Raw genomic sequence first — 227,519 nt, 5'->3', positions numbered from 1 at the left:
CTGCTCTGGGTGCTGCGCGACAAGCTCGGCGTGCGCGGCCCGAAGTTCGGCTGTGGCATCGGCGTCTGCCGCGCCTGCACGTCCCACCTCAACGGCGCGGAGATCCAGCCGTGCGTGACGCCGGTGGCCGAGTGCGCAGGGCAGTCGGTGACCACGATCGAGGGACTGGCCTCCGGTGACGACCTGCACCCGGTCCAGGAGGCGTGGCTGGAGCAGGACGTCGCGCAGTGCGGCTACTGCCAGCCCGGCCAGATCATGGCCGCGGCGGCGTTGCTCCGGACGAAGAAGGAGATTTCGGACGAGGACATCGACCGGATCGCGAACGTCTGCCGGTGTGGCACCTACTTCCGCATCCGGCAGGCCATAAAGTCGGCGGCGGCCAAGATGAGGTAGAGCCGGGGCCCGCCGGCGCAGGAGGATCCCGTGCTGGCGCTGTCGGTGTTGCTGCTGGTCGCTGTGCTCGTGTGCGCGGTCGTCCGACCGTGGGGCTGGCCGGAGGCGGCCGTGGCGGTGCCCGCGGCGGTGCTCGTCGTGCTCGCCGGGGCGTTGCCGTTCGACCACGTGGTGGACGAGGCGGAGCGGCTGGGGCCCGTGATCGGGTTCCTGGCCGCGATCCTCGTGCTCGCGCAGCTCTGCGACGACGAGGGACTGTTCCAGGCGTGCGGCACCTGGATGGCGCGGGCGTCCGGCGGCAAGCCGAAGACGTTGCTGGGCGGTGTGTTCGTCACGGCATCGGTGACGACGGCGGTGCTGAGTCTGGATGCGACAGTCGTGCTTCTCACGCCGGTCGTGTTCGCGACGGCCGCACAGCTGGGTGTTCGGCCGAAGCCGCACGTCTACGCGTGCACGCACCTGTCCAACAGCGCCTCGCTGCTGCTGCCGGTGTCGAACCTGACGAACCTGCTGGCGTTCGCGTCGAGCGGGCTGAGCTTCACGCGGTTCGCGGCACTGATGGCGTTGCCGTGGATCGTGGCGATCATTGCCGAGTACGTGGTGTTCCGGCGGTTCTTCCGCACCGATCTCGACGCGCCCGCGCACGCGCCGGTGGTGCAGGACCCGCAGGAGTTGCCGGTGTTCGCGCTGGCCACCGTCGGGTGCACGCTGGTCGGGTTCGTCGTCGCGTCGGCCACCGGGATCGACCCGGCGTGGGCGGCCTGCGCGGGCGCGCTCGTCATGGCGGTGCGGGCGCTCGCGAAGAGGCGCACGACCGTGGTCAAGGTGGTGCGGGCGGTGTCGCTGGCGTTCCTGGCGTTCGTGCTCGGCCTGGGCATCGTGGTGCGAGCGGTGGTCGACAACGGGCTGGACGACGTCCTGCGGCTCGCGATCCCCGGCGGCACCAGCCTGTGGGCGTTGCTCGGGGTGGCCGCGGTCGCCGCCGTGCTCGCCAACGTGATCAACAACCTGCCGGCGGTGCTCGTGCTGTTGCCGCTGGTGGCGCCGATGGGGCCGGGAGTGGTGCTGGCGGTGCTGCTGGGTGTGAACCTCGGCCCGAACCTCACCTACGCCGGGTCGCTGGCCACGTTGCTGTGGCGGCGGATCGTGCACGACCACGACACCGAGGTGAACCTGCCGGAGTTCACGAAGCTCGGCCTGCTCGCCGTGCCTGCCACCCTGATCGGCGCCGTCGTGGCACTGTGGGCGTCCCTGCACGTGATCGGAGGATGACCATGACGGTGGTCGTGTGGATCGCCGGCGACACCTGGCAGGACTGCGTCGACGCGGCTCGCGCGTACTCGGGCGACTTCCTGTTGCTGCACGTCAGCGATCACGACGTGCCCGGCGCGGCCCATGGTGCGTTCGCGGGGTTGTTCGGCCGGGGTCAGCCCGCCCGCGATCCCGGCAGCCGCCTGGACGACCTCGCCGCCGGCCATGCCGCGCAGATCCTCGACGCGGCCGCGGAACGCCTGGGGCAGCCGTGCGTCAAGGAAGCGCGCGTCGGCCGGGTCGAGCACGAAGTCGTTGCGGCTGCTCGGGAAGCGTCGCTGCTGATCCTCTGCCGCGACGGCGACGTGAGCCATGTCGGCCCGCGCAGCCTCGGCCCGGCGACCCGGTTCGTCGTCGACCACGCGCCCTGTCCGGTGCTCCTCGTCTGGCCGTCATAACTGCGATTGCGCAAACTTGCGTACACGCACTTTTGTCTTCTAGTCTCGGTGGCATGCGCGCCAAAGGCATCGCGTACGACACCGGTTTCGTGCGCCACGGAGAGATCTCGCTGGAGAAGTTCGACCTGGACGCGGTCAGGCGGGACCTGACCGTCATCAGGGACGACCTGCACTGCAACGCCGTCCACCTGGTCGGAGGTGATCCGGAACGGCTCGAGCGGGCCGCGGAGATCGCCGCCGAGCTGGGGCTGGAGATCTGGTTCTCGCCCTACCCGCTGGAACTGACGCCCGCCGAGATCCTGGACCTGTTCACCGACTGCGCGCGACGGGCCGAGCGGATCCGGGCCGGCGCCGAGGTGGTGTTCGTGACGGGCGTCGAGCTCAGCATCATGAACGCCGGCTTCCTCCCCGGCGACGACCTCGTGCACCGTCTGACCCGGCTGCTGGGCGAGGCCGACGGCCGCGCGGAGCGGATGCGGGAGGCGGGGGCGAGGCTCAACGAGTTCCTCGCCCAGGCCGTCGCGGTGGTGCGAGAACACTTCCAGGGCAAGGTCACCTACGCCTGCATCCCGTTCGAGAACCCCGACTGGGACCTGTTCGACATCAAGTCGTTCGAGCTGATCCGCTCCGCCGAGGTCGCCGACGTGTACGCCGAGAGCATCAGGAACGTGGTGGCGCAAGGGAAGCCCGTCGCCATCACGGGTTTCGGCACGGCGGCCTGGCACGGTTCGGGGGCCGTGGCGCCGCGCAGCATGGAGATCATCGAGCACGACGAGGCCGGGCTGCCGGTGCGGGTGAAGGACGGCTACGTCCGCGACGAGGCCGAGCAGGCCACGTACCTGCGCGAGGTGCTGGAGACCTTCGAGGCCGAGGGGGTCGACGGCGCGTTCGTCTACATGTTCGCGCTCAACAACTACGTGCACCGGCCGGACGACCCGAGTCGCGACCTGGACATGGCCGGTCCCGGCATCGTGAAGGTCTACGAGGACGGCACCTGGGAGCCCAAGGCCGCGTTCGGCGCGGTGGCCGAGGTCTACGCCCGGACATAACCGCTTGGCGTGTCAGGTGAAGGCGGTCAGACTCGTGGGCATCATGAGCAGCAGGTTGCGAGCGATCGCCCACGACACCGTCGCCATCTCGGAGCGCGGCTCCTACTCCGCCGGCGAGGGCGAGGTCTCCGTCTCCGTCGCTCCCGCCGTCGCGGGAACCCGGCTCCACCTGCCCGACGAGGTGCTGCCGCTGCCCTCGGAGACATCTGGCGTGCGGATCGACGTCACCAACGAGTCCACTTTGGACGCTGCGCGCCGGCTCGGCGGTGACGTCGCCGGTCTCGTCTTCGCCTCGGCCCGCAAGCCCGGCGGAGGTTTCCTGAACGGCCGGGAGGCGCAGGAGGAGAGCATCGCCCGTGCGTCGGCGCTCTACCCGTGCCTGCGCGCCGCCGGTGACTTCTACGACCACCACCGCGCGCACGACGACCTCACCTACAGCGACCGCGTGATCTACTCGCCGCGCGTGCCGGTGTTCCGCGACGACGACGGAAACCTGCTGCCGGAGCCGTACGAGGTCTCGTTCCTCACCGCCGCGGCACCCAACCTCACGGCGATCCTGCGGAACCAGCCCGACCGGGTCGACGGCGTCCCGCTCGCGTTGCTGCGCCGCACCATCCGCGTGCTGCACGTTGCCGCGTCGCACGGGCACCGCCGGCTTGTGCTGGGCGCCTGGGGTTGCGGTGTCTTCGGCAACGACCCCGCGACCGTCGCCCGGATCTTCGCACTCGCGTTGCGGGACAACCGCTTCTTCGACCACGTCGTCTTCGCGGTGCTGGACCGGCAGAAGGGCACGCCGACGCTGACGGCGTTCGCCGACGTTCTGCATGGGTAGCATGCCGGGCATGACCACCGAGCCCGTGCGCGCGACCGACCGTCCAGGAGACGCGTCGCCGTTCGCGCTGGGGCTGTTGCTGCGCCGGGCGCACTGGCGGGCGGCGGCGGTCATGGGGGAGTCGTTGCGGCCCCTCGGCATCGAGCTTCGGCACTTCGCCGTGTTGGTGGAACTGGTCAACAACGGTCCCGTGATGCAGCGCGATCTGGCGCCGGCCACGGGCACCGACAAGGCCGGGATCATGCGCGTCGTGGACGACCTGGAGCGCAAGGGACTGGCCGTGCGCAAGGCCGTGCCGGGCGATCGGCGGGCGCGCGCGGTGGAGATCACCCCGGCCGGGCTCGCGCTCTTCGACGAGATCCACGTGGCCGCGCGACCGTTGTCCGACCGGCTGGGGTCCGTGCTCGAACCCGGCGAGCGTGATCAGCTGGAAGCGCTGCTGACCAAGCTCGCCCACTCCGACGCCTAGAGCCTCTTCGCCAGTACGACCGCCTCCTCCAACGCGCGTTCGCGGGACGCCTCGTACTGCGGGACCAGCGCGGACATGGCGGGGTTGCGGGGTGCCATCGTCAGTTCCGGGACGATGAAACCGACGTCCAGCCCGAGGCTGCCGGCGAGCACGGCCCGCAGGTAGTTCCGCACGAACTCGAACCCCTCGCGTGGCGTGCCCGGCTCGTAGGAACCACCCCGGCTGGCGACGACCGTGACCGGCTTGCCCTGGCACGACGGACTCTCGCCGGACGTGCGGCCGGGCAGGATCACGTTGTCCAGCCACGCTTTCAGCGTCGACGGGATGCCGTAGTTGTACATCGGGGCGCCGATCAGCACGGCGTCCGCGCGCTCCAGTTCCTCGATCAGCACGAGCCTGCCGGTGGCCCCGGGGTCCCGGTGGCCCTCGGCGGTGATGTGCGGGACGGGTTCGGCGGCGACGTCCCGGTAGATCACCTCGCCGTCCGGGTGCTGTTCCTCCCAGGTCCGGCGGAAGACCGCCGCGACGGAACGCGAGTGGGACGCGTCGCTGGGGAACACGGACGAGTCGATGTGCAGCAGCGTGGCCATGTGTCCTCTCCTACTTCGTATCGCTCAATATCGTATCGAACGATACTATTTCAGGTGTAACCACACGACCACGTCAAGTGAGGGGACCTGTGATGGATGTCTACGAAGCCGTCACGAGCAGGAGGGCAGTGCGCGCGTTCGCCGACCAGCCGGTGTCGCGAGAGGTGCTGGAACGGGTGTTGGAGGCGGCGGCCTGGGCGCCGTCGGCGTCGAACATCCAGCCGTGGCACGTCTACGTCGTGACCGGGCAACCGTTGGCGGAGCTCAAGAAGCGTGCTGGGGAACGCCTCGCCATCGGCGATCCGTGGGACGAGCCGGAGTACCAGCAGTACCCGCCCTCGCTGAAGTCGCCGTACTGCGAACGCCGTGCGGCCTTCGGGGCGCAGCGTTACGGCGCGCTCGGCATCGCCCGTGGAGACCTGGAGGCACGGCAGCGTGCGGCCTCGGCGAACTGGGACTGCTTCGGCGCTCCCGCCGCCCTGTTCTGCTACATCGACGGGGACATGGGCTCGCCGCAGTGGTCCGACGTCGGTATGTACCTGCAGACCGTGATGCTGCTGCTCCGCGCGGAAGGACTGCACAGCTGTCCGCAGATGGCGTGGGCGAAGTTCACCGCGTCGGTTGCCGAGGTCGTGGCTCCGCCGGAGGGGCTCGTGCTCTTCTGCGGCATGTCGATCGGGTACGCGGACACCGCCGTGGTGGAGCCACGGACGGGCCGGGCGCCGCTCGCGGAGACTGTGACCTACCTCGATCAGGCCTCTGACCTGCGCTGAGCCACGATGATGCCAAACTGAGCCAGAATTGCTTGCTGGTGGCACCACCGTGTGCCATAGTGATGCCATGGATCTGACCCCCTATGTGGCTTCCCTCGGCCGCGAGCTGCTGACCGCCGTCGAAACCGGCGGCGACGAAGCGAGCGCGCTGGTCGAGCGGTTGACCGTGACGATGGAGTCGGCGATCCGGCTGGCGCTGCTGGAGGCGCTGTCCGCTGCCGCCGACGAGATCACCGCGGACCTGGCACCGGACTCGGTGCAGGTGCTGCTGCGGGGCCGTGACCCGAAGTTCGTCGTGACACGCCGGACGCCGGAACAGCCCGCCGCCGTCGCGCAGGAGCCCGTCGCCGCGGCGCCCGCCGAGGACGTGGCGGCCGGCTTCGACGACGGCACCACCGTGCGCATCAACGTCCGGCTGCCCGAACCGCTCAAGGCCGCGATCGACGAGGCCGCGGCCAAGGAGGGCCGCTCGGCCAACGCCTGGCTCGTGCGCGCCGCGTCCGCGCAGCTGAACCCGAAGCGCGACACCGTCGCCGAAGCGATCGAGAACAGCATCACCGGCTCGCAGCGTTTCGTCGGCTGGGTCCGCTAGCACCAGCCCGGCACCACATCGCCCCGACCTGCGGGGATGTTCCACCGACACCTTCTGAGGGGACAGCCATGCCTTCTTACGACACGCCGGAACCGATTTCCGTACTGCTCGACATCTACGCGGGCCACGTCCAGATCGTCGCGACCGACCGCACGACCACCGCGGTCGACGTGCGGCCCTCCGACTCACGCGACTCGTCGGACATCGAGGCCGCGCAGAAGACCAGGGTCGACTTCGCCGACGGCACGCTGATGGTGCGCGGGCCGAAGCGGACGTTCGACTTCTCCAAGAAGACCCGGTCGGTCGACATCGTGCTCGAGCTGCCGGCCGGGTCCAAAGCGGACCTCGACGTGACGGCGGGCAGCGTCCGCACCTCCGGGGTGCTCGGCGCGACCGAGGTCGACATGTCCGCGGGCAACATCCACCTCGACCGCACCGGCCCGCTGAGGGCCGACACCGGTGCCGGCCAGGTCAAGATCGGTGCCGTCACCGGCAACGCCGAGGTCAAGACCGGTAGCGGCCACATCCGCGTGGGCAAGGTCCACGGCGCGCTGGTCGTCAAGAACTCCAACGGCCACATCGACGTCGGCACGGTCGAGGGCGAGCTGAGGGCCCGTTCGGCCAACGGCGACATCAACGTCGAACGCGCGTCGGCCCTGGTGGAGGCCCGGACCGCGATGGGGTCCATCGAGGTCGCCGAGGTCGTCAGCGACACCGTCACGCTGAACACCGCGATGGGCGGAATCGAGATCGGGATCGCCCAGGGCACGGCCGCGTGGATCGACGCCAAGACCTCGTTCGGCCGCGTCACCAACACGCTCGACGGGAGCGACGGCCCCGGCAACTCCTCGCAGACCGTCAAGGTCACCGCCCACACGTCCTTCGGCGACATCGCCGTCCGCCGCAGCTGAGGTGAACTCCATGAACGCGATCACGGCGACCGGCCTGCGCCGGTCCTACGGTGACAACGAAGTGCTGAAGGGCGTCGACCTGAACGTCCAGCGCGGCACCGTCTTCTCGTTGCTCGGCGCGAACGGCGCCGGCAAGACCACCACTGTCAAGATCCTCTCCACGTTGATCGGCGCCCACGGCGGCAGCGCGTCCGTCGCCGGTCACGACGTGGCGAGCGACCCGGACGCCGTCCGCGGCGCGATCGGTGTCACCGGCCAGTTCTCCGCCGTCGACAACCTGATGACCGGCCGCGAGAACCTGAAGCTCATGGCCGACCTGCACCACCTCGGCAAGGCCGACGGCAAGCGCAGGGCCGAGGAGTTGCTGGAGCAGTTCGACCTGGTGGACGCGGCCGACAAGTCCGCGGCCACCTACTCCGGCGGCATGCGGCGCCGGCTCGACCTCGCGATGACGCTGGTCGGGTCGCCGCAGGTGATCTTCCTGGACGAGCCGACCACGGGCCTCGACCCGCGCAGCCGCCGCACGATGTGGCAGATCGTGCGGGAACTGGTGGCGAGCGGCGTCACGATCTTCCTGACGACCCAGTACCTGGAGGAGGCCGACGAGCTCGCCGACCGGATCGCGGTGCTGGACCACGGGAAGATCGTCGCCGAGGGCACCGCGGACGAGCTCAAGCGCCGCATCCCCGGTGGCCACGTCCTGTTGCAGTTCACCGATCTCCGGCACCTCGAGGCCGCGACGCGGATCGTGCGCGACGCCTCCCGTGACGGTGAGTCGCTCGCCCTGCGCGTGCCCAGCGACGGCAGCGTCCGCTCGCTCAAGGCGTTGCTGGACCGCCTGGACGAGAACTCGGTGCTGGTCGACTCGCTCAGCACTCACACGCCCGACCTCGACGACGTCTTCCTCGCCCTCACAGGCAAGCCCGAAACGGTGGCCCAGTAATGAGTTACGTCCTGGCCGACTCGGCGACGATGGTGCGCCGCAACCTCACGCGGATGATCCGCTACCCGTCGCTGACCTTCCAGCTCCTGATCATGCCGGTCGTGTTCCTGCTGCTGTTCGTCTACGTCTTCGGTGGCACGCTGGGCGCCGGGCTCGGCGGACCGGGCGGCGGGCGGGGCGAGTACCTCAACTACGTCACGCCGACGATCATCCTGATGTCGATCACCGCCGCGGTGCAGGGCACGAGCATCTCGATCGCGATGGACATGACCGAGGGCATCGTGGACCGCTTCCGCACGATGAAGATCGCCAGGGTGTCCGTGCTGACGGGACACGTGGTCGGCAGCCTCGTGCAGACGGTTCTGGCCATGACGTTCGTCTTCGGCGTCGCGGTCGCGATCGGGTTCCGTCCGCAGGCGAGCGCTCTCGGCTGGCTCGCGCTGGCCGGCCTGCTGATCGCCATGTCGTTCGCGATGATCTGGCTGTCCGCCGCGCTGGGCCTCGCCAGCAAGTCCGTCGAGTCGTCGAGCAACGTCGGCCTGCCGCTGATCCTGCTTCCGTTCTTCGGCAACGGTTTCGTGCCCACCGACTCGATGCCGACCGTGCTGCGCTGGTTCGCCGAGTACCAGCCGTTCACCCCGTTCATCGACGCCCTGCGTGGTTTGCTGATGGGCACACCGATCGGCAACAGCGGCTACATCGCCTTCACCTGGTGCGCTGTCATCGGGTTCGGCGGCTACCTCTGGTCCAAGAAGCTCTTCAACCGCGAATCCACCCGCTGAAGGAGATCACCGATCATGTTGCAAGGCCTTCCCATGGAACGCGACGTCACGCCGTTCGTCCCGCCCGGCAAGATCTCCCTGGTACGCGAGACCCGCCCGGTCAGCCCGATGCTCTTCCCCGACGGTCACGAGGGCTGGCTCATCACCGGCTACGAGGCCGTCCGGCAGGCGCTGGCGGACACCAGGTTCAGCAACCGGCAGGACCTCGGCATCATCCACGTGCCGTTCCCGACGCCGGGCATGCCCGAGCAGACCGAGCCGTCCCCGCAGACGCCGGGACTGTTCATCAGCATGGACCCGCCGGACCACACCCGGTTGCGCCGCAAGCTCACCGGAGCGTTCACGGTCAAGCGGATGAAGGCCCTGGAAGAGGGCATCATCGAGATCACCGAACGGCAGCTGGACGAGCTGGCGAAGCTCACCCCGCCGGTCGACCTCGTCAAGGAGTTCGCACTTCCGGTGCCGTCACTGGTGATCTGCGAGATCCTCGGCGTTCCCTACGCGGACCGCGACACGTTCCAGACGAACTCGTCGAAGTTCATGGAACGGGAGGTGAACCTCGAAGACAAGATGGCCGCCTACATGGCGATGAACACGTACCTGGCCGAACTGGTCATCAGCAAGCGCGCGGAACCGGGTGACGACCTGCTGTCCGATCTGGCCCGCGACGAGGACCTCAGCATCGAGGAACTCTGCGGAATGGCGTTCCTGCTGCTGCTCGCGGGTCACGAGACGACCGCGAACATGTTGTCTCTGGGCACTTTCGCGCTGCTGGAGCACCCGGAGCAGCTGGAAGCGCTGCGGTCGGACCCGGCGCTGATCCCCGACGCCGTCGAGGAACTGCTGCGTTACCTCGCGGTCGCCGACATCTTCTTCCGGTACGCCGCCGAGGACATCGAGTTCTTCGGGGAGACGATCCCCAAGGGCTCGTCGGTCATCCTGTCCCTGCTGGCGGGAAACCACGACCCGGAGCGCTACGAGCACGCCGGCACGCTCGACGTGCACCGCAACGCCCGTGGTCACCTCTCGTTCGGGCACGGCGTCCACCAGTGCCTCGGTCAGCAGCTCGCCCGGATCGAGATGCGGGCCGGGTTCGAGGGACTGCTGCGCCGCTTCCCGTCGCTGGAACTCGCTGTTCCGGCTGGGGAAGTGAAGCTCAGGACCGACATGAACATCTACGGCGTGCACGCCCTGCCGGTCACCTGGGCGTAGTACCCGTCAGACGGTGAAGCCACCGTCGGCGTTGATGCTGGCACCGGTGACGTACGCACCGGCGTCTCCAGCCAGAGCCGCCACCAACTCGGCGATCTCCGCCGGCTTTCCGTAGCGTCCCAACGCGGTCAGCCCGCGAATCGTGTCCGACATCGGCCCGTCGGCCGGGTTCATGTCGGTGTCCGTGGGGCCGGGGTTGACCACGTTCGCCGTGATGCCCAATGGTCCCAGCTCGCGAGCGAGTCCCTTCGTCATCCCGATCAGCGCGGTCTTGCTGGCGGAGTACAGGGCGAAGCCGGGGAACGGCGCGTACACCGCGACGTTGCTGCCGATGCTGATGATTCGCCCGCCTTCACGCATGTGCCGTACCGCCGCACGCGCCGCGAGAAACGGTGCGCGCACGTTCACGGCCATCGTGTGGTCGAACTCGTCACGGCCGAGCTCCTCCAGCGGTCCTACCTGGAAGACGGCCGCGTTGTTCACGAGGATGTCGAACCGTCCGAAGTGGACGGCGGTCTCGTCGACCGCCGCCACCACGGCGTCCGGATCGGCGCTGTCCGCCTGGATGGCGAAACCGTTGTCCGGCTTGGTGTTCTGGTACGTGACGGCGACGCGGGCGCCGAGAGCGGTGAGCTTCTCGGCGACCGCGGCTCCGATGCCGCGGCTCCCGCCGGTGACGAGAGCCGCTTTTCCTGCAAGTGATCCCATGCCGATCAGCCTGCTGGAATCACCGCCGGGATTCTGGCGGGAATCGGACCGTCAGTTGTTGCCGCGGACGTACGCCCACGCGGTGCGGTTGAGGGAGTCCTCGATCCCGGTGAAGCCCTCGTTGGGGTTGAGGACGTCCTCGTGGAAGTCGACGTCGATGTCGTCGGCGGTGCCACCGACGGCGTCCGGGCCCACGCCGAACATGCCCTTCGGGTTGCCGCCCTGGTCCATGATGGCGTCGAGCGCGTTGAACTGGTCCTGGTGCCAGCTGCCCGACATGTGACCGGCCTCGTGCGCGGTGATGTTGCCGATCGCCCTGCCGATGAACGCGATCTTGTCGCTGGCCGGGGTGATGTACCCGTTCAGCGAGGTGCGCGACTGCGCGGCGGGTGCGCTGAGGATGTCGAGCAGCACCAGCGAGGTCTCCTCCTTGCCGAAGTTGCCCGCGTCGATCGACTGCGCGATGCCGACGGTCTGGATGCCGGACTCGGCGATCGAGCCACCGACGACCACGCGGCTGACGTTGGGCTGCCCCCACGGGTCGGCGTGGTCGCGGCTGTTCAGGATCCGCACGGCGAACCGCTTGTTCGTGCCCTTCGCGGCCAGGTCCTTCTCGATGTTCTCGCGCACGGTCGCGACCACGCCGTCGATCACGGCGTTCTCGTCGGCGGCGGTGAGACCCCAGCCGGGCAGGAACTTCTTGAGCGGCGAGAGGTCCTTGTTGCCGGCCGTCGGGTCGGTGCCGAAGATCCGGGTGTTGACCCGCGCGCCGTCGAAGTCGAGGAAGAGCGTCAGCACGTCGGGCCGCGGGTTGAGCTCGGAGCCAGGACGGTAGGCCTCGACCGTGACGTCGTAGCGGCCGTCGCCGTTCTCGACGCCGACCGTGTAGCGGCCGTCCTTGGGCGCCACGAAGTCCGCGACGGCGTTGCCGCCGGCGGGCATCGGGGAGTTCTCGGCGTACAGGAAGCTGAAGTCCTGCGACGAGCCGAAGACCTCACGTCCGGCGGGGTCGTTGATGACGACCCTGGTCGCCTTGCCCTTCGCCGACGCGCCGAGCACGTCGCCGGCCTTGAGGTCGACGGAGAAGAAGTCCCTGTCCGCCGGGCCGTCACCGGACGAGATGGTCAGGTCGTAGGCACCCTCGGTGCCCGCGCGCTTGCCGGTGCCCGGCGTCATCGGGTCGGACGGGATCGCGCCCGGTCCGGCCGCGGCGACCATGACGTACACGTCCTGACCGGCGCCGACGGGGACCTGGATCCTGCTGTCGGTGGTACCCGCGAGGTTGTCCTGCTGCACCAGGACCTGCCCGGCGGCGTCGTACGCGGCGAGGTGCGTGTCCAGGTCGCCGGACGGGGTGTCCGTCTCGACGACGACGAACTTGAACTCGGCGCCACCGGTGAGCTTGTAGAAGTCGTGGTCACCGGAGCCGTCACCGCCGCTGCCGTACGGGCCGTCGCCGATCGTGCCGCTGGTCTTCAGAGCCCTGCCGCGCGCCGGAACGCCGGTGTCGCTCGCGAGCGGGATGGCGTCGTTGATCTCGGCGAACGGAGTGACGACGGGCATCGTGGGGTCACCCGCGAGGTCACCGGTGATCGAGAGCTTCGGGTTCTTGCCCTTGCCGGTCCCGAACCCCGCCACGTGCTCGGCCTGGGCGGGCGCGTCGTTCGCGCCCTGGCCGGTCTCCTTCTCGCCGTACGTCAACGGCTGGCCCGCGCTCTTCGCGGCCACGCGCGACTGCTTGCGGGACTCGCGGTTGCGGTGCACCGCGGCCCAGTCGACCTGCGCCTCCGCCGGCAGGAACGCCAGCATCGGGTCGGGCTGACTGAGCTGCGGCGCGGGCTCTGCCACCGACTGTCCGGCAGCGACCAGAGTGAGTGCCACACCTGCCGTGAGCACGCCAAATAGCTTCTTGCGCATATGAACTTCCCCCAGTTCGGTATAGAACCGAGGAAACCAGCGCCGTGCGGGTCAGGCGAGCCTTTTGGTCAGCCTTTGTCCACTTTCGGACAACCGTCAGGCCGCGACCTTCGCCCGCAACGGTGCCGCGACCTCGTGGAGGTGCTCCAGCACGTAGCCGTACGAGCGGAACAGACCGCACTGCGCGTAGGAAATGCCGCGCTGCTCGCAGAAGTTGTGGACGATCACCTGCGCGTGCTTGAGCGCCGGCCGGGGCATGCTCGGGAACAGGTGGTGCTCGATCTGGTAGTTCAGGCCGCCGAGCAGGATGTCCGTGAACCAGCCGCCCCGGATGTTGCGCGAGGTCAGCACCTGCTTGCGCAGGAAGTCGAGCGAGTGGCCCGCCGACAGCACCGGCATGCCCTTGTGGTTGGGGGCGAAGGAACAGCCCATGTAGAGGCCCCACAACGCCTGGTGCACGAGGATGAACGCGATGGCGTACACGGGCGAGAGCACCCAGAACACGACCCCGAGGTACACCACGACGTTCGCGATCATCACGTACCGCTCGCGGCCCGAGTACCGGATCGAGTGCCAGTGCAGCGCGAAGCCTTCGAGGAGCAGCAACGGGAAGAACAACACCGCCTGGTGCGAGGCGATCCACCGCAACACCCCGCGCTTGTCCGCGCCCTGCCGCTGCGTGAACGCCAGCACCGTGATGTCGACGTCCGGGTCCTCGTCCTCGTGGTTCGGGTTGGCGTGGTGGCGGTTGTGCTTGCCGACCCACCAGTCGTAGCTGACGCCGACCAGTCCGCTGTGGACGTAGCCGGTGATCTCGTTCCACTTCTTCGTGGCGAAGATCTGCTTGTGGCCCGCGTCGTGCCCGATGAACGCGAGCTGCGTGGTCATCGCCGCCAGCACGGCCGCCACCGCGAGCTGCCACCACGAGTCGCCCAGCAGCGCGAACGCCACCCATGCCGCCGCGTAGACGGCGAGGTTCACGCCGATTCGAGCGAAGTAGTAACCACGCCGCCGAGCGAGCAGGCCAGCCTGCTTGATCTCGGCCGCCAAGTGGGCGAAGTCGCTCGCCTGCCGGAGTGCCATTTGCGCAGAATGCCGGATGGCGGCGACGAAGTCATGCACGGCCGGTGAAGTCGTTACAAACCGCTTGGGTCGGTCACGCACCGACACGATCAGGTGATCATGATCTTGATCTTCGGCGAGCCGCTGGCCCCCGCCCTGGCCGCTGAGGTCCAGTGCTGCGCAATCGGGCCCGCCGCGGACGCGGGCCGATCCGGAGAGAGGACCAGAAGGCGTGGTCGACCACACCACCGTGCTCATCGCGGGCGCGGGGCCGGCGGGGCTCGTGTTAGGCAACTTGTTGCGCGCGGAAGGGATCGGCACGCTCATCGTCGAGCGGGCGAGCCGCGAGCAGGTGCGGACGAGGGCCAGGGCGGGCTTCCTGGGACCGAACAGCGCCCGGATCCTCGTCCGGCACGGGCTCGGCGCCGGGATGCTCCACAAAGGACGATCGCACGGCGTCTGCGCTTTCCGGGGCGAGGACGGGGAGTTCGAGCTGGACTACGCCGCGCTCGGCCAGGGCGAGGTGCACACCGTCTACCCGCAGCAGGACCTCGTCACCGATCTGATCGCCGAGTACCTGGACCGCGGCGGGGAGATCCGCTTCGGTGTCACCGTCACCGGTGTCGATTCCGGCACCGCGACGATCCGTTATCGCGACGAGCAGGGCGAAGGTGTGGCCACCGGGCAGTTCCTCGCGGGATGCGACGGAGGCAACGGGGCCACCCGGCAGGCCATCCCGGCGGACTTAGGGCAGCGCCACACCCAGGACCACGGCGTCAGCTGGCTCGCGGTGCTCGCCGAGGCGCCGCAGAGCATGGCCGCGGTCACCTACGCGATCCACGACGACGGCTTCGCGGGCCACATGGCGCGCAGCCCCGAGGTGACGCGGTACTACCTCCAGGTTCCTCCCGGCGACGACCAGGAGGCCTGGACCGACGAACGGATCTGGGCCGCTCTGGGCACCCGGATGCGCACCGCCGAGTTCGGTCAGCTCGAACAGGGCCCGATCACCGAGCGCCGGATCGTCCGGCTGCGCTCCGAGGTCGTCGACCCGATCCAGCACGACAGGCTGTTCCTCGTCGGTGACGCGGCCGGCCTGATCAGCCCGTCCGCCGCCAAGGGCGCCAATCTGGCGATCATGGAGGCCGAGGTGCTGGCCTCCGCCCTGATCTCCGCCCTGCACCAGGACGACGAACGGCCGCTGGCCGCGTACTCGCGCACCTGCCTGCCCCGCGTCTGGCGGGCGCAGGAGTTCTCGCGCTGGATGATCGATCTGCTCCACACCCAGGACGACGACTTCCACCGTGCTCTACGCCGCGCCCGGCTGCACAGCCTGCGCGACTGCCGCGCCCACCAGAACTTCTTCGCCGAGCACTACGTCGGCATCTGAGCCACAGGAACCGTCACCATGATCTCGACCAGCACACCCGTCATCGCCGCGGCCGACCTCGACCGGCTGACCGCCACGATGGCCCTCATCGGCGCGCACGACACGCACTCGGCTCTCGCCGCCGCCGTGCCGTCGCTGCCCGCCGACCAGCGCGACGCCGTCACGCGGCACGCCACCCTCGACCACGCCGCGTTGCTCATCTTCCCGGAAACCCTTGCGGGGCTTGCGGACGAGCTCGCGCGGCACGGCATCGAGGTCGGCACGATGACCCCGAGCGTCGTCGTCCGCGAACGGCTGAGCGCCCGCTATTCGGTGCCCGTCGCGGACCTGAAGGTCGGCATCCTGCGCGCACCCGTCTCCGACCGCAACGGCTGGCCGTGCGAGCTGGAGATCTTCGTGATGGTGACGCCGCCGGAACTGGCGCACATCGCGGAGGACGAACGCCGCCACGAACACGAGAACCACGTCGCGCTGGCCGTGCGGCGGCCGGACCCGGTGCTGCTGCGCGGACTGCGCACGATGATCGCCGGTGTCATGCGCCCGGACGGCGGTGGGTACAACGGTTACGAGAACCACTCGGTCCTCTACTTCCGCGACGCGCACTGCGCCGACCCCGCGTTCCGCCGCCTGGAACTGATCTCCACCGGCCGGTTCCCGCAACTGCAGGCCACGCACCAGCGCGAATCCTGTGCCGGCACCGAGTTGCTGCGCCTGCTCACCGGCGCGTGGGCGACGCAGGCCATCGCGACCGCCGCCGAACTCCGGTTGCTCGACCACCTCGTGACGATCCCGGACCTGCCCGGCCTGGCGTCGGCCACCGGCACCGAACTCCAAAGCCTGGCAAGGCTTCTGCGGTACCTCACGTCGCTCGGTGTCGTCCACATGTCCGGTGAGCGGCACAGCCTCACCGACCTCGGCGAGCTGCTGCGGTCGGACCTGACGGGCTCGATGCGCCCGCTCGCCCTGATGTACGGCGGCCCGTTCTACCGGTCGTTCGCCGAACTCACCGAGGCCGTCCGCAGCGGTGAGGAGTCGTACGCGAAGGCGTTCGGCGCCCACCACTTCGCCCACATGGCAACGGATCCGGACCTGGCCGAGCTGTTCCACGGGTCCATGGCCGCGAGCAACGCGATGTTCACCGGCGTCACCAAGGTCGTCGACTTCTCCACCGCCGGCACGGTCGTGGACGTGGCCGGCGGCAACGGCGAGCTGCTGTCCCGCGTGCTGCACGCCAACCCGGCGCTGCGGGGCGTTCTGCTCGACCTCCCGAACGCCCTCGCCGCAGCCGTTCCCCGTCTCGCCGACCTCGCGGACCGCGTCACCCTCGTCCCCGGCGACTTCACCCGCTCCATCCCCGGCACCGGTGACGTCTACCTGCTGTCGCGCGTGCTGCACGACTGGGACGACGAGCAGTGCCGCACCATCCTGGCCACGTGCGCGCGGAGCATGCCCGCACACGCCGAACTGCTGGTGATCGAGCGCCTGCTGCCCGAGGCCGGCGAGGTGGACTCGCTCGCGATCCCGTGGGACATCCACATGTTGTGCAACACCGGCGGCCGCGAGCGCACCGAGTCGCACTACCGCGCGTTGCTCGCCGAGGCCGGCTTCGAGCTGGTCGAGACGCAGGCCTTGCCGCTCGACGCGCACATCATGCGAGCCCGGTTGCGCTAACCCACCAGGCAGAAGGGGTGGCCGGCGGGATCCGCGTACACGTGGAACCGCTCGCCACCGCCTTCGAGCCTGCGCGCGCCCAGCACCAGCACCTTCTCGCCCGCCGACGCGAGATCGTCCACGCGCACGTCGAAGTGCATGTGGGCGGTCTCGGCCGGCCACTTCGGCGGTTGCCAGCCCTCGACCCGCGCGAACGCCACACCGGGCCGGTCGGGGGCGTCACCGATGACGACGAACGCGCCGTCGTCCTGCACCCGGATCATCCCGAGCAGCTTCTCGTAGAACTCCGCGAGGCCCTGCGGATCAGGGCAGTCGATCACCAGGCCGTGCCAACGTCCGATCATGCGCGGGATGCTGGCACGGATCGAGGACAACGACCGCCCTGGATCACACCAGCGGCATCGCCATCACCGGTGGCGTGGACGGCTTCTCCGACCCTCCCGAGGGCTCCACGGTCAGCGCGACCTCCTTCGCCCCGGTCAGTCCGCTGACCACGACCGGCGTCGACCGGGACTGGAGCAGTCCGGCCGGGTGCGGGTCGTTGTCGGCGCCGATCAGCCAGAGCTGGTAGATCCGGCCGTCGCCGGGATCCGGCAGGTCCTTGGCGAGGAACAGCGCCTCGTCGCGGCTGGCCGAGATCACGGCGGTGCCGGTGGCGCCGTTCGGTGCCTTGCCGTTGATGAGCTTCGCGTCCGGTGTGGACAGGAAGTCGGAGAACCGGCTGTACTCGCTGGACAGTTGTGCCAGCTGCCTGTCCTGGTCGGACTCCGTGTACTGCACGGTCACGAAGACCGCGGCGACCAGGCAGGCGGCCGCGAGCAGCCCTCCGGCCCAGCGCACCCTGCGCGGGTCCGGCACGCGGGCCGTGTGGGGAGAGACCTGCCGGGTTTCCGCCGCAGCGGCGAGCACACGGGCGCGCAGCTGCGGTGGCGGCGGGGACTCCACCGCGACGCCCAGACGTGCGGCCGTGGCCGCGAGCTCGGCGACCTCGACCGCGCAGCTCGCACAGCGGGTCAGATGCGCCTCGAAGGCGGTCCGTTCGATGTCGGACAGCGCGTTCACGGCGTAGGCGCCGGTGAGCGTGTGCAGATCAGCGGATGTGGTCCTCATCCGGTCACCCCCATGCAGTCCCGCAGTCGGATCAGGCCGTCGCGCATCCTGGTCTTGACCGTGCCGAGCGGGATGCTCAGCAGGCTCGCGACCTCCGGATACGAGTAGCCCTGGTAGTAGGCGAGCAGCACGGACTCGCGCTGCAGGTCGGTCAGGAAGCTCAGGCACCGGCGCACCTGGCGTTGTTCGAGCCGGCCGTCGACCTGCTCGCTCACCTCGTCGAAGGGCCTGCCCGGATCGAGCCGGGCGGCGCGGTCCTCGCGATGGGTGGCGGCCTGGGCGGACCGGACGCGGTCGACGGCACGGCGGTGCGTCAGCGTGAGGATCCAGGTGTTCGCGCTGCCGCGGTCGGGGTCGAACCTGGTCGCGGTCCGCCACACCTCGAGCATCACCTCCTGGAACACCTCCTCCGACTGCGCCTGATCTCGCACCACCCGCCTGATCAGCCCGAACACCGAGCCGGACACGACGTCGTAGAGCCGTTCGAACGCGGCCTCGTCGCCCCGTGCGACCAGCGCCAGCAGCTCGTCGGCGGTCGGACCGACGTCCCGCGGTGTCCTCGGCAGGCTTTGCAGCGCCCGCTCACGCTCAGGCATCCCTGGTCCTCTCCTCAGCGTTGTCCCTCTGGTGTTCGCAGCGGAGGCGCCGGTGGATCGGTGCCGGATGGGTCACGTCCTGGTTGGTAACGGATCGATAACCACACCCATCCGCTCCCCGAGGGGTGGCGAATCACGGGCAGCAACTGCTCGATCACCCCTTGGAGATGTCCCGTCATGAACAAGACCGTCCGCAACACCGTCCTGGCCGCCGGCGCCGTCTCGCTCGCCCTGTTCGGCGCGGCGTGCGGCTCGGGTGACATGGCCAGCAGCGGCACCTCGTCCAGTGCCGCGCCCACCTCGACCGCCACCTCGTCCGCCGCGATGGCCGACCCGGCCAAGGACCTCGTCGGCCCCGGCTGTGCCGACTACGCGAAGCAGGTTCCGTCCGGTGCCGGTTCCGTGAGCGGTATGGCCGCCGACCCGGTCGCCGTCGCCGCGAGCAACAACCCGCTGCTCAAGACGCTCGTGGACGCCGTGTCCGGCAAGCTCAACCCGAAGGTCAACCTGGTCTCGACGCTCAACGGCGCCGAGTTCACCGTGTTCGCGCCGGTCGACTCGGCGTTCGCGAAGATCGACGCCGCGACGATCGAGAAGCTCAAGACCGACGACGCGCTGCTGACCAAGATCCTGACCTACCACGTCGTCCCCGGCCAGATCTCGCCCGACAAGATCGCTGGCGACCAGAAGACCGTCGAGACCGGCACCGTGAAGGTCACCGGTTCCAAGGACGCGCTGAAGGTCAACGACGCCAACGTCATCTGCGGCGGCGTGCACACCGCCAACGCCACCGTCTACCTCATCGACTCGGTCCTGCTCCCTGCCTGACATCTCCAGAGGGCAGCAGTACCGCGACTCCGGGAACCGCACAGTGCGGTTCCCGGAGTTTTGCTGTTACCGCAGTGGCGGGAAATTGATGTTTGGAATTGTTTTACCGCTTTGAGCTGCGCGAACAAAAGTTTCTCCACTTTCGTGCAATCCACTCTCCTGGGTGAATCCGAATGCCTGATGTACGGGTGCCGATTCGCCGAAAGGGGGTGATTACATGAAGTCGACCTGCTCCACAGTTCTCCGGCGCACTCTCGGTGTCGCCGGGTTCCTGATCGGGTTCGGCCTGCTCTCCGCGGGAGTCGCGAGCGCGGACGACGGTGACTCGCCCGGCCTGCTGGGTGGTGTCGCCGAACTCGTCGCTCCGGTGACCGAACCGGTGCTGGCACCGTTGACGCCGGTCGTCGACACCGCCGTGCGGACGCTGAGCCCGGTGCTGGAGCCTCTTCAGCCCGTGACAGCGCCGTTGCTCGCTCCTGTGGTGAACACGGTGCGGGACGTGCCGGTGGTGCCGCGGATCGCGGAACCGTTGGTGGCACAGCCTTCCGCTCCTGCGGAGGTGCCGCCGCCGGTCGCCGTTCCGGAGACTCCGCCGGTGCCGGCCGTCGCCCTCACGGCGAACGCCGTGACGACGTCCGGTGTCGTCCCGGTCCCGGTCCCGGTGGCCAAGGCCCCGCAACAGATCTCCGCACCTGACGTGGCGCCACCGATCGAGGCGCCCTCCTCGCCGTCGCCTGACGTGCCGCTGGTTCTGCCCGGTACGACGGGGTCGGTGTCTTCGAACGGATCGACGGGTCTCGCGCTCTCGGATCTCCCGGCAGGATCGGGAATTCGTCCGGGCGTCGAGTCGCTCGCGGTGGTCACGGATCACCAGATCCACGGGTCGTGGTGCTACTACTACGGCCGAAGTCATCCCAGTTGATCACTCCTGCCAACCAAGCCGACAGATCACCAAGCTTGTTTGACAGGAAGGTTCGACAATGCACAGCTACGTGCGACGCGGTCTGATGGCCGCAGCGTTCTCGGGAGGCTTCCTCCTGTTCGGAACGGCGATGGCAAGCGCTGACACGGGTGGCAACGGCCTCCTGGGCGGCGTTGGCGACGTCGTGCACTCGGTCGTGAACGGCGGCAACGGCGGGAACTCGGGCAACGGCGGCGACGCCACCAGCTCGAACAACGCCAAGTCCGGCAACTCGGGCAACTCCGGGAACTCGGGCGCAACGGGCGGCAACAGCGCCTACGGCGTCTGCGTGCTGGCCGAGTGCCACACCGAGGTGAGCTCGGGCGACTCGGGCAACACCGGCGCAACGGGTGCGACCGGCGACGCCTCCAACCACAGCAACACGGTGGGCGGCAAGTCCGGCGCCGCCGGCAACGGTGGCGACGCCACTGCCGCCGGCCGCACGCAGAACACCGGCGCGACCGCGGGCAACGGTGGCAACTCGGGCAACGGCGGCGACGCCACGAGCTCGAACACCGCGCGGTCGGGCAACTCCGGTAACTCGGGCAACTCGGGTGCGACCGGCGGCAACAGCGCCTACGGCGTCTGCCTGCTGGCGGAGTGCCACACCGAGGTCACCTCGGGCGACTCGGGTGACACCGGTGCCACGGGTGCGACCGGCGACGCTTCCAACCACAGCAACACGGTGGGTGGAAACTCCGGTCCTGCCGGTGACGGTGGCGATGCCGCGGTCGTGAGCAAGGACCAGAAGTGGGGCCACCACAAGAAGTCCGGTTCCGCCGAGGCGACCTCGGGTGACGGTGGCAAGTCGGGTAACGGCGGCAACGCCACGAGCTCGAACAATGCCACGACCGGTAACTCGGGCAACTCCGGGAACTCGGGCGACACCGGTGGCAACAAGGCCGTCGTCCGCTCGATCGGTTCGAAGCAGGGCCACAACTGGTTCCAGGGCACCAAGTCCTGGACCAAGGTGACGTCGGGCGACTCCGGCGACACGGGTGCCACTGGTTCGACCGGTGACGCGTGGAACCACAGCAACACGGTGGGCGGCAACTCCGGTCCTGCCGGTGACGGTGGCGACGCCGCGGTCATGACCAAGGACCAGAAGTGGGGCCACCACAAGAAGTCCGGCTCCACGGAGGCGACCGCGGGTGATGGTGGCAAGTCGGGTAACGGCGGCAACGCCAGCAGCTCGAACAACGCCACGACCGGTAACTCGGGCAACTCCGGGAACTCGGGCGACACCGGTGGCAACACCGCGTTCGTGAAGACCGAGAACAAGCACCAGAAGTGGAACGGCCACCGCGGCGACAACTGCCACGGCTGGAAGAACCATGGCTGGAAGAACCACAGCACCAAGTCCTGGACCGAGGTCACCTCGGGCGACTCCGGTGACACCGGTGCCACTGGTTCGACCGGCGACGCCTCCAACCACAGCAACACGGTCGGTGGCCACTCCGGTCCGGCGGGCGACGGCGGCGACGCCGCGTCCTGGACGCACGGGAAGCACTCCGTGAAGGCGTGACCACGAGGTGATCAAGGGGCGGGGTCGACTTCGGTCGGCCCCGCCTTTCTGCTGTGGATCAGCTCGATCAGCCGCCTGCCCGGCTCCTGCCCGGCTTCTGCCCGGTATTGACAGAGCCGCCATCTGCGAACAACCATGGAAGCGCTCTCATAACCGGTCTGGACCAGTTCTCGGACCGGAGGCCGCCGACCGCCCTGTAGCCGGTCGGGGGACCTGCCGGCAGAGCACCCCTGCACAAGGAGTCAGATGCGCACTCGAACGAAGTGGTTCAGCGCGCTCGCCGCACTGGCGGCGATCGCATCGGCGGCCATCGCGAGCACACCGGCACAGGCGATCGGCCCCGACCTGCTGCCGCTCAACGTCACCAACAACAGCGGCCGGTCCGAGGCCGTGCACCTGTACGTCCTGGGCACGGACATCCGCAGCGGGCGCCTCGGGTACGTCAACCAGGCCGGCGCGTTCACGCCGTGGTCGCCGGGTGGCAACCCGCCCACGCCCGCGCCGGACGTGTCGATCGCCGGTCCTGGTCCCGGTGGCACCGCCTCGCTGCGGGTGCCGCGGTTCATCTCGGGCCGCGTCTACATGTCGTTCGGCGAGAAGCTCAAGTTCTTCCTGACGCCCGACGGCCTGGTGCAGCCGGCGCCGTGGGCGTCCGGCGACCCGAACAGCGGCATCCTGTTCGACTGGAGCGAGTTCACCTACAACGACGCGGGCCTGTGGCTCAACAGCTCCCAGGTGGACATGTTCGCGGTACCGCACGCGGTGACCGTGACGGGCGCGAGCGGCGCCACGAAGAAGACCGGCGAACTCAAGTCCGGTGGGCGGGACGCCGTCATCAACGGCATCCGCAACCAGTCGGGCTGGGGCGGGTCGGTCATGTCCCGTTCGGACGGCACGGTGCTGCGCGTGCTCGCGCCGGGCAAGGCGGCCGACGTCGGCAACTTCGACCGCAACTACCTGGACTCGTACATCACCCAGGCGTGGAACGCGTACATGACCAAGACGCTGACCGTGCAGCCGTTCGGCGACCGTCCTGACGTGAAGTACTTCGGCGGCACGTCCGGCGGCACGATGAACTTCAGGAACACCGCCGGGCAGCAGGTGGCGTCGTTCGCGAAGCCGTCCACTTCGAACGTGTGGGGCTGCGACGGCGCGCTGCACGCACCCAACGACCAGGTGGTCGGCCCGATCGCGCGCACCCTGTGCGCCGCTCTGCACCGCTCCACGCTCGGCCGCATCGACGTGCAGCCCGGCGGCGGTCCCGCGGACTTCTACCAGGGCGCGATCACCAACCACTACTCGCGGCTGGTGCACCAGAACATGGTGGACGGCAAGGCGTACGGGTTCGCGTTCGACGACGTGCAGGCGCAGGAGTCGCTGGTGCACGACGGCGATCCGCGCTCGGCCGGGATCATCCTCACCCCGTTCAGCGGCGGCTCCACGACGCCTCCGCCCGCCGCCGCCGGCAGCATCGTCAGCGACTGGCACGGCAAGTGCATCGACGTGCCGAACTGGAACTTCGCCGACGGCCAGCGCCTGATCGTGTGGAACTGCACGGGCAGCACGAACCAGAAGTTCGAGTTCACCGGCGGCACGCTGCGCACGGAGAACAACAAGTGCGTGGACGTGGCATGGGGTTCGAGGGACAACGGCGCGGCCGTGCAGCTCGCGACCTGCTCCGGGAACGCGGCCCAGCAGTTCGTGCTGTCCGGGACCGGTGACCTGGTGAACCCGCAGGCGAACAAGTGCGTGGACATCGCGGAGTGGAACCCGAACAACGACGCGGTCCTGCACATGTGGGACTGCGTCGGCGGCGCCAACCAGAAGTGGCACCGCGGCTGACGACCAGAAGCGCGGTGAGGCCAGGCCGGGATTTCCGGCCTGGCCTCACCGCGTTCGTCAGCAGGGCGGGGTGTACGGAACGTCCGGGACGTGCCTGCGCCACTCGTCCTCGGTCAGGCGCGGTCCCACCGAGTCACACGCCTCGGCGACGGCGGCGCCGAGATCCGCGTTCAGCAGCCGCATGGTCGGATCGAACATGGTCCACACGAGGGTCCGGCCGTCTGGGCTGAACGCGATGTCGGCGACGGCGATGGCGGCGCCGGACAACGTGGCGATCTCGGTGACGTGCCCGGGATCGGTGACGTTCCACAGCCGCACCGTGCGGTCGTCGCTGCCGGACGCGAGCGTACGACCGTCCGGGCTGAACGCGACGCTGCCGACGACGTCCTCATGACCGGTGAGCGAGGGGTGCTCGGAAGGCTTGCGAGGGTCGGAGACGTTCCACAGCCGCACGGGTTTGTCGTTGCCGCTGCCGACCGCGAGCGTGTGCCCGTCCGGGCTGAAGGCCAGGTCGTACACGTCGAGCCTGGTGTCGGACAACGACACGATCTCGGCGCCGTCCTGCCACAGCCGCACGCTGTGGTCGTCGCTCCCGGTGGCCAGCGTCCTGCCGTCAGGGCTGAACGCCACCGTCCGCACCGCGTCCGTGTGGCCGCGCACCGTCGCGGTCAGCACCGGGTTGCGCGGGTCGCTGACGTTCCACGTCCGCACCTCTCCCGTGCCGGAGCCGGCGACGAGGGTCTGACCGTCCGGGCTGAACGTGACCGCGCGCACGGATCCCATGCCGCTCAGCGCCGCGATCTCCTTCTGATCGGCCCACAGCCGCACGGTTCCGTCGTCGCCGCTCGACGCGAGGACCTTCCCGTCCGCGCGGTAGGACAGCGCGCGCACAGGGCCGGTGTGGCCGGTGAGAGTGCCGAGCCGGACCGGCTTGCGCCGGTCGCCGACGTTCCACAGGCGGATCGAGCGATCGCGGCCCGCCGTTGTCAGCTTGCCGTCGCTGCTGAACGTCGCCGCGTAGACCTCCTCGTCGTGGGCCGTCACGACGGTCGCCAGCGTGCTCAGCACCGCGTCGCGCGTCTTGCGCGTCGCGGCGAGGTTGTGCGCGGCCAGACCGAGCTGCAGCCCGAGGGACGGGTTCGCGCGATGCTCCACCACCGCCTCGGACGCGAGGTTCTGGGCGATCGCGCTGTTGCGTTGCGACGTGATGTCGTTGCGCGTCCGCACCGCGTAGAACGTCGTCGCCGCCGAGACGACCAACAGCGCCGCGAGCACTCCGACCAGGTAGCTGAGGCGTTTCGCGCGGCGCCGCGCCACCACGTGTTCCTCGGCCTCGGCATCGGTGCTGGCCTCGACGAACGCCCGTTCGCGAGCCGTGAGGGCCTGAGATCGGGTGGCCCATTCGCGGGCGATCGCCAGCCGGGCTCCCCGGTACAGCGCGCTGCGGTCGCGGTCGAGTTGTTCCCACACGTCGGTGGCGTGGGTCAGCTCCCGGTGGACGCGTTGCCCGTCGCGGTCGCTGCTGAGCCATTCCCGGAACCGTGGCCACGTGCGGATCAACGCTTCGTGGGTGATCTCGATGCTGTCCGTGTCGCGCACGACGAGCCGTGCGGCGGTGCACCTGTCCAGCACCACCGCGGTGTCCTGGTCGTCGTCGAGCTCGGCAGGGGAGATGCGGCGTTTGGTGTCCTCGGTGTTCTCACCCAGCACGGCGAGGCGCCGGAAGAGGTCCCGCGCACGGCCCTGCTGGCGCGCGTCCAACGAGCCGTACACCGCCTCGGCCGTCTTCGCGAGCGCGCCGTCGATGCCGCCGACGGCCTGGAACCCGGTGAGCGTGAGCCGGTTTCCGCTGCGCCGGCGCCATGTCTCCAGCAACGCGTGCGACAGCAACGGCAGGACACCCGCCTGGCCGTGGGCGTGCGCGATGAGCGTGGCCGCCAGGTTGCTCTCCACCGTGCAGTTCGCCTTCATCGCGGGCAACGTGATCGCGCGACGCAGCTCCTCCGCCGTCATCGGCCCGACGGTGAACTGGGAGTCCTGCAGCGCGCCCGCCAGCTCGGGAATCATGCAGCAGTGCGTGTAGAAGTCCGACCGCACGCCGATCACCGCCCGGCGGCCGAGCAGTTCGGCGATGAACCGCGCCCGTTCGTCCGCGTCCTGGCAGAGGGTGAAGACCTCCTCGAACTGGTCGACCACGATCACGGTCTCCGGGTCGGACGGAAAACCGGGCACCAGCCGCATCGGATGTTCACCCGGAGTGCGGAGAACGTGCGCAGGCAGCCGCGGAAGAAGTCCCGCGCGAATCAGGGACGATTTTCCCGACCCGGACGGTCCGAACACCGCGACGAACTTCTGCCGTTGCACAAGGGCGAGGAGATCGTCGACAAGGCGTTCCCTGCCGAAGAACCGAAAAGCGTCCTCGGCGCGGTAGACGGAAAGTCCGACATAGGGCGCCTGGTCGTGATCCTCTGGTTCGGCGGCGGCAGTCGCGTTGAGTTCGGCCGCGAGAGAGTGCCACCGCTGCTCCCACAGTTCGACGTCACCGTCGCACGCGCGCACGTAGGCGAGCGTGACCTCCAGACTCGGGAACCTGCGCCCGCCGGCGGCCTCGGCGAGCGTCGTCGCGGAGTAGCCGCCGCGCTTCCCGAGCTCGCGATACGACGGACCACCGATGTCCTGACGCAAACGCCGCAGGTCAACGGCGAACTCGACAAGAGCGGTCCCATCGAGCTCCAGCGGTCGCTCCGGTCGTGGCACCTGATGTCTCTCCTCGGATTCGTGTTGTCCGGTGCGCCGCTCTCCGGCGCCTGACAACACGACCACGCTATACACATCCCGGGTCCGGCCTCGATGGCCATCAATTGGGGGTGTCATCGAGGCTGGGCCGGTATTGCGACCTGGGTCGTGAATCACTTCTTCACTGGGGAGTTCACCGCATGAAGTTCACCGCATTGGCCGCTGTGGTCGCCGTTGGCGCCACGCTGATCACTGTCGGGGCGTCCACCGCCTCGGCGGCGCCGATGTCCGCACAATCAGTTGTCTGCGTTCAGCAGAACAACGTCATCTATCGCAAGACGCCGGAAGGCACGCCGCTGGGTCAGGTGCACCGCGGCCGGCGTTTCGACGTGTTCGAGTCCGGCGGCCCGGACCTGACGTGGGCCCACGGGAACATCTCCGGCGGCGCCTCGGGCGTGTGGATCTACTGGGGTCTGCTCGGCAACTGCTGATCCCGCACCACGCGGACGGGCCCGTCACCGATGCGGTGGCGGGCCCGTTCCGCGTTTTCAGGAACGATTGTTCTTGACTGATCGTTCCTGAAAACGCTACGGTCGTCACATGGGACGACGCAGGTCTTTCGACGTGGACGAGACCGTGGAGGCGGCGGCCGACCTGTTCGCCCGCCGTGCCTACGACGGTGTCTCGATCGACGACCTGGTCACTCGACTCGGAGTGCACCGCAACAGTCTCTACGGCGTGTTCGGCAGCAAGCGCGGTCTGTACCTGGCGGCGTTGCGCCGTCACATCGAGCAGGACGTTCGCCCGCACCTGGCTCGTGCCGCCCAGTCGGAACACCTGCCCGCGTGGGACTTCCTGCTGGTGGCCGCGGTCGATCGGGCGCCGGACGACCTCGAGGTCGCCGGCCTGGTGTCGTCGGTCTTCGCCGAGGTCGACGAGGCGACGGGTGACCCGCGCGCCACCGAGGTGCTGCTGGGCCGATGGCTGCGCGCCAGACCGCAGGCCGTGCGCCACGGGGAGGCCGCGGACGTCCCCACCATTCGTGACGCGCCGGAAACGGTGCCCGGTAAGGAGATCTGACATGGCGACGATCAGCGTGCAAGGCCAGGACCTGGTGGTGGAGATGAACGGCCTGGACAAGTTGTGGTCGTTGAAGAGCAAGCTGACCATCCCGCTCGCGCACGTGCGTGGTGCCACGGTCGATCCGGGAATCCTGGGGGAGCCGAAGGGGATTCGGGCGCCCGGCACGCATCTGCCAGGGGTGATCACGGCCGGCACGTTCCACCAGGACGGCGAAAAGGTCTTCTGGGCGGTCCGCGACGCGCAAAAGGCGGTGGTCGTGGAGTTGGCCGACGAGCACTACACCCGTCTGGTCGTCGAGGTCGACGACCCCCGCGCGGTGGTGGCGATGGTCGAACAGGCCACGAGCCGATGATCGTCAAGGTCGCTTCGGTGCTAGTGGCGGCGGTCTTGGCCGCCGGCATCACGCCCACCACCGTGCTCGCCGCCGGCAGCCATGACTCCACGGCCTGGTTGCCCGCACGCGACGAGCAGGTGTCGTTCGAGGTCGAGGGCACGACCACCTACGGAACGCTCCACGTGCCGGCGCGGCGGCGCGGTGAACGTCTGCCCGCGGCCCTTCTGCTGCCGGGCAGCGGCCCCACCGACCGCGACGGCAACCAGCCGCCGTCGCTCACGCCGAACACCATCCGCGACCTCGCCGCCGCACTGGACCGCGATCGGGTGGTGACCCTCCGGTTCGACAAGTACGGAACGGGCCAGACAGGACTGGGCGCCTGGGCCGGGCGGCCTCAGGACATCGACTACCCGGCCTTCGTGCGCCAGGCCGCAGCAGCCCGCGACCTGCTGCAACGCCGTGCCGAGGTGGCACGGAACAGGGTGGCTCTGGCCGGTCACAGCGAAGGAGGCATGACGGCACTGGTGCTCGCCGCGCAAGCACCTCCCCGCCAGCGCGCCGCTGCCCTGATCATGCTGCAGCCCCAGGCGTTGCGGCTGCTGGACGTGCTCGCCATGCAACTGCACGACCAGATCGGGCAACTCGTCGATGCCGGAGGCCTGACCGAGCAGGAAGCGGAGATCATCGACCGGGCGATCGACGTGGCCGTCGCGGACCTGCGAGGTGGTCGCCCCGTCGACACGACGACCATGCCGGCACCGCTCGCCGCGCTCTTCCAGTCGCTGGCAGGACCGAACCGCCGGTTCGTGACCACGGACGACGCGGTCTTCCCACCCGACGTCGCACGCGGGCTGCCGCCGATGCCCGTGCTGCTGACCTGCGGCGAGCTGGACCCCCAGGTGCCCTGCCACACGACTGACCAGCTCGCGTCCGTCGTGGGCCACCGCGTGGTGCTCCCCGGCGTCGGCCACGCGATGACCACCGCCGACGGGACGCTCTCGCCTGTCCTGACCCGTGAGCTCAGCGCTCTGCGGTGGTGACGGGCGGCCCGGCTTCTGGGAAGCGCGCGTGAGAGCTCTCGGCAGCCGTTGAGAGACCGAATGCAACGTTGAGGGTCACTTCTCCATTAGGGGTCGAAATCGAGGTTGAGTCGACGATCGGGAGTGGCCGGTGGAGTTTGCCGAGTACGTGGCAAGGCAGCGTCCCGCGCTGATGCGGTTCGCCATGGTCCTGACCTGCCGGACGTGGCTGGCCGAGGACCTGGTGAGTGACGTGCTGGGCCGGGCGTTCGAGCGCTGGGAACGGATCTCGGGGATGGATGAGCCGCACGCTTACGTGCGGCGGATGGTCGTCAACGAGTACCTGTCCTGGCGCAGGAGGCTGACGCGTACGTCCCCGCGCGCCGAGATCGAGCCGCGGGTGGTCTCCGACGGCGCGGACGAGCGGGCCGAGCGCGACGCGATGATCAGCCGCCTCGCCGGCCTGCCCAGGAAGCAGCGCGCGGCCGTGGTCCTGCGCTACTACGCGGGCCTGTCCGACAGGGAGATCGCGACACAGTTGGGATGCAGGGAGCCGACCGTGCGCAGCCAGATCCACCGGGCACTCAACGTTCTGCGCATCGACCTCACCGCCACCGCCCCCAACTTCCAGGAGACCTCATGAGCGACCTGCGCACTCTCCACGACGCCTTCGCCGAGCTGGAGCGGCAGGTCGACGCCGCGGCCGCGTACAGGGCCCCGGTCGTGCGGCGGCGCAGGGCCGTGCGGCTGGTACCCGTCGCGGCCACCGTCGTCGCGGTGGCGTGCCTGGTCGCGGGTGCGGTGTGGCTGATGCCGGGCGACTCCGGCACGCACGTCGCCGGCCCGCCGCCGACCACATCGTCCATGACCATGGCGCGCAGCCCGGTCCCCGCCACGCCGGATGAGCTGATCGCCCGGTTCAGGGTGGTGCTCGGAGACACCGCGACGTTCGAGGCGACCGCGAACCACACCTTGTCAGGAGGTCCCGCGCCCTCGGGTAACAACGCGCCACCGGGGTCAGGGGCAGTCCCGCTGACGGTGAACCCGAACTTCCCCACCAGCGCGCTTGTCGGCGGGACTTTGACCTCCGCAGGCGTCACCGGGAGCTTCAGCCTGACGATCTACCCCGCAGATTCCGAGCCCAGCGCGTGGTGCAGCTTTCACCGCACGGGTCCCGGCCTGACTCCAGCTCGACCAGAGGACTGTCCTGTCAGCACGCTGCCCGACGGCTCCCGGCTGGCGACCGAGACCGTGCGGTCGGTTCCCGGCGCGGTGGCGTACATGGCGTGCCTCAAGCGGCCAGACGGGACGACGGTCCTCCTGCGCGTCGGCAACCAGGAGGACCCCACGGGCGCCGTGATCAACTCGCCGGGCGGCCGGATCTACTCGCCGCAGCCGCCGCTGAACCTCGACCAGCTGAAGGCGATCGTCACCTCCGACAAGTGGTGACGAGGTTCGTGATGGCCGGCCACCTCGGTGGCCGGCAAGCGGTGGCAGCACTAGCGGCATCACCGGGAGCGTGCCCACTACAACGCCGCTCTGTGGCACGTCGGCAAGACTGAACGCATCGGCCTGGGTCGAGCGAAGCGAGACCCACCGGGGGTCCGGGGGCGGAGCCCGCCGGCTGGGGTTTGGGGGCTCGGCCCCCAAAAAACACAACGAAGCAAAGAAGGCTCACGCTCTTTGTGAGCATGAGCCTTCCATTTGCGAAGTACGCCGCCAGGGACTCGAACCCCGGACCCGCTGATTAAGAGTCAGCTGCTCTAACCAACTGAGCTAGCGGCGCTTGTTTGTGTGCCGGAGGCTTGCTCGTACCGACGTGAAGAACGTTAGCACAGGGGTTCCAACGGGTTTTCACGCGGGTCACCCGTTCGACGTTTTGAACCCCGTGTGCAGGAGCCACTGGGCCGCCGCGTAGGTCGGCATGACGCCGGTCGACGCCACTCGCGCCGCGCGTCCCTTGAGGACGAACCGGCTCGCGCCGAGCAGGGCGTCCGAGACCGCGAACAGTGCCGCACCACCGAAAACCCGTCGGGCGCCGGCGCCGCGGGCCGTGGAGGCGGCGGCGACCATCGTGCCGAGCGTCAGGGCGTAGAGGCCTACCGGCTTTCCCATTGGGCCTGCCGCTCGCGCGAACACCGCGGCTCCTGCGGCCGACGCCATGACGATGGGCACGACGGCCTTGCGTGAGCCGGGCGACGAGCGGCGGGCCAGTGCGGCGGTGTAGCCGACGTGGGCCACCAGGAAGCTGAAGAGTCCTGTTCGGAACGCCTTGTCCGAGTCGCCGAGCAGTGCCACGTCACCCAGCCACGAGCCGGCCAGGCCGACCGCCATACCGGGGTCGTGAGGTGGGCTGGCGACGGCCAGTGCGGGCATCAGCGCGGTCTTCGTCACAGTGCGCGCGGGCTTGGCGCCGCGCACGGCTGCCGCGATCGAGTCCACGATCGCGGCAACCGCGTACGCCTGCTTCTTCATGAGCTCAGACTAAAAGCCTCAGCTCAGGGTCACCGCCGTGTCGTCGATCACGAACGACGTCTGGAGCGAGGCGTCCTCCACGCCGGTGAACTTGACGGTCACCGTCTGGCCCGCGAACGAGGACACGTCGAACGTCTTGAGCACGTAGCCCGCCGCCGCGTTCGTGTTCGAGAGCGTGGCGAGGGTGGTGGTGCCCGCGGTGACCGTCAGCTTGTCGTAGACGGTGCTGCCGGTCTCCTTGGTGTCGATGTGGACGTAGAACGTCAGCGACGCCTTGCAGCCGGCGGGGATCGTCACCGACTGGGACAGCGAGTCGGTGTGCGAGGAGCCGTAGCCGTTCAGCCAGGACGACCAGGTGCCCGAACGGGCGGGTTCGCCGTCCGCGCTGTGCTGGCCGATGACGCCCGAGGACGCCGTCCACGACGTGGCGCCGGCCTCGAAGCCCGGGTTGGCGAGCTTCTGGCCGGAGCAGTTGCCGCCGCTGGTGCCGACGGTCCAGCTGAACGACGCGGTGCCGCTCTTGGAGGCGCTGTCCGTCGCGGTCACCGTGACGTTCGAGGTGGCGGCGGTGGTCGGGGTGCCGGAGATGGTGCCGTTGCCGGAGTTGATGGACAGGCCGGCGGGCAGGCCCGTGGCGGACCAGCTGTACGGCGCGGTGCCGCCGCTCGCCGACAGCGGCAGGCTCACCGCGGTGCCAACGGCGCTGGACTGGTTGCCGGGGTTGCCGACCGTCACCGTGCCGGTCGCGCTGCACGTCGGGTCGGCCGACTGCGCGGGCACGCTGATCGCGTCCCAGGCCGCCTTGACCGTGTTGAACTCCGCGCAGCTGCCGGGGTAGAGGTTCTTCGCCGCGGTCAGCGTCCAGGTGCGGTACTTGAGGTACGCGCTGCTGGAGGTCTTGAGCAGCATGGCGTTGTAGAAGATCTTGATGGCCTTCTCGACGCCGAGGCCGGTGATCGACGTGTTGTTGCACGTGGTGCTCGCCGGCTGGCCGTTGGTCGGGTTCGAGCCCTGCGAGAGCAGGTAGAACCAGTGGTTGCCGGGGCCGGCGGCCGCGTGGACCTCGGTGTTCGGGATGGAGCTGGAGTAGCAGTTCGCGTGGTTCAGCGCGGACGGGTTGTACATGTTGCGGATCGGGCCGCGGCCGACGAGGTTGATCGTCTCGCCGACGAGGAAGTCCGGGGTGTCGTAGGGCGACGGCTCGTTCGCGAACCACTCGGTGGTGGCGCCGAAGACGTCCGCGACGAACTCCTGCGTGCCCGCGCCGGAGATGCCGCCTGGAGTGTGGTCGTCGATGCCGTGGCCGAGTTCGTGCGCGACGACGTCGATCGAGCCGATCCACTGGCCCGCGGAGTTCTTTCCGATCTGGACCTGGCTGCCGTCGTAGTAGGCGTTCTGGTCGTTCAGGCCGACGCGCATCGGCCAGCCGCCACCGTTGCCGTCGAAACCGTTGCGGCCCAGCCACTGCGAGAGCATCTTCGACTCGGTCTGCGCCGCGAACAGCACGTCGACGCAGCCGGTCTCGCGGTTGGTCTGGGTGCCGTTGCCCCACGTGTCGGTGGTCTTGGTGAACGTGGTGTTGTTCGCCGCGTCCTGGCAGCTGACGTTGGTCAGCGTGGGGTCCTTGAGCGAGTAGTTCGAACCGGACTGCGTGGTGGCGATGGTGACGGGGTTCGGGCCGTTCCAGCCGCTGGTGCCGGTGCCGTGCATGACGCGTTCCTGCTTGCGCAGCACCTTGCCGGTGGCGGCGTCCACGACCACGTCGAGCTTGCTCGGGCCCTCGGAGTCACGGCCGGTGACGGTGACCTTCCAGGCAAGCGTCGGAGCGGAGTCGAGCGCGTAGACGACCTGTTCCGCGGTGCCCACGCCGTCCACTGTGGACATCGTGGTCTTCGCGGTGGTCTCGGCCTGCGCTTTGGTGACGGAGGGCGTGGTGCTCGCCAGGTCGATCGTCGCGTTCTGGCTGACGGAGGTCTGCAGGACCTGGCCGGTCGAGTTCGTGACGACTACGAAATCGCCGCCCACTACCGGAATTCCCTTGTACGTCCGGTCGTACGGGACGTACTTGAGGCCGTTCGTCGACGAGATCACGCCGTGGCGGACGAACTCGTCGTTCGATCCGGCGTGCAGCTGCGACGGGCGGCTCGCGACGAGGCTCGCGGCCGCGTCCACGGCCAGCGCCTCGGCGGTCTGAGTCGGTTGGGCGACGGCGGTCTGCGCGCCGGTCTGGGTGAGAACGGCTGCGACCAGTGAACCTGCCGCGGCCAGCACGAGTGTGCGTCTGGCTTGCATTTTTCTCCTCGTTGCAGGGCGAACTGACCGGCCCTCGGTTGCAGGGGGAGCCGGTGCGTTCGTCGAGGTGAATGTGGTGGCGGAGCAGGGAAAGAATGGGTTGCGCGGCGACCGTTAACAAGTACTAACTTATTCACACCAACAATTCGTGCGCATTTGTAGGACTTGCGCCCGCGCATTCCTTTGTCTGGCTTGATGTTCGATTTGCCCCGAGAAGTCTGCGCAGGGCGGTTGGCGTGTGTCCGAGGTGTTCGCGCACTGTGCGGCACAGGTGCGCCTGGTCGGCGAACCCGAGGTCGGCGGCGAGCGCGGCGAGGCTGGGTTCCCCTTCCTCCAGGCGATCCAGCGCGCGGGAGACGCGCATCCCGTTGCGGTAGCGGGTCAGCGACACCCCGAGTTCACGGGTGAAAGCGCGGCTCAGGCGATACGGCGAGACGTCGAGAAGATCGGCTAACGGAATCAGTCCGGACGCTGCCGGGTGGTCGTCGCCGATCACACCACGAGCCTTCGCCACCAACGCGCCGTCGCCGCTGCCGCCCGGAGTGGGAGTGGTGACGACCTGCTGGACGGCGTGCGCCACCAGTCCCACCAGTTCCTCGGCCCCGTCGTCACGCGCGGCCAGCAGCAGTCGCCGATGGGCCAGATCGAGCCTGCCGTCCACGTACAGCGACGATCCGGCGAGCAGCGGCGCCTCACCGGCCAATGAGCGCCACAGGTCGGGCCGCAGGCTGATCGACGTGCACACGTCTCCGCCTGCGGGATGGGAGAAGTGCTCCTCCTCGCCGGGTAAGCCGAGATAGCCGACCGTGCGATCCAGATCGGTGCACACGCCCCGGACCCGCCGCCGGAAACCGCCACTGCGCACGAGCACGAGCCGCACGTCCGCGCGCGGCTGCTCGGCCGACCAGCCGCGGTGGTCGTCGCGGCAGTCCACCGCGGACACGCTGAACTCCGGGCGGGCCGCGAGAGCGATGAAGGAGAGCACCCCTTCAGGCTAGGGACGGGGTCTGACAATTTTTCGCGCGCAAGGATGTTCAAGACCGGAGAGGCGGTCGCGGAGCAGGCTGGTGCCCGTCGATCCAGAAGGAGAACGAACATGCCCGCCCAGCTCACCACGATCGTCCTCGACTGCGCAGACCCCGGCTCGCTGGCCGAGTTCTACCGCGCCGTCACCGGGTGGAAGATCACCTCCAGCGACGACGATTCCGTCTACCTGGGCGAGAACGGCGTCCAGCTCGCGTTCGTCCGCGTGCCGGACTACCAGCCCCCGGCCTGGCCAGGCTCGGACAAGCAGGCGCACCTGGACTTCCACGTCGAGGACGTCGAGCTCACCGTCAAGCAGCTGCTCGAACTCGGTGCCACCAAACCGGATTTCCAGCCCGGTGAGGGCCAGTGGACCGTGCTCGCGGACCCGCAGGGCCACCTGCTCTGCCTGGCAGCGTGATCACGTGGCCTCCATCGTCCTGGAAGTCGTGGTCGAGTCCGATGCCGACGACGTGTGGAAGGTGATCGGCGAGTTCGCCACCGGCCCGTCGCGGATGGCGCCGGGGTTCGTCGTGGACACCCAGTCCGAAGCCGACGTCCGCACCGTCACGTTCGCCGACGGCACCGTGGTCACGGAGCGGAGGATCGGCGTCGACGACCAGGCGCGCCGGATCGCCTACTCGATCGTCGGCGGCTCCGTGGAACCGGTCCACGACAACGCGTCCATGCAGGTCTTCCCCTACGACGAACGGCGTTGCCGGCTGGTGTGGACGCGCGACGTGCTGCCCGACCGGCTGGCCGCGCCCATGGCCGACTCGATGTCGCGCGGACTGGAGGCCATCAAGCGGACGTTCGAGAAGTCGTAGTGCGACACCGGAAAACTCCTCGCCGCACGGTGTGCGCTCACCGTGGAGGTCGGTCGTAGCAGCGTGGCTTCACCGTGCTGGTTGAAGTAGTAGCTGTGCGCGGTGGAGCACTGGCCGAGGGAGAACACCGAGTTCTGCGTGACCTTGGCGCGCATGCGTTCGAGGAACTCGTCGTTGGCCCGTTGCGAGATCTCGAAGACCGACGAACCACGGGAGCGCATCGCCGTGAACAGCCGTCGCATGTGCGTCATCTGGCACTCGATCGTCGTGAAGTACGAGAGTCCGCTGTAGGAGTAGGGACTGTTGAGCGACAGGTAGTTGGGGAACCCAGGCACCGTCACGCCTTCGTAGGCCTGGAACCGGTTCTGCCGCCACCACGCGCCGAGGTCCTTGCCGTCACGCCCGATCACCTCGAACGCCGGGAAGTTGGTGTCCCACAGGTTGAATCCCGTTGCCAGCACGAGAACATCGATCTCGGTGCGGCCATCCGCCGTCACGACACCGTTGGCGTCGATCCGTTCGATCGCCGACGTCTCCAGCCGCACGTGCGGTCGCGTGAACGTGCGGAAGTAGTCGTTGGAGAACGTGGGCCGCTTGCAGCCGAACGAGTAGTCCGGCGTGAGCTTGCGACGTAGTTCCGGATCACGGACCTGGCGGTGCAGGTGCGTCCGGCACCACCGCTCCGCCAGCCGGTTCACCACCCGCAACTGCTTGTAGCGCACCACTCCCGAGATCATCATCAGTTCCAGGACCGAACTGCCCACCCACCGCACGGCCCGTTGTGCGAACGGCAGCCGCGCGAACAACTTCCTGACCGGCGACGGGATCGGGTAGTCGGGCTTCGGGCTGACCCAGATCGGCGTGCGCTGGAAGACGGTCAGCGCGGACGCCTGCTTCGCCAGTTCGGGGATCAGTTGCACAGCGGTGGCACCGGTGCCGATCACCGCCACCCGCTTGCCGGTCAGGTCGGCGGGCTCCCAGGCGGCGGTGTGGATCACCTTGCCCTGGAACGACTCGACGCCCGCGATGTCCGGCGTCCTCGGCATCGACAGGAACCCCGTGGCGGTCACGAGATACCGCGCGGTGAAGGTCTCCTCGCCGGCGACGACCTCCCAGTGGTCGTCCCGCCAGCGTGCGCCGGTCACCGTCACGCCGAAGCGCATCAAGGGCCGCAACCCGTACTTGGTGGCCACGTGCTCGGCGTACCGCTTGAGTTCGGAACCCGGCGCGAACAGCCGTGACCAGTGCGGATTCGGCTCGAACGAGTAGGAGTAGGTCGAGGAAGGGATGTCGACGGCCAGTCCCGGATACCGGTTCACGTGCCAGGTGCCGCCGAGGTCGTCCTCCCGCTCCAGGATCAGCAGGCCGTGCAGCCCGAGCCGCTTGAGCTCGATCGCCGCGCCCATGCCGCCGAACCCGGCGCCGACGATGACTGCGTCGTACTGCGGGGCCATCCCGACCTCCTGCTGAAACGGAATCGCATGTCAGTTTCGGAACCGTATGTCAGTTCCGAGGTGATCGCAAGACTCCGCAGGTCATAGACTCAGCCGCATGACGTCCAGTGCCGAGCCCGTCAGCCGCGCCGAGCGCAAGAAGCAGGAGCTGCGCCGCGAGATCATCGACGCGGCCTTCGACTGCTTCGCCGAACGCGGCTACCACGCCACCGGAATCGCCGACGTGGCCACGCGCCTGGGCATCGGGCACGGCACGTTCTACCGCTACTTCCAGAACAAGCGGGACATCGTCGACCACGTCGTCGACGACCTCGTCGGCCGCGTCACCGGCGCCCTGACGGCCGAGAACGCGCCGGACGCGGTGTCGACGCTGGCCGAGTACCGCGAGCAGTCCGCGCGCATCGGCGAGTCGCTGGGCCGCATCTTCGGCGAGGACCCCCGAGTGCCGCGCCTGCTGCTGTTCGAGGCGCCCGGCATCGACCGCGCCATGGCCGAACGGATCCTCGACCTGTTCGACCTGGCCGCCGCGCTCACGTCCGCGTATCTCTCACACGGCGTGGAACTGGGCTACTTGCGCGCAGACCTCGACGTCGAGAACACCGCCAGGGCCATCAACGGCATGATCCTCGGCACCGCGATCTCGTCGTTGCGCACGCCGGAAGCGCAAGCGGCGCAAAGCGAAGCGCTGCGACGCGTGATGTACGACGGCATCGCGGCAAGGGCCTAGCCGAGCCACGTCCGCGCGGCGACGACCAGCGCGTCGACTCCGGTGGTCAGCGTCGGCTCGATGTCCGGCGCGTACTCGGGGGAGTGGTTCATCGCGACCGGCTGACCGGGCTCGCGGGTGCTGAAGTCCGTGCCGCCGAGGAACCAGAACACCGTCGGAATCCCCGCGGCCGTACCGAAAACGCCGACGTCCTCGCTGGCGTTGACCACCGCGCCGGGGATCAGGTTCTGCTTGCCGAAGTGTTCGGCGAGCGCGGCCATGGTCGTCGTGGTCGCGTCCGGATCGGACACGAGCACGGGAGTGCCGTCGTACCAGTCGAACTCGGGCTCGCACGGTGCTCCGGACGCGACGGCCTCGGCGCGCGCGATCCGTTCGACGGCGGCACGGACGATGCCGCGGATGTGCTCGTTGAAGGTCCGGATGTTGACGCCGATCTCGGCAGTCTCCGGGATGACGTTCTCCTTGGTGCCGGCCTGCAGCCGCCCGACCGTGACGACGGCACGTTCGGACGGTGCGATCTCGCGCGCGACGATGCCTTGCAACCGCACCACGACATGCGCGGCCATCAGCACCGGATCCACGGCGGTCTCCGGCGCCGAACCGTGGCCACCGCGCCCGAACAACGTGACCCGCACCGAGTCGGACGCCGCCATCAGCGGCCCGCTGCCGTACGCGATCATCCCGGCGGGCAAAGGGCTGACGTGTTGCGCCAACACGACCACCGGCTTGCCGAACCGTTCGAACAGCCCGTCGGCGACCATGTCCCGCGCGCCACTGCCCAGTTCCTCGGCGGGCTGGAACACCACGAGCAGCGTCCCCGCCCACTCCTCACGAGTCCGCGCCAACCGCTCGGCCGCCCCGATCAGGCACGTGGCGTGCATGTCGTGCCCGCACGCGTGCGCCACCGGCACGTCTTCGCCGTTCGCGTTCGACGCGCGAACCGTTGACGCGTACGGCAGACCGGTCTTCTCCTCGACGGGCAACGCGTCGATGTCCGCCCTGAGCATCACGATCGGGCCGTCGCCGTTGCGCAGCACGCCCACCACGCCGGTGCCGCCCACCTCGGTGGTGACGTCGAAACCCAGCGGCCGCAAGGCATCGGCGAGCACACCTGCCGTGCGGAACTCGTGCAGCGACAGTTCGGGGTTGCTGTGCAGATCGCGGTAGAGCTCGTGCAGGTCGGTCATCACCAGATCCTGACCACTGCGGGCAGACATTGCAAAAGGGCCCCGCCCGGCGAACCGGTCGGGGCCCTTCCTCACAGCAGGTCGATCAGCCGATCAGGCGCGTGCCGCCCCAGCCCCAGCCGCGAACAGTGCCGTAGTAGCCACTTTCCTCGCCGGCCTCGACCCAGGCGAACTCCACCAGGTTGCCGTTGGTCCCGATGACCGTGAAGTGGTCGACGTCGCCACCCGCGATCAGCCGGACACCGCTGAAGCTGCCCCCGATCGAGGGGTACTCCGTCAGGCCGCTCTGCTCGTTGACCCAGTAGGAGACGGAGTGGTTCGCGTCACCCTTGACCTCGATGAAGAGGAACGGGTCGAGACCCGTGATGCTGCGCGTCGCACCCCAGCCCCAGCCGCGAACGACCTTGCTCAGGCCGTTGGAGCCGTCGATCGTCCAGTAGGCGAGCTCGCCCTGGTTGTTGACCTCGATGAACTGACCCAGGCTCGTGCCCGTGATCAGGCGAGCGTTGTTCCAGCCCCAGCCGATGACGGCTTCGGAGTACCAGGTGCCGTTCCACGACCACTTGGACAGGCGGCCGTCGTTCTTGACCTCGAGGAAGGTCTGCTCGTCGAGGGTCGTGATGGCACGCGTGCCACTCCAGCCCCAGCCGCGGACCTGCTTGGCGTAGCTCTCGCCGGAGCGCGACCAGTGGACGAGCTCGTTGGCGGCGTTGATCTCGAGGAAGGACTGCCCGTTGGTCGTGAGCGTGGTCGCGCCACGGTCACGCGGAAGGCCCTTGCCCGAGAGTGAGTTCTTGTCCCCCTGCGCCACGCTCGGAGCGGCCGCGACGACGGTGACCATCGCCGCGATACCGAGCACAGCTGCCATTACACGCTTGAATCGCATGATTCGACTGCCCCCATGACAATCAGTCGTTGTTTGTCGCCGCCCATCCTGGCGGTTGTTAGCGCAGGTCACAACCTATTTGTGCGCTATGTGAAACACCTGCGACACAGAGAACGATGGAGGAGGTGCGCGGAATTCCGCGCTCTTCGTGCCGCACGTGTGCGGACTTTCCTCAGTCCTGGCCGAGCTTCGGCAGCGCGTCGACGAGCACGGCCAGCGAGCGCAGCAACGCCTCCCGGTCCGCGGCGGTCAACTGGGCGAGCAGACGTTCCTCACCGCGTTGGATCTCGGCCTGCGCCGCGGCGTGCCGGCGACGGCCCTCCTCGGTGATCGTGACGAGTCGAGCGCGCCGGTCCGCCGGGTCGCGGGTGCGTTCCAGCAGGCCGTCGTTCTCCAGCTCGTCGAGGACGCCGATGATCCGGCTCTTGTCCGCGCCGATGAACTCCGCGAGCGCTACCTGGGTGCGCACCGGCTGGCCTTCGAGGGTGTCGAGCACGACGTAGCCCCACATGCTCAGCCCGTGCGCGCGCAGCACCGGCTGCTCGGCGGCGACCAGCGCTCGTTGCAACGGCGCGATCATCGCCGCCAGGTCACGTCGCCGGCCATCCACGAACAGGATGATAGCGACCTTGCGTAAATAGTAAGCACCTGCCTATCGTAGGCACATGCTTATTGATGAACTACTGGCTCTGCATCGCACGGCGGTGCGGACCAGCGTCGAGATCGTGTCCCAGGTGTCCGCTGACGACTTGGGAAAGCCCACGCCGTGTTCCGAGTGGACACTCGCCGAACTCCTCTCTCACATGACCACCCAGCACCACGGGTTCGCCGCCGCGGCCAGAGGTAACGGCGGGGATCTCGCGGCCTGGGAGGTCTCCGTCAGTTCGCGGCCCGTCGCCGACTACGCCGAAGCCGCGGAGGACGTGCTCGCCGCCTTCGCGGAACCCGAAGTGCCGCAACGGGAATTCGAGCTGCCGGAGTTCGGGGCACGGTTCCCGGCGATGCAGGCGATCGGCTTCCACCTGATCGACTACGTGGTGCACGGCTGGGACGTCGCGCGTTCGCTGGGGCTCGACTACCGCCTGGCTCCGGAACTGGCCGAGCCCGCGTTGCGGATCGCGTTGGCGGTGCCGGACGGCGAGAGCAGGCTGAAGCCTGGCGCGCCTTTCGCGCCCGCGCTCGCCGCGGACGACGAAGATCCGCTGAACCGCGTTCTGACCGCCCTGGGGCGCTCCCCGAAGTGGTGAGGTCCTTCAGGTACGCGACACGATGAGGCGGAACCCTGCGTCCCACTCGTCTAGGTCGAGCAGGTCGCGGTGGCGCTCGTGCCATCGGCCGCTGCCGAGGTCGGCGTGCAATTGCCGGACACCCCGATCGACGGAGCCGCGATCGGTCTGGGCGAGCGCGGAACAGGCGCGGCGGACGCGCGGATCGAGGTAGGCGGCCGGGCGTCGCCAGTAGGCAGGGAACACGCCGTCGGTGAAGTCCCACGGCAGCGGCAGAACGGTGACGCTGTGGGCACCGAGTTCGTGCGCGATGTCGTCCGCCGAAGGCCGGGTGTGTTCCAGGTCGGCGATCTCCGGCACGTACTCGCGGACGAACCAGAAGTCGGCGTGCCGGCGCGTGTCGTAGGCGAGGACGACCTGAAGTGGTGCGATACGCCGGAGTTCGGCGAGACCGGCGCGCCAGTCGGTCCAGTGGTGGACGGTGAGCACGGCCAGCGCGGCGTCGACGGCGTTGTCGCGGACCGGCAGGGCTTCGGCGACGGCGCGCACGGCCGGACTCGCGCCGGGTGGGCGTTGCCGGATCATCTCGACGGACGGTTCGAGAGCGAGCACCGTCCGGTCGCGCGGTTCGTAGGAGCCGGTGCCCGCGCCAACGTCGGCGATCGTTCGAGCGGTGCCGAGCACGGCGAGGATCTTGGCCATCCAGCGCGGATCGGTGCGCCGTCCCCACGAGTACCCGGTGCCGATCTCGTCGTACAGATCCGTTCCGCCCATGTGTCCCCCCGGCTTTCGAGAGTAACGAAAGTGGCCCGGCGGTCGTCGGGACCGCCGGGCCACTCAAGGCGGTTACGGGGTGACCTGAGCGTTGGTCAGACCCTTCACCGCCCCCGTCACGGTGTTCGACGCGTAGACGACGTTGGGCATCGCCGTGCACTTCGACACCGAGGTGATGTTGATGGCGTACTGACCGACGCCGCCGAGGTCGGAACGGTTGTTGCGCCAGACGTTGCCGCAGCCGTTGGGCAGGCTCGGGGTGGTGCTGGTGTTGTGCGTCTCGTAGCCGTTGGCGAAGGTGCCGGGGCTGCGGAACGTGCCGGTGTTGTCCTCGATGAGGTATCCGATGCCCTTGACGTCGATCCAGGAGTCGGCCGAGTTCTGGCCGCTGATGCCCTGACCGTCGAAGGTGTTGCCGCGGATGATCCCCTCGTAGGTGCCCTCCTTGACGTCGATCGGCTCGGCCGCGATGTTCGGGCCGATCCTGTTGTCGAGCACCTGGACGCGGTCGCTGCGGTCGATGCCGCCGTTGTTGCCGTGGCACGCCCAGTTGGAGTTGGCGGAACCGAGGTACACGCCTTCGCCGTAGCCGGGCTGGACCAGGCCGGTGTCGGTGATGGTGGAGCCGCGGATGATGCCGTCGGCCGAGGAACGGCGGAAGTGGACGGCTTCCTCGTCGACGTGGTGCACGGAGACCGAGTCGATCGTGGTGTGGTGGGAGTTGTCGAGGACGATGCCCTTCTTCGACTCCTGCACCGTGAACCCGGTGAGGTTCCAGTACGGGGAGCCGAAGACCCACAGGCCGTAGCCGGAGTCCCAGCCCGCGGTGGGCGCGGGGCAGGACGGGGCCTCGCCGGTGGGGCCGTCGTTGATGAGGACGGCGTCCCGCGGGCCGCTCAGGGTGATGGGCTGGGACGCGGTGCCCGCGCGTCCGTTGACGACGAACGAGCCGCGGTAGGTGCCCGCCGCGAGCTTGATGGTCTGGCCCGCGGTGGCCGCGGCCAGTGCCGCCTGGAGCTGTGCCGCCGTGGAGACGTCGACCGTGGTGCCGCCGCCGGTGCCCGGACTGGTCGTGGCGCTGACCGCCGTGCTCGCCGCCGACGTGTTGCCCGCCGCGTCCTTGGCGCGCACCGAGAACGAGTACGCGGTGGCGGGGGACAGGCCGGTGATCGTGGCCGACGTGCCGGTGACGGTCGCGTTGACCGCGTTGCCGAGCAGTACCTCGTAACCGGTGACGCCGACGTTGTCCGTGGACGCCGTCCACGCCAGCGACACCGAACCGGACGTCACGCCCGTGGACCGCAGACCCGTCGGCACGGTGGGCGCCTGCGTGTCGGTGGGCGGAGTACCGCCGCCACACGCCACGCCGTTGATCGTGCAGTTCGTGGGCAGGCTGCCGCCGGAGGCGTTGAAGCCGAACGTCGTGCCGGCGCCCGGTTTGACGGCGCCGTTGAAGCTCGCGTTGGTGAACTTGTGGTGCTGGCCCGTGGACGTGCGGACGGAGCTCCAGGAACTGGTGATCGTGGTGCCGGACGGCAGGTCGAACTCGATCGTCCACGACGTGCTCGCGGCGTCACCGGAGTTGGTGATCGTCACGTCCGCGCCGTAGCCGCCGTTCCACACGGACGTCTGGGTGACCGCCGCCTTCAGCACGGGTGCCGCGGCCTGCGCGGACCCACCGCTCAGCAGCGCCGCGACCGTTGCCGTCACCGCGGCGAGCGCGAGTGCTCGTGTGCTCATCAGTTGCCTCCGCAGGACTTGCCGTTGACGGTGCAGCCGGTGGGAAGACCGGCACCCGAGGCATTGAAGCCGAACTTCGTGGTGGCGCCTGGTTTGACGGCGCCGTTGAAGCTCGCGTTGGTGAACTTGTGGTGCTGGCCCGTCGACGTCCGCACGGAGCTCCAGGAACTGCTGACCGTGGTGCCCGCCGGCAGATCGAACTCGACCGTCCACGACGTCGTCGCCGTGGCGCAGCCGTTGGTGATCGTCACGTCGGCGCCGTAGCCGCCGTTCCACACCGAGGTCTGGGTGACCTTGGCGGTGACGCACGAACCCGCAGGCGGCGTGGTCGTCGTGGTGGTGGTTGTCGTCGTAGTGGTCGTCGTCGTGGACGTGGTGGTGCTGGTCGGAGGGGTGCCGTTGACCGAGCTCAGGAACAGCGACGCCGCCGAGTCGGTCTTCGTGGCGTCGACGCCGTGGCCGCCGGTGAAGTCGCGCTGCTCGTTGGTGGCCCAGTCGGTGATGGGCGTGCCGCCGATGTCCAGGTGCTGGTAGGCCGTGCCGTTCCAGCCGAACTGGTAGACCCGCGAGTGGTCGGCGTAGAAGTCGTTGAACGGCCCGCCGGTCGCGGTCTGCTTGGTCATCGTGTTGTTGAAGAAGACGTTGCGGGGACCGGACGCGCCGGACCACTTCACGGCCTTCTTGCCGGCGCCCCACCAGATCGGGAACCAGTTGGAGTTGTCGGGACCGCCGCCGCCCTCCTCACCGCAGTTGGCGCGGCAGTTGGCCGAGCGGTGCGCGTAGGGCACCCGGACGGTGTTCAGCTCGAACAGGTTGTTGCGCTCCCAGCCGCCGTGCAGGTTCAGGTCGGAGTCGAAGTCGTTGCCGATCACGACGTTGCCCGAGGCGGACCATTGGAACGTGAAGTGGCGCAGGTTGCGGGAGGTGTTGCCGGTGTACAGCGAGTCCCACACGCGCGAGCCGCGGAAGTAACCGTTGCCGCCCTTGCCCTTGTTCCACGAGCCGTCGAGTTCGTTGTTCACGATCTGGAGGTTCTTGGCCTCCTCGGTGACGATCGGGTGCGAGCCCGTCATCTCCGCCCTGATGCCGCGCACCCAGGAGTTGGCCGCCCACTTGAAGACGATGCCGTGCATCTCGGCGGCGGGCGCCATGTTGCCGTAGTTGTTGATCGCGTCGGCCTGGTCGAGACCGGGCATCGCCTGCGTGAAGCCGAAGTCCTCGAAGCCGACGCCCTCGACGGGGTCGACGAGCGGGGACACCTTCGAGTCGTACGGCGTTCCGTCGATCGGCGCCGAACCGTCCGAAGTGGAGTTGACCGGAACGTCGTACTCGAGCGGCTTGTCCAGCGTCACGGTGTTGCCCGAGACCGAGGTGACGGTGAAGATCTGCTGACGCATGTGCATGTTCAGCATCGGGAACCCGGCGCCGGTCGCCTGCTGCTGCTCGTAGAACTTGACCGAGTTCGCGGCACGGACGTTCACGAACATGCCAGCCTTGATCCTGCTCGCCGACTGCAGCGTGATCGTGCGGTCACCGGTCCTGGCCGCGGCGGCCACCTTCGCGCCGACCTTCCAGTGCACGTTCACCGTGCCCTCGAAGATGTCCTTGCGGTTCTCCGGCGCCGCCGCGTGGTCGCTCGCGTAGCTCGGGTCGACACCGCGCGACTGGACCCGGAACAGGCCGCGGCCCGGCCACAGCCAGCCGCCCTTGCCCGCACCGGACGTCATGCCGTCCTCGTCCCAGTCGGAGCCGTCCGGGGTGAGGGCGTCGTAGAGGGTGTTCGCGTCCGGCCGGAACGTGATCTTCGTGGCGTCCTTGCCCGCCCCGCGAAGAATCAGGTAGTCCGCGTCCACGTGCAGTTCGCGCGACACGGCCAGCTCACCGGCCGGCAGCGTGATCAGACTCAGCTTCGCGTAGCTCGCCGACGGCGAACAGGTCGTCTTGATCGAATCGATCGCTGATTGCAGACCGGCGGAATCGTCCAGACCGTCATTCGGCTTCACGGCGAACTGGCTCGCCAATTCGGCCGCGGTGATCTGGCACGCCTCACCGGGATTGACCTCGTTCGCGCCGGGGAGGTTCTGACCGCCCCGATAACCGGCCTTGCTCCAGTCGTACAGCCCGCTCACGGGCGCCCGGCGATTGCCGGCCGAGGTGTCCAGCCCGGTGAGCGCGCCCGCACCGGGAGCCGCGCCCGCGGCGTTGACCAGCACGGCGACGCCCGCCGCGGCGAGAGTGCCCACGATGCCGAGCGTGGCGGCTCGTCGCAGACTTTGACTTCGGGACACGCATGCCTCCAGGGAACAGTTCGACCACGTGTGTGGGGCGGCTCACATCGTGGAGTCGAATTGTGAATAGTTCCTGAGGAGTCGTCAATGATTCGCGGCTAATTCGCGACAATGTTCGAGCATGTGAAAAGTCAGATATGTGAATTAGGGAAATGGCACCGTTTGCAGAAGTCGGTTGCGTCTGCTCGTGGGCAAGATCATGACGCGCGCATGTCTCACCGTCGGCCGCCCTATCCGCACGCCGCCAATACAAGGCAGAGCAGTTCGCCCTCGTCGTCGACGATCTCGTAGCCGGTGACGTACTCCGAGTCGTGCACGGGGAAGACGAAGGCGTTGGCGCCGGTCTCCCGGTCCACCACGACGTTCGTCCAGTTGTCCCCGCGATGGCGTGGCCCTTTGGCCAGGATGCCGTCCCGTGCGTCACGGATGAACGAGGACGCGTCGTCCACGTGCGGGAGCGAACGACGCATGGCCTCTTCGCCCCACAGGACGGCGAAGTCCTCGATCAGGTGCACGTCGTGGTAGCCCGCGACGTCCCAGTTCGCCTCCTCGATCCGACAGGGCTCGGCCAGCGGGATCACGACCATGGTGACGGTATGCCAGAACGCCTCGGGGTCCTCGTCTTCCGGGGGAAAGGCGCAGGTTCCCGCATACACCGGGTGAGTACCCGACGGGAGCTGGTGACTGAACCCTCCTTCAGTGAGCCACGGGGTCTCCCAGGTGATCGGACCGTCCACCACGACGAGATCACCGGAGTGGTCGAACCACGTGGGCCTGACCACCTTGGAGTACGCCGGTGGAGCGGGCGCGTACTTGTCGGCCAGACGCCACAGCAGTTCTTCCACCTTCACGGGTCGTGTCCTCCCAGTCGTTCGCCATCCGTTGCGTCCGGCTCTCGCGCAGCAAGCGGTCGTCGTCCTCGCCTAAGCAATGAATCAAAGCTCCGAGGTTGAATATATAAGACCGACAATTCATTTCGGGTACCAAGGTCATGTGAGACGAATATTTCCATCCTGTCATCCGAGAGGCTGTCCGGCCTGAATTGGTCGATGTCGTCCGGAACGTCGTTGACGACCCATTGGTGCCGAGCAGTAATCCGGCGCTCGTGGTCCGGGATCGCGCACAAGCCCAGCGTGCGCACACCACCGTGTCGAACGAGGCATCGTCGAACGGCAGGGCGTACGCGGTGCACTGATGCGCCAGGCGACGGCTGCGCTCGCGGGCTCACCTGGCGCACGGTTTTACTACGACCGCCAACGCGCCCGAGGACTCCTCGGACTCGCAAACCATGATCGACAACGGCGAAACGGAGAATGACGATGAGTCTGGAAACACAGAGAAGCAGGTAGAGACGAATCTCTACCTGCTTCTCTGGAGTACGCCGCCAGGGACTCGAACCCCGGACCCGCTGATTAAGAGTCAGCTGCTCTAACCAACTGAGCTAGCGGCGCTTGTTTGTGTGCCGGAGGCTTGCTCGTTCCGACGGGAAGAACGTTAGCACAGCGCCTCCGCGCGCTCCCAATCGGCTGGTCAGCACCGGTTTGGGGTGCATCGGCCACGTAACGATCCGGCCACTTGCGCAACTTCGGTGCACCCCCTGTCGTCACCTAATCGGGGGACGCCAAAACGACTTCGTGCAGGCAGTCTCGGGAGCGGCGACAAGCAGATCGGAAGTACGTCGATGGGGATGTGGGGCAGGCGCGGTCGTGGGGTCGTCGCAGCGGGTGTCGCTGTGATGCTGATCGCAGGCTGTTCAGGGGGCGGCGACAGCGGGACAGGCGGTGCCGGCGGGGAGTCGAGCGCTGCTCCTCCTCCGCCGAAGCCCGTCACGCTGACACTGGCGCTGAACGACGGTGCGGCGGACGTGTCGCCCGGTCTGCCGGTCATCGCGACCGCGGCGGACGGGAAGCTGACCGACGTCAAGCTGACGAACCCCGACGGCAAGGTCGTCGAGGGCAAGATGAACCCCGAGTCGACGCAGTGGACGAACACCGAGCCGCTCGGGTACTCGAAGACGTACAAGCTGTCCGCCACGGCGACCGGCGAGGACGGCAAGCCGCAGACCAAGGAGTCGTCCTTCACCACGGTGAAGCCGCGCACGCTCACGTACGTGTCGACGAACCCGCAGGACGGCACCACCATCGGTGTCGGCCAGCCGCTGGCCTTCTACTTCGACGAACCGGTGGCCGACAAGGTCGCGGCCGAGAAGATGCTGGAGATCACCACCGAGCCCAAGGTCGAGGGCGCCTTCTACTGGTTCAACAAGAAGGAGGTGCACTGGCGTCCGGAGAAGTTCTGGAAGTCGGGCACCAAGATCACGATGAACATCAAGGTCTACGGCAAGCACATCGGTGACGGCATCTACGGCCAGGAAGACCGCACGATCACCACGACCGTGGGCGACGAGGTCATCTACGAGGCCGACGGTCAGTCGCACCAGGTCAACGTCAAGGTCAACGGCAACGTCGTGCGCACCATGCCGACCTCGATGGGCAACGCGGCCAACACCACCCCCCACGGCACGTACGTGCTGATGGAGAAGCACGACCACATGATCATGGACTCGACCACGTACGGTCTCGCGCTGGAGAACGGCGGCTACAAGACGCCGGTCGACTGGGCCTACCGCATGTCCAACAGCGGCATCTTCTTCCACAGCGCGCCGTGGTCCATCGGCGACCAGGGCAACCGCAACGTCAGTCACGGCTGCCTCAACCTGTCGCCGGAGAACGCCAAGTGGGTCATCGACAACAGCAAGCAGGGCGACGTCGTCGTCGTCACCAACTCCGGCGGCCCGCCCCTGGAGTCGTGGGACGGCTTCGGCGACTGGCAGGTGCCGTGGGCCCAGTGGGTCCAGGGCAACCGCTAACCACTCAGGAGACCGTCACCTGGCCGCCCGACACGGCCAGGTGACGGTTCACCTGCACCGCTTCCAGCATCCGCCGGTCGTGCGTCACCAGCAGCAACGTGCCGGGGTAGTTCTCCAGCGCCGACTCCAGCTGCTCGATCGCGGCCAGGTCGAGGTGGTTCGTCGGCTCGTCCAGCACCAGCAGGTTCACCCCGCGGCCCTGCAGCAACGCCAGCGCCGCCCGCGTCCGCTCACCCGGTGACAGCGACGCCGCCGGACGCTTCACGTGCACCGCCTTCAGCCCGAACTTCGCCAGCAACGTGCGCACGTCGGCCGGGTTCATCTCCGGCACGGCCTCCTCGAACGCTTCCACCAGCGGCAGGTCGCCGAGGAACAGCCCGCGCGCCTGGTCCACCTCGCCGACCACGACGCCGGAGCCCAGCGTCGCGTAGCCCGAGGTCAGCTCGACCCGGCCGAGCAGCGCGCCCAGCAGCGTCGACTTGCCCGCGCCGTTCGCGCCGGTGATGGCGACCCGGTCCGCCCAGTCGATCTGCAGGTCCACCGGGCCGAGCCGGAAGCCGCCGCGTTCGACCACCGCTGCCCGCAGGGACGCCACGATGGCACCGGAACGCGGGGCCGCGGCGATCTCCATCCGCAGCTCCCACTCCTTGCGGGGCTCCTCGACGACGTCCAGGCGTTCGATCATGCGGTCGGTCTGGCGGGCCTTCGAGGCCTGCTTCTCGGTGGCGTCGGCGCGGAACTTGCGGGCGTTCTTGTCGTTGTCCGTCGCCTTGCGCCGGGCGTTCTTCACGCCCTTGTCCATCCACGCGCGCTGCATGCGCCCGCGGGCTTCCAGCGAGGCCTTGGTGTCCGCGAACTCCTCGTAGTCGTCACGGGCGTGCTGACGGGCCCGTGCGCGTTCTTCGAGGTACGACTCGTAGCCGCCGCCGTACAGGCGCACGGAGTTCTGGTGCAGGTCGAGCTCCAGCACGCTGGTGACCGTGCGGGCCAGGAACTCGCGGTCGTGCGAGACCACCACGGTTCCGGCGCGCAGGCCCGTGACGAACTTCTCCAGCCGCTCCAGGCCGTCGAGGTCCAGGTCGTTGGTCGGCTCGTCCAGCAGGAAGATGTCGTAGCGGCTCAGCAGCAACGACGCCATGCCCGCGCGGGCTGCCTGGCCGCCGGACAGCGAGGTCATCAACGCGTCGAGGCCCACGGTCAGGCCGAGGTCCGACACGACCTCCAGGGACCGTTCCTCCAGGTCGGCGCCGCCCAGGGCGAGCCACTGGTCCAGCGCCTCCGAGTAGCCCTCGTCGTTGCCGGCGGTCAACGCCTCGGTGGCCACGTCCAAGGCCTTTTGCGCGTCCGCGACGCCCGTCCGCCTGGCCAGGAAGTCCCGCACGGTCTCGCCTTCACGGCGTTCGGGCTCCTGCGACAGGTGCCCGACGTTGGCCGCGGGCGGGCTCAGCGACACGCGGCCCTGCTCGGGCGGGATCAGGCCGGCGAGCGTCCGCAGCAGCGTCGACTTGCCCGCGCCGTTCACGCCGACGAGCCCGATGACGTCGCCGGGAGCGACCACCAGGTCCAGCTCGGAGAACAGGACGCGGTCACCGTGACCCGCGGCGAGATCCTTGGCAACCAGGGTGGTCACAGCGCGCTCCGATGGCTGGGGGTCCGCGGGGCTTGCCCCCGGCGCGGGGTCTGGGGGCTCGGCCCCCAGGAAACACAACGAAGCCGGACTATGTTCGCGCTTTCTGCGAACATAGTCCGGCTTATCCGGGTGAGTGACGGGACTTGAACCCGCGACACCTGGGATCACAACCCAGTGCTCTACCGGCTGAGCTACACCCACCATTGCCAGTCGTTGACCGGCGAGGAAAGCATAGCAACGAGAGCTACCGATATTGAAATCGGGGGTCAGTCGGCGTTCTTCAGCAGGTCAGCGGCCACGGCCTGGGCCTGCTCCGACGACGGACCGGGCTGCGGCACGAACGCCGTCCGCCGGTAGTACGCGAGCTCCCGGATCGACTCGACGATGTCGGCGAGCGCCCGGTGCGCGAGGCCCTTGCCCGGCTGCGCGTAGTAGATGCGCGGGTACCAGCGCCTGCACAGCTCCTTGATCGACGACACGTCGACCATGCGGTAGTGCAGGTGGGCGTCCAGCGCCGGCATGTCGCGGGCGATGAAGCCGCGGTCGGTGGCGATGGAGTTGCCGGCCAGGGGAGCGGTCCGCGGGTCGGGGACCCACTCCTTGATGTAGGCCAGCACGGCGGCCTCTGCCTCTTCCATCGAGACGGCGGACGCGCGCACCTCCTCGGTCAGGCCCGACTTGGCATGCATCTCCATGACGACGTCCGGCATCGAGGCGAGCACGTCGTCATCCGCGTGGATCACAATGTCCACGCCGTCGCCGAGCACGTTGAGCTCGGCGTCCGTGACCAGTGCCGCGATCTCGATCAGAGCGTCCTTGCCCAAGTCGAGTCCGGTCATCTCGCAGTCGATCCACACCAGACGATCCATCACGCCGGAAACATTACTGCGCGAGCGCTCAACTTCGAGTGGCGGCGTGCAGCAACCTGATTACGCTCCTCCTGCATGACGGCCCAAGCTGAGATCGCTGCTGGATACGCGTCCGAGGGCGCGGCCATCGAACTCGGCGCCGTGCTGGTCGACGGCACCGTGGAGCCGACCGCGCACGTCCGCATCCCGCTGGCCATGGTCAACCGCCACGGACTCGTCGCGGGCGCGACGGGAACCGGCAAGACGAAGACGCTCCAGTTGCTCGCCGAACAGCTGTCCAACAACGGCGTTCCCGTGCTGATGGCGGACGTGAAGGGCGACTTGTCCGGTCTGTCGCAGCAGGGCGGCGTCAGTGACAGGACCACGGCCCGCGCCCAGGACACCGGCGACGACTGGCAGCCGCAGTCGTACCCGACGCAGTTCCTGTCGATCGGCACCGGCGGTCTCGGGGTGCCGCTGCGGGCGACGGTCACGAGCTTCGGGCCGATCCTGTTGTCGAAGGTGCTGGGCCTGAACGACACCCAGGAGTCGACGCTCGGCCTGATCTTCCACTGGGCGGACTCGAAAGGCCTCCCGCTGCTCGACACCAAGGACCTGCGCAGTGTCATCCAGCACCTCACCGGCGACGAGGGCAAGGCCGACCTCAAGGGCATCGGCGGCGTCTCGAGTTCCACGGCGGGCGTGATCCTGCGGGCGCTGGTCAACCTGGAGGCGCAGGGCGGCGACAGGTTCTTCGGCGAACCGGAGCTCGACCCGGCCGACCTGATGCGGCAGCGCGACGGCAAAGGTGTCGTCAGCCTGCTCGAACTCGCGGAACTGCAAGGCAATCCGGCGCTGTTCTCCACGTTCCTGATGTGGCTGCTGGCGGAGCTGTTCGAGACGCTGCCAGAGGAAGGCGACGTCGAGAAGCCCAAGCTCGTCTTCTTCTTCGACGAGGCGCACCTGCTGTTCTCCAACGCCTCCAAGGCGTTCCTCGACCAGATCACCCAGACCGTGAAGCTCATCCGGTCCAAGGGGATCGGCGTCTTCTTCTGCACGCAGCTGCCGACCGACATCCCGAACGACGTGCTGTCGCAGCTCGGCGCGCGCGTCCAGCACGCACTGCGCGCGTTCACGCCCGATGACCAGAAGGCGTTGGCGCGCACGGTGAAGACGTACCCGACGACGCCGCACTACGACCTGGAGAAGGCGCTCACGTCGCTCGGCATCGGCGAGGCGATCATCACCGTGCTCAGCGAGAAGGGCGCGCCGACCCCGGTCGCGTGGACTCGCCTGCGGGCGCCGCGCTCCTTGATGGACACCATCGGCAACGACGCGATCAAGCAGGCTTCCCAGGCGTCGGAACTGCACGGCAAGTACTCGGAGACGATCGACCGCGAGTCCGCCTACGAGCAGTTGATGCAGAAGGTCGCGCCCCCGCAGGAAGAACAGCGGGAACGATCCCCGGAACCTCCTCGTCAGGAGAAGGAGGAACCGGGGATGGTCGAGAAGGTGCTGGGCAACAGCGCCGTGAAGTCGTTCCTGCGGTCAGCCGGCAGTGCCCTGGCGCGCGAGATCACGCGAGGTCTGTTCGGGACTTCGCGCAAGCGACGCTGACAGCACGGCCGCGCCGATGCAGAGGGCGCCCGCGACGTACCAGGCCAGGTCGTAACTGCCCAGGTGGTCGCGGGTGAGCCCGGCCGCGGACGCCGCGACGGCCGCGCCGAGCTGGTGCGACGCGAACACCCAGCCGAACACGACGGGCCCGGACATGCCGAAGTACTGGCGGCACAACGCCACGGTCGGCGGCACGGTCGCGACCCAGTCCAGGCCGTAGAAGATGATGAACACCAGCATCGACGGGTGCGCGGACGCGCCGAACAGCTGGGGCAGCAGCATCAGCGAGAGGCCGCGCAGCGCGTAGTAGCCCGCCAGCAGCAGCCGCGAGTCGACGCGGTCGGTCAGCCAGCCGGACGCGATCGTGCCCACGATGTCGAACACGCCCACCAGCGCCAGCAGCCCGGCGGCGGTCGTCGTCGGCATGCCGTGGTCATGCGCGGCGGGGATGAAGTGCGTGCCCACCAGGCCGTTCGTGGACGCTCCGCAGATCGCGAACCCGCCGGCCAGCAACCAGAACGGCCGGCTCCTGGCAGCGGTGGCCAACGCACCCAGAGCGCGCTTGGCCGCACCACCGGACGGTGGCGGGGGAGTGTCCTCGGTCGCGCCGAGCGGCAACAGCCCGACGTCACGCGGGTACTCGCGCAGGAAGAACGCCGCCAGCGGCACCACGGCCAGCGCGGCGATGCAGATGACCAGCGACGCGTACCGCCAGCCGTAGGACTCGGACAGCCAGGCCACGGTCGGCAGGAACACCAGTTGGCCGGCCGCGCCACCTGCCGTCAGCACGCCCGTGACCAGGCCGCGGTGCTTCACGAACCAGCGTCCGGTGATCGTCGCGACGAACGCCAGCGCCATCGAGCCGGTGCCGAGCCCGACCACGACGCCCCACAGCAGGACGAGCTGCCACGACGCGGTCATGAACACCGTCAGCCCGCTGCCGATCGCGACCAACGTCAACGCGCAGGTCACCACGACCCGCACGCCGAACTTGTCCATCAGCGCGGCCGCGAACGGCGCGGTCAGCCCGAACAGCAACAGGTTGATCGAGATGGCGAGGGAGATCGTGCCGGTCGACCAGCCGAACTCCGCTTGCAACGGCTCGATCAACGCACCTGGCGCCGCGCGGAACGACGCGGCACCGACCAAGGCGATGAAGGACACGCCTGCGACAACCCAGGCCCAATGGAGTCTCACGCCGACAAGGTTCGGTGATGGCGAACCCGTCAACCAGTGGCCCGATGGCCAACATGTGAAAGAATCAGGCCATGCACCGGATCGCTGTCCTCGCGCTCGATCAGTCGGTGGCGTTCGACATCGGCAGCTCGACGCACATGTTCGCCCGGCTCGCGGACCGCTACGAGGTGGTCGTCTGCTCGCCGGACCGCCGCCCCATCCCCACCAGCGGCGGCTTCACCATCGCGCCCGAGCACGGCTTGGAGGTGCTCCAAGACGCGGACACGGTGCTCGTGCCGGGCACCCACTACAAGCCGGCGCGTGAGGGCTGGCTCGAACCCGCGGTCCTGGAGGCGCTGACGACGACGAACGCGCGCCGGATCATGTCGATCTGCACGGGTGCGTTCGTGCTCGCGGCGGCCGGGCTGCTCGACGGCAGGCCCGCCACCACGCACTGGGGCACCACCGACGAGTTCCGCGCGCTCTACCCGAAGGTGCGCCTCAACCCGGACGTGCTGTTCATCGACGACGGCGACATCCTCACGTCGGCGGGCGTCGCCGCGGGCATCGACCTGTGCCTGCACGTCATCAGGTCAGACCACGGCAGCGAGGTCGCGAACTGGATCGCCCGCTACTGCGTCGTCCCGGCGTGGCGGCAGGGCGGCCAGTCCCAGTTCGTCGACCGCCCCGTGCCGAGCTACCCGGACACGTCCACCGCGCTCGCCCGCGAATGGGCCTTGGAGCGCCTCCAAGAACCGCTCGACCTCGCCGCGATGGCCGCGCAGGTGCGGATGAGCGTGCGGACGTTCACCCGCCGCTTCCGCGCCGAGACGGGGATGTCGCCGGGCCAGTGGCTGACGCAGCAGCGCGTCGACCGGGCCCGGCACCTGCTGGAGTCCACCGACCTGCCGGTCGACCAGGTCGCGAACCACGCCGGGTTCGGGACCGGCGCGGCGTTGCGACAGCAGCTCGCCGCATCGATCGGGGTCTCGCCGAGCGCCTACCGTCAGACGTTCCGCTCGGCTTGACCGTCCACAGTGGAGTCCATCAGGAACGGGCGCAACAGGTCCGGCACGGCCTCGTCGGCCAGCGCCAGCCCGTGGGACTCGCCGACGTCCGTGACGCGGTAGACGCCCGCACCCGCCGCGGTCGTCGCGCCGATCGTCACCAGACCGCTGCGGCGCTGGAAGAACGACCGGTGGATGCGCCACCCGATGATTCCGGTGCGCTGCAACGCGACGGTGCTGCGCACGAGAGAGTTGTTGCGCGTAACCAGATAGCGCTCGTCCAGGGCGTTGCCGAGTGAGCGGTAGTTGTCCCAGCCGACCAACGCGGCGAACGGGATGATCGCCACCGGGATCGGCCACGCCCACGCCGGAGCGAAGACCGCGAGGCCCACCGCGATCACGGCCCACGGCATCACGTGCCGGACAATGCTGCGGCGCAACGCGGCGAACGGGTGCTTGCGCAGCCTCAGCGTCGTCGGGTCGTTGCCGACCTTCAGCACGTCCCGCGACACCTGATGTGCCACGGACAGCGGCGCGGGCGGCAGCAGCAGGTTGCTCTCGCCCTTTGAGCCCAGGCCCGTCGTCACCGCGGCGAGCTTCGCGCCCTTGCCGGCGCGCACCAGCAGCGGCTCCTGGATGTCGACGCCGCGAAGACGTTGCTCCTCCACCGAAACCGACCGGGTGGTGAGCAGACCCCGTTGCACGCGCAGGGTTCCGTCCGGCTCGCGGGTCAGCCGGTAGTTCCAGAACTGGAGGATGTAGAGCGGGATCGACAGCACGAGCCCGACCACCACCAGCACGACCAGGAAGACGGCGAACAGCGTGTAGCTCGGGTGTTCGAACAGCCACTCCCACAGGTCCATCACCGGGTGCAGGCCGAGGTCGTCCGCGTAGTTGGACAGCACGCCGAACAGGGCGCCGATCGCGACGAGGCCCGACAGCGACAGCGGCGCGAACTTCAGCCACTTCAGGTCGAGCTGCGAGATGACCTCGGACTCGGGCAGCGGAACCGGTTCCGCGTCCTCGCCCTCCGGAGCCTTGGGCACGACTCCCTTCTGCAGCAACAACAACCGCAGCCGTTCGGCCTCCTGCTGCGTCACGGCGTCCAGCGTGAGGCCGTCCGTGCCGGGGACGTCCTGCTGTCCCGTGCCGATCCGCACCGCCGAGAGCCCGAAGATCCGGTGACCCGGCTTGGAGGTGAGGTCGACCGTCCTGATGCGATCACGCGGCACCGCGAGCTGCTTGCGGGTCAGCAGACCCGTGTGCAGCTCGACCTGGTCGCCGGTGATGCGGTACTTCGTGGTGCGCCAGATGAGATAGCTGAACGCGAGGATCGCCGCGACCGTCGCGCCACTGGCGATGAGCCGCCACTTCTCGCCGTTGCCGGTGAACAACAGCACGAGGATCGGCACCAGCATCGCGATGCCCTCGTTGAGCGGCCGCACGACCAGCATCCGCACGTGCAGGCGGTGCCATTCCTGCAGCGGCTCGGTGAACTCCGGTGCGGCGGGCAGTCCGGCGGGCACCTCGGCGGGGGTGGTCACGTGGCATCACCGGGGGTGGCCTGCGTCGTGTTCGTCAGTTCCACCACGAGCCTCTGCGCGACCTCGTGCTCCAGGCCCTCGATCTCCACGGGACCGGCGGCCGACGCCGTCGTCACCGTGACGGTCGACAGACCGAGCAACTGCTGGAACGGTCCGCGTTTCGTGTCGATCGTCTGGATCCGCGACACCGGCGCGACCCGCCACTCCTGGTTCAGCCAGCCCGAGAGGGTGTAGACGGCGTCCGGCGTGGTCTCCCAGCGGTGGACGCGGTAGCGCCAGCTCGGTTCAACGGCGGTGTGCACGATTCCGACGACGAGCGTGGCGATCAGGAGCGCCAGCTGCCACGTCGGCGGGTTGCCCACCAGCAGGAACACGATCAGCTGGGGCACGAAGAGCACGAGCCAGAACACGGCGGCCTGCATCGTCCACAGCAGGACGGACTTCGGGCTCACCTGGTGACGAGGCGTGCGCAGTTGCAGAGTCACCCCACAAGGGTGCCTCACCGGTACCTGGTGGTGTGGTCAGGTGTGTCAATTGGTGTGTCGGTGGCCGGGGTGGTCCCGCTTGCGAGGGAGGCGGGACCACCCCGGCTCAGACGATCCGATCAGGGACGGGCGCAGTACGGGGGAGTGAAGGCGCTGTCGGGCTCGTCAGCCGAGGCCGCGCCCGAAATCGCCAGCAGCGCCCCCAAACTGAGGATCACGGCCGCGACGGTTCGAGCGATAGTGTTCAACTTCATTAAGGGGCTCCTTCGATAGGTGGCGGCCGTGGATGAGGGCAGGAAGTCGTTGACGAGGTTCGGTGCGCGGTTGCGAGCGGTCCGGCTGCAACGAGGCTTGTCGCAAAAGGACCTCGCGTGCCCCGGCGTCTCGATGAGCTACGTGTCCCGGCTGGAGTCCGGCGAACGGGTGCCGTCCCCCACCGTCGTCCGCAGGCTCGCCGAGGTGCTCGGCGTCGACCCGTCCGAGCTGATGGTCGACGAGGACAGGACCGCGATGCAGGACGAGGCGCTGGCGTGGTGCGAAGCGCTGCTCGCGTACCACGACGGCGACCTCGTGATGGCCGTCGATCTGCTGGAAACGCTGGGAAAGCGGTCCGACGAGGAGATGTTCGGCTGGTGCGTGCGCTGGACGCGCCTGGTGATGCTCGCGCGGCAGCGAGACCACGAGGGCCTGCTGCTGGCGGGGGCGAAGCTGCGCAAGTCGTGGTCTCCCGGTCCGGCGGTGGACGCGCTCGTGGAGATCCTGCGCGCATCCTCGTTGCGGCGCCTCGGCCGGACGGCCGAATCCGTGAAGGCCGCGACCGAGGCCGTCGAACTGTCGAACGGTGACGGCGAACGGGTGCGTCGCGTGCACACGCGCGCGCTCATCTCGTTGTGCGCGGAGCTCACCGCGGCCGGTCGCCTGGCGGACGCCGAACAGGTCGTGGACCAGCTTTCCGCGCGGCTGCCCGAACTCGGCCGCGACCGGCTCGCGATCTCCACGTGGTGGGTGCGCGCCAAGGTCGCGGATCGCCTGGGAGACCGCATGGAGGCCGCGCACTGCATCCGCGAGGCCGTCGCGATGCTGGACGACTTCGACGGCGATCCCGAGTACCGCTGCCGCGTCCGCCTGGCCGGCGCGTCCATCACGCTGCGCACGCCGGGAGCGAACCTCGACGACGTGGTCGCGTTGCTGGACAAGGTGGAGACGACGGTCGCGGCCATGCGCCGCCAGGAGAACCTGCTCGCGCACGCTCGCGCGCTGCGGGCGGAACTGGCGTTGCGCGACGGCGAGGTCGACCGGGCCCGCGAACTCGCTGAGGTCGCGCTCGCGACCGGCCAGCTCGACGCCGAGCAGCAGCTGCGGTGCCACCTGCTGCTCGTGCGGGCGGCGGACGAGGTCGACGCGGACGGCGGCGCCGACGCGCGCACCGCACTCGCCGCCCTGCTGGAACACATCAACCCCGAGGGTGTCGACCCGCTGCTCTGGCGAGACGTGGCACGCATCGCGCTGCGCAAGCACTAGCGCCGAGCGGCGTTGCCTCGTCATGACCGCCCCTCGCTCATTAACTGGACACCTTGTTAACGGAGCATGACACAGACCAGATACCCACCACATCACCCAATTACACCGCGTGAACATGGGTAAAACACCCGGGAACCGGCAGTTACCGGTCGGCATCCAGCGACCGAACGGTCGATGGGCGGTATGCCTGGTCGGAGCAGTTGTCAATCGATTGACAACGTTTGACTAGGTGACGGCCAGGTTCATCCACCAGACGATGGCACCGGCACGGCCGTTGACGTCAAGGGTCGCGTAGATGCGCTGGAGGTGGTTCTGCACGGTCTTGGGGGACAGACCGAGCGACTCCGCGATCATCGCCGTGCTCGCCCCCGCGGCCACGAGCCGCAGCACCTCGATGCCGCGTTTGGTGAGCCCTGCCCTGAGCGCGCGGGCGATCCGGGCGTTCGTGTGTTCGGCGGTACCGGTCTCGTGGAGCTCGCCGGGATGCGGGACACGCATCACGGTGTCCTCCCGCTTGGGCTCGAAACGCCTGTGCGCCAACTGTTCCACGAGTCGTGACGACAGGTCGTGCTCGCGCATCCGCAGCAGATCGCGGCCCTCCTGCAGTTCCCACAACCGGTACTGCTCCAACTGCAGGCGCGCGTGCCGCAACGCCCGTTCCAGATCGCCGGTCCGTTCGTGCGCCTCGCTCAGCTGCTGGTGCGCGTGCACCGCCACTTCCCGTGCCAGACAGCTCATCGCGAGTTCGGCGGCCTGGGTGAGCTGGGCGATCTGCTCGGGGTAGCGCGCCCGCGCACCACTGAGGCGCGCCCGTGCCATCAGCGCCTCGGCCCGCGCCACCGGGCGGTTCCTTCCGGCAAGCAACTGGTCAGCGCGCTGCCAGCTGCGGTGCGCGCGGTCAAGTTCACCCAGATCAATGCGCACGTGTGTCAGCAGGACGTTGACCATCGCCATCCGCACCGGATCGCCGAGCGTCTTCCACCGATCGCGCACCTGAGCGCACAACGCCTCCGCACGACGGATCTTGCGCACGCACGGCTCACCGTCGAGGCTGCAGCGGTTCTCCTCGGTGCGGATCATGCAGTGCTCGTGGTACTGCATGCGCATCACCCGTGCCTGTTCGAACAGCACCGAGCCGATCAGCTCGTTGTCACCGGTGAGCTCCGCGAGACCCAGCGCGCGGGCGAAGGAGTTGAAGCTCCGCTCCCGCGAGTCGAGCCGCAGTTCCACCACGGCACGGGAAAAGCTGCACCGCGCCTGCAGTCCGATGTGGCGGTTCGCCGCCGCGATCTCCTGCACCTTGTCGATCGTGTCGAGCGCGCTGGGCCACAGCCCCCGCTTGCCGAGCGCCACCGACTGCGCCAGCACACCCTCCGCGACGCCCTCGACGTCGTCCAGCCACGCGAACGCGGCCACCGCCTTCTCCGCGTACTCCAACGCCTCGCCCGGCCTGCCCTCGTCCAGGGCGATACGTGCCTCGCGCAGGTTGTGCACGGCGTTGGAACGCGGATCCGCGGTCCTGCCGGGAACCGTCATGGTCGAGCCCCCTCATTCGGAGGCTGACTCTAGTGGTGATCTCGCAGTTGACGTTTCAACACTTTTCCGGCTGCGTTGCGCGGCAACTCGTTGACGAAGAAAACATCCCGGGGAACGGAGTATCGCGCCAGATTCACCTTCACGTGTTCACGTATGTGTTCGGCCGTCAGGGTTTTTGCGCCGACAACGAACGCCGCCAGGCGCTGGCCCCACTCGTCGTCCGGCACGCCGAGCACCGCTACCTCCGTGACGCCGTCGAGCGTCGAGAGCAGATCTTCGACGTCGTGCGGGTAAACGTTCTCGCCACCTGACACGATCATCTCGTCGTCGCGGCCTGCCACGAACAGCAGGCCGTCCTTGAGATAGCCGAGATCGCCGGTCGACATCAGGCCGTCCAGCGATTCCTTGCTGGTGCCGTTGGTGTAGCCGTCGAACAACATCTCGTTGCCCACGAAGATGCGCCCGGTCTCACCCGGCGCCACGGGCTTGCCCTGATCGTCCACAATGGCCAGTCTGGTGCCGAGCGGCGGCTTGCCCGCTGTACCCGGCTCGCGCAGCATCTCCTCCGGTGTCGCGATGCTCGCCCAGCTCACTTCCGTTGAGCCGTAGAGGTTGTAGAGCACCGGGCCGAACTCCTGCAGCGTGCGGGCGGCGACGCGGGGTGGCAGGGCGGAGCCGCTGGAGGCGATGACCCGCAGGTTCGGCCGGTGCGAGTTCTCCAGCATGCGTTGCAGCATCACGGGAACCACGAACATCGCGGTGCACCTGTCGGCGTCCTTCAGCGCCTGTGCCGGGTCGAACCTGCGGCGCAGCACCAGGGTGGCGCCGAGCACGAGCCCGAGCTGGAACGCGGCGAGGCCCCAGGCGTGGAAGAGCGGGGAGGTGATGGAGATGACGTCACCGTGCCTGAGCGGAATCCGCGACAGCAGCGCGGCGGCCGGGGCGAGGCTCGCGGGTTCCGGCCTGCGGGCGCCTTTCGGCGTGCCGGTCGTGCCGGAGGTGAGGATGATCAGGCGGCCACGCGGAGGCCTGCGGGGCAACGAGGTCGTGGGCCCGTTGGCGATCAGCGACTCGAGTTCGTCGGTGAAGAACACGGGAATGTCCGCGGGCAGTGCGTCGGCGAACTCGCGGTCGGCGACGATCCTGCCGATCTTCTGGTCCTGTGCGACCTGGGCCAGTTGTCCTGTGCTCAGGCCGGTGTTGAGCAGTACGGCGTCCGCGCCGATCTTCGTGCACGCGGTCATCGTTTCGATGAAGGCGCGGCCGTTGCGGCACAGCAGCCCGACGCGTTCCTTGGGGCGGAAAGCATGCGCGAGCCGGCTGGTGCGCTCGTTCACCTCCGCGTACGTCAGCACGCCGTCGTCGTCGATGATCGCCGCACGGTCCGGGTGCCGTCCCGCGCCCGTCTGGAAGCCCCACGCCAGCGTGATGTCCCACTGCAGATACCCGCGCACGGTGCCGGAGAGCCCGCGCGGGCCCAACGGCCGGATCACTCCGGCTTTGACCAGGGTCAGCAGCACGCGGGTCACCATGCGACCCACTCTGCCATCTACCTACTAGCGAGTAGGTAACGGTGTGACGGCGGTCACATGTCAGTGTTGGACGCGCTCACGACCGCGTCCCGCAACGCCGCCCGCAGCCGGCCGACCTCCAGTGGTGTCAGCACGGCGGCCTCTCCCGGCGGCACGGTGATCACTATGTGCCCCTGGCTGACGAACACCGTCATGTCCCGTCGGCGCGAAGCGATGTCGCGGCAGCTCACCTGCCACTCCTCTTGGGCTCCCACGGGTTTCTTCCTCCAGCTCACTCGGCGCACCGGCCCGGTGATGCCGGTGCTCGCGTCATAGAGACGCGCGTCACCGTTGGTCATGACGAAGGTTTCGCGTTCTCCGTTCAGCGACCGTGCCGAGCTGCGGATAGCGTCGCACGTGGGACGAGACCAGGTCACCTGAAGGGGTGAAAATGGTGGAACCGCAACGCATCGTGATCGTGGGGACCGGCCTCGCCGGTGCCTCCGCCGCCGGCGCGCTCCGAGACCGCGGCTACGGCGGCAAGATCACCATGTTCGGCACCGAGCACCACCGCCCGTACGAACTTCCCGCGCTGTCCAAGGACGTGCTGCTCGGCAAGGCGACCGAACCCGCGTGGGTGCACGAGCCGAGCTTCTACTCCGACAACGAGATCGACCTCCAGCTCGGCGTGTCCGTGCTGGAGCTGCGGCCCGGCGATCACACGATCGTGGACTCGGATGGGGCAGTGCGCACCTACGACCGGTTGCTGCTCGCGACCGGATCGCGTCCGCGCGTTCTGCCTGGCGCGCAAGGACATGTGCTGCGCACCCTGGACGACTCGCTGGCGCTGAAGTCCGCGCTGCGCGAAGGCAGACACGTCGTGATCGTCGGCGCGGGCTGGATCGGGTGCGAGGTGGCGTCCGCGGCCCGCGCGCACGGCTGCCGCGTCACGGTGGTCGACCCGCTGGCCGAACCGCTGGTGCGCGTGCTGGGTGCCGAGATGGGCGCGATGTTCCGCGGCCTGCACACCGAGCACGGCGTGGAGTTCAAGCTGGGCACGGGTGTCGCGAGCTTCTCGCCGGCGGGTGTGCGCCTGGACGACGGCACCGAGCTGCACCCGGACGTGACGGTGCTGGCCGTGGGGGCCTCGCCCCGTCTTGAACTGGCCGAGGCCGCCGGCCTGGAACTGGCCGAGGGCGGCGTCGCGGTGGACGCGCTGCTGCGCACGTCCGCGCCCGACGTCTTCGCGGCCGGCGACATCACCGCGCAGGACCACCCGCGCTACGGTCACCGGGTCCGCGTCGAGCACTGGGCGAACGCGAAGGACCAGGGCACGCACGTGGCCGGGCCGCTGATCGGGCTGGACGAGCCGTACCTGAAGTCGCCGTACTTCTTCACCGACCAGTACGACCTGGGCATGGAGTACCGCGGCCTCGCCGGCCCCGACGACGAACTGGTCGTGCGCGGTGACGTGGCTTCGCGGGAGTTCATCGCGTTCTGGCTGCGTGACGGACGGCTGCGGGCCGCCATGAACGTCAACGTCTGGGACCACGGCACGGCGTTGAAGGCGCTGGTGGACGCGCAGGCGACGGTGACGCCGGAGCAGTTGCGGGACGCGGACCTGGGTGCGCTTGTTTAGATGCAGGAGCCGTGCATCGGGCCCTCGCCGCGCGAGAGGTCCTGCAGGGCCTTGCGAATGAGCGCCATCTCTTCGGCGGTGAAGCGGGAGTGGAAGGCGCGTTCGACCTCGGCGAGCGCGTCACCCGCCTCTTTCTGCAGCTCCCGGCCCTTGTCGGTGATCATCGGCGTGCGCACGCGCCGGTCGTTGGGGTCAGGGACGCGCATGACCAGACCGATCCGCTCCAGCTTGTCGAGCTCGCTGGTGAGCGTGGTCTTGTCGAGCCCGAGCATCGCGCCGAGCTTCAGCTGGGTGCGCTGGGCTTCCTCGTTGGCGAGCGCGCCCAGCACCAGCTGACCGCGCAACGAGATCCCGAACTTGGCGATCTCGTCGGCGTACGCGGCGCCGACGCGCTGGGTGGCGCGGTGCAGCAGCCAGTTCAAATCCCACTTCTCCAAGCAGGCTTCGACGAGTTCGGGCTGCTCCTCCATGTGTCCCATCCTACATCCCGGCGGAGATGTTCTCGGCTCGGAACATCTTGACTCGGAAGTTCTTCACTCGTATGTTCCGAGTATGACCAATCTGCTTCACATCGACACGAGCATTCGGTACGAGGGCTCCGTGACCCGGGAGATCTCCAACGCGTTCGCGGAGAGCTGGCGTGCCGCGAACCCCGGCTCCGGCTACACCTACCGCGACCTGCACGCGTCGCCGATCCCGCACAAGGACGGCACGGACCAGGGCATCGCCGCCGGCCTGATCGCCGAGGTCGACGCCGCCGACGTGCTCCTGATCGGCGCACCGATGTACAACTTCTCGATCCCGTCGACGCTGAAGGCCTGGATCGACCAGGTCGCGACCTCCGAGCACTTCGCCCGTGAGGACGGCACGTTCGCGTGGGGCGGCAAGCGCGTTGTCGTCGTGACGGCTCGTGGCGGTTCGTACAAGCCGGGCACGCCGCGCGAGGGCTTCGACTTCCAGGAGCCGTACCTGCGCGCCGTGCTGTCGATGGTCGGCCTCGACCAGAACCTGGAGTTCGTGCACGCCGAGCTGACCCTGGCGGACGTGGTGCCGCAGATGCACCAGTTCCGCGAGCTCGCGGTGGAGTCGCTGGCCGACGCCCACCGCGTGGTCAAGGAACTCGCCAGCGCCTAACCTCGGTCGCGTGATCGACAAGGTGGCTTGGATCTACTTGAAGGACGGCCGCGTGCTCGGCACCCGGTCGGCGGGCAAGGACACGTACTACCTGCCCGGCGGCAAGCGAGAGCCGGGCGAGTCCGACGTCGAGACGCTCGTGCGCGAGATCCGCGAGGAGCTGTCCGTCGAGATCGACGCGGCGTCGGCGAAGCACCTGGGGACGTTCGAAGCGCAGGCGCACGGCCACACGTCGGGGGTGACCGTGCGCATGACCTGCTACACCGCGTCGTTCGAGGGGGAACCGGTGGCGTCGGCCGAGATCGAGGAACTCGCCTGGCTCACCACCGCCGACGCGGACCGGATCTCACCGGTCGACCGGATCATCTTCGCTCACCTGCGGGACACCGGGGTGCTGTCCTGACGTTCGCGGACCGCGGCCGCGAACTCCTGTCCACAGCGCCGTTCCCGCGGTGAGTGCCGTGATGACCAGGTAGATCACCTCGAAGCTCACGTTCGCCACGAGAGTCGCACCGGCGGCCAGCCCGAGCGGCACGGCGCCGAACACGATGCTCATCGCGGTGGCGCTGACCCGGCCGAGCACGGCGGGCGGCGTGCGTTGCTGGACCAGCGTCGCCACCGCGATCACGGTCCAGGCGAGACCCACGCCGTTCACGAACCCCGACACCAGCACCGCGGGCAACCACGCCGACATGCGTGCCGCCGCGGCGACGGCCATCAGCACCAACCCCGCCGTGACGTTCGCGCGCCGGCCCAGCAGGCCCGCGAGCACCGATCCCGCGCCCTGAGCGGCGGCGAGGACGCCCAGGAACTCAGGTCCGTACTGCAGACCGTGCTCCACCAGCGGAAACGCCGCCGCGGTGTTCAGTGAGGAGGCGAACAACGCCACCGCCGTCCCGATGATCGGCCACCGGAGCGCTTTGAGATGCGGCAGGCTCGCGAACTCGCGCGGAGCCGGCGGCGGTTCGTCGACCTTGATCATCGCCGTCGCGCCGGCCGCGAGCAGGAACGACAGCGCGTCGATCGCCACCACCGGCCACGCCCCGTGCGCCGCGAACAGTGCCGCGCCCGCCAACGGCGCGATGAGCTTCATGCCCTCCTGCAACGACATGCGCAGCCCGTTGACCCTGGCCAGCCGGTCGGGCGGGAGCATCGCCACCAGCAACGCCGGTTCCGCCGCGCTGACGAGCACGGCCTTCGTGCCGTAGAGCAGCAGCACCACGAAGATCACCCAGAGCTCGTCGGTGAAGAACAGCACGGCCAGCGCGGGCACGACCGCCAGGTCAGTCCAGATCAGCAACGGTCTGCGGCGGTAGGAGTCGGCGAACCGGCCGATCCACGGTGACAGCACGCCCGGCGCGTAAACGCACAGCAGGGCGAGGGTCGCGAGGGCGTCGCTGCCGGTCAGCGACTTCACCCAGATCCCGGCGACCAGCATCATCGCGCTCGTCCCGAAGAACGACAGCACGAGGCCGGCGAAGTACCAGCGCACCACGTCGTGACCCCCGGAAACGACGAAAGAGGAGAGCGCGGCTCTCCTCCCACTTCAACATATAGCGCATGGGGGGCCTTGCCACAAGACCCTGGGTGTGCTTCATCATTTCCCGGCCAACGTCATCTACCTGGGGAAATGGGGAAGACTCCATGATCGACGTCATCATCGCCGGCGGTGGACCGACCGGCATGATGCTGGCTGGCGAACTGCGTCTGCACGGCGTGAGCGTGCTGGTGCTCGAACGGGATCCGGAGCCGACGAAGGTCGTCCGGGCGCTCGGCCTGCACGCGCGCAGCATCGAGATCCTGGACCAGCGCGGCATCGCCGACCGGTTCCTGACGGCCGGCACGACGCACCCGCTGGCCGGGTTCTTCGCGGGCATCGACAAGCCCGCACCGGAACGGCTGAACACGAAGTACCCGGTCGTCCTCGGTCTGCCGCAGCCGGACATCGAGCGCCTGCTCGCCGAGCACGCCGTCGAGACCGGTGCCGAGGTCCGGCGCGGCAGCACGGTGACCGCGTTCGCACAGGACGACGAGGGCGTGACCGTCGAACTGGCAGACGGCACGTCATTGCGGGCGCGGTACCTGGTCGGTTGCGACGGCGGCCGCAGCACCGTGCGGAAGCTGGCAGGCATCGACTTCCCCGGCGAGCCGTCGCGGGTGGAGACGCTGCTGGGCGAGATGGAGATCGGCGTCCCGTGGGAGGAGGCGATGCCGTTGATGCTGGAGGTCCGCAAGACCCAGAAGCGGTTCGGTGTCGGCCCGATCGGCGGCACCGCGACGTACCGGGTCGTCGTGCCCGCGGAGGGGGTGAACGAGGACCGCGCGGTCCTGCCGACTCTGGACGACTTCAAGGAGCAGCTCGTCAAGGTCGCCGGGACCGACTTCGGCGTGCACTCGCCGCGCTGGCTGTCCCGCTTCGGCGACGCCACCCGGCAGGCCGAGCGCTACCGGGCCGGTCGCGTGTTCCTCGCGGGCGACGCGGCGCACATCCACCCGCCGACCGGTGGCCAGGGGCTCAACCTCGGCGTGCAGGACGCGTTCAACCTGGGCTGGAAACTCGCGGCGGCCGTGCACGGCCGGGCTTCCGACGGGTTGCTCGACACCTACGAGGCCGAACGGCACCCGGTCGCGGACGAGGTGCTGAACAACACCCGTGCGCAGATCGAACTGATGAAGGTCGAGCCGGGGCCGCAGTCGGTGCGGCGGCTGTTCACCGAGCTCGTGCAGTTCGAGGAGGTCAACCGCTACCTGATCGAGAAGATCATCGCGGTCTCCGTCCGGTACGACCTCGGCTCGGAGAACGACCTGGTCGGCAGGCGGATCGGGGACCTCTCGCTCAAGCGCGGCGGCCTCTACGACCAGATGCACGCCGGTCGCGGCATCCTGCTCGACCAGGCGGGGACGCTGTCGGTCGGCGGCTGGGCAGACCGGGTCGACCACGTCGTGGACGTCAGCGAGGACCTCGACGCGCCCGCCGTGCTGGTGCGGCCGGACGGGCACGTGGCGTGGGCCGGCGAGGACCAGGAGGCGCTCGAAGTGGAGCTCGCGCGCTGGTTCGGGACGGCCGGCTGAGGTCACCCGTTCGAGGGCCGGAGGCGCTTTGCCACACTGTGCGGCGTGTCCGAGCCGATGACAGCCGTGCTGCTGCGCGCAGCCGAGCTCACCGCCTCGGGGAAGCCGCGGCAGGCGATCGACCTGTTGCGGCCCCTCGTGGCGGCGAACCCTCGGCACGCCGAGGCGTGGTGCCGGCTCGCCGCCGCCCACCTCGACCTGGGTGAGGCGGACCAGGCACTCGACTCGGCGAAGCGTGCGATGGTGCTCGACGGCGAGCCCGCCTGGCCGCAGCGGCTCGCGGCCCTGGCACTGAGCGATCTCGGCCGGCATGTCGAGGCGGCGGTCGCGGCGCGGGAGTCCGTGCGGCGCAAGCCCGGCGACTGGCGTTGCTACGTCGTGCTCGCCGAGGTCCTCGCCGACAACCCGGACGGCGCCGTCGAGGCGTTCGACACGGCCCTGCACGCCTCCCAGCTCGCACCGACCGAGGCGCGGGCGTTCCAGGTGCTCGGCGACGCGGCGCTGCGCATGCGCGACTGGGGCACCGCCGAGCACGCGTACCGGTCGGCGATCAAGCTCGACCCGTCCGACGCGGACTCCAAGGCGAACCTCGCGACCGTGCAACGGCGGCGTTCGACCCGGCCCACCCAGCTGCAGTTGAACAAGGTGCAGGTGTGGCGCGCGCTGCGCATGCTCTCGTTGTTGCTGGTCGGCGGCGGTTTACTCGCGCTGATCGCCGGCATGCCCCGGCCGACGCCCTACCTGGGGTTCTTCACCGGCGCGCTGGTGCTGTGCTGCCTGGTCGTGGCGTTGCGGCTGCGTCCGTACAAGCTGCTGTTCAGTCTGCGCAAGCTCGCCGTGACGGTGTCCCTGCTCGCCGCTTCGGCCCTGATCCTGGTCGGCTGGACCGTCGCGTTGTTCTTCGGCGCCACCACGATGCAGCCACTTGTGCTTTCCTGGTTGTGCGCTGTCGTAGGGGGAGCGCTCGTCTACGTCGGTGGAGGCAGGAAGCGGTGATGCGTCGCAACGCGGTCGCGCTCGCGTTTCTGCTGTTCCTCGGACAGCTGTTCATCGTCGCCGCGCCCGCCGAGCCCGTCACCGCCGGTTCCGTCATCCGGCACGGCCACGACTTCGCGAACCTGCCCGTCACCACGCCCAAACCGCACAACCTCCAGGCAGCCCAGGTCCCGCAGGCCCAGGTGCCGTCCGACGTGCCGCCCGTCGCGAAACCCGCGCTGCCGATGCGGTTCGTCGTTGCCTTCGCCCGGCGCGTGCACCGCACCCCCGACGGCATCCGCTGGACGCCGCAGCGGGATCGTTCACCGCCTTCCGGTCGCTGAATCTCCTTTTCCAGCAACCCTCTTCGGAAGGCTCACTCACCCATGTCGCGCGACAACGCGCGCCGGGGTCTTCTCGTGCGCGGTCTCATAGCGCTCGGGGTCCTCGTCGCATCCGCTTTTCTTTTGCTCACAACAGATCCCCGCCTCGGCCTCGACCTGCGCGGTGGAACCCAGATCGTCCTCGAAGCCAAGGGCGACTCCGACGCCGCCGACCGCTCGCTGGAGGTTCTGCGCCGTCGAGTCGACGCTCTGGGCGTCGCCGAACCGGTGATCGCCCGTTCCGGCGAGAACCGCATCGTCGTCGAACTGCCCGGCGTCCAGGACCCCGCCGAGGCGGTGAAGGTCCTCGGCCAGACCGCGCAGCTCACCGTGCAGCGCAACGGCCAGACCGTCATGACCGGCGAGGGCATCTCCGACGCGCAGTCCACGCGCAACTCGCAGGGCGCGGGATTCGTGGTCAACATCCAGTTCCAGGGCGAAGGCGCGAAGACCTGGCAGAAGGTCACCGGTGAGGCGGCCTGCGAGCCGTCCGGCACTCCCGGCAGGCAGATCGCGTTCGTGCTGGACGGCAAGCCGATCTCGTCACCGGAGGTCAGCCTCGACACGCCCTGCGGTGCTGGTCAGGCAGGTGGCGCGACCACGGTCACCGGCCGTTTCTCCCAGCCGGAGGCCAAGGAACTGGCCCTGGTCATCCGTTCCGGCGCGCTGCCGGTGCCGGTCGAGGTCATCGAACAGCGCACCGTCGGCGCGACGCTGGGCGCCGAGGCCATCGAGGCCAGCGCCAAGGCCGCGGTCATCGGCATCGCGCTGACCTCGTTGTTCCTGATGTTCGCCTACCGCCTGGCCGGTTTCCTGGCCGTGGTCGCCCTGGTCGGCTACGCGGGCGTCGCCTACGCCGGGCTGCTGGCGGTGGGGGCGACGCTGACGTTGCCGGGTCTGGCCGGCTTCGTGCTGGCGATCGGCATGGCGGTCGACGCGAACGTCCTGATCTTCGAACGAGCTCGTGAGGAGTACGCCCGAAAACCCAATCTCCGCCGCGCCTCCGAGAACGGCTTCCGCGGCGCGTTGAGCGCGATCGCGGACTCGAACGTGACGACGTTGCTGGCAGCCGGTCTGCTGTTCTGGCTGGCCACCGGCCCGGTCCGGGGCTTCGGTGTGACGCTGACCATCGGTGTGCTGGCGTCGATGTTCAGCGCCCTGGTGCTGTCGCGCGTCCTGGTGGTCTGGGCGCTCGGCACCCGTTTCGTCGGCCGGCATCCTCGGCTGAGCGGCCTGCACACGTTGGGCTGGGTCCGCCAGCGTCTGTCCGTCGTGCTGTACCGGCGTCCGTCGTTGTGGCTGATCAGCGCCGGTGCCGTGGTGCTCGTGGCCTTCGCCGGTCTCTTCGCGCGCGGCCTGAACCTGGGCGTCGAGTTCACCGGCGGCCGCATGCTCGACTTCACCGCGGGCGGTGTTGTGGACTCAGGCCGTGTGCGCACCGCTCTGGGTGACGCGGGCTTCTCCGACGTGGTCGTCTCGTCGTCGGGCAACGAGGTCTCGCTGCGCACCGGCCCGATCGACGACGCGACCTCGTCCCGCCTCGGCGAGGTCGTCTCCTCGGCCGTCGACGGTGGCGCCCGCCAGTCGAGCAACGAGCTGATCGGCCCGTCGCTGTCGTCCGAACTGCGCCGCAACGCCGTGATCGGCCTCGCCATCGCGGTGGCGGCCCAACTCGGCTACCTGGCCATCCGATTCGACTGGCGTCTCGGCGTGGCCACCGTCGCCGCACTGCTCAGCGACGTGCTGGTGCTGGTCGGCATCTTCGCGTGGATGGGCAAGACCGCGGACGGCGTGTTCCTGGCGGCCCTGCTGACCGTGATCGGCTACTCGGTCAACGACTCGGTCGTGGTCTTCGACCGCCTGCGCGAACTGCGCGGGTCCCGCCTGAAGGCCTCGTACCCGGACGTCGTCTCCGACGCGGTGGTCCAAACCGTGCCACGAACCGTGAACACCGGCATCGGAGTGCTCTTCGTCCTCGCGGCGTTGCTGGTGCTGGGCGACGGCTCACTGGCCAACTTCGCCACCGCGCTCCTGATCGGCCTGGTGGCGGGCACGGCGTCCACAGTGGTCACCGCGGCGCCCGTCGCCATCTGGCTGGAGTCGCGCTGGCCGCGTCGAGCAGTTTCGAAGAAGCGCCCGGCGGCAGCACGGGCCTAACGTTCCGCGCATGATCACTCATGTGCACTCGGTCACCATCAACGTCCGCGATCTCGACGAGGCCCTGGCCTTCTACGTGGACGTGCTGGGCTGGGAGAAGCGGCAGGACAGCAACGAGGCGGGCATGCGCTGGCTGACCGTCGCTCCTCCCGGCGCCCGGACGGCGTTCGCGCTGACCCTGGCGGACGCGCCGAACGTGTCGTTCGCGACGGGCTGCGGCATCTCGCTCATCACCGACGACGTCGACGGTGACGTCGCCGGGATGGTGGGGAAGGGGGTGCGGGTGAAGGGCGCACCGGAGACCATGCCGTGGGGTGATCGGGCCACCTGGTTCAGCGACCCTTTCGGCAACGAGTTCTTCCTAGTGCAGCTCGCTTCGTAGCAAAGTAGGCGGCATGACCTCCTTCGCCGGGTACCAGAACGAGATCTACCTACAGGGGCTCGGTGGCGCCGTGCCGCCGTTCACCACCGATCCGGACGCGCTGGAGCAGTCCGCGCGCGACCGGCTGGGACCGGGCCCGTTCTGGTACGTGGCGGGAGGCGCGGGCTCGAGCGCCACCGTGCGCGCGAACCGCGAGGCGTTCGACCGCGTGCGGATCGTGCCGCGGATGCTGACCAACGCGACCGAACGGCACCTCGGCGTCACCGTGCTGGGCACCGAGCTGCCGGCGCCGGTGATGCTCGCACCCGTTGGCGTGCAGTCGATCCTGCACCCGGACGGTGAGCTGGCGACCGCGCGGGCGGCGGCCGAACTCGGCGTGCCGATGGTGCTGTCGACGGCGTCCTCGCACACGATCGAGGAGGTCGCCGAAGCGTCCGGCGACGGGCCGCGCTGGTACCAGCTCTACTGGCCGAACGACCCCGACGTGTGCGCGTCGTTGCTGGATCGGGCGCGCAAGGCCGGGTACACGGCGCTGGTCGTCACCTTGGACACGTGGACGTTGGCGTGGCGGCCGCACGACCTGGACCAGGCCTACCTGCCGTTCCTGCGTGGGGTGGGCACGGCGATTCCGTTCAGCGACCCGGTTTTCCGCTCCGGACTGCAGAAGTCGCCGGAGGAGGACCTGCCGATGGCGATCCTGCGGTGGGTGCAGCTGTTCACCGGCACCGACAAGTCTTGGGACCAGCTGGCGTTCCTGCGCGAGCACTGGGACGGACCGATCGTCCTGAAAGGAATCCAGCACGCGGACGACGCGCGCAAGGCCGTCGAGTACGGAATGGACGGTGTCGTCGTCTCGAACCACGGCGGGCGTCAGGTCGACGGCGCTGTGGGCTCGTTGGACGCGCTGCCGTCGATCGTCGAGGCGGTGGGGGAGCAGGTCGACGTGCTGTTCGACTCCGGGATCCGCACCGGTGCGGACATCGTGAAGGCGCTGGCGTTGGGCGCGAAGGCCGTGATGGTCGGGCGGCCGTTCGCCTACGGGCTGGCGCACGGCGGCCAGGTCGGCGTGACGCACGTGCTGCGCAGCCTGCTCGCGGACTTCGACCTGACGCTCGGGCTGTCGGGTCACCGCAGCCCGGCCGACCTGGGGCCGGACGCGCTGCGGTTCTCCTGAACGACGTCGGCCGGGCCGCAGCTGCGACCCGGCCGACGTGGCGGTTCTTCTTCGCCTGTTACGGCATGGTGGCGGTCATTCGCGCCAGCGTGCCGAAGTCGGCCGGCTGCACCCGCAGCCAGCCGTCGCTCTTGGCCGCGAGGTACCGCCCACTCGGAGTGTCGATGTACGTGAGCGGGTTGACGCAGCGCTGCTTGCGACCGAGGTGGTCGCGCTTGGCCGAGAACACCTGACCGCCACCCGTGCGCGGCTGGCTCATGATCTCGTTGAGCTGCGCGACCAGTTGGTCGTTCGGCGTGCTCGTCGGCCTGCTCTGCTGCATGAACGACCCGGTGTCCTCGTAGGACTGCCGCGGCTTCTGCTGCAGCGCCTCCTCGGGCAGCGTGATCGGGTTGCCCCTGCCCGCCGGCGTGGGCGGCAACGCGCCGACCAACGCCTGCGGTGCCTCGTCCGCACGCACCGGTTCGAGCACGAACTGCTGATCCTGCGTGAGCACGATCCGCAGCGCGTCCTGGCCGTTCGACACGACCAGCACGCTCTGCTGCGGACCGTCCTTCAAGCTGAAGAACGCCCAGTACTCCACGCCGGCCTCGACCACGAGCCGCAGCGCGTTCGTCAGATCCGGGTGGATCTGACCACCGCGCGCGAGCCCGTACTGCTCGAGCTGCGCCCACGCCGACCGCTGCAACCGTTCGAGCTCGCTCACGTCACCCGACTCGAGGAGATCCTCGTCGAAGTCGACCTGAGCGATCAGCGCACGGTGCATCGTCGGCAGGCCCGCGGCCTGCCACGCCTGATAGAGCGCCGTGACAGGGATTGCGACCCTGCTCCGCAGCACGATTCCCCCTTATCCGCCGATGACCGGCGGAGCAACCATCGTTCCGTCGCCGAAGATGTCCTCGGTCTCCTGCAGGTAGGACGCGGACTTGTGCTCCTTGTCCTCCTCGCCGTCACCGCGACCGCCACCGGCGCCCATACCTCCGGCACCCGCACCCGCCGCACCACGGCCACCGGCACCCGCCGCACCGGCACCGGACGGCCCGAAGCCACCGGCGCCACCACGACCGTCACCGGCAACACCGGACGCGCCACCGAAGCCGCTGCCCATGCCGCCAGGACCACCCATGCCCTTGGCCGCCGCAGCACCACCGAGGCCGCCACCACCGGGTCCGCCGAGGCCACCGCCACCGCCACCACGACCGCCGCCGGCACCACCGCCACCGCCGCCGGGTCCGCCAAGACCACGACCACCGGGACCGTTGGGTCCACCGGGACCACCAGGACCGCCGGGACGGTTGCGGGGGTTGTTGGGGTCGAGCGGGCCACCGGGACGACGGGGGTCGTTCGGGTTGAACACGCCGTCCGGCGGCTGGGTCGGGACACCGATGTTGGGCGGCGGGCGGCGCCCGCCGTCATCGGTGGGAGGTGGCAACCGGTCGTCGACGCCCGCGGTGCTGGTGTCGTCGTTGGAGCCGGGAGGCTTCCACGACGACAGTTGGCTGTCGTCGGAGCCGTTCCGGTCGCCGCCACCGCCGGGCGGGTTGCTGCCGATGGGAGGCGGCTCACCGTATTTCGGCGGGGTGACCGGCGGGATCGGAGGTTCCTTCTCGCGTTCGATACCGGCGTCGTCGGCCATGGGCGCGATGAACGTCGGCTGGTTGTTCACGGTCTCGCTGACGGCCGCGGCGTACTGGTTGAACGCCCGCACGTTCTGCTCGCTGACCTCTTGGTTCTCTTTGAGCGCGACGTCGTAGTCGGTGTCCCACGGCCGGTAGTCGTTCAGGAACGGCTTGTCGGGGACGGTCGGCGGGTTGGCCATGGCGTTCGCGGCGCTGGAGTAGGCGCTGCCGACAGCGTCCGCGTTGCTGCCCGCCTGCGTCGCGGAGTCGCCGGTGACGGTCGCCCAGGTGGCGAGCGGTGAGGTTCCACCACGCGCTGCGTCGCCCGCAGAGCCCTCCCACGCGGCGCCAGAGTCGCGCACAGCCTTCTCGATAAGCTCGGCGACGCTTCCGTGGCCGGTCGAGAGTCCGTGCCAAGCGTCCGCGGTGATCGCGGTGGTCTGGTTCGGTCCGCTGCCGTTCTGGAACCACTTGTAGATCGTTTCGCCACCCGCGATAGGAAGAAACGCGAAACCGCTGATGTCCGGCTCGTTCCCTGCCATCTCGCTACCCCTTCAAATTTGTGATGATCAGCTGCGCGACCCGCTCGGCTTCCGGGCAGGGCTTCTTCGTCGCACGTTCGGCTGCGGCGCTGGCGATCTGCAGGGTGACCGAATCGGTCTTGGAAATCTGGATCGAGGCCAGGCAGTACGTCTTGCCGTCGGTGCCGTCGGTGGTGATGACCCTTACACCGTCGATCTTCTTGTCTTCGAAGACAGGACGGTCCTTGACTCCCGCGACCTGGGCCTCGAAGTCCTTCCCCGTGGTCACGGTGACTTCGTAACCCGTGTTCTTGGTCGGGCTCTGGCCGTCCCATTTGCACGACGGTCCGAGCACAGCAGTGCCTGGCGTGCCCGCTTTGACGGATCCGAACGTCGCCACCTGATCAGGCTTGAGGATGTCGCAGGGCTTGCTCACGTACTCCGTGATGCTCAGGCCGGACGACGACTCCTCGGACGTGGGTGTGCTGCTCGTCTGACCTGCCCCGGTGTCGGAGGGGGTGGTGGGAGTGCCGCCGGTGGTGTTGCCCGTGCACCCCGTCAGGCCGAACGCGAGGACAGCGGTGAGCAGAGCGGTCATGCGCTTCAAGATCGTGTCAGCCCTTCAACGCGGACGTCGCCGCTTCGTCGGTGGCCCGGTAGTCGGCGAGAGCCTTCTCGATGTTCGCGATGGTCTGCTCCAGCGCACTCTGGGCCTGTTCGTTCGCCCACAGGTAACCGCCGGGCTTGTCACCAGCGGTCGTGCGCATCGCGATGGTGGCGTAGCCGCTGTAGGGGTCGGGACCGGGCGCGCCGCTGAACTGAAGCTGCTCGGCAGTCTTCCTCAGCGTCTGCAACTCGGTGAGGGCCTGGTTGAGCCCGTCGATCATTTTCTGGGCCTGGTCGGGCTCAACGCTGAACTTCGCGACTCCAGCACCACCCGCGCCTGCCGCCGCACCAGCGGCTGCGCCGGCGGCAGCCCCCATCGCCGCGCTCTTGATCGGTACGAGTGCGTCGAACATCAGCATCCTGGCCAGCTCCCCTCAGAACTCCACACCCCTGTTAGAGGATTTTCGCATAGGACCGGTTCCCTGCGGAGTCGAACGGATCAGCTGATCAGGTCACATGGCCGATTCGTTCAAGACCGCGCTCCGTGACCGGCATAGGTTCGGGGCATGATCGAACAGGCGAGGAACTTCCTCTGGCTCAACGCCCGCACGCTGGAACAGCGCTGGTTCGAACACGCTTTCGACGGGGGGAAGGCCGAGCACGTCGTCCAGGCCGTGCTGGCCTACCGCAACGACGACGGCGGCTACGGGTACGGTCTCGAACCCGACCACCGCGGTCCCACCAGCCAGCCGCTGCACGCATTGCGCGCTCTTCAGGTGTTCGTCGAGGTCAACGCCCCGGAGCAGGCCGAATCGATCGTGCACTGGCTCACCGAGACCTGCCCTGACGGCTCGGTCCCGTTCGGCATGTCCACCTCGAAGGACCACCCGAAGGCGCCCTGGGTCGCCGCCGACGACCAGGGAGGACTCCTCCTGACCGCCCAGATCGCCGCCGCCCTCCACGCGCTCGGCACGACCCACCCGTGGCTGGAGAAGGCCACGAACTACTGCTGGCAAGAGATCGAGAAGCTCGAGAACACCCACCCGTACGAGCTGCGTGCAGCGGTGATGTTCCTGGACGAGGTGCCGGACCGGTCCCGCGCCGAACTCGCGGCCGAGAAGCTCAAGCACCTCCAGCCGAGCACCGAGGGCTACGCGGACGGCGAAGCACTCGAGCCTCACACGTACGCGCAGAAACCCTCCAGCCTCGCCTGCGGTTGGTTCACCGAGAAAGAACTCACCGAAGACCTCGACGAACTCGAGCGAGGCCAGCAGGAGGACGGCGGCTGGAACTTCGGGTTCCCCGCCTTCACCCCGGTCGTCGACTTCGAATGGCGTTCCATCGCCACGGTCGACGCGTTGCTCGCCCTGCGTCGCTACGGCCGGATCAGCTGACCCAAAGACACTCCAGCCAACGCACGCACTTCGCGGGCCAGGTGGGCCTGGTCCGCGTAGCCGGCTTCGAAGGCAACGGCGGAGAACGGCACGCCGTCCCAGGCCAGGCGCAGCGCCGCGTCGAACCGCAGTACCCGCTGCAACACCTTGGGCGGATACCCGAACGCGTCCAGGCACCGCCGCCGCAGCTGACGTGAGCTGAGCCCGATCTCCCACGCCGCCGAAGCCACGTCCACAGAACGCAACAACGAGGCCGTCGCGGCCACCGCCGGGTCCACGACCACCCGCGAAGCGCAGAACGCCACCATCTCGGAGAACGACTCGAGCCGCGCGGCAGGCACCAGCTCGGACAACGGCACCCGCAGATCCCGGACGGCGTGCGCGGGCACCCCGAACACCGACGGAAACGCTCCTGGCGGCAACCTCACGCCGTACAACGTCCCGGGAGCGACCACGGCGAGCTGAGCCGAGGTGTCCGGACCGGCCACGAACAAAGCACCGGTGGCGGGCGCCCACATCAGGTCGGTGCAGCCGTCCGGCACCACCCGCTGCACGGTCGGCGCGGGCACCGTGCGCGTCCAGAGGCAGGCCAGACCCGCGGGAGCAGGACGTTCGGCGTACACCGGCCCATTGTCCCAGCTGCACAAGAGGACCGACCTGAACAACGTGATCCCGACCTGCGCGACGTGACCCCGAACTGCGCAACGTGACCACAGGTGGGGGTCCGGGGGCGAAGCCCGCCGGGCGGGGTCTGGGGGTTGCACCCCCAGAAAACACGACGGAGCGAGCAGGTTCGCGCTTTCCGCGAACACAACTCGCCCCGAGTGAAGTGGACGATACTGGGATTGAACCAGTGACCCCTACCGTGTCAAGGTAGTGCTCTCCCGCTGAGCTAATCATCCGTGTCGTACGGATGACATTCTAGCGGACGAACCGACCCCTGCGCTCAGGGGGTCAGAGGCCGAACTTCACCCAGTTCACGCTCACATAAGCCGCCGGCTGGCCGCTCGTGAACGTCACGTACACGTCGTGCGTGCCGGAGATGTTCGAGATGTTCGCGGGGATCGTTCTCCACGCGTCCCATCCACCGGTGTTGCCGACCGCGAACGAACCGGCCGGAGTTGCCGTGCGCGATCCGAGCCGCACTTCGACCAGGCCGCTCACCCCGCCCCCGGCACCGGAGGCCACGCGCGCCAGGAACTGGCGGGCAGGGCCGGAGCCGAAGTTCACGCCAGAGAACTTCAGGTAGCCGCCGTTCGCGATCTGGTGAACGCCGGAACCACCATCCCCAGGCGCCACTGAACCACCGGAGCGTTCCGAGGCGTTCTCCGCCTGCAGTTCGCTGTACGCGGAACCCCCACCGCCGGGGTTCGACGTGGTGGTCGTGGTCGTCGGGGGAGTGGTGGTCCCGCCGCCAGCCGAGTACACGGCCACGTAGTCCACGACCATGGAGTGCCCGGATTGCGTGGCCGCGACAGGGGTCGGCTGGTTGTTGTTCAGCGCGTTCGGGAACGCGCCGCCCATCGCCAGGTTGAGCAGGATGAAGTGCCCGGCGTGCGATGTCATCGCGTTCCACACGTTGACACCGACGCGCGCCTGCGTCACCTGGTGGAACGACTGGCCGTCGACGAACCACGTGAACGTCTTCGCGGCGGCGTCCCACTCGAAGCGGTAGGTGTGGAAGGCGGACTGGCAGGACGAGCCGGGGCACGCCCGCGAGTTGCCGATGCCGGTGAACTCGCCGCAGGCACCGCCGGGAGCGACGTCGCAGTGCAGCACGCCCCAGACGGAGTTGATGCCGTTGACGTTCTCCATGATGTCGAACTCGCCGATGCCCGGCCAGTTCCAGTAGTTGCCGCGGTACGGCGCTCCCAGAGTCCAGAACGCGGGCCAGTAGCCCAGAGCGGCTTCACCGGTCACGTTCGGCATCTGGATGCGGCTCTCGATGGCGAGCTTGCCGCCGGCCGCCGGTTTGAAGTTGGAGCGCTGGGTCTCGATGCGCGCCGACGTCCAGTTGCCCCCGCCGTCCTTCAGGGCGGTGATGCGCAGGTTGCCGGAGCCGTCGAGCTTGAGGTTGTTCGTGCTGTTCGTGTAGTTCTGGATCTCGCCGGTGCCCCAGTTGGCAGGTCCGCCGGGGTAGCCGTGGCCGGTGTCGATGATCCAGTTGGAGCTCGACGGCAGCGATCCGTTGGAACCGTTGAAGTCGTCACCCCACACCTGCGTCCATCCCGCGGCAGGGGGTGGGATCGAAGCGTTGGCGGACATGGCGGCGATCGCCAGGGGTACCGCGGCAATAAGAGCTGTCGTGGCCGCGAGGATGCGGCGTCGTTGCCTCATGCGCGGGTGACCTCCTTGTCACGGGTGCAGTCCATTTATGAGAGCGCTCTCACGGGGTAAGAACAAGCCTCCGTTCGGACTAACGCCCCCAATCGCGCCAGGTTGCGCAGCGTCTCGTTTGGACTCACTTCGCGTCCGCGTAGCAGGTCACGGGCACCGCGTTCATCGGAAACCGCACCGCTGTCCCGCCGAACAGAAGTCGCGTCGCCTCGCGTCCGGCTTCGGCGATCGCCTCGATGACGGCGTCGGCGTCGGCGAGCGGGCAGTGCACGAGCACCTCGTCGTGCTGGAAGAACACCAGGTGCGCGTCGGCGGGCAACCGGCTGCGCAGCACGCCCAGCAACGCCGCCGTCCAGTCCGCCGCGCTGCCCTGGACCACGAAGTTCCGGGTGAACCGGCCCCAGTTCCGCGCCGCCTGCCGCGACGAGCTCGACGACTCGCCCGAGTCGTCGGCGCCCCCGGTCAGCTCCTGCCACGCCGCCGACGGCGTGGGTGACGTGCGGCCCAGCCGCGTGCGCACCATGCGGCCCTGCTCGCCGGCGCGCGCGGCGTCCTCCACGTAGCCGACGGCGATCGGAAACCTCTTGCGCAGCACGGCGAGCAGCGGCCCGGCCTCGCCAGAGGTGCCGCCGTACATCGCCGACAGCATCGCGATCTTCGCGCGTGGCCGTTCGCCCTTGAACGAGTCCTCCGCCAGCGACGCGTAGAGGTCGTCGTCCCCGCAGACCTCGATCAACCGCGAATCTCCTGACAGGGCAGCGAGAATCCGCGGTTCGAGCTGCGACGCGTCCGCCGCGACGAGGCACCACCCGTCGTCGGCGATCACCGCCTGCCGCATCAGCCGCGGAATCTGCAACGCGGCTCCGCCTCGCGACGCCCAACGTCCGGTGACGACTCCACCCACGACGTAATCCGGCCGGAACCGCCCGTCCTGGACCCACGTGTCGAGCCACGACCAGCCGTGCGCCACCCACAGCCGTGCGCGTTCTTTGTAGTCCAGCAACGGTTTCACCGCGGGATGGTCGACGTTCTTCAACACCCACCGCCGGGCGGACGGCACCTCGATGCCCGCCCGCGCGAACGCCCGCACGATGCTGGCCGGCGCGTCCGGGTTCATCTCCCGCCCGCCGAACGCCTCCTGGATCTGATCCGCCAGGTCCTGCAACAACTTCGGTCGCTGGCCAGGCGCGGGACGCGGCCCGAGGACCTCCTCCAGCAACCGGTTGTGCACGTCCTCCCGCCACGGCAACCCGTGGTAGGTCATCTCCGCCGCCACCAGTGCCGACGCCGACTCCGCCGCGATCAGCAGCCCCAGCGCCGGATTCCGTTGCTGCGAACGGAAAACCAGCGACAACGCGGCCAACTCGTCCGTGTCACCCGGCAGCGCCACCGGCTCCGGCCCGAACAACGTCAGCGCGTCGTCCTTCTTGGGCGGCCCGACGTCGGCAGGAGCGGGCAGCCCGAGCACCCTGGCCAACGCGCCGGGCAGTTCCTTCGGCTCGCGATGCCGGCCCTCCACGCCGAGCAGCAACGCCTCGGTCAGGTGCAGGTCCCAGCACCGGTCGACCCGAACCCCGGCGGCCAGCAAGATGGGGTAGATCTCGGACGTGTCCGCCCACACCCAGCGCGGTCTGTGGGCGCGCTCCAGCGACGCGACGGCGGAGGCCGGCGACGAAGCTGTCATCACGGGACCAGAAGGCGTCCCGTCGTCGTGCAGCTTCTGCCACCGCCCGGCACCGTCGGCATCGACAACCAGAGCGACCAGCACACCCAGATTGTGCAGGTCAGGTCTGACAATTTCAGTCCAGGCTGAACCAAAGACCGGAAAGGTTTTCATTCAAACCACAGGTCATCCCCTAGTGGAAGCGCTGCCACAGTGCCAAACCAAGGAACGCTCACCTTGGGAGAGCTCTCATGACCAACGGCAACGCGGCCACCGGCCTGCGCGACCTCAACGCCGGCATCCCCGACGCGGCCCAGATCAAGGGCGCTGTCTCGACGGTCTACGACGACGTGGCGTCGTGGTCGCGGACAGGCGACTTCTGGAACTGGGGCATGCACTGCCCCGAACTGCTGAACGAGCTCAACGGCCTGCGCCCGAACTTCAACGCGGGCGTGAGCGACGGCTTCTCGGAGCAGCTCTACTTCCAGACCCTGCGCGGGCTGCCGTACACGACGAACGACTTCAGGACCCTCAAGGTCCTCGAGGTCGGCTGCGGCATGGGCGAGGGCCTCAACTTCCTCACCCGCCTGGTCGACCCGGCCCAGGCGGTCGGCCTCGACATCTCCGGCGCGGCCATCCGCAGGGCCAACGCGATCCTCGCGCGCGGCGACCGGCTCACCTACGTCGAGGGCGACGCGGAGAGCCTGCCCTTCGAGGACGGCGAGTTCGACCTCGTCATCAACGTCGAGAGCTCGCACAACTACCCCGACGTCGAGAAGTTCTTCCGCGAGGTGGCCAGGGTCCTCAAGCCCGGCGGCCACTTCTCGATCATCGACGTGTTCGACCCCCGCTCCAACCAGCGGTTCAGGGGCAGCCTGCAGCAGAACGTCACCGAGTTCGACTGGATCGCGGAGCGCGACGTCACGGAGAACGTGAAGAGCGCGATCCAGCAGCGGATGGCTCCGGGCAGCTTCTTCCGCAAGGAGTACGCCCGCAAGCAGATGCCGTTGCGGGCCCGGATCATCGGTGGCCTGAACGGCGCGCACTACGCTGGCGCCGACTTCATCGGCCACAAGGACGCGCTGTCGAAGGTGCTGGAGTTCGCCCGCATCCGGACGAAGTTCGTCGGCGAGTACGAGAGCTACCGTCACCACCTGGCCCGTCGCGGGTAGCTGTTGGAGCTTCTCCAAGCCAGTAGGCAATGGAGTGAAGGAAAAACGGGAAAAGGCCACGATGGTGTGGTCTTGCTATCCCTCGCCTGGTCACCGGCCGACTATGAAGCCGTGGACCGAGCACTCAGCGTCGCCGCATTGCTGGATCCCACCCACCAGGTGGTCCCCTTTCACGGCAGAGAATCCGAACTGCGCACACTCACGCTGTGGCGCGACAGCCCCGCGCCGCAGGCGTCTCTGCTGCTGCACGCCCCGGCGGGCGCGGGCAAGACCAGGCTGCTCCAGCACTTCCAGGAGGAGCTCTGGGACGACGACGCGCACGGCAGGCTGCTGGTGATCGACGACGCCGATCGCCTCCGGTGGCAGGACGTCTTCCTGCTGCTGCAGGACACGCTCCGGCACGGGCCGGCGCGCACGCGGGTGCTGCTGGCGGCGAGGACCACGGGCTGGTGGTGGTCCTCCACCCGCCAGCGCATCGCGGACTTCGACCACGAGGTCACCGCCCTCGAACTGGCCTCGACGCTGGACGATCGCGCCGAGTCGTTCACGCTGGCCTGCCAGCACTTCGCCAAGCACCTCACCGTCACCGCACCCGACGAGCCGCCGCCGAACATCGCCGGGGAGACGGTCCTCGACCTGCACATGGCCGCGCTGACCGCGGTGCACGGCGACCCGTGCGACGTGAACCGCACCCAGCTCGTGCGGCAACTCCTCAAACGCGACGACGGCCGCAAGACCGGCCGCATCGCCGAGGACTACCTCGCGGTCGCCACTCCGGACACCCCGGACCCGGACCTGCTGGCCCGCGCCGCCCTGCGCTGGCCGAACCTCAGGCCCAGGCTCGACGAGCTCGTCACGGGCAACCCGGAGATCGTGCGCGACATGGCCCGCGACAGCCTCCGCGTCGCCGCGGAGATCGGGTCGTTCGCCACCTTGGAGACCATCGCCCGCCGGGTCTTCCGCGACGAGCGGTTCGCCACGGACGCGATCCCGTCGATCGTCACCCACCGGCTGATCGACCGCGCCGACGACGTCCTCGAACGCGCCGAGATGTACGGGATGCTCAGCGCCCGCACGATGCTGTGCGGCCTGCGCCAGGAGTCCGTCGAGGCCTCCCAGGCCGAGGTCGAGTGCTACCGCGAGCTCGCGAGGCAGGACCCGGAGAACCGGCCGCTGCTCGCGGACGCGTTGGGAGACCTGGGACTCCGGCTCATCAACGCCCAACGCAACGACGAGGTGCTGCCCGTCTCGGAGGAGGCGATCGACCTCTGGCGCGAGATCGCGGAAGACGACCAGGAGACCATTCCGCAGCTCGCGTCCGCCTTGGAGCAGATCAGCTACCGCTACCAGGCGCTCGGCCGCGACGAGGACGCGATGACCGCCATCAGCCGCGCCACCCTGCTCTTCCAGGAGCTCGCGAAGAACCACCCGGCGCTGTTCCGCGCCGACTTCGCCAGGGTCGCCGCCGCGATGGCCCGCCGCTTCCACGTCGAGGGCAACAGGCAGCACGCGGCCGACTCGATGCAGCTCTCCATCGCGAACTGGCGGGTGCTCGCCCAGGAAGATCCGCGCTTCGAACCGGAACTGGCCCGCAACCTCGTCGCGGCGGGCACCATGCTCGTCGACCTGGGCAGGGCCGAGGCCGCAAGCGAGGCGTTGAAGGAGGCCATCGACCTCTTCCGCCGCCTCGCCGTAGCGAACCCCGAGACGTTCGGCACCGACCTCGCCGAGGCACTCACCCAGCGCAGCCAGGCCTTGAGCGAGCTGGCCGACGACATCGACGCCGCGCTCACCGCCCGCGAGGCCGTGATGCTCTGGCGGGAGACGGGGGATCGCAAGGGCCTGGGCGCCGCACTGCTCAACGTCGCCAAGGTCGTGGGCGACGTCGGCGCGGCCGAGGAAGCCGTTGAGGTGTACCGGGAACTGGCCGCGGAGGACCTCGTCTGGAACCAGGCGGGCCTCGTGATCGCCCTCGCGATGCTGGTCGAGCAGCAGCTCCTGCACGAGCAGGACGCGCAGGCGCTGCACACGGCCGACGAGTGCCTCGACCTCTGCCACCGCCTGCCGTCGCAGCTCGTCGAGTTCTTCGGCGCGAAACTGGCGCCACCGCTGCAGAACACGGCCCGCGCACTGTCCGAAGCGGACCACCACGTCCGCGCGTTGCGGATGTCCGAGTTCGCGGTCGGTGTCTGCCAGGCCCTGAAGGCGAGGACGGCGCCCACCGTCTACCTCTCGGCTCTGCAGCAGCACGTGTGCAGACTCCGTGGTGCGGAACGGAAAGAAGAGGCGCGCAACACCGCGCACACGGCCGTGGTGCTGTGGCACATGGCAGGCCTCGACCTCGACAGCCACGCCGGCTACGGCGACGCGCTGACGATCTACGGAAGGCTGTGCGCGGAGACGAAGTACGAGACGGAGAAAGCACTTCGGCTCACCCACCGCGCGGCTGAAGTCTTCCGCGAGGCAGGTGAGCCGGTGAAGTTGCGGTTCGCCCTCGAAACGGCCGCGGAGCTCAGCTCTTCGTGAGCAGCGAGCGCACGAAGAACGCCACGTTGGCCGGACGCTCCGCGAGGCGGCGCATGAAGTAGCCGTACCACTCGTCGCCGTACGGAACGTAGACGCGCATGCGGTTGCCCTCGGCGGCGATGCGACGCTGCTCCTCGGGCCGGATGCCGTACAGCATCTGGAACTCGTAGGTGTCCTTCGAGCGCGCGGACGCCAGGTCGGCGGCGATCGCGATCAGGCGCGGGTCGTGCGAGGCCACCATCGGGTAGCCCTGCCCCTCCATCAGCACCTTCAGGCACCGCACGTACGACAGGTCGACGTCGTGCTTGTCCTGGTACGCAACGGAAGCAGGCTCCTGGTAGGCGCCCTTGCACAGCCGCACGCGCGAACCGGAGTACGCGAGGTCGCGGCAGTCCTGCTCGGTGCGCTTCAGGTAGGCCTGCAGCACCGCGCCGACCCAGGGGAAGTCCACTCGCAGCTCGCGCAGGATGCCCAGCGTCGAGTCCGTGGTGGTGTGGTCCTCCATGTCCAGCGTCACGGTCGTGCCGACGACAGCGGCGGCGGCACAGATGCGACGGGCGTTCTCCAGCGCGATCTTCTCGCCGTCGATCGCCAGCGACTGACCGACGGCGGACAGCTTGACCGACACCTCGGCGCCCTCGGTGAGCCCGGAGGCCTCGAGTCGTGACAGCAGCGTCAGGTACGCCTCGACGGTGTCGTTGGCCTGCGACTCCTCGAAGGTGTCCTCGCCGAGGTGGTCCAGCGTGACCAGGCGACCGTCACCGAGCACCTCGGCGGTCGCGCGGATCGCGGAGGAGACGTCGGCACCGGCGACGAACCGCTCGACGACGGGCCGGGTCAGCGGCGTCGACTCGACGAGCTTGCGGGCGCTCGCGTTGCGGGCCGCGAAGAGAAGGCTGGAGCGCAACATGGTTCACGTCCTCAGGGTGTGAGAGGTGAGGGGAACGTCCCAGTGCTTGTGGCTCAAGGACGTTCCCCTCACTTCAGAAGGGCCGGATCTAGCCCTGGTGCGGGTGGAGGTGGGAGGTGGGCGCCGCGAAGGTCTCCTTGATGGAGCGCGGGCTGACCCAGCGGAGCAGGTTGTGAACCGACCCCGCCTTGTCGTTCGTGCCGGACGCGCGGCCGCCGCCGAACGGCTGCTGGCCCACGACGGCACCGGTCGGCTTGTCGTTGACGTAGAAGTTGCCGGCGGCGAACCGCAGCTCTTCCTGCGCGTGCGCCACGGCGGCACGGTCACGCGAGATGATCGAGCCGGTCAGACCGTAGGGCGCCGCACTCTCCATCTGCTTGAGCACGGTCAGGTAGTCCGCGTCCTCGAACACGTGGATCGCGAGCACCGGGCCGAAGAACTCGGTGGTGAACACGGAGTTCGTGGGGTCGGAACCGACGAGCACGGTCGGCCGCACGAAGAAGCCGTCGCTGTCGTCAGCGGTGCCACCGGCGGCGATCTCCAGTGAGGAGTCGGCGCGAGCGGCCTGCAGCACGCCCGACAACTTGTCGAACGAGCGGCGGTCGATCACCGCGCCACCGAAGTTCGAGAAGTCGGTGACGTCGCCGTAGGTCAGGGCGTCGACCTCGGACAGGAACTGGTCCTTGATCTTGTTCCACACCGAGCGCGGCACGTAGGCGCGCGACGCGGCGGAGCACTTCTGGCCCTGGTACTCGAAAGCACCGCGGATCAGGGCGACGCGCAGCACGTCGGGGTCGGCCGACGGGTGCGCCAGGATGAAGTCCTTGCCACCGGTCTCGCCGACGATGCGCGGGTACGAGCGGTAGTTCGCGATGTTCGCGCCCACCTGCGCCCACAGCTTCTGGAACGTCGGCGTGGAGCCGGTGAAGTGGATGCCCGCGAGGTCGGGGGAGCTCAGCGCCACCTCGGACACCGCGAGGCCGTCACCGGGCAGCAGGTTGATGACGCCGGGCGGCATGCCGGCTTCTTCCAGCAGGCGCATGGTGAGGTGCGCGGCGAACGACTGGGTGGGCGACGGCTTCCACAGCACGACGTTGCCCATCAGCGCGGGCGCGGTCGGCAGGTTGCCGGCGATGGCCGTGAAGTTGAACGGCGTGATCGCGTAGACGAAGCCCTCGAGCGGACGGTGGTCCGTGCGGTTCCACACACCGGGGGAGGAGATCGGCTGCTCGGCCAGCAGGTTGCGGGCGAACTGCACGTTGAAGCGCCAGAAGTCGATCAGCTCGCAGGCCGCGTCGATCTCCGCCTGGATCGCGGTCTTCGACTGGCCGAGCATCGTGGCGGCGTTCAGCGTCTGGCGCCACGGACCGGCGAGCAGGTCGGCGGCACGCAGGATGATGGCCGCACGGTCGTCGAACGACATCGCGCGCCACGCCGGAGCAGCCTCACGGGCGGCCCGCAGGGCGTCAGTCGTGTCCTGCTGGGTCGCACCGGCGAGGGTGCCGAGGACCGAGCGGTGGTTGTGCGGCTGGACGACGTCGAAACGCTCACCGCCACCCATGCGCTGCTCGCCACCGATGGTCAGCGTCAGATCGAGCGGCTCCTTCTGCAGCTCGACCAGCTTGGCCTGCAGCTCAGCACGCTCCGGGGTACCGGGGGCGTACTGCAGGACCGGCTCGTTGACCGGGGCGGGAACCTGGGTGACCGCGTCCACTCGCAACTCCTTATGGGCTTGTTCGGTACGCAAACCGTAAGTCCGCGCAGGTCACCGGCCGTTGTGCGACTGGCCAAGATTCACCGTCCCGGATGTACGATCGAACAGTTATGAGCCTCCGCCACATTCTCATCGCGCTGGGCGATCCGCTCGTCGAACTGCAGGTTGCCCCCAACGGCCTGGAGGTAGACGTGCGCGATGTGGTGATCATGGATCCGGACGACCCGCCGGACGTGGCTCAAGGCGACCTGGCATTGCTGATCGGGGCACGGGGCCGGGCCGCATTGCCGCTGATCAGGGCGGCTGGACGAGCCAAAGCCGCCGCGGTCGCGGTCAAGGAGTCGTCCCAGGCGCTCGAACAGGCGGCGACGGACGCTGGAGTGGCGTTGCTGGAGGTCCGCCCCGAGGTCCGGTGGGGCCACCTGGAGTCGCTGGCCAAGGGCGTCCTGACGACCACGACCGACGACGGCGAGGTTCTCGGCGACCTGTTCGCGCTCGCGCAAACGATTGCCACCCTGACCGGCGGCATCGTCAGCATCGAGGACACCGCGAGCCGCGTGCTCGCCTACTCCCGCTCGTCCGACGAGGTCGACGAACTGCGCCGGCTCTCGATCCTCGGCCGCCAGGGCCCGGAGCCGTACCTGAAGATGCTGCGCGAGTGGGGTGTCTACAACCTCCTCCGGTCAGGAGAAGAGGTCGTCCGCATCGACGAACGCCCTGAGCTGGGCATCCGGAGACGCATCGCCGTCGGCATCCACGCCGGCCGGCAGCCGCTCGGCACGATCTGGGTGCAGGAGGGCGACCAGCCGTTGACCGACCAGGCCGAACGGGCACTGCTCGGCGCCGCCCGCGTCACCGCCCCGCACCTGATCCAGCAGCGCAACCAGCCCACGTCGAGGTTCCGCGAGAACCTCCTGGCCGCCCTGCTCACCGGCCGGATGGACGCCGCCACCGTCGCCGGCCAGATCGGCGCCGACCCGAAGAAACCCGCGGCGGTAGTGGTGTTCGCGGTGCGCAGCGCCGAAGGTGACCGCAGCGAACACGAGCTGCGCCGAGCCGAGATGACCGGCCTGATCTCGGTGCACGCGGCGGCCTACCGGCGCAGCGCGCTGGTCAGCGAGTCCGGCGGCCGCACCTACGTCCTGCTGCCGGACCTCGCCCCGAACGCCCAACTCCTGAGCCTCACCAGGGAAATCGTGACCACCGCACGCCGTCACCTGCACACGGCCGTCCAGGCCGCCGTCGGCTCGACGGTGTCCACACTGGACGACGCGCAGATCTCCCGCCAAGAGGCCGAACGCGTGCTGGACGCGATGGCGCGCGACCTCGACGCCGAGGTGGCGACGCTCGCCGACGTCCGCTCGCAGGTCCTGGTGAGCGAGATTCTGGCGTTGTTGCAGGACAATCCGCGGATCCGCGATCCGAGGATCGACGCGCTCGACCCGGAGCTCGCGAAGTCGTTGCTGACCTACCTCGACGCGCTGGGTGACGTGCGCGCCGCGGCAGACCGGCTGCACGTCCACCCGAACACGCTCAGGTACCGGCTCAAGCGGATCGACCTCGACCTGGACGACCCGCTCGTCCGGCTCATCGCCCAGCTTCAGCTCAGGATGCGGTAGAGCAACGCCCGCTCCGCGATCGTCCACGTCGTCGTGGTGAGCAGGTACAACCCGGCGGCCAGCGGCAGGTACGCGGCCACCAGGATCGTCCCGAACGGCAGCACCTTGACCAGCCCGGTCATGAACCCCGGCTGAGGCGTGGTGGTCATCCGCGACTGCTGCCACTTCACGGTCAGATAGGCGACCACGGCGAGCAGCCCGAACAGCACGAAGAACACCCACGCGAAACCGGTCGTGAAGTGCGAGCCGAGCGAGATGCCGAACAACGTGCCGTCGAGCAACGGGTTCGGCGTCGTCACCACCTGGTAGATGACCATGAAGAACGGGACGGTCGCGAGCATCGGCAGCATGCCGGCGAACATCGACACGCCGTTCTTCTTGTAGACCTTCTGCGACTCCTCCGAGAGCCGCAGCATGTCCTTGCCGTACTTCTTCTGCAGCTTCTGGATCTCCGGCGCGAGCTTGGCCTTGGACTTCTCGCCACGCACGGCCGCGCGGTAGAAGGGGTGCAGCGCGAGCCGCACGACGATCGTGAACAGCACGATGGCGAGCGCGGGCATGCCGAAACTCGCCAGGGCAGCGCCCAGGTCAGCGAACAAGGTGTGTTTCTCCGTCTTGAGTCAGGGAAGTGCGGGACGTGTCAGAACGTCCGGCATCCCGGGGCTCGGGGACGGGATTTGCCTGCGGCGTCAGGGTTTCGCAGCCGCAGTTGTGCTGTGCGCTGGGCTCGTTCGCGGATCGAGAGCGACCGCGCCGGTGCCACCGACAGCGGCACCAGCGCGACGACCACGATCAACGCGAGGGCGAGCGCGGTCACGGCCGCGACGACCTCGGTCGGAGACGAGAACAGCGTGAAGGCGTAGAGGGCAGGCAGGAAGACCGCGAGCATCAGCATCGCTCGCTGCTTGGTCTCCTGCCGCCACATGCCTCGCAGACTACCTGTGCTTGACGGGAATCGGGGCGGTCTCCAGCAGGCTGCCCGCTTCGTCGTAGAGCCGGACCTGCTTCGGCTTGCCCAGGCTCGGCCACCAAGTCACGATCCAGCCGTCGCCGAGACTCGCGGTCACCTCCAGCGCGTCCTCGGTGACGATGACCGCCTTGCCGACCTTCGGGCTCACCCGGCCGGTCAGAACGGTCGTGCTGGTGCCGCTGCTCACCTCCGTCATGCCGATCTGCGGGGCGAAGTCGGCGAACAGGCGGTCGCCGAGCGGCTCGCGTTCCTCGATGCTGCCGTGGGCGTTCATGCCGACGCTCTTCGGTGTTCCCCAGCACAGCGCCTCGGACTGCGGACCGCTGAACAGCACCATCGTCATGTTGCCGCGGTGGTCGGTGACCGACACCTCACGCGGGGCCGGCCAGACCGGCTGGCCCTCGACCCCGCCCTCCGCGTCGTGCCGGTCGAGCGTCTTCCCGCACGCCGCGATCATGGGTGCCATGTCGCCGGGTGCCCTCGGCTCGGCGGTCCACGACGCGGAGGCGTCCTGGTTCGTCGGGGTCCACAGCACGAGCGTCACGGCGACGGCGGCCATGAGAGCCGTCGCGGGCACGGTGAAGCGCCACCAGCGTCGCGACGGCTTCGGGCTGATCTCGTTCAGCAGCGCCTGCTTGCGGACCTGGAGCCGCATCGGGTCCAGCTGCGGGATGTCGGGCTTGATCACAGTGCCTCCTCAACCAGAGCGCCACGCACGGTGCGTTGCGCGCGAGCGAGTCGGGACTTCACCGTGCCGACCGGGATGCCGAGCACCTGGGCGATCTGCGTCTGGCTCAGGTCCGACCACGCGGACATCTCCAGCACCTCCCGATCCCCGGCGGGCAGCTTCTCCAGCTCCGCGATCACCTCCCGAGTCCTGGCCTCCGCGTCCACCCGCCGTGCCACGTCATCCGCGTGGTCGTCGTCGGCGCGCTGCGGCGCAACCTTGCCCAGAGCGGCCTTGTACCGCGTGCGGGCACGTTGGTGGTTGCGGGTGACACCCAGTGCGACGGTGTAGAGCCAAGGCAGAAGCGACTCCTCGACGGTCACGGACGTGCGTTTGCGCCAGGTCTCCATGAACACCACGGACACCAGGTCCTCGGCCACCGCCCATGTACCGGTGCGGCGTAAGCAGTAGGCGAACACGGCTTGGGCGTGGCGTTCGAACAGTTGCCCGAACGCCTCGCTCACACCGGCCCGGACCTGCCCCCAAAGTTCTTCGTCGGTCACGGACCCTCCTCTCTGTCCCGCCTATGTCCGCGACGGGCAGAGTGGTTCACGACTCGACCAGGCCCGGCCGTTCCGGGTGGTCGTAGCGCACGAAGAGGTCGGCCACCGGCTCGTAGTCGTCGAATGCGGGCACCGTCCACTCCTCGGCGGTCTTGCGTTTCAAAGCGCTGGGGGAGAGCCACAGGTGCACGGTCAGCTCGGCCGGCAGCCACCGGTCGAGCATCAGCGTTCCGTCGACGAGCACCACACCGTTCTCCGGCACGTCGACGTACTCGGCGCGGCTGGCCCGGTCGGTGGCGGCGTTCCACAGCGACGGCAGCACCTTGCCGTCGAGAGCCGGGTCGAGGACCTCTCGCTGCAGTCCGCCGAAGTCGAACCAGTCGTGCCGGTAGGAGTACGAGTCGGTGCGGCCGTGTTCCAGCCGCACCGACGCCGGCCGCAGGAAGTCCTCAATGGACACGCGCTGCACCGGGCGACCCGAGGCGCGCAACGGTTCCACGACGGCGTCCGCGAGCCTGCCAGGTTCGGCGGCGGGTGCGCCGTCGATCAGGACGCGCACCCGTCCGTCGATCTCCGACACCTGGCCGACGATCTCGGCGACGAGCGTGTCGAACGTGAGCGGCCGGACCTTCACCGCCAATCCAGTGGTGGTCGCCAGTCCGCCCAGGTCGTGTCCCACCAGATCTCGCCGGACGCCAGCATCTTCTCGATCTTGAGCCCCTCGGCCCTGATCTCCTCGGCCTCCCGCGCGGAGTACTTGCCCGAGGCGACCTGCTCCTCGAACTCGTCGAGGTCGCGCTGGGCCCAGGTGCCGTCCGGGTCGAGGGTGTAGTCCAGGGCGTGGTCGAGGGTCTCGAACCCGTCCTCGACGCGGCGGTAGGGCGCCTGCAGGTTCAGGTAGTAGTTGCCGAACGTCCTGTTCTCGCCCTTCCAGAACAGGTCGACGGAGTAGCCGTCCTGCGGGCGGTGCAGCATGAGCTTGCCGTGGCCGCGCCAGAAGCCGCGTTCCGGCTTGTCCCACGGGTGCGGGTGGTGGTGGTCGGGGTAGGTGAGCCGGGTGCCCGGCTCCACGAACACCGCGAGCAGCCCGGGCTCGTCGGCGATCACCCTGGTCGGCATCTCGGACCAGACCTTGCCGTGCAGCACCTCACGCCGCACCACGACCTCACCCGGCGTGAACAACCTCATGGTCAGAACTTACGTGATCACGTTCCGCCGCGTCCTCGGCCAGCATCTTCCGCTTGAGCACGGGCACGGCGTTGGTCACGCGCAGGAACGTCCGCTGGAACGCCGCCGCGGCCCGCCCGATCACGGGCTTGTGGACGACGCTGTTGCCGTCCATCATCTCGCGCGACGCCTCCACGGCCTCGAAGCCGTACTCGACCATCTCCTGCTCGTACTCGCCGATCGCCTCCACGACGTTCTTGCCGTGGTGGGCCTCGATCAGCTTGCGGGACAACAGTTCGGCGTCGCGCAGCGCGGTGTTCGCGCCGATGCCGCGGCCGGGCGTCATGAGGTGCACCGAGTCACCGATCATCGTGACGTTGCTCGGCTTCCACGGCTGCAGCCGTTCGGACGTGCGGACCCTGATCTGGAACACGGTCTCCGGTGTGGCCAGCGCGAAGAGCTTGCGCAGGTTCGGGTGGAACTTCGGGGTCATGGTCAGGACGGCCTGCTTGAGCTCGGCCTGGCTCATGCCCTTCATGTCCGGGAACTTGTGGTGCGCGGCCGCGTAGCCCCACATGATGTAGTCGTCCTCGACACCCGTGCCGTCGAAGCGCATCACGTGGATGATCACGAACTCGCCGTGCGGCCCGAACAGCAACGTGATGCCGCCGTCGGCCAGCGGGGGCAGCAGCTTCGCGTTCTCCTCGGTCAGCGGCAGCTTGCCCGCGATCGACGTGATGCCGGTGTCGACCACCTTGGCGTCCGGCAGGTGCTGCCTGCGCACCCTGGACTGTGCGCCGTCCGCGCCCACCAGCACGTCACCGGTGACGGACGTGCCGTCGTCGAAGAACGCGGTGACGGTGCCGTCGTCGTTGCGGGTGAAGCGCTTGAACGTCTTGTCGAACCGGACGACGTCGTCCAGGCCGCCGAGCAACGCCGTGCGCATCGCGATGCGGCTGACCGACTTCTCGCTGCGGCTGTCGTCGAGGTCCGTCGCGACGTCGCCGACCAGCAGTTCCTTGTACTTCTCCGTGCGCATGACTATGTGTTTCGGCGGCCGGGCCGTGGTGCGGACGAATTCGGCGAACACGTCCGGAGGTAAGCAGCTGTGCAGCGCTCTGCTTCCGTCCGGGCTGATCCCCACCCGGTAGCCGATCAGCATGCTGCGCGGCGTGCGGTCACGTTCGAACAGCACCACGTCCACGCCGGCCTTCTTCAGCCCGTGCGCCAGGCACAGGCCACCGGTCCCCGCTCCGATGATGAGTACGCGCATGAAACATCCCCCTCAACTAAGTCTCTTAGTCAGGAAGATATTCAATTCGTGAGACTCTTGTCAATCGTCCTGACTGAGTCTTCTCAGTCTGGCGGTGGCGATCGCGAGCCGCACGTCGTCCGGTGGAAGCAGCTTGACCAGCTGTTCCAGTGCCTCGACGTCGTGTTCGCCGGAGTCGGTCTGGGTGAAGGTCCACAGCGCGTTCGCGTCGCCGCGCTGCAGGACCGCCTTGCGCACGCCTGTCGCGAGGTCGTCCCGCTCGGCCAGTACGACGGGTGCCTCGGAGCGGCGCAGCAACGAGCCGCGGTACCTGCTCGCGGCCAGCGGCACGTCGGCGGACTTGAGCGCGGCCCGCACCGCCAGGAAGTCGGTCTCGACGTCGGCGGTGAGCCGGTACGGCCTGGTCGCGAGCACGTCGGGGCCCAGCTGGGCGCGCAGCCGGTGCAGTTCGGCGCGCACGGTCGTGGGGTTGCCGCGTTCGCCGTAGAGGTGCAGCGCGAGCTGGTCGGCGGTCACCCTGCCCTGCAACGTCAGCGCGCACAGGATCTCCGCGTGCCGCAACGAGAGCGGCACCTCGCGGCCGTCCAGCACGACCTTCGGCTCGGGCAGCAGGAACGACAGCGACAGCACGCTGCGCCGCACGTGCCGTTGGCGTGGAATGCGCAGCAGGTAGCCGTGGGCGAGCGGTTCCAGCACGGCTTCGCGGCCGTCCGGCAGCTCCACCCGGTCCGTGGAGACGTCGACGCGCGGGGGCAGCAGCCCGTACGGCTCGACCGCGACGACCCGGCCCGTGGGACTGAGCAGCGCGCCGGGCTCGCCGCGCAACGCGATCAGGTGCCGCATGTTGCGCGCCCGCAGTTCCTCGTCCTGCGCGTGCATCCGCGCGAGCATCTCCGACTCGGCCAGCCGGGCCGACGCGGACACCAGCGCCACCATCGAGGGATGGACGGTCTCGATCGGGCCACTGAGATCGACGACCCCGATCGTGGTGCCCGTGTCGGGGTCGCGGATCGGGCTCGCCGCGCAGGTCCAGTGGTGGTAGGTCCGCACGAGGTGCTCGGCGGAGTGGACCGTGACGGGGGAGTTCACCGCCAGCGCGGTGCCCATCCCGTTCGTCCCCGCCGCCCCCTCTGACCAGAGCGTTCCCTCCGCCAGGCCGACGTCCTCGGCGCTGCCGCGGGTGTCCTTGGAGCCCTCGCACCACAGGATGTGGCCCTGGGCGTCCGCGACGATCATGATGTGCTTGGCCTCTTCCGCGAAGCCCAGCAACGTCTCGCGCAGCAGTGGCAGCGTTGGGTGCAGCGGATGCCGTTTGCGCAGGTCGGAAAGCTCGTCGGCGGCGAACACGGTCGGCGCGGTGTGCAGGTCGGGATCGACGTTCGCGGCGAGTGACCGCTGCCACGACGCGGAAATCACTGAGCGTGGCAAATCAACCGTGTGAGTACCACTCAACACGGCATCTCTGACTCGACTCAGCAACAGTGCGTGTTGCCCGGGTTCGTGGGTCACTGATCCATCCACGGCTTGCAACGAGCATGCAACGTTCTGCTGCCTACTTTCTCATTTCCCCCACCTCAGCCTACGTGTGGGCCCTCTTCTGGCAGGGAGTCGAGAATGACGCAGTACGCGGCACCGGGGCAGCCCGGCAGCGTGGTCGCGTACCGAGCGAGGTACGACCACTTCATCGGCGGCGACTACGTGTCGCCCGTGGCCGGCGAGTACGCCGAGAACGTCACGCCGGTGACCGGTGAGGTGTTCACCGAGGTCGCCCGCGGCACCGACGCCGACCGCGCCCGTGCGCTGCACGCGGCCAGTGGCGCCGCACGCGCGTGGGGGAGCACCACGGCCCGAGAACGCGCCACCGTGCTGTGCGAGATCGCGGACCGCATCGAGGAGCACGCGACCGAACTCGCCGTCGCCGAGACGTGGGACAACGGCAAGCCGGTCCGTGAGGCCCTGGTCGCCGACGTCCCGATGGTGATCGAGCTGTTCCGCCAGTTCGCCGCCGTCATCCGCACCGAGGTGGGCGAGGTCGAGCAGCTCGGCCGCGACACCTGCGACTACCGCTCGTTCCAGCCGATCGGCGTCGTGCACGAACGCGTCTCGTGGACGTTCCCGCTGATGAACGCCTGCCGCGTGCTCGCGCCCGCGTTGGCCGCCGGCAACGCCGTGGTGCTGGAGCCCGCCCTGCAGACGCCGGCGTCGATCCACGTGCTGCTGGGCGTCATCGCCGACCTGCTGCCGCCCGGTGTCGTCAACGTCGTGACCGGCTCGGACGACCATCCTGTCGTGGCGGGGCGCTGCCCGAACATCTTCTTCTCGGATGTTTCCGCGCAGCGCGACAGCTTCCTGGACAAGGCGTTGGAAGGCTTCGCGATGTTCGCGGCCAACCAGGGCGAGATCTCGACGGCCCCGTCGCGCGCGTTGATCCAGACCGCCATCTACGAGGAGTTCCTGCAGCTCGCGACGGTGCGCACGCAGGCGTTGCGGATGGGCGACCCGCTCGACACGGACACCATGGTCGGCGCTGTCGTGAGTCTTGCGCAACGCGATCGAGTTCTTGCGTACGTGGAGCGCGGCAAGGCCGAGGGCGCGCGGCTGGTCGTCGGTGGCTCGGCCTCCGGCCACTACGTCGAGCCGACGATCTTCGAGGGCGATCACCGGTCTTCCGTGTTCTCCGATGACGTGCTCGGGCCCGTCGTGTCGGTGACCCGGTTCGACGACCGCGACGACGCGCTGAAGATCGCCAACGAGGCCGCCGCCCAGTTCGGCGCCGGCATCTGGTGCCGCGACGTCGCGCTCGCGCACAACGTCGGCCAGGAACTGCGCGCCGAGCGGGTGTGGATCAACAACTACCACGCGTACCCGGCGAACACCGCCGTGCTCGCCGACTACCGCCGCGTGAAGCACCTGCTGGTCAGCTACTCGGACCGTGGGCAGGGGTATTTCTGAGGGCTACTTCTTCCAGGGCACCTGGGTGCTCGCGTAGAAGTTGATGCCCTGGAACTTCCAGCGTGGTCCCTGCGCGCCCAGGCGTGGGGCGAAGCGGTCCCAGTTGTGGACGCTTGCCGGTGACCAGCCGAGTTCTGCTGCTGCCGGGAGCCTTGGGAACGCCATGTACTCGATGTCCGCGGAGGACTTCAGGGTTTCGGTCCACAGTGGAGCTTCTACGCCGCGGACGTTGGTTTCGGTGACGCCCTTGAGGTACGCGCCCGGGTTCCAGCTGTAGGCGTCCTTGACCTCGACCAGGCCCGCCCAGTCCAGGCCCAGTTTGGTGTCCTTGTTGTACTTCATGTCCAGGTAGATGCGGTTGGCCGGGGACATGACGATCTTGTTGCCGCGTTGGGCCGCCGCGGCCACGTTCGCGTCAGTTGTCTCGGTGCCCCAGAACTGCGGGATCGCCGTGGTGTCCTTGGTGGTCTTGATGAACTCGTGCCAGCCTGTGGTGGTTTTGCCGTACTTCTTGATCAGCGGCAGGACTCGGTTCATGAACGTCGTGTAGTCGGCGTCCGGGGTGCTGAGCGCCTCGTCGCCGCCCAGGTGGAAGTACGGGCCTGGAGTGATCGCGGAGACTTCCCTGATGACGTCTTCCACGAACTTGTAGGTGATGTCCTTGTTGATGCACAGGGAGCTGAAGCCGACCTCGGTGCCGGTGTAGAGGGGGCGCTTCTTGCCGTCGCAGTTCAGTTCGGCGTAGCTGGCCTGGGCGGCGTTGGTGTGGCCCGGCATGTCGAACTCCGGGATCACGGTGATTCCCCGGTTTGCCGCGTACTGGACCAGGTCCTTGTACTCGTCCTGGGTGTAGAAGAGTTTGCCTGTGCGGCCGCCTACTTCCGTGCTGCCGCCGATCTTGGTCAGTTCTGGCCAGCTCTTGATTTCCAGGCGCCAGCCCTGGTCGTCGCTCAGGTGCAGGTGGAAGTAGTTGATTTTGAACTGCTGGATTTGGTCTATGTAGCGCTTTACCTGGGCTGGGGTGAAGAAGTGCCTGGAGACGTCCAGCATGGCGCCTCGGTGGTGGTACCTGGGGTGGTCCAGGATGCTGGCTCCGGGGACTTGCCACGGGCCCTGCTGCTTCGTCTTCGCCTCTGCCTTTGGTGGGAGGAGTTGGCGGAGGGTGGAGATGCCGTTGAAGTGGCCTGCTGTGGTGTTGGCGCGGATTACCACCTGGTTTGGGGTTACGTCCAACTGGTAGCCCTCTGGGCCCGTTTTCGGGTCTGCGCCATTTGTGAAGACGATGCCGTCGCCTGTTACGCCATCAGAGATCGGCAGTGTGTAGCCGGTGGAGGGGCGGAGGATGTTGGCCAGCAGTTCGGCCGGCTTGCGGGCGTCTGCCGTGCCCAGTTGGATCTTGGCCGTCGCCGAGAGGGTGTAGGTGATGTCCGGGCGGGGCTGGATCTGTACTGGTTGGGGGACCAGTTCTTGTAGGGCGGTGGCTTTGGCTGCCTCGGCTGTGTCGGTCACCAGCACTCCTGATCCGGCGATCACCAGCGCCGCTAGTGCGGACTGCAGTTGTTTTGATGTCACGCCAATCCTCCACAGGGCATGGGGGGACCTTGGCGGCGTTCAGTCACGGTTTCAGGGGCGGGGTTTCGGTGTCAAGGTTTAGACCAATTCCACGCGAGGTCCGTAGGTGGGTCACCTTGCGGGCGGCCAGCTTGCGTTGGGTGCTTTCCCTGGGGGCTCTGCCCCCAGACCCCCGGCAATCTGATCGGGGGGTGGCGCCGTGGGTGGGTTGATGGCACGCCTGTTGCGTTGGGCGGCTGCGCGTTGCTTAGAAGGTTGCGTTGGCGGTGGGGTCCCGTCACGAGCCGAACCAAGAGCGGGCCACACCTGGGGATGGGTGTCAAACGGACGAAAAGCGTGTCCGTTTGACACCCATCCCCAGGTGCAGCAAGTGCTGTGGTGCGACTCGTGACGGGACCCCACCGCCGGGCCCGTTCGGTAAGGACGGCTCGCCTTCGGCTTCGCTGTGAGTGGCTGCTAGAGGTGTTCCTTGCTCAGCTTGTGCCATAGGGCTGGGAGTGCTGCTTCTGTTTTGTGGGCCAGTTCTACCTCTTGGCCGTAGAGGAGGCCGAAGGTGAAGCCGTTCTCGTCGCCCCTGCCCAGCTCCAGCAGGACTGGGCGTGCCACTACCGAGTCCTGGTGGTCGCCCAGGAGGGTTTGGACGTCTTTTGCGCGCTTGCGCAGGGCCTTGGCGTGTTTGCCCAGTGCTGGTTCGGCTACTTCTGCCGAGTAGCGGAGGCGTTTGGCTGCTTTGCGGGCCTCGTGTAGCGGTTCGTCGCTGTCGTTGACCTTCAGTGCTTCCTCTACGCGGGCGTCCAGGCGGTGGCGGGCCTTTTCCACCAGGCGTGGGAGGACATCCTTTGCCTTGTCTGACGCCCGAGGTGTGAGAGGGGGTGCGGTTAGCAGGGTGTCGATGGTGTTGAGGAGGGTGAAGTAGCGCTCGCTGTTCAGGGCCGCTACGGAGTCCTTGTGCGCCTTGGCTTCCAGTGGGGCGAAGTAACGCGTCATGCGGGCCGCCACGTCGCCCAGGGCCAGTTCTGGCGGGAGGGCGTGGAGGTTGTTCTCGAAGCGCGTGCGGAGTACTTCCAGGTCTCGTGAGGTTCCCAGGACTGAGGCCAGCCACTTGAGTTCGTCTGTCAGGGCGCGGGTTTGGTCCCGGTCGACGATCTTGCCGAACGCTTGTAGTGCTGAGCGCATGCGGCGGGTGGCTACTCGCATCTGGTGGACTGCGTCGTGCTCGTCGCGGCGGACTCGGGGGTCCTGGTTCTGCAGCGCTGCGCGCTGGTCGTAGAGGTAGGCGAGTAGGACGTCGCCTGCTGTGGGCTTTTTGCCGAGGGTGGGGCCCGCGTCTCGTTTTACGCCGATCACCTGGGAGAGCTTGGACTTTGAGGACGACGGGACTATGCCTGCGTTGCCCAGGTGGCGTTCTACCGTGTCCAGGAGTTTGCGGTCGCCGCTTTCGCCCAGCTCTACTTCGATTTCGCGCCATGAGGTGGTTGTCGTTGAGGAGCCCATGGTTTGGGCGGTGACCACGTCGTCGACTACCTCGGCGAGCATTTCGTCGGTGCCGTTGGTCAGTTGCCAGCGGCGGCGGTTGGTGCGGATTTCGGCCACTGGGGTGAGGGTTTGGCCTCGGGTGTGCGCTCGCACCAAGGAGGAGAGGTCCTTCGGGGGCTTCTTCACCGCTTTGCCCAGGGGGACTCGGAGTTCTTGCCTCGAGTCTTCGCCTGCCGGGAGTTTGAGGTGCCAGCCCTCGTCGTTGCCGCCCACGCGCCTGCGCAGGGTCACGCCGGCGCGGGCCAGGCGGTAGTCGTCCGTGTCGAAGTACGTGGCTTCGAGGTCGAACTCCTCCGGGCCGGTGGCCACGCCGGTGATCTCTGTGAGGTCCGGCAGACTCGCGTCCGATGGTGCCTCGTACTTGCGTTCGGTCTCAGTAACGGAGGTCGCCATTTTCTATTAATACCTCGTTTTGTCCGGGTTCACCCAGCGTTGTGACGGTGCGTGAGGGTGGCTGCCACGGCCGGGCGGAACCGCTCCTCTAATGCGTGTATTCGTCGGGTACCCGCTTTTGCGCGTCTCTGCTGTCCGGTTCGCTGGTCGCGTGCCCACGGAGAAGGAACGGCTTGACGTGGTCGAGCCCCAGATCGCCACGTTGATCAGTCATGTCGGTCAGCTGTCCGCGGAGCTGGAGCGCGTCACGGCTCGGTTGACTGTGCTGGAACGGCGGTTGTCCGGCGCCGGCGACGGGCCGCTCGCCGACCTCGACGTGGTGTCCGGCGAGGTCGAGCCGCTGGTCGAGGCGTTGCGCAAGGGGTGGGACGCCGAGCAGGAGATCCTCGCTGATCCGGCGCGGGTCGAGCTCAAGGCCGAGGTTCTGGAGTTCGACGGGCTCAAGGCTCGGCGCGACGAGGCCAGGTCCAAACTGGACGGTGGGCGGGTGCCCCGGTTCGAGCGGGACGCGCTGTCGCACGAGGTTCGCCAGATGGAATGGCTGATCAACGCGAACGAGGCCAGTGCGCAGCGGGCGGCCGAGCGGCTGGAGGCCGACGAGGACGCCGTGGGGGAGGAGTGGCGCACCGAGGCCGTGCTGGCCGGGGGCAAGGCTCGCGGCGAGATCAAGGACGCGGCCGCGCGGCGCATCTCCGAGGCGCTCGGGCAGTACGCGCGCATGCCCGTGTGGTTCCGGGTCGGGCTGGGCGAGATTCCCACGCCGGACCCGTCGTTCTGGCTCGAGTCGGCGATCGCGGTCCTCGCGTACCGGCTGGAGTACGGCGTCACGGACGCGGTCACGCCGCTCGGCCCGCCGCCGTCGGCTGCGTCCGGAAGCGAGAACTGGGTTCGCCGCACGAACGTCTACGCGGACATCATCGACCGGCTCACGACGTTGGCCGCGACCTTCCACCTGCAGTAGCCTGTTCTGCAACCGACGGGTTGCAGAAGGGGTGTGCGAGTGAGTCAGGTCGACGACGTGCTGGCCGCGCTCGCGGATCCGATGCGACGGCGGGTGCTCGACCTCGTGGCGGCCAAGGGGCCCGTCTCGGCGTCGACGCTCGCTGGCGAGCTGCCGGTGAGCCGTCAGGCGATCGTGAAGCACCTGGTCGTGCTGGAGAAGGCCGAGCTGGTGGCGTCCGTGCGCGCCGGCCGGGAGAACAACTTCTCCGTCCGGTCCGGAGCGCTCGACGCCACCGCCACGTGGATGTCCTCGCTCGCCTCCCAGTGGGACCAGCGACTGGCCGCGATCAAGAAGCTCGCTGAAAGCTGAACGAGCCGCCGACCATGGTCGCCAGCACCGGGATCTCCGCGATCGCGTCGCTCGTGCGCGGGTCCTCGCCGAGCACCACGAGGTCCGCGAGCTTGCCCGGCGTGAGGCTGCCGAGCACGTGCTCCTTGCGGCACGCGTAGGCGCTGCCGAGCGTGTACGCGTGGATCGCCTCCTCGACGGTGATCGCCTCGGCCGGGCCGATCGCGCGACCGCTGGATGACTGTCGGCGCACCATGAACTCGATGGCGCGCAACGGTGCTCCGTCCGCGACGGGGCGGTCCGAGCTGCCCGCGACGGTGATGCCGTGGTCCAGGAACGAGCGTCCGCGGTACATCCACGGTGCCCGCGTTTCGCCCATGATCTCGCTGTAGTCATCGCCATACGCGTAGAGGAACGTCGGCTGGACCACGGGGACCATGTCGAGGGTCGCGATTCGATCGAGTTGTTCTGGGCGGACCAGACCGCAGTGTTCGATGCGGTGGCGGGTGTTGGTGCGGGGGCGTTGGCGTTGTGCTTCTTGGACCGCGTCCAACGTGACGTCGATCGCGCGGTCGCCGATCGCGTGGATCGCGAGCTGCCAGCCCGCGTGGTGGCCGTCGATGATCGCCGCCCGCAGGAACTCCTCGGACTCGGCGAGCCGGCCTGCGTTGCCGCTGCCGAGGTACGGCTCGGACAACGCGGCCGTGCGGGCCATCATGCCGCCGTCGGTCCACAGTTTCAGGGCGCCGATCGACAGCATGTCGTTGCCGAAACCGGTGTGCAGGCCCAGGTCGATCGCGCGTGGGATGCCGTCCGACGGGTCGGCGACGACGTCGTGCAGGACGTGGGCGGACACCATGAGCTGTACGCGGATCGGCAGCTGGGCGCGTTGGTACGCGGCCGCTTCGAGCGGGCTGCTGGCGATCAGGCCCGCGCCGATGCCCGCCTCCGCGCACATCGTGACGCCCTCGGACAGCACCTGACGCGCGCTCGTGTGCAGTTCGGCGGTGATCTCGTCGAGTGAGTACGGCAGCCGCAACGTGCGCGCGGCCAGCTGCTCGTTCTCGGTCAGCCAGCCGTCGCTCGTGATCTCCGGAAGTTGCTTGAGCACCAAGGAGTTCACGACGCACGCGTGGCCGGACAGGTCGGCGACGTACGTCGGCCTGTCGCCGCTGACCCGGTCGAGGTCCAGGGCGGTGAGCGGGCGGTCCATGATCCGGCGGTCGTAGCCGGACGCCTCGATCCAGCCCGTGCCGGGTGCGTCGGCGAGGTGGTCGAGGATCTGCGTCACCGCGGTCAGGCCGGTGATGTCGATGGTGCGGCGGCCGTTCCACGCCAGGTGCGTGTGGGCGTCGATGAAACCCGGCAGCACCACGGCGTTGCCGAGGTCGACGGTCTCGGCGGCGGGCAGGTCCTCGACCTGCTCGTCCAGCCCGGCGATGCGGCCCTGCCAGATGCCGATCGTGTACGCGGCGGGGCGTGCCGGGTCCATCGTGATGGCCCGGCAGCCCGTCAGCTTGAGATCGAGTTTCACGCGGTCGCGAGGACCGGCACAGGAGTGTTGGTCAGCACGGACGTCAGGATCTCACCCGAGCGCACCGCGACGTTGGACAGGAGCGACGACGTGATGCCGTGCGAGTGCTCGGTGCCGCCCTGCAGGTAGATGCCGCCCCTGAGCGACGTCTGAAGGCGGTAGTCGCGGCCTACGACCAGACGGCCGGCCTCGTCGCGTGCGCAGGTCTTGTCCAGTGAACCGAGGATCGGCGCGGCCTCGTCGTAGCCGGTCGCGAGCAGCACGAGGTCGGTGTCGACGAACTCCTGCTCACCGGTGACGAGCGACTGGATCACCGCACGCGCGCCGTCCGGCGACTCCTCGACCGCGACGAGCCGGGTCATCTTCATCATCTTCAGGCGCTCGGTGCCCAGCACCTTCTCCTGGTACTCGGTGCGGTAGAGCTGCGCGATGAGGTCTATGTCGACCACGGAGTAGTTGGTGTTCCGGTGATAGGCCATCAACCGCTGCTTCACGGCGTCCGGCGCGTCGTAGTAGTGGTCGACGGCCTCGGGGTCGAAGATCCGGTTCGCGAACGAGCTGTCGTCCGCGGGGCTGTAGCCGTAGCGGGAGAACACCGAGCACACCTCGGCGCCGGGGAACTCGCGGTGCAGGTACGCCACGGCTTCGGCGGCGCTCTGCCCGGCGCCCACGACGACGCAGCGCTTCGGGTCGCTCAGCTCGCCGACGCGGTGCAGGAACTCGCTGTTGTGCCACACGCGATCCGACAGCGTGATGCCCTCGGGCACGGTCGGGCGCAGTCCGGTCGCGAAGACGAGGTTGCGGGCGTGGTACACGTCACCCGTGGCCGTTGTCACCTCGAACAGGTCGTCCTGGATCGCTTCCACGCCAACGGCTTCGGTGCCGTACGCGACCATGTCGTCGACCTGGGCCGCAGCCCACTCGAAGTAGTCGTGGAACTCGACGCGCAGCGGGAACAGGTTCTTGTGGTTGACGAAGTCGATCAGCCTGCCGCGGTCCTGGAGATAGCACAGGAACGAGAAACGGCTGGTCGGGTTCCGCATGGTGACCAGGTCCTTGAGGAACGAGACCTGCATGGTGGCGTCGTCCAGGAGCATGCCCCGATGCCAGCCGAACGCCTGCTGGCGTTCCAGGAACACCGCGGTGACAGGGGTTTCGGCCTGCTCGTTGTGCTCGGTCAGAGCGATGGCGAGCGCCAGGTTCGAGGGACCGAACCCGATACCGACGATGTCGTAGATCGGATGCATGAGCACCGAACTTAGGGCAGCCTAAGCTATCTGTGCAAGCTGTCAGTTAGGTTAGCCTGACCATATCGCGTCCAACTGAAGGAGGACACCCCATGAGGGTCGTCATGTTCGGATTCCAGACCTGGGGTCATCGCACCCTGCGGGCACTTTTGGCGTCCGAGCACGAGGTCGTCCTGGTGGTGACCCACCCCAAGGGTGAGGGCGCGTACGAGAAGGTCTGGAGCGATTCGGTCGAGGACCTGGCTCGCGAGAACGGCGTCGAGGTCCTCGTCCGCGAACGCCCGGAGGACCAGGAGCTGGTCGACGCGCTCAAGGCCGCCGAGCCGGACGTGATCGTCGCCTGCAACTGGCGGACCTGGATCCCGCCGCACGTCTTCGCGCTGCCCAAGCACGGCACGTTGAACGTGCACGACTCGTTGCTGCCGAAGTACGCGGGCTTCTCGCCGTTGATCTGGGCGCTTCTCAACGACGAGAAGGAGGTCGGCGTGACGGCGCACATGATGGACGACACGCTCGACGCCGGTGACATCGTGCTGCAGCGCTCGGTTCCGGTCGGCCCGCGCGACACGACGGCTGTGTTGTTCGAGAAGACGCTGGAGCTCTTCGGCCCGATCACGGTCGACGGCCTCGCCGAGATCGCGTCCGGCCGCACCGAGTTCGTGAAGCAGGACCGTTCGCAGGCCTCGTTCTTCCACAAGCGCGCCGAGGAAGACCTCCGCATCGACTTCACCTGGACCGCCGAGGAGCTGGATCGCCTGGTGCGCGCGCAGTGTGCGCCGTACCCGAGCGCGTACTGCTTCCACCGCGGCCAGCGTCTCGAGATCATCGAGGCGGACGTGTCCGACGAGGTCTACGGCGGAACTCCCGGCCGGATCTTCTACCGCGAGGGCGACGGGGTGACGATCGTCGCCGGCGCCGAGGCAAGGCGCGGCAAGAGCAAGGCGTTGCTGGTCAAGAAGGTTCGTACCGCCGATGGCACCGAGCTCAAGGCGCACGAGTACTTCGAGCACATGGGCGGTTATCTCACCTCTCGCCCGTAGTGCCGACACGCGGATCGCGGGCCGGGTGACCGGTCCGTGATCCGCATGGTCGATCATTGCCGCATGAATCGCGCGGCGGTGACGTCACTGGTGGTCTTCGTACTGCTCGTGGCAGTGGGTTGGTACCTCACGAATCTCCAGTCCTCCCAGGAGAATCCGCCCACCACGCCCGCGCCCGTTCCGACCGGTTCGTCGGACCTCGCCGCACTGAAGATCGCGCCCGAGAGCAAGATGGCCGGCTACAGCCGCGACCGCTTCCCGCACTGGGCCTCGCAGGGGAACTCCTGTGACACCAGGGAGATCGTGCTGCAGAAGCAGGGCACCGACGTCAAGCAGGACAAGGACTGCAAGGCGATCTCCGGCACCTGGAACAGCGCCTACGACGGCGTGGTGATCAAGGAGGCCGGCGAGGTCGACATCGACCACACCGTGCCGCTCGCGGAAGCCTGGCGCTCCGGCGCCGACAAGTGGACCGACGACGAGCGCAAGGCGTTCGCCAACGACCTCGGCGGCATCCAGCTCCTCGCCGTGACCGCGAAGTCCAACCGCTCCAAGGGCGACCAGGACCCGGCGAAGTGGAAGCCGCCGGTCGCGGCGTACGGGTGCACGTACGCGCAGCACTGGATCTCGGTGAAGGTCGCCTACAAGCTGACCGTGGACCAGCCGGAACACGACGCGCTGGCCGTGCTGCTCAAGACCTGTTAGTCAGGCCGGAATGCCACGGTTCCGTGGCTTGCGGCGGTGCCAACGACACGGCCCGCCCCCCAGACGGGCCGCGTCGTCCGCTGTTCCCCCTACCCGACCTGAACGGCCTCGAACAGGCCGGACAGCTTCCAGTGCGTCACGTACCCCATGGCCTCGGCCGCGATCAGCACGTCGAGCTTCCCGAGGTTCGTGCGCGCCGGCATCTGGTACGCCTTGCCGCGCCGCACGTCGAGCACCAGCGGGATGGCGCCGGGCAGCGTGTCCGCGACCGTGTGCTGCAGGATCCGCAGCCCGACGTTCGCCGCCTCCCTGGTCAGCGGCAGCTCCTTGGCGTGCACGAGCACCGCGTAGGTCGTGCCGTCCTTCTTGCGCAGACCCAGGTGCGGCCGCACCTTCAAGGTCAGCTCACCGGCGCGGTAGGTGGCGCCCTCCACCGGCACCCCGGTCGCCTTGAAGGCCGTCAGCCAGGGCAGGAAGCCGTCGGCGATCTCCTCGAACGCCCGCGGCTGGCCCGTGCGGTTGGCGTTCATGATCGCCTTCTTGAGCTCGATCTCCGGCTCCGTCGAGTTGACCGCTCGTCGCATGGCGTCGCGGATCGGGTTGTAGAACCCGCACACCCTGGTATCGGAGGCCAGGTACATCCCCCGCTGTTCCGACACGATGTTGATGCGTCCACGCTGACCGCTCATGACGTACTCGGTGAACGACAGTGCGGTGACGCTGACGTTGTTGTCCGGCAACGTTTTCTCCCCTCGTACCGCGAGCTTCACCTGACGTTATCCGAGGGGTCTGACAAAAACGGCGCTGCTCCGAGCGGCGCAACGGTCACTTTGCGTCGAACAGTCACCCGAGTGGGTGACACGCAGAGTTGCGACCTTGATCGCAATCGGTAAACGGACGGTGACGGACCGGCAACCGATCACGCGGATGACCGTTCGTCTGCCGTTCGCCGACGCTCACCCAACGCTCACCGCATGACCGGCGGAAGTAACCCTCCGTAGAAGATCAACTCAGCAGAATGGGTTCGTCAGGAGGAATCACGGCGAGGGAGCACGATGGCGGTAAAGGCGGAGCGTTCACCCGATAGAGCGGGTGACGTAGAGGTTCCGCAGCCGCGGCTGTCTGCGGGGTGGCTGACCCACCCCGGCACCTGGCCGCACGCGGCTCAGGTGACGGTCATCCTCGTGCTGATCGCTCTTCTGCTGTGGGCCATCGCCGTCACGCTCGGCCCTGACCAGGCCTTCATCGTCGGCTCCGCGGGCGTCGCGGCCAAGCTGATCTGCATGTACCTCGACACCCGCGTCACGCGCTAACTCCCGTATCGCTCCGCTGACCGGGCTTTCGCCTTGGCCGCCTCGACCTCGCGGTCCTTGGGCGGCGCGGTCGTCACCAGCGCGTCGAGCAGTTCCTGAGTCGCCGCCGCCACGGCCGCGACTGCCTTGTCATATGCGGACTGGTTCGCCGCGGACGGTTTGGCCGCACCGCCCACCTTCCGCACGTACTGCAGCGCCGCGGCCTGCACCTCGTCGGACGTGGCGGGCGGTTCGAAGTTGTGGAGCACCCGGATGTTTCGGCACATGACTCCACTATGACCTGTTGGGCGGCGCCGCGCGGGTGTGGATGCGTTCCCCCTGCTTGCCGAACAGGCTGATGATCTCGGCGGGCCGTCCGTCGGCGCTGCTCAGCGCGTGAGGCTGGCGGCAGTCGAACTCGGCCACCTCGCCCGCCCGCAGCACGACCTCCTTGTCGCCGATCCGCAGCCGGACCTGCCCGCTCAGCACGTAGAACCACTCGTAGCCCTCGTGCACACGCGGTTCGTGCAGCTCGGCGTCGGAGAGGATCATCTTCCACGCCTGCAACGGCCCGATCGACCTGGTCAGCGGGATGCCGACCCGACCGTGGTCGAGCTCGCGCGGCTTCATCTGCACGCGCGGGTCACCCACCTCCGGCGCACCTACCAGGTCGTCCAGCGTCACCTGGTAGGTCCGCGACAACGGCAGCAAAAGCTCCAGCGTCGGCTTGCGCTGGTCGGTCTCCAGTCGCGACAGCGTCGACTTCGAGATGCCCGTCATCTCGGACAACGACGCCAGCGTCAGTTCGTGCTCTGCCCGCAGCGCGGCGAGCCGTTGCCCCACGGTTGTTGCCATAACAGCAACTTACTTTGCCAAAACTGGGCTGTCGACCGCACTGTTGAGGCATGACATACGAAGTGGTGATCATTGGTGGGGGAGCGGCCGGATTGAGCGCCGCTCTGATGCTGACCAGGGCGCGCCGTAGCGTGCTCGTGGTCGACGGTGCCGAGCCGCGCAACGCGCCGGCCGCGCACATGCACAACTACCTCTCTCGCGACGGCCTCTCGCCGTTGGACCTGCTCAAGCACGGACGGGCCGAGGTCGAGGGCTACGGCGGAGAGATCGTCAACGACGACGTTCGCGGCGTGACCAGGACCGGCGACGGGTTCGCGGTCGAACTGGCCGGGCGCACGGTGCACGCCCAGCGCCTGCTGTTCGCGACCGGCCTGGTCGACGAGGTGCCGGACAACCTGCGCGAACGCTGGGGCCGCGACGTCTTCGGGTGCCCGTACTGCCACGGCTACGAGGTCCGCGACCAGAAGCTCGCGGTGTTCGGCGAGGAGATGAAGGTGAAGCTGGTCCGGCAGTGGTCGGACGACGTCACCCACGTGCCCACGGTCGACGGCATCGAGGTCGAGGACGACCGGTTGGTCGCGGTGATCTCCGGTTCGGAACGCATCCCGGCCGACGCACTCGTGTACTCCGCACCGGTCAAACCGCGCGACGAGTTCCTGCTCGCGTTGGGTGCCGAAACCGAAGAGACCATGGCAGGCCCGTTCGTGCGCACGGACGCGAAGGGCCGCACGAGCGTGCCCGGCGTCTACGCGGCGGGCAACGTCACGGATCCGACGGCCATCGTGATCGTCGCCGCGGCGCAGGGCGCCCAGGCGGCCGGAATGATCAACATGGACCTGCTGGGCCTCATACCTGCGGCAGGCTGATCCGGAACGTCGAGCCCTCGCCGAGCGTGCTCGTCACCGACACCGTGCCGCCGTGCGCCTCCACCAGGTGCCGCGTGATCGCGAGCCCGAGCCCGCTGCCACCCGTGCGGCGGCTGCGGGACTTGTCCGCGCGCCAGAACCTGTCGAACACGTGCGGCAGGTCGTCCGGCGCGATGCCGGTGCCGGTGTCCGTGACCTCCAGGATCGCCCTGTCCTGCCGCTGGAACAGCTTCACGACCACCTCGCCGCCCGGCGGGGTGTAGCGCACGGCGTTCGCGACGAGGTTGCCGAGCGCCTGTCGCAGCCGCACCGGATCCGCGCTGATGTGCACCGGCGTGGTCTCCGCGCGCAGCAGGATCTCCCGGTTCTGCTGCGCGTTGACGACCTGGTCCACGACGTCGTCGAGCGCGATCGGCTCGGGGTGGAGCCTGAGCGTGCCCGCGTCGGCCTGGGCGAGGTCGTGCAGGTCGTCCACGAGTCGTTGCAGGAGAAGGGATTCTTCCAGCAGCATGGCGATCAGGTGCGGGTCCGGTTCGGCCAGCCCGTCCTGCGTCGCCTCCAGCCAGCCGGTGATGTTGCCCAACGGCGTGCGCAGCTCGTGCGCGACGTCGCTGACCATGGCCTGCCGTTGGCGTTCGGTCTCGGCGAGCTTCTCGGACATGGAGTTGAACGACTTGGCCAGCTCGCCGATCTCGCCCGCGCCGCCGTCCACTCGTGCCGTGCGATCGCCTTCGGCCGTGCGTTTGGTGGCGGCGGTGAGCGCGCGGATCGGCCGCACGAGCTGCGTCGCCGTGAGCCACGACGCGAAGCCGGCGATCGCGAGGATGCCCAGCGCCACCAACGCGATCCGGGTGGTGCCGGTCGTGGACAGGTCGATCGACTGCGGTTCGTTCCCGGTCACCTGCGTGAGGAACAGCTGCACCGGCTCGGCGACGTGCGGCTTCAGCTGCTCACGGCGTGCGGTGTCCATGCAGCTCACGACGTCCGGCGGGGAGTCGCGGACCGTCACGGTCTCCCAGTCGAGCGTCACCTTGCCCGGTGGCTTGTCCACAATGGATGGATCGCCCTCCTGTTCGGCGATGCACTTCGTGAACAGGGTCTGCAGTTCCGCGTAGGCGGCGGTTTCCGTGGCCGTCATCGTGTACAGCCGGTCGCCGACCGTGCAGTCCTCCCACTTCGACAGGTTGCCGGGCTGGTCGTTGGAGAGCCGCGGTCTGCCGTTGGGCGCGTCCACGATGGTGATGTAGCGGTTGCAATCGGTGAGCTGCGCCGCATAGGCGTGCAGGAGCCGGTGCTCCTCGTCGGTCAGCTTGAAAGGCCCGACCGCCCGCGGGTCGATCTTGCCGTTGACGTTCAACGGGTCGACCACCGCTCTCGGGGTGACGGGCAGCTGCGGCGAGCTGTCGGTGCCGGTGTCGACGAGCTTCTTGCCGTTGTGATCGGCCAGTGCGATGCGCCGGTTGTACTTCCGCGCGATCTCGTCGGCCGTGGGCTTCGCGCCCGACCAGTCCTTGTGCGTGGCCGCGTACTGCACCAGCTCGTCGACGATCGCGGCGTCCGTCTCGAGCGCCTCGCCCTGCTCCTGGCGGATCGCGCCTGTCGTCGCCTGCGACGCGAGCCACGCCGTGACGGCGATCGAACAGGCCGCGATCACCAGGGAGAACAGGAAGAACCGGACGAGGAGGCTTTTCATACCAGCTTGTATCCGATGCCGTAGACGGTGAGAAGTCGTTCCGGCCGGCGCGAGTCGTGCTCGATCTTGCGGCGCAGCTTCATCATGTGCACGTCGACCGTGCGCGCGGTGATGAACCCGTCTTCGAGGAGCTGCTCGCGCGTGAACACCCGTTGCGGCTGCGCGGCCATCTTGGCCAGCAACCGGAACTCCGCGGGCGTGAGGCTCACCAACTCGTCCTTGATGCGGACTTCGTGCCGGATCGGGTCGACGGTCAGATCGCCGACCTTGAGCACCGTGGCGCTCGTCTCGCGCGCACGACCTGTGCGCCGCAGGATCGTCCGCACCCGCGCGACCATCTGCCGTGGCCGGAACGGTTTGGTGATGTAGTCGTCCGCGCCCAGATCGAACCCGAGCAGGACGTCGTCCTCAGTGGACCGCGCGGTGAGCAGCACGATCGGCACGTCCGACTCGGCCCGGATCGCGCGCATCACGTCGATGCCGTCGACCAGCGGCATCATCACGTCCAGCACCAGCAGGTCGGGGTTGCGGCGCCGCGTCTCGTCGATCGCCGCCCGCCCGTCGTGCACGACCACCACGGAATGCCCGTCGTGCTCCAGGTACCGGCGGACGAGTTCAGCCTGGTGAACGTTGTCCTCGGCGACGAGAATGTGGGCACACACAGTGCGAAGTATGCAGGCCTTCACGACAGTCAAGCGGGACGTAAACAGGTTCTTCATCAGTTCCGGCGAGCGTTGCCGTCATGAAGGTGCACCTGGCTCTGGCGGCGGTCGCGCTGACCGCGATCCTGCTGACGACGACGCAGCTGGCAGGAGAGACGTCCCCCGCGGCGGCTCCCACCACGCCGTCGACCGTCAAGCCCGTCGAGGTCGCCTCCTCGCCGGCCCCGCCTCCGCCACCACCGCCCCGCGTCTACGCGTCGAGCTCGGACCTGCCGGACGGCCCGGAGTTCCCGGTGTCCGGCGCGGGCACGTTCCACGTCGTTCCGGGAAACGGACCGGTCGTCGGCACGGGCCCGTTGCGGACCTATGCCGTCGAGATCGAGAACGGCATCACGGTCGACGAACAGGCTTTCGCGGCGTTCGTGGACGCCACCCTCGGCGACCCGCGTGGCTGGACGGCCGGCGGTGCGCGTTCGGTGCAGCGCGTTTCCGGCGCGGCCTCGGTGCGCGTCCGGCTGACGTCCCAGCAGACCGCCCGGAACGTCTGCGGCTACGAGATCCCGGTCGACGTCTCGTGCCGCGACGGCAACTTCGTGTTCCTCAGCGCCGCCCGTTGGATCCGTGGCGCCGTCGCGTTCCTGCCGGACCTGAACGCCTACCGCACGTACATGGTCAACCACGAGGTCGGGCACGCGTTCGGGCAGGGCCATCAGCCCTGTGGCGTCGCGGGTGGCCCGGCGCCGGTGATGATGCAGCAGACGTTCAGCGTGTCCAACGACGAGATCGTCCGCATCACCAACGGTGTGTCCCAGGGCGTGTTCATCCCGCAGGACGGGAAGGTGTGCACGCCGAACGGGTGGCCGTATCCGTGAGCTTCGTGGATCTCGTGTTCCTGGCCAGCCGCGCGTCGAACACGAACAACCGCCCGCCCGGCTTGAGCGCGGCCGCCGCGTTCGCGATGGCCGCCATGCGCGCGCTGAAGTCCATCGCGACCACACGTCCTTGTGGCCCAACGGCTTCCACGAGCGCGGGGATCAACGCGCCGGTGCCGCAGCCGATGTCGAGCACGGCATCACCGGGCTTGAGGCCGAGCTTCTCGATCGCGAGCCGGTTGAGCGACCCGGAGAACCGGTCCAGCACGCGGTAGTAGGTGAGCGCGGCGAAGTCCCACAGTTGCATGACGTCCCCCTTCACGTTTTGCAATGCGAACGCATCGTAAAACAGGCCGGCCGTATGATGCAATGCGATCGCATTGGAGTTGATGCATGCCGAAGCAGGTCGACCACGATGAACGCCGGCGCCAGATCGGTGACGCCGTGTGCCGGGTGATCGCCGCACGAGGTCTGGACGCCGTCAGCCTGCGTCACGTGGCCGCGGAGGCCGGCGTGTCCATGGGGCGCGTCCAGCACTACTTCGCGACCAAGGACGAACTGCTGATGTTCGCGTTCGAGCTGATCAGCGGCAGGGTGGCGGCTCGGTTCGGGTCGATCGTGGCCGACGATCCCGCGAAGCACCTGCGGGCGATCCTGCTGGAACTCCTGCCGTTGAACGCCGCGGCCCGTGCGGAGGCGCCGGTGCTCGCCGCGTTCCTCGCGCAGGCCGTGGTCGAACCGCGCCTGGGAGCGCCGTTGCGGCAGGGCAACACCGAGATGGTGGCGTGGCTGGCGGGAATGATCACCGCGGTGCGTCCCGGCGGTGATCCCGAACGCGACGCCATGGCGCTGCTGGCGTTCGTCGACGGGCTGATGCTTCAGGTGCTGATCGGCCAGGTCTCGCAGGAAGCCGCGGTGGACCTGGTGGATCACCAACTCGCGAGTGTGCTCACTTGTGGTTGATGTCCACGTCCATAACCTGACGGCATGGACGTGGACACGAGGCTGCTGAGATATTTCGCCGCCATCGCCGAGGAGGGCAACCTCACGCGCGCGGCGCACCGCCTCTTCGTGTCACAACCATCGCTGACGAAACAACTCAAGCACCTGGAGACGCAACTGGGTGTGCGGCTGTTCACGCGGTCCAGCACGGGGATGAGGCTGACGGAGGCCGGCCGTGCGCTCGCCGCGCGCGTCCAGCCAGTGCTCGCGGGCTGGGACGCGGCGGTGAGCGAGACCAGGAGCGCCGCCCGTGTGCTGCGCGTCGGTTTCCTGGCCAGCGCGGCGAACGACGCGACGCAGGCCATCGTCAAGGCGTTCGGGAGGCTCCGGCCAGGCTGGCGGGTCGACCTGAAACAGGCACCCTGGTCTGATCCGACAGCGGGCCTCGCCGGTGCGGAGGTGCCCGTCGCGTTGCTGCGATTGCCCTTCCCCGGCGAGGAGACGTTCGGCGTGCGGACGTTGTTCAACGAATCCCGTTGCGTGGCAATGCCTTCCGTGCACCCGCTGGCCGGCCGTTCCTCGATCGACTTCCACGAGTTGTGGGACGACCCGGTCATCGTCGCCCCTGCCCTGAAGGGAACCTGGCGCGAGCACTGGCTGGCGTTGTCCGAAAGGGACGGCCGCGAGGTCCGCGTCGGTGCCGTCACGGACCACCCCGACGAGTTCCTCGGCGCGATCGCCGGCGGCTACGGCGTCGCGCTGGTTCCGGCGTCCACGTCCCACTTCTACTCGCGGCCGGACATCGTCTACGTGCCCGTGAGGGGCGTGAGCCCCAGCGAGGTGGCCGTGGCGTGGCTGCCGGACCCCGGTGAGGCAGCCACCGACTTCGTCCGCTGCTGCCTCGACGTCACGCGCTCGCGGCGCACCGGCTGCGGCACTCGCTCGGGCTGAACCCGTGCACGCGCTTGAACGCGGCGCTGAACCCGAACGCGTCCGCGTACCCGACCTTGCGCGCCACCGACGCCACCGTCGCTGACGACTCGGCCAGCAGATCCGCGGCCAGCGCCATCCGCCACTCGGTGAGGTACGTCAGCGGCGGCACCCCGACCAGCTTCGCGAACCTGCTCGCCAGCGTCGTCCGCGCCACCCCGGCCTCCTTGGCCAGCAAAGCGAGCGTCCAGGCCCGTTCGGGACTCGCGTGCATCGCCGCGAGGACGGGCCCGACCACCACGTCGGCCTGGGCCCCCAGCCACCCGTCGCCGTGCTCGCGGTCGAACCACTCCTTGAGCGCGCACACCATCAGCCAGTCCAGCAACCGATCCGCCACCACACCCGGCCCCTCCATGCCGATGGTGGCGTAGAACTCCGCGCACCCGTCCTCGCCCGGCGCCACCAACGCGTCCGGCAACACGGCGGTGAGCCGCCGCGCCACGGCCGTGCTGACCTCGTACGTTCCGCTCACCACCGAGGCACGCCCTTGCGCCGCAACGGACTCCTGCACCACGAGGATGTCCCCGGCCCTGGCGGTCTGCCCGCGCACACTGATCTCACCGGACGCCACCGCGTACAAAGTGAGTCCCGGCAACACCCGCGTCCCGTCGATCTCGGTCCGGCGCACCCCGGCGCCATCCGCGCGCACCCCGCGCAGCAGTTCGTCGAACGGCTCCATGCCGTCCACGATACGGCCCGAACGATCGAACATCATCGATGAACTCTCGCCCATGTCCTCTCCGGGCCCACACGGGTTGGCTGGGACCATGACTGAAGAGATCCTGGTCCTGGGCGCGACCGGCAAGACGGGCCGCCGCGTCGTCCGCACCCTCGAAGCCGCCGGTCTGACACCCCGCAAGGCCTCCCGCGCGACCGGCTTCGACTGGAACGACCCGTCGACCTGGAAGCAGTTCCTGCACGGCGCCACCGCCACCTACCTGATCGCCCCGGAAGACCCGTCCGCCGTCGCCCCGTTCGTCGAGCAGGCAGCAACCTCCGGCGTCCGCCGCCTGGTCCTGCTCTCCGGCCGCGGCCTCGACAAGACACCACCGGACGTCTTCCAGAGCATGCACGCCGCCGAGAAGGCCGTCCGCGCCAGCGACCTCGCCTGGACCGTCCTGCGAGCCAACAACTTCAACCAGAACTTCTCCGAGGAGATCTGGCAGCCCGAAATCGAGGCGGGCCGCCTCTCCCTCCCCGTGGACGACACCCCGGAACCGTTCGTGGACGTCCAGGACATCGCCGAGGTAGCCGCCCTGGCCCTCACCACAGACGACCACGAGGGCCAGACCTACGACCTGACCGGCCCGGAGGGAGTCACCTTCGCCACCGCCGTGTCCCAGATCGCCACAGCCACCGGCCGCCAGATCGACCTGGTGAAACTGACCCCGGCCGAATACCGCGAAGCCCTGCTCGCCCAAGGAGCACCAGAAGAGGTGGCCACAGAGCTGAACGGCATGTTCGAGGCCATGCGCACCGGCCACCTGGCCACCCCGACCGACGACATCGCTCGCCTCCTGAACCGCCCGGCCACCAGCTTCGAGACCTACGTCTCCGAAACCTGGCGCTGACGAGGCAACAACAGGTGCACGGCAAACCCAGCAGCCGTGGCCATCACCGCCTGGTAGACGACCGACACCTGGTACCCGCCCCCAACGAGGAACGCGGCGTCCAGCCCGGTCGTCCACCAGCCGGCCAGCTCGCCGAGCCCCAGCACGTGCCACCCGAAGAACCCGGCACACCACCCGCCGACCACCCAGGCCGCCTGCCCACCCCGCCGCACGAAGAGGAACGCCGACACCGCGGCCACGGCGTTGAAGGCGAGGGCGATGCCGGTCAGCGTCGCGTCGGGGTTCCACAGCAGGCTTGCCACCGTTTGCACCACGAGCACGCCGACGACCAGCCCGATGCCCAACCGCGTCTTGTCCACGAGCCTGATTATTCAGTCGTCCGGGGTCGAGACCGAAGCCGGGAATCAATGATCGGTCGGGCCGAACCGGAGGCTTCCCGCCGGATCCTGCCCAACTGGGGCGCACGTGATTCGAACGTTCATCGATGAAGATCACTGCGCGTGGTGGTGGTATGTCGGGTTTGATCACCGCTGACGCTTCGTCGACGCTGGGAAGATTCCCAAGTAGACGATGCTGTCGCTGTAGTGCCTCGCGCTTTAGTGAACACCCTGATGGAGACTTCATCGCCGTTCTCGTTACTCACCGTTATCTGGCTGGCGTGCGGCGAGGGTGCGCGTCGTCTCAGATGGTGAAGCTGTCACGGCAGAGGTGGCGATTTGGCTGGTGTCAGTGAGCGACGTTGTAACGGTTAGATGCACTGCGCGATATGGGATCTGCCATGTGGCAAGATGATCCCACATTGGGAGGGCGTCATGAGCCAGAGAGACACCCCGATCGTCCACCAGCGGCGGCTACGGGGCGAACTGCGCAAGCTGCGCGAGGCCGCTCGGATCACCCAAAAGCAGGTAGCCGAGCAACTGGAATGGTCTGTTTCCAAGGTCATCAGGATTGAAAACGGAACTTCAAAGGTCGGCGTCACCGATCTGAAGGCTCTCCTGAACGTTTACGGGGTCACCAGTTCTGATGAGATTGATCCGTTGCTGGACGAGGCGCGTGCCAGTCGCAAGAGCGTGTGGTGGACGCCTTATCGTCCGCACATAGACCCGCAGCTGTACGTGTTCATCGGGTATGAGGCCTCTGCTGTCCGAATATGTCAGTATCAGGCGCTGGCGATGCCGGGATTGATTCAGACACGCGATTACACCCGTGCGCTCGTGTCGGGTTTCGGAGACAGCAGGACCGAGATCGATCGCGGGATCGACATTCGCGCAAAACGCCAGGGCATCGTGACCGAGGGCGGCCCTGAGCTGCGCTTCATCATTGACGAGGCGGTACTGCTGAGGTTCGTCGGCGACCCTGAGATCATGATCGAGCAATGGGAGAAGATCCTGGAGAAGGCGAAACTCTCCAACGTCTCCGTGAGGGTCCTGCCGCTGCGCCCGCGTGACGCGAAGGCGCATCGAGGCATGCGCGGATCTTTCTCCCTCCTGGATCTCCCTGGTGACGATGGGCACGTGCTCGTGCTGGAAGAGCCGTTGCGGGACGTCATGGTCAGGGACGACCAGCAGGACATCGACAAATATGTAGAAGCTTTCGCTGTGCTGCAGGAACTTGCAATGAATGAAGAAGACTCAGTCGAGCGCATTGAACAGCTCATCAGTGAAACGCGGTTTCTGCTCCAGTAGTCGCCGACGTGAGTGCAATGGTCTGATCTGGCGCTCGAGTGCTCGGCTCAATCGAGTAATCGTCTGGTCTGATCGGTTCGCGGGACAGTTGATGTTCTAGGACATTGCGGTTGTTCACGTACTCGATCGGCGGTGCAGTTCTCCGGCCTACCGAGCTAACTTCGCAAGGGGCGCTGCTGGTGGGCGCCAGTGGGGTTAGGGGGCAGTCGTGAACAGGACAGAGAACAGGACAGGGCGAGCCTGCGTGGTTCAAGTGGATGAAACGGGTTGTACGTGGCTCAAGAGTTCCGTGAGCGGACCCGTTACCACTGGGCAATCTTGCGTGGAATTCGCGTCGAAGACGGACGGCGATGTGTCGGTCAGGACCTCGCGTGATCGTGATGGTGGGCGACTGCACTTCAGCGAGGCTTCCTGGGCGATGTTCATCACCGACGTCAAAGGGCTGTGACGACCGACGGGTAAGTGACAGATGACGCGTCCGCCTGAGCATTCCGGTGAGGTGCACAACCAGGTCGATTCCTCCTCAGCGGGATCCGTTGTGCAGGTTGGAACCGTTCTCGGATCCCTCACCGTCCCTCTGTCGGGAGACGCTGCGTGGTCTCGAGCGCGCCAGTTGCCCGCACCTCCTCGTGTGCTTGTCGGCCGTGATCCGGAGCTGGGACTTCTAACTGAGTCACTCGTCAGGATGCGGGCTCGCGCCGAGGTGCCGGTGATGGTGATCGAGGGCGCGGCCGGGATGGGGAAGTCCAGTCTCGTGCTGCGGTGGGCACACGATCATGCGAGCGAGTTTCCCGGCGGCCAGTTGTTCGCCGATCTGGGCGGGGAACCCGGCGCGCCTGCGTTGGCGGTGCTGCACGGTTTCCTCCGCGCACTGGGTATGGAGCCGGCTGCCCTGCCTCAGGAAGTGGGAACCGCATCGGCGGCATACCGCAGCGTCCTGGCACAGCGCTCCGTGCTCGTCGTGCTGGAGAACGTCGCGAATGCTGGACAGGTGCTGCCGTTCATACCCGGAACCGGCACCAGCGCTCTGGTGGTCACGAGCCGCGCCCGGTTGACAGGGCCGGACATGAACGGTGTTTCGGCGCTCCACCTCGGCGAGCTGGCCGAAGCGGAAGCCGCGCGGCTGCTCCGGGCCTATCTCGGCGAAGTAGCCGAGCGCGAGTCAGTGGAGGTGCTGGTCGACCGCTGCGCGGGCCTGCCTCTGGCTCTGGCGATCGTGGCCGCACGCGCCGCCGAGGAGCAGGACCTGCCGAGCCTCGCCGCCGAGTTCGACGACGCCGACGACGAACTCGATGTATTCGACTCCGCTGATGGGGACAACCGGCTGCGCGCGGTGTTCACGTGGGCGTACACGTCGTTGTCAGAAGCAGATGCACGCGTTCTGCGGGTGTTGGGCACCTCGCCCGCGACCGAGCTGACAGCGGCATCGGTGGCGAGCCTCCTGGCCGTGCGCGGCGTCGCGGCGACCCGGCACCTGCGCAGGCTGACGTCGAGGAACCTCCTCACCCAGCGCAGTCGGCACAGATTCCACATGCATCCGCTCGTTCGCTCGTTCGCGCGGCAGATGTGTGTGGCCACAGATGAGTCGGGGGACATCATGAACGCGACGCGCAGGCTGGTCGACTTCTACACCCACACCGCCCGAGCGGCCGACCGCATGCTCTACCCGAACCGTTCCGCGGTACTGCTGTCCGCGCCCGCGGAAGGCAGCGACCCCCTGACGTTCGACGGCGAGGACGACGCGGTCCGGTGGCTGGGCGTGGAGTACCGGGAACTACGCGCCGCGCTGGACGAAGCCGTGCACGGCAGCTGGCACGAGCAGGCGTGGCACCTGGCCCGTTCGCTGGACACCTACCACTACCGCAGCGGGCGGCTGGCCGAGAACGTCGAGACCTCCCGCGTGGGCGTCATCGCCGCCGTGGCCCTCGACGACACCGTGTGGACCGCCATCGCCCTGCGACAGCTCGGCCGCGCGTACACCAGGGTCGGCGACTTCGACGAGGCCTCCCAATGCCTGCGCCGCTCGCTCGCGTCGATCGGCGAGGACGGCGACGACGCGGAGCTGGGCCACGTGCACCACGACCTCGCCAGGCTCGCCGCCCGCTCCGGCGACCACGCGGCCGCCCTGCGTCACTCCTCTGAAGCCCTGCGCCGCTATCGTGAAGCACGGAACGCCATAGGCGAATCGCACGCCTTGAACGCCCTTGGCCGGGCTCAAGGCGAGTTGGGCGACGACGAGGCCGCCATCCGCAGCTGCGCCGAATCCCTTGCCCTCAGCGAGAAACTCGGCAACCGCAGCGGCCGCGTCGTCGCGCTGGACAACCTGGGTGTGCTGTCCCGGCGCACGGGCGCGTTCGATCAGGCCGTCGCCCATTTCTCCGAGGCCGTGCGACTGGCCGCCGAGCAGGAGGACCGCTTCTTCGAGGCCGAGGTGACCGAGCGCCTGGGCCTCGTGCTGGCGTCGCGCGGGGACGCCGGCGCCGCCGAGGTTCTCCGCCGGGCTCGTGACCTGTTCAGCAGCCAGCATCGAACCGTTGAGGCCCAGCGCTGTGACGCGGCGCTGGGCGGCTAGCACTCGTCGTTGTCGTCGTCCGGCGTCTCCTGGATCGCGCGCTTCCAGTACTTGTCATCGATCCGGCCCCACAGCAGACCCCCGATGACCGACCACGTACGACCGCGTCGCGCCACCTTCAGCCGCCGGACCGGGTTCGGGCAGTTCCGTTCCAGTGCTCTGATGTCGTAGGCCCCGAAGCGATAGCGCTTCCGGTCGCACGTGAAAGACAGCCAGTCGCACTCGGCCACCATCCGCCGCCGGTTCAGCTTGTCGAAGATGGCCCGTGCGGCGCCGATTTCGACCTGCGCGTCACCACGACGGCGTGGCACCCAGAACCGGGCGCGGAGCAGATGTCCGTTGGCGAGCAACTCGGTGCACGCCTCCGCCCTCTCGGCGCGCGCCCTGAGGTCCAGCAGCGTCTCGTCGAGGAGCTTGGTCGCGCCGGCGGTCCCGCCCTGCTCGAAGGCGACCGCGGACTGCAGCAGCCTCGCCTCGTCGTACCAGTGGAACTTCTGGTCGGAGAAGCCTTTGGCCGCCTCGGCGCTGAACCGGGCGGCTTCGTCCAGCGACCGCTTGTTGCGCTCGTACCGGTACTCCGTGAAGTGGACCTCCGCCATCGCGAGGGCAGCCAGGTGCTTGTCCTCGGAGTCGACGGACTGGAACTGGTTCATCGCCGACACCGCGAACACGCGCGCTCGTGCCACCTCCTCGGCACGCGCCTCGCCGGACCTGAACCCGGCGAGGCGGACGTGAATGAACGCGAGGCAGCGCTTGGCCCTCGCGATCGACGCGGCGTCTCTGGCGGCGCACGCCAGTCCGTACGCCTGCTCGGCGACCACTTGTGCCATGGACAGCTTGTGGTTGCAGCACAACACAAACGCCTTGTTGAGCAGGTAGGTGCACTTCTCCACCCTGCTCTCGTCGTCGAGGTCGAGCTGCTCCACCGCCTTCAGACAGATGTCCGTGATCTGTTCCAGCAGCACGAGGTCGTCGACGCGGAAGGCAGCCAGCCTGATCCTCTTGAACACCGGCAGCAGGTCGCTCGAGTGCGACACGCCTTTCTTGAGAGCCCGCCTGACCCAGGCCATGCCGATCTCGTACGCGTGCGGGTGGCAGGGGTCGACGTGCCGAAGTTTCTCGGTGAGGCCGTCCCACGGCTGGGTGGGGACCTGTGTCTTGTCCTCCGCCGGCAACCGTCCGAGCACGACCCCCTCCGAGTGGTCGTAGGCGTTGTGCACCCGCTTCACGATGGTGTCGATGCCTTCGCCGGTGACGTGGTCGAAGCGCGTGTTCTCCAAACCGCGCAGGATCATGGGGCCGTCCTCGGCGTCGACACCGGGCGGGAGCACGGGGATCACGGGGCATCCGTCACCCATGCCGTGTTCGTAGAGCCGCTGGATCAACATGCGGATCTCCCACTGCCCGCCCTTGTGCTCCTGCGGCGGCGCGTCCTCGTCGCAGTTGAACAACGCGGCGAGCTCGGGCGTCACAACGCAGATCACCACGAGGTTCTCGATGTTGTTCGCCATCCACTGAGCCAGGCTCGCGCGGTTGGACGTCTTCAGGACGCGATCCATCTCGACATCGAGCTTGTGCCGCCTGAGCTCGAGATCGAGGACGGGCACGACCACCCTGCTGAGGTCGCCGCGCACCCAGAGGATGAAGATCTTGCGTTTTCGCCGCACCAGGCCCCTCCGGAGTGCCCTGTTCCAAATGCAACATGGCAATCGGAACATGACGATGTTGAGTTGCGGGAGCCTATCAAGCACTTGTGGTGGCTGACCGGGAGGTGCCGCATGGGCTTGGGCGTGTCGCAAGCCCATGTCCGGGCAAAGAAAAACCACCTCGACGACCTTGCGGCGTCAGAGGTGGCTGTGAGGCGCCCCTGGCAGGATTCGAACCTGCGACCTCGGGATTAGAAGTGATGCAATCGTGACGCTATGAAGTCTCTAGCAGCGATTTTAGCGTGGAGCCATGTTCATGTCGTCTCCACAGAGCCATGTGCCCATGCTGTTGGCTCCACGACTGGCTCCACGCCGCACGTCCCCTCGGCGGCCTTAAGTTGATCATCTCTCGTGGACTCAACGGCAGTGTGACGTCGCGATCAGAGGTGCGCTGCCCTTGTGCTCAGCAGTCGGTATGGTCTGGGTCACAAGTCCGACTGGGAAAGGACAAATATGTCTGACTCGCAGGATCTTGGCGTTGAGCGGACTCTCGTGTTGTTGAAGCCGGACGCGGTTGCGCGGGGCTTGGCCGGACGCATAATCACCCGCTTCGAGGATGCTGCACTGAAGATTGTGGGCGTCAAAATGAAAACCTTGGACGCAGAGTTCACGCGGAAACACTACTTTGACCTCGAAGAGCGTGCAGGAGCTGACGTCTTCAATACGACTGCCCAGTTCATGCAGAGCGGTCCCGTCATTGCGTTGGCTCTTGAAGGCGTGGATGCGGTTGCCAAGGTTCGGAAGATTATCGGCGGTACATTCCCTGACCAAGCTCCGCCGGGCACCGTGCGAGGGGACTTTGCGCATCAGACAAAGTCATCCTCTGAAGTCAGTGGAAAAGCAGTGATGAATCTAGTCCACGCTTCCGGCAATGCAGAGGAGGCAAAATACGAGATCGAGCTTTGGTTCCAGGTTGCAGAGCGATTTGAGTACGAGACGCTTGCTGAGAAGTTCGCGTACTGAGGAGTCGTCATGGGTGACGCGAGCCGCCACGTGTCGCTTGATGAGCTGAAAACGGCTTTTGAATGTGAGCAAAAGACTAATCCACGCGCAGCGGCCGAAACTGCCTACGCGCTTGCAATTCTGTATCGAAATTATGATGTGAAAGGATGTCGTCGATTCGACTTGGCGAAACTCTGGGCCAACCGTGCGATTGCGATTCTGGCTGAGTTGCCGTCAGGAAGTATCGAAGATGTTGTAAGCACTCGTGACGCAGTCGGCGGGGTGGCTTTGCCGGAACTGCTACACGCGGAATCGGCTCGACTGAGGCTCGCTGATGTGGTGTTTGAATGAGTCAATCAGCACCTAAGGGTTTGGGCTTCTCAGCCCAAGAAGCGAGCTGGGGAAACTAGCGGTGATGTCCGCAACCTCTGTGACGCTCCGCTCGCCGTTGAGCTGTGTACATGTACCGATGTAGGTGTGGTGTACCCACCAGGCCAGGTTCACGAGTATTCTAAGTCGTGCCGTCGCGGTCAACAGGTCGACGCAGAGCTGAAGGGCTGTCGTAGTGCTCACTGAAGTTGAATGTGAAGGATACAAAACTTTTAGTGCCCGCACGCGACTAAGCTTGCGTCCTCTTACAGTCATTTTTGGGAAAAACAATAGTGGCAAGACTACCTTGGCCCGGCTCCCTCTGTTTGCTGCCGCTAGCCTTGCTAGCAGAGGAAGTAACTATGTTCTCTCTGTTGATGATATAAGGTTTGGTTCTTCGTTTGCTGACCTAGCAAGCAGTGACCAGCCCCATCCAAGAATCTTTCTTCGTATGCGCTGGGAGCAGCAAGCGGAAGGAGAAGAGCCAACAGCACGATCGCTCGCTCGTGAGTTGCAATACGTTTCTTCTGGAATTGAACGGCATGACGTCCAGGCTCGGCGACTGATCATTGATGATGAGCCGCCTGTTGAGTTCAAGCTGAGCAAGCCGTCGGATGGAACTATCCGAGCGATGAACCGCGACCGTCTGACGCGCGATGAAGTATTTGCGATCACGCAACGGCGCGACTTTCTGCAAAGGCTGGTGCGCGACACAATCCATATTCCGAGTGCTCGCGCTAAAGTGGAGACCACTTACGCAACCCGTGAGCCAAACGCATGGACACTCGGCGAAGTTCCATATCTATTGGCGACGAACAACAGTCTTATGAGCGAGGTTGCGGCCTGGTTCGAAAGCAATATGAATGGTCTTGTGATTGACGTTGATCTAGCAGCGTTTGCTTTCCGCCTGGTGGAAGTCCACGAAAATGTCGCTGTGAGCCTGTCTGAGAGTGGACGCGGTACACAGTCTGTACTGCCAGTGGTGGCATTGCTTCTGGCAGTTGCCCGGCTAGAACGGCGTGCGCGCCTTATTGTAGTGGAGGAGCCTGAGGAACACCTCCACCCGTCGGCGCATGGCGCGCTGGGTGATCTACTTATTGAGGCAAGTGGTCATTCTCAGATCGTAGTTGAAACACACTCGGAGAATTTGATACTTCGGCTCCGTCGGCGCATTGCGGAAGGAGCAATTAATCCCGATCAGATCTCCTTCTGCTACGTCGATGAGGATCACAATGCTGTTCCGATTGAAATCGACGCTCAGGGAATCGCGGCGAACTGGCCTGTTGGGGTCTTTGAAGAGGACGCCGAAGAAGCCCAAGCGATCGTTCAAGCAAAACTGGCTGCAATGGGCCCGCTCGGGACCGGCGAATGATCATTGCGTTGTCGGAAAGCTGCCCGCTATTCGCCCCGGCGAATGAGGTGCACCTGCATCGGTTTCTTCTTACTATTGCCTGGCGCTGGCACGCTATTGCGGATCCTTCTCCTAACGACTTGAAGAAACTGCTCCCTCCGCACGTATGGTCTCTTTATGGCAGCCTTCTTGCGCGTGAATACGGCAACCTAGTTAACTCTTCCCAGAGTTGGGTTCGCCATAGCAATTGCGGCAACTGCGATCCGGAGAAACTGGCAACTTTTTATTCCTTGCCCACCCTAGTGGTTGTGGAAAACGCGCAAACAGACGGTGGTTGGCTGAAGGCTGTTGCTGATCGGTTGCGTCCTGCCGTCGCACGTCGCTTCAGTGGAAAGAATGCCATGATCTCCGTGTCGCAGGCAGGCGGCATCGGGGAGATACCAAAGGAAGTTCGCAGGCTTGCAGAAAGATATATCGCTGCAAGGCCCCACGAAAGCGTGCCTCTCCGAGTGGTTGCGTTGGCGGATAGTGATGCGCAAGAGCCAGGCAAGGTGTCGGACAGTGCCAAAGAGGTTGAAAAAGCTGCGGATGCGATCGGAGCAACCTCTCATATACTACAGAAGCGAACTATTGAGAACTATGTGCCAGACGACGCCTTACTGAAATATTCTGACCAGCGCAGAGAGCGAAGAGGTGCCGTAGAGCAGATCGTCTCTTTAACTGGTCCTGCGCGTGACCATTACCCTTTGAAGACCGGCATTGATAAAGCGCATATGTCCACCATCTATCCAAGTGATCTTAAGCTAGAGTTGGGCGTGGGAGATTTTATTCAGGACTTCCTTGCCAATTTCTATCACACAATGTCTGCCAGTGAGCTTAGGGGCAGGGATGGAATTGGTGAGCTTGATGATCTGATGGAAAAATTGGAGCGTAACCTATGACTACTTCTAGTGCACGTCCACCGTCGGTAGTCGAGGTGCGCCCGGAGGTCGTATTCCTTTACGAGTTGCTTCAAGAACTCAAGGAAGGCCGCCTTCGAATTCCAAGATTTCAGCGCCCATTTGTTTGGCGGCGGGATCAGATGACCGATCTTCTAGATTCGGTGTACAACCAGTATCCGATCGGAAGTCTCTTGGTGTGGGAGACGGACGAGAAAATCGCTACCCTGGATGGGCTCGGTCCTTTTTCTTTTCCGCATGCACCTGAAGGCTCGGTGGGATACCTTCTGGATGGACACCAGCGGTTGTCCACGTTGGCCGGCGCATTGGTCTCGCGTGAAGAACAATTTTCCGCCGAAAATGGCCCTGACCCGCTGCAATGGGAGTTGTCGTGGGACATGGAGCAGGGGCGCTTTCAGCACGGCAGTGCTGACCAAGATAGGTCGAGGCTGTTCCCGCTAACAGCATTGCTCGACACTCTGAAGTTTTTTGAGGCTGCAGACGCAACTCGTTCTGCTCTGGCCGGCCGCCCGCGGCTAGCTGAAGAGCACATTGCCAAAGTAAGTCAGCTTGCTCGGTCTTTCCAGCATTATCGGGTTCCGGTTATTCGCATCAGGCAAACAGGTCTGACGCAAGCGGTAGAGATCTTCGCGCGATTGAACTCTAAAGGTCAGGCTATGTCGGCTGATCAGATGGTCAGCGCACTGACATATCGACAGTCGGGCGAAACGAAAGGCTTTGATCTCGCCAGTAAGATTGATGAGATGTCCGCCCAGCTTGGCGAACAAGATTATGGCGATGTGGACCGAACTACGATCTTGCGAGCTATCCTCGCAAATATTGGTGAGGACATCTATAAGACCGACTGGACACGCCTCGCAAGTAGTAGGCGTGCTGAGATACTTACTCAGCTTGAAAATGGAGTCATCAAAACCTCGGCAAGTCTTGATAAAGCGGTCGAATTCCTAAAGGCCTTGGGAGTTAAGACCAGTCGACTTCTTCCGTATACGATGCAAGTGACTGTGCTTTCTGCATACTTCGGAAATTTTCCCGAGCCTTCAGCGGGGCAGCTTGAATTCTTGAAACGGTGGTTCTGGGTATCGTCATTTTCTGGGTGGTTTGGCTTCGCTAATCCTTCTCGTGTGAACTCGTTGATTACCGAGATACGTCGCAAGTCGGCGGATCAGCTGAGCAGGCGACTGGAAAACTTCGACATGAGTGCAATGTCGCTACCATTTCCATCTACATTCGACATGCGCAGTGCGCGTACTCGCACGTTGCTTTTGGTCATGCTCAGCATCGAGCCGCGGCGGCCTGAGGGTGACGTCATCGTCGACCCATGGCGGCCAATCGCGGAGAAAGGTCCAGACGGGGTTGGCTATGTCTTCAATGAACTTCCTCGGGACCTGCTTGGAAATCCGGCTAACCGCATGATCCGGCCACCGGGGGGTGAGCGCGGTAGTCTGCGAGGGTGGATCGACCGCGAGCTTTCAAATGTTGGCGATGATGTAATTGCATCGCACGGGTTGAATCCGAGCGCGCTTCGGGCAATCGCTAACAACGATGTGCGTGGTTTTATCTCCGCGCGTCAGGATCTACTTATCGACCTTGAGCATAGCTTTCAGCGGGTGGTCGGAGTGCGTCCTAGTGATGCTGCTGTTGGTGGATCGCCTGTGGATACCGACTAGATTGAGGTAAGGGGCCTCTCCTCCTTGTTGATAGAGGCACTGTTGTTAATAGGAGTGCAGGCGAGGTGACCCTGGGCTATCGGTGTAAGCCCAGGGTCGTTCGTGTTAATCACCTCAGCTTGACAGCAGGGCCGCATCCAAATGATCTTGAACTGGGCCAAAGAAGGGGTAGGGAACGTACTCTTTTAGCTCGCTGTGCTTAACCCAGGCCAGTGAGTCCAGTTCTTCGTCGTCTACGACGCTCGCCTCGCCCTTAGCGGAGTCGAACGCGATGTAGACCATTTTTCGGCCAGTGTTTGGGTGGACTCGTTCGCCGAGCTTCTTGCCGTTGGTGACAGTGATCCCGGTTTCCTCGTTTGCTTCGCGGGCAGCTGCGCTCTCCGGCAACTCACCTGACTCGACTTCGCCAGCGGGGAACTGCCAGGAAAGGCTGCCTTCCTTGACTCGACGCCTGACGAGTAGTACCGCGCCATCCTGAATAACCACGGCGGCTGCAATCGGCGGCCGCTGATCGTCAGGTGCCTGTTCACTCACTGTTCCGTACCTCCAGGGCATCCAGTATCGGAGGAAAGATGGTCTCTACGGGGATAAACCGGGTGAGTCGGTCACTGGGAGTCCAAATCACGCTGACGTTCTCGACGACGTCCACGTTCTGTGCCTCTCCGTGCAAGTACTCGCAAAGAAGATACTCACAGTACACCTGAGTGATTGGATGCAACCGGCTTCCGAGGTGTCGTGTCACGCGGCAATGAACGCCTGTTTCAGACAGTGTTTCGCGGATCGCCGTTGTCTCGGATGAGGCGCGAGGCTTGATCATTCCTGCGGGGAACTGCCACGACGTCGAGGTGTGGTCTTCTCTTCGCTGGACCATCAGGACATTTCCGTTGTCCACGACAACCGCAATCGCGACTCGTAGGACGTGACCGCTGTCCTGCCTCGTCGGTGACCGTTCGGTCTGTTGCTGAGGCTCAAGCTCTACCGCGAACCGCGCTCGCTCGGAGACTGACGCGCGCTCAAGTACGCGGTCTAGGAGCTGCTGGGTCTCGTGGCGCGGCCGGCTGTCCGGCTCTGCGTGCCACTTCGCGACTGCGCGCGGTGAGAGACCGAGTGTGGCGGCGAAGGTCTCGTTGGACTCGCGTAGTGCGCGCTGGAGTGCGGTCGCTGTGCGGCCGGTCCAGTCGTGCACGCGATCCACGGTCTACACCGCCGCTCGCTGGCGAAGTGCAGTGGAGTTGCATGGAACTTGCAGTGGTTTTGCACTGGACGTGCATGGTCTGTGCGCGGATTTCATCGTTGACTCATTGGCATGAGAAACAGCCATTCGAATCCATCACCGCCCGGGTTGTTTGCGGTCGATTCCGAGGTTCCCAGTGAGGTTCTTGACGTTCTTGTCTATCTCGCGGACCTGGTCGGCGAGAGCGTCGATTCCGCCGAGAGCAGCCGTGATTTCGCGCAACTGGTGCTCGATCACGGCCAGTCGGCCGAGGACGTCGTCGTCACGTGCGACAGGCTCGCCTACCTGCGGTGGGATGCGACCGCCGAGTACTGCGCCCAGGTGGTTGGGGTGCCAGTCGAGCGCTACGGAGAGGGCTTCAAGCGTTCGGTCGCTGCGCCGGCGCTGAACGGTGTTGTTCTGGAGTTCTCCAACGATTGCCTTCGACACTTGCGAGCGCTCCGTGAGTTCTCGCTGATTCATGCCGAGTTCGGTCATGCGCTGGTTGATCGCTCTTGCGACCGCGCCCCAATCGTCCGCCACGTATTCCTCCGCGCTCCGCCTCGCTGCTGAGCGTAGCGCGGAGGCAATTCCGCGGCCTTCGTAACGAGGGGTGTGGCCGCGGTTTTGGCTCCCTTTGCACCTGGATGGGATGAAATCATCCCGATCTTTTGGTCGAAATTATCCAGCTTTGCGTTCGAAAGGGAACCAATCCAATGAACGAGAAGACCGAGAACGACCGTCCGGCGTTCTACACAGTCCGAGAGGCCGCCCGGATTCTGCGGGTTGCGCCTTCCACCCTCTATCGAGTGATCAGGGAAGGCGACTTCCCAGCAGTGCAGTTGCGTACTCGCTACGTCGTGCCCGCCGTCGCACTTGAGCGGCTGCTGGACGAGGCGACGGCAACGGGTGGCCTGGTTGACCCCGCGAGGATTGCCGCTGAGCGGCGTGCGGCTCGTGAGTTCGAGAAGAAGTCCGGGGGTGCGTGGTGAACCCGGAGAACTACTACGAGGTGATCGCGGCCGAACTGGACCGCTACGCGAAGGTGCCGGACGAAGTCCTGTTGGAGATCGTGACGCGGGACGGTGCGTGCATGTGGTTGTGGGCCAACGAGGACGGTCCTGCGTGGGAGACGGAGGAGATCAGCGACCGCGAAGCCGCCGCGCGGTTGTGCGCAGACTGCCCGGTCCGTGGGGTGTGCTTGGAACTGGAGTTGCGTACGGCCGGTGAGGACACCGTGGGTGTGTGGGGTGGTCTGTCGCAGGACGACCGCCGCGAGGTGTTCCGGGTGTGGCGTGCTCGCCGTGAAGGCGGTGAGTTGTCATGACGATCAACCTGACTCCGACGCAGATCCTTGCGGCTATCGGTGTGGTCGTGGTGCTGCTGTCGGTCTGGCGGGCCAGTGCCCGGCGGGCGAAGGCGGCAGCTGGAGCGGCGCGTGCTGGTGCTCGGTTGCTTTCGCTGACCGGGCGGGTGCTGCTGATGGCCGGGGCGATCGTGGGTGTTCAGTGGGTGGTGATCACGCACCCAGGTGACACGACGTTGTTGCTCGTGGTGCTGGGGCTGCCCGCGTTGTTCGCGGCGTACACGCTGACGAAGGCGCTCACGATCACCGGGCATGAAGGTCCGCGTGGCCGGGGTGAGCGGCGATGAAGACGCTGGAGTGGGTTCGGGAAGGGGTGGCCGCCTTCGGGCGGCCACCCGCCGCCCCGGCAGCCGAGAGGTTGGCCGCTGATGCGGCGGAGGCGGCGGAACTGCGCGCGTATGCGACGCATCCGGACGTGATCGCGCTGCGGGTCGAGCGGGTGCGCGCTCAGGTGGACCGGTTGTGCTGGTCGGGGATCGTGCTCGGTCTCGGGTTCACGATGACCAACGTGCAGTCGTTCGCGGCGGCGGGAACGCCGGCGTGGTCGCTGCCGTGGCTGGCGGCATGGCTGCTCGACCCGACCGTGTCGCTGGTGCTGCTGGCGATCCTGCGGGCAGAGCAGGTGACCGCGCGTTACCGGGTGCGCACGGGTTCGTGGACGCGTCGGGCGAAGTGGTTCACGCTCGCCGCCACCTACGTCATGAACACCTGGCACTCGTGGGCGGCCGGTTCGGTGTCCGGGGTGGTGCTGCACTCTGTGCCGCCGCTCGTGGTGTTCGTCGCCGCTGAGGCTGTCACGGATCTACGGGACAAGCTCACCGAAGCGGTTGCGGCGGCGTTCACAGAAGCGTCCGCACGCGCGACAGCAGTCACCGCGGACTTGCCCGCGAAGTTCGTTCACGAACCGTCGAAACCCAAGCAAGGAAACAATAAACGAAGTAAAGGGCGAGTGTCCTTCTCGGACTACCTGACGGTCGCGCGCGAAGCGTGGACCCCTGGTGTGGTGGTGAGTCCGGCGTGGGTCCGTGAGGTCACCAGTTGCTCGCGTGGCCTGTCGTCTCGGCTCGCCGCCACGCTCGCGGCTGAGGTGCGGGGAGGTGACGGCGATGAGTGAGCGTGATCGGGAAGTCGTCGGTGTGGACTCCTCCCTGCCCGTGCGGGCAGTGCTCGAAGGCGAGTTCGTGAACGACGTCCCGCCGGTCGAGCGGACGTCGTGGCGTCGCCGGGTCGTGAACTGGTGGCGGCGTTCACCGCGCGTGCCGCTGTGGGCGAAGGATCGCGTTCACGCGGTGCAGGCCGTGAAGGATCTCGTGGTGGCGGTGCTGCGTTCACCGTTCCGGTTTATAGGCGCGGTCGTGCGCGGCCTGGTGGTCGCGGTGCGATGGTGGCGTTCATGGGTGTCCGTGCGGGACTACCGGGAGGCAGCCGAGCAGTCGGAGAAGCTCGCCGACAAGTTCACCGACATTCGGGAACTGACGTTGTTCCGGTGGAAGGTCACCGGGGCCACGGTGACCGCCGTGGTGGTCGTGGTCGCGGTGCTCGATCTCGTGCACGGGCACCGGGTGTTCTGGATCGCCGGCGTCGTGGTCGCCGTGGCGCTGGCGATCCTCGGGAGGCGCAAGGACGGCAGCCCTGGACGTAAGGCCGTGCTCGCCGGTCCGCGCACACTGACGTGGACGATGGACCCTCAGGTACTCGTCGACGCGTTCCGGGACGCCAAGCTCATCGGGAAGGACGAGACGCTACGCCTGGTCGACAGGGCCACCCGGAGGGGCGAGGGGTGGGCGGTTACCGTCGACCTACCCGCCACCCGCAAGGCTGCCGATGTCGTCAAGCACCGGGAAGCCCTCGCGTCTGCGCTCGCGGTGGACGAAATCCAACTCAGCGTGGAGCGAGTGCGCGGCAACGGTGGGCATGCCGGACGGGTGGCCATGTGGGTAGCCGATGAGGACCCCTACGCCACGCCGCCCATCCGGACGCCGTTGCTCAGGGTGCAGCGGTGGGACGCTTGGCAGCCGGTGCCGTTCGGGACCGACGCTCGTGGACGCCGGATCGACCTGCCGATGGTGTGGACGTCGGTGCTCATCGGTGCGATCCCTAGGCAGGGCAAGACAATGGCCGAGCGATTGGCGGCCGCGGGTTTGATCTTGGACCCGCACACGCGGCTGTACGTGGCGGACTTCAAGAACGGCAAGGATTGGAAGGCTGCCGAACAGGTCGCGCACCGGTTCATGTCTGGCGACGACAGTGAGCATGTGTTGGCGTTCTTGGATTGGCTCGTGGAACTGGTCGCCGATGTCCAGGGCCGCTACCGCAGGATGCAGGACCTTGATGACCTGACATGCCCGGAGTCGAAGGTGACTCCGGACATGTCGCGTGATCGGACGCTGGACATGCCGATCACAGCGTTGATCGTGGACGAGGTTCAGATCCCGCTGGAGGACCGTACTCCCGTTGAGGTGCAAGGGAAGAAGCTCACCGCTGGTGAGTACATCGGCGAGCTTCTTACCTGGTTGGCGAAGAAGGCGCCGGCGGCCGGTGTGATCTTGGTACTCGCGACGCAACGGCCGGACAGCAAGACCATCCCGTCCAGCCTCCGCGCGGTACTCGGGTCGCGGTTCGCGTTGCGGGTGATGGACTGGCGCGACAGCAACATCATCCTCGGCGAGCAGATGAACACACGCGGGTACGACTCCAGTCGTCTCCTGCCCTCCCACAAGGGCGTGGGCATCCTGCGCCCGGACGGAGAGACCCAAGCGGGTGCCGACGTGCTCGCGCTGACCGTGCGCACCTTCTACATGCCCAACGAGGACTGGAGGGAGATCTGCCAACGCGGGCGAGCATTGCGGGAGACGGAAGGAACGCTCACCGGACACGCGGCAGGGCAGGCATCGCAACCAGTGCTGGACCACGCAGCCGTGGCGAAGGCCATCGGTGGCGGTGCACCCGCACCCGCTGCCGCCGAACGCGTGGACGAGATCGAGCTACCGGAACCGCTGGCGTCCGTTGTGGACTACCTCGCCGATGATCTCGGCAGCGACGACGGACGGAACTTCGTACCCACGGCCGAACTCGTGGACGCGTTGGGTGTCGAGCCCAAGGGGTTCGGACTCGACATGGCCGAGTTCGGCTGTAGCCCGACCCGCGACCGCGTGCCCACACAGGACGGTGTGAAGCAGGTACGCGGCTACGCCGTCGCCGACATACGCGCGGCGATCCAGCGTGCCCGCGACGCCGCAGTGATCGAAGCGGAGGTGATCGACGATGATCGCTGACCCGTCACAACCCGTCCCAGCGGACCCGTCAGCCGTCACACGCCCTGTGACGGGTGACAAACCGGTACTCACCAGCGGAAACGGGCCACCGTGACGGGTGTGACGCGTGACGGATGACCCGTCACAACCACGGGAAACGGCTGTGTGCCGCGCCATCTGGACACAGGCGCGGCACACGGCCGGACCTGTCACCACACGATCATCCGTTGCGAAATGCATCGACGGTCAACGCGAGATGATCAACGCCAAAGTAGAGGGCTTGTCCAATGCGCGCCTTGGCCTGGTTGGTGACGTAGCGCCTAAGTATCACGCGCAACGCAGTTGCGAAGGACCTGCTGACACCGGTGAAGGTTGTGCCTAGGCTGGGTTGGAGCCTGTGACACATGGTTTAGGAAGGCAAGTGGGCTGCCGGGCGGCTGATGCCCGCTGACCTGTGGGTTTGCCTGCATCCGTTGAAGCGCTTGGCAGCGCCAGTCCGTGAGGAGTCTGTGGTCCGTGGACGGTCACCCGTCCGCTTCGACCCGCACGGCGGTCACGGTGTTGGGGTTGTCGGGTGAGGGTGCTCGTTCCAGTCTTGACCTGACACTGCGGACCGCCGTCATACTCGCGTGAGTGAGAGACGGAGAGGGCGGTTCATGGATAGGTCGGTAGCGAATCAGCAGCCAACTGTCGAACCGGCGAAAAGTGTAGGTTCAGCAACTCCCTCGCTGAGTAGCTGGCCGCGAAACATTATGATGGCAATAGTTCTTTGTCTGGGGGGCATCGCACTTTTCTGGATGGTTATGTGGGCGCCGCAGCGCATCGTCAATGACGGTCAAACGAGAACAAGTGCTGGTAGCTCCATGTCCGCTGCGGAGCGTCTCAGTGCAGAAAATAACGTTCGAACAAGTCTTATACAGGCGTTCGGGGCGCTAGCGCTCCTGGTCGGAATTTTTCTGACTACGAGGCAACTTCGCGTTAATCGAGAACAGCTCGCAGCGAACTGGGCGCAGCAGGATCTGACACGTCAAACAAGCTTTGCTGGGCTTGAAGCGTCTCGAAAAGCGCAGCAGGGTGAGACCTTGACTCGTGCGGTAGATCAACTTGGAAGTGACAGTGTCACAACTCGCCTCGGTGGTGTTGCGTCTTTAGATCTTCTGGCCACTGAGGATCCCCGGCTTCGTGACCTGACAATGGAGATTTTGTCTGCTTTTATCGCTTCATCATCACGGGCTGACTCCTCGAAGTGGCTCCCAAAGGGAAGCGCTGATGACGCTGTTGAGAGAGTGGCTCACGGCGAAGCGACAGGTTGGTGGGGAGAGCCGGTGCGAGCTCCAAGTGTGGAAGTCCAGCTTGCGCTCACAGTGCTCGGTCGATTGCGTGAAGGTCTTGAATCTAATCTAGAGGAGCTGCTGGACGTCCAGCATAGGAGTCTACTCAATCTGGATTCGGCGAATCTCGCCGGCGCTCGACTCGCGATTGGAAATTTCGATGGCGCGACATTCCGGCGGGCAGACCTTAGCGAGGCAAATCTATCTGGCGGACGCTTCGAGGGTGCAGTGTTCTTTTTAGCCAACTGCTCGCGAGCGAACTTCTGCGGAGACTTCTCGGGAGCGCACTTTAGTCAAGCCTTGATGGTTGGAACTGACTTCCACGGCGCAGATCTTTTCATGGCTGATTTTGAGGGTGCATTTCTGTGTGGTGCGCGATTTGCCAAGGCCGATCTACGTGGTGCAAATTTTGCTGACGCGATACTGCAGGTTGAAGGTGAGCACCATGCAGACTTCAAAGGTGCTCGCGTGGACGCGGAAACGTTGTGGCCGGAAGGGTTTGACCCTGCATCAGCTGGCGTGCTCATCGAGAATTGAAGCGGATAGTCATCTTGCGCATCCGCCACTCGTAGAGCTGGCCGTTTCCCTGGAAGGCACCTTTGGTTCGATTTGGTTTAGGGGCCGCGGAGACGGCTCGCCTGGCCACACTGTTGCAGTGGCAAGGCGGCGTAGCCGTCGCGGCAGCCGAGCATCAGGAGCTGCAACTTCGCGTGCCCCTGACGGTGCTCGTCGAGAGCTGCTGGCCGGCGACGGCCGTGACCTATGTCGGTCGTAGGAATGCTGACCGAGGTACGCATCTGGCGGCGTTCTTCGATGTCTTGGTGGAGGTCTATCCGAAGTGCATTGACGGCATAAGGAAATCGTAAATGAGTGGATTGGGCAGCTGCTGGGCGTCTAGGAAGATTCCTTGTGGGAGATAGAATTTACGAATCATGTCGTGGGGCTATGGGTCTTGCCTCTCTTTCGTTCCAAAGTTTGTTCAAGTTGTCGCGGTGCTTTAGGTAGATCACTGGCGGGATCGGGGCAATCTTCGACGTAGCTACGGCATACTCGGAAAGAATGGTCATCATCTGGTCTAGATTAGTGGTTCGCAGTGAGTTCTCGCCGAGGTTCTTGATGCCATCGAGTTGCCGCTCCAAGGCTTCGATCGCAGTCGATGCATTTGCCCACGCCTGTACATCCACGACGAAGGTGTACGCGAGCAGAAACGTCAAGGCAAGTATGAATACCCGCGTGGCGGTAACCACGGCATCCTGTGACGAAGCCAATGCAATCGTTAGAAACAGTGTGAGCGCGAACGCGATCCCGATCGCCCATAGAATATTCTTGCCGCGCTTCGATGCTTCGAGATAGAGGCAACGGTTCCAGAAGGAATTTTCTCGAAGATGATCGCGAAGGCGAACGAGGCCATCTTTAGCGTCGCTGGCGTAGTAGCCGGAATTCGTCTTGGTGAGTGCGCGCTCACTAGCTGAGGTGCCGGCCTTTCTCATCAATTCGGTTAGGTCGTATGACTGATCGAATGGCCCGAGAGCGTCCAGGAGAAGTCCGCGTCGTCTAATTTCGTCGCCAACTCCCTGTTTCTTCTGTGCGCTTTGTCGACATGACCAGGTAACTCCTTGGATTCCAAGGAGGGCAAGTGCGCCAAAGTATCCCAATTTAGGAGCGAAGACGGCGAGCACACCCAAAACTAGAGCGGCGGCCTGCAAGTATCGCCCTCTGAGGTAGAGCTTGGACGCGTCGTCATGCAGCTCGTGTGCGACTGCATGCAAGTATGCGGGGCTAGTTGGCGGAGTTGGCACCGAAAAGTTCCTTAAGGAGGTCGCGGCCCGGTGAAAGTCTCTCATATTCTGAAACCAGTGAAAGGCTTTGTGTTATAGAGCTGCGAATCCTCTTGGTGGGCTCGATGGGGAAAGTTCGGTCTATGGCTTTGACGGCACGACTTGCGTTCGTGGTCCAGTCAAGCAAGAATTCAAAGATCTCGGCGAATGCCTTCAGGTAGGATGGCATCTCGTGATGCTTAAGCACTACGATGCAGGCGATCTCTTCGAGGTCTGAGGAAATAAGTCCTGCGGCATTTTTGTTGTTCCAATACTTGATTAGCTGGATCAATCGTCGGACTCGTGGTCCGAGTACGTCTGTGGTGGATTCGACCAGCGTATCAAGTTCGGAAGGTTTGTACCTGCGCCAAATATCGCCGTATGCGGGAATCAGGAAGGTGTTGTCTTCCTGTAGCGATCTGGCTGGAAGCACATCAACCGATGGATTATCTGGGTATGTAACGGTAACGGCGATCTTGCCGTAGATCGCTGGCTCGCCACGTTGAGTGAGTGCGCTGGCGAGCCTGGGCAATACATCTGCAGGGCGGGAGTTGTCAGTACAAATTGGATCGACTACCGCCAGCAGGTCAACGTCAGAAAAGTCCTGCAAAGCCGTTCCTCGATTGAGTGAGCCGATCAAGAAACATTCGTCAGTGAGTCTCGTTTTGATCAATGCTTCTCGCACGTCGTCTGCTCGCGACCTGAATCGGATGCGGTCGTCTTCTGTCAGTTGGATCTTCTCGGCCAACTGGTCGAACACGGAATCCAGAAGAAGACTGGGCACGCTACTCCTAGTTCAGTGCGTACAGGCAATTCTTGGGAGACGTGAGCGGTCAGAACTCTATCCGACTCCTCCGACTTGGTCGTGCGGCACCTTCGGCGGCTCATCTTGGTGTCGCGTCGCCAGCTCTGCGGCATCGAAGACGGAGCCTGGTTTGCGTTTGAGACTTCGCGAGAGAAGGTTCAGTCGCGAGCTGACAACGCTGGCTGGCGGGGCTCATGCGTGGCGGTCCGAGTACTTGACCATCGTTCGGTAGACGGGCCGCCTCAAGTCGCACGGATCCAGTCCGTGGTCCGTCCGTAGATGGCGGCAAACAGGGGCAGATTCTGGCTGATGCTGACTGACCAAAAAGATCAAGCCCCTGACTGTGTTATCGCTGGTCAGGGCTTGATTTCACCCGGCGAAAGGTGGTGGCCCAGGCAGAATTCGAACCTGCGACACACGGGGTTATGTGATCGTGGGTCGTAGTGGCCGCGCCGTGGCACGCTGGTAGTCGTCCACCAGACGCGCCAGGGCGTCCATCCGGTTGCGCCACGGTCCACCGTGCACGCGAGTCATGCTTGCGGTCTGCGCGTCCCAGCGGCTATTACGCCGCCCTGTCACCGACAGCACCGGTTCCAAGAACCCCACCAGGACCGGCGCGCCTGTCTTCCCTGCCAAGACCCGCCAACCTGTCCGTGTCGGATCTGATGAGCGTTCGAGTCGAACGGTGTCCAGGTCCAGCGGAGCAGGTCGCGTCGATCGCGGGGAACGGCTCGTTCGAGGCTTCGCTTCCGTGACTGGTTTCGTGACAGCGGGTGCGGGCGGTTCGGCTGCCTCGGCAGCAGGTGTCACGAGCCGGGCGACTTCGGCAGCGGCACGCGTGAGCTGACGGGTGATCTGGTCCGCGTTGCCGTCTGTCAGTACCGCGTGACGTACCTCGGCAGCGGCAGCCTCGACAGCGGCCACGGCCGCCAAGGCATCCCCGTGACGGGTGGCGACACGGGCGCGTCGAGCACGCTGCCGACATGCCGCGTTGTGATAGCGGGCCGGGCGCCCGCGCTTCGCCCTTGCCACCAACGGCTGTCCGCATCCCATGCACTTCACGGCACACCACCTAATTCGTGACTAGTTTCGTGACGCACGGCGAGCGTAGCAGGTCGTGTCACGAAACTAGTCACGAATCTTTGGCGACGGCCGGTCGGTGTGCGGTGTCTTTGAAGTGCTGTGCGGCCTTGACGATCGCTCCCGTCGTCACGGCGGCCGGGAGCGCTGCCAACATCAGCCGCTCAAACGTGTCCACGTAGGGCCGTCGCTCAGCTTCGTTCTCCAGCCACATTCCGCCGTGCGGGCAGTCGAAGTGCGCGACGTCGTCAAACTGCGCCTCTCGGAACGACAACACCGAGAACGAGGCCATCGGCGCAAGCTCGCCAACCCTGTCCGGCACGAGGAACACCCGCACGCCGGCGAGTTGAGCGAACGACGCGAGTTGGAACAACTGGTCCGCCATCACCAGCGCACCGCCGACCGGACGCCGCAACGCCGCCTCGCCCAGAACCAGATCCATCCGGAGTGACGGACCGTCGCTCAGTTGCTCCATCATCTGTTCGCGGTGCTTGTCGGGGTAGAAGCGTTGCCCCTGCTCGGAGATGGCTTCGACCTGCACACCCCTGATCGCAGCCGAGTACTCGCGCGTCCAGGCCAACGGCGGCAACACGTCCAGCGCCACCGTCCGTACGTAGTTCGCCTCGGCTTCTACCTCGGAGTAGGTCCACTGGACACATGACGCCGTACCGCCGGTCGCGAGGTCGAACATCCGGGGATCACGTGCCCGCTGCGCTCCCCAGAACACCGGTCCCCGCCGCACGTCGTCGATCTCATAGACCAGGGCAAGCGCCATGACGTCGGCATCGGTGATCGGGACCAGGCCGTTCTGCAGCATCGACGTCTTGGCCGATGACCAGTGCACGCGCTTGGTCACCTCGGCCAGGCTCAAGCCACTTTCCTTGCGCCACAAGGCAAGTGCACGCGCGACCGCGCGGTTCTGAAGGTTGGACTTGAAGTCCTTGGGCATTGTCGACTGACTCCGTGGTGATGTGATGAGGGAAGTCGACGCGGCTGCGCGCGCCGCGTCGACTCCCGCACCAGCCTCACTCGGGCTGGTGGCCTGGTTGTTCCGGAAGATCGAGGAGCGAACCGGTGCGCGGGTCCAATGCGAACTGGTGCAGCACGGTCATGCGGTACGCGACGAACCCGTACCTGACGAGCACGGACAGAGCCTCGTCGGGCGAAAGGTTCGCGTACTGCTGGACACGCTCCAGCATGTCGTTGGTCAGTGAGGCGAGTTGGAAGTGACGCTCAACGATCACTGGCTCTCCTCGGTCGAAGTGACAGGAAGCGGTGCGCGGAACAGACAGCCGACGCACGGCATCCCTTCTGGCGCACTCAGCAGCTCCGCTGTGCCGGGCTCAATCGCGAGACCGCAGTAAGCCGCCAGGGAAGTGGGCACCGTGTCGTCTGGAGGCGCGGGAACGAGGTGACAGGTTCGCTGCGTCTCTCCGACCACTCCACTGCGGAGGCGAACGAGAAGGACCGGGGGATTCACTTCAGGCACGACGGCACCTCCGAACGGTCGAGCCGGTGCTTTCCAGCGCGCTCGGGCGGTTGGACGCGGGGGAGTTCCCAGGTGGCTTCTGTGCGCGCAGTCGGCACAGTGGGCGGATCGCCTTCGTCAGGCCCCTCGTCGTCTTGGAGGTCCTCCAAGACGGCCTGAATCTCGTCATTCGCCCACACGGCCTCGTGTGCTGCCTCTCGGGCCAGTCGGACGTACCTACGTCCGAGCACGACCACGTATGCGAGTGGCAGCACGAGCCAGAGCACGAAGAGTGCGATTCCGCCCGCGTCCTTGGCCAGTTCGCTCCACACCGTCAACACCCGCCTCTGTCCGCGTGAACGAGGCACTCGAATGACCCGGTTGGATCGGGTCTGTGCCAGACTGAAATCAAGCCTGACGTTGACCCAGGCGGTTGAACATGACACGCGGGTGCCATATGCGCGCCGTTTGGGTGCCACGGTGGCAGGAGGTTCGGATGACCGGAACGACGTTGACGGAGACACCGGCGCGCACGGTGCTCGAAGAACGGATCAAGACCGGTCTGAAGATGACCTACGAGGAATTCGTGGAGCACGCGATGGAGTTCGCGCGCATCCACGATGAGCCGGGCACGCTCAGCGTGCGGCACCTTCTCCGGTTGGTCGCCGGCGTGCGGAAGGACGGAACGCCGCTGGGGTCGATGCGCCCGGCGAACGCCCGGCTGTTGGAACGCATCTTTGACCTACCGATCTCTCAACTGCTCTCGCCGCCCGAACGAACCGCCCGGCAAGCCGACAGCCACCCGTTGCGGGTCGCAATCGCGGTGGTGTTGAGAGGGACGGAAGTCCTCGTCGTACGTCGCCGCGGAGACGATCTTGGAACGACCTCGTGGCAGTTTCCGGCTGGAATGGTCAAGCCGGGCGCTGCTCCGGAAACGATCGCCGTGCGTGAGACGCTCAGCGAGACCGATGTTCATTGCGTCGTGCGCGGGGGACTGGGGACGCGGCTGCATCCGGCCACGCGGGTCCTGTGCGACTACGTGCTGTGTGACTACGTCGCCGGCGTCGCGAAGAACGTGGATGACTTCGAGAACGCCGACGTCATGTGGGTGGACAAGTCCAGCTTGGTCGGACTCATCCCTGCCGAACGCATCTACCGGCCGGTGCTGAAGGCGTTGGACCTGTAGCCGCCTTACTTACCCGCACGCTTGCTCTTCAGGCTGACCACGTTCGCAAAGCTCGACTCACTTAGCGGAGCCACGACCGCGCGCTTTCCTCGGCTCGCTGTGACGAGCCCTGAGGCCTTCAGTTCGGCTACTGCGCGATTCGCGGTTCCGGCCGCCACGTTGTAGCGCTGACAGAGTTCGACAACGGTCGGAAGGTTGTCGCCCGGCTTCAACGCGCCGCACACGATCGCGCCGCGCAAGTCGGCGGCGATCTGCTGGTAGGGGCCGCGAATTTCAGGCTCCACGGTCGTTGTGGCTGAACCGTCCACGTCGATGGTCACGGGCACGGTCGGCATCCTGCCTCGAAGATTCCCGGCCGCGCGCTGGTCCGCTTCCGAGACCCACGCTGAATAGACCTTCAACGTCGTGGCACCGCCGCCACCATGCCCTAGGCGTCCGGCCACGGTTCGAGGGTCCACACCCGCACTGATGAGTTCGGTGGCCGAGTAGTGCCGCAGTGAGTGGAGATCGGTGTCAATGTCCAGCTTGTCGCAGAGTCGGGAGTACCGCTGCGACACGGTGTCCGGCTTCCAGTAGGTGCTGTGGTCGACCGAGTTCGAGAAGATCCGGCCGTCACGCTCGATCGTCTGGGCGAACTCCTTCGCGCTTTCCTCGCAGCGCTGTCGATACGCGCGGAGCAACGCCACCGTTTCCTGGTCCAGCGCGATTCGGCGTTGCTGATGTGTCTTGGTGTCCTTCTCCCAGGTCTCCTTACCTTCCTGGCCGATGCTCGTCTTGATCTGAAGCACTGCCCGGTCCAGATCGAGGAGGCTCCATCGAAGCGCACACATCTCTCCGCGACGTGCACCCGTGACCATCGTGAGCCAGACGAACACGCCCCACGTGAAATCGCGGAACGCCTCGTTGAGGGCGGCGGCCGCTTCCTCGGGCTCGGGCGGGTGAGGGTTGGGCGTGGGCGTCGGAGGTGCCTCTGCCTGGTCCAGCGGATTCACCCGAAGCCAGTCCCACTTGACGGCCCGCTTCAACGCGCCACCGAGGATCGAGTGAATCTGCCGAATGGTCGAGACGCTTAGGCCTTCGCAGCTATGCGGCCTGCACTTCTCGTTGCACGCATGGTCTCGTTTGGTTCGATGCTCGATGAACTTTCCCTTGCCGCCGCAGTGAGCGCTGCAAGCGCGCAACGTCGCATAGAACGAGTCGATCGTGTGAGCGTCCAGCTTCGCGACCTTCACATGCCCGATCAGGGGCTTGATGTGGTTTCGGATCTTCGACTCGTATCCGAGGCGCGTGCTCTTGTCGACGTTGATTTTCTCCAGGTAGTCGTCCATCAGCTTGTCCACGGTCGCGCTCGTTCGCGGGCCGCGTTGCTCGTCTACCTGGTTGAGGAACCGTGTACGTACCCGCTCCGCTTCCTTCGCGAGTTCGGGATGCGTATGCGGGACGGTTTCCGTGAGGAAGTGCTTCTTGCCCGTCAGGGCGTCTCTCCCGGCGTAGACGCGCACCTTCAGCGAGCCGCTGGGGAGCGGGAGGATCTCGCCCCGCTGCTGGGGCTTGGAGGGCGTCTTCCGAGGGGTCATGGAGCCAGCGTACGACCCCTAGGCTCCACGTTTGGCTCCACGAACGGGGGTTAAGATCAAGAAAGAAAGTGGCCGCTGACCTGTCGATGCAGGTCAGCGGCCATATTTTCCAGCGCCCCTGGCAGGATTCGAACCTGCGACCTCGGGATTAGAAGTCCCTCGCTCTCTCCACTGAGCTACAGAGGCTGGAGGGGTGCGAAAGTGACCACGACGCGTGGTCACCGGTGCCCCCACCGGACACATCGTCCGGAGTCGATCGACCGTTTCCGCCCTACGTCCAAACGGGTGACGAAAATTGTCTAAACGTGACGCGGATCACGTCCGTGGGGCCGTTGAGGCTCTCTCCACGAGGGAAACATCGAGTCTCGTCGGCCGTGGCGGTCTTCCGCCGGCCAGTAACTTCAGCGCCAGTTCGCCGGCTCGGCGGCCCTTGTCGGCCAGGGGTTGACGCACAGTAGTCAGTGGCGGGTCGCTGTAGGCCGCTTCGGGGACGTCGTCGAAGCCGACGACCGAAATGTCTCCCGGGACGGTCAACGTCAGATCGCGGGCCGCTTGGAGGGCTCCGAACGCCAGTTGGTCCGACGTGCACAGCAAAGCGCTCGGGCGCGGCGTGCGGGTGAGCAACCACCGCGCGCCGAGACGTCCGAGTTCGCGATCACTGCCGCGCGCCTCCCACACCGGAACATTGTCCGGTTCCACCCCTGCTTTTGCCAAAGTGTCGAGGTAGCCGCCCAGGCGGTCGCGGCTCACGCGGAACGGCACGGCCGAACGGCGCTCGTGCGAGACCGGTCCGGATACTCCGTCCGGGTGCAGCGCGAAGGTCAGCACGCCGAACCTCAGGTGTCCCAGCGCCAGCAGGTGTGCCGCGGCGGCCGACGTGCCGGTGTAGTCCTGCACCTCTACTCGCGCCGAGCCCGGCAGCACCGGCTGGTCGATCACCACGAGAGGTAGTCCGCGGGCGGCGACGGCGTCCAGGGCCGGCGCCGAGTCGGGCAGTGAGTAGGCGACCATCACGTCCGCCTGTGCGCGCGACACGATCGAGGGGCGCGGGCCGCCGGTGGAGTCGCCAGGCATCAGCACGAGGCTGTGGTCGTGGCCGTCGACGGTCTGGGCCAGGCCGTCGAGCACGATCGACAGGGCTGGATCCGAGAACGCGCCGGACAGGCCCTGCGGCAGCATGAAACCCACTGCCGCGGACGAACGGGTCGCCAGCGAGCGGGCGACCGGGTCGGGTCCCGAGTAGCCGAGAGACCGCGCCGTTTCGAGGATGCGTTCGCGCAACGACGACGACAGCTGGTCCGGCCGGTTGTACGCGTTCGACACCGTTGCCCTGGAGACCCCTACGGCCGCGGCGACGGTGTCCAGCGTCGGCCTGCGTCGGCGGTCGGAGTCCACGGACGCATCGTATGCGAGAGATCGCACCCCGATCGGTGGCGCCGCTGAAGCGCTTCAGTCATGCTGGATCGCATGTCTCCGCGCTTTGCCACGTTCGTCGTCTTCTTGTTGAACGGCGCTGTCTTCGGCACCTGGGCCTCCCGCGTGCCGGCACTCGCCGGGCAGATCGGCGCGGACGTGGGCAGCCTCGGTCTGGCGCTGCTCGGGGCGAGTGCCGGCCTGGCGTTCACGGCGCCGTTGGCGGCACGGATCTGCGCGCTCTACGGGTCGCGTGGAGTCCTGATAGCGAGCAGCCTCCTCAGTCCGCTGCTTCTGCCCGTGCTCGCCTTGTCGCAGTCACCGCTGCAGTTCGGACTGACGCTCGTCGCTCTCGGCGCGAGCATCGCCATGATGGACGTGTCGATGAACATCGCCGCGGTCGTCGTCGTTCGAGCCCTGCAACGCCCGTTGATGCCGCAGTTCCACGCGGGGTTCAGCGTCGGTGGTCTCATCGGGTCGTTGGGCAGCGCCGCCGCCGCTCAGGCGCACTGGACGCCCATGAAGCACTTCCTCGTGGCCGCGTGCGTGGGTCTTGTCGTGACAGCGGTCATCGCGAAGAACATCCCCGGAGGAGTAGGGGAGCGTCATAGGGAAGAAGTCGCCGAGCACGCCAACGTGCTCAAGAGCCCGGTCCTCTGGCTGTTGGCGAGCGTCGCGCTGTGCAGTGCCATCGCGGAAGGGGCGGCGGCGGACTGGTCGGCGTTGTTCATGGTGCGTGAGCGAGGAATGGGCGACGCGGCAGGTGCGTACGCCTATGCGGGCTTCTCCGTCGCGATGGCGCTCGCACGGTGGTTCGGCGAACCGATCCAACGCCGTCTCGGCCCGCATCGCCTGCTCGCCGCGGGTGGTGGCCTCGCCGCAACAGGTCTGGCGCTCGCCGTCGTGGTCCCGTTGCCGGCGGCCGGATACGTCGGGTTCGGCCTGGCCGGGCTGGGGCTCGCGTTCTCGTTCCCGGTGGTCATGGATCTGGCGAGCGAGACCGGCAAACGCGCGGACGGCAGCGGCGGCGAACGCCAACTGGGCCTCGTCACGACGATCGCCTACACGGGCTTCCTCGCCGGACCGCCGATCGTGGGCGGGCTCGCACACGTCAGTTCTCTCGTGCTGTCGCTCGGGTTCGTGGCGCTCGTCACGGCGCTGATCATCCCGGCGACCTGGCTGGCCAGGAGGGCCGCTAGGCAGGCGGCATCCGTTTGAGCGCTTCCTGCCTGATCGGCTCCAGCGCGGAGGTCACCTTGCTCTCGGCAGCGCCACTGGCCATGCCGATGGCGACCATCAACGACTCGTCGCGCGTCACGGCGATGGTGGCCGTGCACACCATGTCCTTGTCCGCGGCCGGCCGGGTGCAGCTGAGCCAGGTGGCGTGCTTGGCGGTGTCGATCTCACGCCCTGCCATCTGCGACTTCTTCGAATCGTCGAACGACCGGTAGGGGACCGCCACCAGCACGTACGGGCCTTCGTTGAGCGCGTAGAGGCACGAGTTCGCCAGTTCGGCGCGGGGTGCGGGCTGGAACTTGAGCGTGCCGAGCGGCTTGAGGTCCTTCTCCGTCACCAGGGTGCACGGGTCCACCCCCGCGGTCTTGCGCGGCGTCGCGATGGCGAGGGGCGGCAGCGGCGCGGCGACGGGTTCGCCCTGGATCGAGTACGCGCAGCCGGCCAGCGAGAGCAGCACGGGTAGGAGGAGGAGAGAACGTCTCACACGGCGCAACACTAGAGCGTCGTAGGCTCCAGGCGTGCCAATCGAACGCTCCACCAAGACGGGTTTGGTGCCCCTCGTCGTCATCGGCTTCGCGGTGGCGTCCCTCGCCGCCGTCGCACTGAGCTCGATCGAGAGCAACCCTCCAGTAGGGGTGCAGATCGTGCGCGTGCTGACCGAGACGGGTGCGGTGGTGACCATCGGCTCGTTGTTGTTGGCGGCGTTCCTCGTGCCACCGCAGAAGTCCGGCACTCTGGCAGCGGACGGCTACGCCGCGATGCGCACCGCCGGTTGGTTCGCGATGGTGTGGCTCGTCGGTGCCCTGCTGTCGGTGCCGTTCACCACGGCGGCCGCGATCGACCGGCCGGTGAGCTCGTTCACCTTCAGCCAGATGATCGCGACCGCGATGCTGCTGGAGCAGTCGAAGGCATGGCTGTTCACGGCGATCATCGTGGCGTTGCTCGCGCTCGGTTGCCGTCTGGTGCTGTCGTGGGGATGGACGACGGTCCTGCTGTTCGGGGCGATCTTCGCGTTGATACCGGTCGCCGTCACAGGACACTCGTCGTCGGGCGGCTCGCACGACATGGCGACGAACAGCCTGCTGTTCCACCTCGTCGCCGCGGTGCTGTGGGTGGGCGGCTTGATCGCGTTGCTCGCGCACGGCAGGCGTGGCGGCGCGCACCTTCCCCTCGCCGCGACGAGGTTCTCGAAGATCGCGCTGGTCTGCTGGATCGTCATGGCCGTGTCGGGCGTGGTGAACGCGCTCGTGCGCATCACGCCGGTCGACCTCGTGACGTCCACCTACGGCTGGCTGACGCTCGGCAAACTGGCGTGCCTGCTGCTGCTCGGCGTGTTCGGCTACTTCCAGCGCGAACGCGGCGTCAAGGGCGTGATCGACGGCAAGCCGCACGCGCTGCTCAAGCTCGCCGGCCTCGAAGTCCTGCTGATGATGTTCACGATCGGCCTGGCCGTGGCGCTGGCCCGCACGCCTCCGCCCGGCGGCAGCACCGAACTGCCCAGCCGCACGGAGATCGCGATCGGCTACGACCTCGACGGACCGCCGACGCTCGCGGCCATCCTGTTCGACTGGCGCTTCGACCTGATCTTCGGAACCGCGGCGCTGGCCCTCGCCCTGTTCTACGTGCTGGGCGTGCGCAGGCTGACCAAGCGCGGCGACAAGTGGCCAGTGGGACGCACGGTCGCATGGCTGTGCGGGTGTTTCTCGCTGCTGTTCGCGACGTCGTCGGGCATTGGCCGGTACTCGCCGGCGATGTTCAGCGTGCACATGGAAGCGCACATGGTGCTGTCCATGCTGACGCCGATCCTGTTCGTCCTGGGTGGACCGGTCACGCTGGCGTTGCGCGCGTTGCCGGTCAACAAGGAGGTGCCGGGTCCGCGAGAGTGGGTGCTGGCCTTCGTGCAGTCACCGGTCGCACGGTTGCTGACGAACCCCTTCGTGGCACTGGGTTTGTTCGTCGGTTCCTTCTACGCGCTGTACTTCTCGGGGCTCTTCGAGGCCGCCCTGCCGTTCCACTGGGCGCACCTCGCGATGAACGCGCACTTCATCCTCGCCGGCTACGTCTTCTACTGGCCCGTGATCGGCGTGGATCCGTCGCCGAACAAGCTGCCGCCGCTCGGCCGGCTGGGGCTGTTGTTCGCGTCGATCCCGTTCCACGCGTTCTTCGGTGTCGTGCTGATGAGCTCCGCGACCGTCATCGGCGAGCAGTTCTACCGCGGCCTGGCGCTGCCGTGGGTGCAGAACCTGCTGGAGGACCAGCGGCTCGGCGGCGGCATCGCGTGGGCGGCGGGGGAGATCCCGTTGCTGGTGGTCATGGTCGCCCTGCTCACGCAGTGGGCGCGGCAGGACGGCCGGGACGCGAAGCGCTACGACCGCAAGGCCGACGCCGATGGGGACGCCGACCTCGAGGCCTACAACGCGATGCTTCGTAAAATTGCCGGAAAGGGTTAGCGCAGCAAGGACAGAAGATCAAACAGACAGCGGGCGGCGGAAACCGCGGACCGCGAAGAACGCGCCGATCACCGCGATCGAGCCGCTCGTGACCAGTGCGCCGAGCACGCCCGTGACGGGGTGGGCGAGCGCCAGGCTGCGGGCGGCGTCGACCGCGTAGGTCAGCGGGTTGACCTTCGCGATCGCCTGCAGCCAGCCCGGCAGGCCGTTGACCGGCACGAACGCGCTGGACGCGAACATCAGCGGGAACATCGCCAGGAAGCCGACGGTCTGCATGAGCTCCGCCTTGCGCACCCACGCGGCGATCGCGATGAACACCCAGCTCAGCGCCCATCCGACGACCAGCGCGAGACCCAGCGCGGCGAGGGTGCCGAGCATGCCGCCGTCCGGGCGGAAGCCGAACACCAGCACGCCGAACAGGATCATCAGCACCAGCTGGAACGCGGTGCGGACGGCGTCGGACAGGTTTCGTGCCAGCAGAACCGTGCTCGGACGGATCGGCAGCGAACGGAACCGTGCGAGCACACCGTTGGACATGTCCTGCACGAGCCCGATTCCGGACGCGAGAGAGGACTGCATCGCGGTGTTCACGAGGATCGCGGGCAGCAGGTAGTTGATGTAACTCATGCCCGGCGGGAAGTTCGCCGTGGACGTGATGCTGCCGAAGATCTGGCTGAACAACGTCAGCATGATCAACGGCTGCAGGATGCTGAAGAAGACGAGTGCGGGCGTGCGCAGCAGTGCACGCAGCGAACGGCCGGTCAGCACGAGGACTTGCGTCGGGTAACTGCTGCCGTGCCAGGTCAAGGTCGCCATGATTTCCCCCTAGTTCGCGGCGAGAGTGAGGTAGACGTCGTCCAGCGTGGGCTCCTTGAGGCCGATTTCGTGCGCCTCCAAGCCGTTGTCGTCCAACGCGCGCACGACCGTCGCAAGGTCGCGTGACCCGCTGACAGGGGTCGTGAGCGTGAGGCCTTCCGCGACGGGGTGTAGCCCCACGGAGTTGATGGCCGTCAGCGCGATGTCCACTTCGGACACCGAGTCGAGCGTGACGGTGACCGTGCGCTGGCCGACCTGGGCCTTGAGCTCGGAGCTCGTGCCGGACGCGACGACCTTGCCGTGGGACAGCACGGTGATCGAGTCGGCGAGCCGGTCGGCCTCGTCGAGGTACTGGGTCGTGAGCAGCACGGTCGTGCCGTCCGCGACGAGCTTCTCGACGATCTCCCACATCGCGAGGCGGCTGGCCGGGTCGAGGCCGGTGGTCGGCTCGTCCAGGAACAGCACCTCGGGGTTGCCGACCAGCGACGCGGCCAGGTCGAGGCGGCGCCGCATGCCGCCGGAGTAGGTCTTGGCGTTGCGCTTGGCGGCGTCGGTGAGGTCGAACTGCTCCAGCAGGTCGTCCGCGCGCTGGTGGGCCTGCTTGCGGCTGGCGCCGAGCAGGCGGGCGATCAGCACGAGGTTGTCGTGGCCGCTGAGCTGCTCGTCGACGGCGGCGAACTGGCCGGTGAGGCCGATGCGGCTGCGGACCTCGTGGCTCTGCTTCACGACGTCGAACCCCGCGACCTTCGCGCTGCCGCTGGACGGCGGCAGCATCGTGGTGAGGAGGTTGACCAGCGTGGTCTTGCCGGCGCCGTTGTGGCCGAGCAGGCCGAGCACGGAGCCCTTCTTCGCGGTGACGCTCACGCCGTCGAGAGCGGTCACGTCACCGAACTTCTTGCTCACCTCGTGGGCTTCGATCATGAGCTCAGTCATTTGCTCCCCCTGGTTTGAGTGCTCCGTGCAGGAACAGCTCCACGAGCTGCTCCGGATCGACCGTGGTCTCGCCGAAGCCCTTGCCCTGCAAGCGGTTGGTGAAGACGAAACCGAGCAGCAGGCGGGCGGCGTGTTCGGGGCTGGTGCGCAGGTCCGCGTCGCTGAACAGCTCCGCGATCGCGTTCGAGACGCGCTGCATGCCCGCCTGCGGACCCTTGTGCTTCTCGTGGTCCTCCTGGCTCGGCTGATAGCCGGACTCGCGCAGCGCGCCCATGACGCTCCACATGCGGTCCAGGTAGCCGCTGACCGTGCTGGTCGCCTCCACGAGCCGCTTCTCGATGGACAGGTTCGCGGGCACCGCCTTGATGCGGGCCACTTCCTCGTCGGAGAGCAGGGCCCGCTGGATGACGGCGTCGAGCAGCTCGGCCTTGTCCTTGAAGACGCGGAACACCGTGCCCTCCGCTATGCCGGCGGCGGCGGCGATCTGGCTGGTGGTGACGTTCGCGCCGGCCTTCACGACGAGCGGCAGCGTGGCCTGGACGATCGCTTCGCGGCGATCTTCCGGGCTCATCGCGGGGGCGCGGCGGCGGCGTGGTTCCTCTGACACGTCCGCAACTGTATGAGTGAGTCCTCACTCATGTCAATGAGTGGGCGCTCACTCACTCGCTTGGCTCCAGCGCCGCACTAGCACACGCCCCCGACAATTCCGCGGTCCGAGGCTCTTCAAGATCTCGACCTGTCCACACCCCGCGAGTTGTCCACAGATCCGCCGCCACCCCGCCCGCACCGCCCGCCTCCGGAGCAACCTGGACCAGAACCCCGCGACCTGGAGGCAAGCCCGATGTCCTGGAATTCCACCGTGATCACCGTCGTTGGAACTGTCGTCAGCGAGATCACGTACAAGCACGGCGAGGACGGCAGGACGAACGCGTTCTTCCGCATCAACTCGACCGAGCGCCGGTACAACACGGCGCTGGGCGACTGGGAGGACGGTGAGACGTTGTGGCTGGGTGTCTCGTGCTGGCGCAAGCTCGCCGACAGTGTGAAGACGACGCTGTCCAAGGGTGATCCCGTGATCGTCCAGGGCAAGCTGCGCATCCGTCACTACGAGAAGGACGACGTGAAGCGGCAGGCGTTCAGCCTGGACGCGTTGCACGTCGGGCTGGACTTGAGCCGGGTGCAGTCACTGGGCTCCGCCCCGCTCGTTGAACCGCGGGCCGCCGAAGATCTCGCCGGGGAACCCGTTCCGTTCTGAGCCGTTCGGGGCAACCCGTGCCCGGACTTCGGGAACCCGCCCGATCCGGCGGCAGCGCCGGAGAAGATGTACGTACTGCGAACCACGAAGAAGGAGGGAAGCTCGTAGATCGGGGCCGCTGAGGACCGATCGCCGAGAGTCGTTCACGTTCGAACGGAACGGGCTGGTCACCGAGTCGCGTGACGCTCGATCCGGGGGTGGGCGGCCGCTTGTCGGCGACCGAGGTCAGGAGCCTCTGAGCACCGCTCTACGATCGCCGCCATGGCCGAGTTCATCTACACCATGAAAAAGGTGCGCAAGGCGCACGGTGACAAGGTCATCCTCGATGACGTCACGATCATGTTCTACCCCGGCGCGAAGATCGGTGTGGTCGGTCCCAACGGCGCCGGCAAGTCGAGCGTGCTCAAGATCATGGCGGGGCTGGACACACCCGGCAACGGCGAGGCCTACCTTGCCCCCGGTTACACGGTGGGCATCCTGCAGCAGGAGCCGCCGCTCAACGAGGAGAAGACCGTCCTCGGCAACGTCCAGGAGGGCCTGGGCGAGATCAAGGTGAAGCTGGACCGCTTCAACGAGATCGCCGAGCTGATGGCGACCGACTACAGCGACGAGCTGATGGAGGAGATGGGCAAGCTCCAGGAGGAGCTCGACCACGCGAACGCGTGGGACATCGACTCGCAGCTCGACCAGGCGATGGACGCACTGCGCTGCCCGCCGCCGGACGCCGACGTCACCAAGCTCTCCGGTGGTGAGCGCCGCCGTGTCGCGCTGTGCAAGCTGCTGCTGAGCAAGCCCGACCTGCTGCTGCTCGACGAGCCCACCAACCACCTGGACGCGGAGAGCGTCCTGTGGCTGGAACAGCACCTCGCGCAGTACACCGGCGCCGTGCTCGCCGTCACCCACGACCGGTACTTCCTGGACAACCTCGCCGAGTGGATCCTCGAGATCGACCGCGGCAAGACCCACCCCTACGAGGGCAACTACTCCACGTACCTGGAGAAGAAGGCCGAGCGTCTCGCGATCTCGGGCAAGAAGGACCAGAAGCTGCAGAAGCGGCTGAAGGACGAGCTCGAGTGGGTGCGTTCCGGCGCCAAGGCCCGCCAGGCCAAGTCGAAGGCGCGTCTCGACCGCTACGAGGAGATGGCGGCCGAGGCGGAGAAGACCCGCAAGCTCGACTTCGAGGAGATCCAGATCCCGCCGGGCCCGCGTCTGGGCAGTGTCGTGGTCGAGGCCGACAAGCTCAAGAAGGGCTTCGGCGACCGGGTCCTGATCGACGGGCTGTCGTTCACGTTGCCGCGCAACGGCATCGTCGGCGTCATCGGTCCGAACGGCGTCGGCAAGACGACGCTGTTCAAGACCATCGTCGGTCTGGAGGAGCCCGACGCCGGTGTGGTGAAGGTCGGCGAGACGGTCCTGCTGTCCTACGTCGACCAGAACCGCGGCGGCATCGACCCGAAGAAGAACGTGTGGGAGGTCGTGTCCGGCGGACTCGACTACATCCACGTCGGCAACGTCGAGATGCCGTCGCGCGCGTACGTCAGCGCGTTCGGTTTCAAGGGCCCGGACCAGCAGAAGCCCGCGGGCGTGCTGTCCGGTGGTGAGCGCAACCGTCTGAACCTCGCGCTCACGCTCAAGCTCGGCGGCAACCTGATCCTGCTGGACGAGCCGACCAACGACCTGGACGTCGAGACCCTCGGCTCGCTGGAGAACGCTCTCGAGCAGTTCCCCGGCTGCGCCGTGGTCATCTCCCACGACCGGTGGTTCCTCGACCGCGTCGCCACGCACATCCTCGCGTGGGAGGGCACGGACGAAGACCCGTCGAAGTGGTACTGGTTCGAGGGCAACTTCGAGGGCTACGAGAAGAACAAGCTCGCTCGCCTGGGTGCCGACGCCGCGAGGCCACACCGTGTCACCTACCGCAAGCTGACACGGGACTGAGAGGGCAACGGCGACGTCGTGGCGGCGAGGGGCGAGGCGCAGGCGAACGTCGAGGTGAGCACGCTGGTCGTGCCCGCCTGGATGCTGCGTTGGCGGGCACCGGAGCTCGCTCTGGTGCTCGGCGAGCGCGCACTCGCGCTCGCCACCACCCGCCGCGACGAAGCCGACCGCCTGCGGGCGGAGTCGCTGGTGGTCTTCGCGAGCAATCGCGTGGGCCGCGGCGTCCGCATCGCCGACAGGGCGATCGACGCGCTGAAGGCGGCAGAGGCCGCCGGTGAACACGAGACCGCGTGGCTGCTGCGAGTCGAACTCGCGGCGTGCGCGCGGTCCGTGGGAGCCCCTCTGACGGGGTTCGCCGCGGTCACACCGGTGCTCGAGGCGCCGGACGTGCCCGCGGAACTGCGGGCCTCAGCGCTGGTGCAGGCCAGCGAATGCCTGGTCACGGTCGGCCGCGGCGACGAGCCCACGCGGGCTCTCGCCGAGGCGGACCAGCTCTACGTCGCCGACACGACGCTCGACGACGACACGCGTCTGCTGCTGCGCGGCCTGATCCGCGCGGTGCAGGCCGCGCAGCACCGGCGGTGGGGCGACCTCGCCGCCGCCATCGGTGCCGCACGAGAAGGCCTCGACCTGCTGAGCAGGTTCTCCGATCCGTGCGCGGACAGCGGCCAGGCAGCCGGCCGGCTCACGCTGGAACTGGTGCTCTCGCTGATGGACGCGAACCGCCTGCTCGACGCCAGCGACGTCGGCACCCCGATGCTCGACCTCCCGGTGCGCGCGCCGTCGGCGTCCACGACGGGGTGGTTGCGCCTGGCTCTGGCCACGCGCGTGCACCTGCCCGCCGGCAGGGTCGCGCTGGCCCGCGAGATGCTGCGCGAAGCCGCGGCGAGCGCCGAACGCCACCAGCTCGACACGTTGCTCGCCGAAAGCCTGCTCGCGCTGGCCCACGTGCACGAGGTGTCCGGCGAACTGGCCGACGCGCTGAAGAACCTGCGCTCAGCCCATGCCGCCGAACGCCGCCGTGCCCGCGCCGTCTACGCGGTGCGCGCCCGGCTCGCCGCCGAGTTCTCCGGTGTCCACCGCCAGCCGGCCGACCTGCACCAGCAGCTGGCGAGCGTGCTCCGCCCGATCGAGGGCATGCAGGTGGTCACCGACGGCGTGCTGACCGCCGCACTGAAGCAACAACTTCGGCAGTGGCGCCAGGTCCAGGTCCGCAAGGGCGATGGGCTGAAGGTCAAGCGCGTCCGGCGCGCTGCCGAAGACATGACCGTGGAAGGTTTGTCCGCGGCCCGACAACACGCCGCCGACCGGTGGCGCATGGTCCAGCCGTTCGGCGAGCCCGATGACAAGACCCCGGAACCAGTGGAACTGCCACCCGAATCCCTGCCGTCATCTGATTCCCCCTCCTCTGACCGCACCGTCCCCGCCTCCGGCCTGATCGCGTCCGCGGGAGCCATGGTGAGCGGCCGTCGCCGCGCCGCCCGCGTGGCCGCCGGTGAGATCGACGACGACCGGCCCACCACGATCGCCGAAATCCCCATCACACCAGCACTTCCTGATCCCGAGCCGCAGCCGCAGCTCACCGTCGAGCAGGAACGCAAGCGCAAGGTCGAGCAGCAGCTCATGGAGTTGCAGCGCGAGGCCCGCCGCCAGATCGAGGCGGAACGCCAGGCCCGCGCCGAGCAGCGCGCCCAGGCCGAACGCGAAGCCCAGGCCGCCGAGGAAGCCGCGCGCCAGGAGGCCGCCCGCGAAGATGCGGCCCGCCAGGAGGCCGCTCGCCAGGAGGCGGCTCGCGAAGAGGCCGCGCGCCAGGAAGCCGCCAGGCAGGAAGCCGCTCGCCAGGAAGCGGTGCGCCAGGAGCAGGCCCGTCAGGAGGCGGCCCGTCAGGAAGCCGTGCGCCAGGAGGAGGCCCGCCGCGAGGCAGCCCGCCAGGAAGCGGTCCGCCGGGACGTCGCCCGTCAGGAAGCGGCGCACCAGGAAGTCGCCCGCCTGGCCGTGGAACGCGAGGAGACGGCCAGAGAAGCCGCCGCCCGCGAGGAAACGGCCCGTGCCGAGGCCGCCGCGCGTGATGAGGCGTCGAGCTCCCAGTCGGAAAGCGTGCTGGACATGCTCAAGGCCCAGGGCCTGCGAGCAGGAGGCCGCCGCCGGGCCCGTGACGCCGAATCCCAGTCCGAAACCCCGTCGTGGCGCGTGGAACCCCCGTCGGGCCTGCGCCAGACCGACCCGGCGGCAGAGGCCGCGCAGCCGCGAAACTTCTTCGCGGACTCGGGTGGCCCGGCCCGGCCGGACTACTTCGCGGACCAGGACACCCAGGACGGTCCGACCCGCTCAGGCTTGTCCGCGGCGTTCTCCCGTGCACCGGCGGCCCCGGACTTCGGCCCGCACCTCGACGAACCGGCGTACCCCCTGCACACCCCGGCAGGAGGCTTCCCGGCCGCCGCCGCGGACCCGGACGAGCGCAAACTCCCCGACCTGGACTTCAGCGGCCTCGACTTCAGCACCCCGAAGCCGAGGCCCGCCGTCTCGATCCCCACGCCGCCCGCTCCCGCGGAACACCCGGACGAGGACCCGGAGCCCGAACACAAGCCGCTCCCGTCCATCCCGGACCCGATCCCGTCCGTGCCGACCCCGGCCGAGATCCCGCAGGCCCCGGAACCAGACCTGATGTCGACCACGTTCCTGAGCTCGGCGGACATGGACGACGACACCTCGGACGTCCCCACGACCCCGGTACAGGTGCAGTCGCAGGCCGAGCAGCCCCGGCCGGCGTTCGGCACCCAAACCAGCTTCGGCACGCAATCCACTTTCGGCACCCAGGCTTTCGGCACCCAGCCGGCCTTCGCCGCCCAACCAGGCTTCGACTCCGACACGGGCTACAGCACGCAGCCCGAGTCGCCCGAAGAGGCCGCACAGCCAGACCTCGCGACCCAGCCGGACGGCTTCGCCTCGGCGAGTTCCGAGGCGCCGACCGAGACAGGTTTCCGCGCGGTCAGCCAGCCCGACCCGGCCACCACGAACGACCCCGGTGATCGGACGGGCCGTCCCAGCAGCCGCCGCAGGCCGAGCGACCTGAGCCTCGCCGACCTGCTGGCCGAAGCACTCGTCGCCTACGAGACGGGCCGCCGTTCCGACGAGGAACAACTGGAAGCGGTAGACCTGAGCGCCCCGCACTGGTCAGCCGACGAACCAGAGCCGGAAGCCACCCCCGACCGCACCACCGAACCCGAGCCGTCCACCACCGCGGACGCCCTCTTCGGGACAGGAGAGTCGTTCGGCGCACAACGCCCCTCGGCAGAAGGCGCGACGACAGACCCGCAAGCAGGTTCGGACACCCCTTTCAGTCAAGGCAGCCCCTTCAGCCCGCAGCTGGGACGGTCAGCAGAGGCCAGGCCGTCCTCGGACGCGCTCTTCCAGCAGGGCCGGCCCTTCGGCTCCCAGGAGCCCGCAACCGCGGACCAGCCCAGCTCGGAGGCGTTGTTCCGGACGGGCCTCTCCTTCGGCTCGCAGCCCGACCAGGCGACGGATGCCCCGACCGGCGACCCGCAAAATGCCGCGGCGGACACCTCGCCCGGTTCGGAGGCGTTGTTCCGGCGGGGTGAGTCGGTCGGTGGCCGGCACGAGTCACAGGCAGAGGCCCAGCCCGGCTCGGACGGACTGTTCCGGCCTGGCCGGTTCGGCACCCAGCAAGACCCGGCGGCGGAGGCCTCGCCCAGTTCGGAGACGCCGTTTCGGCCCGGTTTGTCGTTCGGCTCCCAGCAGGACTCCACAGCGGACACAGCGTCTGGTTCGGAAGTCTCGTTCCGGGCAGGGCGGTCTTTCGGGGCGCAGCAGGATCCGGCGGAGGAAGCTCAGCCCGGTTCGGACGGACCGTCGCGGCATGGCCGGGACGGCTCCCAGCAGGATCCTGAGGTGGAAGCCGGATCCGGTTCGCAGACGCCGTTTCGGTCAGGCCTGTCGTTCGGTACCCAGCAGGACTCCGCTGCGGACTCCCCGTCCGGTTCGGACACGCCGTTTCGACCAGGTTCGTCGTTCGGTTCGCATCAGAACTCGGCGGCGGACACCTCGTCCGGTTCGGACACGCCGTTTCGGCCGAGCCAGTCCTTCGGCTCCGCGCAGCCCCCGGCGGAGCCCGAAAGCCTGCCGGGCACAGACCTCGCCTTCACCACCACGCCGTCGTTCGGCATCCCTCAGCCGAACCAGGATTCCTACTTCCTCTCCAAGCCGCCCGCGGAGTCCGAGCAGGAGAAGACCGGACCGATCGCCCCGGTGGGTGCCGCGCCGGACAGCGAGACCACCGGTCCCATTCGCCGCGTTCGTCACGACGGACCGGCGGGCTGGACGTTGCCCGGGGTGTGATGGTGGCCAGCACCACACCTCAAGCCTTGCCCAACCCCGTCCGGCCGGTGGCGGGGGAGAAGGCGCGGGGGCGGCGGGACGGCGACCTGGAGTGGGCCGGCCGGTGATCTCCCGCGGTTCGGTGGTGGTCACACCCATGATCGGATGAATGCTGTGGATCGGCCGGGTGCCGGGTCTGGTGGAGGTTGCCGGAGCCGGCTGGTGTCCCGGCGCGTCGCACGATGCGAAAAGCCTTGTCACCACTGATGATGTGACTCGATTCAGCCCACGATTCAGTGGTCCGTCAGTGCCCCTCCCGTTGCCGGTGACGGCCGCCACCCCATCTAGGGTGGGGTCGGACCCGGCACACAGAGGTGCCGGATAGCGTGGAGTCGCCTGAAGATGACCTCGACTGGAGCCCCGACCCGAACCGACGACATCTCTGCGGCCCCCGCCGCGGGTGATGGCAGTCCAACGGCCAGTCCTGAGCAGGTCCGTGACGAGCTGATCGAACGGGCCGCCGCCAATGCCCCCGAACTCGCTGATCTGATCCGCCTGTTCTACCGCCACGTGCCCGCCGAGGAAGTCAACGACGACGACCCGGTGGACCTGGTCGGAGCGGTGCGGTCGAACTACCAGCTCGCCGAGAGCCGCGTTCCCGGACGCGCCGCGGTGCGCATTCTGAACCCCACCCGCGGTACCGACGGGTGGCAGTGTCCCGTCACCGTGGTGCAGGTCGTCACGGACGACATGCCGTACCTGGTGGATTCGGTCGCGTCCGAGCTCACGCGTGGTGGTGTGCAGGTGCAGCGCGTCGTGCACCCGATCGTCGTCGTGCGGCGTGACCCGGTCACCGGTGAGCGCATCGAGGTGCTGCCGACGGCCGACCCGGCCGATCCGCCCTCGGACGCGCTGGCCGAGTCGTGGATGAACGTCGAGGTCGACCTCATCACCGACCCCGATCGTGCCCGCGAGCTCGAGACACGCCTGCTGACGGTGCTGACCGACGTCCGCGAGGTCGTCGAGGACACCGACCGCATGGTCACGACGGCGCTGCAGCTGGCAGAGGAGCTGGAGAAGGACTCGTCCGAGGCCACCACGGACGGCTCGAAGCTGCTCAAGTGGCTCGCGGACGGGCACTTCACGTTCATGGGCTACCGGCAGTACGAGCTGGTGCGGGAGGGCGGCGAACCCGCGCTGCGGGCCGTGCTCGCGAGTGGGCTCGGCGTGCTGCGCCAGGACAGCCTCGCGGCGCGCAGCCTCACCGCCGGGCCGGACAACGGCGCGCAGGCGCTGAGCCCCGACCTGCTGGTGCTGACGCAGGCGAGCGCGCAGAGCAGCGTGCACCGCAGCGTCTACCCCTACTACGTGGGCGTGAAGACGTTCGACGCCGAGGGCAACGTCTCCGGCGAGCACCGGTTCCTGGGCATCCTCAGCACCACCGCGCTGCACGAGGACGTCCTCGACATCCCGGTGATCGAACGCCGCGTGCGCGAGGTCATCCATCGCGCGGGCTTCCCACTGCAGTCGTACTCGGGCCAGCGGATGCTCGAGGTGATCCAGAACTACCCGCGCACCGAGCTGTTCTCGGTCGACGCCGACACGCTCTACCAGACGACGACGGGCGTCATCGCGCTCGCGGAACGCCGCCGGCTGCGGCTGTTCCTGCGCCGCGACCCGTTCGGCCGGTTCTTCTCGTGCCTGGTCTACCTGCCGCGCGACCGCTACACGACGACGAGCCGCCTCGCGATGCAGGAGGTGCTGCTCGCCGAGCTCGGGGGCCTGAACCTCGAGTACAGCGCGCGCATCGGCGAGTCCGCGCTGGCCCGCGTGCACTTCATGGTCCACACGGAGCCTTCGCGCACGCTGGAGCCGGACGTCCACGCGATCCAGGGCAAGCTCGCCGAGGCCATCCGCAGCTGGGACGACCGCATGGTCGAGGCCGTGACGGGCGACAGCGGTGAGCTCGGCGCCGAGTCGGCCACGGAGCAGGGCCAGCGGTTCGCCGCGGTCTTCCCGGAGGCCTACAAGGAGGACTTCAACGCCGCCATCGGTCTGGAGGACTACCGGCGCATCGAGGCGCTCGTCGAGGGCGGCCTCGACATGGTCTTCTACGTGCCGGAGGACGCCGAGGCGGGCGAGCGGCGCTTCAAGCTGTTCGTGACCGGCGAGGGCATCACCCTGTCGGACGTGCTGCCGATGCTGCAGCGCATGGGCGTCATCGTGGTCGACGAGCGGCCGTACGAGATCGCCCGCGAAGACGGCGTGCAGTGCTGGATCTACGACTTCGGCCTGCGCATCGACAAGGCCGCGCTCGCGCAGCTGTCCGAGTCCGACCTCGACCAGGTGCGCGTGCGGTTCCAGGACGCGTTCGCCGCCGTCTGGCGCGGTGAGGCCGAGGTCGACAGGTTCAACTCGCTGGTGCTGCAGGCCGGGCTCACCTGGCAGCAGGCCGCGATGCTGCGCGCGTACGCGAAGTACCTGCGTCAGGCGGGCACGCCGTACTCGCAGGACTACATCGAGGACGCCGTGCTCAGCCACACGAGCGTGGCGATCGCGCTGGTCGCGTTGTTCGAGTCCCGGTTCGACCCGCGGCTCGACGACTCCACGCGTGTCGACCGCACCGAGACGATGGTCGTCGAGACCGGCAAGCTGATCGACGACGTGACGAGCCTCGACGCCGACCGCATCCTGCGCAGCCTGCTCACGCTGATCAACGCCACGCTGCGGACGAACTACTTCTTCCGCGACGCCGACGGCAACGCCCGGCCGTACCTGTCGGTCAAGCTCGACCCGCAGGCCATCCCGGACCTGCCAGCGCCGCGGCCGAAGTTCGAGATCTTCGTGTACTCGCCGCGGATCGAGGGCGTGCACCTGCGCTTCGGCAGCGTCGCGCGTGGTGGCCTGCGCTGGTCCGACCGCCGCGAGGACTTCCGCACGGAGGTGCTCGGCCTGGTCAAGGCGCAGGCCGTGAAGAACGCGGTGATCGTGCCGGTCGGCGCGAAGGGCGGCTTCGTCGTCAAGAAGCCGATCGCCCCGACGGGCGACCCCGGCATCGACCGCGAGAACTTCATGTCCGAGGGCATCGCCTGCTACAAGATGTTCATCTCGGGCCTGCTCGACCTCACCGACAACCTGATCAACAACGAGGTCGTGCCCGCGCCGCAGGTCGTGCGCTACGACAGCGACGACACGTACCTCGTCGTGGCCGCGGACAAGGGCACCGCGACGTTCTCCGACATCGCCAACGGCGTGAGCCAGAGCTACGGCTTCTGGCTCGGCGACGCGTTCGCCTCCGGTGGCTCGATCGGTTACGACCACAAGGCCATGGGCATCACGGCCAAGGGCGCGTGGGAGAGCGTGAAGCGCTCGTTCCGCGAGCTCGGTGTGGACACGCAGACCGAGGAGTTCACCGTCGTCGGCATCGGCGACATGTCCGGTGACGTGTTCGGCAACGGCATGATGCTGTCCGAGCACATCCGGCTCGTGGCCGCGTTCGACCACCGGCACATCTTCATCGACCCGAGCCCGGTCGCGGACACCTCGTTCGCCGAGCGCGTGCGGCTCTTCAACGTGCCGCGTTCGTCGTGGGACGACTACGACCGTTCGCTGATCAGCGAGGGCGGCGGCATCTTCCCGCTCACGGCCAAGTCGATCCCGATCTCCGAACAGGCCCGCGTCGCGCTGGGCCTGCCCGAGGGCGTGGTCAAGCTGTCGCCGCCGGAGCTCAAGAAGGCGATCCTGCTCTCGCCGGTCGACCTGCTCTGGAACGGCGGCATCGGCACGTACGTCAAGGCGTCGACCGAGTCGCACGCCGACGTCGGTGACAAGGCGAACGACGCGATCCGCGTCGACGGCGCCGACCTGCGGGTCAAGGTCGTCGGCGAGGGCGGCAACCTGGGCCTGACCCAGCGCGGCCGCATCGAGTTCGCGCGCACCGGCGGCAAGGTCAACACCGACGCGCTCGACAACTCCGCCGGCGTCGACTGCTCCGACCACGAGGTCAACATCAAGATCCTGCTGGACCACCTGGTCCGGGAGGGGTCGCTGGAACAGTTGCAGCGCAACGAGGTCCTCAGCGAGATGACCGACGAGGTCGGCGAACTCGTGCTGGCGGACAACTACTCGCAGAACAACGTCCTCGGCGTCAGCCGGGCGCACGCCGCACCGATGCTGTCGGTGCACGCGCGTCTCACGGCTGACCTCGAAGCTCGCGGCGCCCTCAACCGCAAGCTGGAGGCGATGCCGAGCGCGGCGGAGTTCAAGGCGCTGGAGAAGAACGGCCAGGGCCTCACCTCGCCGGAGCTCTCCACGCTGCTCGCCTTCACCAAGCTCACGCTGAAGGAAGAGCTGCTGGCGAGCGAGATCCCGACGATCGACACGTTCAAGAACAAGCTGCCGGTCTACTTCCCGACCTTGTTGCGCGAACGCTTCGGCACGGCCATCCCGAACCACCCGCTGGCGAAGGAGATCATCACCACGGTCGTCGTCAACGAGGTGGTCGACGGCGGTGGCGTGTCCTACGCCTTCCGCCTGGCAGAGGAGATGAGCGCGTCGGCGACCGACGCGGTCCGCTCCTACGCCGTCGTCACCGAGGTCTTCGACCTGCCGTCGATCTGGCGTGAGATCCAGGCGCTCGACACCGTGGTGCCGACGGACGTCCAGGACAGCATGGTCCTGGAGACCCGCCGCCTGCTGGACCGCGCGTCCCGCTGGCTGCTGTCCAACCGCCCGCAGCCGCTCGCGGTGGGCTCGACGATCAACCGCTTCCGCGGCGTGGTCGAGGAGCTCAGCCCGTACGCCTTCGACCTGTTGCAGGGCAAGGAACTGCACGTGGTCGCGAGCAAGGCGGACCACTACGTCGAACAGGGCGTCCCGGCCGAACTGGCCCGCAAGGTGGCCGCGCTGCTCTACATGTACGGCCTGCTCGACGTCACCGAGATCGCCGAGCTCGCCGAACGCGAGTTCGGCCCGACCGGCGGCGCGGGCCCGGAGCGCACGCACCGGGAGACGGCCGAGCTGTACTTCTCGCTGTCCGACCACCTCGACATCGACCACATGCTGGACTCGGTGACGAACCTGGAGCGCGGCAACCGCTGGCACGCCCTGGCCAGGCTGGCTCTCCGCGACGACTTCTACTCGTCGCTGCGGGCCATCTCCGTCGACGTGCTCAGGGCGAGCGACGAGGGCGACACGGCGACCGAGAAGATCGCCAAGTGGGAGCAGGCCAACGCTTCCCGCCTGGCGCGTTCGCGTGGCGCGCTGGAGGAGATCAACCGGGTCCACCAGCTGGACCTGGCGACCCTGTCCGTCGCCGCCCGCCAGGTGCGGAGCATGGTCCGCTAGCAGGAGCACGAACGAGAACCGGGGCGTCGCGGAATCCCCTCCGCGGCGCCCCGGCGTTTCTCAGACGACCTGCTCCAGTTCCGCGCGCTGGGCGATCGCCCTGCCGAGCCACTGCCGTCCGATGACGACCAGCAACGCGACACCGATCGCCGCGATGGTGCCGACGGCGGAACCCATCCACAGCCCGAGGACCTCCATGCCGTCGGCGGGCGAGGGGATGTCCGCGAACGTGACGTAGACGAACAGCGACCCGAGCACGATGCCACCGCCGGCGATGGCGCCGATCGCGATGTTCGTCCACAGAAGCGCGCCGGACTCGAACACGGTGCCCTCACCCGCCCGCTGCAGCATTCCGCCCAACGCCACGGCGAGGACTTGAAGGCACGCGATGAAGACGATCGCGAACACCACGAACGGCAGCCGCACGGACTCGTAGGGCGGGAAGAGTTCGACCTCGCCCTCCGCGGTCCCCGGGATCACCACGACCTGCGCGAACAGGCCGCCGAGAACCGCGACGGCGAGCAGGGCCTGCAGGAAGAACACCACTACGCGAGACATAGATCGAGTATCGAGAGCTGCCTATCGATTTTCAATCGGCTGGTGTGGAGGTCCTGTGAAGGTTCGTGGACGGTAGGGTCCCTGCATGGGTGTCTTCGTCACTGGTGTGCGGCCGCGATGGTCGGACATGGATGCGTTCGGCCACGTCAACCACGCGAACACGGTGACGTTGCTCGAAGAGGCCCGCATCGAGCTGCTGTTCACCGAGGCGGCCCGCCACGGGGTCAAGGAACTGGCCGAGGGCATGGTCGTGGCGAAGCTCGTGGTCGAGTACCTCGCGCCGATCGTGTTCACCGGCGAGGACGTTCTGGTGGAGATGTCGGTGCGGGAGTTGAAGTCCGCGTCGCTGACGCTCGACTACGTGGTGCGCGGCAGCCGCGACGTGAACAGCCCGGTGGTGGTCAAGGCGGAGACGCTCATGGCGCCCTACAACGTGACGACAGCACGACCGCGCCGGCTGACCGAGGCCGAGCGCGATTTTCTCGCCGGGTGGCGGGCAGGGGGAAACGGTGCCTGAGCTGGTGTTGGCCGACGCGGCCGAGAGAGACGACCTCGGGGCGTTCGCCGCGCGGGCGGTGCGGCTCGACGCGCAGTCCGTGGTGCGGCTGCGCAACCGCGACGAGAAGCTGCTCGACGCGTGGGTGGCCACGCCGTTCGACACGCTCGCCACGCGAACCGTTGCGGGACAGGCGACTCCGGCGGACGTCACGGTGTCCGGGTCGGAGCTGCTGACGGGCCTCGCGGTCATGCGCGACGAACGCATCGACCCCGGTCCTGCCAAGGACCTGATGTGGCGCTCGGCCCTGCCGCCCGCCGAGGGCTGGCTGGTGGTCGACCGGCTGCCGGTCGAGGTCGTCGCGAAGATCGCGGACGAGGGCGTCGAGGTGGCCAGGGAGAACACCGGGCCACAGGGGACGCCGCCGGCCTCGTTGCTGGACCAGACGGTGCTGACGGTCAGCGGGTCCGGACTGGACGTGAAGATCGCGCTGCGGGTCCTGTTCGCGTTGTCGGGCATGGGTTTCCTCGGCGAGGACGGCGATGTCCGGGTGACCGCGACCGACTCGTGGCTGCGGATCGACGCCCGCTACGGCGCGGTCGTCCGGCGGCGCCACTCCATGCTGCCGCTGCTCGTCTGAAGCGCGGCGTAGGCGGAGCTCACCTCGGCGAGCCAGTCCGCCTCCTCGTCCGCGGCGGGCGTGTGGAACTCGGGGAGCAGGCCTCCTGGCCCGCCGCGCAGGGCCGCGTCGATGCACGCCGCTTCGGCGCAGGCCCGCGCGTTGAGTCCCGCGGCTGAAGCAGACGCCAGTGCCGCGTCGTAGACGGCGGCGTCCAGGTGGGAACGCAACGGGCCGATGAGCGCGTCCCGGATGCCGATCACCTGGTTCAGCAACCGCGCACGGGAACCACGCACGCCTGGCGAGCTGACCCCGAGCGCGGTCGCCAGCGGAGCCAGTCGCCGGTGGAGGAGGTGTCTGCGCAGTCCCGCGCTCGCCGACGGCAGCAGCAGGCCGGCGAGCAGGAACATCCCGGCCGGCGCGATCAGCAGGATCTGCACCCCGGACAGTCCGTGCTCGGCCCAGGGCGGGGGCGTACCCAGCCACACGGCGATCGAGTAGGTCACCTTGTGCACCGCGTACGCGATCATCAGCGCACAGCTGATCCCCATCAGTGTCAGGCTCGCCCTGAGCACACCGCTTTCCCGCGTGCGGTGGAGCCACGCGAGCCTCAGCACGTCCGCCATCGCGAACGAGCTGTAGCCCTGCCACACCAGCACGTACGCGAGGACACCCGCGTCGGCGTGGCCACGTTCGCCGAGCAACGGCAACCCGAGGCGCACCGGACCGAGCAGGTAGCAGACGGCCAGCAGCGCGGAGGCCGCGGCGAACAGTCGGGCACGGGAGCGGACGGGCGCATCCGGCCTGACGACGGCGAGCGTGAACACAACGGCGAAGAACGCCGTTCCCATGCTCGCCAGGTGTTGTGGCAACTGCGGGAAACCCGGCAGTTCCCCGAACGCGCGGTGGACGGGCCAGTAGACGGCGGAGAGCCCGAGCGCGGTCGAGATCTCCATGCACACCAACGCGAAGACCACCGCGCGGGCCGCCTGGTCGGACGGGTTGCGCCGCCAGGCGAGGCAGCGGTTCAGCGTGCCCGCGGCGATCACGGCGACCAGGACCAGGTGTGCCGCGACGGCCGCCGCCACGCTCAGGCCTCCAGCACGCGGCGGAAGCCCGACGCCCTGCTGGCCCTGGCGAGCACGGCGTAGGCGAAGTCCTCCGCCTGCCGTTCCGCGCGGTCGGAGAAGGTGTCGTGCTGACGGGCCAGCATGATCCGCAACGTTTCTCCGCCGAGGTCGGGAAAGAGCTGCCCCATCGTCTCCGCGCCGCTGTGCTCGTGCAGGACGTGCCCGAGCTCGTGCAGGATGATGTGCTCTTGGTGCAGCACGGAGGTGTGCTGCTCGAAGCAGAGGATGTCGGCGTGCTCGCCGGCGAGCCACAGCCCGCACGGTCCCAGCGACGTCATGGGGAAGGGCGTCAGCACGATCGGCCGGCCTCGCTCGGCGCCGATGCGGCCGCACAGTTCGTGGATGTCGAACGGGCGTGGCAGGTCGAGCTTGGCGGCCAGCCTGTTCACCCGAGGCCCTCCAGTTTGCGCAGCTGCTCGGTCAGCGCGCGGACCGCGTCCACGCTGCCGGGGGACAACCCGACCATCCTGGCCGCGGCGCTCGCGACCCCCGCGTCCCGCATCGCGGCCGCCAGCCCGATCTGCGCGGTGACCTGTTCGGTCGTCTGGTCGTCGAAGAAGTAGGCGACCGGGATGCCGAAGAAGTCGGCCAGCCGTTGCAGGGTGTCCTTCGTCGGGTTGGTGTTCTTGCCGGACCGCAACGCGGACAGCAGCCCGGTCGACAGGCCGGTCGCGGCCGAGACTTCGGGATGGGTGAACGGTTTCCGGCCGCTCGGACGCACCTCGCGGAAGAGGTGATCGACCTTCTCCGCCAACGTCCCGGGGGCGGCAGCGGCCTCGTTGACGTCTCCCACGCGAGAAGTCTACAGTCGGCGCCCGATCACTTTAATGACTCAGACTGCTGATGAGATCAGTCTGGTGATTACGGTGCCGGTTGTCTGGGGGGACACATGCGCATCCGCCTGCTGGGATCGGTGGAGGCCTTCGTCGGCGGCAGACCTGTTCCGCTCGGCGGGCCCAAGCCGAAGACGCTGCTGGCGCTGCTGGTGGTCAACTCCGGGCGGGTCGTCGGGATGGATCACCTGGTCGGCGCCGTGTGGGGAGAGGAACCACCGGACACGGCCCGGTCCTCGCTCTACACCTACGTGTCGGCGTTGCGGCGGGCACTGGGTGACGCCATCAGCAGGCGCAACGGCGGCTACCTGTTCAGCGCCGGCCCGGACCAGGTCGACCTGCACGAGTTCACCCGGCTGGTCGACGACGGCCGCGGACTGCTGACCGACGGCTCTCTCCAGGAGGCCGCGAGCCGGTTCGACGCGGCACTGGCGTTGTGGGACGGGCCGGCGCTGGGCGACACGCACGGGGAGTGGGTCGAGACGGAGCGCGCGCGGCTGGAGGAACTGCGGCTGGTCACCGTGCAGGACACCGCGGAGGCGAAGCTGGGACTCGGCCGCGGCGGGGCGCTGGTCGACGCCCTCACGACGGCTGTAGCGGAACATCCGCTGCGGGAACCGATGCGCGGCAGGCTCATGCTCGCCCTGCACCAGGCGGGCCGGCAGGCCGACGCGCTCGCCTGCTACCGGGACGGCCGGGCCCTGCTGCTCGACGAGCTGGGGGTCGAGCCGGGGCCCGAACTGCGCGCCGCGCACGAGAAGGTGTTGCGGGACAACGGCCTGGCGCTGCCCACGCCGCTGCCGAAGAGTCCGGACCAGCTGCCGTTCGGCATCGGCGACTTCACCGGCCGCACGCGGGAAGCGGACCAGCTCACCCGTCGGCTGCGCGCGGGCACGAGGCTGTGCGTGATCTCCGGCAAGCCGGGGGTCGGCAAGTCGGCCCTCGCGGTGCGCCTGGCCCACGAGGTCGCGGACCACTTCCCGGACGGCCGGTTGTTCGCGGACCTGTGCGGGCTGCAGCCGGTCCGCGCGGAGCCGGCGGACGTGCTGGCGGGCTTCCTTCGCGCGCTCGGCGTCGCGAACACGGCCGTTCCGGACGGCTTCGCGGAACGCGCCCAGCTCTACCGGACGCTGCTGGCGGACCGGCGCATGCTCGTCGTTCTCGACGATGCCGCCGATGAGCAGCAGGTCCGCCCACTGCTGCCGGGCGGTCACGGGTGCGCGCTGCTCGTCACCAGCAGGCGGCGCCTCGACGCGCTCGGCGGCGGCACCCAGTTCGGTCTCGACGTGTTCGGCGACGCGGAGGCGCTGGACCTGCTCGGCCGGGTGGCCGGGCAGGCCCGCATCGACGCGGACCGGGACCAGGCGCTGCGCATCGCCCGGCTGTGCGGGCACCTGCCGCTCGCCCTGCGGATCGCGGCGGCCCGGCTCGCCGCGCGGCCGCTGTGGCCGTTGCGCAGGCTCGCCGACCGGCTGACGGACCAGCGTGAGGTCCTGCGGGTGCTGCAGGTCGGTGACCTGGAGGTGCGGGGGAGTCTCGCGCTGAGCTACGACGGCATGCCCGCGCGGGAACGGGTGGCGTTGCGCCGGCTCGGCCTGCTCGGCGTCCCGGACTTCGGTACCTGGCTCGTGGCCGCGCTGCTCGACTGCCCGGTGCCGGAGGCGGAGGACACCGTCGAACGCCTGGTGGACGCGCAGCTCGTGGACATGTCGATGAGCGGTGGCATGGTCCGCTACCACCTGCACGACCTCATCCGCGCGTTCGCCCGTGAACGCGGTGAGGCCGAGGAACCGGTGCACGACGTCCACGCCGCCGCGTCGCGCGCGGCCCGGTCGGCGTCGGCGCTGGTGCGGATCGCCGGCGACCGGATGCCGCGCGCGACGTTCGCCGCCGACCGCCTCGACGCCGTGCCACACCTGGACGGGATGGTGATGGAGGAGCTCGCCGACCCCGAGCAGTGGTTCGCCGCCGAGCAGGCCGGGCTCGTCGCGACGGCGGAACGGGTCAGCGAGCTCGACCTCAGCGAGGACGCGACCACCCTCGCGGCGACGCTGTGCTCGTCCAGGTTCGCTGTGCACAACCTTTTCGGGCCGTGGTGGCGCACGCACAGCGCGGCACTCGGCGCGGCCAGGCGGACCGGTGACCGGGCGGGGGAGGCCAGGCTGCTGGCGGGGCTCGGCTGGCTGCGGTTCGAGCAGGACCGCTTCGACGAGGCGGAGGACTACTACCAGCGGGCGATCACCGCGTACGAGTCCGGCGGCGACCGGCGCGGCCTGGCGAGCGTCCGGCTGGCGCTCAGCAGCGTGCAGCGCGAGCGCGGCAGGCTGGCGGAAGCCCTGGTGTCGCTGGAGAACGCACTGCCCGACCTGGCAGACCCGAGCGCGATCGCGCAGGCCGCGCACGGCAGGAGCCGGGTGCTGACCGAACAGGGAGACCTGCACGCCGCGCTCGACGCGGGTCTGCGCGCCCTGGAGGCCTACCAGCGGATAGGGGACTGCCGGGCCGAGGCGATCGTGCTGCGCTCGGTCGGCATCGTGCACCGGGCCGCCGGACGGTTGCCCGAGGCGGCGGCGTGCTGCGAACGGGCGCTGGAACTGTTGCGGGACAGCGGTGACCGGCTCATGACGGCGTACGCGGTGCAGGCACTGGCGAAGGTCCGGATCAGGCAGGGCCGCGGCGCGGAGGTCGAGGACGACCTGGTGGCGTGCCTGGTGACGTGCAACGAGATGCAGGACGGCTTCGGGCAGGCGCTCGTGCTGCGCACCCTCGGCGAGCTGCACCTGGCGCAGGGCAGGCCGCACGACGCCAGAGACCACCTCGAACGGGCGCTGCGGTGGTGGGAGGCGTTGTCCCTGCCGCTCTTCCGCGCCAGGACGTTGCGGTCACTGGCCGAACTGGGTGACGAGGCGGCGTGGGACGAGGCACTGGCGGTCTTCCAGCAGCACGGCGCCCGTGAGGCACGCGAGGGAAAACCTCAAATCCGATCTTCAGATCGCTTGGAGGCGCTCGGCCCAGAGTAGGAGCAGCACCGCGGGCAACGGGTCCGCGAACTGTCTGGGGGCAAGCATGAGGACCAGGAGAACGTTAGGACTCGGCGTGGTCGCGGCACTCGCCGCGCTCGCGCTGGCAGCGCCGGTGTCGGCACAGGAGACCGTGCAGAGGCAGGGAACCGAGGTGCCGATCGCCGGACTGGCCGCGGCCGGCGTGGACGAGCCGATCACCAGGGGCGAGGTGATCTCCCGCGCGAAGACCTGGCTCACCGCCAACAACGGCGGGCCGGTGCCGTACGACATGGGAGGCTGGTTCGGCGGGTACCGCGCCGACTGTTCCGGGTTCGTCTCGATGGCCTGGAAGCTCGGCTCGAGCCGGACCACGGAGTCCCTTCCCGCTGTCTCCCAGCGGATCGCGAAGAACGACCTGCTGCCGGGCGACGTGCTCGGCAAGCTCGGTCCCGGCACCGGCGGCCCGGCCGGCCACGTGGTCATCTTCGAGGCGTGGGCGAACGACGCCAGGACGGCGTACACAGGCATCGAGCAGGCGGGAAGTCCTGGCCACACGGTGCGCCGCACGATCCCGTACCCCTACTTCGGCGACTCGAGCTACCTGCCGTGGCGCTACAACAGGATCACCGACGCTCGCCCGGTGGACCGCGTGAGCGACGTCAACAGCGACGGGTTCGGCGACCTGATCGGCGTGGACGCCAACGGTGAGCTGTTCGGCTACAACAACGCCACCCTGGTCAGCGGGGACCGTTCTCCGTTCACCGGCGAGACCTGGCGCAACGCCGGCGGCGACTGGTCGGCGGTGACGACGCTCGCCTCGGGTGACGTGACCGGCGACGGCTACGCGGACCTGGTCGGCGTCGAGGGCAATTCCCTTGTCGTGTACGCGAACGGCGCGTTGGTCAGTCCGGGCGGCAAGCCCTACGGCGGCGTCACCTGGCGCTACGACGGCGCCTGGAGCGGGGTGTCCCACGTAGCCGTCGCGGACGTGACCGGCGATGGTTTCGGTGACCTGGTCGCGGTGGAGCGTTCGGGTGTGTTGGTGGTGTACGCCAACGGCAGCAAGGTGAATCCGGGCGGCAAGCCGTTCGGCGGCGAGACCTACCGCATGGGTCAGGGCTGGGGCGGCGTCAAGCACCTCGGTGTCGCCGACCTCAACCGGGACGGGTTCGGTGACCTGGTCGCGGTCGACGGCAACGGCGAGTTGTTCGGCTACAACAACGCCACTCTGGTGAGTGGCGACCGCAAGCCGTTCACCGGGGAGACCTGGCGGATCCGGAACAGCAACTGGTCCGCGGTCAAGCAGTTCAGCGTGATGGACGCCAGCGGTGACGGCTACGCCGACATCATCGCGGTCGAGCCGGACGGCAAGCTGGCCATGTACGCCAACGGTTCCCTCGTCAACCCCGGCGGGATTCCCTACACCAACCGCACGTGGTCCGCGGCCGGCGACTGGTCCGGCGTCCGCACCCTGGCCTGATCCACCGAGCCGACGAGAAACGAGAAGGAAATGTCTTTCCTGCAACGACTTGCGGCTGGTGTCCTGGTGACCGCCGTGATCACCGGTGGAGCAACCATCGCCCACGCGACACCTGGAGACGCGCCGGGCGTCCAGGACGCGGACGAGGTGTGCGTCATCCCGCCGAACCGCGACCTCAACGTCACCAAGATCGTCTACCAGGTGGCCAGAGACCTGAGCGTGTCGGACAAGGTCATGCTCGCGGGCTTCGAGGCCGGCTGGGTCGAGTCGCGCATGAACAACGTGCCGTGCGGTCACCTGGACTCCGTCGGGGTGTTCCAACAGCGGCCCTCACAGGGCTGGGGAACGCCGGAGCAGATCATGGACGTGACCTACGCGTCCAGGGCGTTCTTCCAGTCGGCGATCAGCGTCGACCGTGCCAACCCCGGGCTGTCCGCGGGTCGGCTCGCGCAGAAGGTCCAGCGCTCGGACTACCCCGAGCGGTACGACCAGGCAGAGGGCACGGCACGAACGTTGCTGGCCGAGGTCGCGATCCCGGCGGACCGGGTGAGCGACGTCAACCGGGACGGCTGGGGTGACCTGATCGCGGTGGACGGCAACGGCCAGTTGTTCGGCTACAACAACGCCACTCTGGTCAGTGGCGACCGCAAGCCGTTCACCTCGGAGACGTGGCGGTACGCCGGTAGCGACTGGACCGGCACGAAGCTGCTGGCATCGGGCGACGTGACCGGTGACGGCTACGCGGACCTCGTCGCGACGGGCACCGACGGCACGTTGTCGGTGTACGGCAACGGTTCTCAGGTCAACCCCGGCGGCAAGCCGTTCGGCGGCGTGACGTGGACGTACCAGGGTTCCTGGGCGGACGTCCGGCAGCTGGCGATCGCGGACGTCACCGGCGACGGCTGGGGAGACCTGGTCGCGGTGGAAGGTTCGGGTGCGTTGGTGGTGTACGCCAACGGCAGCAAGGTGAATCCGGGCGGAAAGCCGTTCGGCGGGGAGACCTACCGGTTGGGCGTGGGCTGGGGCAACGTCAAGCACCTCGGTGTCGCCGACCTCAACCGGGACGGTTTCGGTGACCTCGTCGCGGTCGACGGCAACGGCGAGTTGTTCGGGTACAACAACGCCACGCTGGTGAGCGGTGATCGCAAGCCGTTCACCGGGGAGACCTGGCGGATCCGGAACAGCAACTGGTCCGCGGTCAAGCAGTTCACGGTGATGGACGCGTCCGGCGACGGTTACGCCGACATCGTGGCCGTGGAGCCGGACGGGAAGTTGTCGGTGTACGCCAACGGTTCTCTCGTCAATCCCGGCGGAGTCCCGTATGCCGGTGTGACGTGGTCCATCGGCGGTGACTGGTCCCAGGTGCGCACGTTCGCCTGACCGGTTCACCACGAACAGCGCCCCAGGACCCCCGGGGCGCTGTTCGCGTCAGGTTCAGGCCAGCCAGACCGCGGTGTCCGGGGGCAGCTGGTCGCCGTCCATCGGACCGGACGACAGCAGCACCTGCCCGGGAGGCAGCGGCACGGAGGCGCCCGAGGTGTTCAGGGCGCAGATCAGCCCGCCACCCTTGCGCCGGAACGCGAAGCAGCCGGCCGGGGCGCCGTACCACTCCAGTTCCTCACCGGCGAAGCCCGCGTTGGACTTCCGGTGCTCCAGCGCCTCGCGGTAGAGCGAGAGCATCGAGCCGGGGTCTTCCAGCTGCGCCTCGGCCGTGAGGTGGTCCCACTCGTTCGGCTGCGGCAGCCAGGTGTTCACGGCCGTGGAGAACCCGAACGGCGGGCTGGTGCCCTCCCACGGGATCGGCACGCGGCAGCCGTCCCGGCCGCGCTCGGTGTGCCCGGAACGCTCCCAGGTCGGGTCCTGCAGGGCCCAGTCCGGCAGCTCCACGTTCGGCAGGCCGAGCTCTTCGCCGTTGTAGAGGTAGATCACGCCCGGCAGCGCCAGCTCGACCAGCGTCATCGCGCGGGCCCGCTGCTCGCCCAGCGCGCCGCCGCCGTACCGCGTCACGTGCCGCACCACGTCGTGGTTCGACAGCGTCCAGGTCGCGGGCGTGCCGGTGAGTGCGACGGCGCCGAGCGAGTGCTCGATGGCCGAACGGACCGCGTCGGCGTCGAAGCCGGCCTCGACCAGCCGGAAGTTGAAGCCCAGGTGCAGCTCGTCGGGACGGACGTAGGCGGCGAAGCGCTCGTCGTCCTTCACCCAGATCTCGCCGACGGCCATGGTGCCGGGGTAGCCGTCCATCACCTTGCGGATCATGCGGTGGATCTCGTGCACGCCGTCGTTGTCGAAACGCGGGTCGTGCGCGTCGTCGGACAGCACGCCGGGGGCCTGCGCGCGGATCTCCATGTCCGGCAGGCCGTCGGGCTTGGCCATGCCGTGCGCCACGTCGATGCGGAAGCCGTCGACCCCGCGGTCCAGCCAGAACCGCAGCGTCTGCTCCAGGTCTGCGCGGACCTCCGGGTGGTCCCAGTTGAGGTCGGGCTGCTCCGGCGCGAACAGGTGCAGGTACCACTGGCCGTCCGGCACACGGGTCCACGCGGGGCCGCCGAAGACGGACGTCCAGTTGTTCGGCGGCTGCGAGCCGTCGAAGCCGCGGCCCTCGCGGAAGATGTAGCGGGCGCGCTCCATGCTGCCGGGACCGGCCTGCAGCGCCTCCTGGAACCACACGTGCAGGTCGCTGGTGTGGTTCGGGACCAGGTCGACCGTCACGCGGATGTTGTGCTCGTGCGCGTCCGCGACCAGCCGGTCGAACGCGGCCAGGTCGCCGAACATCGGGTCCACGTCGCGCGGGTCGGCGACGTCGTAGCCGTGGTCGGCCATCGGCGAGCGGTAGAACGGGGTGAGCCACAGCGCGTCGACCCCGAGCAGCTCCAGGTAGCCGAGGCGGGACCGGATGCCGTCGAGGTCGCCGACGCCGTCGCCGTTGGAGTCGGCGAAGGAGCGCACGTAGACCTGGTAGAAGACGGCGTCACGCCACCAGACGGACTCTTCGGCGATCTCGGGACTGAGGTCGGAGGAACGTCGCACGGGGGGTCATCCTGCCATTCGTCTCGCTGCTAAAGGACCCGAACGGGTGATGGGCGCTCAGGAAAAGCTGTTCATCAAGCTGTTCGCGGCCATCTCCATGTAGTCCCAGAGCTGCTTGCGGTGAGCCTCGTCCAGGCCGGCCTCGTCGACGGCGATCCTCATGCAGCGCAGCCACGCGTCCCGTTCGATCGGTCCGATCTTGAACGGTACGTGGCGCATCCGCAGCCTCGGGTGGCCCCGGTTGTCCGAGTAGGTGTGGGGGCCGCCCCAGTACTGCATGAGGAACAGCCGCAGCCGCTCCTCCGCAGGTCCGAGGTCTTCTTCGGGGTACAGCGGGAGGAGGATCTCGTCGGCCTTCACCTCTTTGTAGAAGCGCGCGACGATGCGGTGGAACGTCTCCTCGCCACCGACCTGTTCGAAGAAGCTCACGGGGTTTCCCACACACCCATCCTGACTCACGACAGCCACCGCGCGCAGGCCGCCCCGGCTGTTGGCTCTGCCATAGGCGTGTGAACTGGCAGGACGCCGGTTGATCATCGTCTCGAATGGGTGTTCTAACTCACTTGGCGGTGAAGCCCGCCTCTTCCAGCGCGGGCATGAGCTGCGCGCGCAGGTTGCGCTGGACCGCCCACTGACGGCCGGGGCGCGTCTTCACGGTGACCCGCAGCGTGATGCCCTCCGGCGTGAACTTCTCCACGCCCAGCACCTCGGGCTTGGCCGTGATGTCCGACTTGAGCGGGTCCTTGTCGGCCACCTCGCGAGCCGTGCGGTCCAGCACCTGGGTGGCCTCGGCGAGGTTCGCGCCGTAGCTCAGCGGCAGGTCGACGACCGCGACCGCGAAGCCCTGCGACGAGTTGCCGACGCGCAGGATCTCGCCGTTGCGGACGTACCAGACCGTGCCGCCGGTGTCCCGGATCGTGGTGGTGCGCAGCGCGACCGCCTCGACGGTGCCGGTCGCCGGGCCGAGGTCCACGACGTCGCCGACGCCGTACTGGTCCTCCAGCAGCATGAACATGCCGGCCAGGAAGTCCTTCACCAGGTTCTGGGCGCCGAAACCGATGGCGACGCCCAGGATGCCCGCCGAGGTCAGCACGGGCGTGATGTCCATCCCGACCACGATCATGATCTCGAGGAACGCGATTCCGAAGATCAGGATCGTGACGATGGACTTCAGCACCGAGCCGATCGTGCGGGCGCGCTGCTCACGGCGCTCGGAGATGAGGTTCCCGAGCGCCTGCGGAGCGCGTTCCCGCAGCGGCTTGAGCAGGCCCGGCTTCTTGCCTTCCTTGCCGGGAGTGGTGATCCGGTCGATGACCTTGCGCAGCATGGCCCTGAGGATGAAGGCGGCGATCAGGATCACGACGATCTTGATCGCGCCCGCCAGGATCGTGGGGCCGTACTTCTCGAAGAACTCGACCGCCTGAGCGGTCTTGTTCGCGGCGTCATCCACAGGACTCGTCGCCAACACGTGCTCGTGCCCTCCTACAACTCCATGCCAGTGGCATTCGCGAGAAACGTCAGCTGGTCCACGGCGAGAGCCACCGTCCGGCTGACCGATCGTCCGGCGTGACCGACCTCGGTCTCGCGGCGGATCAGCACTGGGTGCTTGGTCGGATCACTGGACGAAGCGTGCTGCAGTGCCGCGCACATCTTCCTGGCGTGGTTGGGGTCCACACGAGAATCCGACTCGAACACCGTGAACAAGACCGAAGGGTACTCAACGTCCGTTACCACTCGGTGATAAGGCGAGTAGGAGAGCAACCAGCCCAGCTCCTCGGAAACGCTTGCGCTGCCGTACTCGTCGGCCCACAGGCGTCCGAGCAGGAACTTCTCGTAGCGCACCATGTCGAGCAGTGGCGCTGAGCACACCACGGCCGCGTAGAGCTCGGGGCGCTGGGTCAGCGCGGCGCCCACGAGCAGGCCACCGTTGGAGCCTCCCATGATGGACAACTGCTGCGGCGTGGTCCAGCCGTCACGCACCAAACGTTCGGCGGCGGCGTGGAGATCGTCGAACACGTTCTGCTTGTTGGCGCGCATGCCGGCGAGGTGCCAGTCCTCGCCTTCCTCGTCGCCACCGCGCAACGACACGTGCACCCACACGCCGCCCGCCTCGACCCACGCCAGCGTGGTCGCGCTGTAGCCGGGGCCGCGGCCGATCGCGAAGCCGCCGTAGCCGGTGAGCAGGGCGGGACGGGGCAGGTCGGGCTTCTGCTCGCCGCTGACGACGAACATGTGGACCGTCGTGCCGTCCTTGGACGTGTACGCGATCTGCTGCGTCGTCACGGTGGGCAGCTCGACACGACCTGGTGCGGCCTCGTGCAGCACCGTCTCACCCGTGGTCTTCGAGAATCGGAACACCGACTGCGGCGTCACGAAGTCCGTCCACCCGAACCACAGCGTGTCCTGGTCGTGGGCGGTCTGGGCGTCCACGACGGACATGCCGTGCAACGAGCCCGTGCCGGGCAGCGGGATCTCCTGGACGTGCGCACCGGTCGCGGCGTCGTGCAGGTGCAGTTCGGACACCGCGTGCCGGGTGCGCAGGATGACGAGGTCGCCGTTGAGCCAGCGCACGCCGTCCAGCACCGAGTCCGGTTCCTCGCTGATCAGCTCGGTCCACTCGGTGGGGTTCCCGGGGTCGGCGACGCAGAGGCGCTGCCGGGGCGCGCCGTGGTTGGTGTGCAGGTAGAGCCTGCCGTCGCGGGCGACGAACGCCGAACACTGCACGCCGGCCTCGGTCAGGATCACCGGCTTGAGCGCGGCGTCGCCGTGCAGGTCCGCGATCCACACGGAGTCGTGCTTCATCGTGCTGGGCGCACCGCTCACGACCAGCCAACGGCCGTCCTGCGACACGGTGAGCGAGTAGTAGAAGGTGTGCGCCTGGCCGTCGCCGTGCACGTTGAGGTCCGTGGCCGGGTCCGTGCCGACGCGGTGAAGCCACACGCGGCGATGGAACAGCTTCTCGTCCTCGGGCAGCAGCGCCGGGTCGAGCTGGCGGACGTAGAAGAACTCCTCGCCGCCGGGCAGCCAGCCGATGGAGGAGTAGCGGCACCGGTCGATGGGGCCCTCGATGAGCTCGCCCGACTCGACGTCGATCACGTGCAGCAGCGAGTGCTCGTTGCCGCCGACGGACACCTGGTACGCGAGGCGCGTGCCTTCGAGGCTGGGGGACCAGCCGTCCAGGGTGGTCCGGCCGGACGGGTCGAGCGTGCTGACGTCGAGCAGCACGCGTTCGGTGCCGTCGATCTCGCGCACCATGACGACCGGATGGTCCTGCTCAGGGCCGCGGCGACTGAAGAACGCCCTGCCCGCGCGCCAGGTCGGCGTGGACACCGAACCCGTGCGCATCAGCTCCTTGAGGCGCTCGCCCAGGCGTGCGCGGCCGGGCATCGCGTCCAACCAGGAACGTGCCAGCACGTCCTGCGCCTGCGACCACTCCGCGGTGCGGGGGTCCGCGGTGTCTTCGAGCCACCGGTACGGATCGGCGACGACGCGCCCGTGAATCTGCTCGGCGATGTTTAGCCGCTCGGCGATCGGGTAGGTGATCGTCGCAGGCAGTGGAGTGGAAGGAGCCTCTGTCACCTTGTCAAGGGTAGCGGGCTCTTGAAAACGACTTCCGATAGGGAGCGAGTTCACCCCAGGTTCGATCACACATCCGTGACGCGTCACTTATCACACGTGATTTTTTCCTGGTAAGTGTGGTCTCCTATGGCTGAACCGGTGGAGGTGGTCGCGTGCCAGACCGACAACCGACCCCTATCGGCACCTCGCTACCTGGCGAGACGGCGCCGACGGTCCCCCCATGCCGAAAACCGCCCGAGCTGCGGGCCGTGCCGGATGGGGATCGAGACGGGGAAGGTACCGGTCCGGCGCCGGCTGTTTTCCCCTGGGGAAGACGCAAGGTCCTGCTGCTGAACGCCACGTTCGAGCCGCTCACGGCGTTGTCACTGCGCCGCGCGGTCGTCCTGGTGGTGTGCGGGAAAGCCGAAGTCGTGCACGGAGACGCCTCCGGGCTGGTGCTGCACTCGTCGAAGTCCGAGGTGCTCGTGCCGTCCGTGATCCGGCTGAGCTCCTACGTTCGCGTGCCTTATCGCGGTCGCGTGCCGATGACCCGTGCCGGGCTCATGCACCGCGACCGTTATCGCTGCGCCTACTGCGGCGGGCGGGCCGAGACGATCGACCACGTCGTGCCGCGCTCGCGTGGCGGACCTCACACCTGGACCAACTGCGTCGCCTGCTGTGCGAAGTGCAACCACCGCAAGGCGGACAAGATGCTGTCCGAACTGGGCTGGCGGCTGCGCGTCGTTCCCGTGGCGCCACGTGGCCCGCACTGGCGACTGCTCGCCGGCGTGGCCGAAGCTGATCCGCAGTGGTTGCCGTACCTGGGCGAACCGGCTGCCTGAGGCTGGTCGTCCTGGTCAGGCCGCGAGGGAGAAGTCGTTCTGGCGCGCCGTGATGCGCACGGAGTCGTCGAGCGCGGTGATCCGGACCGAGTCGTCCATCGTGATGCGCACGGAGTCTTCGCGTGCGGTGATGCGGACGCTGTCCTGCTGAGCGGTGATGCGCACCGAGTCGTCGTGGGCGGTGATCCGGACGCTGTCGTCCATGGTGATGCGGACGGAGTCGTCGTGGGCCGTGATGCGCACCGAGTCGTCCATGGTGATCCGCACGGAGTCCTCACGCGCGGTGATCCTCACCGAATCCTGCTGAGCGGTGATCCGGACGGAGTCGTCGTGGGCCGTGATCCGGACCGAGTCGGAGCAGGTGATCCTGACCGAATCGCTCGCCGTGATGCGCACTGAGTCGTCCATGGTGATGCGGACGGAGTCGCGGGCCGTGATCCTGACCGAATCGCTCGCGGTGATACGAACGGAGTCGTTCATCGTGATCCGGACGGAGTCACTGGCCGTGATACGCACTGAATCGTCCTTGTAGCTCGGAAGAGTGAAGGTCACGGCCTGGGGGCGGGTCATCGTGAACATTTTGTGTCCTCCAGCTTGCTCGGGGCGGGTGCGCAAGACCCGTATAGGTGAAAAGCTAAGAGGTGGGTGATCCGGGAACAAGACCCCAAACCGGCACCCGTTCGCCGCCGACCGGGTGAGGCCTGACCGGGTGTAACCGCTGCGCCGCACGAGAGCACTCATTGCCCTTACTGGCGGGTATGGACACGCTCCGTAGCGCTCAATCCGATGGAACGTGATGTGCGTCATAGCGCAAAAGGCGTGCGTGGACGGGGTTTTCGAGCGCTCACCGGTGCCTGGGCGGTGTCGCTCGTGGACGGCGGCGTGCGCATTGTCGCGCTGCCCTTGTTCGCCGCCGCCGGCGCCCACGGTCCGCTCGGGTGTCCGCTGTGGCCAGTCGCCCTTATCCTGCTCTGATTGTTCGTCGCGCTGCCCGCTGGCGCCCTTGTGGACCGCTGGAGACCGAGAACCGTTGTCGTGGTGGCACATTGGCTGCGCGCCGGGGTGACCGGAGTGCTCGCGCCGGAAGTCCACACCGGACACGCGACGGTCGTCGTCTTGTGCGTCACGGCCTTCGGGCCGACCTCCGCGGTGCTGTTCTGGTGGGCGCTCGCAGCCTGTTTCGCGCTCGACGCGCTGTCCTGTGGTTACTGGTAGTTGCCGTTGCAATCACAGCTGTCCGCGCGGCCGCGATCAACGCCATGCCGGCCGCTCTACTCCATCCAGGTGCTCGGCCTCGCCGAACCGGTGGTTCCTGTTCACATCGGGTGCACGGTGGCCGGTGCTCTGCTAGGCGTCCAGCCGTTCCCGCGGCTCGCGGCGCGGTGGGGCGCGGGACGGGTCGTGTGACCAGCGCTTATCGGGTGGTCGCCGGGGACTGTCGCCACTGGGGCGCGGGTCTCGCCGGATCGCTCGCCGAGGCGACGTCGCCGGGCACCGTCCACGTCGTGGCGGGCTCGATCGTGGGATTCAATGCGATCTTGCTGGCCCGGCCGCTCGCGCGCGACTGAGTTCGGCTACCGTACCCGCCGTGACCATCGTGGAGACCGTTCTCGTCTTCGCGTTGATCCCGCTGGCGATCTACGGCGTGATCACGCTGCTGACGGTGAGGCCAAAGGCCACCCGGATTCCCCGGTATCGGCCCGGCCAGGAGTGGGGCTACGCCCCGGTGTGGTGGAGCGCGAACCCGGCAGGGTTGAGCGCCGAGCACCACAGCGCCGCCGAGTCCGGTGCCTCGGACTCGACCGCCAAGGGAGGCGCACGTGGCAACTGGTAAAGCGATCGAGGCCGTCGACCCGTCGACGCTGCCCGTCGGTGCCGTCGTGACGAACAGCGGCCGGGTGTCCGCGGCGAAGATGTACGAGCCGCACGCGCCGGAGCTGCCGTTCACGCCCTCGCAGCTCGCGCAGCTGGACGAGGCGCTGACGCTCTCCAGTCGTTCCACGGGCCTCGACTTCAGCGTGTATCTGGGCGAGCTCGGCTCGAACGCTCACGAGCGCGCGCAGGAGCTGCACGGCTCCACCGAGCGTCCGACGCACCACGTCCTCGTGGCCGTGTCGCCGGGTGAGCGCGTCGTCGAGATCGTGACGGGCGAAGAGTCCCACCGCCGTCTCGCTGACCGAGGTGCCAAGCTCGCGGTGATGAGCATGGTGGCGTCCTTCAAGGAGGGCGACCTCGCGGGCGGCCTCGTGTCGGGCCTGCGCATGCTGACCGACCAGGCGGGCAGCGCACCGCGTTCCTGATCTTGTTCTCGAACGCCCCCGGCACGCAGCCGGGGGCGTTTTTCACGCGCTGACGTCGTTGCGGGCCACCACCAGGTCGGAGATCTTCTCCCAGCCGAGGCTGCGGTAGAGGTGCACGCCCGTGGTCGACGAGAACAGCAACCCGGTCGTCGCCCCGTCCGCCACGGCCTCTCGCACCAGCACGCCCATCACGACACTGCCGAGACCACGCCGCCGATGCGCTTCCGCCGTCTCGATGCGGTGCGCGACAGCGTCTTCCCCGACGACGGCCATCAATCCGCTGGCGGCCACCTCGCCGTTCGCCAGCACCTGAACCCCGAGCACCGGGTTCCTGGTCACCTCGACGGTGTAGCCCTCTGGTGGGTCGGAGAACGGGTGGCCGGCCAGCGTGCGCCGCATGAACGTCTCGTCAGGGCGTGCGACGACCAGTCCACCCGCCTCGATCTCCGCGATCACCTTGGCCGGCGAGTGCGTGGGGACGCTCAGCCAGCTCGGTTCCTTCGTCGCGGCGACGATTCCGGCCAGTGCACCGGCTTCCGCGTCGTCCGTGGCGATCCACTCGAACACCCGGTGCGACCGGTTCACGTGGACGACCAGGTAGCCGTCGCGGTACTCCGACGTCAGCCCGTCGGCCGCGATCCAGCCGCGGTGCCAGCGCTCCACCAGTTCGCCGATCATGCTTCCCCCTTGTCGTTCGCCGCGATCACGACGTCGGAAATCGTGTCCCAGCCCAGTTTCCGGTACAGGTGCAGGCCTTCCTCGGTCGCGAACAGCAGTCCGTCACTCGCGCCGGCCTTGACCGCCTCCTGGACCAGGGCGCCCATCACGACGCTGCCGAGCCCGCGTCGCCGATGCGCCGGCTTCGTCTCGATGCGGTGGGGCACAGCGTCTTCGCCCACCACGGCGATGAGACCGCTCGCGGCTTCCTCGCCGTCGAACGTCACCACGACCTCGATCACGTCTCCCGGCATCACTCGCACCGAGTAGCCGTCGGGAGGTTTCGGCGCGGGGTGGTCGAAAAGGCCGCGCCGCATGAACGTCTCCGGTGTGCGGGCGACCAGTCCGGCCTGCTCGACCACACGGGTCACCTCGTCCGGCGAGTCCGTCGCCACCGTCAGCCAGGTCGGCACGGACTGGAGCTCCACGTCTTCGGCGTGCTGCATCACGTTCGCGTCCCCCGCGAGGATCCGTTCCTCCTCCCGGCCGGGCAGATCGGCCCAGACGTGCCAGTTGTCCAGCAGGTCGTGCGGCTCCACCTCCTGCGCCCTGGCCCAGCCGGCGATCCAGCGGTCGACGAACGCGCCGAGCTCCACGCACCGGTCGAGCCGGTCGGCCAGGTCCTCTGTGGACGATTCCAGCACGACGTCGACCCCGTTGCGCCGCAGGTTCTTCAGCAGTCCGAGGAAGTAGTCGGGCATCGCCTCGAACGCCACGCCGGGCTCGTGCCACACGAGCGTGATGCCCGGTACGAACCACCACTCCTCGTACATCCCGGTGATGGCGTAGACACTGCCCAGGAACCGGCCAGGCCCGACCAGCGCCTCGCTCAGCGCCAGGTGCAGGCCGAACTCGTCCGTCGCGTGCCTGCCGTCGACGTGGTGCACGCCTGCCGTGGGGCGCGTGCGGGGTGCTTTGGCGGCGATCTCGTTCCACCACATGCGGCCCTCGGCGCTCAGCGGCGCCCACAGGTTCCGTTCCGCCGGAACGCCTTCCATCCAGACGCGCCACGCCCCGCGAGCGGCGGGAGTGGGCCGCTCGGCCACCGTCCAGTCCTCGCCGTAACGGGACTGGTCGAGCACGACGTCGAAAAGTCCTTCACCGGCAGCGGACGGGGACATCGACGCGACGTCCAGCGCGACCCCGGCGTGCGCCACGATCCGGCCGCCGCGGTCCAGGGCGCGCAACCCCACCCACGGACCCTGCTCGTCGACGGGCGCCGAGGGCCGGATGCGGCCCGGGTTGTCGCAGCCGATCAGCGTCACCGGTGGCCAGACGCTCTCGAACGAGCGGGGAAACCCTTCCACGGCACGACATGTGCCGGTCTCCCGCAGGTCCTTGTACAGGGTGTACGCCGGGGGAGTGCCGAAGTCGCCGCCGTCGATCAGTTGGCTCACGCAGGCACTGGCGACGAGATCACCGCCGGGCAGTTCGGCGTGCACGACCAGATCGCCCAGGAGCCACCACTGCGAGCCCGAGACGCCGAGGTGGAAGTCGCCGGTGAGCTCGTCCGGTGCGACCGTGCATCCGCGCAGCACCAGCCGTTCGCGCTCGGGCGGCACGGGATCGGCGAACAGCCCGTCGACGTCCACGACCCGTGCCAGGACCTCGTCGACGAACTCCCCGTCCTCGAGCCACCAGCGCACGACCTCGTAGCGAACTCTCACCGGACCTCCCCAGGACAGCCGCTCGACGCTATGGGAAGGCCCCGCAACGCGCGAACGCATTACGGGGCCTTCCCCACCACAGCTTACGAGCGGTCGAACTCCTGCGCCGCAAGGGCGCGCACGATGCCCGCGCGGCCCTCGGACACCAGACGGCGCAGGGCGGGCGGGTGCTCGTCCGCCAGCCACGCGTCAGCGGCCTCCACAGTGGACTTCGCGATCGACCACGCCGGGAACATGCCCACGACCATCGACTGCGCGCGCTCGGAGGTGCGGCGGTCCCACACACCCTTCACGTCGCCGAAGTAGCGCTCGACGTACGGCGCGAGCAGCTCCTTCTGACCGGGGTGCGAGATGCCCGCGATGATCGCCTCGCTGACCGCGTTGGGCAGGTCGTCGTCGTTCACGGCGCGGTCCCACGCCTCGTCCTTGGCCGCGGTCGTCGGGCGCAGCGCACGGGTCGACTGCGCGCGGCGGTGACCGGTGGAGGTCGGGTCGCGCTCCTCCTCGGCGGTGATCTCCGGCAGGTCCGCCTTGCCGTGCGCGACAAGTGCCTGCAGCAGACGCCAGCGCAGGTCGGTGTCGACGTCCAGGCCTTCCAGCACGGCGGTCCCGTCGTACCAGCCGCGCAGAACGTCCACAGTGGAGTCGTCGAGCACCGACGAGGCCAGCGCGTTCACGAACGCCAGCTGGTGGTCGGAGCCCGGCTCGGCCGCCTGCGCCAGTTCCATCGCCTTGGCCACGAACCGGCGCCAGCCCTCCGCCCGCCACGAGTCGTCGGCGTAGGAGGACAGCGAGGTCTGCGCCTGCAGCAGAAGTCGTTGCACCACACCGACCTCGGACTCGGAGTGCAGCCCGCCGAGCACCAGGTTCACGAAGTCGCGGGCCTTCAGCTCGGCCTCGCGGGTCATCTCCCACGCGGCCGACCAGCACAGCGTGCGCGGCAGCGGCTCGGCGATGTCGGAGATGTGGTCGATCAGCCCGGCCAGCGAGTCCGGGTCGAGGCGCATCGTGCAGTACGTGAGGTCGTCGTCGTTGACCAGCACGATCTTGCCGCGGTGCACGCCGACCAGCTCGGGAACCTCGGTGCGGTCGCCCGTCACGTCCAGCTCGTGGCGGTGCGTGCGAACGAGCTTGCCGGAGCCGTCGTCGTCGTAGACGCCGATCGCGATGCGGTGCGTGCGCAGTTCGCCGGCGCCAGGTCGCGCGCCGCCCTGCAGCACCGCGAACTCGGTGAACCTGCCCTGTGCGTCAACGGTGAACTTGGGGCGCAACAGGTTCAGGCCCGTCGTCTCCAGCCACTGCGCGCTCCACCACGACAGGTCGCGGCCGGACGCCTCCTCCAGCGCACCCAGCAGGTCCGCGAGCGTGGCGTTGCCCCAGGCGTGCTTGCCGAAGTAGACCCGCAGGCCCGCCAGGAAGTTCTCCAGCCCGACGTACGCGACGAGCTGCTTGAGCACCGAGGCGCCCTTGGCGTAGGTGATGCCGTCGAAGTTGACCTCGACCGCCTGCACGTCGGAGATGTCGGCTGCGACCGGGTGCGTGGAGGGCAGCTGGTCTTGCCGGTACGCCCACGACTTCTCGATCTTCGCGAACGTCGTCCAGGCCTGGCGGTACTCGGTGGCCTCCGCCTGCGCGAGCACGGACGCCCAGGTGGCGAACGACTCGTTCAGCCACAGGTCGTCCCACCAGCGCATGGTGACCAGGTCGCCGAACCACATGTGCGCCATCTCGTGCAGCACGGTCTCGGCGCGACGCTCGTAGAGGTAGCGGGTGACGCGGCTGCGGAAGACGTAGTCCTCGAGGAACGTGACGCAGCCGGCGTTCTCCATCGCGCCCGCGTTGAACTCCGGCACGAAGCACTGGTCGTACTTGCCGAACGGGTACTGCACGCCGAACGCCTTGTGGAAGAACCCGAAGCCCTGTTTGGTCTCCGTGAACAACCGCTCGTGGTCCATGTGAGGAGCGAGCGAGGCGCGGCAGTAGATGCCGAGCGGGATCTTGAAGTCACCCTCGACGAACTCGTCACGCCACTCGGCATAAGGGCCGGCGACCAGGGCCACGATGTAGGTCGACATCGGCTTGGTGGTGGCGAACGTGTGCACGTCCGAACCGCCCTCGCCGTCCTCGGTGGCGATGATCTCGCCGTTCGAGATGACCTTCCAGTCGTGCGGCGCCGTCACCTTCATGGAGTAGACGGACTTGAGGTCGGGCTGGTCGAAGCACGCGAACATGCGCTTGGCGTCCGCGGTCTCGAACTGCGAGTACAGGTAGACACCACCGTCGACCGGGTCGACGAACCGGTGCAGGCCCTCGCCGGTGTTCATGTACCGGCAGTCGGCCTCGATGGTGAGCTCGTTGGTCTCCGCGAGGTCCGGCAGCTTGACGCCGTCCTCCTCGCGGTAGTCGGAGACGTCGAGCTCGCTGCCGTTGAGCACAGCGCGGTGCACGGTCGCCGCCACGATGTCGATCCACGAGGAAGCACCCGGAGTCCGGCTGCGGAACACCACGGTGGTGGTGGAGCGGAACGTGTCCGAACCCGGCTTTCCGCCGCCGTCCGTCAGGTCCAGCTCGATCCGGTAGGACTCCACTTCCAGCAGCTCAGCACGGTCCTGAGCCTGGTCGCGGGTGAGGTTGGGCGCGGCCACTGGTCACCTCGTCTGCCGCGCGTGTGGTTACGCGCTGACGTCGTCGGGAATGGTTATGACTCCCGCATCCAATCACGGAACCGGCGTACGGGAAGAGATGACAGGGTGATCTGGTTGGGCTGATGGGGCGATAACGCCACCGACCGTCACTAAAGGGGCACGCATGACCGACAAGGCGAAGGTCGACTTCTACTTCGACCCTCTTTGCCCGTTCGCCTGGATCTCCTCCCGGTGGATCCTCGAGGTGGAGAAGGTCCGCGACATCGACCTGAGCTTCCACGTGATGAGCCTCGCCGTGCTGAACGAGGGCCGCGACCTGCCCGAGCAGTACCGGGAGCTCATGACGAAGGGCTGGGGTCCGGTTCGCGTGGCCATCGCCGCCGAGCAGAAGTTCGGCAACGAGGTGCTGCCGAAGCTGTACGCCGCGATGGGCACGCGCATCCACAACGAGGGCAACCAGGACTTCGACGAAGTCATCAAGCTGGCTCTCTCCGACGCCGAACTGCCGGCAGAGCTCGCCGAGGCCGCGCACTCGACCGAGTACGACGAGGCGCTGCGGGCGTCGCACCACCGCGGCATGGACCCGGTCGGCATGGACGTCGGCACGCCGACCATCCACATCGACGGCGTCGCGTTCTTCGGCCCGGTGCTGACGAAGATCCCGCGCGGCGAAGAGGCGGGCACGATCTTCGACGGTGCTCGGCTGCTCGCCGGCTTCCCGTACTTCTTCGAGCTCAAGCGGACCCGTACGGGTGAACTGGACTTCAGCTGAGTCCTGCCGGGCTCTTCTGAACTCTTCGCCTGAATTTTCTGTCAGAGGTGCTGGCTAGCGTCTCCTGACATGGCACACCACCGCGTCGAAGTCGCAGTTCAGGGCCCCTGGTCGTTGGCGACGTCCAGGGAGTTCTGGGAGGGCTTCACGCCGTCCGCGCTGCCCGCGCGTGCGGGAGAGGCGCTGCAGGCGACGTTCCTGGTCGAAGGTGAGTGGCGCCGTGCCTCGGTCTCCGTGACCCAGCACGGCGCCACTGCCGTTCTGGAGCTGTCCGGCGAGGGCGACCTCGACCTGGCGGCTTCCCAGGTCTGCCGCTTCCTGTCTCTGGACGTTGACGGGCGGGCGTGGCCGGACGTCGGTCAGCGCGATCCGGTGATCGCGTCGGCGCAGGCTTCCTTACCCGGCTTACGGCCGTGCGGCTTCTACTCGCCGTACGAGGCAGCGGCGTGGTCCGTGCTCTCGCAGCGGATCCGCGTGTCGCAGGCGGCTGTGCTGAAGGCTTCGCTGCTGCGGGACGGCGTGTTCCCGGCACCGGCGGAGTTGCTGCGGCTCGACCTCGACCTGCCCGGCCGCAAGCCCGAATACCTGCGTGCGGTTGCCGAGGCCGCGCTGGACGGGGTTTTGGACGCGGTGGCGTTGCGTTCTCTCAAGCCTGCGGCGGCTGTGCTGGCGGTGCAGCAGGTAAAGGGGCTGGGGCCGTTCGCGGCCGAGCTGGTCGTGCTGCGCGGAGCCAACGCTCCGGATGCTGTGCCGCACAACGAGTCCCGGCTCACCGATGAGGTTTCCGAGCGGTACGGGCGGCCGTTGGCCGAGGTGTCCGAGGCGTGGCGGCCGTACCGGACCTGGGCCTCGGTGCACCTTCGGGTGCTGCGTGAGCGGCGGCTGGGAGGTGCGATGGCGTCTGCCTGAGCATGCGCGGTGCCTGCCCTCGCTCACGAGACCGAGGCCTTCGACGCTGGTTGCCGGCAACGGTGCCGACGACGGCTGCCCTTGCTCGCCAGGTCGAGGTCGTAGGCGACGTTGCCAGCGGCGCCTGCCCTTGCTCGTCAGCCGAGTTCGCCGAAGGCGGTTCGCTGGGCGTGGCATCCGCAGTGCCTGCCCTCGCTCACCGGGTCGCCCTCCGGCCGCCACCGCCCTCAGGCCCACCCGAGATCCGCCACCTGTCGGCTCGCCAGGCCACCCACCGGTCGGCGTGACCGTTGCCAGTGGATGTGACAGTCTGACTGCTGTCAGCGCTGTGAGTGTCACATCTGTCTGGAGGGCTCCCGTGATCGAGGTCGTCAACCCCGCCACCGAGGAAGTCATCGGCACGCTCGCCGAGGGCACGCCGGTCGACGTCGACGTGGCCGTGGCCGCCGCGGTGGCCGCATTCCCGGCGTGGGCGGAGACCTCGGTGGACGAGCGGGCGAAGGTGGTCCGGGCGATCATCGACGGTCTGCGTGAGCGGGCCGGGGAGCTCGCGGCGACCATGACCCGGGAGATGGGCACGCCTCTCACCTTCAGTCAGAAGGTGCAGGTGGCGAACCCCGTCGCCATCGCGGAGGGGGTCGCGGACGTGCTGGAGCGCGGTTACTTCGAGCCCGAGGAGATCGGCAACTCGCTGGTCTTCCGCGAGCCGATCGGGGTCGTCGCGGCCATCACGCCGTGGAACTTCCCCCTGCAGCAGATGGTGGCGAAGGTGGTGCCGGCGCTGGCCGCCGGGAACACCGTGGTGCTCAAGCCGAGCGAGCTCGCGCCGGGGACCGCCGACCTGCTCGCCGAGATCATCACGGCTGCCACTCCGGCAGGAGCGTTTCAGCTCGTCCACGGCACCGGGCCCGTCGTGGGTGAGGCGCTGGCCGCGCATCCGGACGTGGACATGGTGTCGTTCACCGGGTCGACGAAGGCTGGTCGCCGGGTGTCCGCTGTCGCCGCCGAGACGGTCAAGCGGGTCGCGCTCGAGCTGGGTGGCAAGTCGGCGTGCATCGTGCTCGACGACGCCGACCTCGGGCGGGCGGTGAAGATCGCGGTCGCGAACTCGTTCATGAACAACGGGCAGGCGTGCAGTGCGTGGACCCGGCTGCTGGTGCCCGCGGACCGGCATGACGAGGCCGTCGAGTTGGCTGCTCAGGCCGCCAAGAAGTACACGTCGGCGGATCCGAGCGAGCCGTCCACGCGGATCGGGCCGGCGGTGTCCGCGGCGCAGCGCGACCGGGTCGTCGGCTACATCCGCAAGGGTGTCGAGGAAGGCGCGACGCTTGCCGCGGGTGGGCCGGAAGCCCCGCTGCCGCAGGGTTTCTACGTCGCGCCGACGGTGTTCGGTGGCGTGACGCCGGAGATGACGATCGCGCAGGAGGAGATCTTCGGGCCGGTGCTGTCGGTCATGCCGTACGCAGACGAGGACGACGCGGTGCGGATCGCGAACTCCACCATCTACGGGCTGGCGGGTGGTGTGTTCTCCGCAGACACCGACCGGGCACTCCGGGTCGCCCGGCGTCTGCGGACCGGGCAGGTCGACATCAACGCCGCCGCGTTCAACACGAGCGCGCCGTTCGGTGGTTACCGGCAGTCGGGCAACGGGCGTGAGTTCGGCAGGTTCGGGCTGGACGAGTTCTGCGAGGTCAAGTCGGTCCAGCGCTAATTGGGCTGCGAATGAGGCCATGGCGGCGTATCACTGCTGCCATGGCTGACTCGGCGCTGAGCATCAGGACCATCACCGACTCCGACCTCCCCGATTACCAGCGGGTGATGGCGTGGGCGTTTCTGAGCGACTCGATGGGGGAGGACAGCAAGTGGCTCAAGGTCCTGGAGAAAGACCGGGCGCACGCTGTCTTCGACGGTGACGAGCTGATCGGCACCGCCGCGGTGCTCACTCGCGAGATCACCGTTCCCGGTGGCCGGCAGGCACCGGCCGGCGCGGTGACCGTGGTGTCGGTGAAGCCCGGTCACCGGCGTCGCGGCGTGGCGTCGCTGATGATGAAGACGCAGCTGCACGGCATGCATGAGAGCGGCGAGCCGATCGCGATGCTGTGGGCGTCGGAGGGCGGAATCTACCGCCGGTACGGCTACGGCGAATACGCGACCAGCATCGCCATGCTGAAGATGCCGACGCGGATGGCGTTCCACCCCGGTGTGCACGTCAGCGACGCACGGATCCGTCAGGTGTCGCGAGAAGAAGCCCTGCCGGTCATGCGCGAGATCCACGAACGGGTGCGCGTCACGCGGGTGGGCTGGCTGAGCCGGGTCGAGCACACCTGGGACGTGCAACTGGCCGATCGCGAGATCGATCGCGGCGGACTCTCCTCGTACCGCTACTGCCTGCATCCCGAGGGCTATGTGGTGTTCCGGGTCAAGGCGGACAGTGGTTCGAGCGAGCTGCACGTGCGCGAACTGGTCTGCGAGACCGAGCAGGCGTACGCCGATCTCTACCGGTTCCTGCTGGACATGGACCTCGTCGGGGAGATCTCCTTCTACACCGCCTGGGACGACCCGATCCTGCACATGGTCGACAACCCGCGGATGGTCCGCCGCGAGGCAGGCGACGCGTTGTGGATGCGGATCGTCGACATCGACCGGGCTCTCCCGCTGCGCCGCTATTCGTCCGATGTGGACAGCGTGCTGGAGGTCGAGGACTCGTTGTGTCCGTGGAACTCCGGCCGTTGGCGCTTCACGGCCAAGGGCGGCGAAGCCACCGTCACGCGCACCGAGGACCCGGTGGACGTGTCGCTGGACATCGCGTCCCTCGGCAGTGCTTTCCTCGGTGGGGCACGGCTTTCCGTGCTCAAGCGCGCACACCGCGTGATCGAGCACACGCCCGGTCACGTGGACGCGTTGTCGATGGCGTTCCTCGGCGCGCGTGAGCCGCATTGCCCCGAGGTGTTCTGACGGAACTCACGGCCGCGGTCGCTCGTTGACGGTTCACCTGGTGTGGGAGGTAAAGCCGTGGCCGCCGTGGTGTGGATTGTTGTGCTGGTACTGCTGATCGCAGGGGTGTTCTACCTGGTCAGCCAGAGCAACGCGCGCAAAGCGCGGGAACTCGACGACGCCAAGGCGGAAGCACGCCGCTGGGTCGAGCGGCTGGGCGGGCAGGTGATGAGCCTCACCGGCAGCAACACCGCGTCGACGCAGGCGATGGCGGACGCGTCCGAGCGCTTCACCGCCGCCGGCTCGCAGATGGAGCAGGCCCGCACGATCCCGCAGGCACGGCTGGTCACCGAGACCGCGATGGAAGGCCTGCACTACGTGCGCGCCGCGCGTGAGGCCATGGGCATGGACCCCGGTCCCGCGCTGCCCGAGAGTGCCGGTCAGAAGCAGGCGGGTGCCGTCAGCGAGGACCGTCAGGTCGCCGTCGAGGGACACCAGTACGCCGCGTCGCCGCAGTCCGGTTCGGGCACGCCCTACTACTACCCCGGTGGCATGGTCGCCGGACGTCCGGTGCCGCGTGGCTGGTACTCCGAGCCGTGGTGGAAGCCCGCGCTCGTGGCCGGCGCATGGGGCGTGGGCACGTTCCTGCTGATGGACGCCATGTTCTCCGGCATGCACGGAGTCGGCGACTACGGCATGGGCGACATGGGGATGGGTGACGTCGGCATGGGAGACATGGGTGACATGGGCGGTGTCGCCGACGCGGGCGATGCCGGTGGATTCGACTTCGGCGACATGGGCGGCGGCTTCGACTTCTAAGGCTGGCAGGCGGGGCACCAGAAGAGGTTGCGCGCCGCCAGTTCCGTGGTCAGGACCTCGGTGCCGCAGATCAGGCACGGCTCCCCGGCACGGCGGTAGACGTACACCTCACCGCCGTGCCGATCCACGCGTGGTGCGCGGCCCATGGCACGGGGCATGTGCTCGGCACGGACGGTGTTGATCTGGCCGACCTTCACGCCGTCCTTCATCAGCACGACCAGGTCGGCCCAGATCGCGTCCCACAGCTCGCGGCTGACCTTGTTGCCGACCAGCAGCGGGTTCACGTTGTGCCGGAACAGCACCTCGGCGCGGTACACGTTGCCGACGCCCGCGAGGATCTTCTGGTCCATCAGCAGCACGGCCAGCGACTGCTTCGACCGGATGATCCGCTCGTAGGCGCGGTCGGGGTCGGCGTCGCGGCGCAACGGGTCGGGCCCGAGGCGCTCGCGGATGAGCTTCACCTCGTCCTTGTTCAGCACTTCGCACGCCGTCGGGCCGCGCAGGTCGGTCCAGTGCGTCTCGCCGGCCATCCGCATCCGGACCTGGCCCACGGGCAGCAGGACCGGCAGCGGCGACTCGGTGAAAGTGCCGTACAGGCCGAGGTGGACGTGCACGATCGCGTCCGGGCCGTAGACGTGGAACAGGTGCTTCCCGTGCGCCTCGGCGCGAACGAGCCTGCGTCCGTCCACAAGGGACGCCGCGAAGCGTCCCTGTGGACTGGTGACGGTCACGGGCCTGCCCGCGTACCGGCGCTGGTGCAGCCGCGCCAGGCGGTGCAGCGTGTGGCCCTCAGGCACGCTTGTCTTCGTACGCGCTGACCTGGTCGATGCGGCGCTGGTGCCGCGGCTCGCCCGAGAACGGCGTCTTGAGGAACGCCGACACGATCTCGGTCGCTTCCTCGGCCGTGTGCTGGCGAGCACCGATGCCGACCAGAAGAGCGTCGTTGTGCTGACGGGCGAGCTGCGCGGTGTCGACGTTCCACGCCAACGCGGCGCGGGCGCCCTTCACCTTGTTCGCGGCGATCTGCTCGCCGTTGCCGGAGCCGCCGATCACGACGCCGAGGCTGCCGGGGTCCGCGACGACCTTCTCCGCGGCGTCGACGCAGAACGACACGTAGTCGTCCAGAGCGTCGTACTCGTGGGCGCCGACGTCGACGACCTCGTAGCCCTGCTCGGTGAGAGCCGTGGACAGGTGGGACTTCAGTTCGAAGCCAGCGTGGTCTGCTGCCAGATAAACGCGCACGTCACGGAGTCTGACACGCTGGTGGGTGTGTTCAGCCAGGAGGGGTACCAGCTGAAGCTGGAATGGGGGCCCGAGGGCGTAGGCGCTCTGCGGGACTGTGACGTGCTGATAGTCGTCGACGTGCTGTCGTTCACGACGTCCGTCGACCTGGTCGTGGGCAACGGCGGGCAGGTGCGGCCGTCTCGGTGGAAGCCGGCGTCGGGCAAGACGCTGCGACCAGCATCACTCGCCGAGACGACCGGATTGGTCGAGCTGCCGTCGCCGAACGGGTCGAACCTGTGCTTCCTCGCCGCCGAGACAGGCGCCCACGTGCTCGCGGCCTGCCTGCGCAACGCCTCGGCGGTGGCCAGGCGCGCTCAGGAGCTGGGGCAGACCATCGGCGTGATCCCGGGCGGCGAGCGGTGGGGCCTCGACATCCTCAACGCGGGTCCGCGCGAGTTCGGACCGCTGCGGCCGTGCGTCGAGGATTACCTGGGTGCGGGCGCGGTGCTCGCGGCGCTGGAGGGCAAGGCCTCTCCTGAGGCGCAGCTCGCGGCCACGGCGTTCCGCAACACCGACGTCGAGACCGCCGTGCGGGAGTGCGGCTCCGGCCGCGAGCTGATCGAGAACGGTCACGCCGCGGACGTGGACCTGGCCGTCCGGATCGGCGTGAGCGACGCCGTGCCCGTGCTGGTCGACGGGGTGCTGCGGTGATCGAGATCGCGGACGGGATCTTCGTCCTCCGGCACACCGAGCTGGACCTGACGCTCGGTCTCATCACCGGATCAGGTGATTCGCTGCTCGTCGACTCCGGCATGGACCCGGCACTCGCGCGCCAGGTGAGGCCGTCGCGGATCGTCTTCACGCACAACCACTTCGACCACGTGCTGGCCACCGAGGCGTTCCTGCCGTGCGAGGTGTGGGCGCACGAGGACTGCGTCGTCGACGACAGCCTCCTCGACGACCGCGCCAAGCACTACGACGACCCGTTCGAAGGCACGCTCATCGCGCCCACGCACACGTTCCGCGACACCATCACGCTCGACGTCGGCGGCCGCCGGGTCGACCTGCACCACTTCGGCCCCGCGCACAGCTCGCACGACGTGATCGTGCACGTGCCGGACGCCGGCGTCGTGTTCGCCGGCGACCTGGTGGAACAGGGCGCTCCCGCTCAGGCCGGTCCGGACGCGACGCCGGCGAACTGGCGCCACGTCCTCGATCTGATGCTCGAGCTGGACCCGCGGATCGTCGTGCCCGGCCACGGCGACCCGGTCGACGCTCGGTTCGTCCGTGAGATGGCTATCCCGGAGGCCAGGTGAGACCGCGTCCACCCAGGACGTGGCAGTGCACGTGGAAGACGGTCTGGCCGCCGTCCCTGCCGGTGTTGAAGACGAGCCGGTAACCGGACTCGTCGATGCCCTCGGCCTTCGCGACCTGGTGCGCGGTGGCGAGGATCTGCCCCGCGAGCACCGGGTCGACGTCGCCGATCGCCGTGTGGTGCTCCTTGGGGATCACCAGGACGTGCGTGGGCGCCTTGGGGTCGATGTCGCGGAACGCGAGCGTCGTGTCGGTCTCCGTCACCAGGGTCGCCGGGATCTCGCCCGCGACGATCCGGCAGAACAGGCAGTCGGTCACGCCCGCATCGTATTGGTACCGATGGACTCTGTCGTTCATGCCCGCCGACGTTGAATCATGACGGGGTGAAGGGCACCAAACTGCTGGTCGTAGTGCGGTGCCTCATCAGTTTCGCGATCGGTGTGCTGCTTCTGATCCTCGCGATCCGCTTCGGTGAGGCGCTCTGGCGGGCCGTGCAGTAGTTCCTCAGTGGACGAAGCAGAACTCGTTCCCCTCGAGGTCGCGCATGACCTGGAAGCTGCCCTGCTCGTCCGTGACGATCACGCCTTCGCGGGTGCCGCCCAGACTGACCGCCTTCACGACCGCCGCCTCGATGTCGTCGACCTCGAAGTCGAGGTGCAGCCGGTTCTTCACGTCCTTGCGCTCCGGCACCGGCTGGAACGACATCCGCACGCCACCGGGCGGTTCGACGTGCGCCCACCCGTGCTCGCGGTTCACCGGCTCGCCGCCGAGCAGTTCGGCCCAGAACCGGACGAGCCGGGACGGGTCGTTGCTGTCGACGACGATCTGCTGCAGCCTCACGTCTTCACCAGATTCTCTCGGGCCCAGTCGCAACACAGGTCGAGCAGTCCGAGCACCTTGCGGCCCTGTGCCGTCAGCTCGTACTCGACCCGCGGCGGATTCTCGTCGAACGCCTCGCGCGCCACCGTTCCCTCGCGCTCCATCGCCCGCAACGTCTCGGTGAGCACCTTGGGCGTCACGCCCGGCAGTTCGGCACGGAGTTCGGTGAACCGCCGACGCCCGTCCTGCAACGCCCGCAGCACGTGCGCGGTCCACTTGTCACCGATGCGGTACGGCAGGTCCCCATGCGTGCATTCCACCTGCTCACCCCCGATATCGTTGCGGAAACCGGACACCCGCACCCTACCTTCGCGCTCATGGCGAAGATCGTTGTGTTCGGAGCGTCCGGCAAGGCAGGCAAGGAGATCGCGGCCGTCGCGGAGGCTCGCGGCCACGAGGTGACCAGGATCGGGCGCGACCCCGGTGTGCAGGCCGCGGCCGAGGTGGCGGCGGGCTACGACGTCGCGGTGAGTTCGGTGGCCGACCTCTCGCGCGACGCGGCGGAGTTCTACCGCGAGGCCGCAAGTGCGCTCGTGGCGTCCGGTGCCGGCCGGATCATCGTGGTCGGCATCTACACGTTGCTGGAGACCTCGCCGGGCGTGCGGGTCATCGACGGCCCGGACTTCCCGGACGAGCACAAGCCGTTCTGCCTCGGCCATGCGGCGGGGGTCGAGGTGCTGGCCGAATCCGAGGCGGACTGGCTGGTCATGAGCCCGTCCGGCAACTTCGGCGGCACGCCCACGGGCCGGTACCGCCTGAGCGAGGTCGATCCGGCGGACGAACTGACCTACGAGGACTTCGCCGTGGCCGTGGTGGACGAAATCGACGACCCAAAGCACCGCTGCACGCAGATCGGTGTGGCGTCGGCGTGACCTAGCTCACGAGAAAGGGCCGAGTGCTGATGCACTCGGCCCTTCGTCAGAGCGGGCGACGGGAATCGAACCCGCGTAGCTAGTTTGGAAGACTAGGGCTCTACCATTGAGCTACGCCCGCGTTTGCCGCCCTTGAGGGGCTGCGGTTATTACCTTAGCGGGTGGCGGTAAGATAGGTACAACCGGGGCGTGGCGCAGCTTGGTAGCGCACCCGCTTTGGGAGCGGGGGGTCGCAGGTTCAAATCCTGTCGCCCCGATCGGTTGTCGAACGCCCTCGGCGAAGGAACCTCGCCGAGGGCTTTTGGCTCATTTCACCAGGTAGCGGCTTGCCCAGGCGGCGAGCACCTCCGCCACGTACGCGGCGTCCGCGTGGTCGGTCAGCAGGTGGTCGGCACCGTCCAGCGAGACGAACGACTTGGGGTGGCGGGCCGAGTCGAAGATCAGCCGGGCGTTGTCCACACCGACCGTGTCGTCCTGCGGGGAGTGCATGACGAGCAGCGCGCGGTCGAGGCCGGCGATGCACGCGGTCTGGTTCTGCTGGTTGATGTCGAGCAGGAAGTCGTTGCTGATCCGGAACGGCCGCCCGGCGAGCAGCACCTCGGCGACGCCGTGCGCCTCGATCTTCTCCTTGGACGGGCCGAGCAGGTGCTCGACGTGGGTGGTGTCGGCGGGGGCGCCGATCGTGACGACGGCCTTGACCTCCGGCACCTGACGCGCCGCGGCCAGCACAGCAGCGCCGCCCAGTGAGTGTCCGATGAGGACGCTCGGGGCTCCGATGGTGTCGCGCAGGTGGTTGGCCGCGCACACGAGGTCGTCGACGTTGGACGTGAACGTGGTGTTGGCGAAGTCGCCGTCGGACTGGCCGAGGCCGGTGAAGTCGAACCGCAGCACCGCCACGCCGCGCTCGGCGAGCCGGCGGGAGATCCGGGTGGCCGCCACCGAGTCCTTGCCGCAGGTGAAGCAGTGCGCGAACACGGCGGTGGCCACCACGTCGCCGGCGGGCAGTTCCAGCCGGCCCGCCAGTGCCTGGCCGTCGATGCCCGCGAAGACCGCTTTCCGGTTGTCCATGACCTCTATGGTGCGTCACGTGCGCTACCAGTACCTCGACGACCGGCTGCGGCAGGCGTTCGACCACGCCGGCCTCGACCGCGGGCAGCGGGCGTTGCTGCAGGGCGTGCTGCGCGCACTGGACCCGGACGCGCACCTCGGCGAGCACGTCGCGGGCCTCAACAGCGCCGTTCTCGCCGTCACGCGTGCCAGGACGGCCCTGGAGAGTCACGCGACGGAGGACCAGCCGCGGTGGAACCTGTTGCGCCGCATCATCACCACTTCGCTGGCGTGCATGGACGCGGCGAGGCCCGCGTACGCCCACGGCGGCGCCGAGGAACTCGCCGAGGCGCGCAAGGTCCTGCGGGGCGTGGACGCGGCCATCGTGGCGGACGGGCAGCGGCTCGATCCTCAGGTGACGGCCGCCGCGGCCGCGAAGCTCGACCCGGAAACGCTCGAAAAGGCCGTGAAGGGGTGGATCGCTCCACTGTGGAACGGCGTCGGGCTTCCGTTGCGCACCAGGATGATCGCCGAGATCGCCGTTGTCGTGGCGATGCACGGGCGGGATGGAAGGCAGCTTCGCACGGATCTGCTGCGGTGGCTCAAGAAGCCCGGTGATCTGGCCGATGTGTTGTGGCCCCGGGAGCAACGGCACGTCGTCGCGCTCGTGGTGAGGGGCGCGCGAGTGCTCAGGCACCTGGACGAGCTGCTTCCCGAGGCGCGGCAGGAACCGTTGCACCGCAACAGGTTGCCCAAGGACGACTTCCTGAAGGACGCCGTCACCGGGTCGTCGGTGCTGGTACGGGTGCCGGTGGAGGCCGCGGACGTGCACACGGCCGCACTGAGGGCCCGCCGGATCCTCAGCGAGGTGCTCGACCAGTACGCGGCGGGGGAGCGGCTCACCGAGCTGACCATCGCGCCGGTCTGGCAGGTCAGCGCGCCGGGCGGCCGGGTCACCCGCGGCACCGAGCACCAGCGCACCGTCGGCAACGCCTATCCGCTCACCGCGTACTGGCCCGCCGAACTGCGCAGCGCGATGCGGGTGGCGAACCTGGCGCGGCAGGTCGACGCGCCGATGGCGAGCGCAGGGCTGGCGTGGAGTGCGCTGGAGGCGACGGGGCTGGATCCGAGCAAGATCGCATGGCTGGCCAAGGCCTGTGCGCTGCAGATGTTGCGGCAGCACCTTGTCAGCCTGCACGTCGTGGTCACCAACCACGACACCGAACTGCGCAAACCGCTCGACGAGCACGTGCCGACCACCGGCGTGAAGCACCACCTGAAGTCGGTGGACGCCTGGCTGGAGGTGCTGATCGGTCACAACCGCCCGGACGCACGGCTCGACGCCGCCCAGAAGGCCATCACCGCGCTCGCCGAGAGTGAGGGAGGTCTCGTTCAGGACCTCGCGGAACTCTGGCGCGACCGGCTCGCGGACTCGAAGGTCCTCGCCGGTTGGCTGCGTGAACAGGAGGACACCGCCGCCGCGCTGCTGGAGTGGCTCTACGTCACCAGGAACCTGGCGTTCCACGCGGGACGGTTCGCCTCGCCCGCCGACACGCTGACCGCGCACGGCGGGCAGGCCGTCGCCGATCTCACACTCGAGTTCCTCGGAAACTGGCGGACCGTCGAAAGACGTGGCCAGGACGAACGACGGAGCCGGCAGGAGACCTCCGCCGTGGAGATCTACCGCCGGCTCGCGCAACGACAGGATCAGCTGGTGGCCCGGCTCAAGCGAGCGGGGTCCGTGCGCAGGCTCAGTGTCGAGGACATCTCCGGCCCCGACGAGAAGTGGTGGTCGCGGGGCAGGAGTTGACGCCCGCCAAACCAGAACAATAGTTACGGCTTGGGCTTCGTCAGCCAGTCCTCTACCCGGTCCGGGTTCGCCTCGACCCACCGCTTCGCCGCCTCGTCGGGCGACATCTTGTACTTCGCGATGAACGACGCGACCGTGTCCTGCTCGTCGTTGCTCCACTGGAAGTTCTGGATCAGCCTGGCCGCGGGGCCGCCCTTGTCCATGAACTTCTTGGCAGCGATCTTGTCGAGCTCGTAGCGCGGGTAGTCGCAGGCGACCTGGGCCGCGTCCGCGTCACAGCCCGCCTTGTACTCGGGCAGCTCGATCTTCACCAGCTCGATGTCGAGGTGCAGCCACTGCGGCTCGAAGAAGTAGCCGATCAGCGGCGTCTTCTTCTCCTCGGCCTGGCGGAACGCCTTGATCGACGCCTGCTCGCTGCCCGCGTAGACGACCTTGTAGTTGAGGTTCAGGTTCTTCACCAGAGCCTCGTCGTTCGTCACGAACGACGGGTCGCCGTCGAGCACCTGGCCCTTGCCGTCGGACAACGGGGTCTTGAACTTCTCCGCGTACTTGTTGAGGTTCTGCCAGTTCGTGATGTCCGGGAACTCTTTCTTCATCCACGGCGGCACGTACCAGCCGATCACGCCCTTGTTGCCGGTCGGGCCCACCCGCACGGCGCTGCGCTTCTCCTCGATGTACTTCTGCTTCAGGTCCTCGTGACCCCAGTTCTCCAGGATCACGTCGATCTCGCCGGAGTCGAGGCCCTGCCAGGCAGTCTGTTCGTCGACTTCCTTCTTCGTGACCTTGCAGCCGAGCCGTTTCTCGGCGAGGTACGCGACCACGGCCGCGTTCGCCTCGTAGCCGACCCACGGGTTGACCGCGATGGTGACGGAGTCGCAGGGCTCCGTCGGTGCTGCCGAACTGGAGCGGGGTGACGCCGTTGATCCACCGCCACAACCGGCAATTGTCAACACGAACGTCATTGCCAGAGCGATTCTGGGGGCTTGCACGAACAGCTCCTCGTCGGGGGGAAGAGCGATGCAGGAGACCGCTCAGTTCAGCTTTTCCCGATCGATCAGACACAGTCAAGTCATGGGATGATTGGTTGTCCACAAAGGATCAGATATGTATCAGCCCTTGACCGTACCCGTGCGAAGGTCAATGCTGTCGCGCATCGAGAAACGGTGTGCGCAGTCCGCAACAGGTCGGAGTGGTTTGGCGTGGATCCCGTGATTTCGGTCAGGGACCTGTGGAAGGTGTTTGGCCCCAAGGCATCTCAACTGGTGGCCTCGGACGAGCTCAAGGCGTTGTCGCGGCAGGAGCTGATGGACCGCACCGGTTCCGTTGCCGCAGTACGGGGAGTCGACTTCGACGTCGCTCCCGGTGAGATGTTCGTGGTCATGGGCCTTTCTGGATCGGGAAAGTCCACACTGGTCCGCTGTCTCACGCGGCTGGTGGAACCGACCGCGGGCACGGTCATGTTCGAAGGCGAGAACATTCTCGAAGCGGACCCCAAGCGTTTGCGTGACCTGCGCAGGAACAAGTTCTCCATGGTGTTCCAGCACTTCGGCCTGCTTCCTCATCGGACAGTCGCCGACAACGTCGGTTACGGGCTGGAAATCCGCGGGGTACCGCGGGCGAAACGTGCGGAGCGTTCGCAGGAAGTGATCGACCTGGTCGGACTGTCCGGCAACGAGAAGTCCTATCCGGATCAGCTCTCCGGCGGCATGCAGCAACGCGTCGGTCTCGCCCGCGCACTGGCGGGCGACCCGGACGTCCTGTTCTTCGACGAACCGTTCTCCGCGCTCGACCCGTTGATCCGGCGCGACATGCAGTCCGAGGTCATCAGGCTGCACCGCGAGGTCGGCAAGACGATGGTGTTCATCACCCACGACCTGAGCGAGGCGCTCAAGCTGGGCGACCGCATCCTGATCATGCGCGACGGCAAGGTCGTGCAGGTCGGCACCGGTGACGAACTGGTCGGCGCGCCCGCGGACGACTACGTCCGCGACTTCGTGCGGGACGTGCCCAAGGCGCACGTGCTGACGCTGAAGTGGATCATGCGCCCGCCGCGTCCGGAAGACGACCTCGACGGGCCTGAACTGTCGCCGGAAACCGTTGTGCGCGAAGCCGTGCGCAGCGTCCTCGGCGCCAACAAGCCGGTGAAGGTCGTGCGGGACGGCGAACTGCTCGGTGTGGTCGCGGACGAGGAGATCCTCGGGGTCGTGGCCGGGGAGGCGTGAACATGGTTGCCGTCGCCGCCCCAAGGCAACTTCCGCGACTGTTGCAACACAAGAAGGCGCTGATCTTCGCCGGGATAGTGCTGGCCTGGCTGGTGCTGTGGCTGGTGTTCCGCAACGTCGGGACGCTGTCGCTCGGCGCCGCCGACCTCACCCCGCTGCACCGGTGGGTCAACGAGGTCAACGACGCCGTCGGCGCGTCCAGGAACTCGAACCCCGTGTTCCTGTACTTCTTCAACGAGATCCGGCTCGTCATCGACGAGTTCGTGACCTTCATCCAGGCCCTGATCGCGCAGCCGTCGTTCGGCCGGCCCGTGCCGGTGATCGGCTGGCTCGGCGTGGTCGCGATCGCCGGCTTCGTCAGCCTCGCGGTCGCCGGCTGGCGGGTCGCGCTGCTCGCCGTCGCGGGCTTCGTGTTCCTCGGCCTGCAGGGCCTGTGGCAGGAGAGCATGGACACGCTCTCCCTGACGCTCGCCGCGGTCGTGATCTCCTTGCTCATCGGCATTCCGCTGGGAATCTGGGCGGGACTGTCCGATCGTGCACACCGGATCCTGACGCCGGTGCTCGACTTCATGCAGACGATGCCGACGTTCGTCTACCTGGCGCCGCTGACGTTGTTCTTCCTGATCGGCCCTGCCTCGGCGACGATCGCGACGCTGATCTACGCCGCCCCGCCGGCGATCCGGATCACCGCGCACGCCATCCGCTCGGTACCGCGCACCACCGTCGAGGCGAGCGAGTCCCTTGGCGCGACGCAGAAGCAGACGCTGGTGAAGGTGCTGCTGCCGTCCGCGCGCAAGACCATCGTGCTCGGCATCAACCAGACGATCATGGCCGCTCTGTCCATGGTCACGATCGCCGCGCTGATCGACGCGCCGGGTCTCGGCAAGACGGTCGTGAAGGCGTTGCAGACCCTCGACGTCGGCACGGCGTTCAACGCGGGTCTCGCGATCGTGGTGCTGGCGATCGTGCTGGACCGCGTGACGACGGCCGCCGCGAGCGAGCGCCGCAAGCTCCCGCGCTGGGCGCTGTTCGGCGGCCTCGGTGTCACGGGCGTCTGCGTCTACCTCTCCTACACCTACCTGTGGGCGGCGGAGTTCCAGTCGGACGTGGAGATCGGCAGCGCGATCCGCAAGGGCGCGACCGCCGTGACGGAGTGGGCGCAGGACTCGCTGCCGGTGATCACGGACGGCTTCAAGGACTTCGTCACGTTCGCGTTGATCAACCCGCTGCAGGCGCTGCTGGCCGAGTCGCCGTGGTTCCTGGTGGCGCTGGTGATCGTGGCGCTGTCGTTCATGATCGGCGGCGTGCGGCCGGCGATCGTCTCCGCCGTGTGCGTCGCGGCGCTGATCGCGACGGGCCTGTGGCAGGACTCGATGATCACGCTGGCGTCCACCCTGGTCGCCACGATCCTGGTGATGCTGCTGGGAATCGTCGTCGGTGTCTGGATGGGACGCAGCAGGCAGGCCGACCGGTTCATCCGGCCGATCCTCGACGCGGCGCAGGTGATGCCCGCCTTCGTCTACCTGGTGCCCTTCCTGGCGTTGTTCTCCGCGTCCCGCTTCACCGCGATCATCGCGGCCGTGGTGTTCGCGGCGCCGGTGGCGATCAAGATCATCGCGGACGGCATCCGCGCGGTGTCGACCGCGACCGTCGAAGCGTCCACGGCGCTCGGGTCGAGCTCGTGGCAGACGATCGTGAAGGTGCAGCTGCCCATGGCGCGCGGGGCGTTGACCCTCGCCGCCAACCAGGGCCTGATCTACGTGCTCTCGATGGTCGTCGTCGGCGGTCTCGTCGGCGCCGGCGCGCTCGGCTACGACGTGGTGGCCGGCTTCTCGCAGGGCCAGTTGTACGGCAAGGGGCTCGCGGCCGGTGTCGCGATCGTCGTGCTGGGCGTGATGCTCGACCGCCTCACGCAGGCGGCCGCCAAGCGGTGGACCAACTAGGAGGTCTGGAAAGTGGCTAGGCACAGCGTGCTGGGAGCAGTGCTCGTAGGAGCACTCGCCCTTGCTGGTTGCGGTGGCGCCAAGGTCGGTGACACCTCCTCGGGTGCGACCGGCGACTGCGGCACGTTCAACCTCGCGATCAACCCGTGGGTCGGTTACGAGGCGAACGCGGCCGTTCTCGCGTACGTGGCCGAGAAGGAGCTCAAGTGCAAGGTCACCAAGAAGGAGCTCAAGGAAGAGGTGGCCTGGCAGGGCTTCGGCACCGGTGAGGTCGACGCCGTCGTCGAGAACTGGGGCCACGACGACCTGCGCAAGAAGTACATCGACGAGCAGAAGACCGCCGTCAGCGCGGGTTCCACGGGCGTGAAGGGCCAGATCGGCTGGTACGTGCCGCCGTGGCTCGCCAAGGAGCACCCCGACATCCTCGACTGGAACAACCTCAACAAGTACGCCGACCAGTTCAAGACGTCCGAGTCCGGCGACAAGGGCCAGCTGCTCGACGGCGACCCGTCGTTCGTGACGAACGACGAGGCTCTGGTGAAGAACCTGAACCTCAACTACAAGGTCGTCTACGGCGGCAGCGAGACCGCGCTGATCCAGGCCTTCCGCCAGGCGGAGAAGGACAAGAAGTGGGTCATCGGCTACTTCTACTCGCCGCAGTGGCTGCTCAACGAGATCAAGCTCGAGAAGGTGAAGCTGCCCGAGTACAAGGCGGGCTGTGACGCCGACGCCGAGAAGATCGCCTGCGACTACCCGGACTACGACCTCGACAAGCTCGTGTCCAAGAAGTTCGCCGACGCCAACGGCCCGGCCTTCCAGCTGGTCAAGAACTTCAAGTGGACCAACGAGGACCAGAACACGGTCGCGAAGTACATCGCCGAGGACAAGATGAAGCCCGAGGACGCCGCCAAGAAGTGGGCGGACGCCAACGCCGACAAGGTCAAGGCGTGGCTGCCCAAGGCCTAGTCAGAGCATGAAAAGAGCCGTGGGGGTGTGGTTCCTGGACGAGAGGAACCACACCCCCACGGCTACCCCCGGCATCAGGCGGCCTGGTGACCGTTGGGTACCTCAGGCTCGTGCCGATGTGTCATGCGGTGCCACCACGACCGCGGCTTCCCGCCGTTGCGGTAGTACTCCTGGACGCGGCGGGCGTCCTCACGCAGGGCGGTCTGCCGGTAGTCCATCTCCGCCTTGATCGCCTCGGGCGTCCACTCCATCGAACTCACTCCTCAGTGCGTTTCTCTCGCTTGCTGACAACGATGAGATTGCTCCTGAGGGGTGACCCCTTACATCGGACGATCACCTAAGGCATCGGCGTACGACCCCTTACGCCACACCCGGATAGCCGGATCAGCGGATCCCCGTGGCCTGGGTAAGGGGCACGATCGAGGGTATGACTGTCGCCCACTTACCCACGCGACCTGCGAAGTTCTTCGATCCCACCACCGAGGTCCACTACGACGAGCAGCTGGGTTCCTGGAACGTCTTCTCCCTCGCCGACGTCCAGCGCGTGCTCTCCGACGTCGAGTGCTTCTCGTCGGACTACGGCCTCACCGACGAGACCAGGCCGCTCGCCAACCCCCTCCTGAGCGGCATGTGGGCTGCCGACGGGCAACGTCATCGCGACCTGAGGGCCGCGGTCGCCGACCCGTTCAGCCCGCGGGTGATGTCCCGGCTCGAGGCGCTGATCCGCGCCATCGCCACCGAGCTGGTCGACGGCCTCGACCCCGGCGGCTTCGACGTGGTCACCGCGATCGGCAGGCCGTTGCCCACCAGGGTGATCTGCCACCTGCTCGGCGTCGACCTGAGCGCTGAGGAGCGGATGACCGAGTGGCAGGAACGGCGGTACGAGGACGACGCCACCACCAACACCGTGTCGCCGCAGGCCGAGATGGCGGAGTTCTTCGCCGCCGAACTCGACCGGCAGCGCGTGGAGCCGGGTGACGGCCTGATCGCCGAACTGCTGGCGGTGCAGGCCTCCGGCTACCTCGTCGACGGCAGGCCCATGTCGGACTGGGACCTCGTCGGCTACTGCGCGATGCTGCTCGGCGCCGGCCTGGACACGACCGCGGCGACCATCCCGAACGCCGTGCTGTTCCTGACCGAGTTCGGCTGCTGGGACGAGCTGCGCGAGGACCCGTCGCTGATCCCGGGCGCGATAGAGGAGACGATGCGCTGGTACCCGATCTTCCCCGGCCCGCGCCGGCAGGTGATGCGGGACGTCACGATCGGCGGGCAGGAGATCAGGGCGGGGCAGTGGATCAGCGGCTGGCTCAGCGCGGCCAACCGCGACCCGGAGCGTTACGCCGACCCGGACACGTTCGACATCCGGCGGAAGACCCGGATCATGACGTTCGGGCACGGGCCCCACTACTGCCTGGGCGCCGGACTCGCGCGGCTGGAGAAGCGCGTGCTGCTCGAAGAGATGGTGCGCCGGCTTCCCCTGCTGCGCAGGGAGACCGGCGCACCACTCGTGCGGAGGGAGTGGATGCTCGACAACCTCGAGACAGCCACCTTCCGCTTCGACTAGGGACTCGCACGGCAGAGTCCTCGGGCGAGGTGCGTCTCGCGCACCTCACCCGAACCGCGCCGTTCCGCCTACTTCTGCATGGCCGTCACGTCCGCCGCCCACTGCCAGGGCGCCGCGGTGCCGCCGGGCAGCGAGTTGAAGTACTCCCAGCCCGCCACACCACCGAAGTTGGTGTACTTGGTCTTGAGGCTGCGCACGGTGTTGCCGAGCGTTGTCATGTTCACGTAGCCCGACCCGCCGTTGGCCGAGTTGGTGAGCACGCCGAGCACGACCTTGTTCGCCGGGATCAGCCGCCGGTTGATGATCTGGTCGTAGTTCGCGGTGCTGCCCGCGTTGCCCCAGCCGTTGTAGAACTGGCCGTTGAACCACGCGATCTTCGAGCCGTGGCTGCGGTACAGCTCCTCGTAGTTGAAGCCGGAGAGGTTGCCGCCGCCCCAGAGCGCGCTCGCCACCGGTGACAGCGTGACGACGAAGTTCGCGCCGAAGTCGGTCTTGAGCTGGTCGATCACGCGCCGGATGCCGCCGATCGACATGCGCTCCTCCACGTCGAGGTCGACGCCGTTGAGCTTGTAGGTGCGGATCGTGTCGCGCAGCAACGGGTAGTAGGTGTCGAATTGGGTGTCCAGCCTGGTGAACGAGCCGGGCGCGGCGCCGCCCACCATGCCGATCACGTTGACGCCGCGGGCCTGCATCGCGGCGAGGTCCTTCCACATCTGGGTGTAGCGCGAGTGCGACGGCGGGTGGTCGTTGAGATGCACGATCTTGTTGTCGTTGAGGTGGATCGCCGCGACTAGGACGTCCGTGACGCCGGTGTTGCGGTCGAGCAGGGGCTTGGGCGAGACGTACGTTCCGGTCGCGCCGTTGCTGTACTGGGTCTGGTAGTAGACGACGGTGCGCTTCTGGGTGGCCGCCTGGGCCGGTGGCGCGGCGAGCGCCACCAGCAGCAGGGCCAGGAACAGCTTCTTCATGCGTTACCTCGTGAATCGCAGGGTGATCACTTGGAACGGGCGCAGCACCACCTCTGCCGACGCGTCGGCCAGGGGCCGTTCGAGCAGGTCGGTCTCCTGGATCCGGGTGTGGGCGAAGGAGGTGCTGATCGAGGCGCGGGCACGGCCGCCGTGCGCCTCGTAGAGCCGGACGATCACGTCGCCCGACCGGTCGTCGGCCAGCTTCACGGCCTCGACCCTGACCGCGGGGTTGTTCGTGCGCACCAAGGGTTCTGGTGCGTTCGAGCCGCGGACTGCCTGCGGCGGCAGGTTGATGCGGTACCCGGCGTCGATGGCCTCCGGGATGCCCGCGCCGACCACGAGGGCGTAGCGGAAGCGGTGCTCGCCCTGGTCGGTCTCGGGGTCGGGGAACCTCGGTGCGCGCAGCAGGGACAGGCGCACGGTCGTGGTGGTTCCGCCGTCTTCGCGGGTGGTGCGGGTGACCTCGTGGCCGTAGGTCGAGTCGTTGACCACAGCGACGCCGTAGCCGGGTTCGCCGACGTGCAGGTAGCGGTGGGCGCAGATCTCGAACTTCGCCGCCTCCCACGAGGTGTTCGTGTGCACCGGGCGGTGCAGGTGGCCGAACTGGGTCTCCGCCGTGGAGACCTCGGCGCGCAGGTCGAGCGGGAACGCGATCTTGAGCAGCTTCTCCCGTTCCTGCCAGTCGACCTCGGTGTCGAAGTCGACCTGCTTGGCGTCCTCGCGCAGCCGGATGGTCTGGGTGAGCACGGAGTCGCCGAACTTCGCCCGCACCACGACGCCGTCGGAGGTGTCGACGCGTTCGGACGGGATCAGGTCGGCCTTCCAGTTGCGGTAGAACGGGTCGATGTCCCAGGCGTCCCACTGGTTCGGGTTGTCGCGGTGCAGCTGCGGCATGCCGGCGAAACCGTGCGGTGGCAGGACTTCGCGGTCTTCCTCGAGGTCCAGAATGGATGTGACGATGCCCTCGGTGTCGATCGTGACGCGCAGCCGGCCGTTGTCCAGCACGCCATCGGCCGGTGCCACGAACGGCCTTGGGGTGCCTCCGCCGAGCACGTCGAACGTCAGCTCGTCGTCGCCGACGCCCTTCAGCGCGTCGATGGCCCGGGCCGTCAGCGCCTTGAGCTCGGACGCCACGCGGGCGTAGGTGGCCTCGGCCTCACGGTGCACCCAGGCGATCGAGCTGCCCGGCAGGATGTCGTGGAACTGGTGCAGCAGCACGGTCTTCCACAACCGGTCGAGCTCGTCGTACGGGTAGTCGGCGCCGGCCAGGGCGGCTGCCACGGACCAGTGCTCGGCCTCGCGCAGGAGATGTTCGCTGCGGCGGTTGCCCTGCTTGGTCTTGGCCTGCGTGGTGTAGGTGGCGCGGTGCTTCTCCAGGTACAGCTCGCCCGCCCACACCGGCGCGTCCGGGTACTCGTCCTGCGCTGCCTGGAAGAACTCGCGCGGCGGCTCCACGCGGACGGTCGGCGAACCTTCGAGGTCCGCGACGCGGTGCGCGGTCTCCATCATCTCGCGGGTGGGGCCCCCACCGCCGTCGCCGTAGCCGAACGGGACCAGGGACCGCGATGCTTTGGCGTGCTCGGCGAACTGGCGTGACGCCCGTGCCAGCTCCTCGCCCGAGAGCGACGAGTTGTAGGTGTCGACGGGCGGGAAGTGCGTGAAGATCCGCGTGCCGTCGATGCCCTCCCACCAGAACGTGTGGTGCGGGAACTTGTTGATCTGGTTCCACGACAGCTTCTGGGTGAGGAACCAGCGCGAGCCCGACAGCTTGATCAGCTGGGGGAGCGCGGCGCTGTAGCCGAACGAGTCGGGCAGCCAGACCTCCTCGGTCTCGACGCCGAAGTTGTCCAGGAAGAAGCGCTTGCCGTGCACGAGCTGGCGGGCCATCGCCTCGCCGCCGGGCATGTTGGTGTCCGACTCGACCCACATGCCGCCGACCGGCACGAACTGTCCACTCCGGACCTTCTCGCGGACGCGGTCCCACACGTGCGGGTGGTGGTCCTTCATCCACGCGTACTGCTGGGCCTGCGAGCACGCGAAGTAGAAGTCCGGGTACTCGTCCATCAGCTTCGTGACGTTCGAGAACGTGCGTGCGCACTTGCGGACCGTCTCGCGCAAGGGCCACAGCCACGCGGAGTCGATGTGCGCGTGGCCGATCGCGGAGACCTTGTGCGCGGAGGCGTTGGCGGGCAACGCCAGCACGCCGGCCAGCTCCGCCCGGGCGAGGTCGGCGGTGGCGGCCACCTCGTTGAGGTCCAGCGCGTCCATCGCCCGGTCCAGCGCGTGCAGGACCTTGTGCCGGCGCGGATCGTGGTCCGGCAGCTCCTTCATCAGACTCTGGAGCACCTCGATGTCCAGCATCAGGTGCCACACCTGCGGCTGGAACACCGCGAGCTCGGCCTTGAGGATCTTGTACAACGGCTCGGTGCCCGCGGTCGCCTTGTCGCCCAGCGCGGTCGGCAGGAACGGGTGGAAGTCGAGGATCGTCGGGTTGCCCGCGGCCTCCAGGTAGAACAGCACCTCGGAGCCGTCGACGGGCAGGTAGGTGTTGCGCGGCTCGATGCCCTTGATGGGCACGCCATCAGCCGTGTACGCGAGGCCCTCGGACTGGAAACCGGGGCCGGGGTGGGTGAAGCCGAGATCCAGCACGACCTCGACCTGCCTGCCCTGCCACGCCTCCGGGACGCTGCCGGTCAGCCGGAACCAGCTCGTGCTCCACGGCGCGCCCCAGGCGTCGCCGACGTTCGCGGGTTCGTAGGTGGCCGCAAGAGCCTCGTCGACCGGGACGGGTTCGTCCGGCACCGTCCAGACGGCGAGTTCCAGCGGCGCGGTCTCGCCGTAGACGGCCGGGCGGATGCGTTCCTTCAGCGTGCGGTTGAGTCGTTCTTCCAGCAGCGCGCGTTCGTCGTGCACGTGGTCACCCCAGTTCGATCGAGGCCCGCACGCCGTCCCGCGCGAGGCCCATCCACTCGTCGAAGAAAGCGCCGCCCGGACCCCACGAGGGCCGGTCGCCGTGCAGCTTGATCGGCGTGCGTTCGGCCGGCTCGTGCACTGCCTCGCGCACGATCCGGGCGATCGCCTCGCCGAGCGGCTTGACCTTGCGTTCCGTCGTCAACAACCCCAACTCGTACTCGCGTTCGGGGAAGTCCACCAACGCACGGTCGACGTCGTGCGAGCACCACCACGTGACGCCCCACAGGTTCGAGCAGGTCAAGGCATTCGCAAGCGTTTGCTCCGCGAACTCCGGCGCCTGTTCGGCGGTGATCTCGGGCTGGGCGGCGCCGACCTCCTGCAGCCACACGGGCCGTTGCGGGTCCTCGGCGTGCGCCTTCGCCAGCTCGATCAGGTACTCGGCGTGATGAACGCTCTCCGGACTGAGCGATCCGTAGCGCTGCGCGGTGCCGTTGAAGACCCACGAGTGCACGGTCGTCATCGCGCCCTTGTTGGCCGCGTGCTCCGGCAGGAACGCGTGCTCGCTCTCGTACCAGACAGCGTCGTACTCGGAGTGGACGTGCGGGTGGCCAGGAGCGGCCTTCTCGCACTCGTCGAGCAGCGCGTCGATCCACTCGCCGGCCTGCTGGGGCGAGCACGGGTTCGACTCGGTGAGCAGGTTGACCTCGTTGCCCAGGGTGAAGCCGAGGAAGTTCGTCTTGTCGCGCAGGGCCTCGGCGAGCGTGCGGACGTAGAACTTCTGCCCGCTGATGACGTCCGGGTCCGTGAAGATGTTGCGGCGGTGCCAGGTCTGCACCCACGACGGGTAGAAGTCGAAGCTCGACAGATGCCCCTGCAGGACGTCGACCTGGACGTCGAGACCTGTCTCGCGGGCGGCGTCGAGCATCTGGCAGAGCTGCTCGACGGCCTGCGGACGGACCAGTCCGCGGTTGGGCTGGAACACCGGCCACAGCGGGAAGACCCGCACGTGGTCGAGGCCGAGAGCCGCGATGGACTCGAAGTCGGCTTTCACGTCGTCGAGGGAGAAGTCGAGCCAGTGGTGAAACCAGCCCTGGGACGGGGTGTAGTTCACGCCGAAACGCAAGGTTGAGCTCCTCGGGGTGTCAGCCCTTGATCGCGCCTTCTCCCACTCCGCGGAAGAAGTGCTTCTGCAGCAACAGGAACAACAGGATCAGCGGGACGACGGCGATGATCGTGCCCGCCGCCACCAGCCGCTGGTTCTGCACGAACGTGCCCTGGAGGTACGCCAGGCCGATGGTGAGCGTGTACTTCTCCTGGTCGCTCAGCACGATGAGCGGCCAGAGGAAGTCGTCCCAGCTGAACATGAACGAGAACAGCGCCACCACGACCAGCGTGCCCTTCACCGACGGCAACCCGAGCCGGGTGAAGCGCTGCCAGGCGTTGGCGCCGTCGATGACCGCGGCCTCCTCGACCTCGGCGGGGAGTGCGAGGAACGCGTTGCGCAGCAACAGGACGTTGAGGGCGGCGATCGCGCCGGGCAGCACGACGCCGGTGAGGGTGTTGGTGAGACCGAACCCGCGCATCACCAGGAACAGCGAGATCATGATCGCCTCGAACGGCACCAGGATGCTGCTGGCGAAGATCACCGCGGCGAACCTGCGACCCCGGAACTTGAGCCGTGCCAACGCGTAGCCGGCCATGGCCGCGCCGAGGCAGTTCGTGACGACGTTGACGCTCGCGACCCCGAGCGAGTTGAGCGCGAACGTCCAGACCGGCACCACGTCGGCCACGGCCGCGTAGTTGCCGAACGTCGGGTCGTCCGGGAAGAAGTCGGGGACGAACACGTCCTCGCCGGGCCCCTTGATGCTCGTGGCGAACTGCCACAGGAACGGCCCGATGCTGATCGCGAGGATGCTCAACAGCCCGAGATAACGCAGTGCCAGAAAGACGTGGGCGCGTTTCACAGCTGGTCCTCCCTGCGGTTGAGCTTGAGGGTGACCAGCAGCAGGCCGAGCAGGATCACGAACAGCACGACGCTCAGCGCCGAGGCGTACCCGACCTCACCGGTGAGACCGCGGCCGACGGACTGGATGAGCATCACCAGCGTGGTGCTCGCCCCGCCCGGACCCCCGGACCCGCCCGACAGCAGGTAGATCTCGGAGAACACGCGGAACCCGTTGACCGCGCTCAGCGCCGCGACGAGCACCATCGTCGGCCGCAGACTCGGCACGGTGACCGACCAGAACCTCCTGACCGGTCCCGCGCCGTCGACCATCGCGGCCTCGTGCAGGTCCTTCGGCACGTTCGCGAGCGCGGCCAGGTAGATCACCATGTAGTAGCCCAGGCCCCGCCAGACCGTCACCACCATCGAACTGACCAGCAGCAGCGTCGAGTCGGTCAGGAACGGGATCCTGTTGCCGCCCAGCGCCTCCACCATGCTGTTCACCAGGCCGCGGCTGTCGAGCAGCCACGTCCAGATGAGCCCGACCACGACCGTGGACGCGATCACCGGAGTGAAGAACGCCGTCCGGAAGATCCCGATGCCCGGCACGATCTTCTGCGCGAGCATCGCGATCAGCAGCGGCAACAACACCAGCGGCGGGACGACGCCCACCATGTAGAGCAGGCTGTTGCGCGCCGCCGCCCAGAACTTCGGGTCCCCGAACATCCGCACGAAGTTGTCCACACCGGTGAACTGGCCGCCGCCCAACGCACTCGCGTCCGTGAACGCGAGCACGATCATGTTCAGGAACGGGAAGATGACGAACAGCAGGCAGACGACCAGTCCTGGAGCCAGGAACAGCCACGGCGTGTACGGGCGATGAGTCATGTGCGGCTGCCTACTTCAGGAGCCGGTTGCACTCGGCGACAGCGTCGTCCAGCGCCTGCTTCGGCGACTTCTTGCCGAGCATGGCGTCGGCCAGCTGCTGCAGAAGTGCCTCGCGCATCTGGTCGCTGAACTGCACGGGCGTGTAGTTCACCGCGGTCTTGAGCTGCTTGGCCGCAGCCACCCGCACGCGGGCCTCGTCGGTGCCGTCCTCCGTGGTGAAGTACGGGTCGTCCCCGCCCTTCGACGTGCTCGGGAAGATCGACGCGAGCTTGGCGAACTTCACCTGGTTCTCGGCGTTGGTGACGAACCTGCCGAACGCCAGCGCCGTCGCCTGGTTCTTGCTGCTCTTCGGCACGCTCACACCGTGCAGGAACATGTTGGCGCTGCCCGTGTTCGTGATGGGCGTGGTGATGCCGATGTTCGCGTAGAGGCTCGGCGCGTCGGTCTTGAACTTGCCGAGGTCGTACGCGCTGCCGGAGTTGAGCGCCGTCTGCTGCGCCATGAACTTCGCGCCGGCGCCGGTGTAGTTCTGCGTGAGCGCCTCGGGAATCAGCGCGCCCGCGTCGTACATCCGCTTGTAGCTCTCGGCGAACTCGACGCCCTTGGGCTCGTTGAACGTGAACTTGTCGTTCTCGAACAGCTTCACGCCGTAGAGCCCGAAGTCGGCGATGCTCGGGGTCTGGCCGAGGATCGCGATCTTCTTCTCAGCGAGCTTCAGCGCCTGCTCTTCGAGTTCCTTGAAGTTCGTGGGCGGCTTGTTCGGGTCGAGGCCCGCCTGGCTGAACAGGGCCTTGTTGTAGAAGATCGGGCCGGTGTTGAGGTACCAGGGGAAGCCGTAGCAGCCGCCCTTGCCGGGGATCTCGAACGCCTGCCAGGCGTTGCCGAGGTACTCGGGCTTGGCCTCCTTGAGAGACTCGTCGAGGTCGACGAGCTGGCCGGCCTTGGCGAGCGGGAAGCTCAGGTCCGGCGGCACGTTGATGACGTCGGGAAGACTTCCCGCGCTCGCGTCCGCCATGACCTTCGCCAGATACCCGTCCGCGGGCTGGTCGACCCACTTCACCGAGGTGCCCTGGTGCTGCTTCTGGAAAGCGTCGATGACACCGTTGACGTAGTCGGTGTACTTGGGCTTGAGGGACCAGGTCTGGAACGTGATCTCACCCGTGACCTGGCCGGTTCCGCCTGTGGACGTGCTCGACGTCCCGGACAGTCCGCATCCCGCCACGGGCACCGCCGCCAGGCCCGCGAGGAACGTGCGCCTCTTCATTGACACCCACCTCCTTGTCGCGGACCCTAGCTAAACCGGTTTATCTCCGGCTAGCCTCCGAACGTCTTGTTGTCTCGTTCTGGACAGGGTGCGGGTGCGGTGAAGAGGCCAACGATCAAGGACATCGCGGCGGCGGCAGGGGTGTCCAAAGGTGCTGTCTCGTTGGCGTTGAACGGCCGGTCGGGCGTGTCCGAGCGGACGCGGTCGCGGGTGCTGGAGGTCGCGTCGACCCTGGGGTACCGGCCTTCGGTCACCGCTCGGGCGCTGTCCTCCGCCTCTGCCGACGCGGTGGGGCTGGTGCTGGTGCGGCCGCCCCGTGCGCTGGGGGACGAGGCGTTCTTCTTTCAGTTGATCGCCGGGATGCAGTCCGAGATGTCCTGCGCGCTGCTGTTGCAGGTGGTGGACTCCCGCGAGGCCGAGATCGCGCTGTACCAGCGGTGGTGGGCCGAGCACCGGGTCGACGGGGTGTTCCTGGTGGACCTGCTGGTGTCGGATCCCCGGGTCGAGCTGATGTCCGCTTTGGGGTTGCCGGCCGTGGTGGTGGGTGGCGCCGGGCACCACGGGGAACTGGCCTCGGTGTGGGCCGACGACTACGCGGCCATGACCTCGGTCGTCGAGTACCTGAAGTCGTTGGGGCATCAGCGGATCGCCCGGGTGGCCGGGTTGGCCTCGTTGCTGCACACCGTCCGGCGGGACTCGGCGTTCGCTTCGTCCGTTGTGGACGGTGTGGTCGTGGCCGGGGACTACACGGCCGAGTCCGGAGCGCGGGCCACGCGAGAGCTGCTGGGGATGGCCGCTCCGCCCACGGCAATCGTCTACGACAACGACGTGATGGCCGTGGCCGGGGCCGAGGTGGCCGCGTCGCTCGGGGTTGCCGTGCCGTCCGAGCTGTCGCTCGTGGCCTGGGACGACTCGGTGCTGTGCCAGCACGGGCGGCTGACCGCGTTGTCCAGGGACACGTTCGCGTTCGGGGCCCGCGCGGCTCGGGCGCTGGTGGCCGTGATCGGCGGGGCCTCGCCTACCGACGTCGAGGACGTGCTGCCCGAACTGGTGGTCCGGGGGAGCACCGGGACGGCACCGGCGGTGCAGGTGGGGTGCGAGCACCCCACCCCACGCGTCAGGTGAGAGAGGCGACCTGGTCGCTCACCACCTGGGCTGCCGCGGACACCAGGGCCGTCACCGCCGGGTTCGTCGAGTTGTCCTGGCGCCAGCCGAACTGCGTGTAGACGCGGAACGTCGAGGACCAGGGCAAGCGGACCAACCTGCCGTCGGCGAGTTCGGCGGACACGGTGACCTCCGGCATGAGCGCGATGCCCAGGCCCGACGCCACCGCGCGTTTGGCGGCGTCCACCGAGTCCAGCTCCAGGACGGGGGCACGGGTGTCGTCGTAGCCCAGGGAGTGTTCGAAGAGCTCGTGGTACGAGGCGCCGTTCTCGGCGCGGATCAGCGTGCTGCTCGTGAGGTCGTCATCGGACAGCGACTGGCGCTGGGTGAGCATGTGGTTCGGGCCCGCGATCATCACCAGGGGCTCGGGGCACAGGACCGTGGTCTCGAGGCCCTCGCGGGGCTCGATCGCGCCGATGAAGAACGCGCAGTCCAGTTGGCCGTCGCGCACCGAGTTCAGGTTGTTCAACGCGTTGCGGGAGTGCAGCGACAGTTGGACCGACGGGTAGCGCCAGCACATGTATTCGATGAGCGGTAGCAGACGGTAGTCGGTCAAACTCTGTGCGGAACCGATGACGAGTTTGCCGTGTGGCTCACCGTTCATCGTTATGGCTTTTCGGGCCTTTTCGGTGAGGTTGATGATGTTTCGTGCGAACGGCAGTAGTTCCACGCCCGCGGAGGTCATCTGGATACCTCTGGGAAGGCGTCGGAAAAGGACGACCCCGAGGCCCTCCTCCAGTGCCTTGATGCGGGTGGTGATGGTCGGCTGCGAACAGTTGAGCGTGGCAGCGGCCTTGGTGAAGCTCCCTGTCTGAACCACGGTCGTGAACGCGAGAAGCTGGCGTGTCTCCATCAGGCGGATCCTCGGGGTAAAACGGTGCGACGACTTTTTCTCGTTCGTTCCCGTGGTCCTGTTACGGATGGTGCGGGAGCAGTAACGCTACCTGTCAGCCGCGCCGGGACGATTAGTGCTTATGGAGTCATCTTGATCGGTCTGGAAAGGCTGTTTCGGCCGAAAGAGTGAAATTGAGACGGGCGCTTTGACGGGCGGTAGCGGGGCGACTCTTGTGCGTTAAGTGGTTCGCTCGGCGAACAAAAAAGCGCCGCCACCCTGAGTGGGTGACGGCGCTGTGGAGCGGTGACTAACAGGACGCGGCGGCGGCCACGAGGACGGTGTAGGGCTCCTCGCCGCGCTGGACGATCTGGATCTCGTAGCCGATCACGCCGGCGTTCGCGCGGCCGTCGTACTTGGCGAACTGCGGGTAGGCGGCGATCTGGCTCGCCGACGAGATCGGGGTCGCCCTCACCGAGGTCGGGACCCGGATGCTGCCGGGGAAGTGCGCGGGCATGACGCTGATGATCTGGGTGTGCCCGATGTCGTTCAGCTTGACCAGCTGCGTCTCGTGGCGCACCCAGAGCTCCGGGCTACCGCCGCCGCCGGTGAAGACCGGGCCGTCCACCGTGCAGGACACGTTGCGGCTGCCCAGTTTCAGGACCGCGAACGGGAGGTCGCGGGGGTGGCGGTCGGTCAGTGAGACGAACCCGCCGACGCGCGCGCTGGCGTTGGTGTCGGTGTGCGAGGCCGTGGCGACGAACGGCTGCGTGGGCAGGGTGGGGGGTGCGTAGGCCTCGTCGGACAGGCGGATGTCCCAGGCGCGGTGGGCGTCGGTGTGCCCGGATGCGAGGAACGGGGCGGTGAGGTCGGCGTTCTCGGCGATGAGCGCCTCGGTGGCGGCGTTGTTGTCGGTGAACACGTACGCGGCGACGGTCGCTTCCGGTGCGGTGGCCGCGATGGCCGGGACGGCCGTGGTCAGCAGAGCGGCGCCGGCCGCGCAGACCGCGAGCAGGCGGGCAGAGGTTTTGGGCATGCTTGTCCCCCAGGACGATTTCGGTGAAGCCCCCATAGCGGACCTGTCGGGCCGCTGGGCCGAAGCTATCGGTTCCCGGGGCGGGCTGTCATGAGCCCAAAGCGGGGTGGCGGCGGTCACAGCACGGGTCTCGCCTAGACTCGCTGGAAATCCGGGCGCCCAGGTGGTGGTACCGGCTGTCTTGCACGTTCTTTGTTCGTTACGAGGAGTCCACGTTGAAGAGCACCGTCGAGCACCTGAGCCCGACGAGGGTCCGGATCAACGTCGAGGTGCCGTTCGACGAGCTCAAGTCGAACTTCGACCAGGCGTACCGGAAGCTCGCGAAGCAGGTCCGAATCCCCGGCTTCCGCCCGGGCAAGGCCCCCGCGAAGGTTCTGGAGAACCGCATCGGCCGCGCCCCGGTCCTGGACGAGGTCATCCAGGAGGCCATCCCGGCCAAGTACCTGGAGGCCGTCAACGCCGGTGAGGTGCGCACGCTCGGCCGTCCCGACTTCGAGGTCACGAAGATCGAGGACGGTCAGACGCTCGAGTTCACCGCCGAGGTCGACGTCCGTCCCGAGATCACCGTGCCCGCGTTCGGCGAGCTCGCCGTGACGGTCGACGAGCAGGAGGTCACCGACGAGGACGTGACCACCCAGCTCGACGAGCTCCGCGCTCGCTTCGGCACGCTGACCGGTGTCACCCGCCCGGTCGAGACCGGTGACTTCGTCGTCGTCGACCTGTCCGCCACCGTCGATGGCGAAGAGGTCGAGGAGGCCCGCACCAGCGGCCTGTCCTACGAGGTCGGCTCCGGCCAGCTCGTCGAGGGCATCGACGACGCGCTCGTCGGCGCGTCCGAGGGCGAGACCAAGACCTTCGCCACCACGCTCGTCGCCGGTGAGCACGAGGGCCGCGAGGCCGAGGTCACCGTGGTGCTGAGCAGCGTGAAGGAGCGTCAGCTCCCCGAGCTCGACGACGAGTTCGCGCAGCTCGCCAGCGAGTTCGACACGCTCGAGGAGCTCAAGACCGACCTGCAGACCCGCCTGGGCCGCGTCAAGAAGATGCAGCAGGGCGTGCAGGCCCGCGACAAGGTCCTCGAGGTGCTGCTGGAGACCACCGAGGTCCCGCTGCCCGAGGGCATCGTCCAGGGCGAGATCGACGCGCGCAAGCACGACGCCGTGCACGCCTTCGACCACGACGAAGCGAAGTTCGCCGCCTGGCTGACCGAGCAGGGTCAGTCGGAGGAGGAGTTCGACGCCGAGCTGCGCACCGCCGCCGAGCAGGCCGTCAAGACGCAGCTCGTGCTCGACTCGATCGCCGACGCCGAGCAGGTCACGGTGTCCGACGGCGAGCTGACCGAGCGGATCATCTACCAGGCGCAGCGCTTCGGCATCTCGCCCGACGAGTACGTCAAGCGCGCGCAGCAGTCCGGTCAGCTCGGCGCGATCTTCGCCGACGTCCGCCGGGGCAAGGCTCTCGCGAGCGTCGTGCGCCAGGCTGAGGTGAGCGACTCGACCGGTCAGAAGCTGGACCTCGACGAGCTCTTCGGCGAGACCAAGTCCGAAGAGGACTCGGAGAAGTAAAGCCCTTAGCGAACGCGGGCGGTGTCGGGCATCTGACGCCGCCCGTCTTCGTTAAGGTCGATCGCAGAGAGTTTTGACATCCAGATTCGTTCCACCTGGAGTTAGGCAGGCAGACGTGACGCAGCACTCCTTCCCGACCCCCGAGATGCGGTCGGCCACCGCCGGGATGAACCTCAACGACTCGGTGTACGAGCGGCTGCTCCGCGAGCGGATCATCGTCCTGGGTTCACAGGTCGAAGAGGGCATCGCGAACCAGATCACCGCTCAGTTGCTGCTTCTCGCCGCAGAGGACCCCGAGAAGGACATCACGCTTTACATCAACTCGCCGGGTGGTTCCGTCACGGCGGGCATGGCCATCTTCGACACGATGCAGCTCATCCAGCCGGACGTGGCCACGTACGCGATGGGCCTCGCCGCCTCGATGGGGCAGTTCCTCCTCTCCGCCGGCGCACCCGGCAAGCGCCACGCGCTTCCGCACGCCCGGATCCTCATGCACCAGCCGTCGGCCGGTGTCGGCGGTACGGCCGCGGACATCGCGATCCAGGCGGACATGCTGACGCGCACCAAGCGCGAGATGGCCGAGCTGATCGCCGAGCACACCGGCCAGACGCTCGAGACCGTCACCCGCGACTCCGACCGCGACCGCTGGTTCACGGCGCAGGAAGCGCTGGAGTACGGCTTCGTCGACAAGGTCGTCACCAGGGCTCAGCCCGTCGGCGACTCGAACAACTGACGTCAGCTAGGAGACCTCAAGTGAGCCAGTTCCACCTGCCGCAGTCGCGGTACGTGCTGCCGTCGTTCGTCGAGCGCACCAGCTATGGCATGAAGGAGTCGAACCCGTACAACAAGCTCTTCGAGGAGCGCATCATCTTCCTCGGCGTGCAGGTTGACGACGCTTCGGCGAACGACGTCATGGCGCAGCTGCTGGTGCTCGAGTCCGAGGACCCCGACCGCGACATCCTGATGTACATCAACTCGCCGGGTGGCTCGTTCACCTCGCTGATGGCCATCTACGACACGATGCAGTTCGTCCGCCCGGACATCCAGACCTACTGCCTCGGCCAGGCGGCCTCCGCCGCGGCCGTGCTGCTGGCGGCTGGATCGCCTGGTAAGCGCCACGCACTGCCCAACGCGCGAATCCTGATCCACCAGCCTTCGATGGAGGGCGCGTACGGTCAGGTGTCCGACCTGGAGATCCAGTCGAACGAGATCCAGCGCGTGCGCCGCCTGATGGAGTCCACCCTCGCGCGGCACACGAACCGGACGGCGGAGGAGGTTCGCGAGAGCATCGAGCGCGACCGGATTCTGACGGCCGAAGAGGCCAGGGAGTACGGCATCGTCGACACGGTGCTGCCCTACCGCAAGCTTTCCGCCAAGTCCTGACGGTTCGGCGGGCGGACGAGTTGTGCTCGCGAAGAGCGCTCGCCCCTCCGCCGCCCGGTGTCATCTGGGGACACCCCAGACCCCGGGGCCACGTCCCAGGGAGTGGAAACACCAGTCCTTGGGCATCGCGTACCCACCCGACACGCCGATGTGACCGGATATCTGGCCTGATCGGCGCGTCGGGGGGCTGCGGGTCCTCCCCTGAAACGGGGTCGGCCAGGTACCGTCAGGAGAACGGGCTCAGCACCCACAGCCAGTGGGACTGCCACAGCAAGTCAGCAGGCGCACTACAGCAGGTGTGCGCCGGAGGGGACAGAGGTCAGCGGTCATGGCGCGTATCGGTGACGGCGGCGACTTGCTGAAGTGCTCTTTCTGCGGAAAGAGTCAAAAGCAGGTGAAGAAGCTCATCGCCGGCCCCGGCGTTTACATCTGCGATGAGTGCATCGATCTCTGCAACGAGATCATCGAGGAGGAGCTGGCCGAAGCCGGTGACGTGAAGCTCGACGAGCTGCCGAAGCCCGCCGAGATCCACGAGTTCCTCGACCAGTACGTCATCGGCCAGAGTGACGCCAAGCGCACCCTGTCCGTCGCCGTCTACAACCACTACAAGCGCATCCAGGCGGGCGACCGCGGGCGCGAGGGTCGTGACGACGGCGTCGAGCTGGCGAAGTCGAACATCCTGATGCTCGGCCCGACCGGGTGCGGCAAGACCTACCTCGCGCAGACGCTCGCGAAGATGCTGAACGTGCCGTTCGCCATCGCCGACGCGACGGCGCTGACGGAGGCCGGGTACGTCGGTGAGGACGTCGAGAACATCCTCCTGAAGCTCATCCAGGCCGCCGACTACGACGTGAAGCGTGCCGAGACGGGCATCATCTACATCGACGAGGTCGACAAGATCGCTCGGAAGAGTGAAAACCCGTCGATCACGCGCGACGTCTCCGGCGAGGGCGTTCAGCAGGCACTGCTGAAGATCCTGGAAGGCACGACGGCGTCGGTGCCACCGCAGGGCGGCCGCAAGCACCCGCACCAGGAGTTCATCCAGATCGACACGACGAACGTGCTGTTCATCGTGGCGGGTGCGTTCGCAGGCCTGGAGAAGATCATCCAGGACCGCGTCGGCAAGCGAGGCCTGGGCTTCGGTGCCGAGGTCCGCTCCAAGGCCGAGGTGGAGGCGTCGGACTTCTTCGCCGACTCCATGCCGGAGGACCTGATCAAGTTCGGTCTGATTCCCGAGTTCATCGGGCGTCTGCCGATGGTCGCCTCCGTCACGAACCTCGACAAGCCGTCGCTGGTGATGATCCTCACCGAGCCGAAGAACGCCCTGGTGAAGCAGTACCAGAAGCTCTTCGAGATGGACGGCGTCGAGCTCGAGTTCACCAAGACCGCGCTCGAAGCGATCGCAGACCAGGCGATCCTGCGCGGGACCGGTGCTCGTGGCCTCCGGGCGATCATGGAAGAGGTCCTGCTGCCCGTGATGTACGACATCCCGAGCCGCACGGACGTCGCCAAGGTCGTCATCACCGAGCAGACGGTGAAGGAGAACGTGAACCCGACCATCGTGGCCCGGCAGCCCTCGCGCCGGGAGCGTCGGGAGAAGTCCGCTTAGTAGATCTTCAAGTCGAAAGGGCGCCTGGTCACTGACCGGGCGCCCTTCGTCGTTCTAAGGTGGAGGCATGTCGTTGCCTCACGTGCTCCTGCTCCACGGCTACACCGGTTCCGGCCCCGGCCACTGGCAGCGCTGGCTGGCCCAGACGGTGTCCGAGCACGGCGGCCTCGCCGACCTGCCGCACTTCAGCAGTCCCGAGGCGCCCGACCGCGACACCTGGCTCAGTGAGCTCGACACCCACCTCGAAGCGCTGCCGGCCGATCGCGAACGGGTCGTCATCGCGCACTCGCTCGGCTGCTACCTGTGGCTGCACCACGCGGCCCGCGAGAACATCGCGCACGTCGACCGCGTGCTGCTGGTCGCCCCGCCCGAGCTGGACCACCCGGAACCGGCCATCAAGTCGTTCTTCCCGGCCCCGCTCGACCCGGCGGGCCTGCGCCGCGCCGCCACCGAGACCCGCCTGATCGCGGGCGAGGGCGACCCGCACTGCTCGATGGAGGCCGCCAAGCAGCTCGCCGAGGCACTGCGGATCGAGATCGACGTGCTGCCGGGCGCCGGGCACATCAACATCGACGCGGGCTACGGGGAGTGGCCCGCGGTGCTCAAGTGGGTGCGGTCGAAGACGGTGCCGCTCTCACCGCGCTAGACGTCACTTCCTTGGGGGGAACGTGATCGACCTTGACGAGCTCGTGGACGAACATGGCGTCGTCGGCGCCCAGCTCGCCGTCCTGACCGACGGCGAGATCGCCGACGTCGCCGCGGGCGTGCTGAACGCCGATACGCGCGCACCGGTGACGACCGACTCGCTGTTCCAGATCGCGTCGATCACCAAGGTCTGGACGGCGACGCTCGTCCAGGAGCTCGCGAACGAGGGCCGGCTCGACCTCGACCGCCCGGTGCGCGACCTCCTGCCGGGCTTCCGGCCGGTGATCACACCGCGGCAGCTGCTGACCCACACGTCCGGCATCGACGGCGATCTGTTCCACGACACCGGTTCCGGCGACGACGCCGTCGAGAAGTTCGTGGCGCGCCTGGCCGATGCTCGGCAGATCGCCCCGCCGGGCCAGTTCTGGTCCTACTGCAACAGTGGGTTCACCGTGCTCGGCCGGATCGTGGAAGTGTTGCGCGGCAAGCCTTTCAACACCGTCCTCAAAGAACGGCTGGCCGTACCGCTCGGTCTCACCGTCGCGACGAACTACGCGGAGGGCGCGGCACGGCACGCCGCGGTGGGGCACGTGGACGGGCAGCCGGTGGCCGATCCGGGACCGGAGTCCGACTGGCCCGCCGGGTCGGCGCTCGCGATGAGCGCCCGGGACCTGCTCGCGTTCGCGCGCATGCACCTGGCGACACCGGCGTTCGCGATCATGCGCGAGCCGCGGGTGTCGTTGCCGGACTTCGGTTATCGCGGGTCGTGGGGCCACGGCTGGGAGCTGCACGACTACTCCGGTGGCCTGGTCGTGGGCCACAACGGCGGCAACAAGGGACTGAGCGCGTACCTGCGGGTCGCGCCGGAACGCGGGGTCGCGGTCGCCCTGGTCGCCAGTGGCGGCCGGCCGCAGGCGGTGTTCGACGCCGTCATCGAGAACGTCTTCAGCGAACTCGCGGGCGTGCGCAGGGCCGAGTCGCCGGTCCCGCCAGCCCACCCCGAGCCGGTGGACGTGGAGCGCGTGGCGGGCACCTACCGTTGCGCGGGCCATGAAGTGGTTGTCACGCAAGCAGATCACGGACGCGTGCTGGTCCGGCTCGACGGTGAGGAGCGCGAGTTCGTTGCCCTGCGCGACGACGCGTTGATCGCCGTGGAGCAACCGCACACCGTGCTGGTGCTCATGAACGACTTGCTGCACTTCGGGCGGGCAGCCGCCCGGATCTGAGAACTCCTGGGGGAGAAGCATGATCAACCTGGATGAACTGATCGAGGAACACGGCGTCGTCGGTGCCCAAGTCGCCGTGCTGCACAACGGCGAAATCACTGACGTGGCAGCAGGTGTGCTGAACAACGTCACCGGCGAGAAGGTGACGACGGACTCCATCTTCCAGATCGGGTCGATCACCAAGATCTGGACGGCGACGCTCGTCCAGGAGCTGGTGAACGAGGGTCTGCTCGATCTCGACCGTCCGGTGCGGGACGTGTTGCCGGAGTTCACGCTCGCCGACGAGGAGGCAGCGCGGGTCATCACGCCACGCCACCTCCTCACCCACACCGCGGGCTTCCAGGGCGACCTGTTCCACGACACCGGCAACGGTGACGACATGCTCGAGAAGTACGTCGAGCGACTGGCGGAGGCACGCCAGGAGGTCCCACCGGGCGAGCTCTACACGTACTGCAACAGCGGCTTCACGTTGCTCGGCCGGATCGTGGAAGTGTTGCGCGGCAAGCCTTTCCGGGGCGTGCTCCGGGAACGCCTGATCGACCCGCTCGGCCTGCGCACCGCCGCCGTGAGCCACGCCGAGTACGTCGGCCAGACGTGTGCGACAGGGCATCCGGGCAAGGAGCCCAAGCCCGCGGACAGGCTGATGGCCGAGAGCGACGCCCCGGCCGGCACGGTGCTGGCGATGAGCGCGCGGGACCTGCTGGAGTTCGTGCGCATGCACCTCGGCACCACCGAGTTCGACGCGATGCGCGAGCCTCAGGTCGTGCCGCCGGACTTCGGCTACAGCGGCAAACAGGGGCTCGGCTGGATGTTGCACGACTACGCCGGTGGAGTCACCGGAATGGGCCACACCGGATCGACCGTGGGATTCCGGGCCTTCCTGCGGGTGGTTCCGGAAGCCGGACTCGCGGTCGCGGTCCTCACGAACGGCGGACCGCCCCTGCCGCTCGTGCGCGCGGTCTTCGACGAGGTGCTGGGCGACCTGGCGGGCATCACCGTGCCTGACTTTCCCACGCCGCCGCCGCTGCCGGTGCCGGTCGACGTCGAGAGGATCGTCGGCGTCTACCGCTCCACCGGGCTGGAGAGGCACGTCACCGAAGGCGACGGGGGCCGGGTGAAGCTGCGGTACGTGGCGCTCGACCCGGGCTGGGAGTCCTTCGTCGACGACGACGAGCACGAGTACACCGGGCTGCGGGACGACGCGTTGATCGCCGTCGAGGAGGAGAACGGGTTCCACCCGGTGGTCGTGCTGTGCGGACGCGACGAGCAGGACCGGGTGAAGTGGCTGCACTGGGGCCGGGCGGCCCGGCGCGTCTAGACCGCGCGCTTGGCGTACTTGGCGAGGAACTGCACGACGTCGGGCGTCACCTTCCGGTACAGCCCGTCGTCGTGGCCGCCACCCTTCACCGCGCTCACCTCGGGCCGCACCTCGCGGATGTAGCGGCGGGTGCCCTCGATGAACCTGTCGCGGTCGCCGATCCACACGCCCAGCGCGGTCGGGCCGGTGGACCTGATGTGACGCAACGGGTCGAGCGACGTCCACTCGCCCTCGTTCTTGAACGCCCTGCGCTTGGCCATCTCCGGCCACGTGGTGATCAGGCCGGGGGAGATGGCCGCGGCGGCCGCGATCGGGTCGCCACGTTCGGCACGGCGGCGGGCGTAGAGCAGCGAACCGAAGCCGCCCATCGACACCCCCGTCACCGCGAAGGGCTCGCCGTAGCCGCGTTCCTTGAGCCAGCGCGGGACCTCGTCGAGCAGCATCGCCATCGGGTCGTCGCCGGGGACGTTCTCGTGCCAGTAGTTGTCGCCACCGTCGACCGCGACGAAGCCGAACGCGGGCACCGAGCCCTTGGCGACGGCGGCGGCCAGGACCTCGGGCAGGTTGCCCACGGCCGCGTGCCGGGCGTCGCCGTGCAGGCCGTGCAGCAGGATCGACATCGGCAGGCCGCGGGGGTTCGCGCCGGCCGGGAGGTAGAAGGCGAGGGTGACGTCGCGGTGACGGGCGACCGAGTACACGCGCTCGAAGCGGATCGCCGGCTTCGCGGCCGAGGCGGTCCTCACCCGGTCCGCGGTCGCGATCTGCTGCTCGACGGCGTTGGACGACGACACGTAGGTCGCGACGCCGGTGGCTGTCGCGATGACCACGCCGATCGCCGCGAGGAGGGTGCGGCGGCTGTACCTCGGTTCCCCCATGCTCACCTCATCGCGTGGGCACCGTTCCTCGTTTCCTTCTCAGAGGACGGAACGCACGCGTAAGGAAGACAGTTCCTCACTCGAATAGCCCAGCCACGTCAACACGTCCTGATTGTGCTCGCCGAGTGCCGGGACCGCACCCGGTGACCACTCGAACCCGGCCACCGGTGGCGGCAGCATCCGGGCCGTTCCGCCGGGAACGCGCACGTCAACCCAGGTGTCGAGCTGCGGGTGGGTGGGCAGGTCGGTGATCGGGCGGGTCAGCGCGGCCGGTACGTCGGCAGCGTCCAGAGTGGTCAGCAACTCGGCCGCCGTGAGGTCCGAAAACGCCTGTTCGAGCAGTTTCTGCAGCTCCGCGCGATGCTCCACGCGGGACACCACTGTGGCGAACCTCTCCTCCGGCGCCAGCCCGATCAGGTCGCACAGCCGCTGCCACTGCCCGTCGTTCTGCACGGCCAGGTGCACGGCGCCGTCCGCGCAGGCCACCGGGCCGTACGGCGCGATGCTCGGGTGGTGCGCGCCCGACCGCGGGGCCGCGGCGCCCGTTCCGGCGGCGTAGAGCATCGGCTGGTGCATCCACTCGGCCATCGCCGCGAAGAGTGACAACCGCAGCCGGGCGCCAACACCGGTCCGGCCCCGTTGCAGCAACGCCGCGAGCACCGCCGCCTGCAACTGGACACCGGCCGCGATGTCCGCGACCGAGATCCCGGCGCGGGCCATCACGTCGCCCTCCCCGGTCAGCGACACCAGCCCCGCCTCGGACTGCACCAGCGCGTCGAACGCCTTGCGGTCCGCGTACGGGCCGTCCCAGCCGTAGCCGGACAGCTCACCGACGATCAACGTCTCGGGAAGCTCCAGCGCGAGCCGCTCCCACACCCGCGGCGACAGGTTGCACAGCAGCACATCAGCGCGTGCGACGAGCCGTTCCAGCACCTCACGGCCATCGGGGTGGAAGATGTCCAGGGACACCGACTCCTTGCCGACGTTCGTCCACGCGAAGTACGACGACACCTCGCCGCACGACGAGTCGTAGTGACGCGCGAAGTCGCCGGCGCCAGGCCGTTCGATCTTGACGACCCGCGCGCCGAGATCAGCCAGCAACCGCGTCGCGTACGGCACCGCGACGGCCTGCTCCAGGCTCACCACCACGACACCGTCAAGCGGTCTCAACCACGCGCTCCCCACCGGTGTAGACGTTCATCGAGTCGCCGCGCAGGAAGCCGACGAGCGTCATGCCCTGCTCCTCGGCCAGCTCCACCGCGAGCGACGACGGCGCCGACACCGCCGCGAGCACCGGAATCCCGGCCATCGCGGCCTTCTGCACCAACTCGAACGACGCCCGCCCGGACACCATCAGCACCGCACCGCGCAACGGCACCAGGTTCTGCAGCACCGCCCAGCCCAGCACCTTGTCGACGGCGTTGTGCCGGCCCACGTCCTCGCGCACGACCAGCAACTCGCCATCGACGAACAGCCCGGCCGCGTGCAGCCCGCCGGTGCTCTCGAAGACCTTCTGCCGTTCCCGCAACGCGTCCGGGAAGCCGGTCAACGCCTCGGGCGTGACCCTGACCTCGTCCAGCGCGGGGGAGTAGCGCGTCTTGAGCTTGACCGCGTCCAGCGCGCCCTTGCCGCACACCCCGCACGACGACGTGGTGTAGAAGTTCCGCTCCACCCCGGTGTCCGGCGGCGGCACACCCTCGGCCAGCGCGACGTCCAGCACGTTGTAGGTGTTCATCCCGTCCGGCCCGGTGCCCTCGCAGAACCGTGCGATCGAGATGTCCTCCGACGACCCGATGACACCTTCGCTGAGCAGAAAGCCGTGCGCGAGCTCCACGTCGTGACCGGGAGTGCGCATCGTGACGGCCAAAGCCTTGCCGTCGACCCGCAACTCCATGGGTTCCTCGGCGGCGAGCGCGTCGATCCTGCGGCGCCGACCGCTCGGCGACACGCGTTCGACCGCTCGGCGCACCGTCACTCGGCCCATGTGCACATCTCCTTCGGACCGCTATCTTTCCCACCGACCAGGCTACGTGGGAGGGATTCCGGGGCATGGACGACGTCGTGATCGTCGGGGGCGGGCACAACGGGCTGGTGGCGGCCGCGTACCTCGCGAAGGCGGGGAAATCGGTCAGGGTGCTGGAGAAGCTGCCGCACGTCGGCGGGGCGGCGGTGAGCGCCTCACCGTGGGAGGGCGTCGACGCCCGGCTCTCGCGCTTCTCGTACCTCGTGTCGCTGCTGCCCGACCGGATCGTGTCGGATCTGGGGCTGAAGCTGGCCCTGAAGTCTCGTGCGGCCTCCTCGTACACGCCGGACGGCAGGTCGGGGCTGCTGGTCGAACGCTCGCCCGGCGCGGCGACGGTGGCGTCGTTCGAGGCCGTCTGCGGGTCTCTGGAGGACTGGGAGCGGTGGCAGCGCTGGTACGCCGACCTGGAGCTGATGGCGGAGGCGTTGGCGCCGACTCTTTTGGAACCGTTGGTGTCACGGGAACATCTGCGCGTGCACGTCGACAAGGTGGTGCGCGGCCGGTTGTGGGAGCAGGTCTTCGAACGGCCGCTCGGCGCCACGCTGCAGGAGCTGTTCGACAACAACCTGGTGCGCGGGGTCGTCGCCACGGACGCGTTGATCGGCACGCACTCGTCGCTGCATTCGTTGCGCGCCAACAAGTGCTTCCTCTACCACGTGATCGGCAACGGCACCGGTGAGTGGAAGGTCCCGGTCGGCGGCATGGGCGGAGTCACCGCCGAACTGGAACGGGTCGCGCGCGAGGCCGGTGCGCGGATCATCACCGGCGCCGAGGTCACCTCCGTCGAGTCGGACGGCAGGACCGCCTCGGTGACCTACGGGGACCAGACGGTCGAGGCCCGGTTCGTGCTGTCCAACGTGGCGCCGTCGGTGCTGGGACGGTTGCGGGGCCTCGAAGTCCACGACGCGCCCGGTTGTCAGCTGAAGATCAACATGTTGCTGCGCAGGCTGCCCGAGCTGAAGTCCGGGGTCGACGCGCGGCTGGCGTTCGCCGGCACGTTCCACCTCGACGAGTCGTACGACCAGCTGGAGACCGCGTACCTGGAGAGCGCCGCCGGGCAGGTGCCGTCGGTGCTGCCGGGCGAGATGTACTGCCACTCGCTGACCGACCCGTCGATCCTCGGGCCTTCCCTGGCCGGCCACGAGACGTTGACGTTGTTCGGCCTGCACCTGCCGGCGTCGTTGTTCGAGGGCCGCAACACCGAGCTGCGCGACGAACTGGTGAAGCGCTACCTCGACCAGCTCAACGCGCACCTGGTGGAGCCGATCCAGGACTGCCTGGCGACCGACGCCCAGGGCAACCCGTGCATCGAGGCGCGCACTCCGCTGGACCTGGAGGAGGAGCTCGGCCTGCCGGGTGGCAACATCTTCCACGGGGAGCTCGACTGGCCGTTCGCCGAGAGCGACGACCAGGTCGGGAAGTGGGGCGTGGAGACCGACGTGGACAACGTCTTCGTCTGCGGTGCGGGCTCCCGACGCGGCGGCGGTGTGAGCGGCATCGGCGGCCACAACGCGGCGAGGGCGGTACTCGGCCGCATTTGAGACATTTTTGATGACACTCCGCGTCATCTCTGGTTACAGTTGGCGGCGTGGGGGACTTCTACGGGATCGCGGAGATCGCCGACGCCATGGGGCTCAGTCGGCAGCTGGTGGCTGTCTGGCGCAAAAGACGCTCGCACGGCATTCCTGAGCCTGACGCGGAACTCGCGTCCGGCCCGATCTGGCGGCGCGAGACGGTCGAGCCGTGGATCGAACGCACGCGCGGCCGGCTCGGCCTCGCGGGCACGCGCGAGTCCGCGAGCAGGAGCCTTCGGCTGCGCACCTGCCGTCGAGTGCTGCGGCTCGCGGCGTTGATGCTGGAGGAACCACAACGGCCGCGGGTGCTCAACGAGGCCGCGGACCAGTTGCGCGACCTCATCCACGAGGTCGACCAGGCCGCGGACGACGTCGTCGGCGCGTTGCTGCGTGAGCTCATCGAGCCGGTTCGCGACCCGGACGTTCCCGCGGAGTTGTTGCGGGTGCCGGTGATCGAGTCGCTGCCGCTCGTGACCGCCGTAGCGCGCAACTCGCCAGACTGGTGACGAGCGCGCCCAACGCGGCCAGCGCCATGTCGGCGTGGGCGTCCCACATGTCGCCCTGCTGGCCGTTGTAGGCCTCGGCGACGTCAGGGGCGAGCGTCATCGCGATCGCCCACTCCAGCAGTTCGTAGAGCGCGCTCGTCGCGAGCACGATCTCCACCGACCGCACCCACCTCCGCCGCAGGATCGCGGTCAGGCACACGCCGTAGGCGAAGTGCACGAGCCGGTCGAAGTGGTTGCGGTCC

Annotated in this window: 215 protein-coding genes, 7 tRNA genes and 1 pseudogene (2 of these 223 running past the window's edge); 111 read left to right on the top strand and 112 right to left on the bottom strand. The window is 67.8% G+C overall.

Going from position 1 to position 227,519, the window contains the following annotated elements; all coding sequences use genetic code 11:
* The 6 genes in view from OG205_RS25120 to OG205_RS25095 are tightly spaced (at most 53 nt apart) and all read left to right on the top strand, a layout consistent with a single transcriptional unit that may run on beyond the window.
* On the top strand, window positions 1-393 hold the 3' portion of the coding sequence (locus OG205_RS25120) for a (2Fe-2S)-binding protein (RefSeq protein ID WP_319978166.1). 66 nt of this gene lie to the left of the window's left edge; 393 of the gene's 459 nt are visible here — the last part of the coding sequence; the start codon falls outside the window, past its left edge; the stop codon is at window positions 391-393.
* A gap of 30 nt (window positions 394-423) precedes the next feature.
* Window positions 424-1,665, top strand: coding sequence for an SLC13 family permease (locus OG205_RS25115; RefSeq protein WP_330270533.1), 1,242 nt, complete (start codon window positions 424-426; stop codon window positions 1,663-1,665).
* A 2-nt stretch (window positions 1,666-1,667) separates the two neighbouring features.
* Window positions 1,668-2,102 (top strand): universal stress protein, encoded by a 435-nt coding sequence (locus OG205_RS25110; RefSeq protein WP_330270532.1) that lies wholly within the window; start codon window positions 1,668-1,670, stop codon window positions 2,100-2,102.
* 53 nt (window positions 2,103-2,155) lie between these two features.
* On the top strand, window positions 2,156-3,151 hold the full coding sequence (locus OG205_RS25105) for a hypothetical protein (RefSeq protein WP_330270531.1): 996 nt from the start codon (window positions 2,156-2,158) through the stop codon (window positions 3,149-3,151).
* A 43-nt stretch (window positions 3,152-3,194) separates the two neighbouring features.
* Window positions 3,195-3,983, top strand: coding sequence for a TIGR02452 family protein (locus tag OG205_RS25100; protein WP_330270530.1), 789 nt, complete (start codon window positions 3,195-3,197; stop codon window positions 3,981-3,983).
* Window positions 3,984-3,993: 10 nt separating this feature from the next.
* Complete coding sequence (locus OG205_RS25095; protein ID WP_330270529.1) at window positions 3,994-4,452, top strand: MarR family winged helix-turn-helix transcriptional regulator; 459 nt, start codon at window positions 3,994-3,996, stop codon at window positions 4,450-4,452.
* On the opposite strand, the gene OG205_RS25090 is transcribed toward OG205_RS25095, so the two are convergent.
* The gene (locus OG205_RS25090; protein WP_330270528.1) at window positions 4,449-5,042 is read right to left on the bottom strand and encodes an FMN-dependent NADH-azoreductase; all 594 of its coding nucleotides are present in this window, start codon (window positions 5,040-5,042) and stop codon (window positions 4,449-4,451) included. The two genes, OG205_RS25095 and OG205_RS25090, sit on opposite strands and share 4 nt — an antisense overlap.
* A gap of 92 nt (window positions 5,043-5,134) precedes the next feature.
* Between OG205_RS25090 and OG205_RS25085 the strand changes: the two genes are divergently transcribed.
* The 6 genes from OG205_RS25085 (at window position 5,135) to OG205_RS25060 (ending at window position 10,255) form a co-directional block, all read left to right on the top strand.
* Window positions 5,135-5,815 (top strand): nitroreductase, encoded by a 681-nt coding sequence (locus OG205_RS25085; RefSeq protein ID WP_330270527.1) that lies wholly within the window; start codon window positions 5,135-5,137, stop codon window positions 5,813-5,815.
* Between the two features lie 67 nt (window positions 5,816-5,882).
* Window positions 5,883-6,407, top strand: coding sequence for a ribbon-helix-helix protein, CopG family (locus OG205_RS25080; protein ID WP_330270526.1), 525 nt, complete (start codon window positions 5,883-5,885; stop codon window positions 6,405-6,407).
* Window positions 6,408-6,475: 68 nt separating this feature from the next.
* Window positions 6,476-7,318: a DUF4097 family beta strand repeat-containing protein gene (locus OG205_RS25075; RefSeq protein WP_330270525.1), complete on the top strand. Its 843-nt coding sequence runs from the start codon at window positions 6,476-6,478 to the stop codon at window positions 7,316-7,318.
* 10 nt (window positions 7,319-7,328) lie between these two features.
* Window positions 7,329-8,261, top strand: a complete 933-nt coding sequence (locus OG205_RS25070; protein WP_330270524.1) for an ATP-binding cassette domain-containing protein — start codon at window positions 7,329-7,331, stop codon at window positions 8,259-8,261.
* Window positions 8,261-9,043, top strand: a complete 783-nt coding sequence (locus OG205_RS25065; RefSeq protein WP_330270523.1) for an ABC transporter permease — start codon at window positions 8,261-8,263, stop codon at window positions 9,041-9,043. The genes OG205_RS25070 and OG205_RS25065 overlap by 1 nt, the downstream gene beginning before the upstream one ends.
* Before the next feature lie 15 nt (window positions 9,044-9,058).
* A complete protein-coding gene (locus OG205_RS25060) occupies window positions 9,059-10,255 on the top strand; it encodes a cytochrome P450 (RefSeq protein ID WP_330270522.1) in 1,197 nt (398 codons plus the stop codon).
* Window positions 10,256-10,261: 6 nt separating this feature from the next.
* On the opposite strand, the gene OG205_RS25055 is transcribed toward OG205_RS25060, so the two are convergent.
* The 3 genes from OG205_RS25055 to OG205_RS25045 form a co-directional block, all read right to left on the bottom strand.
* On the bottom strand, window positions 10,262-10,963 hold the full coding sequence (locus tag OG205_RS25055; protein WP_330270521.1) for an SDR family NAD(P)-dependent oxidoreductase: 702 nt from the start codon (window positions 10,961-10,963) through the stop codon (window positions 10,262-10,264).
* A 51-nt stretch (window positions 10,964-11,014) separates the two neighbouring features.
* Window positions 11,015-12,880, bottom strand: a complete 1,866-nt coding sequence (locus tag OG205_RS25050) for a hypothetical protein (protein ID WP_330270520.1) — start codon at window positions 12,878-12,880, stop codon at window positions 11,015-11,017.
* A 96-nt stretch (window positions 12,881-12,976) separates the two neighbouring features.
* Window positions 12,977-13,963, bottom strand: coding sequence for a fatty acid desaturase family protein (locus tag OG205_RS25045; RefSeq protein ID WP_330270519.1), 987 nt, complete (start codon window positions 13,961-13,963; stop codon window positions 12,977-12,979).
* Between the two features lie 211 nt (window positions 13,964-14,174).
* Here OG205_RS25045 and OG205_RS25040 point away from each other — a divergent pair, with 211 nt between their 5' ends.
* Complete coding sequence (locus OG205_RS25040) at window positions 14,175-15,332, top strand: 4-hydroxybenzoate 3-monooxygenase (protein WP_330270518.1); 1,158 nt, start codon at window positions 14,175-14,177, stop codon at window positions 15,330-15,332.
* Between the two features lie 18 nt (window positions 15,333-15,350).
* Window positions 15,351-17,003, top strand: a complete 1,653-nt coding sequence (locus tag OG205_RS25035; RefSeq protein ID WP_330270517.1) for a methyltransferase — start codon at window positions 15,351-15,353, stop codon at window positions 17,001-17,003.
* Here the strand turns inward: OG205_RS25035 and OG205_RS25030 are convergent.
* The 3 genes from OG205_RS25030 to OG205_RS25020 are packed head-to-tail and all read right to left on the bottom strand — an operon-like array spanning window position 17,000 to window position 18,709.
* Entirely contained in the window at window positions 17,000-17,347 is a 348-nt protein-coding gene (locus OG205_RS25030; protein WP_330270516.1) for a VOC family protein, read from the bottom strand. The genes OG205_RS25035 and OG205_RS25030 overlap by 4 nt on opposite strands.
* 43 nt (window positions 17,348-17,390) lie before the next feature.
* Window positions 17,391-18,113: an anti-sigma factor gene (locus tag OG205_RS25025; RefSeq protein ID WP_330270515.1), complete on the bottom strand. Its 723-nt coding sequence runs from the start codon at window positions 18,111-18,113 to the stop codon at window positions 17,391-17,393.
* Window positions 18,110-18,709: a sigma-70 family RNA polymerase sigma factor gene (locus tag OG205_RS25020; RefSeq protein WP_330270514.1), complete on the bottom strand. Its 600-nt coding sequence runs from the start codon at window positions 18,707-18,709 to the stop codon at window positions 18,110-18,112. The genes OG205_RS25025 and OG205_RS25020 overlap by 4 nt, the downstream gene beginning before the upstream one ends.
* A 177-nt stretch (window positions 18,710-18,886) precedes the next feature.
* Between OG205_RS25020 and OG205_RS25015 the strand changes: the two genes are divergently transcribed.
* From OG205_RS25015 to OG205_RS25000, 4 genes are all read left to right on the top strand, one after another.
* A complete protein-coding gene (locus OG205_RS25015) occupies window positions 18,887-19,537 on the top strand; it encodes a fasciclin domain-containing protein (protein ID WP_330270513.1) in 651 nt (216 codons plus the stop codon).
* A gap of 217 nt (window positions 19,538-19,754) precedes the next feature.
* A complete protein-coding gene (locus tag OG205_RS25010; protein WP_330270512.1) occupies window positions 19,755-20,459 on the top strand; it encodes a hypothetical protein in 705 nt (234 codons plus the stop codon).
* A gap of 58 nt (window positions 20,460-20,517) precedes the next feature.
* Complete coding sequence (locus tag OG205_RS25005) at window positions 20,518-22,023, top strand: hypothetical protein (RefSeq protein ID WP_330270511.1); 1,506 nt, start codon at window positions 20,518-20,520, stop codon at window positions 22,021-22,023.
* Window positions 22,024-22,269: 246 nt separating this feature from the next.
* A complete protein-coding gene (locus OG205_RS25000) occupies window positions 22,270-23,865 on the top strand; it encodes a glycoside hydrolase family 64 protein (RefSeq protein WP_330270510.1) in 1,596 nt (531 codons plus the stop codon).
* Window positions 23,866-23,922: 57 nt separating this feature from the next.
* On the opposite strand, the gene OG205_RS24995 is transcribed toward OG205_RS25000, so the two are convergent.
* Window positions 23,923-26,622, bottom strand: coding sequence for an nSTAND1 domain-containing NTPase (locus OG205_RS24995; protein WP_330270509.1), 2,700 nt, complete (start codon window positions 26,620-26,622; stop codon window positions 23,923-23,925).
* A gap of 179 nt (window positions 26,623-26,801) precedes the next feature.
* On the opposite strand from OG205_RS24995, the gene OG205_RS24990 reads away from it, so the two are divergent.
* The 6 genes from OG205_RS24990 to OG205_RS24965 all read left to right on the top strand — a co-directional run bounded on the left by OG205_RS24990 (window position 26,802) and on the right by OG205_RS24965 (window position 30,486).
* Entirely contained in the window at window positions 26,802-27,092 is a 291-nt protein-coding gene (locus OG205_RS24990) for a hypothetical protein (protein WP_330270508.1), read from the top strand.
* A 109-nt stretch (window positions 27,093-27,201) separates the two neighbouring features.
* Window positions 27,202-27,681, top strand: coding sequence for a TetR/AcrR family transcriptional regulator (locus OG205_RS24985; protein WP_330270507.1), 480 nt, complete (start codon window positions 27,202-27,204; stop codon window positions 27,679-27,681).
* Between the two features lies 1 nt (window position 27,682).
* Window positions 27,683-28,036, top strand: coding sequence for a hypothetical protein (locus tag OG205_RS24980; RefSeq protein WP_319978191.1), 354 nt, complete (start codon window positions 27,683-27,685; stop codon window positions 28,034-28,036).
* Window positions 28,033-29,058: an alpha/beta hydrolase gene (locus OG205_RS24975; RefSeq protein ID WP_330270506.1), complete on the top strand. Its 1,026-nt coding sequence runs from the start codon at window positions 28,033-28,035 to the stop codon at window positions 29,056-29,058. The genes OG205_RS24980 and OG205_RS24975 overlap by 4 nt, the downstream gene beginning before the upstream one ends.
* 130 nt (window positions 29,059-29,188) lie before the next feature.
* Window positions 29,189-29,680 carry a SigE family RNA polymerase sigma factor gene (locus OG205_RS24970; RefSeq protein WP_330270505.1) on the top strand — a complete coding sequence of 164 codons (492 nt, stop codon included), beginning with the start codon at window positions 29,189-29,191 and terminating at the stop codon, window positions 29,678-29,680.
* Window positions 29,677-30,486 carry a hypothetical protein gene (locus tag OG205_RS24965; RefSeq protein WP_330270504.1) on the top strand — a complete coding sequence of 270 codons (810 nt, stop codon included), beginning with the start codon at window positions 29,677-29,679 and terminating at the stop codon, window positions 30,484-30,486. The genes OG205_RS24970 and OG205_RS24965 overlap by 4 nt, the downstream gene beginning before the upstream one ends.
* Window positions 30,487-30,749: 263 nt before the next feature.
* Here the strand turns inward: OG205_RS24965 and OG205_RS24960 are convergent.
* The 4 genes from OG205_RS24960 to OG205_RS24945 all read right to left on the bottom strand — a co-directional run bounded on the left by OG205_RS24960 (window position 30,750) and on the right by OG205_RS24945 (window position 34,789).
* Window positions 30,750-30,823: transfer RNA gene (locus OG205_RS24960), tRNA-Lys, on the bottom strand.
* Window positions 30,824-30,900: 77 nt separating this feature from the next.
* Entirely contained in the window at window positions 30,901-31,512 is a 612-nt protein-coding gene (locus tag OG205_RS24955) for a lysoplasmalogenase (RefSeq protein WP_330270503.1), read from the bottom strand.
* 18 nt (window positions 31,513-31,530) lie between these two features.
* Window positions 31,531-33,804, bottom strand: a complete 2,274-nt coding sequence (locus OG205_RS24950) for a M4 family metallopeptidase (RefSeq protein ID WP_330270502.1) — start codon at window positions 33,802-33,804, stop codon at window positions 31,531-31,533.
* Between the two features lie 133 nt (window positions 33,805-33,937).
* Window positions 33,938-34,789, bottom strand: a complete 852-nt coding sequence (locus tag OG205_RS24945) for a helix-turn-helix domain-containing protein (protein ID WP_330270501.1) — start codon at window positions 34,787-34,789, stop codon at window positions 33,938-33,940.
* 111 nt (window positions 34,790-34,900) lie between these two features.
* On the opposite strand from OG205_RS24945, the gene OG205_RS24940 reads away from it, so the two are divergent.
* The gene (locus OG205_RS24940; protein WP_330270500.1) at window positions 34,901-35,248 is read left to right on the top strand and encodes a VOC family protein; all 348 of its coding nucleotides are present in this window, start codon (window positions 34,901-34,903) and stop codon (window positions 35,246-35,248) included.
* Window positions 35,160-35,585, top strand: a pseudogene (locus tag OG205_RS24935) (SRPBCC family protein); the annotation flags it as partial. The gene OG205_RS24940 and the pseudogene OG205_RS24935, both read left to right, overlap by 89 nt.
* On the opposite strand, the gene OG205_RS24930 reads toward OG205_RS24935, so the two are convergent.
* The gene (locus OG205_RS24930) at window positions 35,528-37,108 is read right to left on the bottom strand and encodes a flavin-containing monooxygenase (RefSeq protein WP_330270499.1); all 1,581 of its coding nucleotides are present in this window, start codon (window positions 37,106-37,108) and stop codon (window positions 35,528-35,530) included. The pseudogene OG205_RS24935 and the gene OG205_RS24930 overlap by 58 nt on opposite strands.
* 97 nt (window positions 37,109-37,205) lie before the next feature.
* Here OG205_RS24930 and OG205_RS24925 point away from each other — a divergent pair, with 97 nt between their 5' ends.
* Window positions 37,206-37,835: a TetR/AcrR family transcriptional regulator gene (locus tag OG205_RS24925; RefSeq protein ID WP_330270498.1), complete on the top strand. Its 630-nt coding sequence runs from the start codon at window positions 37,206-37,208 to the stop codon at window positions 37,833-37,835.
* On the opposite strand, the gene OG205_RS24920 is transcribed toward OG205_RS24925, so the two are convergent.
* From OG205_RS24920 to OG205_RS24910, 3 genes are all read right to left on the bottom strand, one after another.
* Window positions 37,832-39,022 (bottom strand): amidohydrolase, encoded by a 1,191-nt coding sequence (locus tag OG205_RS24920; protein ID WP_330270497.1) that lies wholly within the window; start codon window positions 39,020-39,022, stop codon window positions 37,832-37,834. The genes OG205_RS24925 and OG205_RS24920 overlap by 4 nt on opposite strands.
* Window positions 39,023-39,107: 85 nt before the next feature.
* Complete coding sequence (locus tag OG205_RS24915) at window positions 39,108-39,890, bottom strand: hypothetical protein (RefSeq protein WP_330270496.1); 783 nt, start codon at window positions 39,888-39,890, stop codon at window positions 39,108-39,110.
* 190 nt (window positions 39,891-40,080) lie between these two features.
* Complete coding sequence (locus tag OG205_RS24910) at window positions 40,081-40,518, bottom strand: MarR family winged helix-turn-helix transcriptional regulator (RefSeq protein ID WP_330270495.1); 438 nt, start codon at window positions 40,516-40,518, stop codon at window positions 40,081-40,083.
* A gap of 55 nt (window positions 40,519-40,573) precedes the next feature.
* On the opposite strand from OG205_RS24910, the gene OG205_RS24905 reads away from it, so the two are divergent.
* Entirely contained in the window at window positions 40,574-41,155 is a 582-nt protein-coding gene (locus OG205_RS24905) for a TIGR03086 family metal-binding protein (RefSeq protein WP_330270494.1), read from the top strand.
* Between the two features lie 6 nt (window positions 41,156-41,161).
* On the opposite strand, the gene OG205_RS24900 is transcribed toward OG205_RS24905, so the two are convergent.
* The 5 genes from OG205_RS24900 to OG205_RS24880 all read right to left on the bottom strand — a co-directional run bounded on the left by OG205_RS24900 (window position 41,162) and on the right by OG205_RS24880 (window position 47,387).
* Window positions 41,162-41,908: a class I SAM-dependent methyltransferase gene (locus OG205_RS24900; protein ID WP_330270493.1), complete on the bottom strand. Its 747-nt coding sequence runs from the start codon at window positions 41,906-41,908 to the stop codon at window positions 41,162-41,164.
* 72 nt (window positions 41,909-41,980) lie between these two features.
* Window positions 41,981-43,648, bottom strand: a complete 1,668-nt coding sequence (locus tag OG205_RS24895) for a cellulose binding domain-containing protein (protein ID WP_330270492.1) — start codon at window positions 43,646-43,648, stop codon at window positions 41,981-41,983.
* On the bottom strand, window positions 43,648-45,891 hold the full coding sequence (locus OG205_RS24890) for a cellulose binding domain-containing protein (RefSeq protein ID WP_330270491.1): 2,244 nt from the start codon (window positions 45,889-45,891) through the stop codon (window positions 43,648-43,650). Before OG205_RS24890 ends, OG205_RS24895 begins: the two co-directional genes overlap by 1 nt.
* A 275-nt stretch (window positions 45,892-46,166) precedes the next feature.
* Window positions 46,167-46,787 carry a hypothetical protein gene (locus tag OG205_RS24885; protein WP_330270490.1) on the bottom strand — a complete coding sequence of 207 codons (621 nt, stop codon included), beginning with the start codon at window positions 46,785-46,787 and terminating at the stop codon, window positions 46,167-46,169.
* A gap of 526 nt (window positions 46,788-47,313) precedes the next feature.
* A tRNA-Lys gene (locus OG205_RS24880) sits at window positions 47,314-47,387 on the bottom strand.
* Window positions 47,388-47,671: 284 nt separating this feature from the next.
* On the opposite strand from OG205_RS24880, the gene OG205_RS24875 reads away from it, so the two are divergent.
* Complete coding sequence (locus OG205_RS24875; RefSeq protein WP_330278217.1) at window positions 47,672-48,805, top strand: L,D-transpeptidase; 1,134 nt, start codon at window positions 47,672-47,674, stop codon at window positions 48,803-48,805.
* Between the two features lie 4 nt (window positions 48,806-48,809).
* Here the strand turns inward: OG205_RS24875 and OG205_RS24870 are convergent, their stop codons facing one another.
* From OG205_RS24870 to orn, 3 genes are all read right to left on the bottom strand, one after another.
* Window positions 48,810-50,435 carry an ABC-F family ATP-binding cassette domain-containing protein gene (locus tag OG205_RS24870; RefSeq protein ID WP_330270489.1) on the bottom strand — a complete coding sequence of 542 codons (1,626 nt, stop codon included), beginning with the start codon at window positions 50,433-50,435 and terminating at the stop codon, window positions 48,810-48,812.
* Between the two features lie 128 nt (window positions 50,436-50,563).
* A tRNA-His gene (locus OG205_RS24865) sits at window positions 50,564-50,636 on the bottom strand.
* 65 nt (window positions 50,637-50,701) lie between these two features.
* Window positions 50,702-51,307: an oligoribonuclease gene (gene orn, locus OG205_RS24860; RefSeq protein ID WP_093599053.1), complete on the bottom strand. Its 606-nt coding sequence runs from the start codon at window positions 51,305-51,307 to the stop codon at window positions 50,702-50,704.
* Between the two features lie 72 nt (window positions 51,308-51,379).
* Between orn and OG205_RS24855 the strand changes: the two genes are divergently transcribed.
* The gene (locus tag OG205_RS24855; RefSeq protein WP_330270488.1) at window positions 51,380-52,900 is read left to right on the top strand and encodes a helicase HerA-like domain-containing protein; all 1,521 of its coding nucleotides are present in this window, start codon (window positions 51,380-51,382) and stop codon (window positions 52,898-52,900) included.
* Here OG205_RS24855 and OG205_RS24850 read toward each other — a convergent pair.
* Window positions 52,832-54,097 carry an MFS transporter gene (locus OG205_RS24850; protein WP_330270487.1) on the bottom strand — a complete coding sequence of 422 codons (1,266 nt, stop codon included), beginning with the start codon at window positions 54,095-54,097 and terminating at the stop codon, window positions 52,832-52,834. The genes OG205_RS24855 and OG205_RS24850 overlap by 69 nt on opposite strands.
* Before the next feature lie 71 nt (window positions 54,098-54,168).
* Between OG205_RS24850 and OG205_RS24845 the strand changes: the two genes are divergently transcribed.
* Window positions 54,169-55,104: a GlxA family transcriptional regulator gene (locus OG205_RS24845; protein ID WP_330270486.1), complete on the top strand. Its 936-nt coding sequence runs from the start codon at window positions 54,169-54,171 to the stop codon at window positions 55,102-55,104.
* On the opposite strand, the gene OG205_RS24840 is transcribed toward OG205_RS24845, so the two are convergent.
* The 3 genes from OG205_RS24840 to OG205_RS24830 form a co-directional block, all read right to left on the bottom strand.
* The gene (locus tag OG205_RS24840) at window positions 55,083-56,627 is read right to left on the bottom strand and encodes a PH domain-containing protein (protein WP_330270485.1); all 1,545 of its coding nucleotides are present in this window, start codon (window positions 56,625-56,627) and stop codon (window positions 55,083-55,085) included. The two genes, OG205_RS24845 and OG205_RS24840, sit on opposite strands and share 22 nt — an antisense overlap.
* Window positions 56,624-57,106: a PH domain-containing protein gene (locus tag OG205_RS24835; RefSeq protein ID WP_330278216.1), complete on the bottom strand. Its 483-nt coding sequence runs from the start codon at window positions 57,104-57,106 to the stop codon at window positions 56,624-56,626. The genes OG205_RS24840 and OG205_RS24835 overlap by 4 nt, the downstream gene beginning before the upstream one ends.
* A 125-nt stretch (window positions 57,107-57,231) precedes the next feature.
* A complete protein-coding gene (locus tag OG205_RS24830; RefSeq protein ID WP_330270484.1) occupies window positions 57,232-57,366 on the bottom strand; it encodes a hypothetical protein in 135 nt (44 codons plus the stop codon).
* A 28-nt stretch (window positions 57,367-57,394) separates the two neighbouring features.
* Between OG205_RS24830 and OG205_RS24825 the strand changes: the two genes are divergently transcribed.
* On the top strand, window positions 57,395-58,633 hold the full coding sequence (locus OG205_RS24825; RefSeq protein ID WP_330270483.1) for a helix-turn-helix domain-containing protein: 1,239 nt from the start codon (window positions 57,395-57,397) through the stop codon (window positions 58,631-58,633).
* Window positions 58,634-58,858: 225 nt separating this feature from the next.
* On the opposite strand, the gene OG205_RS24820 is transcribed toward OG205_RS24825, so the two are convergent.
* From OG205_RS24820 to OG205_RS24810, 3 genes are read right to left on the bottom strand one after another with little or no spacing between them, the layout of a single operon-like run.
* The gene (locus OG205_RS24820) at window positions 58,859-60,169 is read right to left on the bottom strand and encodes a LuxR C-terminal-related transcriptional regulator (RefSeq protein ID WP_330270482.1); all 1,311 of its coding nucleotides are present in this window, start codon (window positions 60,167-60,169) and stop codon (window positions 58,859-58,861) included.
* 29 nt (window positions 60,170-60,198) lie between these two features.
* Window positions 60,199-61,701, bottom strand: a complete 1,503-nt coding sequence (locus OG205_RS24815; RefSeq protein WP_330270481.1) for an AMP-binding protein — start codon at window positions 61,699-61,701, stop codon at window positions 60,199-60,201.
* A 53-nt stretch (window positions 61,702-61,754) separates the two neighbouring features.
* Window positions 61,755-62,039: a hypothetical protein gene (locus OG205_RS24810; protein ID WP_442916875.1), complete on the bottom strand. Its 285-nt coding sequence runs from the start codon at window positions 62,037-62,039 to the stop codon at window positions 61,755-61,757.
* Window positions 62,040-62,131: 92 nt separating this feature from the next.
* Here OG205_RS24810 and OG205_RS24805 point away from each other — a divergent pair, with 92 nt between their 5' ends.
* The gene (locus tag OG205_RS24805; protein WP_330270480.1) at window positions 62,132-63,319 is read left to right on the top strand and encodes an NAD(P)/FAD-dependent oxidoreductase; all 1,188 of its coding nucleotides are present in this window, start codon (window positions 62,132-62,134) and stop codon (window positions 63,317-63,319) included.
* Here OG205_RS24805 and OG205_RS24800 read toward each other — a convergent pair.
* Window positions 63,316-63,789, bottom strand: coding sequence for a MarR family winged helix-turn-helix transcriptional regulator (locus OG205_RS24800; protein WP_319981823.1), 474 nt, complete (start codon window positions 63,787-63,789; stop codon window positions 63,316-63,318). The genes OG205_RS24805 and OG205_RS24800 overlap by 4 nt on opposite strands.
* 82 nt (window positions 63,790-63,871) lie before the next feature.
* Between OG205_RS24800 and OG205_RS24795 the strand changes: the two genes are divergently transcribed.
* Window positions 63,872-64,453, top strand: a complete 582-nt coding sequence (locus tag OG205_RS24795) for an FMN-dependent NADH-azoreductase (RefSeq protein WP_319981822.1) — start codon at window positions 63,872-63,874, stop codon at window positions 64,451-64,453.
* 10 nt (window positions 64,454-64,463) lie between these two features.
* Window positions 64,464-64,856, top strand: a complete 393-nt coding sequence (locus OG205_RS24790; RefSeq protein ID WP_330270479.1) for an NUDIX hydrolase — start codon at window positions 64,464-64,466, stop codon at window positions 64,854-64,856.
* Here the strand turns inward: OG205_RS24790 and OG205_RS24785 are convergent.
* Window positions 64,800-65,948 carry an MFS transporter gene (locus OG205_RS24785; RefSeq protein WP_330270478.1) on the bottom strand — a complete coding sequence of 383 codons (1,149 nt, stop codon included), beginning with the start codon at window positions 65,946-65,948 and terminating at the stop codon, window positions 64,800-64,802. The genes OG205_RS24790 and OG205_RS24785 overlap by 57 nt on opposite strands.
* A 149-nt stretch (window positions 65,949-66,097) precedes the next feature.
* On the opposite strand from OG205_RS24785, the gene rox reads away from it, so the two are divergent.
* The 6 genes from rox to OG205_RS24755 all read left to right on the top strand — a co-directional run bounded on the left by rox (window position 66,098) and on the right by OG205_RS24755 (window position 72,596).
* Window positions 66,098-67,525, top strand: a complete 1,428-nt coding sequence (rox, locus tag OG205_RS24780) for a rifampin monooxygenase (protein WP_330270477.1) — start codon at window positions 66,098-66,100, stop codon at window positions 67,523-67,525.
* 45 nt (window positions 67,526-67,570) lie between these two features.
* The gene (locus tag OG205_RS24775) at window positions 67,571-68,521 is read left to right on the top strand and encodes a tetratricopeptide repeat protein (RefSeq protein WP_330270476.1); all 951 of its coding nucleotides are present in this window, start codon (window positions 67,571-67,573) and stop codon (window positions 68,519-68,521) included.
* Window positions 68,521-68,844 carry a hypothetical protein gene (locus OG205_RS24770; RefSeq protein WP_330270475.1) on the top strand — a complete coding sequence of 108 codons (324 nt, stop codon included), beginning with the start codon at window positions 68,521-68,523 and terminating at the stop codon, window positions 68,842-68,844. The genes OG205_RS24775 and OG205_RS24770 overlap by 1 nt, the downstream gene beginning before the upstream one ends.
* Window positions 68,845-68,967: 123 nt before the next feature.
* Window positions 68,968-71,040, top strand: coding sequence for a protein translocase subunit SecD (gene secD / locus OG205_RS24765; RefSeq protein WP_330270474.1), 2,073 nt, complete (start codon window positions 68,968-68,970; stop codon window positions 71,038-71,040).
* A 10-nt stretch (window positions 71,041-71,050) separates the two neighbouring features.
* The gene (locus tag OG205_RS24760; RefSeq protein WP_330270473.1) at window positions 71,051-71,422 is read left to right on the top strand and encodes a VOC family protein; all 372 of its coding nucleotides are present in this window, start codon (window positions 71,051-71,053) and stop codon (window positions 71,420-71,422) included.
* A gap of 13 nt (window positions 71,423-71,435) precedes the next feature.
* Complete coding sequence (locus OG205_RS24755; protein ID WP_330270472.1) at window positions 71,436-72,596, top strand: lactate 2-monooxygenase; 1,161 nt, start codon at window positions 71,436-71,438, stop codon at window positions 72,594-72,596.
* Between the two features lie 58 nt (window positions 72,597-72,654).
* Here OG205_RS24755 and OG205_RS24750 read toward each other — a convergent pair whose 3' ends face one another.
* The 4 genes from OG205_RS24750 to OG205_RS24735 are packed head-to-tail and all read right to left on the bottom strand — an operon-like array spanning window position 72,655 to window position 75,761.
* Window positions 72,655-73,434, bottom strand: coding sequence for an ESX secretion-associated protein EspG (locus OG205_RS24750; RefSeq protein ID WP_319981813.1), 780 nt, complete (start codon window positions 73,432-73,434; stop codon window positions 72,655-72,657).
* A gap of 9 nt (window positions 73,435-73,443) precedes the next feature.
* A complete protein-coding gene (locus tag OG205_RS24745; protein ID WP_330270471.1) occupies window positions 73,444-74,757 on the bottom strand; it encodes a PPE domain-containing protein in 1,314 nt (437 codons plus the stop codon).
* A 4-nt stretch (window positions 74,758-74,761) separates the two neighbouring features.
* Complete coding sequence (locus OG205_RS24740; RefSeq protein WP_330270470.1) at window positions 74,762-75,334, bottom strand: DUF3558 family protein; 573 nt, start codon at window positions 75,332-75,334, stop codon at window positions 74,762-74,764.
* A gap of 16 nt (window positions 75,335-75,350) precedes the next feature.
* Window positions 75,351-75,761: a hypothetical protein gene (locus OG205_RS24735; RefSeq protein ID WP_330270469.1), complete on the bottom strand. Its 411-nt coding sequence runs from the start codon at window positions 75,759-75,761 to the stop codon at window positions 75,351-75,353.
* Between the two features lie 147 nt (window positions 75,762-75,908).
* Between OG205_RS24735 and OG205_RS24730 the strand changes: the two genes are divergently transcribed.
* The gene (locus OG205_RS24730) at window positions 75,909-76,736 is read left to right on the top strand and encodes a hypothetical protein (RefSeq protein ID WP_330270468.1); all 828 of its coding nucleotides are present in this window, start codon (window positions 75,909-75,911) and stop codon (window positions 76,734-76,736) included.
* On the opposite strand, the gene OG205_RS24725 is transcribed toward OG205_RS24730, so the two are convergent.
* The 4 genes from OG205_RS24725 to OG205_RS24710 form a co-directional block, all read right to left on the bottom strand.
* A complete protein-coding gene (locus tag OG205_RS24725; protein ID WP_330270467.1) occupies window positions 76,718-77,359 on the bottom strand; it encodes a helix-turn-helix domain-containing protein in 642 nt (213 codons plus the stop codon). The genes OG205_RS24730 and OG205_RS24725 overlap by 19 nt on opposite strands.
* A 207-nt stretch (window positions 77,360-77,566) precedes the next feature.
* A tRNA-Val gene (locus tag OG205_RS24720) sits at window positions 77,567-77,638 on the bottom strand.
* A 52-nt stretch (window positions 77,639-77,690) separates the two neighbouring features.
* The gene (locus OG205_RS24715) at window positions 77,691-79,073 is read right to left on the bottom strand and encodes a carbohydrate-binding protein (protein WP_330270466.1); all 1,383 of its coding nucleotides are present in this window, start codon (window positions 79,071-79,073) and stop codon (window positions 77,691-77,693) included.
* A 124-nt stretch (window positions 79,074-79,197) separates the two neighbouring features.
* Entirely contained in the window at window positions 79,198-80,841 is a 1,644-nt protein-coding gene (locus tag OG205_RS24710) for a bifunctional 3'-5' exonuclease/DNA polymerase (RefSeq protein ID WP_330270465.1), read from the bottom strand.
* Between the two features lie 146 nt (window positions 80,842-80,987).
* Between OG205_RS24710 and OG205_RS24705 the strand changes: the two genes are divergently transcribed.
* Window positions 80,988-81,908, top strand: coding sequence for a class I SAM-dependent methyltransferase (locus OG205_RS24705; protein ID WP_330270464.1), 921 nt, complete (start codon window positions 80,988-80,990; stop codon window positions 81,906-81,908).
* Window positions 81,909-82,019: 111 nt separating this feature from the next.
* Window positions 82,020-84,434, top strand: a complete 2,415-nt coding sequence (locus tag OG205_RS24700; RefSeq protein WP_330270463.1) for a hypothetical protein — start codon at window positions 82,020-82,022, stop codon at window positions 84,432-84,434.
* Here OG205_RS24700 and OG205_RS24695 read toward each other — a convergent pair.
* Window positions 84,421-85,344, bottom strand: a complete 924-nt coding sequence (locus tag OG205_RS24695; protein WP_330270462.1) for a proline dehydrogenase family protein — start codon at window positions 85,342-85,344, stop codon at window positions 84,421-84,423. The genes OG205_RS24700 and OG205_RS24695 overlap by 14 nt on opposite strands.
* A gap of 88 nt (window positions 85,345-85,432) precedes the next feature.
* Entirely contained in the window at window positions 85,433-87,058 is a 1,626-nt protein-coding gene (gene pruA, locus OG205_RS24690) for an L-glutamate gamma-semialdehyde dehydrogenase (protein ID WP_330270461.1), read from the bottom strand.
* Window positions 87,059-87,168: 110 nt separating this feature from the next.
* Here pruA and OG205_RS24685 point away from each other — a divergent pair, with 110 nt between their 5' ends.
* Window positions 87,169-88,677, top strand: coding sequence for a PucR family transcriptional regulator (locus tag OG205_RS24685; protein ID WP_330270460.1), 1,509 nt, complete (start codon window positions 87,169-87,171; stop codon window positions 88,675-88,677).
* Here the strand turns inward: OG205_RS24685 and OG205_RS24680 are convergent.
* The 8 genes from OG205_RS24680 to OG205_RS24645 are packed head-to-tail and all read right to left on the bottom strand — an operon-like array spanning window position 88,659 to window position 94,733.
* On the bottom strand, window positions 88,659-89,276 hold the full coding sequence (locus OG205_RS24680) for a YidC/Oxa1 family membrane protein insertase (RefSeq protein ID WP_330270459.1): 618 nt from the start codon (window positions 89,274-89,276) through the stop codon (window positions 88,659-88,661). The genes OG205_RS24685 and OG205_RS24680 overlap by 19 nt on opposite strands.
* 41 nt (window positions 89,277-89,317) lie before the next feature.
* Complete coding sequence (locus OG205_RS24675; protein WP_330270458.1) at window positions 89,318-89,602, bottom strand: DUF6412 domain-containing protein; 285 nt, start codon at window positions 89,600-89,602, stop codon at window positions 89,318-89,320.
* A gap of 10 nt (window positions 89,603-89,612) precedes the next feature.
* Window positions 89,613-90,335 (bottom strand): hypothetical protein, encoded by a 723-nt coding sequence (locus OG205_RS24670; RefSeq protein ID WP_330270457.1) that lies wholly within the window; start codon window positions 90,333-90,335, stop codon window positions 89,613-89,615.
* Window positions 90,332-90,877 carry an RNA polymerase sigma factor gene (locus OG205_RS24665; RefSeq protein WP_330270456.1) on the bottom strand — a complete coding sequence of 182 codons (546 nt, stop codon included), beginning with the start codon at window positions 90,875-90,877 and terminating at the stop codon, window positions 90,332-90,334. Before OG205_RS24665 ends, OG205_RS24670 begins: the two co-directional genes overlap by 4 nt.
* Window positions 90,878-90,923: 46 nt before the next feature.
* The gene (locus tag OG205_RS24660) at window positions 90,924-91,511 is read right to left on the bottom strand and encodes a uridine kinase (RefSeq protein WP_442916835.1); all 588 of its coding nucleotides are present in this window, start codon (window positions 91,509-91,511) and stop codon (window positions 90,924-90,926) included.
* The gene (locus OG205_RS24655; RefSeq protein WP_330270454.1) at window positions 91,508-92,065 is read right to left on the bottom strand and encodes a DUF402 domain-containing protein; all 558 of its coding nucleotides are present in this window, start codon (window positions 92,063-92,065) and stop codon (window positions 91,508-91,510) included. The genes OG205_RS24660 and OG205_RS24655 overlap by 4 nt, the downstream gene beginning before the upstream one ends.
* Window positions 92,043-93,317 carry an FAD-dependent oxidoreductase gene (locus OG205_RS24650; RefSeq protein WP_330270453.1) on the bottom strand — a complete coding sequence of 425 codons (1,275 nt, stop codon included), beginning with the start codon at window positions 93,315-93,317 and terminating at the stop codon, window positions 92,043-92,045. Before OG205_RS24650 ends, OG205_RS24655 begins: the two co-directional genes overlap by 23 nt.
* A 60-nt stretch (window positions 93,318-93,377) precedes the next feature.
* Window positions 93,378-94,733: a GAF domain-containing protein gene (locus OG205_RS24645; RefSeq protein WP_330270452.1), complete on the bottom strand. Its 1,356-nt coding sequence runs from the start codon at window positions 94,731-94,733 to the stop codon at window positions 93,378-93,380.
* Window positions 94,734-94,931: 198 nt separating this feature from the next.
* Here OG205_RS24645 and OG205_RS24640 point away from each other — a divergent pair, with 198 nt between their 5' ends.
* On the top strand, window positions 94,932-96,269 hold the full coding sequence (locus OG205_RS24640) for an aldehyde dehydrogenase family protein (protein ID WP_330270451.1): 1,338 nt from the start codon (window positions 94,932-94,934) through the stop codon (window positions 96,267-96,269).
* A gap of 3 nt (window positions 96,270-96,272) precedes the next feature.
* On the opposite strand, the gene OG205_RS24635 is transcribed toward OG205_RS24640, so the two are convergent.
* Window positions 96,273-97,778 (bottom strand): beta-N-acetylhexosaminidase, encoded by a 1,506-nt coding sequence (locus OG205_RS24635; RefSeq protein WP_330270450.1) that lies wholly within the window; start codon window positions 97,776-97,778, stop codon window positions 96,273-96,275.
* A gap of 519 nt (window positions 97,779-98,297) precedes the next feature.
* Window positions 98,298-99,770: a CYTH and CHAD domain-containing protein gene (locus tag OG205_RS24630; RefSeq protein WP_330270449.1), complete on the bottom strand. Its 1,473-nt coding sequence runs from the start codon at window positions 99,768-99,770 to the stop codon at window positions 98,298-98,300.
* Window positions 99,771-99,921: 151 nt separating this feature from the next.
* Here OG205_RS24630 and OG205_RS24625 point away from each other — a divergent pair, with 151 nt between their 5' ends.
* Both OG205_RS24625 and OG205_RS24620 read left to right on the top strand, forming a co-directional pair.
* Window positions 99,922-100,731, top strand: a complete 810-nt coding sequence (locus OG205_RS24625; RefSeq protein WP_330270448.1) for a hypothetical protein — start codon at window positions 99,922-99,924, stop codon at window positions 100,729-100,731.
* Window positions 100,732-100,770: 39 nt separating this feature from the next.
* Complete coding sequence (locus OG205_RS24620; RefSeq protein WP_245822154.1) at window positions 100,771-101,082, top strand: ArsR/SmtB family transcription factor; 312 nt, start codon at window positions 100,771-100,773, stop codon at window positions 101,080-101,082.
* Here the strand turns inward: OG205_RS24620 and OG205_RS24615 are convergent.
* Both OG205_RS24615 and OG205_RS24610 read right to left on the bottom strand, forming a co-directional pair.
* The gene (locus OG205_RS24615; RefSeq protein ID WP_330270447.1) at window positions 101,060-102,595 is read right to left on the bottom strand and encodes an amidohydrolase; all 1,536 of its coding nucleotides are present in this window, start codon (window positions 102,593-102,595) and stop codon (window positions 101,060-101,062) included. The genes OG205_RS24620 and OG205_RS24615 overlap by 23 nt on opposite strands.
* Window positions 102,592-103,842 carry a lysine N(6)-hydroxylase/L-ornithine N(5)-oxygenase family protein gene (locus tag OG205_RS24610; RefSeq protein WP_330270446.1) on the bottom strand — a complete coding sequence of 417 codons (1,251 nt, stop codon included), beginning with the start codon at window positions 103,840-103,842 and terminating at the stop codon, window positions 102,592-102,594. The genes OG205_RS24615 and OG205_RS24610 overlap by 4 nt, the downstream gene beginning before the upstream one ends.
* Window positions 103,843-103,934: 92 nt before the next feature.
* Between OG205_RS24610 and OG205_RS24605 the strand changes: the two genes are divergently transcribed.
* The gene (locus tag OG205_RS24605) at window positions 103,935-104,882 is read left to right on the top strand and encodes a methionyl-tRNA formyltransferase (protein WP_330270445.1); all 948 of its coding nucleotides are present in this window, start codon (window positions 103,935-103,937) and stop codon (window positions 104,880-104,882) included.
* A 63-nt stretch (window positions 104,883-104,945) separates the two neighbouring features.
* Window positions 104,946-105,587 carry an HNH endonuclease family protein gene (locus tag OG205_RS24600; RefSeq protein WP_330270444.1) on the top strand — a complete coding sequence of 214 codons (642 nt, stop codon included), beginning with the start codon at window positions 104,946-104,948 and terminating at the stop codon, window positions 105,585-105,587.
* 89 nt (window positions 105,588-105,676) lie between these two features.
* On the opposite strand, the gene OG205_RS24595 is transcribed toward OG205_RS24600, so the two are convergent.
* Entirely contained in the window at window positions 105,677-106,327 is a 651-nt protein-coding gene (locus tag OG205_RS24595; protein ID WP_330270443.1) for a hypothetical protein, read from the bottom strand.
* 315 nt (window positions 106,328-106,642) lie between these two features.
* On the opposite strand from OG205_RS24595, the gene OG205_RS24590 reads away from it, so the two are divergent.
* Window positions 106,643-106,900: a hypothetical protein gene (locus OG205_RS24590; protein ID WP_330270442.1), complete on the top strand. Its 258-nt coding sequence runs from the start codon at window positions 106,643-106,645 to the stop codon at window positions 106,898-106,900.
* On the opposite strand, the gene OG205_RS24585 is transcribed toward OG205_RS24590, so the two are convergent.
* The gene (locus tag OG205_RS24585) at window positions 106,897-107,166 is read right to left on the bottom strand and encodes a DUF2277 domain-containing protein (protein ID WP_330270441.1); all 270 of its coding nucleotides are present in this window, start codon (window positions 107,164-107,166) and stop codon (window positions 106,897-106,899) included. The two genes, OG205_RS24590 and OG205_RS24585, sit on opposite strands and share 4 nt — an antisense overlap.
* 7 nt (window positions 107,167-107,173) lie before the next feature.
* Window positions 107,174-107,734, bottom strand: a complete 561-nt coding sequence (locus OG205_RS24580; protein ID WP_319981779.1) for a helix-turn-helix domain-containing protein — start codon at window positions 107,732-107,734, stop codon at window positions 107,174-107,176.
* Between the two features lie 50 nt (window positions 107,735-107,784).
* Here OG205_RS24580 and OG205_RS24575 point away from each other — a divergent pair, with 50 nt between their 5' ends.
* Window positions 107,785-108,600 carry an NAD(P)/FAD-dependent oxidoreductase gene (locus tag OG205_RS24575; protein ID WP_330270440.1) on the top strand — a complete coding sequence of 272 codons (816 nt, stop codon included), beginning with the start codon at window positions 107,785-107,787 and terminating at the stop codon, window positions 108,598-108,600.
* Here OG205_RS24575 and OG205_RS24570 read toward each other — a convergent pair.
* Both OG205_RS24570 and OG205_RS24565 read right to left on the bottom strand, forming a co-directional pair.
* Entirely contained in the window at window positions 108,581-110,293 is a 1,713-nt protein-coding gene (locus OG205_RS24570) for a sensor histidine kinase (protein WP_330270439.1), read from the bottom strand. The genes OG205_RS24575 and OG205_RS24570 overlap by 20 nt on opposite strands.
* A complete protein-coding gene (locus OG205_RS24565; RefSeq protein ID WP_330270438.1) occupies window positions 110,290-110,955 on the bottom strand; it encodes a response regulator transcription factor in 666 nt (221 codons plus the stop codon). The genes OG205_RS24570 and OG205_RS24565 overlap by 4 nt, the downstream gene beginning before the upstream one ends.
* An 80-nt stretch (window positions 110,956-111,035) precedes the next feature.
* On the opposite strand from OG205_RS24565, the gene OG205_RS24560 reads away from it, so the two are divergent.
* The gene (locus tag OG205_RS24560; RefSeq protein WP_330270437.1) at window positions 111,036-111,827 is read left to right on the top strand and encodes a DUF3152 domain-containing protein; all 792 of its coding nucleotides are present in this window, start codon (window positions 111,036-111,038) and stop codon (window positions 111,825-111,827) included.
* Here the strand turns inward: OG205_RS24560 and OG205_RS24555 are convergent.
* On the bottom strand, window positions 111,775-112,134 hold the full coding sequence (locus OG205_RS24555) for a methyltransferase domain-containing protein (RefSeq protein ID WP_330270436.1): 360 nt from the start codon (window positions 112,132-112,134) through the stop codon (window positions 111,775-111,777). The two genes, OG205_RS24560 and OG205_RS24555, sit on opposite strands and share 53 nt — an antisense overlap.
* 86 nt (window positions 112,135-112,220) lie before the next feature.
* On the opposite strand from OG205_RS24555, the gene OG205_RS24550 reads away from it, so the two are divergent.
* A complete protein-coding gene (locus tag OG205_RS24550) occupies window positions 112,221-112,790 on the top strand; it encodes a TetR/AcrR family transcriptional regulator (RefSeq protein WP_330270435.1) in 570 nt (189 codons plus the stop codon).
* A 24-nt stretch (window positions 112,791-112,814) separates the two neighbouring features.
* Complete coding sequence (locus OG205_RS24545; protein WP_330270434.1) at window positions 112,815-113,720, top strand: LysR family transcriptional regulator; 906 nt, start codon at window positions 112,815-112,817, stop codon at window positions 113,718-113,720.
* Here OG205_RS24545 and OG205_RS24540 read toward each other — a convergent pair.
* The gene (locus OG205_RS24540) at window positions 113,677-114,438 is read right to left on the bottom strand and encodes an AraC family transcriptional regulator (RefSeq protein ID WP_330270433.1); all 762 of its coding nucleotides are present in this window, start codon (window positions 114,436-114,438) and stop codon (window positions 113,677-113,679) included. The genes OG205_RS24545 and OG205_RS24540 overlap by 44 nt on opposite strands.
* 88 nt (window positions 114,439-114,526) lie before the next feature.
* On the opposite strand from OG205_RS24540, the gene OG205_RS24535 reads away from it, so the two are divergent.
* Window positions 114,527-115,330, top strand: coding sequence for an NmrA family NAD(P)-binding protein (locus OG205_RS24535; RefSeq protein ID WP_330270432.1), 804 nt, complete (start codon window positions 114,527-114,529; stop codon window positions 115,328-115,330).
* Here OG205_RS24535 and OG205_RS24530 read toward each other — a convergent pair.
* The gene (locus OG205_RS24530) at window positions 115,306-115,689 is read right to left on the bottom strand and encodes a hypothetical protein (RefSeq protein ID WP_330270431.1); all 384 of its coding nucleotides are present in this window, start codon (window positions 115,687-115,689) and stop codon (window positions 115,306-115,308) included. The two genes, OG205_RS24535 and OG205_RS24530, sit on opposite strands and share 25 nt — an antisense overlap.
* Window positions 115,690-116,142: 453 nt before the next feature.
* Here OG205_RS24530 and OG205_RS24525 point away from each other — a divergent pair, with 453 nt between their 5' ends.
* The 3 genes from OG205_RS24525 to OG205_RS24515 all read left to right on the top strand — a co-directional run bounded on the left by OG205_RS24525 (window position 116,143) and on the right by OG205_RS24515 (window position 119,587).
* Window positions 116,143-117,015 carry a helix-turn-helix domain-containing protein gene (locus OG205_RS24525; RefSeq protein ID WP_330270430.1) on the top strand — a complete coding sequence of 291 codons (873 nt, stop codon included), beginning with the start codon at window positions 116,143-116,145 and terminating at the stop codon, window positions 117,013-117,015.
* A gap of 208 nt (window positions 117,016-117,223) precedes the next feature.
* A complete protein-coding gene (locus OG205_RS24520; protein WP_330270429.1) occupies window positions 117,224-117,463 on the top strand; it encodes a DUF397 domain-containing protein in 240 nt (79 codons plus the stop codon).
* 237 nt (window positions 117,464-117,700) lie between these two features.
* A complete protein-coding gene (locus tag OG205_RS24515; RefSeq protein ID WP_330270428.1) occupies window positions 117,701-119,587 on the top strand; it encodes a tetratricopeptide repeat protein in 1,887 nt (628 codons plus the stop codon).
* On the opposite strand, the gene OG205_RS24510 is transcribed toward OG205_RS24515, so the two are convergent.
* Entirely contained in the window at window positions 119,584-121,254 is a 1,671-nt protein-coding gene (locus OG205_RS24510) for a hypothetical protein (RefSeq protein ID WP_330270427.1), read from the bottom strand. The genes OG205_RS24515 and OG205_RS24510 overlap by 4 nt on opposite strands.
* A 492-nt stretch (window positions 121,255-121,746) precedes the next feature.
* Here OG205_RS24510 and OG205_RS24505 point away from each other — a divergent pair, with 492 nt between their 5' ends.
* From OG205_RS24505 to OG205_RS24485, 5 genes are all read left to right on the top strand, one after another.
* On the top strand, window positions 121,747-122,256 hold the full coding sequence (locus tag OG205_RS24505; protein WP_330270426.1) for a nucleoside-diphosphate kinase: 510 nt from the start codon (window positions 121,747-121,749) through the stop codon (window positions 122,254-122,256).
* A 9-nt stretch (window positions 122,257-122,265) separates the two neighbouring features.
* On the top strand, window positions 122,266-122,586 hold the full coding sequence (locus tag OG205_RS24500) for a hypothetical protein (protein ID WP_330270425.1): 321 nt from the start codon (window positions 122,266-122,268) through the stop codon (window positions 122,584-122,586).
* Between the two features lie 214 nt (window positions 122,587-122,800).
* Window positions 122,801-123,976, top strand: a complete 1,176-nt coding sequence (locus OG205_RS24495; RefSeq protein ID WP_330270424.1) for an AAA family ATPase — start codon at window positions 122,801-122,803, stop codon at window positions 123,974-123,976.
* A complete protein-coding gene (locus OG205_RS24490) occupies window positions 123,973-124,896 on the top strand; it encodes a hypothetical protein (RefSeq protein WP_330270423.1) in 924 nt (307 codons plus the stop codon). The genes OG205_RS24495 and OG205_RS24490 overlap by 4 nt, the downstream gene beginning before the upstream one ends.
* 35 nt (window positions 124,897-124,931) lie before the next feature.
* The gene (locus OG205_RS24485; RefSeq protein ID WP_330270422.1) at window positions 124,932-126,581 is read left to right on the top strand and encodes a DUF262 domain-containing protein; all 1,650 of its coding nucleotides are present in this window, start codon (window positions 124,932-124,934) and stop codon (window positions 126,579-126,581) included.
* 114 nt (window positions 126,582-126,695) lie between these two features.
* Here the strand turns inward: OG205_RS24485 and OG205_RS24480 are convergent, their stop codons facing one another.
* The 3 genes from OG205_RS24480 to OG205_RS24470 form a co-directional block, all read right to left on the bottom strand.
* The gene (locus tag OG205_RS24480) at window positions 126,696-127,115 is read right to left on the bottom strand and encodes an NUDIX hydrolase (protein ID WP_330270421.1); all 420 of its coding nucleotides are present in this window, start codon (window positions 127,113-127,115) and stop codon (window positions 126,696-126,698) included.
* Window positions 127,108-127,767 carry an NUDIX hydrolase gene (locus tag OG205_RS24475; protein ID WP_330270420.1) on the bottom strand — a complete coding sequence of 220 codons (660 nt, stop codon included), beginning with the start codon at window positions 127,765-127,767 and terminating at the stop codon, window positions 127,108-127,110. Before OG205_RS24475 ends, OG205_RS24480 begins: the two co-directional genes overlap by 8 nt.
* Before the next feature lie 144 nt (window positions 127,768-127,911).
* Window positions 127,912-128,337: a helix-turn-helix domain-containing protein gene (locus OG205_RS24470; protein WP_330270419.1), complete on the bottom strand. Its 426-nt coding sequence runs from the start codon at window positions 128,335-128,337 to the stop codon at window positions 127,912-127,914.
* 173 nt (window positions 128,338-128,510) lie between these two features.
* On the opposite strand from OG205_RS24470, the gene OG205_RS24465 reads away from it, so the two are divergent.
* From OG205_RS24465 to OG205_RS24440, 6 genes are all read left to right on the top strand, one after another.
* Complete coding sequence (locus OG205_RS24465; protein ID WP_330270418.1) at window positions 128,511-128,786, top strand: helix-turn-helix domain-containing protein; 276 nt, start codon at window positions 128,511-128,513, stop codon at window positions 128,784-128,786.
* On the top strand, window positions 128,780-129,121 hold the full coding sequence (locus OG205_RS24460; RefSeq protein ID WP_330270417.1) for a WhiB family transcriptional regulator: 342 nt from the start codon (window positions 128,780-128,782) through the stop codon (window positions 129,119-129,121). The genes OG205_RS24465 and OG205_RS24460 overlap by 7 nt, the downstream gene beginning before the upstream one ends.
* Window positions 129,118-129,447, top strand: a complete 330-nt coding sequence (locus tag OG205_RS24455; protein WP_330270416.1) for a hypothetical protein — start codon at window positions 129,118-129,120, stop codon at window positions 129,445-129,447. The genes OG205_RS24460 and OG205_RS24455 overlap by 4 nt, the downstream gene beginning before the upstream one ends.
* Window positions 129,444-130,274 (top strand): hypothetical protein, encoded by an 831-nt coding sequence (locus OG205_RS24450; RefSeq protein WP_330270415.1) that lies wholly within the window; start codon window positions 129,444-129,446, stop codon window positions 130,272-130,274. Before OG205_RS24455 ends, OG205_RS24450 begins: the two co-directional genes overlap by 4 nt.
* The gene (locus tag OG205_RS24445) at window positions 130,267-132,435 is read left to right on the top strand and encodes an FtsK/SpoIIIE domain-containing protein (RefSeq protein WP_330270414.1); all 2,169 of its coding nucleotides are present in this window, start codon (window positions 130,267-130,269) and stop codon (window positions 132,433-132,435) included. The genes OG205_RS24450 and OG205_RS24445 overlap by 8 nt, the downstream gene beginning before the upstream one ends.
* Window positions 132,436-133,277: 842 nt before the next feature.
* Complete coding sequence (locus OG205_RS24440; RefSeq protein WP_330270413.1) at window positions 133,278-134,282, top strand: pentapeptide repeat-containing protein; 1,005 nt, start codon at window positions 133,278-133,280, stop codon at window positions 134,280-134,282.
* Between the two features lie 386 nt (window positions 134,283-134,668).
* Here the strand turns inward: OG205_RS24440 and OG205_RS24435 are convergent, their stop codons facing one another.
* The 5 genes from OG205_RS24435 to OG205_RS24415 all read right to left on the bottom strand — a co-directional run bounded on the left by OG205_RS24435 (window position 134,669) and on the right by OG205_RS24415 (window position 139,247).
* Window positions 134,669-135,424: a hypothetical protein gene (locus tag OG205_RS24435; RefSeq protein WP_330270412.1), complete on the bottom strand. Its 756-nt coding sequence runs from the start codon at window positions 135,422-135,424 to the stop codon at window positions 134,669-134,671.
* Window positions 135,425-135,524: 100 nt separating this feature from the next.
* Entirely contained in the window at window positions 135,525-136,322 is a 798-nt protein-coding gene (locus OG205_RS24430) for an SMODS domain-containing nucleotidyltransferase (protein WP_330270411.1), read from the bottom strand.
* Window positions 136,323-137,499: 1,177 nt separating this feature from the next.
* Entirely contained in the window at window positions 137,500-138,396 is an 897-nt protein-coding gene (locus OG205_RS24425; protein ID WP_330270410.1) for a helix-turn-helix domain-containing protein, read from the bottom strand.
* Window positions 138,397-138,472: 76 nt separating this feature from the next.
* Window positions 138,473-138,691 carry a hypothetical protein gene (locus OG205_RS24420; RefSeq protein ID WP_330270409.1) on the bottom strand — a complete coding sequence of 73 codons (219 nt, stop codon included), beginning with the start codon at window positions 138,689-138,691 and terminating at the stop codon, window positions 138,473-138,475.
* A 232-nt stretch (window positions 138,692-138,923) separates the two neighbouring features.
* A complete protein-coding gene (locus OG205_RS24415) occupies window positions 138,924-139,247 on the bottom strand; it encodes a hypothetical protein (protein WP_330270408.1) in 324 nt (107 codons plus the stop codon).
* A 164-nt stretch (window positions 139,248-139,411) separates the two neighbouring features.
* Between OG205_RS24415 and OG205_RS24410 the strand changes: the two genes are divergently transcribed.
* On the top strand, window positions 139,412-140,101 hold the full coding sequence (locus tag OG205_RS24410; RefSeq protein ID WP_330270407.1) for an NUDIX hydrolase: 690 nt from the start codon (window positions 139,412-139,414) through the stop codon (window positions 140,099-140,101).
* A gap of 5 nt (window positions 140,102-140,106) precedes the next feature.
* Here OG205_RS24410 and OG205_RS24405 read toward each other — a convergent pair whose 3' ends face one another.
* The 3 genes from OG205_RS24405 to OG205_RS24395 form a co-directional block, all read right to left on the bottom strand.
* Window positions 140,107-141,678 (bottom strand): tyrosine-type recombinase/integrase, encoded by a 1,572-nt coding sequence (locus tag OG205_RS24405; protein WP_330270406.1) that lies wholly within the window; start codon window positions 141,676-141,678, stop codon window positions 140,107-140,109.
* Window positions 141,679-141,791: 113 nt separating this feature from the next.
* Window positions 141,792-141,864 (bottom strand) — tRNA-Arg (locus OG205_RS24400).
* Between the two features lie 129 nt (window positions 141,865-141,993).
* Window positions 141,994-143,073: a LacI family DNA-binding transcriptional regulator gene (locus OG205_RS24395; protein WP_330270405.1), complete on the bottom strand. Its 1,080-nt coding sequence runs from the start codon at window positions 143,071-143,073 to the stop codon at window positions 141,994-141,996.
* Between the two features lie 72 nt (window positions 143,074-143,145).
* On the opposite strand from OG205_RS24395, the gene OG205_RS24390 reads away from it, so the two are divergent.
* Window positions 143,146-144,309 (top strand): MFS transporter, encoded by a 1,164-nt coding sequence (locus OG205_RS24390; RefSeq protein ID WP_330270404.1) that lies wholly within the window; start codon window positions 143,146-143,148, stop codon window positions 144,307-144,309.
* Here the strand turns inward: OG205_RS24390 and OG205_RS24385 are convergent.
* Complete coding sequence (locus OG205_RS24385) at window positions 144,287-144,811, bottom strand: hypothetical protein (RefSeq protein WP_330270403.1); 525 nt, start codon at window positions 144,809-144,811, stop codon at window positions 144,287-144,289. The two genes, OG205_RS24390 and OG205_RS24385, sit on opposite strands and share 23 nt — an antisense overlap.
* Window positions 144,812-144,845: 34 nt before the next feature.
* On the opposite strand from OG205_RS24385, the gene OG205_RS24380 reads away from it, so the two are divergent.
* Entirely contained in the window at window positions 144,846-146,777 is a 1,932-nt protein-coding gene (locus OG205_RS24380) for a cytochrome c oxidase assembly protein (RefSeq protein ID WP_330270402.1), read from the top strand.
* A gap of 18 nt (window positions 146,778-146,795) precedes the next feature.
* Here OG205_RS24380 and OG205_RS24375 read toward each other — a convergent pair whose 3' ends face one another.
* From OG205_RS24375 to OG205_RS24365, 3 genes are read right to left on the bottom strand one after another with little or no spacing between them, the layout of a single operon-like run.
* Complete coding sequence (locus OG205_RS24375; RefSeq protein ID WP_330270401.1) at window positions 146,796-147,593, bottom strand: ABC transporter permease; 798 nt, start codon at window positions 147,591-147,593, stop codon at window positions 146,796-146,798.
* 9 nt (window positions 147,594-147,602) lie between these two features.
* Entirely contained in the window at window positions 147,603-148,526 is a 924-nt protein-coding gene (locus OG205_RS24370) for an ATP-binding cassette domain-containing protein (RefSeq protein WP_330270400.1), read from the bottom strand.
* Complete coding sequence (locus OG205_RS24365; protein WP_319981764.1) at window positions 148,519-149,133, bottom strand: TetR/AcrR family transcriptional regulator; 615 nt, start codon at window positions 149,131-149,133, stop codon at window positions 148,519-148,521. Before OG205_RS24365 ends, OG205_RS24370 begins: the two co-directional genes overlap by 8 nt.
* A gap of 252 nt (window positions 149,134-149,385) precedes the next feature.
* Between OG205_RS24365 and OG205_RS24360 the strand changes: the two genes are divergently transcribed.
* From OG205_RS24360 to OG205_RS24345, 4 genes are all read left to right on the top strand, one after another.
* Window positions 149,386-149,781 (top strand): single-stranded DNA-binding protein, encoded by a 396-nt coding sequence (locus OG205_RS24360; RefSeq protein ID WP_330270399.1) that lies wholly within the window; start codon window positions 149,386-149,388, stop codon window positions 149,779-149,781.
* A 261-nt stretch (window positions 149,782-150,042) separates the two neighbouring features.
* Window positions 150,043-151,719, top strand: a complete 1,677-nt coding sequence (gene ettA / locus OG205_RS24355; RefSeq protein ID WP_330270398.1) for an energy-dependent translational throttle protein EttA — start codon at window positions 150,043-150,045, stop codon at window positions 151,717-151,719.
* Between the two features lie 18 nt (window positions 151,720-151,737).
* Complete coding sequence (locus OG205_RS24350; RefSeq protein ID WP_330270397.1) at window positions 151,738-156,075, top strand: histone H1-like repetitive region-containing protein; 4,338 nt, start codon at window positions 151,738-151,740, stop codon at window positions 156,073-156,075.
* A 381-nt stretch (window positions 156,076-156,456) separates the two neighbouring features.
* Window positions 156,457-161,400: an NAD-glutamate dehydrogenase gene (locus OG205_RS24345; RefSeq protein WP_330270396.1), complete on the top strand. Its 4,944-nt coding sequence runs from the start codon at window positions 156,457-156,459 to the stop codon at window positions 161,398-161,400.
* A gap of 60 nt (window positions 161,401-161,460) precedes the next feature.
* Here the strand turns inward: OG205_RS24345 and OG205_RS24340 are convergent, their stop codons facing one another.
* Window positions 161,461-161,958 carry a DUF2975 domain-containing protein gene (locus OG205_RS24340; protein WP_330270395.1) on the bottom strand — a complete coding sequence of 166 codons (498 nt, stop codon included), beginning with the start codon at window positions 161,956-161,958 and terminating at the stop codon, window positions 161,461-161,463.
* An 85-nt stretch (window positions 161,959-162,043) separates the two neighbouring features.
* On the opposite strand from OG205_RS24340, the gene OG205_RS24335 reads away from it, so the two are divergent.
* Window positions 162,044-162,475, top strand: coding sequence for an acyl-CoA thioesterase (locus tag OG205_RS24335; protein WP_319981759.1), 432 nt, complete (start codon window positions 162,044-162,046; stop codon window positions 162,473-162,475).
* Window positions 162,468-163,094, top strand: a complete 627-nt coding sequence (locus OG205_RS24330) for a hypothetical protein (protein ID WP_330270394.1) — start codon at window positions 162,468-162,470, stop codon at window positions 163,092-163,094. Before OG205_RS24335 ends, OG205_RS24330 begins: the two co-directional genes overlap by 8 nt.
* Here the strand turns inward: OG205_RS24330 and OG205_RS24325 are convergent.
* Genes OG205_RS24325 through OG205_RS24315 form a run of 3 tightly spaced genes read right to left on the bottom strand, consistent with a single transcriptional unit; the run spans window position 163,043 to window position 164,996 of the window.
* Window positions 163,043-164,161 (bottom strand): DUF6545 domain-containing protein, encoded by a 1,119-nt coding sequence (locus tag OG205_RS24325; RefSeq protein ID WP_330270393.1) that lies wholly within the window; start codon window positions 164,159-164,161, stop codon window positions 163,043-163,045. The two genes, OG205_RS24330 and OG205_RS24325, sit on opposite strands and share 52 nt — an antisense overlap.
* A gap of 2 nt (window positions 164,162-164,163) precedes the next feature.
* Entirely contained in the window at window positions 164,164-164,592 is a 429-nt protein-coding gene (locus OG205_RS24320) for a hypothetical protein (protein WP_330270392.1), read from the bottom strand.
* Complete coding sequence (locus OG205_RS24315; RefSeq protein ID WP_330270391.1) at window positions 164,589-164,996, bottom strand: helix-turn-helix domain-containing protein; 408 nt, start codon at window positions 164,994-164,996, stop codon at window positions 164,589-164,591. The genes OG205_RS24320 and OG205_RS24315 overlap by 4 nt, the downstream gene beginning before the upstream one ends.
* Window positions 164,997-165,092: 96 nt before the next feature.
* Here OG205_RS24315 and OG205_RS24310 point away from each other — a divergent pair, with 96 nt between their 5' ends.
* The 3 genes from OG205_RS24310 to OG205_RS24300 all read left to right on the top strand — a co-directional run bounded on the left by OG205_RS24310 (window position 165,093) and on the right by OG205_RS24300 (window position 170,898).
* A complete protein-coding gene (locus OG205_RS24310) occupies window positions 165,093-168,056 on the top strand; it encodes an AfsR/SARP family transcriptional regulator (protein ID WP_330270390.1) in 2,964 nt (987 codons plus the stop codon).
* Window positions 168,057-168,102: 46 nt separating this feature from the next.
* Window positions 168,103-169,518: a C40 family peptidase gene (locus tag OG205_RS24305; protein ID WP_330270389.1), complete on the top strand. Its 1,416-nt coding sequence runs from the start codon at window positions 168,103-168,105 to the stop codon at window positions 169,516-169,518.
* Window positions 169,519-169,584: 66 nt separating this feature from the next.
* Entirely contained in the window at window positions 169,585-170,898 is a 1,314-nt protein-coding gene (locus OG205_RS24300) for an FG-GAP repeat domain-containing protein (protein WP_330270388.1), read from the top strand.
* A 54-nt stretch (window positions 170,899-170,952) separates the two neighbouring features.
* Here OG205_RS24300 and OG205_RS24295 read toward each other — a convergent pair whose 3' ends face one another.
* From OG205_RS24295 to OG205_RS24280, 4 genes are all read right to left on the bottom strand, one after another.
* A complete protein-coding gene (locus OG205_RS24295) occupies window positions 170,953-172,545 on the bottom strand; it encodes a glycoside hydrolase family 13 protein (protein WP_330270387.1) in 1,593 nt (530 codons plus the stop codon).
* A 57-nt stretch (window positions 172,546-172,602) separates the two neighbouring features.
* Window positions 172,603-172,986, bottom strand: coding sequence for a globin (locus OG205_RS24290; RefSeq protein WP_330270386.1), 384 nt, complete (start codon window positions 172,984-172,986; stop codon window positions 172,603-172,605).
* A 118-nt stretch (window positions 172,987-173,104) separates the two neighbouring features.
* Window positions 173,105-173,932 (bottom strand): mechanosensitive ion channel family protein, encoded by an 828-nt coding sequence (locus tag OG205_RS24285; RefSeq protein ID WP_319981862.1) that lies wholly within the window; start codon window positions 173,930-173,932, stop codon window positions 173,105-173,107.
* 95 nt (window positions 173,933-174,027) lie between these two features.
* The gene (locus OG205_RS24280; protein ID WP_330270385.1) at window positions 174,028-176,124 is read right to left on the bottom strand and encodes a prolyl oligopeptidase family serine peptidase; all 2,097 of its coding nucleotides are present in this window, start codon (window positions 176,122-176,124) and stop codon (window positions 174,028-174,030) included.
* 248 nt (window positions 176,125-176,372) lie between these two features.
* Between OG205_RS24280 and OG205_RS24275 the strand changes: the two genes are divergently transcribed.
* Window positions 176,373-176,945, top strand: a complete 573-nt coding sequence (locus OG205_RS24275) for an HNH endonuclease (RefSeq protein ID WP_330270384.1) — start codon at window positions 176,373-176,375, stop codon at window positions 176,943-176,945.
* A gap of 15 nt (window positions 176,946-176,960) precedes the next feature.
* Here the strand turns inward: OG205_RS24275 and OG205_RS24270 are convergent, their stop codons facing one another.
* Window positions 176,961-177,461 (bottom strand): DUF2345 domain-containing protein, encoded by a 501-nt coding sequence (locus tag OG205_RS24270; RefSeq protein WP_330270383.1) that lies wholly within the window; start codon window positions 177,459-177,461, stop codon window positions 176,961-176,963.
* A gap of 459 nt (window positions 177,462-177,920) precedes the next feature.
* Here OG205_RS24270 and OG205_RS24265 point away from each other — a divergent pair, with 459 nt between their 5' ends.
* The 4 genes from OG205_RS24265 (at window position 177,921) to OG205_RS24250 (ending at window position 179,245) form a co-directional block, all read left to right on the top strand.
* Entirely contained in the window at window positions 177,921-178,160 is a 240-nt protein-coding gene (locus OG205_RS24265) for a hypothetical protein (RefSeq protein WP_330270382.1), read from the top strand.
* A 188-nt stretch (window positions 178,161-178,348) separates the two neighbouring features.
* Window positions 178,349-178,513, top strand: coding sequence for a hypothetical protein (locus OG205_RS24260; RefSeq protein WP_330270381.1), 165 nt, complete (start codon window positions 178,349-178,351; stop codon window positions 178,511-178,513).
* Between the two features lie 20 nt (window positions 178,514-178,533).
* Entirely contained in the window at window positions 178,534-178,779 is a 246-nt protein-coding gene (gene ctaJ, locus OG205_RS24255) for an aa3-type cytochrome oxidase subunit CtaJ (protein ID WP_090010263.1), read from the top strand.
* Entirely contained in the window at window positions 178,766-179,245 is a 480-nt protein-coding gene (locus OG205_RS24250) for a DUF5130 family protein (protein ID WP_330270380.1), read from the top strand. Before ctaJ ends, OG205_RS24250 begins: the two co-directional genes overlap by 14 nt.
* Window positions 179,246-179,287: 42 nt before the next feature.
* Here OG205_RS24250 and OG205_RS24245 read toward each other — a convergent pair whose 3' ends face one another.
* The 3 genes from OG205_RS24245 to pepN all read right to left on the bottom strand — a co-directional run bounded on the left by OG205_RS24245 (window position 179,288) and on the right by pepN (window position 184,274).
* Complete coding sequence (locus OG205_RS24245; RefSeq protein ID WP_330270379.1) at window positions 179,288-179,923, bottom strand: GNAT family N-acetyltransferase; 636 nt, start codon at window positions 179,921-179,923, stop codon at window positions 179,288-179,290.
* The gene (locus OG205_RS24240) at window positions 179,920-181,629 is read right to left on the bottom strand and encodes a GNAT family N-acetyltransferase (protein ID WP_330270378.1); all 1,710 of its coding nucleotides are present in this window, start codon (window positions 181,627-181,629) and stop codon (window positions 179,920-179,922) included. The genes OG205_RS24245 and OG205_RS24240 overlap by 4 nt, the downstream gene beginning before the upstream one ends.
* An 83-nt stretch (window positions 181,630-181,712) precedes the next feature.
* Window positions 181,713-184,274 carry an aminopeptidase N gene (gene pepN / locus OG205_RS24235; RefSeq protein WP_330270377.1) on the bottom strand — a complete coding sequence of 854 codons (2,562 nt, stop codon included), beginning with the start codon at window positions 184,272-184,274 and terminating at the stop codon, window positions 181,713-181,715.
* Between the two features lie 163 nt (window positions 184,275-184,437).
* Here pepN and OG205_RS24230 point away from each other — a divergent pair, with 163 nt between their 5' ends.
* From OG205_RS24230 to OG205_RS24210, 5 genes are all read left to right on the top strand, one after another.
* Entirely contained in the window at window positions 184,438-185,046 is a 609-nt protein-coding gene (locus OG205_RS24230) for a mycothiol-dependent nitroreductase Rv2466c family protein (RefSeq protein WP_330270376.1), read from the top strand.
* Between the two features lie 69 nt (window positions 185,047-185,115).
* Window positions 185,116-185,955 (top strand): DNA-3-methyladenine glycosylase family protein, encoded by an 840-nt coding sequence (locus OG205_RS24225; protein WP_330270375.1) that lies wholly within the window; start codon window positions 185,116-185,118, stop codon window positions 185,953-185,955.
* 358 nt (window positions 185,956-186,313) lie between these two features.
* The gene (locus tag OG205_RS24220) at window positions 186,314-187,666 is read left to right on the top strand and encodes an aldehyde dehydrogenase family protein (RefSeq protein ID WP_330270374.1); all 1,353 of its coding nucleotides are present in this window, start codon (window positions 186,314-186,316) and stop codon (window positions 187,664-187,666) included.
* A gap of 41 nt (window positions 187,667-187,707) precedes the next feature.
* Window positions 187,708-188,910: a GNAT family N-acetyltransferase gene (locus OG205_RS24215; protein WP_330270373.1), complete on the top strand. Its 1,203-nt coding sequence runs from the start codon at window positions 187,708-187,710 to the stop codon at window positions 188,908-188,910.
* 57 nt (window positions 188,911-188,967) lie between these two features.
* Window positions 188,968-189,708, top strand: coding sequence for a hypothetical protein (locus OG205_RS24210; protein WP_330270372.1), 741 nt, complete (start codon window positions 188,968-188,970; stop codon window positions 189,706-189,708).
* On the opposite strand, the gene OG205_RS24205 is transcribed toward OG205_RS24210, so the two are convergent.
* Both OG205_RS24205 and OG205_RS24200 read right to left on the bottom strand, forming a co-directional pair.
* Window positions 189,705-190,505 carry an Fpg/Nei family DNA glycosylase gene (locus tag OG205_RS24205; RefSeq protein WP_330270371.1) on the bottom strand — a complete coding sequence of 267 codons (801 nt, stop codon included), beginning with the start codon at window positions 190,503-190,505 and terminating at the stop codon, window positions 189,705-189,707. The genes OG205_RS24210 and OG205_RS24205 overlap by 4 nt on opposite strands.
* On the bottom strand, window positions 190,498-190,950 hold the full coding sequence (locus OG205_RS24200; RefSeq protein ID WP_093605733.1) for a ribose-5-phosphate isomerase: 453 nt from the start codon (window positions 190,948-190,950) through the stop codon (window positions 190,498-190,500). The genes OG205_RS24205 and OG205_RS24200 overlap by 8 nt, the downstream gene beginning before the upstream one ends.
* 27 nt (window positions 190,951-190,977) lie before the next feature.
* Here OG205_RS24200 and OG205_RS24195 point away from each other — a divergent pair, with 27 nt between their 5' ends.
* Together OG205_RS24195 and OG205_RS24190 are read left to right on the top strand one after the other, a co-directional pair.
* Window positions 190,978-191,643, top strand: a complete 666-nt coding sequence (locus tag OG205_RS24195; protein ID WP_442916580.1) for a 2-phosphosulfolactate phosphatase — start codon at window positions 190,978-190,980, stop codon at window positions 191,641-191,643.
* Entirely contained in the window at window positions 191,640-192,248 is a 609-nt protein-coding gene (locus tag OG205_RS24190) for an MBL fold metallo-hydrolase (protein ID WP_330270369.1), read from the top strand. Before OG205_RS24195 ends, OG205_RS24190 begins: the two co-directional genes overlap by 4 nt.
* On the opposite strand, the gene OG205_RS24185 is transcribed toward OG205_RS24190, so the two are convergent.
* The 3 genes from OG205_RS24185 to OG205_RS24175 form a co-directional block, all read right to left on the bottom strand.
* Window positions 192,229-192,603, bottom strand: a complete 375-nt coding sequence (locus OG205_RS24185) for a histidine triad nucleotide-binding protein (RefSeq protein WP_330270368.1) — start codon at window positions 192,601-192,603, stop codon at window positions 192,229-192,231. The two genes, OG205_RS24190 and OG205_RS24185, sit on opposite strands and share 20 nt — an antisense overlap.
* A 147-nt stretch (window positions 192,604-192,750) precedes the next feature.
* Window positions 192,751-193,086, bottom strand: coding sequence for a VOC family protein (locus OG205_RS24180; RefSeq protein ID WP_330270367.1), 336 nt, complete (start codon window positions 193,084-193,086; stop codon window positions 192,751-192,753).
* On the bottom strand, window positions 193,083-193,385 hold the full coding sequence (locus tag OG205_RS24175) for a winged helix-turn-helix transcriptional regulator (RefSeq protein WP_330270366.1): 303 nt from the start codon (window positions 193,383-193,385) through the stop codon (window positions 193,083-193,085). Before OG205_RS24175 ends, OG205_RS24180 begins: the two co-directional genes overlap by 4 nt.
* A gap of 57 nt (window positions 193,386-193,442) precedes the next feature.
* Here OG205_RS24175 and OG205_RS24170 point away from each other — a divergent pair, with 57 nt between their 5' ends.
* A complete protein-coding gene (locus OG205_RS24170; RefSeq protein WP_330270365.1) occupies window positions 193,443-193,997 on the top strand; it encodes an NAD(P)-dependent oxidoreductase in 555 nt (184 codons plus the stop codon).
* Between the two features lie 50 nt (window positions 193,998-194,047).
* Here OG205_RS24170 and OG205_RS24165 read toward each other — a convergent pair.
* Window positions 194,048-194,118, bottom strand: a tRNA-Gly gene (locus OG205_RS24165).
* 62 nt (window positions 194,119-194,180) lie between these two features.
* Between OG205_RS24165 and OG205_RS24160 the strand changes: the two genes are divergently transcribed.
* A tRNA-Pro gene (locus tag OG205_RS24160) sits at window positions 194,181-194,254 on the top strand.
* Window positions 194,255-194,303: 49 nt separating this feature from the next.
* Here OG205_RS24160 and OG205_RS24155 read toward each other — a convergent pair.
* A complete protein-coding gene (locus OG205_RS24155) occupies window positions 194,304-195,065 on the bottom strand; it encodes an alpha/beta hydrolase family protein (protein ID WP_330270364.1) in 762 nt (253 codons plus the stop codon).
* 19 nt (window positions 195,066-195,084) lie between these two features.
* Here OG205_RS24155 and OG205_RS24150 point away from each other — a divergent pair, with 19 nt between their 5' ends.
* A complete protein-coding gene (locus tag OG205_RS24150; protein ID WP_330270363.1) occupies window positions 195,085-196,854 on the top strand; it encodes a hypothetical protein in 1,770 nt (589 codons plus the stop codon).
* 23 nt (window positions 196,855-196,877) lie between these two features.
* On the opposite strand, the gene OG205_RS24145 is transcribed toward OG205_RS24150, so the two are convergent.
* Window positions 196,878-197,816: an ABC transporter substrate-binding protein gene (locus OG205_RS24145; protein ID WP_330270362.1), complete on the bottom strand. Its 939-nt coding sequence runs from the start codon at window positions 197,814-197,816 to the stop codon at window positions 196,878-196,880.
* A gap of 300 nt (window positions 197,817-198,116) precedes the next feature.
* Between OG205_RS24145 and OG205_RS24140 the strand changes: the two genes are divergently transcribed.
* From OG205_RS24140 to OG205_RS24130, 3 genes are read left to right on the top strand one after another with little or no spacing between them, the layout of a single operon-like run.
* Entirely contained in the window at window positions 198,117-199,076 is a 960-nt protein-coding gene (locus tag OG205_RS24140) for a quaternary amine ABC transporter ATP-binding protein (protein ID WP_330270361.1), read from the top strand.
* Window positions 199,077-199,078: 2 nt separating this feature from the next.
* Window positions 199,079-201,019, top strand: a complete 1,941-nt coding sequence (locus tag OG205_RS24135) for an ABC transporter permease (RefSeq protein ID WP_330278215.1) — start codon at window positions 199,079-199,081, stop codon at window positions 201,017-201,019.
* A 12-nt stretch (window positions 201,020-201,031) separates the two neighbouring features.
* Window positions 201,032-201,985, top strand: a complete 954-nt coding sequence (locus OG205_RS24130; protein WP_330270360.1) for an ABC transporter substrate-binding protein — start codon at window positions 201,032-201,034, stop codon at window positions 201,983-201,985.
* 74 nt (window positions 201,986-202,059) lie between these two features.
* Here the strand turns inward: OG205_RS24130 and OG205_RS24125 are convergent, their stop codons facing one another.
* A complete protein-coding gene (locus tag OG205_RS24125) occupies window positions 202,060-202,236 on the bottom strand; it encodes a hypothetical protein (RefSeq protein ID WP_330270359.1) in 177 nt (58 codons plus the stop codon).
* A 176-nt stretch (window positions 202,237-202,412) separates the two neighbouring features.
* Here OG205_RS24125 and OG205_RS24120 point away from each other — a divergent pair, with 176 nt between their 5' ends.
* The gene (locus tag OG205_RS24120) at window positions 202,413-203,549 is read left to right on the top strand and encodes a cytochrome P450 (RefSeq protein ID WP_330270358.1); all 1,137 of its coding nucleotides are present in this window, start codon (window positions 202,413-202,415) and stop codon (window positions 203,547-203,549) included.
* A gap of 68 nt (window positions 203,550-203,617) precedes the next feature.
* Here OG205_RS24120 and OG205_RS24115 read toward each other — a convergent pair whose 3' ends face one another.
* From OG205_RS24115 to OG205_RS24090, 6 genes are read right to left on the bottom strand one after another with little or no spacing between them, the layout of a single operon-like run.
* A complete protein-coding gene (locus OG205_RS24115) occupies window positions 203,618-204,517 on the bottom strand; it encodes a glycosyl hydrolase family 18 protein (protein WP_330270357.1) in 900 nt (299 codons plus the stop codon).
* 3 nt (window positions 204,518-204,520) lie between these two features.
* Entirely contained in the window at window positions 204,521-207,430 is a 2,910-nt protein-coding gene (locus OG205_RS24110; protein ID WP_330270356.1) for an alpha-mannosidase, read from the bottom strand.
* Between the two features lie 4 nt (window positions 207,431-207,434).
* Window positions 207,435-208,553 carry a glycoside hydrolase 5 family protein gene (locus tag OG205_RS24105; protein ID WP_330270355.1) on the bottom strand — a complete coding sequence of 373 codons (1,119 nt, stop codon included), beginning with the start codon at window positions 208,551-208,553 and terminating at the stop codon, window positions 207,435-207,437.
* 19 nt (window positions 208,554-208,572) lie between these two features.
* Window positions 208,573-209,394, bottom strand: a complete 822-nt coding sequence (locus OG205_RS24100; RefSeq protein WP_330270354.1) for a carbohydrate ABC transporter permease — start codon at window positions 209,392-209,394, stop codon at window positions 208,573-208,575.
* The gene (locus tag OG205_RS24095; RefSeq protein ID WP_330270353.1) at window positions 209,391-210,260 is read right to left on the bottom strand and encodes a carbohydrate ABC transporter permease; all 870 of its coding nucleotides are present in this window, start codon (window positions 210,258-210,260) and stop codon (window positions 209,391-209,393) included. The genes OG205_RS24100 and OG205_RS24095 overlap by 4 nt, the downstream gene beginning before the upstream one ends.
* Before the next feature lie 10 nt (window positions 210,261-210,270).
* Window positions 210,271-211,524: an ABC transporter substrate-binding protein gene (locus OG205_RS24090; protein ID WP_330270352.1), complete on the bottom strand. Its 1,254-nt coding sequence runs from the start codon at window positions 211,522-211,524 to the stop codon at window positions 210,271-210,273.
* 99 nt (window positions 211,525-211,623) lie between these two features.
* On the opposite strand from OG205_RS24090, the gene OG205_RS24085 reads away from it, so the two are divergent.
* Window positions 211,624-212,649 (top strand): LacI family DNA-binding transcriptional regulator, encoded by a 1,026-nt coding sequence (locus OG205_RS24085; protein ID WP_330270351.1) that lies wholly within the window; start codon window positions 211,624-211,626, stop codon window positions 212,647-212,649.
* Here OG205_RS24085 and OG205_RS24080 read toward each other — a convergent pair.
* Window positions 212,642-213,541 carry a LysR family transcriptional regulator gene (locus tag OG205_RS24080; RefSeq protein WP_330270350.1) on the bottom strand — a complete coding sequence of 300 codons (900 nt, stop codon included), beginning with the start codon at window positions 213,539-213,541 and terminating at the stop codon, window positions 212,642-212,644. The genes OG205_RS24085 and OG205_RS24080 overlap by 8 nt on opposite strands.
* A gap of 289 nt (window positions 213,542-213,830) precedes the next feature.
* Window positions 213,831-214,556 (bottom strand): hypothetical protein, encoded by a 726-nt coding sequence (locus tag OG205_RS24075; RefSeq protein ID WP_330270349.1) that lies wholly within the window; start codon window positions 214,554-214,556, stop codon window positions 213,831-213,833.
* Between the two features lie 215 nt (window positions 214,557-214,771).
* Here OG205_RS24075 and tig point away from each other — a divergent pair, with 215 nt between their 5' ends.
* The 7 genes from tig to OG205_RS24040 all read left to right on the top strand — a co-directional run bounded on the left by tig (window position 214,772) and on the right by OG205_RS24040 (window position 222,299).
* Window positions 214,772-216,118 (top strand): trigger factor, encoded by a 1,347-nt coding sequence (tig, locus tag OG205_RS24070; RefSeq protein WP_330270348.1) that lies wholly within the window; start codon window positions 214,772-214,774, stop codon window positions 216,116-216,118.
* Between the two features lie 145 nt (window positions 216,119-216,263).
* Complete coding sequence (locus tag OG205_RS24065) at window positions 216,264-216,851, top strand: ATP-dependent Clp protease proteolytic subunit (protein WP_090010588.1); 588 nt, start codon at window positions 216,264-216,266, stop codon at window positions 216,849-216,851.
* Between the two features lie 20 nt (window positions 216,852-216,871).
* Window positions 216,872-217,501: an ATP-dependent Clp protease proteolytic subunit gene (locus OG205_RS24060; RefSeq protein WP_030479396.1), complete on the top strand. Its 630-nt coding sequence runs from the start codon at window positions 216,872-216,874 to the stop codon at window positions 217,499-217,501.
* A 328-nt stretch (window positions 217,502-217,829) separates the two neighbouring features.
* The gene (gene clpX, locus OG205_RS24055; RefSeq protein WP_093605708.1) at window positions 217,830-219,110 is read left to right on the top strand and encodes an ATP-dependent Clp protease ATP-binding subunit ClpX; all 1,281 of its coding nucleotides are present in this window, start codon (window positions 217,830-217,832) and stop codon (window positions 219,108-219,110) included.
* 67 nt (window positions 219,111-219,177) lie between these two features.
* Window positions 219,178-219,756, top strand: coding sequence for an RBBP9/YdeN family alpha/beta hydrolase (locus OG205_RS24050; RefSeq protein ID WP_330270347.1), 579 nt, complete (start codon window positions 219,178-219,180; stop codon window positions 219,754-219,756).
* Window positions 219,757-219,778: 22 nt separating this feature from the next.
* Window positions 219,779-220,981, top strand: coding sequence for a serine hydrolase domain-containing protein (locus OG205_RS24045; protein ID WP_330270346.1), 1,203 nt, complete (start codon window positions 219,779-219,781; stop codon window positions 220,979-220,981).
* A gap of 19 nt (window positions 220,982-221,000) precedes the next feature.
* Window positions 221,001-222,299: a serine hydrolase domain-containing protein gene (locus tag OG205_RS24040; RefSeq protein ID WP_330270345.1), complete on the top strand. Its 1,299-nt coding sequence runs from the start codon at window positions 221,001-221,003 to the stop codon at window positions 222,297-222,299.
* On the opposite strand, the gene OG205_RS24035 is transcribed toward OG205_RS24040, so the two are convergent.
* From OG205_RS24035 to fdhD, 3 genes are read right to left on the bottom strand one after another with little or no spacing between them, the layout of a single operon-like run.
* A complete protein-coding gene (locus tag OG205_RS24035; RefSeq protein WP_330270344.1) occupies window positions 222,296-223,174 on the bottom strand; it encodes an alpha/beta hydrolase in 879 nt (292 codons plus the stop codon). The two genes, OG205_RS24040 and OG205_RS24035, sit on opposite strands and share 4 nt — an antisense overlap.
* 39 nt (window positions 223,175-223,213) lie before the next feature.
* The gene (locus tag OG205_RS24030) at window positions 223,214-224,344 is read right to left on the bottom strand and encodes a CaiB/BaiF CoA transferase family protein (protein WP_330270343.1); all 1,131 of its coding nucleotides are present in this window, start codon (window positions 224,342-224,344) and stop codon (window positions 223,214-223,216) included.
* Window positions 224,331-225,158, bottom strand: a complete 828-nt coding sequence (gene fdhD / locus OG205_RS24025) for a formate dehydrogenase accessory sulfurtransferase FdhD (protein WP_330270342.1) — start codon at window positions 225,156-225,158, stop codon at window positions 224,331-224,333. Before fdhD ends, OG205_RS24030 begins: the two co-directional genes overlap by 14 nt.
* A 65-nt stretch (window positions 225,159-225,223) precedes the next feature.
* On the opposite strand from fdhD, the gene OG205_RS24020 reads away from it, so the two are divergent.
* Together OG205_RS24020 and OG205_RS24015 are read left to right on the top strand one after the other, a co-directional pair.
* Window positions 225,224-226,738: a phytoene desaturase family protein gene (locus OG205_RS24020; RefSeq protein ID WP_330270341.1), complete on the top strand. Its 1,515-nt coding sequence runs from the start codon at window positions 225,224-225,226 to the stop codon at window positions 226,736-226,738.
* 47 nt (window positions 226,739-226,785) lie between these two features.
* On the top strand, window positions 226,786-227,277 hold the full coding sequence (locus tag OG205_RS24015) for a hypothetical protein (protein WP_143139052.1): 492 nt from the start codon (window positions 226,786-226,788) through the stop codon (window positions 227,275-227,277).
* Here OG205_RS24015 and OG205_RS24010 read toward each other — a convergent pair.
* Window positions 227,168-227,519, bottom strand: the 3' portion of a protein-coding gene (locus OG205_RS24010; protein ID WP_330270340.1) for a DUF2238 domain-containing protein. 287 nt of this gene lie beyond the right edge of the window; 352 of the gene's 639 nt are visible here — the last part of the coding sequence; its start codon lies beyond the right edge, outside the window; its stop codon occupies window positions 227,168-227,170. The genes OG205_RS24015 and OG205_RS24010 overlap by 110 nt on opposite strands.

Origin of the sequence: Lentzea sp. NBC_00516, from assembly GCF_036346835.1 — a bacterium.
In the GTDB taxonomy this organism is placed as follows: Bacteria; Actinomycetota; Actinomycetes; order Mycobacteriales; family Pseudonocardiaceae; genus Lentzea; species Lentzea sokolovensis.
The sequence above is the reverse complement of the archived record's forward strand: the minus strand, read 5'-3'. Positions and strand labels throughout refer to the sequence as shown.

Excerpts from the sequence above, each read along its gene's own strand:
- OG205_RS24900 (WP_330270493.1), bottom strand. The coding sequence starts at position 41,908 with ATGGGCGGAACGGATCTGTACGACGAGATCGGCACCGGGTACTCGTGG.
- OG205_RS24580 (WP_319981779.1), bottom strand. The coding sequence starts at position 107,734 with ATGGCAACAACCGTGGGGCAACGGCTCGCCGCGCTGCGGGCAGAGCAC.
- OG205_RS24555 (WP_330270436.1), bottom strand. The coding sequence starts at position 112,134 with ATGCAACTGTGGGACTTCGCCGCGCTCACCTACTACCGCGTGCTGGAC.
- OG205_RS24035 (WP_330270344.1), bottom strand. The coding sequence starts at position 223,174 with ATGGGGGAACCGAGGTACAGCCGCCGCACCCTCCTCGCGGCGATCGGC.
- OG205_RS25080 (WP_330270526.1), top strand. The coding sequence starts at position 5,883 with ATGGATCTGACCCCCTATGTGGCTTCCCTCGGCCGCGAGCTGCTGACC.
- OG205_RS24760 (WP_330270473.1), top strand. The coding sequence starts at position 71,051 with ATGATCACTCATGTGCACTCGGTCACCATCAACGTCCGCGATCTCGAC.
- OG205_RS24410 (WP_330270407.1), top strand. The coding sequence starts at position 139,412 with ATGACCGGAACGACGTTGACGGAGACACCGGCGCGCACGGTGCTCGAA.
- OG205_RS24640 (WP_330270451.1), top strand. The coding sequence starts at position 94,932 with ATGACGCAGTACGCGGCACCGGGGCAGCCCGGCAGCGTGGTCGCGTAC.
- OG205_RS25105 (WP_330270531.1), top strand. The coding sequence starts at position 2,156 with ATGCGCGCCAAAGGCATCGCGTACGACACCGGTTTCGTGCGCCACGGA.
- OG205_RS24815 (WP_330270481.1), bottom strand. The coding sequence starts at position 61,701 with ATGGTGACCCGCGTGCTGCTGACCCTGGTCAAAGCCGGAGTGATCCGG.
- OG205_RS24065 (WP_090010588.1), top strand. The coding sequence starts at position 216,264 with ATGCGGTCGGCCACCGCCGGGATGAACCTCAACGACTCGGTGTACGAG.
- OG205_RS24050 (WP_330270347.1), top strand. The coding sequence starts at position 219,178 with ATGTCGTTGCCTCACGTGCTCCTGCTCCACGGCTACACCGGTTCCGGC.
- OG205_RS25015 (WP_330270513.1), top strand. The coding sequence starts at position 18,887 with ATGAACAAGACCGTCCGCAACACCGTCCTGGCCGCCGGCGCCGTCTCG.
- OG205_RS24675 (WP_330270458.1), bottom strand. The coding sequence starts at position 89,602 with ATGTGGCGGCAGGAGACCAAGCAGCGAGCGATGCTGATGCTCGCGGTC.
- OG205_RS24575 (WP_330270440.1), top strand. The coding sequence starts at position 107,785 with ATGACATACGAAGTGGTGATCATTGGTGGGGGAGCGGCCGGATTGAGC.
- OG205_RS24770 (WP_330270475.1), top strand. The coding sequence starts at position 68,521 with ATGCGTCGCAACGCGGTCGCGCTCGCGTTTCTGCTGTTCCTCGGACAG.
- OG205_RS24080 (WP_330270350.1), bottom strand. The coding sequence starts at position 213,541 with ATGGAGACACGCCAGCTTCTCGCGTTCACGACCGTGGTTCAGACAGGG.
- OG205_RS24755 (WP_330270472.1), top strand. The coding sequence starts at position 71,436 with ATGACCTCCTTCGCCGGGTACCAGAACGAGATCTACCTACAGGGGCTC.
- OG205_RS24730 (WP_330270468.1), top strand. The coding sequence starts at position 75,909 with ATGATCGAACAGGCGAGGAACTTCCTCTGGCTCAACGCCCGCACGCTG.
- OG205_RS24390 (WP_330270404.1), top strand. The coding sequence starts at position 143,146 with ATGTCTCCGCGCTTTGCCACGTTCGTCGTCTTCTTGTTGAACGGCGCT.
- OG205_RS24405 (WP_330270406.1), bottom strand. The coding sequence starts at position 141,678 with ATGACCCCTCGGAAGACGCCCTCCAAGCCCCAGCAGCGGGGCGAGATC.
- OG205_RS25050 (WP_330270520.1), bottom strand. The coding sequence starts at position 12,880 with ATGCGCAAGAAGCTATTTGGCGTGCTCACGGCAGGTGTGGCACTCACT.
- OG205_RS24795 (WP_319981822.1), top strand. The coding sequence starts at position 63,872 with ATGACCAATCTGCTTCACATCGACACGAGCATTCGGTACGAGGGCTCC.
- OG205_RS24605 (WP_330270445.1), top strand. The coding sequence starts at position 103,935 with ATGAGGGTCGTCATGTTCGGATTCCAGACCTGGGGTCATCGCACCCTG.
- OG205_RS24715 (WP_330270466.1), bottom strand. The coding sequence starts at position 79,073 with ATGAGGCAACGACGCCGCATCCTCGCGGCCACGACAGCTCTTATTGCC.
- OG205_RS24570 (WP_330270439.1), bottom strand. The coding sequence starts at position 110,293 with ATGAAAAGCCTCCTCGTCCGGTTCTTCCTGTTCTCCCTGGTGATCGCG.
- OG205_RS25010 (WP_330270512.1), top strand. The coding sequence starts at position 19,755 with ATGAAGTCGACCTGCTCCACAGTTCTCCGGCGCACTCTCGGTGTCGCC.
- rox (WP_330270477.1), top strand. The coding sequence starts at position 66,098 with ATGATCGACGTCATCATCGCCGGCGGTGGACCGACCGGCATGATGCTG.
- OG205_RS24310 (WP_330270390.1), top strand. The coding sequence starts at position 165,093 with ATGCGCATCCGCCTGCTGGGATCGGTGGAGGCCTTCGTCGGCGGCAGA.
- OG205_RS24930 (WP_330270499.1), bottom strand. The coding sequence starts at position 37,108 with ATGGCCCCGCAGTACGACGCAGTCATCGTCGGCGCCGGGTTCGGCGGC.
- OG205_RS24695 (WP_330270462.1), bottom strand. The coding sequence starts at position 85,344 with ATGTTGCGCTCCAGCCTTCTCTTCGCGGCCCGCAACGCGAGCGCCCGC.
- OG205_RS25025 (WP_330270515.1), bottom strand. The coding sequence starts at position 18,113 with ATGAGGACCACATCCGCTGATCTGCACACGCTCACCGGCGCCTACGCC.
- OG205_RS24560 (WP_330270437.1), top strand. The coding sequence starts at position 111,036 with ATGAAGGTGCACCTGGCTCTGGCGGCGGTCGCGCTGACCGCGATCCTG.
- OG205_RS24155 (WP_330270364.1), bottom strand. The coding sequence starts at position 195,065 with ATGGACAACCGGAAAGCGGTCTTCGCGGGCATCGACGGCCAGGCACTG.
- OG205_RS24225 (WP_330270375.1), top strand. The coding sequence starts at position 185,116 with ATGGCACACCACCGCGTCGAAGTCGCAGTTCAGGGCCCCTGGTCGTTG.
- OG205_RS24515 (WP_330270428.1), top strand. The coding sequence starts at position 117,701 with ATGCGGGCTCGCGCCGAGGTGCCGGTGATGGTGATCGAGGGCGCGGCC.
- OG205_RS24585 (WP_330270441.1), bottom strand. The coding sequence starts at position 107,166 with ATGTGCCGAAACATCCGGGTGCTCCACAACTTCGAACCGCCCGCCACG.
- OG205_RS24545 (WP_330270434.1), top strand. The coding sequence starts at position 112,815 with ATGGACGTGGACACGAGGCTGCTGAGATATTTCGCCGCCATCGCCGAG.
- OG205_RS24040 (WP_330270345.1), top strand. The coding sequence starts at position 221,001 with ATGATCAACCTGGATGAACTGATCGAGGAACACGGCGTCGTCGGTGCC.
- OG205_RS25100 (WP_330270530.1), top strand. The coding sequence starts at position 3,195 with ATGAGCAGCAGGTTGCGAGCGATCGCCCACGACACCGTCGCCATCTCG.
- OG205_RS24925 (WP_330270498.1), top strand. The coding sequence starts at position 37,206 with ATGACGTCCAGTGCCGAGCCCGTCAGCCGCGCCGAGCGCAAGAAGCAG.
- OG205_RS24500 (WP_330270425.1), top strand. The coding sequence starts at position 122,266 with ATGGGTGACGCGAGCCGCCACGTGTCGCTTGATGAGCTGAAAACGGCT.
- OG205_RS25085 (WP_330270527.1), top strand. The coding sequence starts at position 5,135 with ATGGATGTCTACGAAGCCGTCACGAGCAGGAGGGCAGTGCGCGCGTTC.
- OG205_RS24550 (WP_330270435.1), top strand. The coding sequence starts at position 112,221 with ATGCCGAAGCAGGTCGACCACGATGAACGCCGGCGCCAGATCGGTGAC.
- OG205_RS24445 (WP_330270414.1), top strand. The coding sequence starts at position 130,267 with ATGAGTGAGCGTGATCGGGAAGTCGTCGGTGTGGACTCCTCCCTGCCC.
- OG205_RS24120 (WP_330270358.1), top strand. The coding sequence starts at position 202,413 with ATGACTGTCGCCCACTTACCCACGCGACCTGCGAAGTTCTTCGATCCC.
- OG205_RS25075 (WP_330270525.1), top strand. The coding sequence starts at position 6,476 with ATGCCTTCTTACGACACGCCGGAACCGATTTCCGTACTGCTCGACATC.
- OG205_RS24075 (WP_330270349.1), bottom strand. The coding sequence starts at position 214,556 with ATGCCCAAAACCTCTGCCCGCCTGCTCGCGGTCTGCGCGGCCGGCGCC.
- OG205_RS24650 (WP_330270453.1), bottom strand. The coding sequence starts at position 93,317 with ATGCGCGTACTCATCATCGGAGCGGGGACCGGTGGCCTGTGCCTGGCG.
- OG205_RS24425 (WP_330270410.1), bottom strand. The coding sequence starts at position 138,396 with ATGCCCAAGGACTTCAAGTCCAACCTTCAGAACCGCGCGGTCGCGCGT.
- OG205_RS24800 (WP_319981823.1), bottom strand. The coding sequence starts at position 63,789 with ATGGAGGAGCAGCCCGAACTCGTCGAAGCCTGCTTGGAGAAGTGGGAT.
- OG205_RS25000 (WP_330270510.1), top strand. The coding sequence starts at position 22,270 with ATGCGCACTCGAACGAAGTGGTTCAGCGCGCTCGCCGCACTGGCGGCG.
- OG205_RS25060 (WP_330270522.1), top strand. The coding sequence starts at position 9,059 with ATGTTGCAAGGCCTTCCCATGGAACGCGACGTCACGCCGTTCGTCCCG.
- OG205_RS24830 (WP_330270484.1), bottom strand. The coding sequence starts at position 57,366 with ATGAAGTTGAACACTATCGCTCGAACCGTCGCGGCCGTGATCCTCAGT.
- OG205_RS24955 (WP_330270503.1), bottom strand. The coding sequence starts at position 31,512 with ATGAAGAAGCAGGCGTACGCGGTTGCCGCGATCGTGGACTCGATCGCG.
- OG205_RS24440 (WP_330270413.1), top strand. The coding sequence starts at position 133,278 with ATGTCCGCTGCGGAGCGTCTCAGTGCAGAAAATAACGTTCGAACAAGT.
- OG205_RS24875 (WP_330278217.1), top strand. The coding sequence starts at position 47,672 with ATGCTGATCGCAGGCTGTTCAGGGGGCGGCGACAGCGGGACAGGCGGT.
- OG205_RS24185 (WP_330270368.1), bottom strand. The coding sequence starts at position 192,603 with ATGAACGACAGAGTCCATCGGTACCAATACGATGCGGGCGTGACCGAC.
- OG205_RS24950 (WP_330270502.1), bottom strand. The coding sequence starts at position 33,804 with ATGCAAGCCAGACGCACACTCGTGCTGGCCGCGGCAGGTTCACTGGTC.
- OG205_RS25045 (WP_330270519.1), bottom strand. The coding sequence starts at position 13,963 with ATGGCACTCCGGCAGGCGAGCGACTTCGCCCACTTGGCGGCCGAGATC.
- OG205_RS24135 (WP_330278215.1), top strand. The coding sequence starts at position 199,079 with ATGGTTGCCGTCGCCGCCCCAAGGCAACTTCCGCGACTGTTGCAACAC.
- OG205_RS24215 (WP_330270373.1), top strand. The coding sequence starts at position 187,708 with ATGGCTGACTCGGCGCTGAGCATCAGGACCATCACCGACTCCGACCTC.
- OG205_RS24705 (WP_330270464.1), top strand. The coding sequence starts at position 80,988 with ATGACCAACGGCAACGCGGCCACCGGCCTGCGCGACCTCAACGCCGGC.
- OG205_RS24980 (WP_319978191.1), top strand. The coding sequence starts at position 27,683 with ATGGCGACGATCAGCGTGCAAGGCCAGGACCTGGTGGTGGAGATGAAC.
- OG205_RS24540 (WP_330270433.1), bottom strand. The coding sequence starts at position 114,438 with ATGGAGCCGTTCGACGAACTGCTGCGCGGGGTGCGCGCGGATGGCGCC.
- OG205_RS24975 (WP_330270506.1), top strand. The coding sequence starts at position 28,033 with ATGATCGTCAAGGTCGCTTCGGTGCTAGTGGCGGCGGTCTTGGCCGCC.
- OG205_RS25020 (WP_330270514.1), bottom strand. The coding sequence starts at position 18,709 with ATGCCTGAGCGTGAGCGGGCGCTGCAAAGCCTGCCGAGGACACCGCGG.
- OG205_RS24655 (WP_330270454.1), bottom strand. The coding sequence starts at position 92,065 with ATGAGGTTGTTCACGCCGGGTGAGGTCGTGGTGCGGCGTGAGGTGCTG.
- OG205_RS24915 (WP_330270496.1), bottom strand. The coding sequence starts at position 39,890 with ATGGCAGCTGTGCTCGGTATCGCGGCGATGGTCACCGTCGTCGCGGCC.
- OG205_RS24170 (WP_330270365.1), top strand. The coding sequence starts at position 193,443 with ATGGCGAAGATCGTTGTGTTCGGAGCGTCCGGCAAGGCAGGCAAGGAG.
- OG205_RS24630 (WP_330270449.1), bottom strand. The coding sequence starts at position 99,770 with ATGGCGACCTCCGTTACTGAGACCGAACGCAAGTACGAGGCACCATCG.
- OG205_RS24740 (WP_330270470.1), bottom strand. The coding sequence starts at position 75,334 with ATGACCGCTCTGCTCACCGCTGTCCTCGCGTTCGGCCTGACGGGGTGC.
- OG205_RS24610 (WP_330270446.1), bottom strand. The coding sequence starts at position 103,842 with ATGCATCCGATCTACGACATCGTCGGTATCGGGTTCGGTCCCTCGAAC.
- OG205_RS25110 (WP_330270532.1), top strand. The coding sequence starts at position 1,668 with ATGACGGTGGTCGTGTGGATCGCCGGCGACACCTGGCAGGACTGCGTC.
- OG205_RS24450 (WP_330270415.1), top strand. The coding sequence starts at position 129,444 with ATGAAGACGCTGGAGTGGGTTCGGGAAGGGGTGGCCGCCTTCGGGCGG.
- clpX (WP_093605708.1), top strand. The coding sequence starts at position 217,830 with ATGGCGCGTATCGGTGACGGCGGCGACTTGCTGAAGTGCTCTTTCTGC.
- OG205_RS24465 (WP_330270418.1), top strand. The coding sequence starts at position 128,511 with ATGAACGAGAAGACCGAGAACGACCGTCCGGCGTTCTACACAGTCCGA.
- OG205_RS24370 (WP_330270400.1), bottom strand. The coding sequence starts at position 148,526 with ATGACTGAGCTCATGATCGAAGCCCACGAGGTGAGCAAGAAGTTCGGT.
- OG205_RS25005 (WP_330270511.1), top strand. The coding sequence starts at position 20,518 with ATGCACAGCTACGTGCGACGCGGTCTGATGGCCGCAGCGTTCTCGGGA.
- OG205_RS24855 (WP_330270488.1), top strand. The coding sequence starts at position 51,380 with ATGACGGCCCAAGCTGAGATCGCTGCTGGATACGCGTCCGAGGGCGCG.
- OG205_RS25095 (WP_330270529.1), top strand. The coding sequence starts at position 3,994 with ATGACCACCGAGCCCGTGCGCGCGACCGACCGTCCAGGAGACGCGTCG.
- OG205_RS24125 (WP_330270359.1), bottom strand. The coding sequence starts at position 202,236 with ATGGAGTGGACGCCCGAGGCGATCAAGGCGGAGATGGACTACCGGCAG.
- OG205_RS24305 (WP_330270389.1), top strand. The coding sequence starts at position 168,103 with ATGAGGACCAGGAGAACGTTAGGACTCGGCGTGGTCGCGGCACTCGCC.
- OG205_RS24090 (WP_330270352.1), bottom strand. The coding sequence starts at position 211,524 with ATGAAGAGGCGCACGTTCCTCGCGGGCCTGGCGGCGGTGCCCGTGGCG.
- OG205_RS24535 (WP_330270432.1), top strand. The coding sequence starts at position 114,527 with ATGACTGAAGAGATCCTGGTCCTGGGCGCGACCGGCAAGACGGGCCGC.
- OG205_RS24375 (WP_330270401.1), bottom strand. The coding sequence starts at position 147,593 with ATGGCGACCTTGACCTGGCACGGCAGCAGTTACCCGACGCAAGTCCTC.
- OG205_RS24335 (WP_319981759.1), top strand. The coding sequence starts at position 162,044 with ATGGGTGTCTTCGTCACTGGTGTGCGGCCGCGATGGTCGGACATGGAT.
- OG205_RS25090 (WP_330270528.1), bottom strand. The coding sequence starts at position 5,042 with ATGGCCACGCTGCTGCACATCGACTCGTCCGTGTTCCCCAGCGACGCG.
- OG205_RS24245 (WP_330270379.1), bottom strand. The coding sequence starts at position 179,923 with ATGATCGGCGAACTGGTGGAGCGCTGGCACCGCGGCTGGATCGCGGCC.
- OG205_RS24805 (WP_330270480.1), top strand. The coding sequence starts at position 62,132 with ATGGTGGAACCGCAACGCATCGTGATCGTGGGGACCGGCCTCGCCGGT.
- OG205_RS25055 (WP_330270521.1), bottom strand. The coding sequence starts at position 10,963 with ATGGGATCACTTGCAGGAAAAGCGGCTCTCGTCACCGGCGGGAGCCGC.
- OG205_RS24600 (WP_330270444.1), top strand. The coding sequence starts at position 104,946 with ATGAATCGCGCGGCGGTGACGTCACTGGTGGTCTTCGTACTGCTCGTG.
- OG205_RS24845 (WP_330270486.1), top strand. The coding sequence starts at position 54,169 with ATGCACCGGATCGCTGTCCTCGCGCTCGATCAGTCGGTGGCGTTCGAC.
- ettA (WP_330270398.1), top strand. The coding sequence starts at position 150,043 with ATGGCCGAGTTCATCTACACCATGAAAAAGGTGCGCAAGGCGCACGGT.
- OG205_RS24525 (WP_330270430.1), top strand. The coding sequence starts at position 116,143 with ATGAGCCAGAGAGACACCCCGATCGTCCACCAGCGGCGGCTACGGGGC.
- OG205_RS24810 (WP_442916875.1), bottom strand. The coding sequence starts at position 62,039 with ATGACCAACGGTGACGCGCGTCTCTATGACGCGAGCACCGGCATCACC.
- OG205_RS25030 (WP_330270516.1), bottom strand. The coding sequence starts at position 17,347 with ATGATCGGACGTTGGCACGGCCTGGTGATCGACTGCCCTGATCCGCAG.
- OG205_RS25070 (WP_330270524.1), top strand. The coding sequence starts at position 7,329 with ATGAACGCGATCACGGCGACCGGCCTGCGCCGGTCCTACGGTGACAAC.
- OG205_RS24985 (WP_330270507.1), top strand. The coding sequence starts at position 27,202 with ATGGGACGACGCAGGTCTTTCGACGTGGACGAGACCGTGGAGGCGGCG.
- OG205_RS24505 (WP_330270426.1), top strand. The coding sequence starts at position 121,747 with ATGTCTGACTCGCAGGATCTTGGCGTTGAGCGGACTCTCGTGTTGTTG.
- OG205_RS24920 (WP_330270497.1), bottom strand. The coding sequence starts at position 39,022 with ATGACCGACCTGCACGAGCTCTACCGCGATCTGCACAGCAACCCCGAA.
- OG205_RS25035 (WP_330270517.1), top strand. The coding sequence starts at position 15,351 with ATGATCTCGACCAGCACACCCGTCATCGCCGCGGCCGACCTCGACCGG.
- OG205_RS24590 (WP_330270442.1), top strand. The coding sequence starts at position 106,643 with ATGGCGGTAAAGGCGGAGCGTTCACCCGATAGAGCGGGTGACGTAGAG.
- OG205_RS24095 (WP_330270353.1), bottom strand. The coding sequence starts at position 210,260 with ATGACTCATCGCCCGTACACGCCGTGGCTGTTCCTGGCTCCAGGACTG.
- OG205_RS24685 (WP_330270460.1), top strand. The coding sequence starts at position 87,169 with ATGAGCCTCCGCCACATTCTCATCGCGCTGGGCGATCCGCTCGTCGAA.
- OG205_RS24115 (WP_330270357.1), bottom strand. The coding sequence starts at position 204,517 with ATGAAGAAGCTGTTCCTGGCCCTGCTGCTGGTGGCGCTCGCCGCGCCA.
- OG205_RS24735 (WP_330270469.1), bottom strand. The coding sequence starts at position 75,761 with ATGCTGATGTTCGACGCACTCGTACCGATCAAGAGCGCGGCGATGGGG.
- OG205_RS24145 (WP_330270362.1), bottom strand. The coding sequence starts at position 197,816 with ATGACGTTCGTGTTGACAATTGCCGGTTGTGGCGGTGGATCAACGGCG.
- OG205_RS24820 (WP_330270482.1), bottom strand. The coding sequence starts at position 60,169 with ATGACGGTTCCCGGCAGGACCGCGGATCCGCGTTCCAACGCCGTGCAC.
- OG205_RS24020 (WP_330270341.1), top strand. The coding sequence starts at position 225,224 with ATGGACGACGTCGTGATCGTCGGGGGCGGGCACAACGGGCTGGTGGCG.
- OG205_RS24990 (WP_330270508.1), top strand. The coding sequence starts at position 26,802 with ATGAAGTTCACCGCATTGGCCGCTGTGGTCGCCGTTGGCGCCACGCTG.
- OG205_RS24340 (WP_330270395.1), bottom strand. The coding sequence starts at position 161,958 with ATGTCTCGCGTAGTGGTGTTCTTCCTGCAGGCCCTGCTCGCCGTCGCG.
- OG205_RS24905 (WP_330270494.1), top strand. The coding sequence starts at position 40,574 with ATGCTTATTGATGAACTACTGGCTCTGCATCGCACGGCGGTGCGGACC.
- OG205_RS24455 (WP_330270416.1), top strand. The coding sequence starts at position 129,118 with ATGACGATCAACCTGACTCCGACGCAGATCCTTGCGGCTATCGGTGTG.
- OG205_RS24940 (WP_330270500.1), top strand. The coding sequence starts at position 34,901 with ATGCCCGCCCAGCTCACCACGATCGTCCTCGACTGCGCAGACCCCGGC.
- OG205_RS24965 (WP_330270504.1), top strand. The coding sequence starts at position 29,677 with ATGAGCGACCTGCGCACTCTCCACGACGCCTTCGCCGAGCTGGAGCGG.
- OG205_RS24230 (WP_330270376.1), top strand. The coding sequence starts at position 184,438 with ATGACCGACAAGGCGAAGGTCGACTTCTACTTCGACCCTCTTTGCCCG.
- OG205_RS24895 (WP_330270492.1), bottom strand. The coding sequence starts at position 43,648 with ATGAGCACACGAGCACTCGCGCTCGCCGCGGTGACGGCAACGGTCGCG.
- fdhD (WP_330270342.1), bottom strand. The coding sequence starts at position 225,158 with ATGGGCCGAGTGACGGTGCGCCGAGCGGTCGAACGCGTGTCGCCGAGC.
- OG205_RS24490 (WP_330270423.1), top strand. The coding sequence starts at position 123,973 with ATGATCATTGCGTTGTCGGAAAGCTGCCCGCTATTCGCCCCGGCGAAT.
- OG205_RS25065 (WP_330270523.1), top strand. The coding sequence starts at position 8,261 with ATGAGTTACGTCCTGGCCGACTCGGCGACGATGGTGCGCCGCAACCTC.
- OG205_RS24745 (WP_330270471.1), bottom strand. The coding sequence starts at position 74,757 with ATGGCAGGGAACGAGCCGGACATCAGCGGTTTCGCGTTTCTTCCTATC.
- OG205_RS24345 (WP_330270396.1), top strand. The coding sequence starts at position 156,457 with ATGACCTCGACTGGAGCCCCGACCCGAACCGACGACATCTCTGCGGCC.